The following is a 230686-nucleotide window of genomic DNA, read 5'->3' as shown; positions in this document are numbered from 1 at the left end:
ATATGGCTGCCGCTTTGTTGATGGAACCGCGCATTGCCGACCGATTGACCGTGATCTGGATCGGAGGCGGCGCATACCCGGCAGGCGAGCCGGAATACAACCTTTGGAACGATATCCACGCGGCAAATGTCGTATTTAAATCCCAAGTCCCCGTGTGGCAAGTTCCCAAGAACGTGTATCAACGCGTCATGGTCTCGATGGCGGAGCTGGAGTACAGGGTAAGGCCGCATGGAGAGCTTGGGAAGTATCTCTTCGAACAGCTGGTGGCGTTCGGACATACGGAAGCTGCCCTCCGGACGGCGATCCGAACCGGCGAATGCTGGTGCTTGGGCGATTCCCCTGCCGTCGGCCTGTTGCTTTGCGACCATGAATACTTGTATGACTGGCTGCCGGCGCCGGCATTCTCGCCGGACATGAGATATATTCACGAACGGAATAACAGGCCGATTCGCGTCTACAAAGATGTGAACAGCCGGTTTACGCTGGAGGACTTTTTCATCAAGCTGGCTATGTTTACCGAGAACTCACTATAACCGGAAGGAGCGGCGATGAAGATGAACGGTTTTGCGGTTACGAACCTTCGGGTGAACTATAGAAAAAAACCATTGGGTATAGACGATACGCGACCCCGGCTCAGCTGGGAGCTGACGTCGGAAAGAAGAGGCTTTTTCCAATCCGCCTATCAAATCGAGGCGGCTTACGAAGTCGACTTTTCGTCGGCACGGGTATGGGACTCCGGAAAAATCGAATCGGACCGCAATGTGCATGTCGAATACGCGGGTCCCGGCCTGAAATCCCGCACCCGGTATTATTTCAGAGTTCGCGTATGGGACGAGCAGGGTACGGTATCGGCATGGAGCGAACCTTCGTACTGGGAGACTGCCCTTCTAACTTCCGCGGAGTGGCGGGCCGGTTGGATTACGGCACCCTCGGCGTCTGAAGACGCGGCTCAAGATGCCTGTGATTATTTGCGCTCGGACTTTACGGTACCTGGTCCGATCGTGTCCGCACGGGTTTACGCCACTTCGCTAGGGTTGTACCGGCTGTTCGTGAACGGTGCGCCTGCCGATGACACGCTGTTTAACCCTGGATTTACAAGCTACACGAAACGTCTTCAATATCAAACCTACGACGTAACCGCGTTGATCTCTCAAGGAGCCAACACGATCGGCTGCATGCTGGGGAACGGATGGTACAAGGGATACTTGGCGTGGGAGGGGAAGAAAGAACATTTTGGAGCGAAACGCGCCGCCTTGATCCAACTGCATGTGACGATGTCCGACGGGTCGGAGCGGATCTTCGTCTCGGATGGAAGCTGGCGCGCGTCGACGGGACCGCTGCTTTTCTCGGAGCTGTATCACGGCGAGACCTACGATGCCCGACTTGCGATCGACGGCTGGTGTTCGCCTGGTTTCGACGATCGCAATTGGCCGAATGCGGTCATTCATCACGATCCAGGCTCAACGCTCGTTGCTCAAGAGAATGAGCCTTCTAAAGTGACCGAGGTGCTGAAGCCTTTGGCAGTGATTACGACACCGCAAGGGGACACGGTACTCGACTTCGGTCAAAACATGGTCGGGTGGGTCCGGTTCGCAGTAAATGCCGAAGCCGGTACGGTCATCACGCTTCAGCATGCCGAGGTGCTGGACCGCGACGGGAACTTTTACACTGGCAACCTTCGCTCAGCGAAGCAGACGGTCACCTATATTTGCCGGGGCGGCGAAGAGGAAACGTACGAACCTTATTTCTCTTTCCAGGGCTTCCGGTATGTCAAAGTGACCGGCGTTCCGAAGGAACAACTGATGGAACGGTTCGTGGGCTGCGTCATTCATACGGATCTGGAGCCGACCGGAAGCTTCTCTTGTTCGGATGAGCTCGTCAACAAGCTACAGAACAATATCGTTTGGGGACAGAGGGGGAATTTCCTCGATATCCCGACGGACTGTCCGCAGCGAGACGAGCGATTAGGATGGACGGGAGACGCGCAAGTGTTCATCCGTACCGCGGCCTTCAACATGAACGTTGTCCCGTTTTTTGAAAAGTGGCTCAAGGATCTGGCTGCGGATCAAGAACAAGACGGCAGGGTGCCGCATGTCATTCCCGATATTCCCGCCGCAGGCCACGGCTCTTCTGCTTGGGGAGATGCAGCTGTCATCTGCCCTTGGACGCTGTATGAATGCTATGGCGATACCCGAGTGCTGGAAACCCAATACCCGAGCATGAAGGCCTGGGTGGAGTATATCCGGGCACAGGGGGACAACGAGTATTTGTGGAATACCGGCTTTCATTTCGGCGACTGGCTCGGTCTGGACGCCAAGGAAAACAGCTACGCAGGCGCCACGCCGAAGGATTTGATCGCCACCGCCTTTTACGCCTATTCGACTGAACTGCTGGCGAAGGCCGCCGCCGTTATCGGCCGAACAGGGGACGCAGAACAATACCGCCTCTTGCACGAGAGAATCGTATTGGCTTTTCGAACAGAGTTCGTGACGCCGAGCGGCCGGGTCGCTTCCCCGACGCAAACCGCGTATGTCCTCGCCTTGATGTTCGATCTGCTAGAGGAGAAGGATCGGCCACGCACGGCAAACATGCTTGCGGAGCACATCGAAGAAAATGGAACGCATCTAACGACCGGGTTCGTAGGCACGCCTTATTTGAATCTGGTACTGTCCCGGTTCGGTTATACGGATCTCGCTTATCGTCTTCTGCTCCAGCAAGAATACCCGTCATGGCTGTTCTCCGTCGTACAGGGCGCTACGACGATCTGGGAGCATTGGGATGGGATCAAGCAGGATGGCACATTCTGGAGCGACGATATGAACTCCTATAACCATTATGCCTATGGCGCCATCGGGGATTGGCTGTATCGGATCGTGAGCGGGATCGAACTGATGGAGCCGGGCTATAAGAAAATCCGGATTCAGCCGGAGTTCGGCAAACATTTGACTTGGGCTGATGCATCCTACAAATCGATATATGGAAATATCGCGGTATCTTGGAGGCGGGAACAGGGCGATACATTCGAGCTGAACGTGACGATTCCTCCGAATACGACGGCCGAAGTTGTCATTCCTGTACGAGACAGGAGCCGGATTGCGGAGAGCGGGAAGCAACTCGACCAAATATCCGGTTTGATTCGCCTTGAACCTTCAGAAAAGGGCCAGTCTCTAGTAATCGGCTCCGGGAATTATCGGTTTACGTTGCAGAGCTAGCTCTTACGTAGCCTCGATCAGCATGGATCGGGGCGACGAACCTTATCCGATCAAAGTCCACCTTTCTAATGATAATCCGCTTTTGATAGGCCAGCGACCCGACTATAATAGAAAGGTATGGGCACCTCTTTCAAGGACCTTTAACCGTATGAAGTAAACCGGACGCCTGTTCGAAAGAAGGGGCTTTTTTTCTATTCGTCTACCAGGGGAGCTGAGCGGGATGAAAATATTAGTCGTGGACGACGAGCCGAGACATCGCAGAGGAATGGAAGCTTTGATCCGCAACCTGCGGCCGGAAGATGAGGTTCTCGTCGCCAAAGACGGGGCAAGCGCCCTGGAGCTCGTCTGGTCCGAATCGCCGGATGCCGTGCTAAGCGATATCAGGATGCCGAATCTGGACGGTTTGTCCTTTCTGAAGATCCTGCAGGACGAAAGCCTTCGGACCAAGGTGGTCATGATCTCGGCGTACAATCTGTTTGAATACGCGCAGACCGCGATTCGTCACGGGGCCTACGATTATATTCTGAAGCCGGTGGAGGCCGAGAAGGTTGAGCACGTGCTTCGCCGCATCGAGGAGGAGCTTGCAGCGGAGTCCAGGCAGCATTCGGAGACGGAAGCGTTAAAGCAGCGGCTGAGCCTCGCGTCCTCCGCTTACCGCAACCATCTCCTGCTGTCTTGGTTAAATGGAAGCTTAACGGACGTGGAACGTACGGAAATCGAGTCGTCCGCGTGGATACGGGGAGGCGGAATCGTAGCGGTCACGGAATTCCGGATCGATGCGGACAGCGGGGCGCCATTCGATTCCGCGGCTTGGCTGCGACGCCTGGAGCGGGCGTGGGGGGAATTCGGCGAAGCGAATACGATCTTGATCGAAGCGCTTCAGGAGGGCGTCTGCCAAGCCGTGACCCTCGTCCGAACCCCGCGGCTTACCCCGGAGAGGAAGACTGAAATTCGCCTGATGGCAGCCGCACTGGGAGCGGAGTGGGCCGGGCGCGGACGTCTCGCCCATGGAATCGGCCCGGAATGCCCGTCTTTCTGGACGGAAGCGCCGGAGGCTTACCGGGCAGCCCAAACGGTCGGCCGTTATCATTTCCATCCTTGTTGGAACGGCATCCTATTCCACGATGAACTCCTTCCCGCCGACGATCCTCTTGTTCTGGACGGAGAAAAGCTGTTCGCCGCTTTGCAAGGGAAGGATGCGGAGGAGGCCGTCGAGATGTGCCGGTCGGCGTTCGATCGGCTTGCCGCCGGCGGTTATGCGGACCCGAAGCGGATCAAGGAATCCGCCGCGCTAACCCTGATCAAGGTCAAGAGCAGAATTCGCGATTATGTCGACCGACAAGTTGGAAGCGTTATCACATCGGCGGCTTTGAACGAGGTTCCGGCCTGCCGCACCTTTACGGAGCTCATGACGGTTCTGGAGGTTCGGCTGCAGGACGTACACCATGCGATCAAGCAGTCCCAGTCCGATAAAAGCGAGAAGGTCGTCGACGAGTGCCTGAGATGGATTCAAGAGAACGCCAAGGAAGAGCTGACGCTGGAGAGGGTGGCCGAGCAGTTTTACTTTAACCCGTCGTACTTCAGCACGCTGATCAAGAGCCGGACGGGAAGAACGTTCTCCGATCACGTGACGGAGGCCCGCATGCGGCGGGCCAAGGAATTGATCGCGCGAAACGGGATGAGAATTTACGAGATCGCCGCCGAATGCGGCTATCAGGATACCAAGTATTTCTGCCGAGTCTTCAAGAAATGGAACGGCATGTCGCCGGAAGCTTATAAGCACGCGGCTTATGCACGTAAGGGAAGAGAAGGATGAAGCGAACATTCCGCTCTCGGCTGTTGGCCAGCTACATATTCCTGATCGCGGTCCCGCTTATCGTGCTGGGGACGCTTTTTTATCGCACCGGCCTGCAAGTCGTGACCGAACAAGCGCAGAAGAACGTTTACGAGATCGTGAAGAAAAATAACGAGATCATGGACAACAAGCTGCGGATTATCGACCAGAACAGCACGGCCTTGTTCGTAGACAAGGATTTGTTCGGGGTGTTCGATCGCTTGAATCCGGACAACAAAGCGGACCTGCTCTCCGCCGATCGCCAGGTGTCCGACGCTTTAAGAAGATATTTCTCGCAGATCGACGACGTGTATGCCTACCAGCTGTGGACGTCTTATTTTACGTTCGGCCAGCCGCTGCCTCAAGGCGACCCGACGCGTTCGGCGATTTACCGCGCGGCGGAGAAGGCCGGGGGCAAGATGGTGTGGTATCCCACCTACGACTTCACGGAGATGTTCGATCAATCGTATCTGGAGAAGGGGGCGATCGATTTCCGCTATTTATTCACCGCGACGCGACTGCTCGATTTCTCCTACTTAAACAATACGACCCTGGAGAAGCTGAATCCGGGCATCGAGCGCCCCGTGCTCACGATCAGCTTCAAAGCGGACACGCTGACCTCTCTGTACGAGAAAAGCATTCCCGAAGGTTCGCGTTACTTGGTGCTGGCTCCCGATAATCGCATCGTGGACGGCAGCGAGAAAGGCAAAGTCGCGCAAATCTATTCGGACGATTGGGTGGATCAGGTTCAACGGACGGGCAGCGGCACGCGAAGAATCAAGATCGACGGCGTCCATACGATCGTCTGCTTCGACCGTTCGCAAGTGACCGGATGGATGTCGATCGTCATGACGCCCGAATCAGCCCTCGCCGGCAATCTCGTTCCGCTCATCCGCGGCTCTACCACGCTTTTGGCCGTCATGCTGGGAATCGTCGCGCTTATATTCGCTTATTTTATCTCGGGAAAAATTACGAACCCGATCAAGAAGCTGCTCGGCGCGATGAGGTCGGTGGGCGAGGGGGACTTCCAGACCCAGGTGGTCGTCAGCGCCAACGACGAATTCGGGATCCTGCTCCAGCGATTCAATCGGATGAACGACCGGATTCGGCTGCTGGTCTCGGAAAATTACGAGATCAAATTAAAGGAGCAGGAAGCGGAGATCCAGGCGCTGAACATGCAGATGAATCCGCACTTTTTATACAATACGTTAAACGTAATGAACTGGACGGCCATCGAGAACGGTCAGAAGGAATTAAGCAAAATGCTCGTCTGCTTATCCAACATGCTCCACTATACGTCGCGGAAGGACTGGGGCGCCGTTCATTTATCCGAAGAAATGGAATGGATGAAAAACTACTTCTATATCATGTCCGTCCGCTTCGAAGAGAAATTTACGGTCAGCTACGAGATCGATTCGAGGCTCTACGACTACAAGCTGCCGAGGCTTCTTTTCCAGCCGTTCGTCGAAAATGCCATCCTGCACGGGTTCGACCAGACGGAAGCGGGAGGTCTGATTCGCATACGCGGCTGGATCGAGGAAGGGACCCGGTTTTTTGAAGTCGAGGACAACGGGAAGGGTATGAGCGCCGACATGGTTCACGCGATTTTATACCGGGAATCTTCGTCGATAGGCATTAAGAACACGATCGCCCGCATCCGGATGACCTACGGCGAAGCGTACGGCGTCGTCATCTCCTCCGCGATAGGCGACGGAACGAAGGTTACGATCGCGCTTCCGGCGTAAACAGCCAATAGAAGTCCACCATTCCAAATTGGCTCGGGTTATGTAAGCGCTATACACCGTTTTATAATGTGAACATCATAGACTGCAGCTATGAATCCAATGGGGTTGTCATCGAAAGGGGAACGGTAGATGTCACGGCAAAGAAAATCCGTCTCGATTCTGATCGCGCTGCTTATCGCACTGGTTGGGATTCTGTCCGCGTGTACGAAGTCCGACTCCGGCTCCGGAAACTCCGGAAGCTCCGGAAGCGGCAATTCCGCTTCTCCCGCCCATACGGCAAGTTCGGCTTCGGCCGGCGAAGAACAATCGAACGAACCCGTTACGCTTCGCATGACGGTATGGGGAGCGCCCGAGGAAGTGGCAGCCTACAAGGTCGCCATCGACAAATTCGAGAAAAAATATCCGAATATCACGGTTAAACTGCAGCACATCCCCACCGACTACGACACCAAACTCACGACCATGGTAGCGGGCAATGACGAGCCGGATATCGCGCAGATGGAATCCGCCAGCATCGCCTACCCGCTGGCCGAGCAAGGCAAGTTCTACAATCTGGAGGATTTCCTCTCGTCCGATCCGGATTTCAACGAAGAAGAACTGGTCCCGAATATTACGTATTCGCTCGAACCGGGCAATGTCATCGGCTTGGGCCCGGGACCGGAGACGTTCGGCCTTTTCTATAACGAAGATATTTTCAAAGACGCAGGCTTAACGCCTCCGCCGGCCAAAGCATCGGAAGCATGGACATGGGACGAATTCGTCGACGTCGCCAAGAAGCTGACGATCGACGCCAAGGGAAGGAATGCCGCCGACCCCGCCTTCGATCCCAAAAATATTAAGCAGTATGGCGTTAACATCGGAACGTGGTGGGGCAATTACAGCAACCTCATCTACTCCAACGGCGGGGACTTCGTCTCCGAAGACGGGAAGACCTTCGCGCTGAATCAGCCGGCCGCGGTAGAGGCCATTCAGAAATTGGCGGACTTGATCAATGTCTATCATGTCGCGCCGTCCCCGGTTCAAGCGAAGAACATTCCGGCCACCAATATCGCGCTTCAGACGAAAAAAGTGGCCATGGCCATCGACGGACAATGGTCGACGGCAGGATTGGCGCAATCGAAGTTCCACTTCAACGTAGGCGTGCTTCCGACGTTGAAGCAGCCGATGACGACCGTCGTCTCCGGGATGTTCTCCATGTTCAAATCGACCAAACATCCCAAAGAAGCCTGGGAGCTCATGAAGGCGCTGCTCGATCCGGACGCGGCGATCGACCTGATCACGGCCGGAACCTGGATGCCTGCTTATCGGAGCTGGTATACGGACCCGGCGCTGCTCGCCAAATGGACGGAAAACCTCGATTCCCGGCCTTCGGGCTATAAAGACGCGGTCGTGGACGTTCTCTTGAACAGCAGCCACCAAACGCCGACGGGTTACGTGAAGAACTTCAACAAGATTATGGATATCGTGAATCCCGCGCTGGATAAAGTATGGCTCGGCCAACAGACCGCTCAGCAGGCGCTGGATTCCATCGAAGCCAAGGCGCAAGCCCAAGTTCAGGGCCGCCGCGACGTGAAGGAATAAGGGTTGAAGCAAAGTATGGAGAACGGAGGTAGGCATGAGAAAAGGACTGTTCTACGGGCTGCTGTTCACATCGCCGGCCATCCTGGGGTTCCTCATCTTCACGTTAGGTCCCATGATCGCCAGCTTGGCGCTCAGCCTGACGGATTATAACGTCTTCAAGGCGCACGCCTCGTTCGTCGGATTCGATAATTATGCCCGGCTGTTCTCGGGCGAAGACGACCTCTTCTACAAGTCGCTGGGCATTACGTTCTACTTTGTCCTTCTGCGGGTTCCTGCCGTCATTATCATTTCCTTCGTCGTCGCCCTGCTTCTAAATATGAATGTCAAAGGAAGAGCCGTATTCCGTACGATCATCTACCTGCCCAGCATCGTGCCGGCGGTCGCCTCGGCGATGATCTGGATGTGGCTGCTCAATCCCGATCTGGGCCTGATCAATTCCGCGCTCCGATGGCTGCATCTGCCGACCAGCAATTGGCTGTATTCGGAGAACAGCGTCATCCCGTCCGTCGTGCTTACCACGCTCTGGGGGATAGGCGGCACGGTTATTATATTTCTCGCGGGGCTGTCGGGCATTCCCAAGCAGTACTACGAGGCGATCGAGGTGGACGGGGGCGGTTGGTACAGCAAGCTGCGCCATATTACGCTGCCGATGGTCACGCCGACCATCTTCTTCAACACTATTATGGCGATCATCGGCTCCTTCCAGGTGTTCAACGAGGCTTACATCTTGACGCAGGGCGGACCGAATAACCGGAGCTTGTTTTACGTGTTCTACCTCTGGAGAACGGCTTTCCGGGATACCGAGATGGGGTATGCGTCCGCGCTGGCTTGGGTGTTGTTCCTCATTATCCTGTTTTTTACCTTTATCGTGTTCAGGACCTCGAAGTCCTGGGTGTATTACGAAGGGGGGGAGCGTGCGTGAGGCAATCGAAGCTTGCGCTGACATGGGGTTATATCGCCCTTTTCGCGATCTCCGCCCTGTTTATCATCCCGTTCGTATGGCTGGTGCGAAGCTCGCTCATGGATTTGTCCCAAATCTTCACCATGCCGCCGCAGTGGATTCCTAAGCCCTTCCACTGGGACAATTTCCATCGGGCGCTGACGGTTTTGCCGTTCGGCACGTTCTTCGCCAATACGTTCATCATCGTGGTCGGCGTGCTTGTCGGCACGGTCGCGACGAGCAGCATCGCGGCGTTCGGATTTTCGCGGATCCGGTGGAAAGGAAGGGACGCCGTATTCGGCATCCTGATGTCCAGCATGATGCTGCCGGCGGCCGTCACCCTGATTCCCAGCTTCCTCGGATGGAAGACGATCGGCTTCTACGACACGTATTACCCGCTCGTCGTGCCGTCTTTTTTCGGCGGCGGCATCTTCAATATCTTCCTGCTTCGTCAATTTTATCTCACCATCCCGAAGGATTTCGACGAGGCGGCTTTCGTGGACGGAGCTACGTATTTTCAAATCTATGCCAGGATTATCATGCCGCTTAGCCGTTCCGTGCTGATCGTGGTCTCCTTGTTCAGTTTCCTCGGCACGTGGAACGACTTCATGGGACCGCTCATTTATTTAAAAAGCGACCGGCTCTTTACGCTGGCGCTTGGCCTGCAGATGTTTCAAGGCACCTATAACGCGCAATGGGATCTGCTCATGGCGGCTTCGGCGGCCGTCGTGCTGCCCTGCGTCGTCGTATTCCTGGTGGGACAGCGCTATTTCCTCGAAGGGATTACGCTGACTGGTTTGAAAGGATGAAGCCCCGTTGATGAATTGGCAGAGCATTCCCTTTACGAAGGTAAAAATCGACGATGCATTCTGGCGTCCGCGTCTCGACACCCTGAGCCGAGTCACGATCAAAGCCTGTCTCGACCAATGCGAGAAAACCGGGCGCATCGCCAACTTCGCCAAGGCCGCCGGCCTGACGGAGGGCGAATTCGAAGGCATCTACTTTAACGACTCCGATGTGTACAAGGTGCTGGAGGGCGCAGCCTATCTGCTGATGTCGGATCGGGATCCGGCGTTGGAGGCGGAAGTCGACCGAATCATCGAGCTCATCGCCGGCGCTCAGGAGCCGGACGGCTATTTGTGCACCTACTTTACGTTGGTCGCGCCCGAGCGCAAGTGGACGGATATGGAAAAACACGAAATGTACAACGGCGGTCATCTGATCGAGGCGGCGGTCGCTTACTTCGAAGCGACGGGCAAGCGCAAGCTGCTCGATGTCGCCTGCCGGTTGGCCGACCATTACGATCGCCTATTCGGCCCCGGCAAGCGCCATTGGGTGGAAGGGCATGAGGAGATCGAGCTGGCGCTCGTCAAGCTGTACCGCGCCACCCAAGAGGCGCGTTATTGGAAGCTCGCCCTATGGCTGCTGGAGGAACGCGGCCGCGGCCATGGCCAAGGCGAGATCTGGGACAAAGAAGAATGGGGACCGGCGTACTGCCAGGACGACGTTCCGGTTCGGGACATCGAGAAGGTGACCGGGCACGCCGTACGCGCCATGTATCTCTATTCGGCAATGGCGGACGTCGTGCTGGCTTCCGGCGATTCCGCCTACGTCGATGCCCTGCATCGCGTATGGGCGCATACGGTGGATCGCAATATGTACGTGACGGGAGGAATCGGGCCTTCGCGGCATAATGAAGGCTTTACCCGCGATTACGATCTTCCGAACGAGACGGCCTATTGCGAGACTTGCGCCGCGATCGCCATGGCATTCTGGAACCATCGGATGAACCTGCTGTTCGGCGATGCCAAGTATGCCGACGTGGTGGAGCGGGAAATGTACAACGGCGCTTTAGCGGGGATATCGCTGTCCGGCGACAAGTTTTTCTACGTCAATCCGCTGGCGTCGGATGGCGGCCATCATCGCGTCGAATGGTTCGGCACGTCCTGCTGCCCGACCAATCTGGTGCGGTATTTGCCTTCCATCGGCCAGTACGCGTACGCGAGGACGGAGGACGGGCTCGCCGTCAATCAGTACATGAATGGCGAAGCGGAATTCGAGGTCGCAGGCGGGCTTGCCGTGAAGCTGAAGCAAACGACGAAGTACCCGTGGGACGGCAGGATCGAGCTTGAAGTGAATCCCGAACGGACGGGCACATTCGTCATACGATTGCGCGTACCGGGCTGGTGCAGTGGCTATAGGCTGAAGATAGGCGGCAGAAGCCTCTCGGGTACCGAAGCGCTGTCGGACCGGGGATACCTTGTGCTGGACCGCGAATGGTCGCCGGGGGATTCCGTCGCGCTTGAACTGGATATGCCTGTGGCGATCGTGCGCGCCAGGGCGGAGGTCGAAGCCGATCGTGGCCGAATCGCCGTTCAGCGCGGCCCCGTCGTTTATTGCGCGGAGCAAGTCGACAATCCGGATTTGACCTACGACGCCTTCGCCCTCTCCGCCAATGAACCGTTTCATGCAAGTTATCGTTCCGATCTGCTAGGCGGCGTAACCGTTCTGACCGTCAATGAAGAGACGGGGAGACCGTGCATGCTAATTCCTTACTACGCCTGGGATAATCGGGAGGGCGGATTTATGCAGGTGTGGATTCGCGAAGCGAGAAATCAGCGTCTCTATTTCCATTAGCCGGATGAGTCGTACCTGAGAGAGCAGCGCGGCGCAGTATGAGTCAATAAGCAGCATAGGGCTACTAAGGTCGTAACTCAGCCTCGATCAGCATTGATCGAGGCGTTTTTGCATCTAAAACCTGGGTTGGTCGAAACAAAAATAGGCAATGAATAATTATGCATAGGCTCACCTTTCAAAATGGACCAAATATTCGGATTGATTAGCCATGAACCTTCGATTCAAAATCGCAACGTCGTCTCATGCCCGTCCGCGCGGATCGCGTACGTCCCGCTGTACCGCGCTGCTTGGCAATACGGATTGTCGAACCGCGGATAATTGTCGATCGGAATTGCGTTGCCGTTCACTTCCAGTGGGCCTTCCCAACCGAAAGCGATTTCTCCGTAGGCCGGATCCTGCCACGTCACGGCGGGCCGGGCATCCACCATCAACCGACTCCGCTGTAGCCGTTCCATGAACTTCTCAAAGGGGCCGTCCTCCGCCAGGCGCCCCACCCGGCACAGCCATACATTATCCAACGCGTCGCACCGCGCCTCTTCTTCGGGCAAACGTTCCGTCCAATAATAACCGCGTTGGGAGTATAGCGCTACATAACCGTCCCCTTTTCGGCCGAACAGCCAACCGCCGAGCTCCAGCACTTCATCGAACCGGCGCTTGGGGAAGAAGGCATGCGTGTACGGCAACCGCACATCGGAAGGCAGCCGATAGATGGAGATGACCGTCGATCCATATTGGATCGAACGCGGCATCACGTCGTTGCCCGTCCACAAGTCGGGCCGGCCGGTCCGAACGCTTTCCGTTCCAGGATGATTCGTGAACGCGACCACGCCTCCGTCCAGCGAAGCTTGCCATATGTGCTGCTGGAACCCGTTTTCTCCTTTTCGAAAATCTTGCGCGCAGCTAAGCATATAATCGCTTGTGCGGCGGGTGATTTTGTTGACGCGGCTTAAGTACGTGCTGCCCCGGCAAGGCTTCGGCTCGATGCCCGCCGCCGCGCACTTTGCGAAATAGGCGGCCTCCTGCTCCAGCTGGTGATTGACGTGAATGCCGTATTTTAGCGCCATGTCGATGTTGGTCCGGATTAAATCCTTGTGCGTATAGCCCATGTTCTGCCAGTAGAAGGCCGTATCCTCCTCGGTCGCCACGCCTTTTCCCAGCTTCGGGCCATCCTCGACATCGAAGCTTTGCTGTTCTCGGCTTTCCATCGTGGCGGCGTCCAAAGCAACGGCAATGACGGCAGCAGGCGCCTCGTAATCACTGGTGGAGAGCGCGGTGGCGCTTAAGTGAAGAAGATGGCCGGCATGCTCGCCCGTGCCCCACAACAAATATTGCAGCGGCTGCGTCGATTGGTTGGCGGGCTCCAGGATCAATTCCGAATACGTCCGACCCTGCGTGCAGCTATAAGCGCCCTTGTAGGAGTTGACCGCCATCCCGAACGACATCAGGTCCAGCAATTGACGGGCCGAATGGCGCAAGCCGGTATCTTTGGCCAAATCGTACACATTCAGAACGGACAAATAGTTTTCCGACATGTAGCAATGTGAATCCCATTCACTGAATCCAACCAACGCCTTCACCCGAATCCAATCGGCAATAAAGGCGGCCGCCGGCTGTAACAATTCATGTCCGTACCGATCATGCGCCGCAAACCAAACGTCCGGGTAGAGCTGAGCTGCGAGCAGCTGACATGTTCGGTACAGCATGACGTGGTTTTCCGTTACGAAAACTTGCGATCCGGAAAACTCGCTCCGCTTGGCGTCGTACCAATATTCGAATCCGGTAACGGTGGACCGAATACGCTGGAGCAGCGCCTCGCTGAGCAACGGGCTGTCGCCGTATAAAACCAGCATCCGCAAGATCACATTCATGGTAAAATCGCTGCAATCTTCGCGCCGATCGATCGTCTCCAGCATACGGACGAACGCCTCTTCGTCCACAGGGAGTCCAAAGACGAGCCGACTAATGGCGGAAGTCGCCACCTTGTAGCGGTCATCGGCATGATCGTCCTTGGCGGAAGCGGCCAGATAAGCTTGCTTGCGCAGCGTGGCGTCGGTGGACATGGCTTTAACTCCTTTCCTGCATCAATTCGGCAAGCAGCATAAGGGTTAGCCCTTGACCGTAAAGGGGCGCATAGCAGACAGCTCATGGTTGTTTCGCACCCATTCCAGCAAGTAAGCATGCGCTTTCTCTTCGCGACTGGCGTCGTAATAGCCCGACATGGCGATCAGACCGACGCCAGGGTTCCAGTCCCAATGATGAATATCCATGCCCCAATCGCCGGCATGGCAATTTGCTGCATTGCGGATGACTTTGTCGGCTTGTTCGCTTTGATCGGCGATCATAAACGTAAATACGCGGTTAGCCAACATCGATAGTGTAGAATCAGATAACGTCATAGCAGCGCGCCCTCCGGATCGTCGGTAATATCGCTTCCATTGTATCGGAGCAAGCGCGCTTACGGTCATCCGCCGTTGCGGCGTTCATCGTCCAGGATTGCTGTGTCGTCTACCGCCGCCGGAATTGCTCCGGCGTAAAGCCGGTCAGCTCCTTAAAGCTGCGGATGAAATGCGACGACGTCTGGAAGCCGACCTGATCGCTGATCAGGTGAATCGGGTACGCCGTGTGCAGCAGCAGCGACTTGGCTTCATTGACGCGTATTTGCTTCATGTACGCTTGCACCGTCGTGCCCATCTCCCGTTTGAAGAAGTGGCACAAATAATATTTGCTGACGTGCAGCGCCTCCGCCATGAGATCAAGGGAAAGCGGTTCCCGGTATCGCTCGTGGAGCAGCTGCAGGATTTGACCGACCAGCTTATCGCGTGCAGTCTGCGGCGCGGCGGCCTGCCGCGGCCCGGGAGACTTGCGAAGCTGCCGGGAAATCAGCAGGATCAGCTCCTGCAAATAAAGCTGCAGCGCGGCTTTTCGCTGCCACTCGTCGGCCCCGTACTCGCGGCCGATCCGGCCGAACAACCCCGCGAGCCGCTCCTGCTCGCCCGGCAAGTCCAGCAAATGATTCGGATATGCCAGCCGCTCGAGCGGTTCCAGCAAGGCGTGCGCGCCTTCCGGAACGATACTGGGCAGAAAGTGAATCAGATGACGCTCGTACGGCGGCTCCAGCACATGAAACTTATGCATCGTCAAGGCGTTGAAAACAAGAATATGGCCGGGTTCGACGCGATACAGATGGTTCTTCAGAACGACTTCCAGTACGCCGCTCGTCACCCATACGATCTCGTACCCCAGATGCGAGTCGAATGCTTTCGGATAATCCTGATTCGTCTTCCTCTCGTAAACGAACTGGTGCTCTAGCAGTACATCGTAGAATGTCATACCTGTACACCTTCTCCCAAACATTGGGTTGTTTTTTGAAAAAAGTTTCTATACAGTTATTCGTGTCAACGAGGGAAGAGGGCAAGCATGGAGCGGGGGCTGGCATCAAGGCGCATGATGAAGAACCGCGGCATGGTGAAAACATCGTCTCTATTATCGTACTTGCGGATCGCGCTTGCAATCGCGAAAGGGTGGGGAAAAGAGATGCCATTCATAGAAAAAGTAAAATCGCGCAGACCCCGTAAGAGACATAAGTAATGTGGTGAGATGTTGTGAATTTCGGAAAATAATAGAATCTATATAACAACCGATTCTCCTTATATCGTTCCGGCGTATTGGTTTGATTTTTATCGCAGGATGAGAGCGGAAGGCAAGGACCCGTACTTGCCGGTCATCACGGCCGAGAAGGACACGTTCGACATCGACAGGGTTATGGTTGTCGCCCAAGGCCACGGCAGGCTGGAGCTGGAAGAGCAGGATACGGACGTATTTAACCAGCTCGTCCGCCACCTGCAGCGCTTCGTGATACGCGGGGACAGGGACGGGCGGCATGCCTACTACACCGGCGTGCCGACGACGATTGCGGCCAGCTGGCTCCTGCTGCTGAGTCCGTTCTGGCGGGTGACTTTCCGGGACGCGAAGCAGCGTCAGCCGCGGTTTTTGCCATGAGCGCTCTCCTTATGTTGTCTGCCGTGCCATTCCGCAAGAACGGCATTATGAACGAAGGCGCTGTACGAGCAACTGCCCGCTGTCGTCGTATTGAACTGGTTATAGATGGGTAATCGATAAAATGCTTGCCATGCGTTTCATGGGAAGCGTTTTTTTACGAATTTTTATAGGTTAAAGGGGTTATATCGACGAGGGCGGCGTTTTGCCGGATAACACTCGTTCTCCTTAATGATAGGTAAATATTAATTACACAATTCTTTTCGATCTTAAATAAATATCGCATTGAACCTATATTCTTAACCCCGTATAATATGGAGATGGGAATTAATTCTACAAAGGCGCTAACACGCACCTTCAAAATAAGCACTTGAGCCGTCTATCGCCCCAAGGATGAAGGAGAGCGGCATTCGTACAAATGGAATATCCAATACATAGCAGGGGAGGGGAACAGGTGGAAAGGGATTCTTTCGCGAACATTCTGGTCGTCGGCGGCCAATCGGAGCATTCGCATGCGATCGAAGCCGCTCTCGACGGGGAAACGTACCGTTTCGTCCGCGCACGCTCCTGGACCGAGGCGTTGCGATGTTTGCTGCGCGAGGAGATCGCCGTCGTCCTGATTGACGTTCAAATGTCCGGGATGAATGGCGGCGAGGCGGCCGACAATATGAAGTCCAATAGCAGCCTTGAACATATTCCGGTCGTCTTCATCTCCGGACCCGCGGATGCCGGCGGTTTTGCGACAGGCTGCTCCTTGGGCGCCATCGATTTTTTCATGAAGCCGATCATTCCGAATGAGCTCAAAGCCAAGATTCAGGGCTTGGTAAGTCTGCACGATGCCCGAAAAAAAAGGAGTGCGATGGAGCTTGAGCGCATGAACCGGCAGATCGCGCGTGCCGGCGAGCAGCCTGCGAAGCCAGAATCGCAGGCGCGCGTCGTGACGGATACCTCGATCGATGCCATGCTGGTGCTTGATGCGTCGGGCGTCATTCTCGAAGCGAATCCCGCTTCCGCGCGCATGTTCGGGTACGACAAAGGGGAACTGAACGGCCTGAACGTATCGCTGCTCCTCCCCTCCGCCGTTGGCGCCGACGAACCTTTGGCTCCTCCGTTAGGCAAGCTGCTGGGGGTAGAGACGCGTCGCAAGAACGGCACATCCTTTCCGGCTGAGATACAATGGGGCAGCGACGCCGACGAATCCGGCCTTCTAGCTTGCACCGTGCGGGATATAACGAGCCGCAAACAAGCGGAGCGGTCGTTGATCGAGGCGAAGGAAGCGGCCGAGCGTACTTCCCAGGCGAGAATGGAATTTTTAACGTATATGAGCCACGAGGTTCGCACGCCGCTGAACGGCGTCATCGGCGTGCTCGATCTGCTGCGGGAATCCGGTCTGACGTCCGAACAATCCGAGCTGGCCGAGGTCATGGTTAATAGCGGGAATACGCTTATGCAAATCGTCAACGACGTCCTGGATTTGTCCCGCATCGAAGCCGGCCGAATGGAGCTGGAACATGAGCTCTTTTTGCTGGGGGACTGTCTGGCTCAAGTCGGGGAGCTGTTCACGGCCCAAATACGAGAAAAACGGCTCGCATATACGGTTGCCCTCGAGCCTGACGTTCCCAAACTTCTTCGAGGGGACCGGAATCGTCTGCAGCAAGTTCTCATCAATTTGATCGGCAATGCTGTGAAATTCACGGAGAAGGGCGGTATCGGCATCCGGGTGGGCCTGCTCGAAGAGACCAACGACCGGATCGCGCTAGAGTTCGTCGTGAAGGATACCGGCATCGGCATTCCTGCAGGAGAGATCGATCGGCTGTTTTTGCCGTTCTCGCAAGCGAACGTCTCAACCCCCCGCAAGTACGGCGGCAGCGGATTAGGGCTGTCGATCTGCAAAACGTTGTGCGAGCTCATGGAAGGAAGCATCCGCGTAGAACCGTCCGGCGAACCCGGCACGGTTTTCGTTTTTTCGGTGCGCTTCGGCAAGCACGATTCGAAGGTCTCGTAGAGACCGCCGCCGCGGAGAGAGTCGTTGTGCCGCGTCGGAATGACACTCTCACATTTGCTCCTGATTGATAGAACGGCCGCCAAGCCTCCGTCGGGCTGACGCTTGCAGATAGAACGCGATGCCCGGACCGAGCGTACGCTCCGGGACAAGGATACGGGGCGGACGTTTCGTTTAGCTTCGACAGGTGAACTAATCGGTTTGCAGACGACGACCGCAAAAAGGTTGAATAGCGGCTTCGCGATAAGAAAAAATGCACGCGGGAATAAGTAAACCATTTCTTCAAAGATAAGCGAGCGATACGTATTAGACAACGGCGGGCTCCGATTGAATCGTTAATGACGAGATCGATCGGCGCGTGGCGCCGGTCGCCGGACCTCGGTTTCATCCAGCAGGGGAAAGGTTAATTCTAGAAATAAATACACCAGATTGACCTCGTTCGACCGCTCGCCATTCATAAAGAGAGGTGGGATTCACGTGGAAGTCCAATGTCTGAAAGTAAAAATCAAGCCGGGAATGACCCAAGAATTTATAGATTTCGTCAAAGATATGCAGGTAAACAAAATGGATTTCGTCTACGAGACGATGAGAAGCGAAAATATTGTGGTCGAGTCGATTTTCCTGGAGAAGGGCGAAGAAGCGGATCATATCATTTTCTATACGAGGAGCAATCCTGCCGACGAAGCGATAGAGGAAGCGACGGACCGCGGCAGCGCGATCCCCGTCGATACGGAATCGATCGAGATGCTTCAGAAAACGTGGGATAGCGTCCAGTCGCTCGAAGTTCTGTTCGATGCGGGCCGGCTTACCTGATAGACCGCCGATTCAAAAAGAGGCTGTCCCGCAGTCGCGAAGCCGACCGGGGGCAACCTCTCGGTATCAGAGCAGTGCGCCGGGGAATGGCCGGTTCAAGGTCTGCCTACGGGATGATAGTACATAAGTTCATACAAATCTTCCTCCGCGATCGGCTCCGTCCGTTCTTCCGGACCGAGCATAAGCGCGATTCGTCCCGTCGGATGCAACTGCAGCGTGTTCTCGATGAACCGCAGATGCGAGTCGCTGTCCGTTTGGGGCTTGTGCACGAGAAAAATCGTGGGGATGCGAATCGTGCGATGAGGGCGGCTTTTCTTCTTGTCGCCGAGCGCCTGCGCTGGTCTGGACTCCGAAAATACGAGTCCTAAATCTTGTAACAGCCTTGACGTTCCTCTAGGCGTATAGGTTTGGTTGAACTCGCGCTCGATCAAAGTCGATACGAGCTTGAGCGTCCATCTGGACTGCTCGGCAAGCGCGAGTTCGCTGGGCCGCTTGGACGTGATCAGCTGAATCAAGCGGGTCTCCTGCACAGCCGTGAGTTTGCGAGGCGCCCCGGGCGAGCTTCCGATAGCCAGTCCCTCCAGGCCGGATTGTTCGTACGAGCGGATATACGTATAAATCGTCTTTTCGCTAAGATGGGAAACGCCTTGAATATCTTTGACCGAATATCCGCTTTTGTACATAAAAACGGCCTGATACCGTTGAAACATTCGTTTGTCCTGCGTATCCTTCATCGCCTGAAGAAGAAGCACGTCTTCTTCGTTGCGCTTCACGGCCAACACCTCCTCTCTCCTGCAAGGGAAAATAAGCATAGGATAATTACCCCGTACGGTTCGGGATTAACCCGTCTTCTCCGTTTCCTGTGAGCATCACTTTCTTTATTTTATCACAAAAAAGTCGTCAATTGACTAAAGCATGGAATCCGGGCGGACAAAAGAGGTTCCCGTTTTTCATCTGCCTCGCGGATTTGACAACAATTGAAACGAAACTGATAGATGGGATCGATACACGACCGGCTTGAGGGTTCCAATGACGAGGATCCTAATGACCTCGCCGAGCTCGCGAATGTCCGCTTCGTTGCCAAAATGTATATGCCTATATAAGGGGAGGCTTCCGTAATTTATCCGTTCACATCGGATTAATCTTGGTGTTTGCGTTCGGTATTGCGCTTGTGCGGTCTCAAGCGGTCTCTATCGGCGAGTTTGTCGCATTCGCCCTCTATTACACGACAGTGACATTTCAAATGACCCAGGTCGTCTCGAATGTAACGGAGCAGCGCATGCTGATGAATCAAGCGGGACGAATCTACGCGTTTATGAAAAAGCGTCCCGCCGTCCTGGAGGCGGAGGAGCCTCAAATGCGATCGCCCCGCGGATTCTTACAGGATCATGTCATCTCTCTTAAGAGGCCGAAAAATGTTTGCCATGCGTTTCAATGGCGGGCATTTTTGTTTTTAACTATAAAACCATCTAAAAATGTCGGAATAAAAGGCTATTCAAATGCCGCAACCCGTGCTATAGTAATTTTGTAATTTTAATTACATGTAAGCGACGAGGAGAACCATGCCGAAGAAAAAAAGCACTGCCGTGCTTTCCATCCGACTGGACGATGAGGTGCTCAAGGCCGTTGATTTGCTCGTCGAGTCCGGGCTCGAGTCCAATCGCTCGAGGGCGGTCGCCCATTTCGTGAATGTCGGCGTGCGGGCTTCCCACGATCTGCTGGTACGGGCAAGGGAGCAGGCAGATAACCTTCAGCGGCTGAAGAACGAGATGTTCGAGGCGGTGAAGCACCGCGACATCGACAAGGTCGCCGAGCTGATCCACCGGGACGCGAGCCTGGTGAACGCCAGCAACCCGCAAGGGGAGACGCCCGTACTGATGGCGGCGCTGCTTCGGGCGAACGACATCAAGGAGCTGCTGCTGCGGAACGGGGCGGGCAGGCTGAACGTGTTCGAGGCCGCCGCGGTCGGTTACAACGCCAGGGTGGAGGAACTGCTGGACCAATCTCCGGAGCTGCTGAACGCCTACAGCCATGACGGGTTCCCGCTCCTATCGCTGGCCGTGCACTTCGGCAATACCGAGACGGTGGAGCTGCTGCTGAACCGGGGCGTCGACATTCATGCGCGAAGCCGAGACGGCAGCTTGAACAACAAAGCGATCCACGCGACCGTTTTCGGCGACTATGGGCATCTCGTAGACTTGCTGATGGCGCACGGAGCCGACATCCATGCCCTATGCGAGGGCGAGCTTCGAAAAGGCTTCAACGTGCTGCACGTGGCGGCTTATTTCGACAAAGCGGGCCTGATCGAGAAGTTTCTCGGATACGGAGCCGACAAGACGGCGAAGAACGCAAACGGAGAGACGCCCTACGAATTGGCCGTATCTCTCGGACACGCGGCTTCCGCGGCGTTGCTCCTGAACTAGCGGGCTGACGACAACCGCATCTATTTTATTACTATTACATACGACAACTCGACCGGACAGACGGAGAGTCGCTGAATTCGCGAAGCGACCTACGTTTGTCCTTTTTGTCGTAACGGAAGCGAGGAAGAGTTTGATGCAATACCGGAGGTTGGGAAGAACGGGACTTAAAGTGTCCGAAGTAAGCCTTGGAACGATGGCGTTCGGACGATGGATCGACGAGCAGGCGTCCGGCGAGGTGCTGGATACGGCGCTGGAGGCGGGGATCAACCTGATCGACACCGCGGACGTATACGGCAGCGGCATGGATACCGGCGACCGCTCGCGGTTCGGCGAGTCCGAGGAGATTCTCGGACGGCTCCTGCAAGGGCGCCGCAACGACATTTTGCTGGCGACGAAGTTCAGCGCTCATGTGGGATCGGGCGTCAACGACGGAGGACAAAGCCGCTACCACGTCTACCGGGCGTTGGAGAACAGTCTCCGCCGGCTGCGGACGGATCACGTCGATCTGTACCAGATTCACGCGTTCGATCCACAGACGCCCATCGAGGAGACGCTGCGGGCGCTGGACGATCTGGTGAAGCAGGGCAAAATCCGCTACCTCGGCTGTTCCAACTATGCGGCTTGGCAGCTGGCGAAGGCGCACGGGGTAAGCGCGCTCCACGGCCTTCATCGATTCGAGAGCGTTCAGCCGGAGTACAGCCTCATCACGAGAGGCATCGAGCGGGAGCTCGCGCCGTTCGTCCAGTCTGAGCAGGTCGGCGTCATTAGCTACAGCCCGCTCGGCAGGGGAATCCTCAGCGGCAAGTATCGCCAGGGAGAAGCGCCTCCGTCGGAATCAAGGCTGGCTCATGGTGAAAAGCGGTTGGCGCTGCTGCTGGACGCGAATCCGGCATACGCGCTCGTCGACGGGATTCGCCCGCTGGCCGAGGCGAGAGGCTGGACGCTGGCGCAGTACGCGCTTTCCTGGGTACTCAGCCATTCCTTCGTGACCTCCGCGATTCTCGGTGCCTCCAAGCCGCAGCAGATCCGCGATTCGCTCGCCCACGCGAGCGAGAGATTGTCGGCCGAGGAGATCAAGGAAATTGACGACCTCTCCCGCCGCATCGGTCTTTTTACGTTATAAACCCTTGTTATCGCATTGGTAAACTATAAAATGGGAGGAAAACCATCATGACGATATCCCATCAAGGCAAGCCGTCCAAGCGCCAACTCCATCTCGGGTTGTTCCTGTTCTCGACAGGCTATCACCCGGCCGGCTGGCGGCTGCCGGAAGCGGCAACCGACGGCGCGTTCGATCCGAAGTTTCTGCATCGCGTAGCTCAGAGATTGGAGGAGGCGAAGTTCGACTTCTTCTTCCTCGGCGATGCGCTTGCGACGAGCGCGGACATGCAGCACACGTTTCCGTCGCAGATGGTGCGTCTTGAGCCGTTCACGATGATCGCGAACATCGCGGCGGTCACCGAGAAGATCGGGTTGATCGTAACGGCGAACACGACGTACTCCGAGCCTTACACGGTCGCGCGCCAGACGGCTTCGCTCGATTACTTGAGCGGCGGCCGTCTCGCCTGGAACGTCGTGACCGGCATGGACGTGCGGGCGGCTCAGAACTACAGCCGGGAGAAGCACTGGGACAACTCCCAGCGCTACGACTACGCGGACGAGTTCGTGAAGATCGTGCAGGAGTTGTGGGATTCTTGGGAAAACGAAGCGTTCGTCAGGAACAAGGAGACCGGACAGTTCGTCGACGGCAGTAAGGTGCACCGGATCGATCATGTCGGCGAGCATTTCTCCGTCGCGGGCCCGCTGAACGTGGCGAGGCCGCCGCAAGGTCAGATTCCGCTGCTGAACGCGGGCACGTCCGAGCGCAGCCGGGATCTGGGCGCGAAGCAGTCGAGCGCCGTATTCACCGGGCAGATTCTGCTCGAGCTCGCGAAGGCGTTCTACGCCGAGATCAAGACGAAGGCCGTGCAGTACGGCAGAAGCCCCGATGAAGTGTTCATTCTGCCGGGCCTCGTGCCGCTCGTCGGCCGCACGTCCGAGGAAGCGCGCGCGAAGTACCGGGAGCTGAATTCGCTGCTCATGACCAACTACGACGTGGCGCCGTTGTCCGCGAGGATCGGGATCGACCTTGCCGCGTATCCGTTGGACGGTCCGCTTCCGGATCTGTCGCTCTCGTCGCTTCCGGGAGACGAGGCGAGGTGGCTCGTCGCGCTGGCGCAGAAGGCGGAAGGCCGCGAAGATATCACCGTCCGCGAGCTGTTCCACTACTTCGCAGCCACGTCGCGCGGCCATCTGCTCATCGTCGGCAATCCGGAGGAGATCGCGGATCAGATGGCGGAGTGGTTCGAAGGGGGCGCGGCCGACGGCTTCAATATCTGCCCTCCGTACATGCCGGGCGGGCTCGACCTGTTCGTCGACCTGGTCGTTCCGGTGCTCCAGCGCCGCGGCCTGTTTAGGACAGAGTACGAGGCGGATACGTTTCGCGGGCACTTCGGCCTGTCCGTTCCCGAGAATCGGTTCGCCAAGAAGGCAGCCCTGCAAGGGGCGGGCGAGTAAGGAAGGGAGCAGAGCCACATGGGCTATGACGGCAAAAAGCGCTACCGGTGGCGCATTCTCATCGGGCAAGTCGCGCTGTTGCTCGCTTGCCTGGGCATGATCGAATACCTCGTACGAGCGGAGATCGTCGGCAGCTTGTATCTGTCGAAACCGACCCAGGTCGCGGAGGAGATTTACAAGCTGTTCGCGGACGGCGAGATTTTCCACGACTTGCTCGTGACGCTTAAGGAATTCGCGGCGGGGTACCTGCTGAGCGCGTTCGCGGGCATCGCGACCGGGATGTTCCTCGTGCTCGTGCCGCATGCGGAAAATTTCTTCCGGCCGTTCCTCTCGGCGCTCCTGGCGATTCCGAAGGTAACGATCATACCGCTCTTGATGCTCTGGCTCGGTATCGGGCTGTCGCACAAGGTCGCGATCGTGTTCCTGTTTTGCTTTTTTACGATCGCGTTCAATACCATCACCGGCATCAAGCAGACGGCGGAAGCGCATCTCAAGGTGGCACGGGTGTTCGAGGCTTCCAAGCTGCAGACGATCGTCAAGGTCATCCTGCCTTCGGCGGCGCCTACGATCTTCGTCTCGCTGAGAGTATCGGCGGCAACCGGACTCGTCGGCGCGCTGTTCGGAGAGATGGTCGCGTCCAAGGACGGGCTCGGCAACCTGCTGGTGCAAGCGACATCCCTGTACGACACGGCGAAGGCGTTCGGGATCATCACGGTCGTGACGGTCGTATCGGTGCTTATTATCGGCGTTATCGATCTGCTGGAGAAGCGGGTCGTGCTGAAGTGGAAGTCATCTTAATCAGTTACACGGTTTAACACATAAACAGTTACTTTTGAGGAGAGAGAAACCATGTTGAAGAAAAGATGGATGGGAACCGGAATCGTAACGGCGGCGCTTGCCCTCGTGCTCGCCGGCTGCGGCGGCAACAACAATAATTCGGGAGGCGCGGCTTCCTCTACGGCGTCCGAAAGCGTAGCGCCGACGGCTTCCGCTAGAGCATCTGCGTCGGCATCGGCATCGGCTCCCGCATCCGCGGAGCTGCAGAAGATCCGGTACGCCCCGTTTAACGGCGTAAGCGGACTGGCCGTGCGCTTCGGCATCGAGAAGGGCTTCTTCAAGGAAGAGGGGCTGGACGTCGAACTGATCTCCACCCAGAAACCGATCGAAGCGCTGACGAGCAAGGATGTCGACATCGTGGACGTCGCGACAACGAACGTCATCGTGGCCGCGGGCAAGGGAGCGCCGGTCAAGATCGTCTCCTCGATGTTCCGCACGAAGGGGCCGTTTTACCTGGTCGCCAGAACGGGCATCGATAGCGTCGAAGACCTCAAGGGCAAGAAGGTCGGCGCCGCCGTTCTCGGCAGCGGATTAGACGTATACACCCAGACGATCTTGAAGGCGCATGGCCTGACCAAGGACGATGTTACATACCTCGCGGACGGCGTCAACGACGCGGCTTACGCAAGCTTGAAGTCCGGCCAAGTCGACGCGACGATCATTCACGAGCCGTTCGCTTCTCTCGCGGAGCTTGAAGGCACCGGCAAGATTCTCGCCAAGGGCTGGGATTACCTGCCGACGTTCCATACCGGCGTCCTGGCCTCCCGGAACGACTTTATCGAGAATCATCCGGAGCTCGTCGAGAAGCTGCTGCGCGCGTACTTCAAGTCGCAGGACTACGCCAAGAGCAACCTGGACGAGTACAAGAAGTACTTCCTCGAAAACGTGAAGATCGATCCGGCCGCGGTGGACAAAGCGTTCGAACGCGAAAACGTGCTGTGGGAGAACAATCCCGACGTAGACCTGAACGCGCTGAAGGATACGCAGCAGGTTCAAGTCGACCTGGGCTTCCAGGATATAATTTACGACGTCGACAAGATCCTGGATCTGCGGTTCATTCCGAAAAAATAAACGCGACGGGGGCGATCTTATGGCGGGGTTCGAGGTCCGCGGCGTGTCCAAAGTATACGGTGGAGCGACGCCGACGGAGACGCTCTCGAATATCGATCTGACCATCGAAGACGGCGAGTTTCTGAGCATTCTCGGTCCGAGCGGCTGCGGCAAGAGCACCTTGCTCGAGATACTGGCCGGGCTGCAGCTGCCCACGTCGGGCGAGGTGTGGTTCGGCGGAGCGAAGCTGAAGGGACCGGGCATCGAGCGCGGCGTCGTTTTCCAGGATCCTTCGCTGTATCCGTGGAGATCGGTGGCGAAAAACGTCCAGCTGGGACTGGAGATGCGCGGCGTCGCGAAGGGCGAGCGCAGGGAAGACGCGCAGCGGTATCTCGACCTGGTCGGGCTGAAGGGGTTCGAGCACAAGTATCCACATCACCTGTCCGGCGGCATGAAGCAGCGCGCGGGGCTTGCCCGGGCGCTCGCCAACGGCCCGGAGGTGCTGCTCATGGACGAGCCGTTCGGCGCGGTCGACCATCTGACCCGGCTGCAGCTGCAGGACGATCTGCTGAGAATCTGGGAGGCGGAGAAAAAGACCGTCGTGTTCGTCACGCATGACGTGTCCGAGGCGGTATTCCTGGGCGACCGGGTCGTGCTGCTGTCCCCGAGGCCGGGGCGGATCAATCGGATCTTTCAGGTGCCGCAGGCGCGTCCGCGAAGGCGCGACGACGCCGGGCTGCTGAAGATTCAGAACGATATTTACGCGGCGATTCACGAGGTGAAGTCTTCGGAGAGCCTGGAGTTTACAATTTGAAGGTTTGATATTTGGCTAAGCGGCAATCGCGAAAATAAACGGAGGAGCGTGGAAAAAATGTCATTGTCCAATGTGGCGAGCGTGGCGGAAGTAAAGGAAAGGCTGGCGGGCGGCGAGCGAATCGTGCTGCTCGACGTTCGGTTTAACCCGAAGGATCCGGCGTACGGCAAGGACGCTTATGCGAAGGGGCACCTGCCGGGCGCCGTGTTCATCGACTTTAAGGCCGATCTGACCGATCCGGCCCAGGCGCACGGCGGGCGCAGCCCGCTGCCGTCTCCGGAACGGCTCGCTTCGCTGTTCGGGTCTCTCGGCATCGACCGCGAGACCGCCGTCATCGCTTACGAAGACGGCAACGGACCAGCCGCTTCGCGGCTGTGGTGGCTGCTCCGCTACTTGGGCGCGGATCGCGCGCAAGTGCTGGACGGCGGCTACGCGGCCTGGACGGCCGCCGGCGGTGCCGTGTCTGCGGAGCCAGCAGCGGCTGTGGGGCCGCGCGAATTCGTGCCCGCACCTAGAGCCGATTGGCTCGTCGGCGTGGAAGAAGTTCGCGCCGCGTCCGCCGGGAGCGGCGCGGCGCTGGTGGACTCGCGCGACGCGGCGCAGTACGCCGGGCGCGAGGCGCCGTTCGATCCGGTCGCGGGGCATATCCCAGGAGCGGCGAACTACTTTTGGAAGGACACGCTCGAAGAGGGCGGGTCCTGGAAGTCGCCGGAGCGGCTTCGCGACTGGTTCGGCGATCTGCCGCAAGACGGCGAGATCATCGTGTACTGCGGCTCCGGCATCTCGGCGACGCCGAACGTGCTCGCCCTTCGCGAAGCGGGGTACACGAACGTGAAGCTGTATTCGGGCAGCTGGAGCGATTGGATTTCTTACAGCAACAACCCCATCGCCACTGGAGATTCAGAATAACCGAGAGACATATAGCAGTTTATGATATTTCAATACATCGCCATGTGGTCCTCGAGCCATGGCGATGTATTTTAATGCCTTGAAATCAACACGGAGTCAACAAGCGGTTCGTGAAAATACTTACAGAACGGGTCGAATCGAACACACGCTCTAATGCTTCATAATGTGCTGTACATACAGAAAAGGGGCCGGAAATGCCCACATCTAAAGGTGACTACCCAGGCCCTAGTTATAGTTATAGTTATAGTTATAGTTATAGTTGATAAATTTAAAGCAGCAAATCTATTCAACTCTCTGAGTCAACAATTCAGGACTCTGTGCAGTTCGATTCAACATAGAGCCAACAAAATAAGAAATTTCAATATTCGGCTTACATGCCACGGTGATGTATTTTTTATTCCGGGAATCGATACGGAGTCAACAAATGTGTAAAACCCGCTTGACTTGGTGTTTACACCAAGTTGTAACATTGGCCTTACGATACTCGAGGGTGTGATTAATACCCGTCATACCGCTCAAAAAAAGAGAAGGATAGGTGAGGAGAAATGTCCGTACCAAAGAAGAGAATAGCTTTAATTACGGGAGGCAACAGAGGGCTTGGCATTGAAACGGCTCACCAATTGGGGAGTCTGGGGTACACGGTTCTGCTAGGAGCGAGAAACAAGGAAAAAGGGGAACAAGCGGCAGCAAAACTACAAGCCCAAGAAATTGATGCGCATTGTATCGAACTGGATGTAACCGTTCAAGCCACCATTGATACAGCTGTCCAGAAAATCACTACCGAATATGGGAAACTGGATGTTCTGGTGAACAACGCAGGAATTGGCAATCGTCATACTTTCACGGATCTGACAGTCACTACTTTGAAGGAGTCGTTCGATACGAACTTCTTTGGCGCATTCGCTGTCAGCCAAGCCGTGCTTCCACTGCTCGAATTATCAGACGCCCCGCGAATTGTCAATATATCCAGCGCCATCGGATCGATAACGCTGCATAGCGACCCAGCCAGCGGCGTCTACCCTTTGAAGGCATTGGCCTACAGCAGCTCTAAAACTGCGCTAAACCAGCTGACGACCCATCTTGCTTTTACATTGAGACATACTCCTGCCAAAGTAAATTCAGTCTGCCCCGGATTCGTCGCTACCGATTTCAACAACGGTTACGGCGATCTAACGCCGGAACAAGGTTCCCAAATCATTGTTCGTTATGCTACGCTTGCGGAAGATGGCCCCACGGGTGGCTTCTTCAATGAGCAAGGCGCTATTCCCTGGTGACGTTATTTCATTAGGATAGGATGGTCTTAGGATGATCAGCGACGAGACTTTTTCAATTAAGGCAATTGCCATAATGACCGGATTGACTGAGGATGCTCTCCGTTATTACGAGAAGATCGGACTGCTCCCTAGGGCCAAGAGGAGAGAGAACGGTCGACGAATGTACCGAAAGGAAGACACGCAGTTGATGGAGCTCATTATTTGCTTGAAGAAGATGGGCGTTCCGCTTAAAGATATTAAAGAGTTCGCAGCGCTATCCTATGTTGAAGATATCGTGTCCGTTCCCGAAGTGCATGAGAAAGTTCTGGCGTACAGACAGAAAATCCAGGATCAGATTGATTATTTGCAAAAAATAGTGAGCGTACTTGATTACAAAATGACGAACAAGAAAAACCTTCTTAAGGATCAGATTCATTAAAGTGGTACTAGGGTTGGCCGGCAAGGAATATGAGACCAATCCGACAGCTGGAGCGATTGGATCAGTTATGAGGGGAATCCGGCGGCTACGGGAGAGGAATAAGGATCAACAAACAAATTGCAGTATGTAAACTTTAATACAGAATACGGTGAGATCATTGCCGTTGCTCTGTATTTTTTTATGTTCTGGAGTCAACATGAAATCAACAGACGGCTCCTGGGAGTGATTAAATAGCGCTTTGGACTGGACAATCGCCCTACACGGAGAGACAACTATAATAGAAAGAGGCTGGCACCGGTCGGGTCTGATGCCAGCTTACATCTTAAGAATAATAAGGTTACTTCAGCGAAACGAAGCGTTTACTGGGCCCATCTTTTGCGCCACATCCCCATCTCAACTAGGGTTGACTGAAAATCTTGGCCCTTATTCGTCAGCGAATATTCTACCGATACGGGATTTGTTGGATAGACAGTCCGCAGAACGATGTCATTCTGTTCCAGATTCCGAAGAACCTCCGATAAGGCTTTGGAACTCACTGTGTCTAAGTTCCTGCGCAGTTGGTTAAATCGCTGGGGACCTTTAAATAATTGCTGGACCACTAAAAAAGGCCACTTGCCGCCAAAAATCTGCAGAACATCGTCAATTGCCTGGGTACAGTCAACTTCATTGGCGGGTCTCACTAACCTTCCAACCTCCTCTAACAAAAATAAAGTATGTAGGGAAAAGGTAATTTTGTTAATGGAAAGTGCCTCCTTATCTAGAGTAATGAACCTGCGATAATATGGCAATAAGGCGTTAGACCGGCCGGTTCGCCAGATCCCGCAAGGAGGAGAGCAACATGATGAAAGCAATTGTTGTCCATTCGTTTGGAGGCCCTGATGTCATGACTTACGAAGATGCCCCTATGCCAGCACCCGGTAAGGGAGAGGTTCTTATTCGCGTATATGCCGCAGGTGTAAATCCTAGTGATGGCATTACCCGGTCGGGATACGAGACGGTTCCGGCAAAAATACGCCCAAGCATTCGGCCGTCCCTGCCGATGATTCCGGGTTGGGATGTATCGGGGGTTGTCGCGGCAGTTGGAGAGAGCACCCGTATCTTTAAGGTGGGAGATGCCGTGTATGGGCTTGTAAGTTTTCCCCAACAAGGTCCAGCTGGCGCATATGCAGAATATATGGTTGCCCCGGAGGAACATCTGGCTCGAAAACCGGATGCAATCGATTATCTGCATGCAGCCGCATTGCCAATGGCTGTTTTAACAGCCTGGCAGGCACTTGATAAGGCAGATATTCACGCTGGGCATCGGGTACTGGTGAATGGTGCTTCCGGAGGCGTCGGTCACATGGCTATCCAGCTGGCTAAAATCAGAGGGGCTACTGTAATCGGTACGGCTTCGGGAAAAAATGAGTTGTTTGTGAAACAGTTCGAAGTGGATCAATTCATCGATTATACCCAATCCAGATTGACTGATATCGATGCCCCAGTTGATGTGGTGATCGATACGGTTGGCGGCGAGAATGGCGAGCAACTTCTCGATCTTATCAAGCCTGGTGGTAAGCTGGTACCGATCTTTTACAGTCCATACTCTGCTGAGAAAGGCCTTTGGTTGGTATTCGTCGCGGCAGGCGCTGCCGTGTACGTTAAACGAAGCCGGAGAAGCTAAGGAGCTCATCCTATCATTCGTTCATCCGCTTATCGGCGCGCCGAAAGCCCGCGCACCTTGCCGTAGATCCGAATCAAACGCTCGGGGATCGCGTCCAGACGGACTCGAAGCAAATGTACCGCGATGGCGGCGACAGCGGATAGTACGACCGATCCCGCGATATCCGCCGGGTAGTGAACCCCTACGTACACCCGGCTAAAGCCGGTAACAAACGCTAGAACGAGCAGAAACAGCCCGGTTCCGCGCTTAACGAGGAGCACGCTGAACGCGATCGAAAACGCGAGCATCGCGTGATCGCTCGGGAAGGAGTAGTCCGCGGCGTGCGCGACCAGCTGATGAACCTGGTGCGTGACGAACGGCCTTGGATGCCGGACGGCGGGGGAAATGACGAGCGAGCCGATCAGCATGGCGGCACAGGCGGAGAGAACCGCAAAAAAGACCGCCTTTTGATTTTGTTTTTTCTCCGTGAACCATTGGATGCCCAGAATGGCGATCATCGCGAAGACGATGTCCTGCGCGCAAAATTCCATGATATCGTCGATCCAATCGTAGCGATCCGCGAGTTGATTGATGAGTTGAAAGAGCCAGTAGTTCACTTTTATCATCCTTTCCGGACATGCCGCCGCAAAATATTATTTCATTACGGGCAAAGCCTTCGCTTGCTTGCTGAGGCCTAGAGCGGGAAGCCCTTCGGAATAGCCGGCAAACGTATAGTTGTGTTTAAACAGCTCGGATGCTAAATTGTCGGTAGCGAATTTGGTCTTCGGCACGCCGTCTCCTTTGACGCCTTGGCTGCCGCCGGAGAATAGATCCAAATAATTCGGCTGGCTCGGATGACGGGTGGCGAAGTGGTTGACGAGACTCATTCCTTTCTTTCCGTTTCCTTGGCATGCTTGAGCAGCGGTCCGCTATCGGATTTTTATCACTATAGGGGAAGAACATTAAAGAATTATTAAGCCGTTGAATTCATATCGGTCTTCGGCCGCGATGAAAATCGCTTAATCATTCGTTAATAAAAGCGAAATCGCCGCTTTAGATTTATGGCTTATCATCTGATGGAGAACGGAGGGAGGGAACGCATGTCGATCCGTTGGAAGCTGCTTTGGTCCTACGCGGCGATGCTGATTATTCCGCTCCTGTTTCTCGTGCTGATATCGTCGCTGCTGCTTATCGTTTTCCGGGGAGACGCGCAAAGCATCAAGGCCTTTTACGAATCGAAAATCGAGGGCATCGAGGAAAGCGATTTTCACCGCCTGGTCAAGCATACGCTTGCGCAAGACCCGGAGCTGTTGACGGACACCGCCTATTTGCAGGACTTGTCCGACGAACTTGCTTCGCGACAAATTTCTATATTCGTCCGCGCGGAAAACCGGGCCGTTTACGTTTCAAAAGGATTAGAAGACAATCCAGCCTTAACATCGGGCTTGCCGCCATACGAGCATCCTGATTTCCACAAACAGTCGACGGTCAAAATAAACAATAATGACTCGTATCAGATCGTTCAGTACGATTTGAGAACGGCCGACGACAAGCCGGTCAGCTTGTTCCTGCTAACGAAAATCGATCCGCTCGTTCATTTTGCGAAAAGATGGTTCCCGATTCTTTTGGCCGCCGCCATCGCCGCCTTGATCTTGACGAATATCGTCCTGACCTATTACATGTCGACCCGCATCATTCGGCCGCTCCTCGCGCTGCGACAAGCCGCAGGCCGTTTCTCGGAAGGAGAGCTCGAGGTGCCGATCGCGGTCAAAGGCAAAGACGAGATCGGACAGCTCGGGATCACTTTCGAGCAAATGCGGGTGCGGTTGAAGGAGTCGATCCTGCTGCAATTGCAGTACGAGAAAAATCGCAAAGAACTCATCGCGAATATTTCGCATGATCTCAAAACGCCGATTACCGCGATTAAAGGCTACGTGGACGGAATCATGGAAGGCATCGCCGACACCCGGGACAAGCATGATAGATACATGAAAACCATCGCTTCCAAAGCGGACGAGCTGGATAAACTCATCGACGAGCTGTTCCTGTACTCCAAGCTGGACATGCAGAATGTGCCCTTCCGCATGCAGCCGATGTCCGTTCGCGGCTTGCTTGGCGACTGGTCGGACGACCTTCGGTTCGAACTCGAAAAAAACGGCGTGGCGCTCATGACGGAGTTCGACGTACAGGCGTCCGTCCTCGTCCAGGTCGATCCCGATTCCTTTAAGCGCGTTCTCGGCAATGTCATCCAAAACAGCCTGAAGTACATGGACAAAGAAAGCCCGGCGATTCGACTGTCCGCTCACAGGGAAAATAGTCGGGTCGAGATCGCCATCGAAGACAATGGCAGCGGCATTCCTGCAGAGGCGATGCCCCACATTTTCGACCGATTTTATCGTGCCGAATGGTCGCGGAACTCGCGGACGGGAGGCAGCGGATTGGGACTGGCCATCGCCAAGCAGATCATGCTGGCGCATGACGGCGATATACGGGCGGAGAGCGTAGAAGGGGAAGGGACGCGGGTGATCCTGACGATTCCGATCGACGGAGGTGGCACGAATGGCGTTAAATAAGACGATACTTATCGTGGAAGACGAACCGAGCATCGCCGAGCTGCAAAGAGATTATCTGGAGATGAGCGGATACAAGACGGTTCTGGCCGATAACGGCGAAGCAGGGCTGCAGCTGGGGATGACGGGCCAATTCGATCTGATCGTGCTGGACGTCATGCTGCCGAAGCTAAGCGGTTTCGAGGTATGCAAGGCGCTCAGGGAGGCGTCCGATGTCCCGATTCTGATGGTGACCGCGCGAAGGGAAGATATCGACGTCATCCGGGGATTGGGCCTCGGAGCGGACGACTATATCGGCAAGCCCTTCAAGCCGGCCGAGCTGGTGGCGCGCGTCAAGTCGCATCTGGCCCGATATGACAGGCTGACCGGGCGCAATGCGAGGACCGGCGATATGGAGATCGGCGAGCTGCGGATCAATGCGAACACCAGGCAGGCCTTTGTCCGGGAGGAAGAGGTCTCGCTTACCGCCAAGGAGTTCGACCTGCTTTACTTCCTCGCGCAGCATCCGAATCAGGTGTTCAGCAAGGATCATCTGTTCGACCGTCTTTGGGGCATCTATGCCATAGGGGACACCCAGACGGTGACCGTCCACATCCGCAAGCTGCGGGAAAAAATCGAGAAGGACGCCTCGGCGCCCGTGTATATCGAGACGGTGTGGGGAGCGGGGTACAGGTTCCGCCTATGAACGAGCGGCTCCGTCGCGTTAACGTCTGGAACCGATCTTGCGTTACTTGCTGTTAAGCGGAATCTCTTCAATCAGTGCGGCACCCGTGTTCTTGACGGAGCCGACTTCCTTGCTTACCGGGTACCGCTTCATCTGGTCCGCATCGTACGGAACGAGAAGCTTCGCGAGACGATCCGGATCCTCCTCATGCGGATCCAGCCACGCATCCAAGGCGTCCGGCGACAGCATGACCGGCATGCGGTCGTGAATCTCTTTCACGAGCTTGTTCGGTTTCGTCGTAATAATGGTGCAGCTCCGCAAAGGCCCGTCGGGGCCGTCCCATTCGTCCCATAGTCCCGCGAATCCGAACGGATCTCCGTTTTTTAAGACGAAACGATAAGGCTGTTTTCCGTTCTCTGATTTTTGCCACTCGTAAAATCCGTCCGCCGGTATGATCGCTCTCCTGCGTTTCGCGAGCCCTTTATACGCGGGCTTGGTAAATACAGATTCGGCGCGCGCGTTGATCATTTTAAAGCCGATCTTCGTATCCTTGGCCCAAAAAGGGATCAAGCCCCAGTGGAATTCGGCCAGCAGCCGTTCGCCTCCTTCTTCGATAATGGCGGGGACGGCATGGGAAGGAGCCACGTTATAATTCGGCGTCAAATGGACATCGCCGATGCGATCCAGCGCGAACATCGCCATCAGCTCCTCGAGCGTCGTTTGTATTGTGTAGCGTCCGCACATGGCCGGTCATCCTTTCCGAGAAATCCGTTTAGTAGACTATTAAACGGATGGCATGAACGAGAACCAAGCCGATCGGATCGATCGGCTTGCAATTACGAGATTCATTCACTTGTAAGCGGGAATAACGACGCTAACCTTTTAGCCTTGCCGGAATCGCATCCGGAAGGACTTGGGCGTCGTGCCGACCTGCCTGCCGAAGCAGCGGACGAAATACGGAAACGAGCCGAAGCCGGTCTCCTCGGCGATGCGGCCGACGGGTTCGTTCGTATCGATGAGCAGCCGCTTGGCTTGTTCGACGCGATAACGGGTCAAATACTGGAGCGGCGTATAGCCGAAGGCGCGCTTCATGCAGAGGGACACATAGTTGGAATGGAAATGAAGCGTCTCCGACATCGATTTGTAGTTCAGCGCATCCCGGTAATTCTTGCGCAGGAAAGCCGCAGCCTCCTCGGCGATGGTCAAGTAAGAATCGCGCTCGGGCATCGTCGCGTCCGCTTGCAGGCGGAGCAGAAGCTCCTGGAAGACGAGCTGCTGGCGCCATTGCGAGGACGAAACGGTGTCCGCTTGCAAGGACGACAGTTGCCGCAGCCAGTCGTATGCGGCATCCGGCGACGAGAGCTTACCGGACCGCGGCAAATAAAACGCGAAGCGATGGATCTCGTGAAGAACGTCGTCCGGACGAAGCTCGGCAGGAGCCAGCTCTTGGTCCGTCTCGTGCCAGCTGCCGAGCGTCTGGAAGTGAGCCCAGTAGAAATGCGTTTCCTCCCGGCAGGGCGCCGTAGACCGATGCGCGCGGTCCGGCCGGAGAAGGGCGAACGAGCCCGCCGGAATTTCGAGCGATATCGACTCCTCGGCCATGTAGAGACAGCCGCGCGTCACGATCAGCAGATCGAATACGCCGATGCCGGAACGATCGGAATGCCGCCCCCCTGCAGGATACGTGTCTTCTCCGCAGTAGATGAAGTGCGGCAAGGGCGGAGAGATGAATTGGAACATTCGGCACCCTCCAGTAAAGGTCATATTCCCTTCTATTTTGCCTTTTACATAGTATAAAGAAAAAGATGCGGCAAGTCTGTAAGGGTACAAAAGGAGGTTGTGATCGGACCATTTTTGTGTGCGTTAGGCTATCGGCGGGCATGGAAGTCCCGTGCTATATTCGTTGATATTCCGAACACGCGAGGTGCGAGAAGATGACAACAACCGCAACGACTTATACGGCATTCGAAGCGCTGCCGCTCGGCGCGATCAAGCCCCGCGAATGGCTGCGCGATCAATTGCGCATTCAAGCGGACGGATTGACCGGGCATCTTGACGAGCATTGGGCGGACGTCGGCGACGACAACGGCTGGCTTGGCGGCAAAGGAGAGAGCTGGGAACGGGGGCCGTACTACGTCGACGGGCTGCTTCCGCTGGCTTACCTGCTCGAGGACGAACGGTTGATCGCCAAGGCGCAGCGCTGGATCGAATGGTCGCTCGCCAGTCAGCGGGAGGACGGCTCGTTCGGTCCGCAGATGAAGGAAAGGGCTAGCGGCGTTGACAAAAATCATGACTGGTGGCCTTACATGATCATGCTCAAGGTCATGACGCAATACGCGGAGGTGTCCGAAGATACGCGAGTCGTCCCGTTTATGACATCGTTTTTCCGATACGCGCACAAGACGATTGAAAATCAACCCTTGCTGGAGTGGGCGGAGGCCCGCGGCATGGAGATGCTGCTGAGCATCCATTGGCTGCATCGGAAGACGCAGGATGCCTTTCTGCTGGAGCTCGCCGAGATCGTAGCCGGGCAGACGACGGGCTGGACCGAAGTATTCCACGACTTCCCGTTCTGGCGGAAGGTCGAGCAGTGGGATCTGAAGACGCACGTGGTTAACGTCGCGATGGGCATCAAGGCGCCGGGCGCGCGCTACGAACTTACGGGAGACGAGAGGGAAAAAGAGGCTGTGCATCGCGGCATCGACAGCCTGATGACTTACCACGGGCAGGCCCACGGCATGTTCTCGGGCGACGAATGGCTGTCCGGCACGCATCCGAGCCAAGGGGTCGAGCTGTGCGCCGTCGTGGAGTATATGTTCTCCATGGAACAATTGACCCGCGTGTTCGGAGAAGGCCGATTCGGCGACATTTTGGAGAAGGTGGCGTTTAACGCCCTGCCCGCGGCCGTCTCCGGAGACTGGATGTCCCACCAGTACGATCAGCAGGTGAACCAGATGATGTGCAACGTCGCGCCGCGCGCTTGGAGCAACGACGCGGACGCGAACGTGTTCGGTCTGGAGCCGCACTTCGGCTGCTGCACGGCGAACATGCACCAGGGGTGGCCGAAGTTCGTCTCTCATCTATGGATGACGGACCGCGCTGGCGGGCTGGCGGCGGTATCCTATGCGCCTTGCACGGTGCGGGCGGAAGTCGGAGCGGGAGCGCAGCGCGGCGCGATAGCGGAAATCGAAGTTTCCGGCAACTATCCGTTCCGCGAATCGGTCGCGATGTCGCTTAAACTGACCTGTCCGGTAGCGTTCGGGATCTCGCTTCGCATACCCGCTTGGTGCGCGAATCCGACGCTGACGGTGAACGGCGAGCGCATCGAACTCGAGGTCAAGGACGGCTATGCCACGGTGACGCGCCGTTGGGAGAGCGGCGACCGATTGACGCTGAGCCTCCCGATGACGGTCAAGGCCGTACAGCGCAATTTGTATGCGGCAAGCGTCGAAAGGGGTCCGCTCGTCTACGCTTTGCCGGTCCAGGAGAACTGGCAGCTGCTCGCGAAACGGGAGAAGTTCCACGATTGGGAGATCTACCCCGGGTCTCCCTGGAAATACGGCTTGATAGCCGGCGGCGAATTCGCAGTCGAAATGTCTGAAGTCCCCTATCAACCGTTCCTCGCCGGCCAGTCGCCCGTCCGCCTGAAAACGAAAGGTCAGCTGATCCGCGATTGGAGGATGGAGGGCAACAGCGCGGGGACGCCTCCGCTTCACCCGGACGCGGAAGGTCAACCGATCGCGGATCTGGAACTCGTGCCGTACGGCGGCGCCAAACTGAGAATCGGAGAATTTCCCGTGATCGGCCACCCGCTGGAACCAAGGCGCCTTAAATAAGGGAAAACGCAGGATCAAAATCCGAAAATCCTCCATCAAAAGCCGATTATCGTGAATTGGCGCGGGAGACGACCCATCGTAAAGTGAAAAGATAAAGTTCGTCGTATCGCCGTGCCGGCTGCGGAGGCCGCCGGCCACGTGAATGAGGAGGATGGCTTCATTGGCAGACGTTCCAATCCGGTCCGACGTCTATAAAAATCGCGAATCGATCGTTATGGAGACGGATGAGACCCGCGTCGAGCTGATCCCGGGGCTCGGCGGCAAGATCGTCTCTTTGCTGTACAAGCCGACAAGCAAGGAATGGCTCGTACAGTCGGACCTTCTGACGATGGGGCAGCCTGCTTACGGCTCCGCCTTCGGGGATGCGGACATGAGCGGCTGGGACGAATGCTTCCCGACGATCGAGCCCTGCGCAGCCGAGGCCGGAGGGGAGCGAATGCTTCCCGATCACGGCGAAGTATGGGCGCTTGCCTGGGATGCCGTCGTACGAGAAGGCCGAATCGACTGCTCGGTCGACGGCGTGGCGCTGCCTTACAGGCTGAGCAGGAGCCTCTCTTTCACGGCTGCCGATACGCTTCGGATGGATTATCGCGCCGAAAACCTGGGGGAATCGCCGCTGCCCTTCCTCTGGGTGCCGCATCCGCAGTTCGTCGTGTCGGAGCCGACGCGCATTGAGCTGCCGCCGTCGGCGCAGGAGATGCTGTGCGTATTCGGCGGCGCCGCCCGGCAGGAGGGCGAGCGGTATGCTTGGACGGCGGAGGAGGCGGGCGTCGACGCCAGCCCGAAGGGCGACGGACGGAAGTTCTACGCGCCGGGCAAGGTGTCCGAGGGCTGGTGCGGCCTCTCCTGCGAGCGAAGCGGGGATTGGCTGCGGATGGACTTCGACCCGCAGCGGGTTCCTTATATCGGCGTCTGGATCGACGAAGGCATGTTCAATCGCCAAAACGCCGTCGCGCTGGAGCCGTCGATCGGCTACTTCGATTCGCTGGACCGGGCGAGGGCGAACGGTACCGCCCAGACGATACCGCCCGGACAAGCATACGAGTGGACGATGACGGTTCGCCTTGGCTGGGACGCGGCATGACCGTCGCCGCTTAATATTCGGATCGAATCGCAAACGCAAACAGGACGAAGCGGACAAAAAACCGCTTCGTCCTGTTTGCGTTTGCCATTTCGCGCGAATCGGCGCATAAAAATAAAACAGAAGAGAGGACGGGAGGCTTCGCGCGAAATGACGAAGAAACCGATTGGCGTTGTCATCGTGGACGACGAATATCCGATCCGCGAGGAGCTGCGCGCGTTCCCTTGGGAAGCCTGCGACGCGGTGCTGATCGGCGAGGCGGAAAATGGCGAGGAGGCGCTGGCCCTGTGCGAAAAATATTCGCCGGACATCGTCGTGACCGACATTACGATGCCGATTATGGACGGCTTGACGTTCATCCGCGAGCTGCGCAAAAACCATCCTGTCACGCAGATTATTCTGCTGACCTGCCATAGCGATTTCGAGTATGCGAGGAGAGCGATCGCGCTCGGCGCGTCCGATTACATCCTGAAGGTTTCGCTGGACGAAGAGGAGCTGAAGCGGGCGCTGCGAAAAGCCGGGGAGACCCTGCTGCGCGACCGGGGGCATTTTGGCAGGGAGATCATGCTTCGCAGGCTGAAGGCGGCAAGAAGATTGGAGACGCGGCTCAAGGATCATCGCGCCGAAACCGGCCGAGGGCGCGCGCCGGCGCCGGGGGACATTTCCGACGACGATTGGGCGCTTCTGGGCTTCGCTGAGGACCGGCTGCCCTTGCGATTCGTCCTCCTTCGCCTGACGGCTCCGGAGGACGAGCTCCTTATCGCGCAGGATGCCGTTCAGGAGAGTCTGCTCGAGTACGAACGGCGTACGCCGACCTGCAAGGCGTGGTTTCCGCTGAGGGGCGGCGAATACGCCGTTTGGTTTTCGGAAGCCGAGGAGCCGGAGGAGGTTCGGCTGCGCCTGGAACGACTGCTCGGCGCGCTGCTGGCCGAGGCCGAGAGCGGGGAGACGCCGCTGATCGAAGAGCAAGGAATCGCGCTGTCCGCGACGGTGGGGGGCTTGGCCCGAAGCCGGGCGGACGTATGGGCGCTTCTCGAGGCTGCGTCCTGGTGGAGGGAAGCGGGCTTTTACGACGCCGCGCCGTCTCCGAGCATCAAAATCGGCTCGCCTAAGCCGCTCTCCGAGCTGGAGCCCGCGCACCGGCGTCATCTGTCCGGCTTGTTCGGCCAAGCCGGGATGAACGCCGACCGGCTCTTGCGGACGATGCAGGGCGACGTCGCGCCGTGGTGCGCGGAGCGCCGTTTTCGTCCCGCCGCCATCAAGCGTTGGCTCGCCGGTTGGACCTCCGAGTGGCTGTCGCGTTCGCGTCCGGGCCATCCCGATCCGCAAATCGAGCTCAGCGGCGCTTCGGACTGGGGCGAGCTGGAGACGCGTTGGGCCGGCCTGGTGCGCACGGCTCCCGAAGCCGGACCGCGCCGCGAGATCGTCGAAGCGCGGAGCTGGATTCAGGCGCATCTGCAGGAACCGCTGTCGCTGCCGATCGTCGCCCAGCGCATCGGCCTCGGTCCCGAGTATTTCGGCAGGCTGTTCAAGGAAGAGACCGGGGAGTCGGTGCATCAGCTCGTGCTTCGGCTTCGAATGGAGAAGGCGCTGAAGCTGCTGCGCGAGACCGACATGAAGGTTTATGAAGTCGCGGAGGCGGTGGGCATTCCGAATTACCGCTACTTTACGTCCACGTTCCGCAACTGGGCGGGAGCCGCGCCGACCGACGTGAAGCGGCTCGGCTATCAAGCTGAACGAAGCGGAGACGGGAGGGAGAACCGAACATGAAGCTCATCGGACGGCTTGGCCATATGGGGATCGCCACGAAGCAGTTTTTTTATTTGTTTCTGGTCACGCTGCTTCTCTTTCTTCTGCTGGCGTGGAGCAACCTTAGCGAAGCGGAGACGCTGCTCAAGGATCAGGTCACGAAGGATGCGGAGCTGCTCGTGGCGAGGACGAATCAATACATCGACGCGACGCTGGACAACGTCGAGAACATTTTGTTGCTTCTCTCGACGAGACAGGACCTGCTGGAGAGCGGCAGCCAGACAGAGGTGGTTCGTACGCTGCAGAGCTTTGCCGATTACAACAGCTCCGTCGTCAGGACGCTGTACTTCGTGAGGAGCGACGGCACCGTTTTCTCCAATACGCAAGTCAATTACGACATTATCGGCAATCCCCACCTGGAAGAGCTGTACGCCCAGGCGCTGGGCAACTACGGCTCGATCCAGGTGAGCGAGCCGTACATTTCCCCGTTGTCCGGCCGCACGCTCGCTTATATGATGCCTGTCAAAGACCGGAACAACGAGGTCCAAGGGGTCATCATCGCCGAGCTGGGCCTCGATCTCCTCGTATCGCGCATTTCTCCGCTCATCTATCAAGCCTTCACGCTCGTTACCGCGAACGGGAACGTCATCAACCGCATGGAAGCGGGCGAACGGTTGCTCCCCGTCATGCCGGGAACCTATCCGCCGGAGCTGCTCCCCGAATTTACGGCCAAGCTGCCCGGATTGAAAACCGGAGCGGACAGCATGACCGTAAAAGGAGAACGGCTCATCGCCGTGAAATCGGCGAAAAACCGGCTGGGCTGGTCGCTCATCGCGTTTATCCCCGAGGACAGCTTTTATAAGGATTTGCAGCCGCTCTACGGCAATTACCGCAATGCGACCATGCTTTGGATCGTTATTTTGCTGTTCAGCGCCTATATGCTGTCGCGGACGCTGACGCGGCCGATCCGCGGACTTGTGAACAAGATGGATCGGCTGCATGACTTCCAGGTCGTCTCCAAGCTGCCCGAAAATCGCCGCGACGAGATCGGAAGGCTCGCGAGAAGTTTCAACGCAATGCTGGCTCGAATCCAGCATTTGCTTCACGAGACGAAGCGCGCGGAGGAAAAAAAGAAGGAATACGAGCTGAAGATGCTGCGCAGCCAAATCGCGCCGCACTTTTTGTACAATACGCTCGCTTGCATCAGCAGCATGGCCAAGCAGCAGAAGATCGACGACGTCCGGAAGACGATCCGGTCGCTGGTCGGCCTGCTCACCTTCAGCTTCGACAGGCAGGGCGAGTTCGTCGCCCTGGAGGAAGAGCTTGAAGGCCTTAGGATGTACATGCATATCCAGCAAGTCCGCTACGGCGCCAAATACGGCTGCCGGATCGAGATCGGGCCCGAGCTGCTGCAGCTGCGCGTATTGAAGCTGACGCTGCAGCCCCTCGTCGAAAACGCGTTGTTCCACGGTCTCGCGCCGAAGGGCGGAGGGAGCGTCGTCGTGACGGGGACCGTTCATGACGGAAGGCTGCGCCTATACGTCCGCGACGACGGCGTGGGCATGAGCCGAGGCGACATTCGGGATGCCTATCGCAAGCAGGCGGCCGAGCCCTCCCGGCACTCCTTTACCGGCATCGGCTTCGCGAACGTCCACGAACGCATTCGCATCCATTTCGGCGAGCCGTACGGCTTGCGCATCGGCGGACGGAAGGGCGTGGGCACCGTCGTGCGCGTCGAGCTGCCGCTCTCCCAGCCCGTGTAGGGTTGGAAAATCGAACACTTTTACGGAAATTGCGCATAACGGAGGAGGCCGAGTCCGTCATACACTAATTGCAGATAACGCTTACATCCAAGCCGAATCATCTGAAAGGAGGAAAGTATGGCTCTCGCCGCCTTGCGTAAATTTTGGCCCTTTTATGTCATGCTGCTGCCCGGCGTCGTCTTTTATCTCGTTTTCCGGTACTTTCCGATGTACGGCATGGTCATCGCGTTCAAGGATTTTTCGATGATGGACGGCATCCTGCACAGCCCTTGGGCGAATCCCTGGTACAAACATTTCGAAACGTTCTACCAGTCGCCCTATTTCGGGGAGCTGCTGAGGAATACGCTGCTGATCAGCCTATACAAGCTCGTTTGGGGCACCATCCCGCCGATCTTGCTCGCGCTGCTGCTGAACGAATGCCGGATCCGTTGGCTGCGCTCCATCGTGCAGACGCTGACTTATATGCCTCACTTTTTGTCCTGGGTGATCATTTTCGGCATTCTGATCGCGCTGTTCTCTCAAAACGGCGGAATCGTGAACCGCTGGCTCGTCGAGGCCGGCGGCAGCTCCTATCCGTTTCTGACGTCCACCGAAACGTTTCGCAGCGTGCTCGTCGGCTCGGAGGTTTGGCAAAATCTCGGCTGGGGCGCCATCATCTATCTGGCCGCGATCGCGGGCATCGATCCGACGTTATACGAAGCGGCGAGGGTGGACGGCGCCAGCCGGCTTCGGATGATCTGGCACATTACGATCCCCGGCATCCGCAGCGTCATCGTCCTGCTCTTTATTTTAAAGCTCGGGCATCTGCTCGACGCCGGCTTCGACCAGATCTATATTCTGTACAACATTCAGGTTTACCCGGTCGCCGACATATTGGACACCTGGGTGTACCGAACGGGTTTGCAGCAACTGAATTTCAGCCTTGCCTCAGCCGTCGGGCTGTTTAAGTCGCTGATCGGCATGGCGCTCGTCCTGTTTGCCAACAACGTGGCCAAGAGATGGGGGGAAGGGATATGGTAAAAGGCCTGGAAGACCGGCTGTTCAACGTCCTCGTTTATGCCGTTCTCGTCTTTTGCGCCCTCCTGGCCATCTTCCCGATCCTCTACGTCATCTCCGTATCGATCACGCCCTTCGGAGAAGTGCTTCGCAACGGCGGGTTTATTCTCATCCCAAGGGACGTGACGTTTTCGGCTTACAAGACGCTGCTGACGCAATCGAATTTGCCGCAGGCGTTTAAAGTCACCGTGCTGATCACCGTCGTAGGCACCGCGGTCAACCTCATTTTGACTGGACTGATGGCATACCCGCTCAGCCGTAAAAACCTGCCCGGACGCCGAATCTTTCTGCTCATGATCGTCTTCACGCTTATTTTCAGCGGCGGCCTCATTCCGACCTACCTGATCGTCAAGTCCGTCGGGTTGATCGACTCGATCTGGGCGATGATCTTGCCGAATGCCATCTGGAGCTTCAATGTCCTGATCATGAAAAGCTTTTTCGAGGGCTTGCCCGAGGAGCTGTTCGAATCGGCCCGCATCGACGGGGCGAAGGAGTTTCGCATCCTGTTTCAAATCGTAACCCCGCTGTCGGTTCCCGTGATCATGACGATCGGTTTGTTCTATCTCGTCGGCCACTGGAACGAGTTTTTCCAGGCGATCTTCTACGTGACCGACCGGACGCTGTTCCCGCTGCAGGTGATCGTCCGCGAGATTCTCATGCAGAGCCAGCAGACGCTCGAGAATGCCGACAACATCACGCCAACGCAAACCCTGCAGATGGCCTCCGTCATGATCGCCAGCTTGCCGGTGCTCGTCGTCTATCCGTTTATTCAAAAATACTTTACCAAAGGCATGCTGCTCGGCTCGATCAAAGGGTGACCCGGTCGCCGTCCGGCCCTCAGCCGGACGAAGGCGGCCGCTCCAATATAGCGTATGAAAGGGGTTCGTCATGTCCTCGAAATCGATCAAACGGACTGCGCTCTTGTCGTCAATCGCTTTGCTCGGCGCCGTCGTCTCCGGGTGCGGCAACGGAGGCGACAGCGAGGCTTCATCGTCGCCTTCAAACTCGCCTTCAAGCTCGTCGTCCGCATCGAATCCGGCAAGCACGGATGCCGCAACGCCCCAAGCCACCGCCGATTCCGGAAAAAAGATCAAGCTGGAGGTCATCGAGACCGGCAACAATCTGCCCGCTCCGGACCAGGACATCATCAAGAAGGAACTGGACAAAGCGCTGAACGTCGACTTTAACCTGACCGTATACGCCTCCGGCGACGACTACAAAAACCAGCTGAACGTCCGGATGGCATCCGGTAATTTCCCGGATTTGTTCGCGCTCGACCGCCAGCAGCTGATCGAATTTTCCAAGCAGGGCTTGCTTCTGGATTTGACGCCCTATATGGACCGGCTGAAGCAGGCGAGCGAATTTATCGGAGAGGAAAACGTCAAGAAGGGCGCGGTCGACGGGAAAATATACGCGATATCCAAAAGCTCGCAAATTCCGTACAATACGTACTTCATCCGCAAGGATTGGCTTGACAGCCTGAATCTGGAGGTGCCCAAAACCATTGAGGATTTGAAAACCGTCGCGGCCGCCTTTACGAACGACGATCCGGACAAAAACGGAAAGAAGGATACGTTCGGCCTGACGGGAGGCGAGCTGAACGGGGCGTTCGCGCCGGTATTCGGCGCCTTCGGCGTCGGTTCGCCGGGCTCGATCTACGAGAAAGACGGCAAGCTGATGAACGCGCTTTACGACCCGGCCATGAAGGACGCGCTCGCCTTCATCAAGGAGATGATCGACACGGGTTCCGTCGATCCGGAGCTGCTTGCCAATACGGCGCTTCAGCATCAAGAGAAAGCGTTCAAAGGCCAGGCCGGCATCGTCTGGATCGACTGGCCGAACATGACGAAGGAAAACATGATCGAGCAGATCAAGGCGGTCAACCCGAAGGCGGAATGGATTCAAATGGAGCCGCCGGCAGGACCGGCCGGGAAATTCGACGGATCCTGGGAAATCGGCAATACGCCGGGGCGGTACGCGATTCCGAAGGCGCTCGAGAAGGACCCCGAGAAGCTGCAGCGCGTATTCGACCTGCTGAATTACGTGTCCGATCCGAAAGGCGGATCGCTGCTCGTGCAGTTCGGCGTCGAAGGAACGCACTTTACGAAGGACGGCGACAAAATCGTCATGACGGATAAGGCGGGCGAGGTCGGCTATTCGTGGCTGTACCAGTTCACCGGCCGTCCCGAAATGTCGTATTTGCAAACGAAATTCGTGCCGCAAGCCGAATTTATCAAGTTCGCCAACGATCAGCCGCGCATTCAAACGCTGAACGGCTTCGTCGATCTGCCGGAAGGCTACGTCGCGTCCGACGCGGACCGGTATATCAAGGAAGAGCTGGCGAAGTTCGCGTACGGGCAGCGGGACTTGGGCGAATACGACAAATTCCTGAAAACGCTCGAAACGACGATGAAGTATAAGCTATTCATGGACGCGGCTCAGGCGCAGCTCACCGCGCTCGGCTATGGAAATAAATGAATAAGGGCGGAGGTGCAAGCGAAGTGAGCCATGAGATCGACCGCAAGCAGCTGGATATACCGGCGTTGAAAAAGCAGTTCGAGGAGCAAGGCTATCTGCTGCTGCCCGGCGTATTAATCGAGGAGCGGGTGCGGCGGCTGAACGAGGCGGTCGACGCCGTGTTGGCGGAGGAAGAGGAGAGTCTATCCTACAATATTTATAACAGCGTGGAACGCCACCCGGAATTTCTGTCGCTGATCGACGAGCCGACGATCCTCCCGCTGGTCGTGAACCTGCTCGGCTACAACATCCAACTTCATATCTCGCATCTTACGGTGAGAAAGCCGAATCCCGAGCTGAAGCAAACGGCGACGAACAGCTTTATCGATTGGCACCAGGACGGCCCGCATCCGCAGTTCCCTAAGACGAACGGACTGACCGCTACGTATTATATTAAGGCTTGCTATGTGTTGAGCGATATGTCGGAGCCGAACCGCGGCAATACGAAGCTGATTCCGGGAAGTCACAGAAAGCCGTTTAATCCGAACCAAAAAGACGTCAATATCGCGCTTGAGGACGAGGTGCAGCTGTGCGGCAAGCCCGGAGACGTGTTTCTGTTCGCGCAAAACGTCTGGCACGCCGGCGCGCCGAATACGTCTTCGTTTACCCGCCGCCAGCTGTTCATGGGCTACAGCCCGATCTGGATGCGGCCGATCGATTACCATCAAGCTTCCGATAAGCTGCTTGAAGGCGCGGACCCGGTCCGACGGCAGCTGCTCGGCAGCATCAGCGACGACAAGTTCAAGTATTATGTCCCGCAAGAATCCATGGTGCCGCTCAAGGCGTTTTACCAGGCCTGACTCGCACGCAGTTTAATCCGCGGAAAGCACTGCAGACGAATCCCGTCTACGGTGCTTTCTTTTTTATCGCTTAGGCAAGTGACTATGAGGAGGCGAACGCATCATGGAAACCCGGCATCCGTTTCGTTTTTGGCCGCTCCTCCTGGCTTTCGTATTGGCAGCCGCATTTCTGGTTCCGACCGCCCGCATTCATGGCGAACAGCCTGGCGCCGTGCTCCGGACCGGCAATTATTATTTCAGCCTCGCGCCGAACGCGGGGAGCTCCCCGGATTACAACGCAACGGGGATCATCCCCGCATCGACAGGCAAGCTGCTCGATGGGTCGACGACGACCTATGCCGGATGGATGGGCAACGGAAGCCTGCCCGGAACGGTGCAGGTCGTATTCGATCTGCTGAAGGATTATCCGCTGGACCGGATTAACGTCGTCATGAATTCTTTGAACGCTTACTGGGGATTTAAGGAAATCACCGTGAAATACCGATCGGAGGCGAATGCCGACTATTATTATTTGGCGGGGAAGCATGTCAGGACCGGAAGCGCGCTCAATTACGCCGTCAACTTTCCGCTTCACGACGCCGTCGCCCGGTTTATCGTCATCGACATGAAGCGCGCTCATGCCTATCAGCACATTCCGTTAAGCGAGGTGCAGATCTACCGCGGCGTCGGAGAGGAAGGCGCCAATCCCGGACCGGCGTTGACCGCCGCGGAGCTGCAGGCGGAAATGAAAAAGGACGGCATGATGGCGGACCGCTACGGGCAGTGGATTTACGAGGATTGGCCGGGCAAGGTGACGACGGACGCCCAGCTGCAGCAGGAATATGCGGCGGAAGCCGCCGCGCTCGATGACGTCGAGCTGGATAAGGACGTCTACGATCCGTACGGCGGGATCAAAGCGATGGAGAGGCAGACCGCGAGCGGCTACTTCAGGCTTCAGCAGATCGGCGGCATTTGGTGGTTTATTACGCCGGACGGGTACCCTTTTATTTTGAAGGGCGTCGATACGACCAGCATCTGGGAATGGGGATACGGGACGCCGCTAAAGAAGGCGGACGGGACGCCGCGAAGGGTTTTCGAGGAGCTCCCCGACCCTGTGACCTATGCGGACGCCTACTCCAATGACGCCAACGGCGAGCGGGTCAGCTTCGTGACGGCGAATATTATGAAAAAGTACGGCAGCGATTATGAAGCGAAGTGGGAGGACATCACGAAAAAGAGGCTGATCGATTGGGGATTCAACGCGTTCAGCAAATGGTCGAAGCCGAATACGGTTACGTTTCCTTATATCATGGTGCTGCAGGACCCGCCGAATCTAACCAGAATCGATTGGACGTACGACGTGTTCGATCCGCAGGCCGAATCGATCATCGAGACTTCGCTTCAGCCTCAGCTTCAGGCGGCGGCGAGCGATCCGTGGCTCATCGGCTATACGTACGACAATGAAGCCGGATGGAGCTCCGACATCGTCGCGAAGGTACTGGCCCTCGGCGCGGATTCGCCCGCGAAGGGAAGGTTCGTCGATCTGTTCGCCCAAAGGCATGGTCAGAATCTCGCGGAGGCCAATCAGATTTTGGGAACGAATGCGTCCTCTTTCGAAGCTTTGAAAGCGGTTCCGATCACGCTGTCCAAGGTGCCGGCCGCTGATGTGTCGGCTTATATCCAGCTTGCGTCCAGAACGTTCTATTCGACGGTCAAAACGATTATCGACCGGTACGATACGAACCATTTATTTCTGGGTTCGTCGATCGTGCCGACCTGGCGCACCAGCCTCGATTGGGATGCCGCATCGATGGAATACGTTGACGCGTTCTCGGTCGACAACTATACGAAAGATCCGAATTGGATGGCGCGCTACCAGGAATTCGGCAAACCGCTGCTTAACTTGGAGTATACGTTCAGCGCGGCCCAGCACGGTCTGTCTGCGGTAAATGCGGCAACGAGCGTCCCGACGGTCGCGGACCGGGGGCTCAGCTACAAAGCCTTTACGGAAAGTCAGCTGCGCAACCCGCTCTTCGTCGGCTCCGGGTGGTTCTCCTACTACGATCAAGCCGTAACCGGACGGAAGGACGGCGAGAATTTCAACATCGGACTGCTCAATCAGCAGGATCAGCCGTATGCCGATATGATCGCCATCATGAAAACGACCAATGCCGGCCTGGAGGCCGTTCACGGGGACGCCTCGAACCCGACGCTGCCCGAGGAGCCGTTGGACATTATCGTCGACAATCGAGACTCGGGATTTGCCGCCGGCGCGGGCTGGGTGACCAGCGCCTACTCGGCATCCCGCTTTGGCGAAGACTACGTCCACAGCAACAAACTGGCCAACAAGCAGGCGACGTGGACGCCGTACGTCACGATTCCGGGCGAGTACAACGTCTATATGCTGTGGAATGCAAGCGCTGACCGCGCCGGCTCCGCCCGATTGGAGATCGGATACGACGGCGGGATCGATACGACGAAAACCGTGAATCAGAAGACGAACGGCAATCAATGGGTGTTGATCGGCACCTATCCGTTCGAGACCGGGACGGATCAGTATGTAAAGATAACGTCGACTTCCACTACCGAGTATACGATTGCCGACGCCGTAAAATTCTCGTTAGCTTCCGAGGATCCGTTCGGCGCGACGCATAACCCCGTCTCTTCGAGCGGCTCCGAAGATCCCGAAGTCGGGCTGGACGAAACGGACGGCAGCGCCGTTCCGAGCGGCAGCTACCTGCTTAACGGCCGATCGAACGAAGGCGTGAAGCTGCAGGTTACGCTGAATGGCGCGATGCAGACGACGCCTTACAGCACGCGCTACGTGAACGTATTTCAAGTTCCGCTGAATCTGACGGAAGGATCTAACGCGATAGAGGTCGTTGCGACCAGCCGAAGCGGAAGAACGTCGACGCTCTCGCTGAGCCTGATCGCATCCGATTAAAGCTTTATCCGCACATCCGCGACGAACAGCCGGTCAGGGGCAAGCGCTGGCCGGCTCTTGCGCGGATAATCGGCCAATGCCGACAATTTGACCATAATCCACATCCTTAGCAAATGCCACACCGGCGGAAGCCTTGATTCCATTGGGTTCAGGGCTGTTCGCAACGGTCGGCGCGCGAAAAATCGAATAAAATAGAAAACGCTTCCTTTACGGGCCTGCCGCTCTTTCCTATACTCTGGGCTGCAGCAGGGTCGCGAACTCTGCATGCCTGAGGGGAGAGATGCATTTATGCGATGCAGGTTGGCAGTCGCGCTGGCGGTCGTCGTTTTGTGGTCGGGGCTGGCGGGCATCGGCGGCGGAAAAGGATACGCGGAAGAGAGCAGGCTGTCCCAAAAAACGTATGGCAGTCCCGAGGAGTTGCTGCCTCCGCTGAATTACACCGTCTCGATCTTTAACGGCACGGTAGGCGAGGAAGAAGGACGCCCCGTGCTATACACGACCTCCAAAGGCAAGCCCGGCCATCTTAACGTCATCGACCTCGACGACTACAAGCTGCTGAGAAGCATTCCGATCGCGCCGTCGGAAAGCTCCTGGGCGCATACCGTCGCGCCGGACGGTACGGTCTATATCGCCGCGGACGGCAGCGGATCGCGGCTGTGGAGTTACTCGCCGGTCACGCATATTCCGCAGGTCGTCGCGACGTTCAGCGGAGAGTCTTGGCCGATGAGCATCACGACGGACGACCAGGGTCGGGTCTATGTCGGCACGTATCCGGGCGGGAAGGTGTACCGATACGACCCGGAGACCCAGGAGACCAAGGATTACGGTCGCGTCATCGGCAACATCCCGCAAGAATACGTCAGGTCCATCGCTTACCAGGGCGGTAACGTGTACGCGGGCACGGCTCACCGTCAGATCGTCAAGGTAAACCTGGCGACGGGGGAAAAGACCGATATCGCGGCAGCGCTGTCCGTGCCGGCGGGCAAGGACACGGTCTACGACCTCGATACGATCGACGATCGCTACCTGTTCGCCCGATATACGGACGGGACCGGCGTGCCTGGCCCGGGGTATGTGTACGATACCGAGACGCAGTCGTGGCTGGACGTCGTGCTGGACAACGTCACCGGGCTTCACGAGACGGATTCGCTGGACGGCAAAATCTACTTTATGTCCGACAAGCAGCTGAAGACGTTCGATCTGGCGACGCATGAAGTGGAACTGACCGGGATGACCTACGGAAGCGGCCTCCGCGGCGCCGATTGGGTCGAGTTTCCGAACCATCCGGAGCTGCCGGGCAAAAATCTCGTGACCGTGAGATTCGACGGCGGCGTCGCCATCATGAACATCGAGACCAAGCAGGTGCATCTGTATCCGTCGGTCATTCCCGGCACGCCCGGCGTGGTGGATCGGATTCAGTCCGCGCCCGACGGCAAGCTGTTCGTAAGCGGCGTGCAGACGAGCCGCGGCGCGGCGATCGATCCGTCGGATCTGTCCGTCACGTCCTATGCGATGGGACAAGCGGACAGCATCTACCCGCTAGGGGACAAGATGTACTTCGGCGTCTACCCGGAGGGCGCGCTCTACGCATTCGATCGGAACGCCGCGCCGGGAGAGAACAATCCGAAGCGGGTGTTCGAGCTGGGCGATGACCAGGAGCGTCTCGTTAATATGACGGCCGCGGAAGGCAAGCTGTACATCGCGACGATCCCGACGTACGGCACGCTGGGCGGCTCGTTGACCGTCTATGATCCGGCGACCGGCACCGGCACGGTGCATCGGAACGTCGTGCAAAATCAGAGCGTGCTCAGCCTCGCCTATCATAACGGCAAGCTATTCGGCTCGACGACGATCCGCGGCGGTCTGGGCTCCGTGCCGACCGAAACGGAGGCCAAAATTTTCGTGTGGGACGTCGCGGGCGACAAGAAAATAACGGAATTCCCGCTGCGCGTATCCGGTCTCGACCATCCGATCTTCATCGGCGACCTGTCAGAAGGCCCGGACGGCCTCATTTGGGGCGCCTCGAACGAGTATATTTTCGCGCTCGATCCGGACACCTACGAGATCGTCAAAAGCAAAAAAATATATCCGAAGTTAAGCTATTCGGAGTGGGCGCACTTCCAGCTCCGCTGGTCGGCGGACGGACTGCTGTACGTCCTGTTCAATAACAAGCTGACGGTCGTCGATCCAAAGACGCTGGATTACCGTACGATCGCCGACGCCTCCCGGTTCGAGCTGGGCGGCGACGGCGATCTATATATGACGGATGCGGCGACCAATACGATTTTGTATCGCATTCAGGTAGACGGCGAGATCAAGGCGCCGCCGGCGGGCGTCCCGCTCACGGTCGCGAACGCGGGCTTCGAAGAGGCAGGAACCGCCGGAGCGGTCCCGGGATGGAGCCCGATGTTCGCGGTCGGCAGCGGCTATAGCTATGCCGTCGGCGGGGATCGCGCTTTTTCAGGCGCGAAGAGCCTGAATATCAAGGACACGCTGCGGACGGCCTCGGTCGCGCTGCAGAGCGACAAGATTCCGGTCGAACCGGGAAAAGTTTATTCGGCCGGCATGAAAATTTACATCCAATCCGGACAGCCGAGCTTCATGTTCCGCTTCTATAACGCAAGCGACGCCGAGATCGGCACGCTGCAGGTTCATCTCGACGAGAGCCGGCTTCAGCAGTGGCAAGATGTCGTCTTATCGGGCGCCGCGCCTGCCGGCGCTGTCTACGCAAGGCTGATCGCCGTGACGACGCGCTACAATATCGCCGATGCCTACTACGACGATTTTTATGTATCGAAGGCGGATACCGACGCGCCGGTATCGACGGCGAGGGTGTCGCCGGATCCGAATGCACAGGGGTGGATTAACGAGGATGCGGACGTAACCGTCCGGGCGACGGATATAGCCGGGAGCGGCGTCGCGTCCGTCACCTATGCCGTCTACGGAGCGATGAACGGGGAGCCGGTCACGACGGCCGGCGATACGACGACATTTCGCGTAACGGCCGAAGGGAAGACGACGATTACCTACTTCGCGGAGGATCGCGCCTATAACAAAGAATCGCCGCGCACGCTAGACATCCATATCGACAAGACCGCGCCGACAATAACGATGACCGGCGCCGCAAAATTCAGGATCGACCAGCGCGCGACGATCGGCTGCGCGGCTGCCGATTCGCTCTCCGGCATCGCGTCGGACAATTGCGGACAACCGCTCGTAGACTTGCCCGCCTACGAGCTTGCGCCTGGCGCGAACGCCGTGACGGCGAAAGCGTCCGACGTTGCAGGCAACGAGGCATCGGCGGAATTCGGCTACGAGGCGTATGCGGATTATGACAGCCTGTGCGCAATCTCCGACGCGTTCCTGGGCACGAACCAGGGTGTGGCGCTGGCGCTATGCGCCCAGCTCAAGCTGGCGGAACAGGCCGAGGAAAGAGGCGATGAAGCCGCTAAAAGCGGGATTTTGAACGCCTATAATCAATCGGTCGCCGCGCTCGCCGGCAAGAAGCTGACGGCCGAGCAAGCCGGCATATTGCGGAAGTGGGCGAATCAGCTATAAGTTTGGATGAAAAGGCAGCCGGCCGAATAACCGGCTGCTTTTTTGTGCATACGCTTAGCCTTATCCGCGGCGATTCGCCGGCAGTCAGTGCCAGATCTAACGTTGGAAGGCACGAGGCCTTTTGCAATGTTTGAACGATATCCCCTTGCGTCAGGACAGAGACGTTTGAACGATGTCCCCTTGCATCAGGACAGAGACGTTTGAACGATATCCCCTTGCATCAGGACAGAGACGGTTGAACGATATCCCCTTGCATCAGGATAGAGACGGTTGAACGATATCCCCTTGCATCAGGATAGAGACGGTTCTGCTTCATGCCTCAGGGAGCCACGACGGTCAAAGATCTCTTGGCCAGGTGCAAGTTGAATTTCGCGTAAAAACAGTTACAGCGAATATTTGGCATCCTGGACAGTACCGCCGTTTTAACATTGCCTCCGGTTCCGTTTGCTTCGCACCGATCGATTTCGCTTCCGCACGCTATCGTATCCCGCTCAGCAAGGAGCGAGTGCTGAGAAGCCAACTGCCTTATTCGATGCAAGGCATCTAAATGGCTCGCCGCCCCTGTTGTTGCGCCGGGCGCATATAACCCCACTTTAACGGACGAATGCCCGATCTTGGGCCTACCAGACCCCGGTAAGTAATTCTGCTTGTCGTCCCGCAGCATCCGATAAGCTCGGCCAACAACGCGCCGCGGCACGTCAAACGAAAACAGAATTCATTCAGATACGCTTGCAAATGCTTAGGGCCGATCCCGCCGAACGTCCAGGACAGCCATTTCACTGCTTCCCGCCAGGCAAAATGGAGAGGCGACCGTCCACGGTGACCGCGCTCGAGCTTCTTCGCATGTCCTGCGGCAAGCCCGCCGGCGACATGTCTTTGCACAAAACGCTCCGCAGCTTCCTCGCCGTCCGCCAAGCCTCTCCTCGTCGTATCGTTCCCTTCGGGACCGTCGACGGCTTTCATTTTGAGATGGACGAACTGGTCCGACTCATCGAGGGCGGCGCCTACCACGACCGGCTGGGGCTTCAAAGTCTGTTGGGCGTTGGGGCTGCCGAGTTGACGATGGTATTCATAGCCGTAAAATTCGCCGAGCAGCTGCACGGCTCCTTCGAGCGGACGGTCGCGATCCCACTGGCCGATGGCATGGCGAAGCTTTTGATTGATCAGCCAAGCGGTCTTGTATGTCACCTGGATCAGCTCGGCAAGCAGCTTGGCGCTGATGCCGAGCTGCATGAGGTATATCGCATGAAACCACTTCGTCAGCGGCGTGCGCGAGCCGGCAAGCACCGTACCGGCCATGAGGGAGGTCTGATGGCGACAGGAGCGGCATTCGAAAAGCCGCCGACCGCGAGAAGAAACTTCATAGTGATATGGATGCGCGCAACGGGGACAGCGGAAGCCATGCGGCCACTTGGCGGCGAAAAGAGCGCCCTCGCAATCGTCTTCGCTATAGACCGGCAGAGAATCCCGAATTGATATGCGGCTGGGCATAAAGTTACCTCCAATAAGAACGTTTGTTCTTATTATAACAAAAAATGGATGGTTGTAAAGAGAGATTGAAGCTGGGGAGAGGGCGTCAATTAATTCTCATCGATAGAGGGGCGGCGCCGACAGTGTACACGGTATTAAAGCTTGGGAAAACAAATGTGCTCGGTGAAACTTATCATCCGCAAGGCAGGATCCTTACCGAAGGGGATATCGTTAAAACGGCAGGAAGATCGTCGTTCATTGCCGGATGAAGAACGCATGACTCGGAATAGGCGGGTTAGGACTGCTCGGATTCGGACGCTGATCGGTCGTGCGAGGCTCGGCAAATACATGAATCGCAAAAAAAGAGCGGATCGATTCCGCTCTTTTTGCCGTTTTCGCCTCATGAACGTTTAGCCGCCGTCCGGCCGCTCCTGCTTTCTGAATGCGCTTGGATTCGTACCGGCCCATTTGCGGAATTGATTCATGAAGTGATTGTAGTTGTGGAAGCCGACGTCGTAGGCGACCTCCGAGGCGCTGCGGTCCGTATGCTCCAGGAGCAGCGCGGCCTGCCGGATCCGCATCCGGTTGAGCGCGTCGATGACGGACAAACCCGTTTGCGCTTTGAACAAATGCGACAAACGGGAGGGCGACAGACCGATCGCCTTCGACAGCGTCTCGATTTGAACGGGGCTTCGCATATGCTCCGACAAAAAATGCATGGCATCCACGACCCGCGGATCGAGCTTGCGGCTCTGCCCCTTAGCCAGCAGCATTAAAATTTCGCGCAGCGAGTTCAAGCACAGGTCGTGCCAAAACTCGCTTCTTTCTCGCGAATCGGAGAGAACCCTTCGGAAAGCCTCGTATATTCTCGTTTGCACGGAACCGGGCTCCAACGCTAACACGGATAAAGGCTCGGCCGGCAGCAGCTTGTCCCCGATCGACCGGGCGGCAAAATGCGCCCATACGAAGTTCCAGGCATCGCCTTTTGTCGTGCCGTACGTATGAGGAGTGCCGGGACCCAGCAGGACGATATCCCCGCGCGCGCATATTTTCTTTTCGCCGGGAACCGCGAAGTAGCCGCTGCCGTCGAGCGTGTAGGCAATCAGCCAATCCTCCATCCCCTGAGGCCGGCTTGTTGTATAACTGTCGTCCACCTGAAAATGCCCGGCGAGGATGTTGCCCGAGGAAAATCCGCTATATTGAGATGGCTCGTCGTATTTTTCCACAGAATCTCTCTCCTTGCCGCAGTCTTTTATAACAGCATAACGCCTATCGAAGCCCATATCCAGCGGACAGCAGAATCGTGTGAGCGAAAAGCAGGATTGCTACTCCCCGTCTGCGCGCTAAAAAAATATACTGGACCTGCAAGACCGGAAGGCCGCCATAACGATTTCGAGGAGGAGAAGGCATGGCATATGCGCTTAAACGCTTGACCGAGGAGCAAAAAAATAAGTTCGAAAACGAGGGCTTTCTGATCGTAAAAGGGCTATTCGACCCGCAGCAGCTGCAGGAAATCAAGGATACTTTCGAAGCAATCGGGCGCACGGGCGTCCCCGGATATTACGAACCGGACATGACCGCGGGCGCCGACGAACCGCTGAAGCGGTACCCGCGGGTAATGCATCCGCACCGGTTCAACGACACGGCGAAGCGGTATATGCTGCACCGGCCGGTATTAGCCGTATTGGAGGATTTATACGGGGAGCCGCCGCTTGCCGCGCAAAGCATGTTTTACTACAAGCCTCCCGGGGCCAAAGGCCAGGCGCTGCATCAGGATAATTTTTATTTGAAGGTGGAGCCTGGCAATTGCATCGCCGCATGGACCGCGGTCGACGAGGCGAACGAGGAGAACGGCGGCATGCTGGTCGTGCCGAAGACGCAGGATTACGAGATCGTATGTCCCGAGCACGCCGACGCGAAGGAGTCGTTCACGACCCACTTCGTGAAGCCCCCGAAGGATCAAAAGGCGGTGCCCGTCGTCATGGAGCCGGGGGACGTGCTGTTTTTCAACGGGAACCTGATCCACGGATCGTATCGCAACAAGACGAAGGACCGGTTCCGCCGGGCGTTCATCTGCCACTATGCCAACGCTTCCGCTACGCGCATCGGTCAATATTACAGGCCATTGTATCATGCGGACGGAACGGAGGTTGAACTGGCGCTGAACGCCGACGGGGGGCCGTGCGGCGTCGAATTCGAGACGCTCTATCCGCATTGAGAACGTCGGCGGTCTTCATCATCGCGAGCGTGGCTAAAAGGTTACTTTCGCAGGGTTAAATAAGGCTGAAAAGGATGTTATAATGCCATAACATACCAATTCATTGCTTTTACCCCGAGGAGACGAAGATGAGCAAAGGAAACGACTTTTGGAAAAATGCCGCTTATTATCGCAATTTGCTCGCATTGAAGCAAACGGAGCATGGCGTTCTGCCCGTGCGATTTACCGAGCGTCAGCTCGCTCATTTCGGCGACAACGAAGCCTATCGTCTTCGTTCCCATTGTCCGGCCGGCGTCAGTCTCGCTTTGCGGACGGATGCCGAATGGCTGGAGCTGGACGTGATGGTGGAGGGCTCGGTCCGCGATTATGTCCAAGCCATATGCGCGGTTAACGATCGGTGGACGAGTCTGCAGACGATCGAGCCGCTCGGCGCATTGCCCCGTATGGCGACGTTCCGCTTCCTGTTTCCGCCGCCCGGCGCGGCGGGCGAATCGAACAAGGTCGAAGTTTACTTGTCTCAGTTCGCCCGGTTGTCGGTCGCCGATGTCCGCCTGTCGCCCGGCGCATCTGTCGCGCCGGCGGCAGAGAGGACTTCACGCAAGCTGCTAAGCCTTGGAGATTCGATCACGCAAGGCTTCGACAGCCGCAATCCCGCAGGCGCCTATCCTGTCAGGCTGGCAAGGCTGCTTGAGGCGGAGCTGCTCAACCATGGCGTCGGCCAGCACGACTTCGATCCGGCGAGCTTCGATCCCGCGCTGCCGTATGAACCGGATCTGATCACGGTCGCATACGGCTTCAACGATTGGGCGAAAAACAAATCGGCGGAAGAGATCGCCGCCAATGCCGGATCCTTGTTAACCAAGATCGCGACACGCTATGACGGCGTTCCGATCCTCGTCATTACGCCGATCTGGGCGCAGCATCAAGACGAGCGAAAAGCCGCGGGGACGCTTTCCGACGTTCGGCGGACGATTGAAGAATCGAGCGCGAACGTCGGCGCAGGCATAGTCCGCGTTGTCGACGGCGTCGGGCTCGTACCCGGATTGCCTTATCTGTTCGCGGACGGCGTGCACCCGACCGAAGAGGGCTTCGGCCATTACGCCGTCGAACTGCATCGACACGCGAAGCGCTTCTTCGCTTAGCATCGCCGTCACAGCGTAAAAGGAAAAGACCCGCGGCCGACGATGCCGCGGGTCTTCCTTTTGCGCGATCGTATGAATGCCATATTCGGCGCGGCTGATCCCTACGGCCGAATGCCAGGCATCGCGGCAGGAGCGGAGCCGCGGCATCGTTTCTTGACCCGTACAATATTTCATAGCGCTTACATGAGGATATTCATAGGGTGCTTTCCTCCTCGTCATTATACTGAAAATGCGTCTAACCGAATGGGGAGGAAGGTGGGTATGATGAAGAGGAGATCCGTTTTATCATTACTGATGGCATTGATGCTGGTCGTTGCGCTCGTCCCGTCATATGCAAGCGCGGATCCGGTTCCGGGTCCGGTTAGCATCGTGCTGGGAGAGACGAATGCGGAGAACGGGATAACGGCTTGGAGCGGAGACGGCCCGGGAGGAGTCGTTAAAGAGACGGTTCAGGGCAAATCCGGTTCGAGAACCGACCCGGCCGGCGGAGAGAAATATATTTACCTGAATGTGCAGGATGCCTTTATCAATGGCGGAACGAACGCGGTCACGGTCACGTTCGAGTATTACGATAGCGCCGACATCGCGAACAACACCTTCGGATTCTCTTACGATTCCGTATCGAACGCGTGGGATTACAACGTTCCCAAGACGTACTTGACCGGCAGCAACACTTGGAAAACGGTCACTTACTCCTTGAAGGACGCGAACCTCGCGAACCGGGAAAACGGGGCCGACATCCGAATCGACACTTCTGTCCCGATCCTGTTCGGAAGCGTCACCGTGGGGAAGAGCGCGGCAGCTTCCGTAGCGACGGGGGTTCAAGCGGTCCCGGCAAGCGTCAGCCTGCCGATCGGCACGACCAGAACGATCGCCGCAGCCGTGACGGACCAGAACGGGTACCTGATGAACAAGCTAACCGTCAGCTACGCCAGCAGCAATACGTCGGTCGCCACGGTAGACGGCACGGGCAAGATCACGGCCTTGCAAGCGGGAAGCGCCGTGGTCACGGCAAAGAACGGCACCTTAACGACTAGCGTTCCCGTCACCGTGACGCCGTTTACCGGTCCGGCAAGCGTAATCCTGGGCGCTGCCGCTCAGGAAAACGGGTTGACGCCATTTGCCGGGGATACGAACGCCAAGACCGTCCAGACATATAACGGCATCACCGGCTGGCAGACGAATCCGGCTGCCGGCGCGCACTATATCTATTTTAAAGTATCGGACAACTATATTTATGGCGGCAAAAATACGGTCAAGGTGACGGTAGATTACTATGACAGCGCCGTGACCGGCGAGAAGGGCTTCAAGCTGGCCTACGATTCCACGCTGACTCAGTACGCCTATACGGATCTCACCTTGCTGACCGGCAGCAACGCTTGGAAGCAGGCGACATACATCGTCGAGGATGCGCAATTCAGCAACCGTCTGAATAATGGCGCCGACTTCCGGATCGAGACGAGCGTCCCGATCTGCTTCTCCAAGGTGACGGTGGAATTGATCCCTACCGTGTCCATGCGGGGAGCGCAAGTGAAGACGGGCAGCGTCTTTAAGGAGACGGAAGCGTCGACCGTCAACTTGGTATTCGACAATCAATTCGATGCCGGCCGAACGCTGGACGTGACATACAGCCTTCTTGACGATGCCAACGCCGTCGTGGATGACGGCGCGTTCCAGGTCAGTCTCAATCCGGCGCAGAAGGGCTTCGTCAAGCCGCTGAATTTCGGCATTTTAGATAAAGGGACGTACACCGTATCTATAGACGCGGTCAATGCGGACGGCACGATTAAGCTCCACGAAAACATACACATCGGCACGATCGCCGATCTGACGGGCAAGCCCGTTCATTCTTTCCTGGGATTGAACACGCACTTCAGCAAAGCATACGGGGGATCGGACGTCCGGCTGCCGCTTGCCGTGCAGACGGGCGCCGTATCGATTCGCGACGGCTATGTCGCGGGCAATCCGACGACCTACATCGATAACGCGACGGCGAACGGGTTAAGCACGTTCATCGTCACGAACACGGATCCCGTTGCCATCCAGCAGACCGTGACGAGCCTGCAGGGCAAAGTGAACGCCTTTGAGATCGGCAATGAGCTGAGCACGCAATTGACGCCAGCGCAATATTTGTCCATTTTGCAGAATGCCTATACGACGATCAAGGGCTTGAATCCCAACATGAAGGTCGTCGGCGGCGTTACGCTGAACTACGACGAGCCCTGGTTGAAGCAGCTGGTCGACCTTGGCGCCACGCAATACTTGGACGCGATGTCCTTCCATGTGTATCCTTCGCACAATCCCGAGCAAGGGGAGGTTATCGCCGAATTCCAGGATTTGGATGCTTATATCAAAGCTTATCAAACGAGCCACGGACTCTCGAAGGACATCGAATTGTGGCTAACCGAGATCGGCTGGCCGACGATGGATCAGAAGTGGGGCGGGTTCTCGGAGATTGACTCGGCTTCGTATGCGGCGCAATTGTACGTGACCAACCTGGCGAACGATACGCTGATCGACAAAATTTATTGGTACGATTTCCTGAACGACTGTACCGACGGCACTTTCTACGAATGCAGCCAAGGCTTGCTCTACGTCGACAATTCGCCGAAGCCATCGTTCGTCGGATTGAATGCCGCGTCGGATCTGCTGGGCGGCGCCTCCTTCGTTCAAGCCTACAGCCTGGCGGACGGCGACGTTAGAGCGTATAAGTTCCACCGGACGTCCGACAACAAGGATATCGTCGCGCTCTGGTCCAATGCCGACAAGCAGATCGGCTTGCATACGGGAAGCGCCCAGGTTGTGCTGGCGGATCTGTTCGGCAATGCCCGTTCCTTCGATACGATCGGCGGGACGACGACGTTTACGATTTCCGAAGCCCCCGTCTACCTCATCGGGAACTTCGCCTCGGCGCCCGTTCTGGATACGCCGACGTTCTCGGCGAATGCTTCGGTCATAACGGCGGCGCCCGGGGAAGAGGTTCAGATCGCGGTCACCCGGGCAGGCGGGGCCGAAGCGCTCTCCGGCACGTACGAGTCCGTACTGCCTCTCGGCTGGCAGCTGGTCTCGGGCGGCGCCTTCGGCTCGGGATCGGCGGCGGACGTCTTGACCGTCAGAGCCCCGGAGACCGCATCCGACGGCGTCGCGAGGATCTATCCGACCGGTTCGGCAGGTCAGCGGTACGGCAGCCTGACGATTGAAGTCCTCATGAAGGAGGCGGTCGTCGTGCATGCCTCTCCCGTCGTGAACGCAGCGGGCAACGGCTGGAATCTGGCGGTCACAATCGACAACCAGAACTCGCTCGCGACGATGAGCGGAGGCACCGTCACGGTGCTGGAGCCTTCGGATATGGCCGGCACGTTCGCCTTCGGACCGATCGCGCCGAATTCCGCTGCGACCGTCGCGATTCCGGCGCCGTCCCTGAGCAAGGACGATCCGCTCCCCGTCAAGGTACGGGTAGATCGGGACGACGGATTCTCGCAGCTCATCGAGCGGAATATCAGCGCCTTGACGGCGGTGAAGGCGAACCAACCGATTGCGATCGACGGCGTCCTGGGCGGCGCGGAGTGGAGCAACGCTGAATCTTTCTCGCTCGACCAGGCGTCGCAGGTCCGGCTCATGACGGATTGGGGCGGAACCGCGGATCTAAGCGCCGCCGCTTATACGAAGTGGGACGCGGAGCATCTGTACCTGGCCGTTCGGGTGACGGATAATATCCACCTTAACAACAACCCGCCGGGCGATTCCTGGAAAGGCGATTCCATTCAGTTCGCGATCGATCCGGGCCGGTCGATCGACCCGGGCAAGCTGGGCTGGAGCGAAAACAGCATCGCCTTGAATTCGGAGACGAATGCGGTCATGAAAAGAGGCGGCATCGGCGGCAACAACCTGCAGAATTCCGCGGTCGCGGTCCATCGCGAAGGTACCCAGACCGTCTACGAAATGGCGATCGATTGGGCGGATATACTGCCGGCCGGCATGACGCCGTCCGCGGCCAACGCGATCGGATTCTCTTTCCTGGTCAACGATAATGACGGAACCGGCAGACGCGGTTGGATGGAATACATGAGCGGGATCGGCCTTAGCAAAAATCCGGAGCTATTCGGGGATTTGATCTTGACGGACCGGACGCATATCGGTGAGGATATCTCGGAGCCGACGTCGATCGCGGTCGACCCGGCAGCCGTCTCCTTGCCTGTCGGGGACGCGGCTTCCGTAACGGCTGCGGTTTATGACCAGAATAACGCAGTCATGCACGGCGTTCAGATCGCCTGGTCGAGCAGCGATCCGGCGGTAGCCGCCGTCGATGCGACAGGGACGATCACGGCTCTATCCGCGGGCACGTCAATCGTGCAAGCCGCTTATGGAGGCTTGACCGCGAGCGTGGCGGTGACGGTTCAAGCCGTCAACCTGATCTCCGACACGTTCGGCGGCAGCGACGGGAGCGCGATCGCCGGACGATCGCCGAACGCGGCCAACCTTCCCGGAGGAACGTGGTCGCTGCTCAACTTCCCTTCGAACGGCAATTTCTCCGCCTTCGTGAAGACCGGGCTCGGCGCTCCCGCGCCGCAAGCGCAGTTGAACGCGGCCGGGAACGCCAAGGGCGCGATCGCCATTCCGCTCGGCAGCGCAGGCACCTACGTCAAGCCGGCGCGCCTGCGCATCGAAGCGGATCTCTCGTTCCCGGTTAAAGCCTACGAGCACGTGGGACTCGGATTCTACGCCACGCTTCCTTCCCAGAGCGCCGGAGATACCGTGGAGACTTCTTTTACGGGCCTCAGCATCGACAACCGGACGGGAGCGATCGCGCTGAAGGTGAACGGCCAGTCCGTCGGATCCGCGATCCCGTATACCGGCACTTGGGACCCGGAGAGCGGCTTCCTCCATCTCGCCTACACGGTGAACACCGCAAGCGGCGCGATCTCCGACATCAGTGTCACGGGCAGTACGAGCGATTACAGCTTCACGACGGCCGGATTCACGGATAGCGCGACGGCTTACGCGGCTGCCGTGATCGGGTCCACTTTCCAGCGGGATCACCGGGTTTATCTGGATAACTTCAAGGTCAGCGGGGTCTAAAATAAAGCGGACAGCGGCGGTGCAGGGGGGAGATCCCTGCGCCGCCGTTTGGCGTTCCCGTTAAAATATTCATAGCGAGGAAGTGTAGATATTCCATTCTCGCTTTTTTCTCGACGCTATACAATTACGCTGAATCTAGATCGGGGAGGACTCCTCTTGCAGGAATCAAAAGAAAGATAACGAAAAGTAGAGAAAAATGTCTGCTGGGGGCGATGGCGATACTCGCATTGATCCAATCGATGATGAAGCGGATGACGAACGTATTCGCCTACGTCTCGCGCTCCCTTTACCGCAAGATGCTGCTCGCATCTTTCGCCACCATTACCATTACGGTAACGACGCTCGGCCTGTATTCATACGCCCATACTTCCTCCGACATCAAGCAGCGCGAGATCCAGAACATGGAGATGTTCAGCTCGCAGTCGGCCGCCAATCTGGAGACGCAGATGGCGAACATCAGGAGCACGGCATGGAATTACTTCTCGGATCCGAGATTCCAAAGCTTCGTGCAGACGTTAGGCTCCGATCCGGCAGCGTACGGCGAGTTTTCCGGCAGCTTCAGCCAATTCGTGACGGACCATGCCGCGGTTGAATTTATCGTGGTCACGCAGCTCGGCGGCAATCGTTTGATCAAAGGCAACCTCAACAATACCGACGTGCCCGACTTCGAGGATTTGAAGGAAGTGGCGATCGCAAACGACGGCAGAGGCGTCTGGGTGCCGTCGATCGCATTCGACAGCCGCACGGGGCAGGAAGCGAGCACGCTCACGTTCGTGCAGGCGGTAAAGAAGATCAGCGCGCTCTCCAAATTTCCCATCATCGGCGTCCTGATGATCCAGCTGTCCTATGAGCATCTGAATCAATGGCTCGCGGCGCTCGGAGAGACGGAAGGCGTGGATTTTCTATTGGCGGATTCCAAGACGGAGACGATCCGCATATCCGCCGACCTCTCGCTGCTGGGCAAGCCGCTTGAACGCCATAGAGGCTCGGACATGCTCTACGTCTCCCAGCCCTTGGCGAATACGTCATGGGTTCTGGTCGGCATCGTCGACGTGCGCACCCTGCTCAAGAAGGTGAACGGTTTGGCGCGGGATACGATTTTTATCGGGCTGGCCTGCTTAATGGGCGCCATGCTGCTCGCAAGCGTTTTGTCTTCGCGGATCCTCACTCCGCTCAAGGAGCTCAAAAAGGGCATTCTGGCCGTCGAGAAGGGCGATTACGATATAACGCTTCCTATTCGGTCCAAAGATGAGACCGGTTACATCATCCACAGGTTTAACCATATGGCCGAGGAGATCAAGGCGCTGATTCTGAAAGTATACGAGACCGATCTGGTCCGCAAAGAGGCGGAAATCAAGTCGCTTCAATCCCAGATCAATCCTCATTTCCTATACAACACTTTAGGCATTATCGATAGTCTCGCGACGCTGCACGAGGACGACCGCATCAGCCTGATCAGCCGCTCGCTGGCGAAGATGTTCCGCTACAACATCGGCGCGGACCGGATGTCCACGATGCAGATGGAGCTGCGGCAGATCGAACTGTATCTGTATATCCAGCAGCAGCGCTACGGGAACCGGTTTAAATACGCCATCGAAGTGGAGGAAGCGTTGTACGGCATCCCGATCCCGAAGCTGCTGTTCCAGCCTCTGGTCGAGAACTGCTTCGTGCACGCCTTCGACGGCATGTCCGCCCAGAGCGAGCTGCGCATCCGGGGCTGGAGCCGGTCCGATCGGCAGATTTACGTCTCGATATGGAACAACGGTCCGCCGATCGAGGCGGCGCGGTTGGCGGAGCTGAATGCGCTGCTGGGCAAAGATATCCAACAGCGCCGCGACTCGAATCCTCCCTCGTCCATCGGTCTCATGAACGTGCAGCACCGCATCAAGCTGCTGTACGGCCACGATTACGGGCTTACGATAACCAGCGAGCGGGAGCAAGGAACGGAAGTCGTGATCGTGCTAAGGAAGCTCGGAGAGGAGGAGCGGCCGGATGAAGGTACTCCTTATTGAAGACGAGCCTCTGCTGCGGCAAGGTCTCGTTCGGATCGTCGAACGGATGGGGCTGCCGATCGAGGAGATCGGCGAAGCCGCGGACGGACGCGAAGGCTTGCGCCGTCTGGCGGAGCTCCGGCCGGACATCGTCGTCACGGATATTCGGATGCCGGAGATGAACGGTCTCGATTTTATCCGGGAGGCCAAGAAGCTGGACGAGAAGCTGGAATTTATCCTGGTCAGCGGGTATGAGGAATTCGAATTCGCCAAGCGAGGCATTCAATACGGCGTCGCCGACTACCTGCTGAAGCCGGTCGATCCCGACGAGCTTCGCGGCTGCCTGATGCGCATCATGGCGAAGATCGAACAGGACCGCCGGCATTCGTCTCTGGGCGAAGAGCTTCGGCAGCTTCAGCAAAAAAGCGAGGAGACCTCGCGCGAACGGCTGTTGACCAAGCTGATTCAGCAGGGGGGCGAGAGCGTCGCCGTCGAGCAGGACGAGAAGCTGGCTGCCATGAGCGTCTCCTGCCGCGAATTCGCTGTGGTCCTGATCGAAGTCGCGCTGCCCGGGTTGCCCTATCGCTCCTTCCTTCAAGGAGACGAAGCGCTGCTTCGATTCGCGATCTCGAACGTCATCTCGCAGATGCTCGAATCCGCGGAGCGCGAGGGGACGCTGTTCCGTCATTCGATTTACGACAAAGAGCTCGTCTATGTGCTCGGAGACGGCAATTCCATCGAACCCGCCGCCATGAAGCGGGAGCTTGAAGAAGCGCTGACGGGCATTAACCGCTATCTGAAGCTCGAGGCGACCATCGGCTTCGGCATGCCGGTGCGCAGCGTCCGCCAGATCCATCAATCCTATCAGCAGGCGAAGCAAGCGCTGCGCGATCGCATCCTTCATGGACGCAATCAAGTTTACGCCATGACTCCGGCGCCGGGAGGCAAAGGGAACGAGCGCTCGGTTCTTGCGGAAGAGGACGAGAGATTCGTGTTCCGCCTGTTGAACGACGGCGGCGCGGAGGCGCTGACCAAGTGGCTCGGTCGTCGCGTCGAGGCGCTCGTTCAATACGAATCATCCAGCTTTAATCAACTGGAGAGCTTCTGCATCGACCTTCATCTTCTCTTCCGCAAGTATCTGCTCCTACAGACGAGCATTCCGGAATGGATCATCGGCGAGGTCGACGATATGCTGAACTGGCTCCACGCGGCGGAGGACTGGACGGAGATCGCGGCCAAGCTCACGGACATGGCGAGCAATATGATCGAGCACTTGCACAGGATGCGGCATTCGTCGAATCCCGATCTGATGGACGAGATCAAGCTTTATATAGACGCTAACCTGCACGAGCCGATCAGCCTGCAGACGATCGCGGATCGCTTCTATATTCACCCGAACTACTTTTCCAGACGGTTTAAAGAGCGGTTCAAGGGCAGCTTCGTCAGCTATATGACCGACGAACGCATTCGCAAGGCCGAACAACTCTTGAAGAAGACGGAACTGCAGATTCAAGAGATCGCCGTCATGGTCGGCTTCCCCGACGCGGCATACTTCAGCAGCGTATTCCGGAAGTCGACGGGGACGACGCCGGTTCAGTATCGCTCGAAAGCCGAGCGGTGAGATTTTCATAGAAGTGTGGTTAATTATTTCTATTCAGTAAAATGTTGTAACCTCTTATGATGAAGATGCAAGCCAAACACAGGCCACGGGAGGTTTATAGAATGAAGTTTTACAGGGGTTCCAAACAAAAAGGGGCTGCGCTGCTAACGATGTCGTTAGCCTTCGGCATGCTGGCGGCATGCGGTTCCGATAACGGGAACGATCCGGCGGCCGCGACGACGGCGCAGCCGAGCGGCAGCGCCCCGGCTGCGACAAATTCGGCGGCGCCATCGGAAGAGGCGGCGATCGTCGAGATCAAGGTCTGGGATAAACCGGCGCCGGATGCCTCGAATAAAGCGGTCACCGAAGAGCTGCAGGCCAAATTCGACGAAGCGCATCCGAACATCAAAGTCATTCACGAGGACGAGACGCAGACGTCCGAGAAATTTTTGGCGGCGGTTGCGGGCGGCGAGCAGCCGGAGGTGTTCCGGCCTTCCTTCCCGAAGATGCAAGAATACGTTCAAGCGGGGATCGTAGCGGACATTACGGATTTGGTCAACGCCTCTCCGGACAAGGACCGGTTTATCGACGGCGCCTTTAATATGGCCACCCGGGACGGCAAAATCTACGGCGTGCCCTTTTCGATGTATTCGACGGGCGTTTATTACAACAAGAAGCTGTTCGCGAACGCCGGCATCACGAACCTGCCGACCACTTGGGACGAATTCGCGGCGACGGCCAAGACCGTGCAGGAAAAAAATCCGGGTACGGTGGGCTTCGATATTCTCGGGATGGACTGGGGCGACTGGCACTTCGAATATTACGTCTGGCAGGCAGGCGGAGATTTGACGGAGCTGCAGCCGGACGGAACCGTCAAGCTTGCCTTCACTTCGGAAGCGACCGTCGAAGCCCTGCAGTATTACAAGGATCTGAAGTGGAAGCATCAAGTCGTCCAGAGCAACGTTCTCCAGTCTTACGAAGAGAATAACAAAGATTTCTACAGCGGCAAATCGGCGATGATCCTCGGCGCTTCCGACGCCTACAACACCTTCGTCAGCCAAGGGATGGATCCCGCCGAGATCGGCTTCATGCCTTACCCGGTCGGTCCCGCGGGCGTAGGCCCGTCCCAGGTGGGCGGCAGCTTCTGGGCCATCAGCCCGTCGGCGTCGCCGGAGAAGCGGCAAGCGGCTTTCGAATATATCATGTTCATGTCGTCCAAAGAAACGATCGAGACCCGACTGCAGTTCAATAAAGACAACGGACTCGGCGTCAATCCGTTCACCGTCGTCAAGGACGTGGACCCGACGAATTATATCGAAGGAATGCCGGCCGATTTCTTAAGCGCCATCCGCAAGGCGGCCGAGACGCAGCAGCTGGAATACTACTTGAAGTCGAGTCTGAGTCCTTATGTCGTAAAGCCGATCCAGAAGATTCTGCTCGATAAGAACGCGGATCCGCTGACGGAATTGAAGGCGGCCGAGCAACTGGCGCAGAAGGAAGTTATCGACAAGTACAATAAGGATATCCTGAGCAAATCCAGCAAATAAGGACGGATTGTTAAAATGTCGGGGTTTCCATCATGGAGATCCCGGCATTTATTCTTTTGCAGGCGGTGAATAGATGAAGCTCGAATCCAGAATCCGTATTCGGTGGACGCCGGTCTTGTTTCTGCTGCCGTCCGTTATCGTCTTCGTCGTGTTTAAATATTATCTGATCTTCTCGGCCGTTTATATCAGTCTATTTAACTACGATATCGTGAATCCGCCAGGCAGGTTCGCAGGGTTGGAAAACTACTTCGTCTTTTTGAAGACTTCGACGTTCTGGCTCGCGTTAAAGAACACCTTTATCATCTTCCTGTTGTCCGTCGCGCTGACGTTCTGGGTGCCGATCGTGCAGGCGCTCTTCCTGAGCGAAATCCGCAGGGCGAACGCGGTGTACCGGGTGCTGTATCAAATTCCGAGCATCCTGCCGGTCGTGGCCGGCGCGCTGCTGTGGAAGTGGATGTACAACCCCGACAGCGGGCTGTTCAATTACTTGCTCGGCAAGATCGGACTCGGCCCCTACGGCTGGCTCAACGACATCGCCATGACCAAGTTCGCGATCGTCTTGCCGGGATTTTTCGCCAGCGGCGGCATCGGCGTGCTGCTCTACTACGCCGCGATCAAGTCGATCCCTTCGGAATTGTTCGAATCAGCCAAGATCGACGGCTGCGGTCCGTGGCGCCGCATTCTGTTCCTCGTGCTGCCTAACATCCGGTTCGTCATCCTGATTCAATTCATCTCGTTCATGTCCGGGGCGCTGCTCGCCTTCGACAATATTTTCATCCTGACGAAAGGCGGTCCCGCGGACGCTTCGTTGGTCGTGTCCTTGCTCATCCAGCGCTCCGCCTTCGAACAGTCCAATTTCGGCATGTCGGCGGCCCTCTCGTTTTTCATGTTTCTAGTCATCGCCGCGCTGACGGTCATCCAATTCAAGCTGCAGAGGGAGGAGGACTGAACGGCATGAAGCCTAACCGCATCGCAGAGAAAGGCGAGAAGGGACTTAAAATAACCGCCTACGCCGTGACGATCTTCTTCCTCGTGTGCGGTACGCTGCCGCTCGTGTGGCTGTTCCTCACTTCCATCATGGACAACGAATCGATTCAATCCCCTACGCCCAAGTTTATACCGGACGTGCCTCACACCCTTACCGTCACGATCGATTATACGGGCGTTGACAGCGAGGAGGCGGACTTCTACAAGAAAGACGCGATGGAGGCGACCTGGTTCCCGTGGGCGGCATTGATCCGCAGCAACCTCGGCGAGATTACCGTCAAGGGGACGAAAGACGGCAAGCAGCTGTTCCGGGCGAAGACCACGTCGGCGCAATTTTATGTAGGCCAGATGTCCGTCGTGCCTACCCGGATCGTCAACGACCAGGTCATGAAGCTGAAGCTTCCGATCATCGCGGACAGGAAGCTGAGCGATTTCGCATGGTACGGGACGGCATCCAAGCCGGCCAAGGCCGTTGCAAGCTCCTCAAGCCATGAGGTGGCGAAGCGCTATCTCGACTTTTTCGCGGACCATGACGTGCTAGCGGGGAAAATAACGGGCATCGAGCATTCCCGCAACGCGATGAGGCTGTTCGACAGCTTCGCAAGCTTGCAGCGGATGGCGTCGGGAAATTCGGGAGAGCTTGGGTTCTACCGCTACTTTATCAACAGCGGCATCGTCACGTTCACCGTCATCCTCTGGCAGCTGATCTTCGCAGGTCTAGGCAGCTATGCCTTGTCCCAGCTCATTCGGAGCAACCGTCTGAAGTTTTCGCTGCTGATGTTCTTCCTGGCGACCATCATGATTCCCGGGGTATCGACCCTGATTCCGCAATATATCCTGATCAAAAACTTGCACTTAAGCGACACCCTATGGGCCATCATCCTGCCGCATTTTGCCTGGGGCTTCGTGATTTTCCTGTTCAAGGGCTTCTTCGATCAGCTGCCCAAGGAACTGCTGCAGGCGGCGCGGATCGACGGCGCGACGGAATTCAGAACGTTCTTGCGAATCGTCATCCCGATGTCGATCCCGGTTTTCACGATCGTGGGGGTCATGACCTTCCTGCCCGTCTGGAATGAGTTCATGTGGCCTTATATCGTCACGAAGTCGCCGGAAAACTGGACGTTCCCGGTCGCGATGAACGACATGCAGCAGACGACCAACCGGAACACCATCGTGCGGCCCAACTGGATCAGCGCAAGCGGCGTTCTCTCGCTGATTCCGCTGCTGCTCTTGTTCATATCCACGCAGCGTTTCGTAGAAAAAGGAATTAATTTTACGGGAATTAAAGGCTAATCGCCGATAAAGGAGCAGAGGTCAAATGAACAGCTTTGACGTTGTCATCTACGGAGCGACGCCGGGCGGCATCGGCGCGGCGCTCGGCGCGGCAAGACAGGGCCGCAAGACCTTGCTCCTGGAGCCGACGGATCATCTGGGCGGCATGCTGACGAGCGGATTAGGCAGAACCGACATTCTCTCCCGCGAGGCTTGCGGCGCCGTTTTCCGCGAATTCGCCGACCGCGTGCACGCCTATTACCGCGAGCGGTACGGGGATGATTCCGAGCAAGTTAGGGACTGCAATAAAGGGCTGTTCTTCGAGCCGTCGGTCGCGATGCGCATCCTGCTGGAGATGACCGGCAAGGAAAATTCCCTTACGATCCGAATGCGCGCGGAGCTGAAGGAGACTCGCTTAAAAGGCCGGCGATTGACGGGCATTCGCGTACAAACGGTTGCAGGGGAGTGGGAGATCGAGGGCAGCGCGTTCATTGACGGGACTTACGAAGGCGACCTGGCGAAGATGGCGGGCGTTCCGTACCGGCTGGGCCGCGAACCTCGGGACGTATGGAACGAGGAATACGCCGGCAAGCTTTATATGAACTTCGACGAGCCCAAGGAAGTTTATCCCGGCAGCACCGGCGAAGGGGACGAGCGGATACAAGCATATAATTTCCGATTGTGCCTGACCCGGAACCCGGACAATTTCATTGAGATTGCCAGGCCTCCGATCTATGATCGCGAGAGCTATGCCTCGCTCGCAGCCGATGTTGCCGACGGACGCGTCAAGTCTATACGCGACGTGCTCAATATGCTGTCCGTGCCGAACGGGAAGACAGACTGCAACAATCACCATTTTTGCCTGTGCTCGACCGATCTCCCGGAGGAGAATACGGCTTATCCCGACGGCGATCGCGAGACGAGGGAGCGGTTCGTCGAACGTCAGAAGCACTACATTCAAGGACTGCTTTGGTTTGTTCAGCACGATGAGGAACTCCCGGAGGCGTTCCGCAAGGATGCGCTAAGCTATGGCTACGCGGCGGACGAATTTATCGAATACGATTATTTTCCGCCCCAACTTTACGTTCGCGAGGCCAGACGGATATGGGGCGAATATACGTTTACGGAAAACGATGCGAGACTGGCTCCGGGACTGGAACGCGCGCCGATTCAGTTCGACAGCATCGCGATCGGGGATTATCCCATCGATTCTCATGCCGTGAAAAAGCGAGAGCCGCAAGGCCGAAATAAAGCGCTGGAGGGGTTCCTCGGTCTCAATTGGCTGGCGGAGGCATATCAAATTCCGTACGGCGTCATCGTGCCGCAAGCCATCGACGGGTTGCTTGTGCCGGTCGCCGTATCGGCGACGCACATGGGATTCGGGACGATTCGGATGGAGCCGTGCTGGATGCAGCTCGGCTTTGCGGCAGGCATCGCGGCCGACCTTGCGATCGCGCTGGGCGCAGACTTGCGCCACGTACCGATCGATGTCCTGCAGACCGCCTTGCTTGACGGTGAGCAGCGAATTACCTACTTTGAAGACGTTGCCTGGGATCATCCTGCGAGACAAGCGGCGGAATACTTCGGAACAAGGGGGTTCTTCTCATCTTATACTGCCGGATTGGACGATCCGATGCCGCTATCCGAAGCCGCCAAGCTTATCGCGTGGATGCGTACGTTACCCGGATGCCGAGCCTTGCCCGTGCTCCCGGCGACGGACCGCCTGCTTCCGGTCGGCATCGATATGGGGCCAAGGCTGCCCATGAACGAAACGAGCCCAGGGGATTATTGGCGCGAGCATCGCGTACTGACGGGGACGATGGCGGCCCGGTGGATCGGAGTCGCATCGGGCGCGCTCGGCATCTCCGACTCTGCCGGTGAATGGGTTGATCGTGGAATTTCTAAGGAATCCCGCATCACGAGAGGCGCGTTTATGCGCTGCTTATATAAGCTCATCCGCGAGGTGCAAGCCGGGCATAAGTGAGCGTGCCCGCGCTTACGGCTCGACTGAAGCCCATTAAAGAAGACATCCTCTCTTTAAGCGGGGCGGATGTCTTCTTTAGATCGGATCTGCGACGCGGTTCGAAATCGGCGAAGGTCCCGGCTCACAGATCCTTCCGACTGAATGCCCGGCACCCCAGCAGGAGCAGAACCGCCGCATAAGCGACCGTATAGAGGAGGAAGGCATTCGAGGGAACGGTCGGGATGGAGAAGGGACCCAAATAGGTGCTCGTCAGTCCGGCCCAGTCCGACCCGCCCAAGAGCTCGTATAGACTTCTCCGGTAGACCGAGTCCGTCGGTACGATCAGCCCGGTCAGCAGCGTGAATTTTTCCATGCCGAGCAGTGTTCCCCCTTCGCTCGATATCCCTTCGATGAGACCGCTGAAGAGCGCGAGCCCGTAGAGCAGCGCGGAGCAAATGCCGTTGCCCAGCATCGGCAAATAGACGGAGCCCAGCATGGACAGCGCGAGGAGCAAGAGCGGCATCCAGATAAACAAGGCGAATCCCCGCAGCAGGTCGCCCGCGAACAGGTGGAGGCCGGTGACGCCGTGGACGATCCACACCATGGCGACGAACAGAACCGCGCTGTAGGCGGCGATCCAGACGGCATGTCCCAGCCACTTGGCCAGGTAGAGCTTCCAGCGGGGGAGCGGGCGGGCGGCGACGGCGAGCAGCAGGCCGTTCTCTTGCTCTCCGGTGACGGTCCCCATCGAAGAGAAAAGCACGAAAAAGGACGCCAAAAATTGCGCGAAAAAAAGCCCGAGGATCATGAAAATCATACTGTCCATCAGCTGCTTGGCGGCATGGTTCGGCTCCTGCTCGTTCAAGCCGGCCACTTCCCTGAGCCCGAAGCCGAACAGAATCAGAAAGAGCGCCGTGAGAACAAGCGTGACCAGGAACACCCGCTTGCGCGTCAACTCTTTGAAGGTGGCCGAAATGTACATCGTCATTGCGCGTCGCCTCCTTGACGGGAAGCTGCCATCCGGATGAACCAATCCTCGAGGCTGTTGGGCTCGGGACCGGATTCGTACAGCGTCAGTCCGATTTGGATGAACAGCGCGCAAAGATAGCCTGCCTGCTCCCGGTCGGCTACGCGCGCGGACAAGACGGCGTTGCCGTTCGTATCGGCTTCGACGAGCCGCAGCGGGGAGACCGAGGGTCCCCCTAACGATTCTCCAAGCGCCGCCAGCGAGTCGGGCAGCCAACCGCCAACTTGGAATCTCCAGTCGACGCCGCCGTCGCCGGCACCGCCGAGAAGCTCGCGCAGCGGACCCGAAGCCAGCAGCTCGCCGCCGTAGAGGAAGGCCGCTTGGTCGCATAGCGCCTCTACGTCCTCCAGCAGATGCGTGTTGAGAAATACCGTCACGCCCTTGGCCCGAAGCCGCTTCAGCAGAATCCGGATCTCGTGCCGGCCGACCGGATCGAGGGCCGAAGCGGGTTCGTCCAGGATCACCAGCTCGGGATCGAGGAGCAGCGCCGCCGCAAGTCCCAGTCGTTGCTGCATGCCCTTGGAGAATCCGCCGACCCGCCGGTGCGCGGCATCCGCCAAGCCGACCAGCTCCAGCGTATCCCGGACCCGGCCGCGGAAGGCGGTCGAGCGCGTATCCCGCGGTCGCAGCCCGCCCAGCTGGCCATGGAAGCGGAGTACCTCCGTCGGCGTGAGCCACTCCTGAAAGCGAAACAGCTCGGGCAAATACCCGAGCTTGCGCCGCGCCTCCGGCCGGCCGAGCGGCTGCCCCAGCATGACGGCCCGCCCCGAATCGGGGCGGTGAAGGCCGGCGAGCATTTTAACGAAGGTGCTCTTGCCGGCGCCGTTCGGTCCCAGCAGGCCGAAGATGCAGCCCTCCGGCACCTGCAAGGTAACGCCGCGGCATCCGCCGCGGCCTTCGTACGTTTTGGTCAGGTCCGCCGTATCGATCATCATCATGGCCGGACAAGCGCCTCGGCAGCGCGCCGGAAGTCGGTCGGCGCCTTGAAATCGTCCGTTTCGGCGCTCAGCAAGCTCATGCGATCTCCGTCGAGCCACAGCAGAAAACGCCTGGCGTCGCCTTCGGTCATGACCGCCTCGTTTCCGTTCAGCCGCAAGCTCTCGGTCGCGCCTTCGCGCACCGGAACCGGCAGCGTACTTTGCCAGTCGCCGATGGCGGCCAGCTTGGTGCGCAGGCTATCGGGCAGCACCGGCAGACCCAAGATCGCCTCCCGGACGACGGCTGCGTCGATGCCGCCTTCGACCGTCAGTTCAGGCTTGCCGAACTGAAGCAGCCGAGCCTGCTTGCCTGCCAAAGCGCCCTCCATGGAGACGCCGTCCGGAATGCGGAGGGTGATCGCTTTGCCGTCAGCGGCTGCCGGCAGGGTGGTGTCGCTGCCCAATCGGGTCAGCAGGCGATTGACGGCTTTGACGTTCAGCCGGAACGTCAGCACGGTGGCCGGCTGATAGGAAGGCGCGGCCGGGCTGTCCAGCCGGATCAGCGGTCCGCCCATCCGGGTTTCCGCTTCTTCCCAGGCCACGGTGCGCGACTCGCCGCCGCCCGATTGGGTCAACGTGCCGTACTGGGCCAGGTCGAAGCTTTGATCCCCGTCGGGCGAGCCGCGTTCGAGCAGGCTCGAGATAGAAGCCATGTCGTTCTCCGAAATCCCGACGCCAACCATATGCTGGATGCGGAAGGTGTCCAGCATCGCGGCCATCGTCCGGTCTCCGAGCGGGGTTGCGAAGAGGCCGACGGCCACCGCAGCCGCCGCGACGCCGGCGGACAGCCTCCGCAGCCTGCGCTTCGCCGGCTTTTCGGTCCGCCAGCCGCCTCTTGCGCTATTTAATGTGTTCCCGCCGGCCGTTTGGCCAGCCGCGGCTTCCAGCGTCGTTTGCGCCGCGCCGATTGCGTTCGTCCGCTTCATATCGATCGCCCCGTCCTTTTGATGATGTGCATCTTCAGCCTGCCGCCAGAACGCCGGAACCGGTTCTTCCGCCGTCGCCCGCGCGAACCGCGTCCAAGCCCGCTCGGGATCAAAGTCCGGTCTCTCGCCGTTCCGTTTGTCCTCGTGATTCATCGCTGGAATCCTCCTCCTGACCGTATTTCTTCTTCAATCGTTCTTCCGCCCGGGCCAGCAGCGTGCCGACGATCTTCGGATTAACCCCGAGCCGCTGGGCGATCTCCTCATAGCTGTATCCTTCTTCCCGCAGCAGCAGGGCGGTCCGGTCCCGGTCCGAGAGCTTGAGCAGCACCCGGCGGACGACATCGATCTCCCATTCCCGGATGACCTCCGACTCTCCCGAAGGGGCGGCGCCTTCCGACCACGCCGCCACGCGAGCGGTCTCTTTTTCCAACAACGCCCTGCCCGACGCGCGCTGTCTCAAATAATCGTAGCCTAACCGGGTCAGCACCCGGTGCAGCCAGGCGCCGCAGGCTTCCAATCGTTCGGGCGGCTGACGGTAGAGTCTGAGGAACGCTTCCTGGGCGAGATCCTCCGCTACCGCGCGATCGCCGGTCAAAGCGTACAGCTTCCGCGCCACGCCGGGGTAGTGCTCCCGGAACAAGCGCTGGAATAGCTCGGGTACTTGCGCGCCTTCTTCCATGCCGCAGCCGTGCCCCCTTTCGATAGATAAGACGGATGCCGGTTCGTTTTTGTAGCAGGGCATCCAATCGATTTTCCGACCCGCTATTTTCCGGAGGACTTTCTCAAGAAGTCGCTAGGACGGGTTCTGCGCCGCGGACGAATAATCGAATAAGCGCTCCGCCGAGAGCGCTCGGGCACGCGAGGGGGATGGATGCGCAAGCTGAAAAGGAGCGGTTGTCTTCGCGGGGGTCCGCTACATCCCGCCCTTAACGGATTTCGTTATTTTTTCTGGTTTTCAGTTCGGACCGCTCGAGCTTGATGTCGACGTCGACCTGCAGTTCTGCTTCCGCGAACAGCTCGTTCCAGCTTTTCGAGATTCGTTCGAATTCGCTGTGTCTATGCCGGTACATCCATTCACCGAAGCCGAAAATATCCGCATCGAAATCAGTCTGAACTTTTTTGACGGTGGCGTCGATCCGCTCTTTGACGTAGCCCTCGGCCAGCCGTTCGAGCTCTTGGTAGCCGGATGCTCGGTCAAGCGGCATGGTGGCGTCCAGGCTTACGATGAATCCGACGCCCTGTACGTTTAACGTTATTTTAGGCCTTCCGCTATGCATCCGGACCGACTTCGAAGCATGGAGGCGGACGAGCCGGACCGCCGCGAACGCTTTGTCTTCCCGCAGCGGAACGGAGATCGTCGTCTGCTCCAAATCGTCGGTGACGAGGAGTACGATATTCGTATCGGAGGCCGGGAGGAAGCCGACCAGCTTATCTCCTCTAAAGACGGCCGTATCCATGACGCGGATCGACGATTTCGGTTCCAGCGTCTTTACGCTGTCCATGTTTTTGCCGACGGGACCTTCGGCCGAAACCGCCGCGAGCAACAATTCTCGCCCGGGGGTTTGGGTCGCGATCGTATAATCGTTCATCCGGCTTTTAGGCGCGCCTCCCCACACCCGGTTGAGATTGAAGATTTGCGATTGAATGGCGAGCCCGGCGTTCATGCCGCCCGGATAGGGAACGCGAAGTATATCAGATGCCCGGTCATTTTTGGAAATGACGAGATTGACGTCTTCCCGAATATAGCGGGAGCGCACGAAAAAGTCCATTAAGTCGTTTAATCCCTTGCGCGCCAGCCGCTCGTCGACCACGATCGCCTGCATGTGAGATCCGATCAGCAGCCGGTCGAACTGCTCGTTCATCCGGTTGACGGCTTCGGAGAGCGTATCCGCTTCGGCCGTGTACAGCTGCGCGGGCGCATCGCCCCTGCCGTTTTCCGCGCTCATGGTCTCCGCCGCGTTCAATACCTCGACCGTTACCCGAAAGGCGTGATTCTGTCCGTTCTCCAAGGCGACCCCGGTAATCAAGGAAGAGCGGCTCACCTCGACCATGTCCCAGCATCCGCCAAGGATTAGCAGGATGCCGGCCGCGACCAAGAAGCGGGCGATTCTGCGTGGCGTCTTCACGAGGATCGCCTCCCCACGAGCCGGGACAGCGGAGACAGATAGGGAATGCCGAAGCTCTCCATCCGCGTCAGCTGGATGACCAGGAAGGCGAATCCGACGATCACGCCGTACAGACCGAACAGGGAACCTAGTATGATCAACGCATACCGGAACAAGCGGATATTCGCGCCGAAGGAGTAGACGGGCGAGACGAATCCGGCGATGGCCGTGAGGGCGACGACGATCACGGTGATGTTGGAGACGATGCCCGCTTGGACCGCGGCTTCGCCCAATACGAGCGCGCCGGCGATGGAGATGGATTGCCCGACGAGCCGCGGCATTCGGGTGCCCGCTTCCCGCAGCAGCTCGAACGTAATTTCCATCAGGAACATCTCGATGACGGCAGGGAACGGTATGCCGGTGCGCTGGGCGGCGATGCTGGTCAGCAGCAATGTCGGTATCAGTTCTTGGTGATAGCAGGTTACCGCGACGTAAAGGGCCGAGAGGCTTAATGAGAGCAGGAACGCCAAATAACGCAGCGTGCGGATGAACGATCCTACCATGAACCACTGGTATTCATCCTCCGGGGATTCGAAGAAATCGGCGAACAGCGCGGGGACGATCAGCACGAACGGGCTGCCGTTCACGATTAACGCGACGCGTTTGTCCATCAGACAAGCGCAAATGGAGTCCGGCCGCTCGCTGTTGTATACGGTAGGGAACAGCTGTCCTCCGCGGGAACGGAACAGCTGCTCCAAGCTGCCCGAGTCGAACAGGCTGTCGATGCTGCTGCTCTGAAGGAATCCGCGAATGTCGCGTAATATCCGTTCGTCCGCATCGCCTTCTAAAAAGGTCAAGTAGACGTGCGTTTTCGTTTGCGAGCCGACGACGAACTTCTCGAAACGGAGGCGTTCGTTCAAGATCCGCCTGCGTATAAGGCTCATGTTCGTATCGGCGGATTCCGTGAACGCTTCTTTGGGACCTTTGATGACGTTCTGCGTCGTCGGCTCGCTGATGGAGCGCTTTTCCAGCTCCTTGACGTCGATCATCAGCATGAGCGGTTCGCCGTCCAGGAGCAGGCCTGCGTAGCCTTGCGTGAGCATGCCGGGCAATGGCTGCGGGTCGTCGAGCAGGCGGGTGGCCAGCCCTCCGTACAACCGCTCGCGAACGGCGTCCAGTCCGCGGTCTTCCGGAAAATTCCCCTGACGGTATGCTTGAAGCAGCGGCATCGTGACGTTTTCGGTCAGGAAGGTCGTGTTCGTCATCGTCGACAAATAGCAAAGAAGACCTTGCCGGGAGCCGACTCGGATCGGGACCAAGGTCAAATCCGCCGATTGTCCGAAATGTTGCTTCAAATGCTGCGCGACGGCCTCTTTGCGGAAACGGTTCGTTCTCATGCATTCGCTCCTTTCGGCTTCCGTATCCGCAAGAGCAGAAGCGTTGCCAGCGGAACCGCGAATTGGAGGGGAAGGTGCAGCCAATACATGGCGTAAATCAGGCCTTCGGATACGTGCTCGGCATAATTGCGGGATACCAGCAGCGACAGCGACCCGATCAGCAGGGCGAGGGGATAGCCAAAGCGGCTCACGTCGGCCTTGAACAGAAATGCGGCGCCGCGGGCGCCGGCGTACAGCAGCACGGCGGCTTTGAGCAGCACGCCGAATATGAAAATGAACGCGACCAAGGCATCCATCCGCGTAATAAAATTCGCGACGTTAATCAGCCTGGCCGCATCGAGAAGGGCAAACACGGAGTACTGTTTATTTTCGATGCCCAGCGTACAGATCTGCAGCACGTCGGAAAACGTTAAAACGGCGGCGGAGCTGAGCAGCGCGTAGGTGCCCGCTTTGCCGATCGCCCCGGGTCCGCCCAGCCGCGAATGAAAAACGAGAAACACGACCAGCTCGCCGTAGGGAAACCAGAGCGAGCTTCGAAAGACGGAGCCCGCGACCTTCCCGAAGCCTTCGGACAAAAACGGAAGAAGCCGCTCCGAATCGACCGAGCCGCTTAATATCAGCAGAAAGGTCAGCGTCGTGAAAAACATCATGACCATGAGGGCGATCAGAACGGATAGCCGCCCAAGGGCAGCGATGCCGCCGACGGCGGCATAGGCGACGATAGGGACGAAGAGGACGATGACCAGCTCGCCGGGCGTCGTCCGAAGCAGCGCCGTCATGACGAGCTCGAGCATGTCGCGCAGATTGCGCGAGGCGATATACAGGAAGTAAACCGTGTAGGCGAGGATCAGCAGCCGGCCGGCCGCCTTGCCCCAGGCGCCGACGAGCATGTCGAACAGATTCCCGCCGCCGCCGAGCCGAATCAACAGCATGTAGAGGCCGGCAAGCAGAAAGGAGGGGACGATCGTCAGCAGGTCCACGAGCCATGTGTCGGGGACCAGTCTCGGCGTTCCGAATATGATGGAGGTGCCTAGCAGGAAGACGAGCGTGAGCGCGTAGAGCTGAATCGGGCTTAGTTTCGTCTCCAATGTTGTTCCTTCCTTCGTCCTCCCGGCTTTTTGGCCAGGATTCGCTTAATGGCGGGAAGCCGTTCGAGATCGTTCCATGCGGCAACGAGAAAGGCGAGCGCGAGCAGGATCCAGTATTTCCCGGCGAAATAGGGTACTTGGCTGTACAGCTGCCGGATCGACAGGAGAAAGGGATGACGGTATACCAACATATCGAAAAACGCCAAGAGCGCTAAGCTTAGCATCGCGATTATTCCTACGCCGATCGTTACCAACGGATTTCGCCCCTTTTTTAGCAGGTTGCGCCGCAGGCAGAAAAATTATGCAAAAACGGGGCCGCTTGGACCGGCGGTCGGTCTCGCGCATGCAAATGCTGGACAGAATCCGAACTTCTGCTATAATGAGGAGCGTTATCAATCAACGCCGACGAGTACGTCGACAATCGAACAAACCCCGGGGGAGCTGGGATAGGCCGGCTGAGAGTGCATCCCGTCAATCGACGATGCAGACCCTTTAACCTGATCTGGTTAGTACCAGCGTAGGGAGGCGGGAAGCGCGAATCGGATTCGCGCGTTTTGTCCATGTTTATTTTGGGCGCCCTCCGTATACGGGGGGCGTTTTTTGAATGTCTGCGTGCCGAAGCGGCATGGAGAGGGAGTAGAGACAGATGGGTATGGTCCAAAAAAGCTGGCGAGGCAAGGGCGCGGCGGCGATCGCGGCGCTGCTGATCCTGGCGGGCTGCGGAGGGAACGGGAACAACGAGGGAGGCAGCGGTTCGGCCGCGCCATCGCCGGGAGCGAGCGCGCCAGCGTCGGCATCGCAATCGGGCGGGCAGGCCGCCGACCTGGGCAAGGTGAAGGTCGTGCTCGACTGGACGCCGAACACGAACCATACGGGACTGTACGTCGCGGCCGAACAGGGCTACTGGAAAAAGCGCGGACTCGACGTCGAGATCGTGCTGCCGCCGGAGAGCGGCGCGGACCAGATGGTCGCGACGGGCGCGGCGGACTTCGGCGTAGGCGCGCAGGAGGGTCTCACCCTGGCGAGAGAGAACGACATGCCGATCGTCTCGCTGGCCGCCATCATCCAGCACAATACATCGGGCTTCGCGTCCCCCGCGGACAAAAACATCAAGGAGCCCAAAGACTTCGAAGGCCATAGCTACGGCGGATGGGGCTCGCCGGCCGAGCAGGCCGTCATCGGCTCAATGATGCAGAAGCAGGGCGCCGACGTGAACAAGGTCAAGTTCGTCAACGCGGGCACCGCCGACTTTTTCACCGCCGTGCAGAAGGATATCGACTTCGAATGGATCTTCTACGCCTGGACCGGCATCGAGGCCGAGCAGCGCGGCACGAAGCTCAACATGGTCTATCTGTCGGACTTCGACAAGCGCCTCGATTACTATACGCCGGTGCTGACGACGAGCGAAAAGATGATCAAGGACAAGCCGGACGCCGTCCGCGCATTCGTCGAAGGGGCGTCTGAAGGCTATCAGTACGCGATCGATCATCCATCGGAAGCCGCGGACATCTTGATCAAGGCCAATCCCGACCTGAACGCAGGTCTAGTCAAGGCGAGCCAAGCCTGGCTGAGCCCGAAATACAAAGACGATGCGCCCCGTTGGGGCGAACAGAAGCGCGAAGTGTGGTCCGGTTACGCAGAGTTCCTCAAGGAGCACGAGCTGCTGACGAAGGACCTGGACTACGACGCGATGTTCACGAACGAATTTTTGCCGCAACCTTAATGAATACAATCTAAAAACAGAACCTAACCGAGGAGGACGACGGACATGTCGCAAGCGCTGCTCAGCATTCAGATTTTGCCGAAGGCCGCCAAGCCGGAGGACGACACGCATCTGTACGTAGACCGGGCGATCGAAATCATCAAGGCATCCGGCGTTGCATATCGGGTCGGGCCGCTCGAGACGACGATGGAGGGCGATCTCGACCAACTGCTCGATATCGTGAAGGAAATGAACCAGGCCATGTTCGAAAAGGGAAGCCCGTCCGTCCTGTCGCAAATCAAGCTGCTCGTTCACGGAACGGACAGCGCCTCGATGGCGCATCTGCTGCGTAAATATCCCGATGGACAGTAATATCAGCCGATGGCTGCTGCCGGTCGGCACGTTGATCGCCGCGCTGGCGCTCTGGCAGCTGAGCGTAGCCATATGGCACATCAAGCCCTTCTCGCTGCCGTCGCCGATCGCCATCGGCGAGCGGATGTGGGAGCAGCGGGACCGGCTGCTCGCGCAGAGCGGCTCGACGCTTCGGCTCGCCTTGAAAGGCATCGGACTCGGCATCGCGCTCGGCGTGCTGTCGGCGATCTTGTTCCACCTGATTCCCGTCGTCCGCGCGGCGCTGTCGCCGATCATCATTATCACGCAGAACATTCCGCTAATCGCGCTGGGCCCGCTGCTCATCATCTGGTTCGGCTTCGGCCTGACGCCGAAGCTCGTGCTGCTGGCGCTTGTCTGCTACTTTCCGATCGCTTGGTCGATGCTAGCCGGCCTCGGGCAGGCCGACGCGAATCTTCGCGAGTATCTCGCGATGATCGGCGCGAGCCGCCTTACGGTGCTGCGGCGCTTGGAGCTGCCGGCTTCGCTGCCGTACTTTTTCTCCGGTCTGAAAATTACGGCCACGTACAGCATCACTGCGGCCATCGTCGCCGAGTGGCTCGGCGCGAGCGAGGGCATCGGGTATTACCTGGTGCTTAAGTCCAAAGGCTACGACACGACGAGCGTGTTCGCCGCGATCGTATGCATCGTGGGCATGGCGTTGGCGTTCTACGGCATCGCGGCGCTGCTCGAGCGCCTCGTCGTCCGCTGGCGGCCGGCGGGCCGGGAGGAGGGAGCGCGATGAGCGGGCAAGCGAAGCTCGAACTGATCGATATTCATCATCGCTATTCGCGCGGCAAAAAAGCCCATCCCGTGCTCGGCGGCATCTCGCTGACGGTCGCGGACGGCGAGTTCGTCACGCTGCTCGGGCCGTCCGGCAGCGGCAAGTCGACGCTTTTCCGCCTGATCGGCGGCGTCGAGCGTCCGGATGCCGGGCGCATCCTGATCGACGGCGCGGACACGACCGGACAACGCGGTCATATCAGCTATATGCCGCAGCAGGCTTCGCTTTTTCCTTGGATGTCGGTCGGCGCCAATATCGCCTCCGCGCTGACGACGGCCGGGATCGAGCGGCGGCAGGCGTCGTCTATGGCGGCGCAGTGGCTGGACCGCATCGGCCTCGGCGACGTGGCGGGCGAATATCCGCGGGTGCTGTCCGGCGGGATGCAGCAGCGCGTGTCTTTTCTGCGGGCGCTGCTCATGCCTCGCGGCGTCATGTGCCTCGACGAGCCGTTCGCCGCGCTCGACGCGCTTACCAGAGCGGACATGCAGGCGTGGCTGCTGCGGCTGTGGGAAGAGGAGCGGCGCTCGGTGCTGTTCGTCACGCACAGCATCGAGGAGGCGCTGACGCTGTCGGACCGCATCTACGTGCTGTCCAAGGCGCCGGCGAGCGTGCTGCGGGAGATTCGGATTCCGTTCGAGCGGCCGAGGCGGGCGGATGTCTGGAAGGAGCCGGCGTTCGTGGCGCTTAAGGAAGAAGTGCTGGCGCTGCTCGAGCGGGGAGGTGCCGGCCATGGCGTATGACGCGCATCTGCACGCCGACCAATACCCGCCGGAGCGCCGGGAGGCGCTGCTCGCGGAGGCGTTCGCGGCGGGCGTGCGAGGCATCGTCGCCGTCTCGATGAACCTCGAATCCTGCGCGGAGACGCGTCGCCTTTCGGCTTTGTGGCCGGGACGAGCGATGCCCGCCTATGGCCATCACCCCGAGCAGCCGCCGCTCGGCCCTAGCGAGCTCGCGCGGCTGTGCGACTGGATTCGCCGGCTCGCGGAGAGCGGCGAAGCGTTCGCGATCGGCGAGGTCGGACTGCCCTACTACACGCGGACCGAGGCCGAGGCGCGCGGCGAAGCGTTCGACGAAGCGCCGTACTTGGCGCAGCTCGACGTCTTCGCGGGCCTCGCCGCCGAGCTGGACCGGCCGATCGCGCTCCACGCGGTTTACGAGGACGCGGACAAGGCGCTCGACGTGCTGGATCGCCGCGGCGTGCGCCGGGCGCACTTTCACTGGTACAAGGGAGCGCCTGAGACGACGACTCGCATCGCGGCGCGCGGATACTTCATCTCGCTAACGCCGGACGTTCTGTACGAGCCGGACATCAGGGAACTGGCCGTTTCATTTCCGCTCGGACAGCTGATGGCGGAGACGGACGGCCCCTGGCCGTTCGAAGGCCCGTTCGCGGGAATGGAGACGACGCCGGCCATGACGCTTGCGGTCGCGCGCGAGATCGCGGCGCTGCGCGGGCTTAAGCTTGAGGCGGCCGAGCGGGAGCTGGACCGCAATACGGCGGCTTTTTACGGTTTTGAATTGACGCGCGATACCTGACAAAACAAGCCTTGCATCCCTTCTAGCGAAGGGTCGCAAGGCTTGTTTGTTCAATTCCGGCTCCTGTCTGCGTCGCGGCTGCTCTGATCGATTCATCCGCTCAGCCGTGATAGCTGCCGGACGGCGCGTTCAGCACCCATTCGAGCAGCAGCAGTTGGTCCTCCAGCCGCTCGGCCTGCGCCTGGAGCTCGGGGCGTGCTTCCTCGCCCGCTTCCGCGTACAGCGCTTCGAGCGCTTGCTTGCGCGAGGCGAGCTCATGATACTTCCGCTTGACTTGGTCTGCGGTTCTCAAATTCGACATCCTCTCTGTGACAGGCGGCGCATGCGATTGCGGATGCCGTTTTAGGCGGCACGCTTGGGAGCGGCGCGCAGCACGTAAATGTAATAGCCTGCGTAGTAGGCGATCAGAATGAAGAAGATGGCGGCCGTCCAGGGATCGCGACCGTATTGCTGCAGCGAATCCGCGCCTCCTGCGCCATTCGCGGCCGTCTGCGCGCTCTGCATCGCGAACAGGAAACGGTAGGCGATTCTGCCGATGAAGAGCGCGATGACGAGCGATTCGATGATGACATGCGTCCGATAGTAGAGCCCGTCGCTGCGCCGTTCCACGATGCTGTGCCGGATGGCGAACCAGGCGAGCAGACCGCCTAGGGCGAGCCCCGCGGCGTCGGCCGCGAATACGATGGGATGGACGAACCCGGCTGCGATCAGAATGACGCCGATGAGGGAGAAAATGCCGATTCGAATCTGAAGTCTCCTCGGCCGCAGCAGCTGAAAGCCGACCGTCCGCCGGATGCGGCGGTACATAATAAACGCGACCAAGAGGATAGGGACCGCGTATTGCGCGACTTGGTTCATGAAGAATCGTCCTTTCGGGATCGTTTGATTCGCTTAGTTTATCATACGGCCCCGGGGATTCGTCTATCCAACCGCAGACTGAAATGGCGTTTTTTTCTTCCTCCTCGGCCGCCTCTCGCGGAATAGAGAGGCTGAACGACAAAAAACCGCCGGAGGACGGCGGCTTCGGTCTGCCTGGAAGGGGCGTGATGACGAATCAGCGACGTGAACGCGGCGTGGATTGCGGATCTTGCTTGAGCGTTTCCGACACCTCGGTCACCAAGAACGCCAGGTAATTCCTAAGCGAGAGACGTTGCTGCTTCATGCGTCATCACACCTCCTTCCGTCACGGTATTGTTATATTTTTCTTACACATCCGGCGAATGGTTGAAACGCAAGCGGACACGAAACGACGCAAATTGGACCGGACGGCGTCTTTTTGCAGCGGCGGGCGACAAAAAAGCCGGCCCCTCGGAAGGAGCCGGCCGTACGCGCAAAGCGCGTCAGGTCGAAAACCGGATCGTCAAATAAATGACCACGACGAACAAAAATACCGCCAGGCAATAGCCCAGCACGAGCCCAACCGCTTTCGGACCGTTCATTGTCGACTCACCGCCCAGTGCTTAATGCTGCTATTATACAGGACGGAACCGGAGGAAATGAAATGACGCGTTTGTGAACGATCGGCGCGATTAAAGCGCGCATCGCCCTTGCGGACGGCGATAGGATCGGCGATCAGCCGACTTTGGCGCCATGCGATAGAGAAAACAGCACCGCTTGCTCGTGGTCCATCCGAAGTCCGGTGACCGCAAACTGCTTGAAGTCGACGCCGTCCATTTTGGCGCCTCTCGCGTCTGCTCCCTGAAGGTCCGCTTTGGCGAGGGAGGCCATCGACAGGTCGCAGTCTCTCAGATCCGCCTTGGTCAGCTGCGCGCCGGACAAATCGGCTTCGTAAAATTTAATGCCGCGCAAATCCTGCTTGGCCAGCTTGGCTTGTCTCAGATTCGTATAAGACCAGTCGCCCTGAAGGATGGAGATGCCGTCCAAAGTAGCGCCGGAGAACGTCGAGCCCATCATTTTGCAGCGATCGAACTTAGAGACGAACAGATCCGCGCCGTCGAAGTTGCAATTTTCGAACGCAGATTCCGTATGCACGGAGCCGTTCAGCGCGGCGCCGCGAAAATCGCAGCCGACGAAGCGGCATTTGACGGACGCGATCTCCTCCAGGGAGCCGTGCGCGAATGAGCACCGGACAAACGTGCAGCCGGTCAGCTCGCCGTATCGCAGATCCTGGCTGCCGAAGCTGACGCCTTCATAATTTTGTTGATTGTGTTGGAACAAGCGGATGACTCCTTTCGGTGACCGTTAACCTTTTTTACTATAGCATAAGGCTGTCAAGGGCCGTTCGCTCCGGCAAAAAAAGTCAAGCGTTATATTTTTAGCCGAGTGCAAAAAAAAAGACCTCCCGGCGGAGGTCTTTGGCCTTGCGTATCATGGATTGGGGAGAACGTGCGAGTGAGCGATCGGTTCCGGGGATGCGTTAGCCGAGGTTTTCCGTGTCGCTCGAATCTACCGGGTTGTCGAACAGCGGACCGCTCGTAATCCACAGCTGCTGCAGCTGGTCGTCCGTGATAGTGCCCTTCAGGAACTTGTCGTAGTCCGACGTTTTGATCTCGATCGTATTTTCCTCGTCGTCGTCGGTGTAGACGACCCGCATGTAGACGGCGCCGACCGGCACGAGCTTTTTGAAGATCTGGTCGACGTCCGTCCAATCGTCGTCGAAGCCGTAAAGGGCCGGATAATAGACGACCGCCGTCACGTCGCCCTCGATGTCCGTAAGCGAAATCCCGTCGCCGCCGAGCGAAATGACGTCTTCCGTCAGCTTCACCAGATTGGCGCCGGCAGGCTTCAGGTCGACCGTCTGCTTTTTAGCGTCGTAGGTGTAGGTGACGCCGGCGCTCTTCAGCGCGGACAACGGCAGCATCGTCGAGCCTTGGAAGTTGATGGCGGGCGTACCCTGCGTCGCGATCGCCTGGCCGCCCAGCGTCAATCTGACTTTGGCGTACCCTTTGTACGTTCCCCACAAGCTTGCGGCGCTGACGACGCCGCCTACGGCCAGCAGGCCGATCAAGGTAAGCAGGATAATCTTCTTTTTCATGGGCTCAACACTCCGTCGCTATTGGTATCTGTATCCAGTAAGTACCTTTTAATGATACCACAGCGGAGCGATTCGAATCTGTGACCTGCGTTACAAATTCTAGAGTGCGAGCGCATAAAAAAACGACCCCCGTCTCGCGACGAGGGCCTCATGGGAGAGGAGAAACCGGACGAAGAACTTATGGGGAAACGTAAGCCTTCTCCGCGGTTATCCCCGGCATCTCTCGACGCCGGTAGTAGCAGTATCGCCGTCAGGCGGAAAAATATACGCGCCGAAACCAAAAATTTGCGCCCGGGGAGCGAGCGTTCGGAGCGGGCTTCCCGCCGGCGGTTCGATATGGTAACATAAGCCTCATCTAAGCCGCGGCGGACCCGCGGCTGTCTTGCTGTAAAATTCAGGCATTCCATGTGCGCGGGGGTCGAACATCACAGATGAGAGTCATATCCGGAGAGGCCAGAGGGAGGCCGCTCAAGGCGGTGCCGGGCCAGACGACCCGTCCGACGACGGACAAGGTCAAAGAAGCCCTCTTCAGCATGATCGGGCCGTACTTTGACGGGGAGCGCGTGCTCGACCTGTTTGCCGGCACAGGCGGGCTCGGGATCGAGGCGCTCAGCCGGGGCGCTGGACGAGCCGTCTTCGTCGACGCGAACATGCGCAGCATTGAGGTCGTTCGCGCCAACCTGGCCGCGACGCGTCTCGCGGATAAGGCCGAGATCTACCGGCAGGACGCCGTCAAGGCGATCAGACTGCTGGAGCAGCGCGGCGGCGGGCCGTTCGACCTGGTATTCCTCGATCCGCCCTATGCCATGAAAACTTGCGACGAGCTTCTGCTGGAGCTGACTGCGCGCGGACTCGCGGGCGAGGACACGGTGGCGGTCATCGAGCATGAATCGGGCTTCGCGTACGGGGAGCGCATCGGGATCTTCGAGCGGCGAAGGCTGGCCCTGTACGGCGAGACTGCGATTTCCATCTATAAATACGGAGGCGAAGCCTAGATGAATGCCAAAGCGAATCGGCCGGAAAGCGAGCATCGCATCGCGGTGTACCCGGGCAGCTTCGACCCGGTCACGTTCGGGCATCTGGACATTATCCGGCGCGCGGCGAAGCAATACGACAGACTGATCGTCGCGGTGCTGAACAATACGAGCAAAAGCCCGCTATTCTCCGTCGAAGAGCGGTCGAGCCTGCTGCTCGAGGTGACGAAGGATCTGCCGAACGTGGAAATCGGCAGCTTCAGGGATCTGCTCGTGCGGTACATGCGGTCTCAGCAAGCCCAGGTGATCGTGCGCGGCATCCGCTCCGTCACGGACTTCGAATACGAGCTGCAGATGGCTTCGACGAACCGTCAGCTCGACGAGGGCATCGAGACGATTTTCATGATGACGAACCCCAAGTATTCGTACCTCAGCTCGAGCATCGTCAAAGAGATCGCCAAGTTCGACGGCGCGGTGCAGGATCTCGTGCCGCCGGCGGTCGAGGCGGCGCTGCGAGGCAAGTTCGACAAGCGGGACTGACCGGCAACCAAGGATATGCAAGCAAAAGGCTCCGATCGGCGAGATTTCGCCCTAGGAGCCTTTTGCATGCCCGGCGTCGACCGGCATTACTTCGGTCGCTTGTCGCCGCCCCGGCGGCGAGGCGAGATGAGCGCGGCAAGCAGGGCGAGCAGGACAAAGATGACCAGGCAAGCGATGGCGGCGAGCGTCGTGCCGGGCAGCAGCGCCCAGCCCGAAGGGAGCGGACCGGCTGCGGGCTCGGAAGCCGAGATCGGACCGGCGAGGCCGTGCCACACGGGTGCGAGCGGCGCGAACCAGCCACGCTCGGCGGCGATGGCGAGCGGATAGGTCGCGACCAAGGCGAGCGCGGCGTGAAGCAGGCGGCCGGCGATGAAGCGAGGCCAAGGGAAACGGGTGCCGCTCCAGGCGGCCCTGGCCTGGAGCAGGCCGCTAACGCCGCTCCATGCGAGCGCCGCCGCGATGAGGGCCGCGGCTTTGGCCGGCGCGGATTCGAACAGCGCAGAACGTCCGGAAGCATAGGCGCCGAGGTGCATCTCGTAAAGGCTGGGGACGGTCAGCCAAGCGTCGGTGCCAGGCAGCGCGGTCTGAACGATCCGCAGCAGCACGGCGCTCATCATCATGAGCCCCCCGATCGCGAACAGCGTGGCGACGGCGCTCGTCACGGCGTCGGCCGTCTGCTTGCCGAAGGGACGCGCATCGGCGAGGCGCGCCTCCTGCATCGCACGGAAGGCGCGGCGAAGGGGGGAGCCGGATGGCTGATCGGGTACGTCGCCGTCGCAGGGCGGTTCTCCAGAGGGCTCGGCCGACTTAGGCTCGCTTCCGGACAATCGCGGCCAAAGCATGCCCGTCGCGATGCCCGATATCCATAGCCCCGCGGCGATCGCCCAGCCGTAGGCCGGAGCTTGAAGGAAGCCGCTGCCTACCACGACGATGACGAGGAAAGGGTTGGGCATATGCGAGAGAAGAAGCAGCGACTCGGCTTCGCGGCCGCGAACGAGCCCGCGTTCCCGCAGGCGCGCCGTCTCTCTGGCGCCGGCGGGCATGCCTGCCGTCCAGCCGAAAGCCGCGACCCAGCCCGCCGCCGGCGGCAGCTTGAACAACCTGCGGAAGATCGGGCTGCCCAGCGCCGCGATGCCGTGGAGCAGGCCCGAGGCGGCGAGCAGCTCGGCGAGCATGAGCGGCGGGAGGAGGCCGGGGAAGACGGTTTTCCACCAGATTTCAAGCCCGCCCAGCGAAGCGCGGAACGCCTCTTCCGGCGATCTCACGATGCCTACGACGAGCGCCAACGCGCATCCGCCTAGAAAAACGGAGATGATAAACGATTTTTTGCGCGACGCGGATCCCGGCATTGACGCCGCCTCCTCACGCCCATTCGGGTCTAACGGCTGGATGGTGGTCCGAAGCGCCCGCGGGAGCGCAAGACAGGGCCATGGCCGCTCAATGGGACATGGTACAATGTACGCATGCCCGTCCGGCGATAGACCAGCCTTGTCCGTCAAGGCGATCGCCGGGAGCAGTAGAGCTGAAATCAGTGCATAAGTGCAGCTAATCTTTTCGAGGCGAAGAACTGATATGAAAATAGCTGCAAAAGCGCAGCTATTTGACCTTCGTATTGATGATTTCTTGCGGAGCGGCAGATATAGATGCGAAAATGCAGCTATTTGTCAGGACGATTTTTAACGTTGAAATAACTGCTCTTTAGCAGCTACAGTAGCCGCATCGGCCGCGTAACCAGCCGCCGCCGCTACACCCGCACCGGCGGCTCCGTATAATCCCGCCAGGCGTCCGCGGGCCGCGAGGCGGCGAGCGCCGCGGCATAGACCGCGGTCGCCCGCGCGTCCATCGCCAGATACGGCCAGTCGCCGTCAGCCGCGGTATGGACGACCGGCACGGCCGCCGTCTTTTTCATCCGCTTGAGCAGCGCCTGTCCCCGCGCCGTGAAGCCGAGCACGCGGACGTACTGGACGCCTTCCGTTAGCCGATCGGCATTCAGGTCTTCCTTCCGGTGGCCGAGCAAGATACGCGCGAGCGTCCGCTGCAGCTTCGTGCGCGTGTACCGCTTCGTCTTAAGCGCGTCGAGCAGCTCGTCCACCCGCCACGACCGCAGCTCCCGCAGCGCGCCCTTGATGCGGTGCTCGAGCCCTTCGGTCACCTCGGCATACGATGCCAGCTCCGAGGCGGGCAGCGAGCCGAGCAGGTGGAATAGCGGCCTGGCAAAAGCGTCCCACGCCACCGGCGCCCTACCGGAGGATGCGTCTCTGCGCAGCACCGCCAGCGTCGAGCCCGGAACGTAAGGCGCCAGCCCGTCCAGCGCGCCTCCCGCCTCGCCGATGAGCTTGCGCAGCGCCGTCGCGCTGGCGATGGCCGTGTCGGTGATCGAGCTTTGATTATAACCGGACTTTTCACGCCGGATGGACAGCGCCCGCATCGGGCTGCCCAGCTTGCGCAGCGCGAGCATATAATGGAGCCCAAGCGTATGGTTCGGCTGCGCCAGGCCGAACGCGGCGTCCGATTCGCCCGCGGCTTCCAGCAGCTCGCGGGCGGCCGCGGCATATGCGCTCGGGTAAGGCAAGCCCTCCTTCAGCAGCGCGCCGAGACGAACCCGCATCGACTCGGGCTCGGCCGACAGCCGATCCGCGATACGGGATAGCGCATCAGCGTCTCCGCTCTCGCTGCCGAAGCAGATCGCGTCGCAGACGCCGGTCGCGGCCAGCGCGGCGACAGCGCCGTAGGCGAACCACTGGGCCGGCTGGGCGCTGTAGGCGACGGGCAGCTCGAGCACGAGATCGCAGCCCGCGCGCAGCGCCATTTCCGCGCGGGACCACTTGTCCGCGATGGCCGGCTCGCCGCGCTGCAGGAAGTGTCCGCTCATGACGGCGATCACGGATTCGGCTTCCGTTATTTTGCGCGATTGTTGTATATGATAGAGATGACCGTTGTGCAGCGGATTGTATTCGACGACGAGGCCGACGGTGGACATGGCGAACGCTCCTTTGAAGCGCGGATTAAGGATATGATAACATGAAAGAAGGCGCGAATTCCCAATCGGGCCGCTCAGGCCTACCGCCACGTTAAATGTTGACAAAAGCGAGTTCTCGCGTCTATAATTATTTTTGTTTGTTTGGAGTGATAATATGTTGCTCAATGTACAGGAACTGAGGGCAGCCAAGGCTAAGGTTTCGCTGCACGAGACGATTGACGTCGCCGATCTGCTGTCGCAGGTGCCCGGCGTGCGTCCGGCCGGTCCGCTCGAAGCGGACGTCACGGCCGAGCCTTCCGGCGAGTTCGTCGAGGTAGCCGGCCAGCTGGACTGCAATCTCGAATGGACATGCGTTCGCTGCTTGACCAAGTTCGAAGAGCCGCTTCACATTCCTTACAGCGAGAGCTTTAAGCAGGTCTCGCAGGAAGTGGCGGATCTCGGAGAGCAGGACGACGAGGACTTCGTACCGTTCCACGGCGATCGGCTGGAGCTTCGGCCTTATTTGACGGACGAACTGCTGCTGAATTTGCCGCTGTCGCCGACCTGCAGCGAAGGCTGCAAGGGACTCGACCCGGAGACCGGCGAAGACCTGAACGGCAAGCCCGAGCGGCCGCGGCCGATCAAGATCGATCCGAGGCTGGAGGCGCTCAAAGGCTGGTTCGATTCCGAACGTTCATAACGACATCGAAATAGGAATGCCGATAGAGGCCGCTTTCGCTTTCGACTCTGGTAAGGAGGTGGGAACATGGCAGTACCTTTTGGCAAAACATCCAAAGCCCGCAAAAACAAGCGCCGGACGCACTTCAAATTGGTCGTTCCGGGTTTGGTTAAGTGCGAACAATGCGGAGAATTGAAAATCTCGCACCGCGTGTGCAAGGTTTGCGGCACGTACAAATCCCGCGAAATCATCAAGCAATAATGAAATAACGCGTCCCGGCGTGACTAGCGTCAAGGCGCGTTTTTCTTTATATCGGATTGGCACCAGGTATCAGTATGAACATATAAGGCGGTGTCGCCCATGGAACGCATGCCCAAAAAGCAACGCCATCAGCAGCTCGCCCGCCTCATCGAAGACAATCCGTTCCTGACCGACCGGGAATTGACCCGCCTGCTCAAGGTCAGCATCCAGACGATCCGGCTCGACCGGCTGGAGTTGGCGATTCCCGAGCTGCGCGAACGGCTCAAGCTGATGGCGGAGCGCTCCTACGATCCGGTCCGATCGCTGCCGCTGCACGAAGTGATCGGGGACATCCTCGATCTCCAGCTCGACAAGAGCGGCATCTCCATGTTCGAGATCCGGGACGAGCACGTCTTCTCCCGAAGCGGCATCGCGCGGGGGCATCATGTGTTCGCGCAGGCCAACTCGCTCGCGGTCGCCGTCATCAACGACGAGATCGCGCTGACCGCTTCTGCGGATATCCGGTTCATTCGTCCTGCCAGGCTTGGGGAAAAGTGCATCGCAAAGGCGTATGTGAGATCCAGCGGCGTTCAGAAAGGCAAGGCGAAGGTGGAGGTATTCACCTACGTCGGCGACGAAATGGTGTTTCAAGGCAACTTTGTGATTTATCGCTCCGCAGGCTCTGCGGACGAGGAAGGAGCGGGTGAGGCATGAAAATCGCCATAGACGCGATGGGCGGCGACCAGGCACCCCGCTCGACGGTAGAAGGCGCCCTGGCAGCGGCCGCGCAGTGGCCGAAGGCGGAGCTGCTGCTCGTAGGGCGGCCCGAAGCGCTGGATCCGCTGCTCGGCGCCGGCAAGCCTTCGAACGTGACGGTCGTGCCCGCGGCCGACGTCATCGAGCCGGACGACGAACCCGTTCGCGCGGTGCGCCGCAAGCCGGAAGCTTCGATGAACGTGGCCGTCCGCATGGTTAAGGAGGGCGCCGCCGACGCGATGATCTCCGCGGGCAATACCGGTGCCTTGATGACGGCGGGCTTGCTTGTGTTGGGCAGGCTCAAAGGCATCGACCGGCCGGGCCTGACCTCGCTTTTCCCGACGACGGACGGCAAAGGCGTCCTGACGCTCGATCTCGGCGCCAATATGGACGCCAAGCCCGAGCATTTGCTGCAGTACGCGTTGATGGGCAGCATGTACAGGCAGAAGGTGCACGGACTCGCCAAGCCCAAGGTAGGCCTGTTGAATGTCGGCACCGAGGCGGCCAAAGGCAACGAGCTGAGCAAAGCCGCGTTCGAGCTGCTCGAGACGGCGCCGATTCACTTTATCGGCAACGTCGAAGCGCGCGACGTGCTTAGCCGCAGCTGCGACGTGCTCGTCTGCGATGGGTTTTCGGGCAACATCCTGCTTAAGGCGATCGAGGGCGCGGCGGAGACGGTGTTCGGCCTGTTGAAGCAAGAGATGACGAGCAGCCTGCGCTCCAAGCTGGCGGCGGCCGTGCTTCGCCCGAACTTCAGGCGCGTCGGCAAGATGATGGATTACAAGGTGTACAACGGCGCGCCGCTGCTCGGCGTAAACGGGCTGGTCGTCAAGAGCCACGGCTCCTCGGACGCCACGGCGACGATGCATGCGATCCGCCATACGGTAGCCGCGATCGACAACGGACTCATCCCTGCATTGGCCGAAGAATTCGGCGGAAAGTGAGAGAGAAGACGATGAATGGAATTCCCGTGGGCGTCCTCGGCATCGGCAAGTACGCGCCGGAGCGCCGCCTGACGAACCAAGAGCTCGAGCAAGTGGTGGAGACGAACGACGAATGGATCGTGAGCCGCACCGGCATCCGCGAGCGTCGCATCGCCGCCGAGCACGAGGCGACGAGCGATCTGGCGTACGAAGCGGCCGTCAAGGCGCTGGCGTCGGCGAACATCACGGCGGATCAGCTCGATCTGATCATCGTCGCGACGATTACGCCGGACATGTTTTTCCCGTCGACCGCCTGCATCCTGCAGGATCGTCTCGGCGCGAAGAAGGCGGCCGCGTTCGATCTATCCGCCGCTTGCTCCGGCTTCATCTACGGTCTCGCCAACGCATCCGGCTTCATCGCGCTCGGCATGTATAAGTACGCGCTCGTCATCGGCGCGGACACGCTGTCCCGGATTACCGATTATACGGACCGCAATACCTGCGTGCTGTTCGGCGACGGCGCCGGCGCCGTCGTCATCGGCGAAGTGCCAGAAGGACGCGGCTTCAAGTCGTTCGAACTCGGGGCCGACGGCTCCGGAGGCCCGCACCTGCGCATCCAGGGCGGCGGCTCCCGCCAGCCTTCGTCCGAAGAGACGGTGGGCGGCAAGCGTCACTTCATCGAGATGAACGGCCGCGAGGTGTTCAAGTTCGCGGCGCGCATTATGGGCAACGCGGCCGAGGAAGCGCTCCGCAAGGCGGGCGTGGACAAGTCCGAGATCGATCTGCTCGTGCCGCACCAGGCGAACATCCGCATCATCCAGGCTTCGCTCGAGCGGCTCGAGCTGCCGCCGGAGAAGTGCGTGATCAACATCGATCGGTACGGCAACATGTCGGCAGCTTCGATCCCGCTGGCGCTGGCCGAGGCGGTGGAAGAGGGCCGCGTAAGCGAAGGGGACACGATCGCGATGGTCGGCTTCGGGGGCGGCCTCACATGGGGCGCTTCGGTACTGGTCTGGTAAAGGATAGAGGAGGCTGACTTCGTTCATGGGCAAAATCGCATTCGTATTTCCCGGACAAGGGGCGCAGGCGGTCGGAATGGGCAAGGACGCCGCCGAGGCGTTCGAAGCGTCGCGGCACGTGTACGAGGCTGCCGACCGGGCGCTCGGATTTTCCGTATCGGCGCTTTGCTTCGAAGGGCCGGAGGATTCTCTTCGCCAGACGGCGAACACGCAGCCCGCATTGCTCGCGACAAGCGTGGCGCTGCTCGAAGCGTTCAAAGCGCGCGGCGTGAAGCCGGACTATGTCGCCGGCCACAGCCTCGGCGAATACAGCGCGCTCGTTGCGGCGAACGTCCTCGACTTCGCTGACGCGATCCGTCTCGTCCGCGCGCGGGGCACGTTCATGGAAGAAGCCGTGCCTAGCGGCCAAGGCGCGATGGCGGCGACGCTCGGCGCCGAGCGCGAGGCGCTCGAAGCGCTGTGCCGGGACATCTCGGCCTCCGGCGCGCAGGTCGAACTCGCCAACGTCAACTGCCCGGGGCAGATCGTCGTTTCCGGCACGGCGGCGGGCGTCGCCGCGGTCGTCGAGCGCGGCAAGGAAGCGGGCGCCAAGCGGGTCATCCCGCTGGAAGTCAGCGGGCCGTTCCACTCGTCCCTTATGCGGCCCGCGGCCGATCGGCTCTCGGCCAAGCTTGACGAAGTCGCTTTCCGCGACGCCGAAGTGCCGGTGATCGCCAACGTGACGGCAACCGCGGTCAGCGAGGGCGCGCGCCTGCGCGAGCTGCTCGTGGAGCAGGTGGTGTCCCCCGTGCTATGGGAAGACAGCATTCGCTATTTGATCGGCGAGGGCGTCGATACGTTCGTCGAGATCGGTTCGGGCGCCGTGCTGGCGGGTCTGATCAAGAAGATCGACAAGTCGGTGCGGATCGTATCCGTTAACAGCGCCGCCGGCGTAAACGAAGCGGAATTCGGTTGAAATAGGAGCGCCACCCGACGCCGCCTCTGACGCCACCTGATGAGGCTTCGGATTTGGTGATTATGCCTAACGCGAGAGGGGTAATAATATGGCGGAGTTTGATCTTAGCGGCAAGGCCGCGCTCGTGACCGGCGCATCGCGCGGAATCGGCAGGGCCATCGCGCTCGCGCTCGCCGAGGCGGGCTGCGACGTCGCCGTGAACTATGCGGGCGGCGAATCCGCCGCGCGGGAGACGGCGAACGCGATCGAGGCGCTCGGCCGCAAGGCGATTCTGGTTCAGGCGAACGTCGGCAAGGCCGCGGAGTTCGACGCGATGGTGCAGACCGCGATCGAGGCGTTCGGCAAGCTCGACATTCTCGTGAACAACGCCGGCATTACGCGGGACAATCTGATCATGCGAATGAAGGAAGAAGAATTCGACGCCGTGATCGAGACGAACCTCAAGGGCGTGTTCAACGGCATCAAGGCGGTCACCCGTCCCATGATGAAGCAGCGTTACGGACGCATCATCAACATTTCCTCGGTCGTCGGCGTGCTCGGCAATGCGGGACAAGCGAATTACGTGGCGGCCAAAGCCGGCGTCATCGGACTGACGAAGTCCGCGGCGAGGGAACTGGCGTCGCGCGGCATTACCGTCAACGCGGTCGCGCCGGGCTTCATCGAGACGGACATGACGGACAAGCTGCCGGCCGATCTTCGCGAAGCCATGCTGAAGGACATTCCGCTCGGCCGGATGGGCAGGCCGGAGGAGATTGCTTCAAGCGTGCTTTACCTGGCGTCGGACAGCGCGTCTTACATGACCGGGCAGACGATCCATGTCGACGGAGGCATGTATATGTAAAACGCTGCCGTACCCCGGCGGACTTGAGTCCGCGGGCGTGCGGCGCAACGGATGAAGAGGCTTTCGCGGAACCGTTTACGCGCTGGCTTTTTGTCCATCTATCTCGTATAATACCAAAAGGGAGGTGAACCGGATGTCCGATGTATATGATCGCGTTAAACGCATCGTGGTCGAACGCCTGGGCGTAGAAGAGGCCGAAGTCACCAACGAAGCGAACTTTAAGGATGACTTGGGCGCCGACTCTCTTGATGTCGTCGAACTGGTAATGGAACTCGAAGACGAATTCGACTTGGAGATCTCCGATGAGGATGCAGAGAAGATCACTACGGTGGGAGAAGTCGTAAATTACATACAATCTCATGCCTAACTGATCTGACAAGGTCCCGCTTCGAAGAGCGGGACTTCTCCACATTATGCATCGATTTTTTGGGTCTGCGGCCCGGCGGCCATCCTTGAACGGACGGTCCCGGGCCGTCGCTACCTGCGCAGGACCGTATACGCGCCTAGCTGCGGCGGACGCCGTATTTATTAGAACGATTCTTCCCGTCACGGACGAATCGCTGCAATAAATGACGGGATCCGTCCTCGCGCGAACGCCGGCCTTAAGTTCGTCAGTCTTGCTTACCATCGTTCCGGGGATTCGGACGCTACCAGCATCCGGATCGCCCGGATTTCTACGCGAAACGGGCTCGTCCGTCAAGGGCGGCGCCGAACGTTTACGCATCGGCTGAAGAGGTGAACATGGTTTGGCACATCGTGTAGTTGTAACCGGCATGGGAGTCGTTACCTCCCTGAGTACGGATTTGAATACGTTTTGGGACAGCCTGCTCGCCGGCAAGTCGGGCGTGAGCCTGATCGAGGCGTTCGATACGGCCGACTATCCGACGAAGATCGCGGCCGAAGTGAAGAACTGGGAGCCTGAAGCGCACGGGATCGACAAAAAAGAAGCGCGCCGGATGGATCGCTTCGTGCAGTTCGGCTTGGCGGCATCGCTCAGCGCCGTGAAGGACGCCGGACTCGAGATCGGCGTCAACGCCGAAGCCGACCGCGTCGGCGTGAGCGTCGGCTCCGGCATCGGCGGCCTCGGCACCTGGGAGGATCAGCATACGATCCTCATGGAAAAGGGGCCGCGCCGCGTCAGCCCTTTCTTTATCCCGATGATGATCGCGAATATGGCGAGCGGCCAGATCTCCATCGTTACGGGCGCCAAAGGCCCCAATACGACGGCGGTCACCGCTTGCGCGACCGGTACGCATTCGATCGGCGACTCGTACAAGCTGATCCAGCGCGGCGACGCCGACGTCATGATCTGCGGCGGCGCCGAGGCGACGATTCGCCCGATCGCGGTCGCCGGATTTTCCAACATGCGCGCGATGAGCACGCGCAACGAAGAGCCTGAAAAGGCGAGCCGCCCGTTCGATACGGACCGCGACGGATTCGTCATGGGCGAGGGCGCGGGCGTGCTTATCCTGGAATCGCTTGAACACGCGACGGCGCGCGGCGCGCGCATCTATGCCGAGGTGATCGGCTACGGCATGAGCGGCGACGCGCACCACATGACCGAGCCGGATCCGGACGGCGCCGCGCGCTGCATGGCCAGAGCGATCAAGGACGCGGGCATCGCGCCCGAGGAGATCGGCTATATCAACGCGCACGGCACTTCGACGCCTGTCGGCGACAAGTCCGAGACCGAGGCGATCAAGCGCACGTTCGGCGAGCATGCCAAGAAGCTCGCCGTCAGTTCGACCAAGTCGATGACCGGGCATATGCTCGGCGCCGCCGGCGGCGTCGAGGCCGTCATCGTCGGCCTGGCGCTTCAGAACGGCGTGCTCCCGCCGACGATCAATCTCGACAACCAGGATCCCGAATGCGACCTGGATTACGTCCCGAACGAGCCGCGCCAAGCGGACGTGAAGGTGGCGCTGTCGAATTCGTTCGGCTTCGGCGGTCACAACGCCACGGTTATTTTGCGCAAATACGAGGCTTGACAGTATGTGATCGGCCATAACGCAGGCGGCGTGCCGCCTGCGTTTTTTCTAAAATAAGACGTTCGTGACCGCTTAACGGCGGGGGGAACGAAACGTCTAACTTGCGGAGGATCACGAAGGAGGATGCCGTACATGAGCGAAGTCATGAACCGGCTGCAGGAGAGAGCGGGCGTCCGTTTCCGCAACGTCTCGCTGCTAAGGCAAGCTTTTACCCATACGTCGTACGTGAACGAGCAGCGGGGCTCCCGCGTGGAGCACAACGAGCGCCTTGAATTTCTGGGAGACGCCGTCCTTCAGCTGACCGTGTCCGAGGCGCTGTACCGGATGTATCCTGACCGTCCCGAGGGCGAACTCACGCGTCTAAGGGCAGCGATCGTATGCGAGCCGTCGCTTGTCCGTTTTGCCGAGGCGCTCGAATTCGGGCAGGTCGTGCTGCTCGGCAAAGGGGAGGAGCAGACGGGCGGCCGGAGCCGTCCGTCGCTGCTGGCGGATGCCTTCGAGGCGTTCGTCGGCGCACTGTATTTGGATCAGGGGTTGGCGGAGGTGAACCGCTTCCTCGGCGAGCATCTATTCGCTCACTTGCCCAAGGAAGGCCAAGCGCCGATCAAGGATCACAAGACCGAGCTGCAGGAGCGCGTGCAGCATCTGGGTCTCGGCACGCTCGATTACCGGATTCTCGAGGAACGGGGACCGGCGCACGACCGGGAATTCGTCGTCGAGGTCCGAATCGGCGAGCGAAGGCTCGGCCAGGGGGCCGGGCGCTCCAAAAAGGAAGCGGAGCAGCAGTCGGCCGCGCAGGCGCTTCGCCAATTGCGGGCGGACGCGGATACGGGCGGCGGACAGGCAGCAGGCAGCGAGAGACAAAAGGTGAGGGATCCCCATGTATCTGAAAGGCATTGAGCTTGCCGGCTTCAAATCGTTCGCGGATCGTACGCAGCTCGAGTTCGGCCGCGGCATCACCGCGGTCGTCGGCCCGAACGGCAGCGGCAAGAGCAACATCTCCGACGGCATCCGCTGGGTGCTCGGGGAGCAGAGCGCAAAGAGCCTGCGCGGCGGCAATATGCAGGACGTCATTTTCGCCGGCAGCGATGCCCGCAAGGCGGTCAACTTCGGCGAGGTATCGCTGACGCTCGACAACAGCGACAAGGCGCTGCCCCTCGATTTCGCGGAGGTGACCGTCACGCGCCGCGTGCACCGGAGCGGGGACAGCGAATATTTGATCAACAAGCAGCCGTGCCGCCTGAAGGACATCACGGAGCTGTTCATGGATACCGGCATCGGCAAAGAAGCCTATTCGATCATCGGACAAGGGCGCATCGAGGAGATTTTGAGTACGCGCTCCGAGGATCGTCGCGGCATTTTCGAGGAAGCGTCGGGCATCGTCAAGTACAAATCTCGCAAAAAGGAAGCGCAGCGCAAGCTTGAAGACACCGAAGGCAACCTGCTGCGGATCAACGACCTCGTCGTCGAGCTCGAGAGCCAGGTCGAGCCGCTTCGCAAGCAAGCGGCGAAGGCCGAGTCGTTCAAGCTGCTGAAGGAAGAGCTTAAAAACAATGAGATCGCGCTGTACGTGCATCAGATCGATACGGTGCACAAGACTTGGGCGGAGACGAACGGCAAGCTCGAGAAGCTCCGCAAGGAACAGCTCGAGCTCTCGACGGTCGTGTCGGCGCACGACGCCCAGCTCGAAGAAGAGCGTCAGGCGCTGCAGCGGCTCGAGGAAGCGCTCGAGCGCTTGCAGGACGAGCTGCTGCGGACGACCGAGGAGACCGAGAAAAGCGAAGGCTACGGCGAGCTGCTGACCGAGCGCATGGCGAATCTGGCGCGCGGCCGCGCGCAGCTTGACGAGAGTCTGGCCCTGGTGACCGAGCGGCTGACCGCGGCGAAGGCCGAGGGCGAGAAAATCGAAAGGCGCCGCTCGGAAGTCGAAGGCGAGCTCGAGGCGCTTCAGACGAAGCTGCTCGAGGAAGAAGTGAAGCTCGCGATCGCGGACGGCAGCGAGGACGCCGAAGAGCGGCTGAAGACGGATCTGTTCGAGACGATGAACGCGATGGCTCAAGCGCGCAACGATATCCGCTACTGCGAGCAGCAGCGGGAAGAGCTCGCGCGCAAGTCAGCCCGTACGGCCGGCGAGCGGGCCAAGCTCGAAGAGCAGCGCGAAGCGCTCAAGCTACGCGGTGCGGAGCTTGAGCTCCGGGTTGCGGCCTGCGCGCAGGCGGTCGCCCAGACGCGCGACCGCTATATCGCCGAAGGCACCCGCGTGGCGGATCTGCAGCGGCGGCTCGAGGAGACGCAGGGCGAGGGACGCCGCTGGGATCAGAAGCGCGAAGCGCTCGTGTCGCGGCGCGATACGATCGCGGAGCTCGCGAACGATTACGACGGCTTCCAGCACGGCGTCCGGGAAGTGCTGAAGGCCGCGAAGCGCGGGCACTTGCACGGCGTTCACGGCGCGGTCGCCGAGCTCGTGACCGTGCCTGCTCACCTTGAAGTGGCCGTGGAGACGGCGCTCGGCGCGGCACTGCAAAATATCGTCATGGAAAACGAAGCGACCTCGCGAGCCGCGATCGGATACTTGAAGCAGCGGCAGTCGGGACGCGCGACGTTCCTGCCGCTCGACGTCATCAAGGCGCGGAACGTCGGAGACGGAGACCGCAGAAGCGTGGCCGAGTTGGAAGGCTTTGTCGGCGTGGCGTCCGAGCTCGTAAGCTTCGAGCACAAGTACGCGGCTATCGTCGGCAGCATGCTCGGCAACGTGATGATCGCGGAGAAGCTCGAACATGCGAACCGGATCGCTTCGCGGCTTCAGTACCGCTACCGGGTCGTGACGCTCGACGGCGACGTCGTCAATGCGGGCGGCTCGATGACGGGCGGCAGCATGGCGCGCAAATCGTCCAACCTGCTCGGCCGCCAGCGCCAGCTTGAAGAGCTGGCCAAGGAAATCAAAGCCGCGGAGCAGGCGCGAATCAAGCTGCGCGCCGAGTTCGACGACCTGAAGAAGGAACTCTCGCTGGCGCAGCAAAATATCGAGCAGCTCCGCGAATCCGGCGAGCGCGCCCGGATGGAAGAGCAGCAGGCGTCGGCCCAGCGGCAGCGGCATGCCGAGGAGCGGGAGCAGCTCGATGCGCAGCTGTCCGCGATCGGCGGGGACGAAGGCGGACTTAGTCGCGAGAAGGCGGAGCTGGCGTCCGCCCGCGCCGAAGCCGAAACGCGCCTCGTGAAGCATACCGCCGATGAAGAGCGCCTGTCGCGCGCGATTCGCGAGGCGGAGGAGCTCAAGCGGCGGAGCGCGAGCGCGAAGGAAGAGCTGCAAGCGCAGCTGACCGAGATGAAGGTGTCGATCGCGCGCATGGAGCAGGAGCGGGCCTCGATCGCCGAGCAGTCCGGCCGCCACCGCAGCGAAGAGATGCGGCTGTCCGCCGAGTCGCGCCAACTGAAGGAGACGCTCGCGCAAAATGCGTCGGACACCGAGCGCACGGCTGCCGAACAGAACCAGCAGCGCGAGCGGCTGAATGAACTTCGGCTCGCCAAAAAGGAATTCACCGAAGGGATCGAATTCCGGCGGGCGGACCGCTCCCAGCGGCAGCGCGAGCTCGAGCGCAAGGAAAACGAGACGCGCGAGCAGCGCAGCCAGCTGCGCCAGGTCGAGGATCAGCTTCGCCAGGCGGAGATTTCCTCGAACCGGATGGACGTCGAGCTCGACAATCTCCTCCGCAAGCTCAGCGAGGAATACGAGATCGGCTACGAGTGGGCGAAGGAGAAATATGCCGTCCCCGAAGACGTTCCCGCCGCCCAAAACGACGTACGCGAGCTGAAGCGCAAGATTACGATGCTCGGCGAGGTCAACTTGGGCGCCATCGAAGAGTTCAAGCGCGTGAGCGAGCGCTATGAATTCCTGGACGCGCAGAAGAACGATCTCATGGAGGCCAAAAGCAAGCTGCATGCGATCATCCACGAGATGGACGAGGAGATGTCGCGACGGTTCCGCACGACGTTCGACCAGATTCGCGGCCACTTCGTCGGCGTCTTTTCCAAGCTGTTCGGCGGCGGCCGCGCGGACCTTATTTTAAGCGAGCCGGAGCGGCCGCTCGACACGGGCATCGAGATCGTCGCCCAGCCCCCGGGCAAAAAGCTGCAAAACCTGCAGCTGCTGTCCGGCGGCGAGCGGGCTTTGACGGCGATCGCGCTGTTGTTCGCGATACTGAACGTAAAGCCGGTGCCGTTCTGCGTGCTCGACGAAGTCGAGGCTGCGCTGGACGAGGCGAATGTCGCGCGCTACGCGCGATATATGCGCGATTTTTCCGAGCTGACGCAGTTCATCGTCGTCACGCACCGCAAAGGCACGATGGAGGAAGCGGACATGCTGTACGGCGTGACGATGGAGGAAGGCGGCGTGTCCAAGCTCGTGTCCGTCAAACTCGAAGAAAGCGAAGAATTTACTGCGGAAGCGACGGCCTGACGATCTGACGAAAGGCATGGCTTCGTGCGATGATTCATATCGAAGGACGGGACGGACGCCGAACGGTATGATCGGCGGGCTGACCGGCAGGAGGAACGAAGGATGAGTTTTTTTAAACGACTGAAGGAAAGTATCGCCTCGAAGACGGAGGCGGTAACGAACAAGTTCAAGGATGGCCTCGCGAAAACGCGCGACGCCTTCGTCGGACAGGTGACCGACCTTTTCACAAGGCGCAAAAAAATCGACGAGGCGTTTTTCGAGGAGCTCGAGGAGATCCTGATCGGCGCCGACGTTGGCGTCAACACGGTCATGGAGTTGATCGAGGACCTGCGCGACGAGGTGAAAAAACGCCGTATCGAGCAGCCGTCGGAGCTTCAGCCTATTTTATCCGAAAAGCTGGTCGGTTTATTGACGGATAGCGGCGAATCGGCCCAGCTTAAGATGAATCCGAACGGCATCACCGTCATTTTGTTCGTCGGCGTCAACGGCGTCGGAAAAACGACGACGATCGGCAAGCTTGCCCACCGGTTCAAGCAGGAGGGCAAGACAGTGCTGCTGGCCGCGGGCGATACGTTCCGCGCCGGCGCGATCGAGCAGCTGCAAGTCTGGGGCGAGCGCGTCGGCGTCGAGGTGATCAGCCAGCAAGCCGGCTCCGACCCTGCGGCGGTCATGTACGATGCCGTTCAGGCTGCCAAGCAGCGCGGCGTCGACGTCCTGCTCTGCGATACGGCCGGACGCCTGCAGAACAAAGCGAACCTGATGGAGGAGCTGTCCAAAATCTATCGCGTCATCCAGCGCGAGATCCCGAGCGCGCCGCACGAGACGCTGCTCGTACTGGACGCGGCAACGGGACAGAACGCGCTCCAGCAAGCGAAGCTGTTCGGCGAGAAAAGCGGCGTCTCCGGCCTCGTGCTGACCAAGCTCGACGGCACGGCCAAGGGCGGCATCGTCATCGCCATCCGGCGCGAGATGTCGCTGCCGGTCAAGTTCGTCGGACTCGGCGAAAAGATGGACGATCTGCAGCAGTTCGACGCCGAGCAATTCGTCCATGCGCTATTCGCGGGGCTGGCGGAGGAACAGCCGACTGGCGAAGAGCAATAAAGCGTCACAGCGGAATACCGTGATCATCCGGCCGCAGCAGCCGCCCTCAGGGCAGCTTGCTGCGGATTTTCTTTGTTTTTGGGCAAAAATAAGGTTTGACCGGTTAAGCCAGCTGTACTAATATACTTCGTATGCGAATTATTTGTTGAACAATTATTTGCAAGGAAAAGGTTCTAGGGACTAATCCTAATTATTTCGGAAAAGGGGGAGGGAGATGCGAGATCAATCGTTGATTTCGGAATTGTTCACGTCCTTTAGGGAAGTCAACCAGTCGTTTTACCATTCGATGCAGCGTGCAGGCCATCATCTGGGCGTCACGCCGATCCAACTGCTCGTATTAAAGACGCTGAGGGAAAGGCCGCAGATGAGCCTGTCGGAGTTGGCCGAATGCCTGTTCGTCGGTCCAAGCACGGCAAGCGGTATCGTAGAGCGGATGGTCAAGGCGAAGCTCGTCACGAGAGAGCGTCCGGAAAACGATCGTCGTTCCATCTCGCTGAGATTGACGCCTGAAGGCGAGGGATTGTGGGTAAAGATCGACGAGCGGCGTAAAATGATGCTGGCGCCGCTTAATGAGCTCGGCGAGGAAGATCTGAACGACCTGCTGCGCATACATGGGCGCATCGTGCAAATATTACACAAAGCGAGAGAGGAAAATAAAGATGAGTAATGCCATAACATCCACCCTGAGAAAAGGTCCGATCGTCGCGTCGCTCCTCATCGGCGCCTTCGTCGCGCTGCTGAGCCAGACGCTGCTGAACGTCGCGCTGCCGAAAATGATGGCCGACCTCAATATCGGGTCCAATACGATTCAATGGCTCGTAACGGGCTACATGCTCGTTAACGGCGTCGTCATTCCGGTTACCGCTTATTTGATTTCAAAGTTCACGACCCGACAATTGTATATGGTCGCCATGGGACTGTTCTCGGTCGGTACCGTCGTGGCCGCGGTCGCGCCGGACTTCGGCACGCTGTTGACCGGCCGTTTGATCCAGGCCGTCGGCGCGGGCATCATGATGCCGCTCATGTCCGTCGTGTTCCTGACGATCTTCCCGATCGAACAGCGCGGCAAGGCGATGGGCATGATGGGTCTGGCCATGATTTTCGCGCCGGCCGTCGGTCCGACGCTTTCCGGCTGGGTCGTCGAGCACTATTCCTGGCGAGTCCTGTTCTATATCGTACTCCCACTGGCCATTTTTTCGTTAATCTACGGCGCCTTATCGATGAAAAACGTCACGCCAATCTCCAAGCCGAAATTGGATGTGCTTGGCGTCGTGCTCTCCACGCTCGGCTTCGGCGGCATCCTGTACGGCTTCAGCGACGCCGGCAACGACGGCTGGGACAGCACGAGAGTCGTCGTCAGCTTGATCGTCGGCGCAGTCGCGCTCGTGCTGTTCGTCTGGCGAGAGCTGACCGCGAAGAAACCGCTGCTCGAATTCCGCGTGTTCAAGTTCGACATGTACTCGCTGACGACGGTCATCAACGTCATTATTACGATGGCCATGTTCTCCGCGATGGTGCTTATGCCGATCTATCTGCAGAACATTCGCGGCTTCACGCCGCTCGAATCCGGCCTCCTGCTTTTGCCGGGCGCCATTCTGATGGGCATCATGTCTCCGATCACGGGCATGATCTTCGACAAGATCGGCGCGCGCTGGCTGGCCGTCATCGGTCTCATTATCACGGCTTTTACGACGTGGGAGCTGAGCCGGATCGCACTGGACTCCACTTATATGCATATTATTCTGATCTACTCCGCGCGGATGTTCGGCATGTCGCTGCTCATGATGCCGATCCAGACGGCGGGCATGAATCAACTGCCCCAGACGCTCAACTCGCACGGATCGGCCATGTCGCAGACGCTGCGTAACGTCGCCGGCGCGCTCGGTACCGCGTTGCTCGTTACGATCATGACGAACAGGGCGGCCGACGAAGGCGAGGCGCTCAAGAACGCCGCCGGAATCGATCCAAGCGACAAGACGAATCCGCAATTGATCGATATCGGCAAGGAAGCCACGCTGTACGGCATCCAGCATGCGTTCGTCGTCGCCACTTGGATCACGATCGCCGCACTGGTGCTGGCATTCTTCATTCGGAAAGTGAAGCCGCACCACGAGGTGCTCAAGTCCGAGGGCAACGCCAAGGCCGAAGCGGCCAACTCATAAACTCAATCGTCGCGCTGATTGCCGGCGGCCAACGTCTCGCGTGAGGGATTCTATCCCGCCCGCGAGGCGTTTTTTATTTACGCTTGTTTTTAGCATTAAGCCTTATAGATACATTCGATGGAAAGCAAGAATATGCCGAAAATGGCTTGATGCGGCGTTGATAACATACGAATGCGCGGCGAATAATCGCTTGATACAGTTGTAGCTAGCCGAGCCGATAGAATCGCCTGTTTACGGGCGGACGCTGTACGGAACGGTACTCGAAGGAGGGATTCATTAATGAAAAGAAGTTCGCTGCTCTTGGCAAGCGCCATGCTGGGCGCAGGTACGCTGTTATCCGGGTGGTCCGGCGGACAGGCGGCTCATGCCGCGGGCGTCGCGACGCCGAACTACGAGGTGAAATGGTATCTGGATCCGGCCGTCGTGCTGGGCTCGGACCACAAGCTGAAGAGCGCGATACTGAACGCTTTCGACATGCCGTCCTCGGTCGAAAAAATGAACATCGAGTACTTGGACGGCGACGATCTGGCCTTGAACGCCGAGGGCTGGGACGTTCGGATCCGGAAAAAGGAGTCGGATAGCGACGAGGCGTTCGAGGTGACGTATAAAATGCGTTATCCGATCGCCGGAGGCAACGTTCAGGCGGCGTTAAATGCGGCTGCGGCGGACGGCTTCGACGCGGACGAGGACGACTTTGAAGCGCAGATCGATTGGGGCTACTCGTCGCAGACGCTCAGCTTCAGCAACAAGAAGGATGCGGAGCTTGACGGCTATGATGGCATGGAACTGCCCGGCAAGGGAGATTCGAGAGAGCTGGCGGTGGATCTCATTCCGGGCAAACTGGATAATTGGCAGTCCGGGGACTGGGCCGAGGACATTCTCCACGACGCCCATATTTACGGTCCTGTCGGCGCCAAGCGATCGATCGGCGAATGGGGCGGCGAGGAGCTGTACATCGAGGTTTGGGAAATCAAGAAGGCGTCGGGAACCGGCTACGATTATCTCGTCGAAGCTTCCTTCAAGGAAGACGATTACGCGACAGCGTCCGCAAGGAGAGATTCGCTCAAGAACAAGCTGATCTCGGAAGGCTGGTTTTTGCCGCAAGACGGTCTCAAGACGACGAAGATATTGGAGCGCTATTAAAATAAGCCGGTCGCCGTTGGCGTCCATGACCGCAAGGGTCATGGACGTTTTTTTATGCAAACGTCGAAAATAATGTCCCTGTCCTATAGTCATTATGCGGGCCTGAACGAAAAGACAGCACAATAGGCGATTCACAACCGGGCGGATAGCCATTATACTAACGTAAGAATGATAATCAATATCAATTGTATAGGGGTCCTCGAACATGAACAGATTCATCCGGTTTGCGCAATTCGTTTCGTTTGTCGTTCTTATCTCCGTACTTGCCGCATGCGGCAACTCGAACGCCGAAAGTACCGCATCTGAGACCGCATCCGCAACGGCTGCGTCCGGCGCATCGGCATCGTCGGCATCGTCCGCAACCGCAGAAGCCAATGATGCAGGGGATTACCGCGTGCTCACCGACGCCGCCGGCCATGAAGTGAAGGTGCCGGCGCATCCTCGGCGCATCATCGCTCCATTTTTGGAGGATCCGCTCAGCGCCCTCGGCATCAAGCCGGTCGCGCAGTGGAGCGCAGGCGGCGTCCCCCAGCAATATTTGCAGGACAAGCTCGCAGGCGTTCCCGCGCTTAAAATGGACGGCGGTTTGAAGCCTGAAGAGGCGCTCTCTTACAACCCCGACCTGATCATCTTCCTGTCGCCCGTATACGTGCCGGAAGGCAGCTACGAGCAGTTCGCGCAAATAGCGCCAACGTTCGTGCTGTCGGACAACGACGCGGACTGGCGGGGCAATCTGGAGAAGCTAGGCAAGCTTATGAACGACGAAGATGCCGCCTCTGCTGCATTGAAACAATACGACGACAAGCTGGCGGACGCGAAGGCGCGGCTCGGCGACCTGCCGAAGGACAAGACCGCCGTCCTCCTCCAAGGCGTCGACGAGAAGGGCTTTAAGCTGTTCGGACCGAACTTCTACGGTGGCGTCACGCTTTATCAGGCGCTTGGCTTCAAGCAGCCGGCCGTGGTGACCGGCAATTACGAGACGTATTCGATCGAAAAGCTGGCCGAGCTTGCTGACGTCGATTATATTTTCGTCATCTCCGGCCCCGGACGCGCCGCGCCGCCTTCAGACAATCCGCTCTGGAAGTCGCTGAAGGCAGTCAAGGCCGGACAAGTATTCGAGGCGGATTCGGGTTATTGGTTTAATCAGAATTCGATCGCGAGCGGCTTGATAATGGATGACGTGCTGAAGAGTGTCCATGCGTAACGAGGTAACCGACCTGCAGCCCAAGGCTGCAGGTCTGCTGTGTTATCGGCTGCTCGACGTCGTCGCGATCCGCGAAGAGCCGCAAAGCGAGCCGACGGAGAGGCGATTCTTCGAGACGAAGTCGCCCGCGCTGCTGTTGTCCAACGCCCACGGCGGACGGCTGGTCATCGATGGCCGGTCCCATGTGCTGCGCCCCGGGTCGCTCTTCGTTTGTAAGCCGGGATGCTTGATCGAGCTGACGAACTATTCCGGACTATCGACCGAGCTGCTGCTGCTCGAATTTTATGCTTTCTTTCCCCCTGACTCGGATGCGGCGCATCAAGACGACGCCTCGGCTCCGATGAAGCTGCCGTTTCCGCCGTTCGCGCAGCTGCCCTCCGCCTCGGATGCCGGCCGGCTCTTCGGCACGATAAGCGCCGGGTGGAAAACGGGATTGGCGTCGGATCGAATCCGCTGCGAAGCCGCGCTACTGGAGCTGCTGAGTTTGGCGCTGAGCTGCCGGGAGCAGCAAGCCGAGAGGGCGTTGGAGGCAGCCCGAATGGAGCTCGAGCTTCGGTATACGGGCGATATCACGATCGATGCGCTGGCCGGAGTCGCGGGGCTCAGCCGCTTCCACTTCATGCGGCTGTTCAAGGAACGATACGGCAAAGGCGTCGTTGAATACCGGACGGAGCTTCGGCTGCGAGACGCGAAGCGGCTGCTGAACGAGCGCGACGGTCCATCGCTCGGCGAGATCGCCGAGCGGATCGGCTATACGAGCGAGAGCTACTTCAGCAGCTTGTTCAAAAAACAGACGGGCATCGCGCCGGCCGTCTACCAGCGCAATCAGAAGCGGCGAATCGCCGCCTACAGCTGGGTAAACGTCGGCCAGCTGCTGGCGCTCAGGACGATCCCTTATGCCGCGCCGACGGATCAATATTGGACGGATTATTACCGGTACCGGTACGACTTCGAAGTGAGGGCGCCGCTAAGCCATCAATACGAATTCAATCGGAACGTGCTGCTGCAGTCGCAGCCGGACAAAATCGTCGGGGTCGGATCGTTTATTCCGCAGATCGAGCAAGATAAACTGAAGGAAATCGCGCCGACCCTTTTTCTGGATTGGGAAGAGGATTGGCGCAGCCATCTTCGGCGCGTGGCGGCGTTTTTGGATCGCGACGGGGAAGCGGAGCAGTGGCTCGCGCGATACGATCGCGCCGTCGCCGCGGCACGCGACCGCTTAACGAAAATCGTCGGCAGGGATACCTTGCTCGTCCTCGCGGTCGGCGGACGCGGCGTGGAAGTATGCGGACGACGGGCGGCAACGTTGTTGTACGACGATCTGGGCTTCGCCGAGCCCGGGGGGATTCGGATGCAGGAGATCGCATGGTCAAAAGCGATCGATCCCCAAATGCTCTCGCAACTCCATGCGAGCCGCATTCTCGTCCACCGAAGCCGGGATCCCGGCTCGGCACAAGCGTGGGAGCGCCTGTCCCGGTCCGAGGCATGGCTCGGACTGCCGGCTGTCATGTCGGGCAAGGTCCATTGGACCTCGGACAGCGATCACTTCGAGGCGCCCTTGAACGAATATGCCGCCGAGCCGCTCGGCAGACTGCTTGGCGCGGTGCCTCGCTGGTTCGGCGGCGGCCAGTAAGCGGCAAATTTGCGTCTAAGATTTTCGTAAACGACAGGCCGATCTAGTCCAAGGCTCGCGCACGAATCGGGCGCATATAACGAAAGACCGCTTCGCGCAAACGCGCAAAGCGGTCTTTTTCACATGCAATCGTTCAGGCTGCGTGCCTTCGCATCCAAATCTTGCGCGGTTTCGCCGATGCCCGCGAATTCCTGCAGCGCCTGCTCGATCAGGCGCGAGCCGTCGCGCACCGCTGCGTCAAGCCGCTCGGCTCCGCAAGTACGCCGCCAGCCGCCGGAGCTCCATCGCAAGCCTCGCAATCTCGCTTTCCTGCCGCGCGGTAATGTCCGTCCCGACTTTCAGCACCGCTTCCACGACGTCGTCTCGAACGACCTTCAAGATGCGTGTGAGAAAATATCACCTCGATTCTGGCGCCAATCATGCAGATCAACTAAAAACGAGCGATCGCGTTATAAAATATGACAAACGTTCGTTTTTTCGATTGTCCGGTCAACGAATTCGCCGCTAGAATGAATCCAACGAGGCGGAGAGGACAGGTGACGGACCTTGCGAACGCTCCTTATCAAAAACGCGAGAAATATCATAACGATGGACAAGGACCGCAATGTCTACCCGGGCGGGAGCCTTTACGCGGTCGACCAGCAGATCGTGGCGATCGGAAACGACATTCCTTACCAGGCGGCGGATACGGTCATCGACGCGACGGGGAAAATCGTTTACCCGGGCCTCATCAATACGCATCATCACCTTTATCAGAACCTCACGCGGAACATCCCGTTCGTTCAAAAGACCGAGCTGTTCGACTGGTTGATCACGTTATACGACATCTGGCGCTGCCTGCGTCCCGAGGATATTTATCTCAGCGCCAAAGTCGGGCTGGGCGAGCTGCTCAAAAGCGGCTGCACGACGGCTGCGGATCATTTTTATTGCTTTCCGAACGGCGTCTCCGGCGAGCTGATCGACGAAGAGATCCGGGCGGCCGGCGAGCTCGGCATCCGGTTTTTCCCGACGCGCGGTTCGATGTCGCTCGGGCGCTCCGAAGGCGGCTTGCCGCCGGACGAGGTGTGCCAGACCGAGGAGACGATTCTACGCGATTCGCGCCGACTCATCGAGACGTATCACGATCCGAGCCGCTTCGCGATGGTGCGCGTAGGCGTAGCGCCTTGCTCGCCTTTTTCGATCACCGCGGACCTGCTCCGCGAATCGGCGAGTCTCGCCCGCAGCTACGGCGTGCGGATGCATACGCATCTGGCCGAGACGAAGGACGAGGATGCGTATTGCCGGGAAAGGCTGGGCATGCGGCCGCTCGAATTCATGGAAGCGAACGGCTGGGTCGGTCCGGACGTCTGGTACGCGCACGGCATTTATTTCGACGACGGAGAGATCGGACGGCTCGCCCATCACGGCTGCGGCGTCGCGCACTGTCCTTGCAGCAATATGAAAATGGGCTCCGGCGTCATGCCGATCGTCAAGATGCTGCAGGCCGGCGTAAAGGTCGGTCTGGGCGTGGACGGCTCGGCGTCCAACGACGGCTCGAACATGCTGGGCGAAGTGCGCGCCGCGCATTTGCTGCACAACCTGATGCACGGCACGACGGACATCGGCGCCGAAGATTGCCTGCGGGTCGCGACGATGGGTTCGGCGAAGGTGCTCGGTTGGGCCGACGACATCGGATCGCTAGAGATCGGCAAGGCGGCCGATTTGTTCATGATCGATTCGCGGCAGCTCGCCTTCGCCGGCGCGCTCCACAATGACGCGACGCTGCCGGTATTGGCGGGCTTGTCGCAGACCGTCGATACGACGATCGTCGGCGGCAAAGTCGTCGTCGCGGAAGGACGTCTCGTCGGCGTGGATGAAGAGAAGCTGGCGAGGATGGCCCAGGCGGCATCGAATCGGCTGCTAAACGAAGCGTCGCTCAGGACAAAAATCGACTACGGCCGGATGCGCGCGAATCGGAGCTATCCGAACTTCTGAAGGCGGTCGCCAGGGAAGGGGACTTATCGGATGTGCACAATCGGGGCGATCGTGTGCAGAGGCCCGGACGGAAATGCGGCGGTGCTGGGATTCAAAAATTCGGATTCGCCACCGGTAGGTTACTGGCACGGCATCGCGGGCGCCGAAGGCGGCTATGCCTCGTTGGCCTACGGCATCCAGCCGCAGAAGGGCGTCAACGCGGGCATGAACGAGCGTGGCGTCATGCTCATCAGCAGCTACTTCGGCTGCGAGATTCCGGCGCCGGACGGCCGCCCCGCGGAGAGCTTCTGGCTGAACGACCTGCGCGGGAGCGCGCAAGCGGAAGCGTTGGCGCGCTGCGGCACCGCGGAGGAGGCGCTTGCGCTTATGCTGGAGCGGTACCGCGAGACGGCCGAGCCGACGGTCGGCGGCAGTCATGTCATCGCGGACCGCGGCGGCAAGCTGCTCGTGTTCGAGCATGAAGGCATGGAGACGGCCTGGCATGACGACTCGGCGCAAGGGTGGGCCGCGCGGAGCAATCAGGCGCTGGGGCTTAAGTCGGCCGAACAGGCCTCGCTCCCAGAAGCGATCCGTTCCGACCGCGAGCTTCGGCTCGCAAAGGCGCAGGAGACGCTCGCCTCGCTCGTGCGTTCCGGCTGCGGACGGGAGGATGCAGTGAAGGCGCTGGCGTCCTTGCTCGCGAGCAAGCGAGTGAGCGAAGACGGAACGGGCGCGTCGTCATCCGGGGATATTTGCGCGGACGGCGTCATGCACGGACGCTCCAATGCGGCGCTGCCGCACGTGACGTTAAGCGGCCTCATCTGGGACGCTTCGGCGCTTGTCATGCATTATACGGCAGGTCGTCCGGGAAGGGCGCCTTGGCAAAAGATCATTTTGGGGACAAGGGGGACGGAGCCATGCTGGATTTGACGGGCAAAAGGGTACTGATCGCCGGCGGCGCGAGCGGCATCGGCGCGGCAACCGCGGCGGCTTTCAGGGAAGCGGGCGCGGAGACGGCCGTCTTCGATATCGCGTTCAAAGAAGAGCGTCTGGCTGACGGCGTTCTGGAGCTGCCGGTCGACCTGTCCGATTCGGATGCCGTAACGGACGCGTTCGAGCGTCTATGGCGACACTGGGACGGCCTCGACGTCTTGGTCAATAACGCGGGGATCGAGCTGGTAGCCGGCCTGGAAGAGACGACCGAAGCGGCCTGGGACCGGCTGATGGGCGTCAATCTGAAAAGCGTGTTCCTATGCTGCAAAGCGGCGTTGCCGAAGCTTAAGATTTCGCGGGGCTGCATCGTCAACACCGCTTCCCAGCTCGCCTTCGTCGGCGCCGGGAGCTTCACGGCGTATACCGCTTCAAAGGCGGCGGTCGTCAACTTCACGCGCAGCCTGGCCTTGGAGACGGCGGCGGACGGCGTGCGGGTCAACTGCATCTGCCCGGGCGCGGTCGATACGCCGCTGCTGCGCAGGCAATTCGAAGGCAAGCGCGGACCGCAGGGCACGATCGACGACCTGATCGGGATGCATCCGCTCGGCAGGCTCGGGCGTCCGGAGGAGATCGCGAGCTGCATCCTTTTCCTCGGCAGCCCGCTCGCGTCGTTCGTAACGGGAAGCGCGATGCTGGCGGACGGCGGATATACGATTCATTAACGACACGATGGGAGATGGATGCGTTGAACGACATCTTGCTGATTACGAACGCCACGATCCTGACGGTGAACCCGGTAGACGAAGTGATTCACGACGGCGCGCTGCTGATCGAGAAGGGGCGAATCGCGGATATCGGGCCGTCGGATGCGCTGGAGGCTAAATACGCCGGCGTCGAACAATTGGATGCGACAGGTCACGTCCTGCTGCCGGGCCTCGTCAATTTGCACCTTCACTCGGGCTTGATCCGGGGGACGGCGGAGGATCTGCCGGTGTTCGAATGGCTGACCAAATACGTCGATCCGAAGCATCGCGCGTTGACCGAGGATATCGCGTTCGCCGCGGCGCGGCTCAGCTATACTGAGGCGCTCCTTTCCGGCACGACCTGCGTGATGGACATGTACCGGTATATGCACAAATGCGCGGATGCGGCCGAGTCGCTGGGCTTGCGCGCCACGCTCGCGCCCTATGTCGTCGATAAGCCGGGCATGGACTACTTCGAGTCGCTCGACAAAAACGTGCAGCTCGTGCTGGATCGCAACAAGACGGCGAACGGCAGGATCCAGGTGTGGTTCGCGCTCGAGCACTTGACCTACTGCACCGAGGACGCATACCGCAAAGCCGCCGCCTATGCCGAAAAGTACGATACCGGCATCCACACCCACGGCGAGGAATCGATCGAGATGGCGAGGCGGCTGCATGCGCAGACGGGGCGTTGGCCCGTCGAGCTGTTCTACGACCGCGGCATCCTTGGGCCCCGGACCGTGCTCGCGCACTGCGTTTGGCTGCAGGATTCGGAGCGGGAGCTGCTCGCGCGCACCGGGACGGCGGTAGCGCACTGTCCGGTCAGCAATCTGAAGCTCGCCTCCGGCATCGCGCCGATCAAGGAGCTGCTCGATCTCGGCATTACGGTCGGCATCGGGACCGACGGCGTAAAGGAGAACAACAATCTCGACATGCTTGAGGAGCTGAAGTTCGTGCCGCTGCTTCAGAAGGCTCGGCTGCTCGACGCGACGGTCATCAAAGCCGAGACCGCGCTGCGGATGGCGACGATCGACGGCGCCCGGGCCCTTGGGCTGGACGGCGAGATCGGCTCGCTCGAGATCGGCAAGAAGGCGGACCTGATCGCCGTCGATTTCCGCAAGCATCACCTGACGCCGATCATTCGGGGGAAATACGACAACGCGGTCAGCAATTTGGTGTACTCGGCTTCGGGCGCGGACGTGAATCATGTGTTCGTCGACGGCAAGCCGCTCGTGCTCGGCCGCAACCTTCAGACGGCGGATGCCGAAGAGATCCGCCTGTCCGCGCAATCCGCGGCGGAGCGTCTGTTCGAGCTGCGCGAGCCGTTCGTTCCCGCATAAGGATCGCCGATCAACGCTATTCCACGTTCCGTTAATCGAGGAGGAAGCGAATATGGCTTACAAAGTTACGAACGACGTCCTTGAAGTGCTGTCCCAGCTCGGCCCCTCGCTGCTGGAGACCAAGGAAGCCCGGTCCATGCCCGCCGAATGCTATACGAGCGATTCCTTCTTCGCGTTCGAAAAGGAAGCGGTATTCGGACGGAGCTGGCTATGCGTGGGCCGTCAGGAGCAAGTGCCCAATCCGGGCGATTACTATACGCTGCAACTAAACGACGACCCGATCATCGTGACGCGCGCCAAGGATATGAGCATCCATGTCATCTCCGCAGTCTGCCAGCATCGCGGGCACCTCGTCGCGGAAGGCGCCGGCAACTGCAAAAACTTCCGCTGTCCCCTGCACTGGTGGACCTACGGCATGGACGGCGAGCTGATCTCCGCGCCGGAGATGATTCGCATCGAACCGTTCGACATCCTCCGCCACGACCATAGCCTGCCGCCGCTCAAAGTCGAGATTTGGAACGGCTTTATTTTCGCCCACTACGACCAGGATGCGCCGCCGCTCGCGCCTACGCTCGCCAAGCTCGACGAAGAGATGGAAAACTATCGCCTGAACGAGCTGACGGCGATGCCGTTCGTCGACATCGAAGGCGATTGGAATTGGAAGATCATGATCGAATCTTCGATCGAGCCCTACCACACCAATTACCTCCACAAAGGTCCGCACGACTTCGCGCCAAGCCAGCTCGCGGGCTTCGTCGATTACGAGGAAGGCGACGGCCAGATCATGCATCCGACGGGCTTCACGCATATGGACGCAGGGTTCTCTCCGGACATGACCGCGAACTTCCCGCCGATCGAAGGTCTCACCGCGGAGCAGCGCCAGCGCATGACGATCGCGACGGTGCCGCCGATGCTGACGCTCGGCCTGATGCCCGACCAAGTGTTCTGGAACGTCATTTTGCCGAACGGTCCGGGGAAAATTCTGTTCCGGTCCGGTCTGCTGTATCCGCCGGAAACGGTCGCGCTGCCCGACTTCGCAGAGCGCTACGAGCAGGCGAACGAGAGCATCCAGGAGATCAACGCCCAGGATCTGGCGGCCAACGCCTCGCTGCAGAAGGGGCTCTACTCGAAGCTGTCGAGGCGAGGCCGGTACGCGGCGCTTGAGCGCACGCTGCCGCAGCTGAACAAGTGGCTCGCGAAGCGGTATCTCGATTACTTGGAAACGCAAGGGCTGTCCGTCGTACAGGAACGAATCTAAAGGAGAGCCGCCTATGACGCTGCCGATATTGACTGCCGGAACGGACGACGCTCATTCAATCGTGCTCAGCGGGCCGGGCGACGTCCGGCTGCGCCTGCTGCAGCGCGGCAATCCGCAGGGGCGGCCTGTTCTGTTCCTGCACGGTATAACCGAGAATGCATCCGCCTTCGAGCCGTTCATGCGGCAATTGCCGGGCCATCTTTGTCCGATGGCACTCGATCTGCGAGGCAGGGGCCGATCGTTCAAGCCTGATTCGGGCTATCGGATGGCAGATTACATGGAGGATCTGTTGATCGTCTGCAACAGCTTGAGCGGCTTCGCGGAGCGACCCGTGCTCGTCGGGCATTCGATGGGCGCACGGATCGCGGCGGCGTTCGCGGCGACGTACCCGGCGATGGCGGGCGGTGTCGTGCTCGTCGATCCGCCGCTCTCGGGGCCGGGTCGTTCGCCGTTTCCGCTGCCGCTAGCGCGTTTTCTCGAACCGAAAAGAGCGATCGACGAAGGTCGGTACGACGATTTCAAGGCTTACTATACGGCGCCCGGCTTCGATTACGAACGCAAGGCGCTGGAGTTGCAGTCATGCGCGGAGGCGGCGATCGAGCAGTCTTATGCGGCGATGAACGCGGAACCGTTCCATGCTTATTACCGCATGCTGCGGCTGCCCGCCTTGCTGCTGTCCGCGGGTCTCGCGCCGTTCATATCCGAGGAGGCGGAGGAAGAGCTGCGGGCGATGAACCCCGACATCCGCACGGAGCGGCTCGCGTATGTCGGCCACGAAGTGCACAAGCTGGCGCCCGGGCGCTTGCTCGCGTCGCTCATGGCCTTTTTGGCTTCATTGTCCTGACGGCCGAGAAGGACGGATGCGCTCGCTTTGGCGCCGAGATCCGCATCCGTCCGAGCGACGATAAGAAGAATTCAAAACGAGGAGGCGGACCAGCGTGCCGCATCAAATTCAAGAAATATGGCCGGCGGGCATGCCTCGCCCGACCATCCCGTACAGTCCGGCCGTCCGGGCCGGAGACTGGCTGTTCGTATCCGGGCAATCGGCCTCCGATCTGGTGACGGGGCTCGCGCCGGAGGCGGTCGTGCCGGAAGCGTTCCCGTACTATCAAAACGCGATGGCCAAACAGGCGGCCGTGCTGTACGGCCGCGTCGGCGCGATCGTGGAAGCGGCGGGCGCCAAGCCCGAACAGGTCGTGCGGGTTAATCAATGGTACGTCGCCGGCATGGCGTCGCCTCACTACCGGACGCTCGACCTGACGGTTAACAACAAACGTTACGTGCAGGAGAAAAATCGGTATTTCACCAAGCTGAGCCCGCCTAGCACCGGCATCGGCGTTCGCGGCACGCTCGTGGCCGGCGCCAAGGTCGAAGCTGACTTTACGGCGAGGCTGGACGGGGACCTGCCTGAAAAGGTGTCCGCGCCGGGCTTGCCCAAGCCTGCGGCAGGATTTGCGGAGGGCGTTCGGATGGGGAACTGGGTGTTTCTGTCCGGCGACCTGGCTTCGGACTGGAAAGGCAACTGGGGCTCGGAGGCGTACGACGGCGGCGGGCTTGTCGGCTTGGCGCCCGAAGCGCGCACGAGCGGACTGTTCTGGGGCGACGAGCCTTGCGCGCGGCAGACGGACTATATTCTCGACCGGCTGAGCCGCGTGGCGGAGGAAGCGGGCACGAGCCTGGCGCTCGCTGTCAAAGCATACGTCTATCTGGCCGATCCGGGCGATTATTCGGCATTCGAGGACGCGTGGGCCAAGTGGTTCCCGGATCCGTCCAAGGCGCCGGCGCGCATTCTGGTGCCGAACGTCGAGATCGGCGCGAAGGGCTGCCGCGTCGAGATCGGACTCGATCTGCTCATGCCGGACGCCGCGCATCTGAAGCGGCCCGTCGTCGGCGGCTGGGCGCCGAAGAGCAAGGAGCCGGCGGCGGTGCGCGCGGACGATCTCATATTTTTCAGCGGCCTGATGGCGACCGATCCTGGCGTCGGGCTCGCGGCCGAGGCGTCGCCGCCTCCGGGGCTGCCGCACTTCGGCATCCCCGGCAAGCTGCAGATGCGTTACATTCTGCTGAAGGCAAGACGGATCGCGGACGCGGCAGGGGTCGATCTGAAGCAGGTCGTGAAAGCAACGCTGTATTTTACGGACCTGAGCCTTTACGCGGGCGCGATGGAAGCTTGGGCGGAGGCGTTCGCGGACGGTCACAAGCCGGCCATGACGGCGGTCGAGATCAACCGGGAGCTGTGGGTGCCCGGCTGCGGCATTATGGCGGATCTGACGCTTTACGATCCGCTGGAAGCATGAGGCCCGGCGGGATTGCTTCCGCTGTCGCCCTGGCCCCCCGCGGCAAGCGGATCGGCATGCTGACGCCTTCCTCCAATACGGTGCTGGAGCCGGTCACGTCTGCTATCCTCTCGGGCGTGACGGGCGTGACCGTCCATTATTCCCGGCTTCGGGTCACGCAGATCGCGCTAAGCGAAGACGCGGGCACGCAGTTCGCCGCAGCGCCGATGCTCGCGGCCGCAACGATGCTCGCCGACGCGCTCGTCGACGTCATCGTGTGGAACGGCACGGCCGGCAGCTGGCTCGGGCTCGACTACGACCGCGAGCTGTGCGCGATGATCGCCGCGGAGACGGGCGTGCCGGCGACGACGTCCGCGCTGGCGTTGGCAGACGCCTACGAGGCGCTCGGCGTCCGCCGAATCGGAATCGTCACGCCGTACACGGCGGACGTCAACGAAGCGATCGCAGCGAATTACGCGCGCGCAGGATTGACCTGCCAGGTCAAGCTCGGCTGCGGCCTTCGGATCAACGAGCAATTCGCCTGCGTCTCGCCGGAGGCGGTCGAGGAGATGATCCGCAGCGCGGCGGCCTCGCCGGAGACGGACGCGGTCGCCGTCGTCTGTACGAATATGGACGGCGCGCGATTGGCAGGGAAGCTCGAACGGACGTATGGCAAGCCGATCCTCGATTCGGTGGCGACGACCGCATGGCGGGCACTGGCGCTGACGGGCATTCCGCAGCCGAAGCTGGCCGAGCAGTGGGGGCGGGTGTTCGGGATTCCATGCGGAAAAGGCGAAAGGGGGGCATAGCCATGGACCGAGAGCCATGCGGGATGATCGCCGGCGCGTACGATCCGTTCCGCAGAGAGAAGATCGACATTTACGTTCGGGACGGTTTGATTGAACGGATCGTGCCGGCCGCAAAGCGGACGGATTCGGATGCGGGAGCGGATGAAGCGGATTCGGATGATGCGGATTCAATTGATGCGGGATCGAATGAAACGGCCGCGGGGAATTCCCGCGTGCTTGACGCCAACGGTTATGTCGTGACGCCCGGTCTCGTGGAGACGCATATTCACCTGGACAAAGCGTTTCTATCGGAGCGGCTCGAACGGCCAGCGGCGAACCTCGGCGAAGCAATCGCGATGACGGCCGCGCTCAAGCCCGGCTATACGGCGGAGGACGTGACCGCGCGTTCGCGCCGCGCGCTGGATCGGTCGTTCGCGTTCGGCGTGTCGCTACTGCGCGCGCAGGTCGAGATCGATCCGGTGCTCGGCCTGCTCAGTCTCGCGTCGGCGCTCGCTTTAAAGGCCGAATTCGCAGGCCGCATGACGCTCCAGCTCGTCGCCTTTCCCCAGGAGGGCATCTTCAATCAACCGGGCACGGCGCGCTTGCTGCGGGAAGCAATACGGCTCGGCGCCGATGCGGTGGGCGGCATTCCCTACAACGACCGGGACTCCGGCGAGCATCTGGACTTCGTCTTTAGGCTCGCCGCCGATGCCGGACTGCCCGTCGACCTGCACCTGGATTTTTCCGACGATCCGACGCAGCTGGCCATCGAGGACGTGATCGCGCGTACGCGGGAATACGGACTCGAAGGACGCGTCTGCGTCGGTCATCTGACCTCGCTTGGATCCGTTCCGCCGGACCGGGCGCGCCGCATCGGGGAACGCATGGCCGAGGCCGGCATTCACGTCTTCGCGCTCCCCGCGACGGACTTGTACCTGAACGGACGCGGCGATACGCATGCCGTCCGTCGCGGCATCGCGCCGGTCGGACTGCTCCTCGATGCCGGCGTCAACGTCTGCTTCGGGACGAACAATCTGCGCAACGCCTTCACGCCGTTCGGCACGGGCGACCCGCTCGACGTCGCGCTGCTGCTCGCGCAGACGTCCTACATGGGGACCGAGACGGACGCGGACCGGCTGCTCGGGATGTGCACGGATCGGGCGGCGGCAGCGCTCGGGGTCGATGACCGGCGCATCCGGCCGGGGGCGCCCGCCGACTTTGCGTTGATCCGCGCGGAGAGCGTGCAGGACTTGATCTACGACCGGCCGAGGGACCGGATGGCGATACGCGGCGGCCGTCTCGTCTGAACGGGGAGGGATATGTCGTACGGCGCCCGCTCGTCAAGGCGATGAGCGAGGCATCCGACCAGGGATGCAATGAACGATGTCGCGGCCCGGCTGCGGCATTTTTTTATTTTCTTTGGGAGCATGCCTGCCCCGATGCCCGAGGCGGCGCGAAGCGTATGGCAAAATCGCCGCAGAAGCAAATTGCCTCTTGGCAAGCGCCGGTTCGAACGGCTATCTTTATAACATTCCGATTTTCGCCGATGAAGGACGGACAAGCGACGTTTGCCTAGTCGTATCGGCGCAATAAATGTAAGCGGTTGCTGAAGGTGGTATAAAAAGGCGGCTGTCCGATATCGGCATGGAGAAAGGGGGCAAGATGTTGCAGCAGCAGCGCTCGGCGGCTCATCAGGGCCGTATGTCCATCCATCAACGAATCACGCTTTATTTTGCGGCGGCGCTCTCGCTGATCATCATCGCGTTGGCCGTCAGCAACTACCGCATTTCGTCCGCCATTTTCATCGACAAGGCGGTGGACAGCACCAGGCAGAGCCTGGATCTCGTATCGGGGCGGCTCGACCTCGTGTTCGACAACGCCCAAAACGACGCCCGCATCGCCATCCAGAACCAGACGATCCAGCAGACGCTGATCGCCGCTTCGCAGGACGGCGATTCGTATTCCGACTACCAACGCTACATCGCGGTACAAAACGTGCTCGGCAGCATCGCGGACGGGCAAACGTACGTGAGCGCGATCGTGCTGTACGACAATCGTCACCGGATTTACGACTCGGGAGGCCTAGACGGCATCCGGGACATCAGCCGCCCCTATTTCGAACGGTTCGCCGAATCGGCTTACGGGATCGCCTGGCAGGGCACGGAGAGCAGCAATTATTACAGGGACAACCGCCAGGTCAAAGTCGTGTCGCTGTTCCAGCGTTTTAACTCGCAAATGTCGGGCGCTCAGCTCGGCGTACTCCAGCTGTCGGTGGAGGAGCGGTACCTCAGCCAACAGTACGCGAGCGTGAAGCTCGGGGATACGGGCCGGGTATTCATCGTGGATGCGGCGGGCAATGTCGTCTCGAGCGCCGACCCGAACGATCTGAACGTCTCCGCGCGGGACGAGCCCTATTATCCGCTGCTCGCCGGCGAGCGGGAGGGGCGAACATTCGTGCAGAACGGCGAACGGTATCTGGTCGTGTCCCGCCCTTATCCCCGGATGGGCTGGAGCATCGCGGGCATCGTCCCGATCGGCGAGATCACGAAGGACAAGAGCGCGCTCACGACCCGGTTCACCTTGCTCGGCTTCCTGTTCGTGCTGCTGGCGATGCTCGCCACGCCGCTGCTGTCGCGGTCTGCGATGCGCCCGCTCAAGGTGATCAAGCAGACGGTCAAGCGCGTGCAGCGGGGCGATCTCGACGTATCGCTCGATCTTTATTCCCGCGACGAGATCGGAGAGCTGGCCGTCGAATTCAACCGGATGGTCAGCCGAACCAAATCGCTGATGGAGCGCTCCGTCGAGGAAGAGAAGCGGCGCAAGGAGTTTGAGCTCGCGGCCATCCAGGCGCAGATCAATCCGCATTTTTTATACAATACGCTGGAAAGCATTTGCGGCTTGGCGGAACTCGGCCGCAACGCGGATATCATCGATCTGGTCGGACAGCTAGCGGGATTTTACCGCGGCGTGCTCAGCAAGGGGAACCCGATCATCACGCTCGGCGAAGAGCTGGCGCTGACACAGCGGTACCTGGATATTTTAAAGGTGCGTTATGCGGACAAGCTGGATTACGCCATCGACGTCGATTCGGCCATGCTGGAATGCAGGACGCTGAAGCTGCTGCTGCAGCCGCTCGTCGAAAATTCGATTTACCACGGCTTGAAAAACAAGCGCGGCAAAGGCATGATCCGCATCCTCGGGAAAATCCGGGATGGAAAAATGATGATAGAAGTGCGCGACGACGGTACCGGCATGACGCCGGAGAAGGCAAAGGCGCTGCTATTAAGGACCGGCGATGAACAGTCCGCCAGCTTCGGCGTGAAAAGCGCGCACGAGCGCATCAAACTATACTTCGGACCGGAGTTCGGGCTCGAGCTCGAGAGCGAGCCGGGAACGGGCACCGCCGTTACCATTACGCTGCCGCTGCAGCGTCCGGGAGGGAACGAACCATGAGGCAGGTACTGCTCGTAGACGACGAATACTTGGTGCGGGAGCGGCTCAAGCGAGGCGTGGACTGGGCGGCCGCCGGGTTCGAGGTCGCCGCCGAGGCGGAGAACGGCGAGGATGCGCTTGCGCTGCTGGCATCGGCCCGGTTCGACCTGGCGATCGTCGATATCAACATGCCGCTGCTCGACGGCTTGGCGTTCGCGCAGCTCGCTTCGGTCCGGTATCCAACGCTTAAGATCGTCATCCTGACCGGGTACGGCACGTTCGAGTACGCCAAGGCGGCCTTGCGGGCAGGCGCGCGCGATTATTTGCTGAAGCCGATCGACAAGCGAGAGTTCGAAGACTTGCTTGGGCGAATGGCCGGGGAACTTCTGGAGGCCGATGCCGATCGGGAGAGCAGGGAGCGGGAGCGCCGGCAGGCCGATGAGAGCCGTAGCCTTAGGCGGGAAAAATGGATCATGAGGCGTTTGCAGGGGTTGGAGCCGCATGAGCGCGAACAGGCGTCGCTGTATATGCCTGCGCTGGACGATGGGAATTACGCGGTCGTCGTCGTAGCTTTAGACAATGATGGCGACGAGGAACCGGCGGGTACGGCGGGAGCGGGGATGCCGGAACCGGCCGGCAGGGAAGGGGCCGACGCCTGGCGCGAGGCGCTGCTCGGCGCCGGTCTGTCCCGCATGCCCGGAGTCGAATGGGCATGCGGCCCGGACGGGCGCACGGTCTATATCGTGGCCAACGTGCCGAACGACGGGGGGCATGCGCTGACGGAAGCGTTGAACGATGGCTTGGCCGCTTGCCTGGCGCATACCGGCAAAGCAGCGTCCGCCGGCATCAGCCGAATCCGCGCGGACTGGCGCGAGCTGGCCGAGGCCGCCGCCGAGGCCGCCGCGGCGCTGGATTGCAGAAGCCTCGCCGGCGGAGGCCGGTCATTCGCGTGGCCCGACGTCGCTTCGCGCAGCGGCAGCGCCAACCTGCCGTCCGTCCGGGAGAGTCTCCTCGTGCAGCTAAGGCTCGGCAGCGGCGATGCGGCGAGAGCTGCCATCGACGGCTGGCTCGCATCATGCGCGGCGCCCGACGCGCCGATCGCCAGGCTGCATCTGCTCGTCGTCGAGATCGCGGCGGCGCTTCGCATCCATGCCTCCGACTGCGGCCTCGCTGCCGGCGAGCTGCTCCCCGAATCGCTGCTCCCGCAGACGCTCGTGCGGGAGCTGGCGACGCCCGCGCGCATCCGGCGCTGGCTCCTCGATCGGACGTCGCTCGTGCTGGAAGCCGCCGCCGCGTCGCGCAAGACGTCTCCCGCGCTGCTGGTCGAAGAGGCCGCCGCCTACATCGACAGCGCCTACGCCGACCCCGAGCTGGACTTGGGCAGGATCGCGGCCCGCATCTCCGTTCACCCCAGTTACTTGAGCCGTCTGTTCAAGCCCGCCACCGGGTATTCGGTCGTCGAATATTTGACGATGCGCCGTTTGCGGCGGGCGGAGCAGCTGCTCGCGGACGGCGTCCGCAATCTGGCGTACGTCTCGGAGGCGGTCGGCTTCGCCGATCCGCAATATTTCAGCAAGTGCTTCAAAAAAGAGTATGGCATCCCGCCCTCGCAATACGGCGGCGTCCGGCGTCCGTAAGCCGGAGGCTCTTCAAGTAAAAATAACGCCGGTGCGGTAAAAATGCGCCATTCTCCGCAGGGCCGCCGCTCTTTATAATGGCCCTATCGGCGGCGAAGCGGCCGTCCGACAGACGAGCTAACTTGGAGGCGTGGTCGAACGTGAAAAACAAAAAAAGATGGCTCGGCATGACCGCATCCGCGGTGCTCCTGACCGGCGCGATGAGCGCTTGCGGGGATGGCGGCGACAACGGAGGGAACGCGTCGCCTGCGGGCGGCGCGTCCGCCGGGGCGAGCGCGACCGCGACCGCCAAAGGCGAAAAGGTATCCTTGACGATTCTGACGCGCGACTCTGGCTCGAGCCCGAAGGCAGTGGCGTTCGCGGAGCTCCTTAAGCGGTTCCAGCAGGAAAATCCCGACATCGCGATCAAAGACGAGTCGATGAACGACGAGAACGCCTTCAACCAAAAGCTCAAGACGAGCATGGCGACCGGCCAGATTCCCGATCTGTGGACGAACTACGGCGGCGAAGCGTTCAAGGAATACGCCAAAAACAGCGCGCTCGATCTGCAGCCTTACTTGGACGAGGACGCGACATGGTCCAGCGGTTTCCTGCCGCTGCTCGATACGTGGCAGTACAAGGATTTTGCCGGCACTTACGGCGTTCCGTCGGAATTTTACAGCATCGCGATTTATTACAATAAAGCGCTGTTCCAACAGATCGGCATGGCGCCTCCGGCCACGATCGACGATCTCGCCGCCGTCTCGGCCAAGTTCAAGGCGATCGGCATCGCGCCGATGGCGATCGCGGACAAAGAAAACTTCCGAGGCGGACATCTGCTCACCAATCTGTCGCTCAAAAAATTCGGCCAAGCCAAGACCGACGCGCTCGTCTCCGGCGAAGCCAAGTGGAACGACGCGGACATGGTGTCCCTCCTCCAGTTGATGAAGGATTGGCAGGCCGCCGGGATGCTCGGCGACAACATCGTGACGACGGACAACAACAGCATCACCTCTAATTTCATCAACGGCAAGAGCGCGATGCTGTACGAAGGCTCGTGGGGCATTAGCCAGCTGGCGGCTTCCCCGATCGCCGACCAGATCGGCGTCATTCCGTTCCCGAGCTTCGCCGACGCGCCGGACAATGCGGGCGTCTGGTTCGGCGGGGCGGGCGGCTACTCGCTCTCCAAGGAGCTTAAGGGCGCGAAGCTGGATGCCGCGGTCAAGCTGATCAAGTACCTGACTTCCGCGGATGCGTTCCAATATTACTTGGAGCAAACCAAAGGCGGCGTCTATCCGGTGAAGATGACGGTGGACGAGAGCAAGGTCGACCCGGTCACCCAAGCCTATATGCAGGCGCTGGACGCCTCCACGGGCTTCAAGCTCGAACTGTACGCCTACGATCCGATCGCCCAGCTGCAGGACAAGGTCCGCAACGAAATTCAAGGCTTATTCGCGGGCAATACGCCGCAGAAGGCGGCGGACGCCATCCAGAGCTTCGTCGACGCCAACCGCAAATAAACCGATTCGAACGGCGAGCGGCCGTCCAGTCTGTCAAGCATTCTGTGGCTGAGGGGCGGCCTCGCCAGCGGATCGGCGGCGAAGCACCAGATTGGAGGCGATATCCGTGTTCGGACGCAAGGTCTACGTCACCCTCACCTTGTTTTTGCTGCCCGTCTTTGCGCTTTACACGTTGGCGTTCATCGTGCCCGTGGCGCAAACGGCCTATCAATCGCTGTTCAGCTGGAACGGCATCCGAAGCGTCCCGATGACTTTCGTCGGGCTCGACAATTACGCGCAGATGTTCCAAAGCGAAGAATTTTACCGCTCGCTCCGCAACGTCGGCGCGTTCATTGCCGCGTCCTTTATTATCATTCTTCCCGTCGCCTTTGCGCTCGCGCTCATCGTGACGAGCCGGATGAAGGGCAAGCGATTTTTTAAAGTGGCATACTTTATCCCGTCCATCCTGCCCCTGACGTCCGTCGGCCTGATGTGGCAATTTTTCCTGAAGGGCGACGGCGGTCTCGTCAATACGCTGCTCGGTCTGGTCGGACTGGGCGGCTGGCGCCACGAATGGCTCGGCGAGCCGTCCATCGCCATCTACGTGATCGTCGCGGTCAACGCCTGGATCTACTTCGGACTCAACATGATCATCTTCGCCAGCGGCATCGTAGCCATTCCCGACGACCTCTACGAAGCGGGCGCGCTGGAAGGCGCGGTGGGATGGCGGCGGGTGTTTTTCATCACGATGCCGCTCATGAAGGAGACGTTCAAAGTATTCTCGGTGCTGGCCGTCACCCAGTCGCTGCGCGTTTTCGGGCAAATCTACGTCATGACGGGCGGCGGGCCGAACGGCGCCACGGACGTCCCGACGACGCTGCTGTACAATCAATCGTTTAAGTACAACAACTTCGGCCTGGGCAATAGCATCGGCACTTTTATTATCGTCGCGGGCTTCCTGTCCACCCTGCTGCTGAACCGTCTGATGGACGGGAAGGCTGGACGCGAATGAGCGCTTCGGGAGGCGAACCATGACGACTTCAAAACGGATTTTCGCGCCGGTCTCGTACGCGTTTGCGGTATTGTGCTCGGCCATGTTCCTATATCCGCTTCTGTTTACTTTCCAGGCTTCGCTCAAGGACAATACGGAGATTTACAATGACAAACCGTTCGCGCTGCCACTCCATTGGATCTGGTCCAACTATACGGACGCGATGAGAGACGGAGGCATCGGCCGCGCCGTGCTCAATTCGGCGTTGTACGCGGCCAGCGGCACGGCGCTTGCCCTGCTGCTCGGCGTCATGGCGGCTTTCGCGCTGTCGCGCTTTCGCTTTCGCCTGCAGAGCGCCTTATACTTGTATTTTACGACAGGGCTCATGATACCGGTGTTTTCGTTAATGATCCCGATCTCGCGCATGATCGCCACGGTCGACGGGTTCAACAAGCACTGGTCGCTGATTCTGCTGTACGGCGTGTTCGAGCTCCCGTTCACCATTTTCTTGATCACCGGATACATGAAAGGCATCAGCAGGGAGCTGGACGAGTCGGCGGCCGTCGACGGTTGCCCGCCCGCCGTGCTGCTGTACCGGATTCTGCTGCCGCTCGCGATGCCCGCGGTGTCGACGGCAGGCATCCTCGCGTTTTTCGATATTTACAACGATCTGATCTGGAACGTCCTGCTCGTCTCCAAAGACAGCATGTTCAATATCTCGGTGTCGCTCATGTCGTTCATCGGCGAACACGGCACGGCCCGCATGGGACCGATGTTCGCGGGGATCATGATCACCATTCTGCCGACGATCGCCGTCTACCTGATGTTCCAGGAACGGGTGGAGTCCGGCCTCAGCGCTGGGGCGGTCAAGGAATGAACGGGGATCGGCACGTTGAAATGGAGGGATGGACATGACGGAAGCTCGACTGGTGGAGGAGTATCGGGGAGGGTGGCTTGAAAACGTTCATGCGGGGCATATATGCGTCGTCGACGGGCGCGGAGCGATCCTTCGTTCGGCCGGCGATCCTTCGTTCTCGGCGTTCATGCGATCTTCCGCGAAGCCGCTGCAGGCGCTGCCCTTTTTCATGCATCGGGTCTTCGAACGGTTTCCGTTCTCGGAGGCGGAGCTCGCGATGCTAGCGGCTTCGCACAGGGCCGAGCCGAGGCATGCGGCTGCGCTCGAATCGATGCTGGCCAAGATTGGATTGACCGAAGAGATGCTCGTCTGCCATCCGACCTATCCGCTCGGCGCGGCCGCATGCCGGGACGTCGTCGCGGCGGGCGGGGGCAAGCGGCGGATTTACCACAATTGCTCGGGTAAGCATATCGGCGTGCTCGCGCTTTGCCTCGCAAGGGGCTATCCGACGGAGGGATATTGGCGGCACGAGCATCCCGCGCAGGCCGAGATCCGGCGGGCGATCGCGGGCATGGCCGGCTTGACCGAGGCGGAGATCGTCGCGGGCACGGACGGCTGCGGGCTGCCGGTATACGCCTTGCCGCTGGATCGCATCGCTTATGCGTTTTTGCGGCTGGCGAATCCCGACCTGATCGAGGATGCGGCGCTGCGCGCGGCGGCCGCCACGATCGGGGGCATCATGAACCGTCACCCGGACATGCTGTCCGGCGAAGGATTGATCTGTCCCGCGTTGAACCGGGACGAGAACGTCGTCGCCAAAGGCGGCGCCAAGGGCGTTTATGCTTTCGGGCTGCGCAAGGAAAGACTCGGCGTCGCGCTCAAGGTGCTCGACGGCTCGGAGGAAGAATGGCCGTTGATCGTCGCGACGATCCTGGCGCAGCTCGGCTATGAAGGCACGGAGACGATCGGGCGGTTGCGCGAATTGGCGGCTACGGATATCGTGAACGATAACGGGCTGGTCGTCGGGGAAAACCGGGCGGTGTTCCGGCTGTAACGGATGGGCATCGGAAAGCGCCACGAGGAGGATGGACATTGAAGAGGACGTTGGAAGTGATCGCGACGACGGCGGAAGATGCGATAGCCGCCGCCGAAGGCGGCGCGGACCGCATCGAGGTCGTCGCCGATCTTGGCGCAGGCGGATTGACGCCGCCTCTCGGACTGGTCGAGGAAATTATGGAAGCGGTCAAGATCGACATCCAGGTGATGATCCGGCCGCATGACCGTTCGTTTGTCTATTCGGAGCTCGAGCTGGCGTATATGGCGGGTCAGATCGCGGCCGTCCGCAGCCTTGGGCGCCCCGGCATCGTCGTGGGCTGCCTCACGGCGGAAGGCGCAGTCGACGAACGCGGCCTCGCGTATTTATTGTCCTATGCAGGCGGGTTGGACGTGACCTTCCACCGCGCGCTTGACGAGACCGCTGATCTGGCGGCCGCTTACGAGGCGATATCGCGCTTCGCGGGCGTGCGGCGCGTGCTCACGTCGGGCGGCGCTTCCGCCGCGCCGTCCGGCGCGGACGCGATCGCGGCGCTTGTGCGCAGAAGCGAAGCCGTGCGGTCGGGCCGGATGGCGCCAGGCATCGGGGCGGGGAGCGGCGATTTACGGCGCCCCGGTCCTGCCGTCATGGCCGGAAGCGGTCTTCGGGCGGAGCTGCTGCCTGCTTTTTTAAAGGCGACCGGCGCGCGCGAGCTCCACTTCGGCACCGGCGTGCGCGGCGCGGCCGCCGTCGACCGGGCCAAAGTGGCGGAGGTTCGCCGGTTGTTGGACCAAGTAAAATCGTGATTTTGATTGACTTGCCTACGCGCTTTTGACCTTCAGGGTCAGGGCGCGTTTTTTATTTTTTATCGTATGTTCGCAATGAAAACGAATACCTTACATAAAAATAGAAAAGGTCGGTCGGCATGGATAATTATTATGGTAATATCAGTTAATTATCGATAAAAAATCAGATTTAATGTTATTAAACATAACATTGGTTATTGTAAAAGCACAAAACAGAAACTAATATGTAATATATATTAACGTTTTTTGTTCGTGAGAGCCGTTTCCTACGTTGAAAGGGGCGAAGAAAATGCATCTGACGGTAGAGCAAGCGCTTGCGGTCTATCCGCTCTCGGAAGGCAAGCTGATCGCCGGAGGAGCCGGCCGGTCCCGCGTCGTGAAGTCGGTGAACGTCATGGACGCCCCGGATATCGCGGATTGGATCAAAGAAGGCGAGATGTTGTTCACGACGGCGTATTTGATCAAGGACGACCCCGAGGAAGCGACGGCTTTTTTGCACAAGCTCCACCAGCGCGGCGCTTCGGGACTCGGCATCAAGCTCGGCCGCTTCTGGACGTCCGTTCCGGAAGCGCTCGTCAGCAAGGCCGACGAATTGGGTTTCCCGCTCATCGAGCTGCCGTACGCGTTCACTTTTTCCGATCAAATGAACGGATTGTTCAACGCCGAGATGCGCAAGAGCACCGGCGTCTTGCAGGATGTGCTCGATAAGCAGGTGCGGCTCATGAGGTTTGCGCTCCGGTCGGATCATGTCCGGGAGCTGTTCGAGACCGTGTCCGAGGTGATCGGCGATCCGATCGCCGTGATCGGATCCCGGGGGCAGATCGTGTACAACGGTTCGGAGAACGCGGACGCGGATTTGCTGGCCGGATGGCCATGGGGCCCGAACGGCAGATGGATCAAGACCGAAGGCTGGCAAGCGTTCGGCGTGCCGCTCATGAAGTCATCGCGGTGCACGGGGCACGTCCTGTTCTTCACGCCTCGCATTTATTTGTCGGCGATCGAAGAAAGTCTCTACAGCCAGGCGGCCGAGATGCTTTCCTTCCACTTGAATTTCAATTACGAGGATTATCTCGAACTGTCGGTCCAACGGGATTTCGGTCAGATGGTCAAACGGCATCTTCGCAACGGCATGTCCCATGAATCGCTGGAATCCTATGCCTCGAAGTGGGAGTTGACCCTTTTTGAAGGCGCATATCGATGCGTACTGACCGTTTGTTCGTCTCCGGATCCAATAGAGCGGGCCGGGCGGTTGGATGCTTTGAAAAACGAATTGTTGAGCCATGCGCTCATCCAGGCGCTGTCCGGCACGCATGTCGTGATGGAGGAGGGGGTGCTTTCTCTCTTTCCGGAGCGGGATGCGGGCGGGGAAGAAGAGCGGCTGTCCGAGGCGTTATCGAGCTTCCTGTCGGGGTTGAAGGGGGCGCATAGGGAAAACGCGCGGTCCGCGGTCAGCAGCCGTAAAAAAAAGGCGGCACAGCTTGCGGAAGCGTACCGGGAATGCGGGGAAGCGCACAGGCTGTCCGAACAGTGGGGGCTTGGCGGCGAGGTCGTGCGGTACGAATCGCTGGATTTCGCCTACATTTTCGAACAAGTGTCCCGCCAACGAATGACGACGTACTGCGATCGCCTGCTGGCCGGTCTCGAGGGCAAGGACCCGGATTATGTCCAGGAGATGATGCGGACGCTCGAGACTTACTTGGACAACGACGGCCAGCTCAACGAGACGGCCAAAAAGCTGTTCATCCATCGAAATACCGCGACCTACCGGATCGAAAAGCTGGGCGAGCTGCTGGATGTCGACTTCAAGCGGATCAACGACTTGCTGAAGCTGAAGCTGGTGTTCCAGTTCCGCAAAATGCTCGGCGGCGAGACGGCAAAAACGACCGCTAAAGCACGGTAAACGGAAGTTAAAGCGGCATTTCTTCTATTATATATGCACGTCCGATTTTATGTGGCTGAACCGGGGAGAGCGGATGCGATGGATACGGAAACGAGCTCGAAAATATGGATACGCGACGCTCTCGTTTTGACCATGAACGCGGACAATGAAGTGATCGCAGGAGACGTGCTCGTCGAGGGCGGTAGGATCGTTCGGATCGGAGCCGACATCGATGCGCCGGACGCGGAGGTGATCGACGCCGGCGGGAAGGTGCTGCTGCCCGGTTTCGTACAGACGCATATCCACCTATGCCAAACGCTGTTCCGCGGACGGGCCGACGATTTGGCGCTGATCGATTGGCTGCGCAAGCGCATCTGGCCGCTCGAGGCCGCGCATAGCGAAGATTCGGTTTATTACTCCGCGCTGCTCGGGATCGGCGAGCTGATCCGAAGCGGGACGACGACGATTCTCGATATGGAGACGGTTCATCATGCGGACGCGGCTTTTCGGGCGATCGAGGAGAGCGGGATTCGCGCTTTTTCCGGCAAGGTCATGATGGATCACGGCACGGAGGTGCCGCTCGCCCTTCAGGAGACGACGGAGCGATCGCTTCAGGAGAGCGTAGACCTGCTGGAAAAGTGGCATGGCGCGGCGAACGGACGAATCCAATATGCGTTCTGTCCCCGCTTCGTCGTCTCGTGTACGGAGGAGCTGCTGATCGGCGTGCGGGATTTATCCGCGAAGTACGGCGTGCGCGTGCACACCCACGCGTCGGAAAATCAGGACGAGATCGCGTTGGTCGAAGCCGAGCGCGGCATGCGAAACGTCGTTTATTTGGACCATATCGGCCTTGCGCGCCCGAATTTGATCCTCGCGCACAGCATCTGGCTCGACGAAGCGGAAAAGGCGATCATTCAAAAGCGCGGCGTGAAGGTGACGCATTGTCCGGGTTCCAATCTGAAGCTCGCTTCGGGCATCGCCGAGGTGCCCTCGCTGCTCGAGATGGGCATACCGGTCGGACTCGGCGCGGACGGCGCGCCTTGCAACAACAACCTCGACATGTTTCAGGAAATGCGCCTTGCGGCGTTTATTCAAAAGGTGCGGCACGGACCGACGGTCATGGACGCGAGGAAGGTGCTGCGGATGGCGACGATGGGCGGCGCCGAGGTGCTTGGGCTCGAAGGCGAGATCGGCAGCGTCGAAATCGGCAAAAAAGCGGACCTGCAGCTGCTTGATTTGGAGGATTTTCATGTTTATCCGTCCTACGACGCCGACATCTTTTCCCGGGTCGTATACGCAGCCACCCGCGGCGACGTCGACACGGTGTTGATCGACGGCAAGGTCGTCATGTCGGGCAAAAGCGTGTTGACGGTCGACCGCCGCCGCGTGCTGACGGAGTCGGACCGATCGCTCAAGGCGCTGCTGGCGCGGATCGGCATCTGAACTAAAAAGGGGGCGGCGGCCTTGGAAGCCTGCGAAATCGTGGAACATTGGATGACGGATGCCGCTCCCGCGTTGCTCGCCACGGTCATCGGCGTCGAGGGCCATGCTTACCGCAAACCGGGCGCGATGATGCTGCTGTACGCGGACGGAAGAAAATGCGGGACGATCAGTCCCGGCTGTCTAGAGAGCGACTTGCTCGAGCGGACGTCCGGATTGCTGGCATCGGGTCGCAGCGAAATGGTTCGGTACAACATGAAATCCGAGGAGGATGCGGTATGGGGCGAAGCCGTCGGCTGTGGCGGCATCGTCGACGTACTGCTGGAGCCGCTGGACGGCGCCGCGGCCGACGCGTTTCGCGAGCTGGGCGTCCTGCTGCGAGCCGGGGAGGGCGCTTCGCTTCTTCGCTATCGGCAAGGAGACGGGATTGTTTACGAGGTCCGTAACTTGCAGGCGGCGAGTGTCGCGACGCTGCCGCGAGCCGTTCGTTCGGCGAGGCTGCTGTTCGCGCAGTCTATCGCGCCGCGGCCGCGGCTCTTGCTGTTCGGCGCCGGCTACGATGCGGAGCCCGTCGCGCGAATCGCAAGCGCGCTCGGGTTCAGGGTGACCGTGGCGGACTGGCGGCCCGGATTGCTCTCGCGCGAGCGCTTTCCGGGCGTGGAGCTCTTATGCGGTTCTCCGGCCGAGATCGCGGTCTCGCTGGGGACGGGGCCTGCCGATTATGCGCTGGTGATGGGCCACCAGCTGCAAAGGGACAGGGCGCTGATCGAGGCGCTGCTGTCCATAAAGCCTGCGTACGTCGGCGTGATCGGTTCGTCGCGGCGAATCGCGCATCTGTTCGACGGCCTGCCGATGCCGCCATTCGTCCATGCGCCGGTCGGGCTTCCGATCGGCGCGGAAGGGCCGGAAGAGATCGCGATCAGCGTCGCCGCGGAATTGGTCGCGATCCGGAGGAAGGGCAAAGGCGGTGGTGCGGATGAACGCGTTGAACATCGCGGCTATCTACCTGGCGGCCGGGCAGAGCGTCCGGATGGGCAGGCCGAAGCCGTCCCTGGCGTTTGCGGATGGTGAACGCCTCGGCGAAAAGGGGTGGCGGGCGCTGCGGGCGAGCGGCGCCGTATCGCATGCCTTCGCCGTCGTAAGTCCGGAAGATCCGCTTATATGGCTGCGCGACGCTTCCGAAGCGGCGGTCGTGCGCAGTCCCGAGTCGAGGCTCGGCATGTCTTATTCGATCCGTGCCGGGCTTCGGGCCGCGCGAGCGCATTCGCCGGACGCGGTGCTTATCGCGTTGGCCGATCAGCCGTTTTTAACGCCTTTGTTATTCAAACGCCTTGCCTGCGCGTTCTCGGATTCGCTTTCGCTTGACTTTGCTGCCTGCGATTATGGCAGCTTTTCTGCCCCGCCCGCGATCTTTTCTCCTCGCTTGTACGATGCTTTAGAAGCGCTGGAAGGCGATGCCGGGGCGAGGAAGCTTTTAAATGACCGCGCCTACAACGGAATCCGTATTCCTATCGAAGACGAACGGATCGCCATGGATGTCGATACGCCGGAAGATTGGCAAACGGTGAAGCGAATGTCGTCTGAAACGTTCGGATATAAGATTTGAATGGCATGATATTCCCCGGCATCTGAATGGATCATTCGGAAGTGCGCCATGCACAATTCGAACAACGGCGAATTAGACGATTCTCCAATGAGATGTTATCTATGTTGACGTTGAAATGACGCGATTCTATATTGGGATTACGTCATTGGTGCACGCCAAATCGACCAACAAACAGAGAGTCGGGGAGGAACGGTATGAAAAAGATTAAAAGCACGTGGAGCGCAAGTCTGGTATTCGTCGTCATGATGGTGCTCGTGCTGTCGGGCTGCGGCAATTCGAACAACGGCGAGAGCGCCGGTTCATCGGCATCGTCCTCGGAATCGCCAAGCGCATCGACCTCCGCTAGCGCGGCGCCAAGCCCGTCGGCATCGGCTTCGCCATCGGCGGCAGCGTCCGGCGATGGCATCGCGAATCCCCGCGTCGCGTTCGTCTATATCGGCCCTCCGGGAGACGGCGGCTGGACGTTCCAGCACGATCAAGGCGTCAAGTACATGGAGAAAGAGCTTGGAATCAAGGCCGACACGGTCGAAAACGTGCCGGAGAGCGCCGACGCGGAGCGGATCATCACCGAGCTCGCGCAAAACCACGATATCATTTTCACGACCAGCTTCGGTTATATGGACTACACGCTGAACGTCGCCAAGAAGTTCCCGAACGTCAAGTTCGAGCATGCGGGCGGCTATAAGACGAACGACAACATGGCCACCTACTTCGGCAAAAATTGGGAGGCCAGCTATCTGAGCGGCATCGCGGCAGGCAAGATGACGAAGAAAAACCATCTCGGCTACGTCGCGGCGTTCCCGATTCCGGAGCTTATTTATAACATCAACGCCTTCACGCTGGGCGCGCAATCCGTCAACAAGGACGTCAAGGTCGACGTCGTCTGGACGAACACCTGGTTCGATCCGACGACCGAGCGCAATGCGGCCATGAGTCTGCTCGACAAGGGCGCCGACGTGCTGATGGCCTACCAAGACTCGCCGGCTTCGCTCCAAGCGGCCGCGGAGAAGGGCGCGATGGCGGGCGGCAACGACTCCGACATGACGCGTTACGCGCCGAAGGCTTACCTGACGAACCCGATCTGGAACTGGGGCCCTTACTACGTGAAGAAGGTCAAGGCGCTGATGGATGGCACCTGGACCAACGATCAATACTTGGGCTCCTTCACGGACGGCATGGTCGACATCGCGCCGATCGGCGAGAGCGTTCCGGACGACGTGAAGAAGCTGGTCGAAGATCAGAAGGCGAAGTTCCTCGCCGGCGATGACAACATCTATAGCGGCCCGATCCTCGATCAGAGCGGCGCGGAGAAAATCCCGAGCGGCAAATCGCTGACGGATGCCGAGATCCTCGAGATGAACTGGTTCGTCCAAGGCGTCGAAGGCACGATCCCGCAGTAAAGTCCGCATGCAGGTTTTCAACAAATCCTTTGCGCCAAGGGAGTTATAGATTTAAGGCGGCGAAGGCGGACGTACCGGGAAAGCAATCGGCAGACGGGAGGGGGCGGCCCCTCCCCCGTACGAAGGAGGACAAAAACGATGCACGCTATCGAGATGCGCCGGATCGTCAAGCAGTTCGGGGATGTCGTCGCCAACGATCACGTGGACTTTACGGCAGGGGCGGGAGAGATCCATGCGCTGCTCGGGGAAAACGGGGCGGGCAAGAGCACGATGATGTGCATGCTGTCCGGCGTCTATCGCCCCACGAGCGGAGAGATCCTGCTTCGCGGCGAGCAGGTCCGCATCCGCTCGCCCAAGGACGCCGCCAAGCTCGGCGTCGGCATGGTGTACCAGAACTTCAGGCTCGTCGCCACGCTGACGGCCGCGGAGAATATCGTGCTCGGCGAGCGCTCGTCCTTCTGGCGCGGCCCGAACTGGATGAAAAACAAGCAGCGGGAGATTAAGGGGCTGGCCGAGAAATTCGGCCTGGCCTTCCCGGTCGACCGCCCGATCTGGCAGCTGTCGGTGGGCGAGCAGCAGCGCGTGGAGATCGTCAAGACGCTGTACCGCGGCGCGCAGTTCATCATCCTCGACGAACCGACCTCCGTGCTGACGCCCGGCGAGGCGGATCAGTTGTTCGAGACGCTGCGAACGATGAGGGCGGAGGGCAAGACCGTCATCGTGACGACGCACAAGTTGAAGGAAGTCATGGCCGTCGCCGACCGCATCTCGGTCATGCGCAAAGGGAAGATGATCCACACGATCGACAAAAAGGATACGAACGAGAGAGAGCTGGCCAGACTGATGGTCGGCAAAGAGGTCGTCGCGCAGCGAGATCTGCCTGCTCGAACGCCGGGAAGGACGCTGCTCGAAGTCAATCGGCTGGAAGTCGCGGCCGAGCACGGACGCAAAGCGCTGGACGGCTTGTCCCTCAGCATTCGCGCCGGAGAGATCGTAGGCATCGCAGGCGTCGCGGGCAACGGCCAGAAGGAGCTCGCCGAAGTGCTGACCGGCCTCATCCCGTGGCGCCGCGGGCAGATCGAGTTCGACGGCAAGCCGCTCCGCAATGCGTCCGTGCGCGGCGCGATCGAAGCGGGCATCTCGCACGTGCCGGAAAACCGCATGAAAAGCGGGCTGGCCGGCAGCCTCGGACTCGTCGACAATTTGCTGTTCAAGTCTTACCGGTCCGCCGACCGCGCCAGGCTCGGCTTTCTGCGCATCGGCCGCAACAAAGCCTGGGGCCAGCGGCTGGTCGAGGAGTTCGACGTGCGGACGCCCGGCATCGACACGCCGGTGCAGCAGCTCTCGGGCGGCAATCAGCAGAAGCTGTTATTCGCGCGCGAGATCCATCACGATCCGAAGCTGATGGTCGCGGTGCATCCGACGCAAGGGCTCGACGTCGGCGCGACCGAGGGCGTGCACCGGCTGCTCGCCAAGCTGCGCGCCGAGGACAAGAGCGTGCTGCTCATCTCGGAGGATCTCGACGAGGTGATGCAGCTCTCCGATCGCATCCTCGTCATTTTCGGCGGGCGCATCGTCGCCGAGCTGGGCCGCGGAGAAGCGGACAGGGAGATCATCGGCATGTACATGGCCGGACTGCACGGAGCGGAGGAGGAAGCGATATGAGCAAGATCCAAGCCGCATCCGCGCTGCCGCTCGAGCCGGCCGAAGCGCCGCGCCGCCGCCGCTTTTCGTACCGTATCGAGATCGATCCGTCGGGTACCCGCAATCCTTGGTGGATCACGCCGCTCTCCATCCTGCTCGCGCTCGTGCTATGCGGCATTTTCATCGCCGCCAACGGCATGAATCCGATGACCGTTTACGCGAAAATGATCAAAGGCGCCTTCGGCTCCTCGTTCGGCATCACCGAGACGCTCGTCAAGGCGATCCCGCTCCTCTTGTGCGGCATCGGCGTGGCGATCGCCTACCGCATTTCCGTCTGGAACATCGGCGCAGAAGGCCAGTTCCTCGTCGGCGCCGTGGCGGCCACGGCCGTCACGATTTGGTTCCCCGCCCTTCCGATATACGGCACGATCCCGCTCATGGTCGTCTTCGCGATCGCGGCCGGCGGCATATGGGGATTGCTTACGGCGATTCCCCGCACCTATTTCCAGGTCAACGAGCTCGTCACCTCGCTCATGCTGAACTACGTCGCGATCCTGCTGCTCGACTACTTCGTGTTCGGGCCCTGGAAGGATCCGAAAGGTTTCAATTTCCCCGGCACTCCGATGTTTAACGATGCGCAGACGCTTCCGGCGCTGGGCGATACGCGGCTTCACTTCGGCCTCGTGTTCGCGATCGTCGCCGTCGTCCTGTACGGACTGCTCGTCAAATACACGAAGTGGGGCTACGAGCTGCGGCTCATCGGCGCCAATCCCGAAGCGGCCAAAAACGCCGGCATTCCGATCAAACGCCACATTTTGCTCGTCATGCTCATCAGCGGAGGCCTCGCGGGTCTCGCCGGCATGGCGGAGGTGTCCGGCGTATCGCACCGGCTCATGTACGGCATTTCGCCGGGTTATGGCTATACGGCGATCATCGTCGCTTGGCTCGCCAAGCTGAATCCGATCGGCCTCGTCGTCTCCGCCGTCCTGTTCGGCGGCCTGATCGTCGGCGGCTACAGCGTGCAGACGATCGGCTTGCCGTCGTCCATCTCCAACATGATTCAAGGCGCGATATTGTTTTTCCTGATCGCAGGCGGCATGTTCGGCAAGTTCCGGCTGCGGCGCAACGCTTAGTAGAGGAGAGATCGACATGGACACCTTCACGCAGATCGTCATCGCCGCGATCTCTTCCGGCACGCCGCTGCTGTTCGCCGCGCTCGGCGGCATCCTGATCGAACGCTCCGGCATCATTCAGCTCGGCGCGGAAGGGATCATGCTGCTTGGCGCCGTCATTTCCTGCATGACGTTCATCCATACGGGCAGCCTGCCTCTCGCGCTGCTCGCGGTCGCCGGCATCAGCATCGCGCTCGGACTGGTCCATGCCTTCATGACGGTGACGCTCCGGGCGAACCAGACGGTGAGCGGCCTCGCGATGACGCTGTTCGGCACGGGACTCAGCGCCTATCTGGGCAAGTCGGTCGCGGGCACCCCGATACCGGGCTCGGTGCCGAAGCTCGACCTGGACTTCTTGGACGGCGTGCCTTTTTTAAGCGACGTATTCGGTCACTTGAACGTGCTCACTTGGTTCAGCTTCGCGCTTGTCGTCGTCCTGCATTTGTTTATTCACCGCACCTCCTGGGGACTGCATCTGCGCGCCATCGGCGACAATCCGGCGACTGCCGACGTCATGGGCATCCGCGTGCAGACGTTCCGTTACGGCTACGTCATCGCCGGCACGATCCTAATCGGCCTGGCCGGCGCCGACATGCTGCTCGCCTATTCGCCGACTTGGACCGAAGGGATGACCGCCGGCCGCGGATGGATCGCCGTCGCGCTCATCATTTTCGCCAGGTGGAATCCGGTTCGCGCGCTGCTATGCGCTTACTTTTTCGGCGCGATGGACACGATCGGCTTCAAGATCCAGCTGATCGGCAGCGAGATTCCGTCTTACTTTCTGAAGATGATTCCTTACGTCGTCACGATCCTCGTGCTCATGTATCTCGGCTGGCGCAGCCGCAACAAGCTGTCAGGCACGCCGCAGTCGCTTGGACTGCCTTATATCCGGGAACAGCGATTCTAGTCGCGAAAAAGGGGGAGAACGCCATGGCTCATTCGCACGAAGCGCTTCTGCGGTCTCCCTACGTCTGGCATCCGATTTGCGCGCGCGAAGCTTGGCATCTGAAACAAGAGATTGACGCAGGAGCGGTATTCGTCGCCGGCGGCACGCTGCTGCGCACGCAGTGGGAAGCCGGACTCGTCACTTTCCCCGCGCATCTCATCGATCTGTCCGGCATAGCGGATATGACCGGCATCGGACGCTCGGACGAGGATGGCCGCGGCTGGCGAATCGGCGCATTGGCGACGCTCGCGGAGTGCCGCAGCCATCCCGGCCTCGCCGCGGACTTCCCGCTAGTGAAGGAAGCCGCGCGCGTCATCGCGGCGCCGGCGGTGCGCAACTTGGCGACGATCGGCGGCAACGTCCTTTCCCGTACGGGAGATATGGCGACCGCGCTGCTCGCGCTGGATGCGGAGCTGCTGTGGCTGAACGATGCCGGCACGCATTCCGAGCCGCTGTCGGCTTGGCTGGACCGGGAGCGCGAAGGCATAAGCGGCGCGCCGGGGTTGCTGCTCGCGATTCTGCCTTCCGCTTTTTTGGGCGTATCCATGATTTCGAAGACAAGGCGCTTTTGCGCTTTTCATAAAGCCGGCCGCCGGGAAGCGTTTATCCCGCCGGTCGTGAACGTGGCGCTGAACGTCGCGTTCGACGAAGGCGGCGCGGTCGCGGACATTCGCATCGCGGCCGGCGGCGGTACGATGATTCCGGCGCGCCTGGCGGCCGCCGAAGCGCTGACGCTGGGCCGGGTGCCAGACGCGGCGCTGCTCGCGGCGCTGCATGCGGCGGTCAACGAAGAATACGCGCCCAAGCCGGATCCGTTCGTCGGGGAAGCCTACCGTCGGATGACGGCGGCCAATCTCGTCGCGGCCGCGTTATGGAAGGCGGGCTCCGATGCCCGAGCGTCCGGAGAGGAGGGGGAGCCGTGCTGCTGAACCGAGATACGAGCGGCCGCCGTTGGCGCATCCGTCCCGACGGCCCCGGCAAAGTGACGGGCGAGCTGGAATACCTGACGGACTTGTCGCTGCCGAACATGCTGATCGGCCGGGTGCTCCGCAGTCCGCATCCCCACGCGTACATCCGCAGCGTGGACGTGTCGAAGGCGCTGGCGCTGCCCGGCGTGCACGCGGCGCTCACCGCGAAGGACGTCCCGGGGCTCAACCGCTTCGGCATCGCCCGCCCCGACTATCCGGTTTTCTGCGAGGATCGCGTCCGCTTCATCGGCGACGCCGTCGCGGCCGTCGCCGCGGAGTCCGACGAGCTCGCGGAGCTCGCGCTGGCGGCGATCGAGGTCGATTACGAGCCGCTGCCGGTCGTGGACGATCCCGAGCGAGCGATTCTGGGCGATTCGCCCTTGTTGTACGAAGAAGGCAACGTGTTCCATCGCAACGGGTACAAGTTCGGCGATATCGAGGCCGGCTTTGCCGCAGCCGCGCATATCGTCGAGGAGACTTATTCCACGCCCCGGCAGATGCACACGTATATGGAAACCGAAGGCGGCCTGTTCGTGCCTGGCGAGGACGGCAGGCTCACGGCATACTCCCCGACGCAGCACGGCTTCATGGACCGAATGCAGCTGTCCCGCATCCTGGCGAAGCCCGAGGAGGACATCCGCGTCGTGTCGAGTCCGATCGGCGGCTCGTTCGGCGGCAAGGACGAGCTGAACGTGCAGCCGTACGGCGCCCTCCTGGCGCTGGCGACCGGCCGTCCCGTGAAGCTTCACAACTCGAGGTGGGAGTCGGTTCGCGCCGGCCTCAAGCGCCATCCGATGAAGATTACGATGAAGACGGGCGTTGACGCCTACGGTCGGCTCGTCGCGCACCGGGCTTACGTCATTGCCGACAAAGGGCCTTATTCGACGCTCGGCGCGGAGGTGTTGAACTTCGCGACGGAGCATGTCGTCGGTCCGTACCGCTTCAAGGCTGTCGACGTGGACACCGTATCGGCCTTCACGAACAACGGGATGTCGGGCGAGTTCAGAGGCTTCGGCGGCAACCAGGCGATCTTCGCGCTGGAGGGACAGCTCGACCGGCTGGCCGCGCTGCTCGGAATGGACCCTTGGGAGCTTCGGCGCCGCAATCTGCGGCGAGCGGAGGATCCCGGCCCGCTCGGGCAGCCGATCTCGGTGACGGGCGGCGCCGGCCAGGTATGGGCGTCGCTCGAGGGAAGCGCGCTTTGGCGAAGAAGAAGCGAGCCGCCTGCGTCGGCGCCGTCCGCGCCTTGGTTAAAACGAGGCATCGGCGCCGCCTACGTTATGCACGCCGCGGGACTCGGCGTCGGCATCCCCGATCCTGCTGGCGGACGGCTGCAGCTGCGGGGCGACGGCAAAATCGAGGCCTTTTTCGGCTACGAGGAGTTCGGCCAGGGACTGATCGCTTCGCTCATGCAGATGCTGATCGAGATGTTCGGCTTCGCCGAGCGCGACATCGTCATCACGATCGGGGACACGGACGTCGTCCCCGACAGCGGCTCCACGACCGCCTCGCGGGCGACGAGCATGATGTGGCAATCGCTGCGCCGGCTCCGCGGCCCGTTCGCCGGCAAGCTGCTCGAGGCGGCTTCCCGCGCGCTCGCGCTGCCCGCGGAAACGCTGGCGATCGGCGAAGACGGCATCCGCGGCGCTAAGGACGGCCGGCTGCTCTTAAGCTACGCCGCGCTCGCCGGGGCCGCCGGGCAGCCCATCGCGGCGCAGACGCACTTCAGTTATCCGACGTCGCCAGTCGACCGGGTCGGCGCGCATTATATGTATTCGTACTCCGCCGTGGCTGTCGAGGTTGAAGTTAACACCCTGACCGGGCGCGTCCATGTCGTCGACCAATATCATGCCGTCGCCGCCGGTCCTGTCGTTAATCCGCAGGGCTACCTCGGCCAGATCGAGGGGGGAAGCAGCATGGCGCTCGGCTTCGCGCTGACGGAGGACGCAGTTATGAGCGGCGGGCATTATTTGACTAAAAACCTGGACACCTATCTCGTGCCGACGATCGTCGAGCAAAACGGAGCCGTGACGGTGGACGCGATCGAGGAGCTCCCCGAAGGCGACGAGCACGGGCCGCGCGGGCTTGGCGAGCTGGGCTCCGTGGGATTGGCGCCGGCTATAGCGGAGGCGGTCTATCAGGCGACCGGCAAACGCGCGAGCAAGCTGCCGATCGATCCCGCCCTGCTGCAGGAACCGATCCGCTTCAATTAAGGAGGCGAGCGAAATGATCGAGAGAGCGCCGATATCGGCGGATCCTTCCGCCAAGCTTAACATCAACGTTAACGGCAGGGAGGCTGTGCTGGACGTCCCGCCGTCGAAGCGGCTGCTGCACGTGCTGCGCGAAGATCTCGGCCTCACCGGCACGAAGCGATCCTGCGAGATGGGGCGCTGCGGCGCCTGCATGGTGCTCGTGGACGGCAAAGCGGTCAATTCGTGCCTGGCGATGGCCTATCAATGCGAGGGCAAATCGGTCACGACGATCGAGGGCTTGTCCGAAGGCGGCTTGACGCCGGTCCAGCAGTGCTTCCTCGAGGAAGGCGGCTACCAGTGCGGCTATTGTACGCCGGGCATGGTCGTGTCGGTCACCGCGATGCTGGCGAACGATCCTTCGCCGAGCGACGCGGATATCGAGGAGGCGCTATCGGGCAATCTGTGCAGGTGCACCGGTTACGGGGGCATTTGGCGGGCGGTCAAAAAAGCGATCGAGCTGAAAAAGGAGCAAACGGGATGAACGGTAACGAGAAGGAGCTTCATTTGTTTTACATCCGCAAATGCGTGGAAGTGTCGCGCAAGGCGCGGGCCGCGGGCAATACGCCGTTCGGCTGCGTGTTGGTCGGTCCCGACGGCGACGTCCTCATGGAGCAGGGCAACGTCGAGATTACCGGTCGCGTCTGCACCGGCCATGCGGAGACATCGCTCATGCAGCGCGCCTCGCTCGAATATCCGAAGGATTTTTTGTGGCGCAGCACGCTGTATTCAACGGCCGAGCCGTGCGCGATGTGCACGGGCGCGATCTATTGGGGCAACGTCGGACGCGTCGTGTACGGCATCTCCGAGCATCGGCTGGCCGAGCTGACCGGCGACGACGAGCAGAATCTGACGCTCGACATGCCCTGCCGGGACATTCTGGCCAGAGGCCGCAAGCCGATCGAGGTCGTCGGGCCTTTTCCCGAGATCGAGCTAGAGGTCGTGGCGGTCCACGAGGGGTATTGGAAATGAGCGGCGCAAGGGACGGAAAAATGTCGTTGTCGGTCATAAACGAGCTTGACCGGGAGCAGTTCGCAGCGGCGCTTGGCAGCGTGTTCGAGCATTCGCCCTGGGTAGCGGAGTCTGCTTGGTCGGGGCGTCCGTATGCGTCGGTCGGCGCGCTGCACGAAGCGATGATGGACGTCGTCCGCGGTTCGCCGAAGGATCGGCTGATCGCGTTTTTAAGAGCGCATCCGGACCTCGGGACGCGGCTCGCCGTCACGCCTTATTCGGCGTCGGAGCAGGCCGGCGCGGGGCTCGACCGCTTGACGGCGGAGGAGTACGAGATCTTTACGAACCTGAACAAGACGTACGTGGAGCGATTCGGATTTCCGTTTATTCTCGCCGTAAAGGGCAAAGGCAAGGAAGAGATTCTGGAAGCGATGCGGACGCGCGCGAACCATGACGCGGAGCGGGAGCTGTCGGAAGCGCTCGCGCAAATCTCGCGTATCACGGGCTTTAGGCTCGCGGATCTGCTGGCGGACGAATAGAGGGGAGGCGGCTCGGATGAGCGGCAAACTGACGACCCATGTGCTCGATACATCGATCGGGCGCCCTGCGGCAGGCATGCGCGTTCAGTTGTTCGGCATAGGCGAAGGCTTGACGGCGCGGACGCTGCTCGGGGAAGCTTTCACGAACGAGGAAGGCAGGCTTGACGCTCCGCTGCTGGAAGGCGATCGGTTAGCGGAAGGGACCTACGAGCTGCTGTTCGGCGTCGGCGATTATTTTCGGGGGAATGCGCATGCGTTTTTTTTAAGCCAGGTGCCGATTCGATTCGAGGTATCGGAGCCGTCGAGCCATTATCACGTGCCGCTGCTGGTCTCGCCGGGCGGTTACAGCACGTACCGGGGCAGTTGAATGGCGGTTCGACGGAAGGAGAGATAGGAGATGGGAGATGGCTACGACCTGATCGTCAAGGGCGGCTTCGTCGCGCTGCCGGATGAAGCGGCATACCTCGACATCGGCGTAAGGGGCGGGAAAATCGCCGCGATCGGCGCGGACCTTCGCGCAGGCCCGGACGCCAAGCTCGTCGATGCGCGGGGAAAATGGGTGCTGCCGGGCATGGTGGACGCCCACGTGCATCTCAACGAGCCGGGCATGGGGCACTGGGAGGGCTTCGCGTCGGGTTCCGCGGCGCTGGCGGCGGGCGGCTGCACGACGTTCATCGACATGCCGCTGAACGGTCTGCCCCCGACCGTGAACGCGGAGGCGCTGGGGATGAAGGCCGACCTCGCGGCGGGCGTGTCGAGCGTCGACTACGCGTTCTGGGGCGGGCTCGTGCCGGGCAACGCGAACGATCTGAAGCCGCTTCACGAGGCCGGCGTCGCCGGCTTCAAGGCGTTTTTGTCCGATCCGGGCGGAGAGACGGAGGACCGATTCAGGGAAGTCGACGACGTGACGCTGCTGGAGGGCATGCGGACGATCGCTTCGTTCGGCGGTCTGCTCGGCCTTCACGCGGAGAGCGACGCGATCACCTCGCGTCTCGCGGCGAAGGCAGCCGCCGAAGGCCGTACGGACGCGGCGGACTTCATCGCCTCCCGGCCCATCGTGGCGGAGCTCGAGGCCGTGAGCCGCGCGCTGCTGTTCGCGCGGGAGACGGGCTGCCGCCTGCACTTCGTGCACATGAGCAGCCCGGAGGCGGTGGAGCTGATCGCCCGGGCGAAGCGCGAGGGGCTCGACGTCACGGCCGAGACATGCCCGCATTATCTCGCGCTGAGCGACCGGGACATGGCGCGGATCGGCCCCGCCGCCAAATGCGCGCCGCCGATGCGCGACGATGCGCGGCGCGAGCGGCTATGGCAGCAGGTCGCCGCTGGCTTGATCGACGTGATCGCCTCGGACCACTCCCCTTCGCCGGAGGCTTGGAAGTCGATGGAGGGCCGCACGTTCATGAGCGCCTGGGGCGGCATCGCCGGCGCGCAGAGCAGCCTGGAGCTGATGCTGGACGAAGGCGTCGTGAAGCGCGGGCTTCCGCTGCCGGTCATCGCCAAGCTGCTCGCAGACGGTCCCGCGCGGCGTTTCGGGCTCGACGGCCGAAAAGGACGGATCGCGGTCGGCCTGGACGCCGATCTGGCGATCGTCGATCCGGCGGCCGCCTATACGCTCGAGCGCGAGGATTTGTACCAAAGACATCGTCACAGTCCTTATATCGGAAGAAGGTTCTCTTGCAGGGTCGTGAACACGTTCGTGCGCGGACTGCTGGTTTATTCGCTGAACGAGGGCATCGTTGCAGCGGGCTGCGGCGAACAACTGAGCCCGCCGAGGAAAGGGTGAAATCAGATGAGCCTGTCCGAAATTCCGATCGATGACTTAAAAAACGAGATCATGGCGCTGCTGGACGAGATGGCCGCCCATTCCGACGATCCGGAGGATCCGGGCGTCACGAGGCTGCTGTACGGCGTCTCCTGGCTCAGCGCGCAGGCGGCGCTGGCCGTCCGCATGGAGGAAGCGGGATTAGCGGTCCGATACGACAACGTGGGCAATTTATACGGACGCCTCCCGGGGAAACGGGGCGGCGAAGCGGCAGTGCTGACCGGTTCGCATATCGATTCGGTCCGGCACGGAGGCAAGTTCGACGGCGCTTACGGCATCGCCGCCGGCATCGCGGCGCTCGGCTTTTTGCGCCGGACGTACGGCAAGCCCTTGCGGCCGCTCGAGGTCGTCTCCTTTTGCGAGGAAGAGGGGAGCCGGTTTCCGATCGCTTATTGGGGCTCCGGCAATGCGACCGGCATTTACGATTGGCGGCATGCCGGCGGTTACAAAGACGAGGACGGCGTTTCCCTAGAGGAGGCGATGGGAGCCTCCGGCTTCGGTCGCGCGGACGGCCCGGACTGCCGGCTCCCGCCGCTCGCGGCTTTCGTGGAGCTGCACATCGAACAAGGGCTCGTGCTCGAGCATCGCAACCGGCGTATCGGCATCGTCGAGACGATCGTCGGACAGCGCAGGTATTCGCTCTCGATCGAGGGCGCGGCCAACCATGCCGGCACGACGCCGATGACGCTGCGCCAGGACGCGCTCGCCGGCGCGGCGGAGATCGCGCTTAAGCTCGAGTCGCTCGCCTCGTCGTGGGGAGAGCCGCTCGTAGCCACGGTCGGCAAGCTCGAAGCGCGCCCCAATACGCCGAACGTCATCCCCGGTTTCGTCGAGATGACGCTCGATATCCGCCATTCGGACGAATGGAGCCTCTCGGCCTTTTCCGATCTCGTGCTCAGCGAGATTCAGCGGATCGCGGACCGGCGCCGGCTTAGGCTTGCCGTGACGCCTTGGCTGGCGACCAAGCCCGTGCCGATGAGCAAGCGGCTGACCGCCCGCGTCGAGGCGGCTTGCGCCGGGCTGTCGCTGTCGTATCATCGCATGGTCAGCGGCGCCGGTCACGACGCGCAGCTGCTGGCGCCGCTTTGTCCGACAACGATGATATTCGTGCCGAGCCGCGCTGGAATGAGCCATTCGCCCGACGAATACACGTCGCCCGAGCAGCTTGCCGAAGGAGCGGCCGTGCTAGTCTCCGTTTTGTATGATCTGGCCTACAAGGAGTAGATTTTCATGAGAGCTTACGCTGAATTGTCACCCTCGCCCCGCTCGATCATGACGCCGGGCCCGGTCGAGGTCGATCCACGCGTGCTGCGCGCGCTGTCTTATCCGATCCTCGGCCAGTTCGACCCCGAATTCACCGCGCTCATGAACGACACGATGGAGATGCTGCGGCTCGTCTTCCGGACCGACAACCGTTGGGCGTACCCGGTCGACGGCACGTCGCGCTCCGGCATCGAGGCGGTATTGACGAGCTTGATCGAGCCCGGCGACAAGGTGCTGGTGCCGATCTACGGGCGGTTCGGCCATCTGCTGCACGAGATCGCGGAGCGATGCGGCGCCGAGGTCGTGACGCTGGAGCAGGCATGGGGCCGCGCGTTCGAGCCGGCGGTTATCGCGGACGCGATCCGGCGGGAGCGGCCGCAGCTCGTCGCCGTCGTGCACGGCGAGACGTCGACGGGGCGCGTGCAGCCGCTGGACGGCATCGGCGCGGCGTGCCGCGAGACGGACGCGCTGCTCGTCGTCGACGCGGTCGCGACGCTCGGCGGCATGCCCGTCGAGACGGACGCCTGGCTGCTCGACGCCGTCGTCGGCGGGACGCAGAAGTGCCTGTCCGTGCCGTCGGGCATGGCGCCGATCACCTACAACGCGCGCGCCGAAGCGAAGATTCTCGCGCGCAAGCGCGTGGAGCGGGGACTGCGCGCCCCCGGCATGGCGAACCTTGAACCGGCGGAAGGGCGCCGGTTTATCCAGAGCAACTATCTGGATCTGGGCCAGCTGCAAGATTACTGGAGCGCCGCGCGGCTGAATCATCATACGGAGATGACCTGCATGCTTTACGGGCTGCGCGAAGGGCTGCGCATCGTGCTGCAGGAAGGGCTCGAGGCGCGCTGGGCCCGGCATCGTCATCACGAGGCCGCGCTCGTCGCGGGGTTGGAAGCGATGGGGCTTCGTCTTTACGGCGACTCGTCTCGCAAAATGGCGGTCGTTACGTGCGTGGAAATTCCCGAAGGCATCGACGGCGAGTCCGTGCGCGCGATGCTGCTGTCGATGTTCGGCATCGAGATCGCGAGCTCCTTCGGCCCGCTCAAGGGACGGATCTGGCGCATCGGCACGATGGGCTACAGCTGCCGCAGGGACAACGTGCTGCGGCTGCTGGGCGCGTTCGAGGCCGCGCTGGCGCGGCACGGAGCGAAGATCAAGGCAGGCGCGGCCGTTCAGGCTGCGCTGGACGTTTACGAGGCGGGCGAAGTAATAGAATAATTCCGCAATTCAGTCCCTTTCTTCTTGCCGAGAAGGGACTTTTTGCTGCTTAAGAGAGTAGTCGCATAGGTGTCCGCGCAGATCGATAAAGCGATAATTGGCGAGGATTCGCCGGTGTGAGTGTGTACGTACTTAGATCAACGGTTTTCGAATCGTCGTTTGCCGAAGGCGGCGCGGGTTTGAAGTACGTCAACCGTCTGCTATAATAATCAACGTAACCGTAAACGCGCGTTCACACCGATGTGACTTTTACGCACAATGAGATAGGGGAGGTTCAATGCCCGATGAAAACGGTCAAAGCATTCGGTCCGCAAGATCTGCGCGTCGTCGAACGCGCAGATCCCGAGCCCGGACCCGATGAAGTGCTGGTCGAGACCAGAGCCTGCGGCATCTGCGGATCGGATAAATGGTTCTGGCATGTCGAAACGCCGAGCGATTACGTGGCCGGGCACGAGGCCGCCGGCGTGATCGTCAGGACCGGCGCCGGCGTGACCGGCTTCAAGCCGGGCGACCGGGTTGCCGTCAACAACGTGAAGGGCTGCGGCGAATGCGACCAATGCCGCGCGGGACGGTTCGTGAGATGCGGCGGCGCGCCGCTCGTTCATATGGGCTTCGGCTTCGCCGAACGGATGGCGGTGCCTGCGTGCAACTGCCTGCCGCTCGATCCCGCAATTAGCTTCGAGCAGGGCGCCCTGCTGTTCGATAACTGGGGTACGCCGTATTCGGCGCTGAAGCGAACGCATCTCGGCGCAGGCGACAGCGTGCTCGTGACGGGCTGCGGACCGATCGGCCTCGCGACCGTGGCGCTGTGCAAGGCGAAGGGCGCCATCGCGGCGGCCGTCGATCCGATCGCCGCGCGCAGAGAGGCCGCGCTGCGTCTCGGCGCATCGATCGCCGTTTCTCCGGACGAGGCCGCAGCCGGGCGGCTGCGCGCGTTTTCCGGCGATTCCGGCTTCGGATACGGCGTCGACTGCTCGGGCAAGGCGGCTTCCTACGATCTCATCTTCGAGCACATCGCGATCGGCGGCACGATCGTCACGATCGGGGAAGGCGCGAAGTTCGCGTTCGACTCTAGCCGTCTCATCCACAAGCATCTCACGCTCGTCGGATCGCTGTATTCTACGATGGAGGACGGCGCCGAGCTGCAGCGGATGGCGGTCGCGGGCGAGCTGGACCCGCTCGCGTTCGTGACGCACCGCTTCCGTCTCGCGGACCTGCCGTCCGAATTCGGCAAGGTGATGGGCGGCGACGACACGCTGCTTAAGGCAGTCGTATTGAACGAAGCGCCATTCGAAAACGAACCGGGGAGGATGTAAAGCATGCGATTGGGGAGCCAGCTTTTCGGAGATACGAGCACACCTGAATCGTGGGTGAACGAGGTGCTTAAGGGCGGATACCGTTCCGCCGTCTGTCCCGATTTGACCGATACGTCAGAAGAAGTCGTTCGCGCATACGTGCGAGCCGCGGAAGCGAACGATATTACGATCTCCGAGGTGGGCGCGTGGAGCAATCCGATCAGCGCCGACGAGGCGGTACGGCAGGAGGCGCTGGCTCATTGCAAACGGCGGCTGGCGCTCGCGGATACGGTCGGCGCGCGCTGCTGCGTCAATATCGCCGGATCCCGCGGCGAACAATGGGACGGGCCGCATCCGGACAACTTTTCGGACGATACCTTCGCGCTTATCGTAGACACCGTACGCGAGATTATCGACGCGGTGCGGCCGAAGCGCACGTTTTTCGCGCTGGAGACGATGCCGTGGATTTTTCCGGATTCCGCCGATACGTACCTCGCGCTCTTGAAAGCGATCGGCCGTCAGGCGTTCGCCGTCCATTTCGATCCGGTCAACATGATCTCGAGCCCGAGAATCTACTATAACAATGGCGACCTGATCCGCGACTTTTTCGCCAAGCTCGGCCCGTATATCCGCAATTGCCATGCCAAGGACATCAAGCTGGCCGGCAAGCTGACGGTGCATCTGGACGAGGTCGTGCCCGGCCGCGGCGCGTTGGATTATCGGACCTTTCTAAGCGAGCTAAACAAGCTGGACCCGGATACGTCGCTCATCGTCGAGCATCTGCATACGCCCGAAGAAGGCGAGGAAGCGGCGCGTTATATCCGATCCGTGGCCCGGGATCTGGATATATCTTTATAAAAAAAATGGGCGAAACCGCTCAAGGGGTGTAACTTTTGGACGCGAAGGCGCGTCAGTGACCATGCAAAGGCTTGATCACTACACATCGCGCGTTCAGAAGGGAGCATCTTTATGAAAAAACAAAAATGGATCATTCTCGCGACCGCGGCCGGGCTTCTCGCCGCGACGGGCGCCAGCGCGGCGGGTCTCGTCGAGAAAGTGACCGGCCAGCTCCGCGGCGATATTTCAGTCACGGTGAACGGCGAACAGACGCAGCTTCATCCGGTGTATATCGACGGAAAGGCTTATATACCGGTGCGGGATGCGGCGGACGCGCTCGGCTACGGCGTCTCTTGGAATCACAAGCAGCTGGATCTGACGAGCAAGGACGCGCCGACGGAAACGGCCGACTACGTGATGACTTCGGGCGTTGTGGCAAGCGCGACCGCGACAGCGGACGGCGGCGTCAGGCTCGAAGTGCTCGGCACCGGGCTTAATCCCTGGATCATCTTGACGGCAGACGCCAAGACGAAGATCGCGGATGCGGACGGCAAGGCGATCGCGGTCGGCGATTTGAAAGCCGGCATGCACATCGTCGCCGAATACGGTCCGGTCATCGCCATGAGCTATCCCGGCCAATCCCATGCAGCTTCCGTCACCGTAACGGCCGAACGGCTCGTCAAGGAATCGGCCGTCTATTCCATTGAAAAGGCGGACGGAGGCTGGAAGATCCAATTCTCCGAATTGAAGGACGGCGTCGATACGCCCGTGCTCGCGCTTCAGTCCGGCAAGGAAACGCGCCTCGTCGACAAGGAAGGCCGGCCTGCCGATTGGACGCAGATCAAGCCCGGCACGCCGGTGCGGGCTTATTACGGCCCGACGGCCGCCGAAGGCGCGGCCGCGCCGATCGATACGCTCGTCATTTTGGAGGAACAGCCGACCGCCGAGCAGATCGCGGCTTACCGCGAGATCGCCTGGAAGCTCGTGCCGAAGGAGCAGATGCCGCACTTGCTGACCAAAAAGAATGAAGCCCAGGTGGCCGTCATCGATCCGGACAGCGCCGGACTGATGCCTGCTGGCGACGCCGAGAAGAAGCGCGTCGAAGAGATCAAGGCGGCCGGCGGCAAGCTGATCGCCGTTTATTACAGCACGGATCAGGACGCGTTGATCGGACCGCTCACGATCGTATTCGATCCGGAGACGGAGAAGCTGCTCGGCTTTTTCATGAGACGATAATCGTCTGGACCTTCGGAACCCATGACTCCTTATTTGGAGCGTGGGTTCTTTTTCATGTGTTAAGGTATTTGCCTTGACAACGTCCGGGCGAAAGCTTATGATAGTTTTCGGACGCGGCGTGTCAAGTCGTTTCCCTTGACAGCATAGGAGTGATCGTGATGCAAGGAGAGCGCGCACTCGCGAAGACGACCCGGATGAACATGCTGTTCGATTTTTACGGGGCGCTGCTGACCGACAAGCAGCAGACGTTTCTGAAGTTCTATTACCACGACGATTTCTCGCTCGGCGAGATCGCTTCGGACTTCGAGATCAGCCGGCAGGCGGTCTACGAGCATCTGAAGCGGGCGGAGCAGGCGCTTGAGGGCTACGAGGACAAGCTCGGTCTCATGGCGCGGCACGTTCGGCTGCATGGCTGGCTGGACGCGCTCGACCGCCAGATCGGCGGGCTCCCGGAGCCGCACCGCGAGGCGCTGGCCCGGACGGCCGCAGGTCTTCGCGGATCGGAAGACGGCGAGTTTTGAACGCGAACCCGACTAATGATATGATTGAACGAATAGATGCGAGATTTTTGAAGAAGGGAGGGACCGGCTTATGGCATTCGAAGGTTTGACGACAAGGCTTCAGAACGTGTTCGGCAAGCTGCGGGGCAAGGGCAAGCTGTCCGAGGACGACGTCAACGAGGCGATGCGCGAGGTTCGTCTGGCGCTGCTCGAGGCCGACGTCAACTTCAAGGTCGTCAAGGACTTCATCGCCAAGGTGAAGGAGAAGGCCGTCGGACTGGAAGTGACCAAGAGCTTCACGCCCGGCATGGTCGTGGTCGACATCGTCCACAAGGAACTCATCGAGCTGATGGGCGGCACCCAGTCCAAGCTGGCGAAGTCGAACCGGCCGCCGACGGTCGTCCTGATGGCCGGCCTGCAGGGGGCGGGCAAGACGACGCTCGTCGGCAAGCTAGCCAAGCTGCTGCAGTCGCAGAACCACAAGCCGCTGCTCGTCGCGGGCGACATCTACCGTCCCGCCGCGATCAAGCAGCTCGAGGTGCTCGGCGGACAGATCGACGTGCCGGTGTTCTCCCTGGGCGATCAGGTCAGTCCGGTCGAGATCGCCCGCCAGGGCGTGGCGCGCGCCAAGGAAGAGGGCCGCGACTACGTGCTCATCGATACCGCGGGCCGGCTGCAGATCGACGAAGCGCTCATGGAAGAGATTAAGCAGATCCATGCGGCGGTCAATCCGGACGAAGTGCTGCTGGTCGTCGACGCCATGACGGGCCAAGAGGCCGTCAACGTGGCCAAGAGCTTCCACGAGCAGCTCGCGCTGACCGGCGTCGTGCTGACCAAGCTCGACGGCGACACCCGCGGCGGCGCCGCGCTGTCGGTCAAGGCGGTCACGGGCTGCCCGATCAAGTTCGCCTCCACGGGCGAGAAGATCGACCAGCTCGAGGCGTTCCACCCCGACCGGATGGCGTCGCGTATCCTCGGTATGGGCGACATGCTGTCGCTCATCGAGAAGGCGCAGACGAACATCGACGAGGAGAAGGCGAAGGAGCTCGAGCGCAAGATGCGCACGGCCGAGTTCACCTTCGACGACTTCCTCGAGCAGATGGAGCAGGTCCGCAAGATGGGGCCGCTCGACCAGCTGCTCGACATGATGCCTGGCATGAACAAGCTGAAGGCCAATCCGAACTTCAAGATCGACGAAAAGCAGATCTCGCGCACCGAGGCGATCGCCAAGTCGATGACGAAGGCGGAGAAGCAGAAGCCCGACATGATCAACTACAGCAGGCGCAAGCGGATCGCGGCCGGCAGCGGCACGACCGTCGCCGACGTGAACCGGCTGCTCAAGCAGTTCGAGGACATGAAGAAGATGATGAAGCAATTCTCCGGCATGATGGGACCGAAGGGACCCAAGGGCGGGATGAAGGGCCTCAAGAATCTGCTCGGCGGCAAAGGCGGCAAGGGCATGAAGTTTCCTTTCTAATTCGCAAGGATCGAGATCTCGTTAAGGAGGTGAAAGTTTAAAATGGCAACTCGCATTCGTCTTAAGCGTATGGGCGCTCACAAAGCCCCTTTCTACCGCGTGGTCGTAGCTGATTCCCGCTCCCCGCGCGACGGCCGCTTCATCGAGGAGATCGGCATCTACAACCCGGTCGCTCAACCGGCCGAAGTGAAGATCGACGAGGAGAAGGCACTGAAGTGGCTGCAATCCGGCGCGCAAGCGTCCGACACGGTCCGCAATCTCCTGAGCAAGGCTGGCGTTCTGAAGAAGTTCCACGAATCCAAGCTCTCGAAGTAAGACGTCGGATTTCCCGGAGGCTGACGGCCATGGAACAACTCATACGGGTTATTGCACAGGCATTGGTGGATCATCCGGAAGACGTACGAATTCAGGTCAAGGAAGACGCGCGAGGCCTGGTGTACGAGCTTACCGTTCATCCCGGCGATGTCGGCAAGGTCATCGGCAAGCAGGGGCGGATCGCGAAGGCGCTGCGCACGGTCGTCTCGTCCGCCGCGGTCAAGACCCACAAACGCGTCATCGTGGACATCGTATCCGAATAGCAGGCAGCTGAAGTCCGGGCGCGCGAACAGCGTACCGGGCTTTTTCGTCCTTTTGAGCTGAATGATGGCGTATGTGCAGGCAGCGCATCGGGATATTCTATCGTAAAAGGGGGCGTTCCCTTGTCAGAGCAACAACTGCTGAACGTCGGCAAAATCGTCAATACGCACGGCGTGCGGGGCGAGATCAAGGTGTGGCCGCAGACGGACTTTCCCGACGTCAGGTTCCGCGCGGGCAGCAAGCTGCTCCTCGTGAACCCGGAAGCCGGCGGGCAGCCTGCGGAGGTCGAGGTCGTGAGCGCCCGCGAGCAAAAAAACATGTTCGTGGTGCGGCTCAAGGGCTGGGACGACATCAACCAGGTCGAGAAGTACAAGGGCTGGGAGCTGAAAGTCGAAGCCGCAGACCGCGTGGAGCTGGAGGAAGACGAATACTATCTGAGCGATATTATCGGCTGCGCCGTCTTCACGGAGGAAGGCGAGGAGCTGGGGTTCGTCAAGGAGATTCTGTCCCCCGGCGCGAACGATGTCTGGGTCGTCAAGCGTCCGAAGGGCGGGGATCTGCTGCTGCCGTTTATCGATGAGGTCGTCAAAGAAGTCGACGTCGCCGCCCGCAAGGTCAAAGTTCATCTAATGGAAGGATTGCTCTGACGATGCGCGTAGACGTATTGACGCTTTTCCCGGAGATGTTCGAAGGCGTGTTCGGCAGCAGCATCTTGGGCAAAGCGCGCGATCGCGGGCTCGTCTCTCTGAATACGGTGAACTTTCGCGACTACGCCAACAACAAGCATAATACCGTCGACGACACGCCTTACGGGGGCGGGGGCGGCATGGTGCTGAAGCCGGATCCGATTTTCGCGGCCGTCGAGGCCGTGACTGGACGGACGGTTTGGACGGACGGGAGCGAAGGCGAGGCCGGCGTGCTTGCTGCGGAGGCCGAGGGCTCGCGTTCGCCGCGCGTCATTCTCATGTGCCCGCAGGGGGAAACCTTCACGCAAGCGAAGGCGCAGGAGCTGTCCCGCGAGGCGCATCTCATTTTTATATGCGGGCATTATGAGGGCTACGACGAGCGAATTCGCAGTCATCTGGTGACGGACGAGCTGTCGATCGGGGACTACGTGCTCACGGGCGGAGAATTGCCCGCCATGACCGTCGTGGACGCCGTCGTCAGGCTGCTGCCCGGCGTGTTGGGCAACGAGAGCTCCGCCGTCACCGACTCGTTCAGCGACGGCCTGCTCGAATACCCCCATTATACGCGTCCCGTTAATTTCCGCGGTCTCCAGGTGCCGGACGTGCTGCTGTCGGGCCATCATGCGGAGATCGACAAATGGCGCAGGCAGCAGTCGCTGCTGCGGACGCATGCTCGCCGGCCGGAACTGCTTGACCTTGCGGAGCTGACCGACAAGGAGAAAAAATGGCTCGAGAGCGCTGTTAACGCGCGGGACGAGAGCGACGCTCGCTGAAGGCTTTCGTTGCTCTGCGATGCGGAGCCTGCCGTCTGCTGGCATAATTCGGACTTGAAAGCGGCGGGCGTTTGTGGTAGAATTTCAAATGTTGTGTATGTCGAAGCCTATGTTCGGCCTCGTGCCGCAAGGTTAGGCATGATTAATCGGGCGGTCCTCTGCGCGCTAAGATCCGGATACGAACATTCGGGGAGCGGCACGAACGTCTATGGCGGAAGGAGGGGACACCCCCATGAGTCTGATTCAAACGATCACCCAAGAGCAACTGCGCAAGGACATTCCGGCATTCCGTCCTGGCGACACGCTGAAGGTTCACGTTAAAGTCGTCGAGGGTTCCCGCGAGCGGGTACAACTTTTCGAAGGCGTCGTGATCAAGCGTCGCGGCGGCGGGATCAGCGAGACCTTTACGGTTCGCAAGATTTCCTACGGCGTCGGCGTCGAGCGTACTTTCCCGGTTCACTCGCCCCGCATCGAGAAGATCGAAGTGGCGCGCCGCGGTAAGGTTCGCCGTGCGAAGCTTTACTACCTGCGCAACCTGCGCGGCAAGGCAGCTCGCATCAAGGAAATTCGATAATGAAAAAGCAAGGGGGCTTGGCACTCGTTCAAGCCCTCTTTTGCGTTCTTCGCGCAAGCGAATACATACCCCGCGGGTATACTTAGCTGAGGCAGAAAAGAGGCGAGCTTATGGATCAATCTGACAAACGGAATGAATGGGAGCAATCGGAGACCGAGCTCGGCGATTCGTCCGTACCCGGCTCGCCTTCCGGGCAGTCCGTTCCGGAAGCTTCCCCAGGGGAGCCCGGCGCGAACGGGGCGCCTCCGCCCGCGCCCGGCGCCGGTAAGTCCAAAGCCGGCAAAGAAGCCGTCGAATGGGTCAAGGCGCTGGCGATCGCCGGCGTGCTCGTCGTTTTGATTCGATGGCTGCTGTTCAATCCGTTCATCGTCGACGGCGAGTCGATGCAGCCGAACTTCTGGAACGGCGAACGCATCATCGTGAACAAGGCCTTGTACGACATTCGCAAGCCGAGGGCCGGCGAAGTCATCGTCTTTCACGTGCCGGACGAGCACAGGGACTATATCAAGCGGGTCATCGCCGTCGGCGGCGATACCGTCAAGGTTCAAGGCGACGACGTGTACGTCAACGGCACGAAGATCAAGGAACCGTATTTGCAGGCTACGTACGAAGAGATGCATGCGTCCGGTCAGCTGTACAACGATGAAAAATGGAGCAGCGACTTCCCGAACGAGACGTTCCCGGACGGCAAGGTGCCGGACGGCATGCTGTACGTCATGGGCGACAACCGTCCGAACAGCAAAGACAGCCGCATGATCGGCTACGTGCCGATCGATCGCGTCGTCGGTCGGGCCGAGCTCGTGTTCTGGCCGCTCGACAAGCTCAAATATATCGGCAAAGGGTATTGAGCCGGACTTGACGCGATGCGTCTTGGATGACGGCGACGGCTGCCGGATAGACAAACGGGCGCTGCCTGAGACGCATACTTAAGGAGGCCGTTTCATTTGACCATCCAATGGTTCCCCGGTCATATGACCCGGGCCAAAAGGCAAATCGAAGAAAAGCTTAAACTGATCGACGTCGTATTCGAACTGCTGGACGCGCGCATCCCCGAAGCGAGCCGCAATCCGATGATCGACGAGATCGTGGGCGGCAAGCCGAGGCTCATTCTGCTGAACAAGGCGGACCTGGCCGACCCGGTCGCGAACGCGGCATGGCTTGCTCACTACCAGGCGCTCGGCCATAGCGCGCTCCTAATTGACTCAAGCACCGGCACGGGCGTCAAGGAAATCGCGGTTCGCGTCCAGGCGCTGCTTAAGGAAAAGACGGATCGGCAGATCGCCAAAGGCCTTAAGCCCAGGCCTGCCCGCGCTTTGATCGTCGGCATTCCGAACGTAGGGAAGTCAACGTTGATCAACAAGCTGGCAGGACGAAGCGCGGCGATGACCGGCGACAAGCCCGGCGTCACGAAGGGCCAGCAGTGGATTCGAACGGGCGGCGGACTGGAGCTGTTGGACACGCCGGGTATCTTGTGGCCGAAGTTCGAGGACGCCGACGTCGGCTTCAGGTTGGCCGCTACGGGCGCGATCAAAGAAGAAGTGATTCACGTGGACGAGGTCGGCTGCACGCTGATCCGTTATTTGACTGACGAATACCGGGACACGCTAGTCGAACGTTACGGCTTGGCTACCCTCCCGGCAGAGCTCCCGGATACGGCGTCGGCAGCGGAAGTGCTGGCGGATATCGGCCGGCGCAGGGGATGCCTCGGCAGCGGGGGGCACGTGGATTACGACAAGGCCGCCGGCGTCCTCTTGCGGGACTTGCGGTCAGGCAAGCTGGGTCGGATTTCGCTAGAATTGCCTGTAATTAATTGAAGGCTCGTCGACTTCGGTCGGCGGGTCTTTTTTTATAGAAGCGATTGAATGGCGAAAAACAGTTGCCGGATCGACGCAGTTGACGGACAATAGAAGACAGAACAAATACGAACGCAGGCATCGAAGGCGGAGATGGAATTGAAAACCGAGATACCGATTGAAATCGACAGATTAGCATATGAGCGAACGTTATGGACCGAAGGCGCCACGGCCATCGCCGGCGTGGACGAGGTCGGCAGAGGCTGCTTGTTCGGCGACGTGGTCGCCGCGGCCGTCATTATGCCGCCGGGCCTCATGCTCGAGGGGATCGACGATTCCAAGCGGCTGAGCGAGAAAAAGCGGGACGAGCTGTACGACATCATTCTCGCGAACGCGGTCGCCTGGTCGGTCGGACGCGTCGACGCAGAGACGATCGACAAGATCAATATCCGGCAGGCTTCGCGCCTGGCGATGAAGCTCGCGGTCGAGGGGCTCGCGGCGAAGTCGGATCACCTTTTGATCGACGCTGAGACCGTGGATTTGCCTCTCCCGCAAACGAAAATCATCAAGGGAGACATGCTAAGCCAATCGATCGGCGCTGCTTCGATCGTCGCCAAGGTGACGCGGGATCGGCTTTGCGAACAAATATGGGATTTGAATTACGCCGGATACGGCATCAAGGACCACAAGGGATACGCGACCAAGGTTCATCGCGAAGCGCTGCTCGCGCTCGGGCCGACGCCGCTGCATCGCAGGTCGTTTTTGACGAAATACGATGCGGAACAGCAAACGCTCTTTTAACGGATTGACGAGCCGCAACCGATAAACGAATACATAACCTTCAGTCCGCCCGAGGGCAGACTCGAGGAAGGAGCTGCGCCAAATTGGACATGAACATCGGTTCTTTGATGCGGGCGTTCATGAAGGAAAGCCAGCCGACCGACGTCAAAGCGCTGGAACTGCGGATCGGACAGATCGTGCGAGGCGTGCTGATCGAGATGCTGGACGGGCAGGACGCGCTCATGAACATCAACGGCGTGCCTGTCAGAGCCAAGCTCGAGGCGGATTTGTCCGTCGGCCAGAGCACGCTGCTGCAGGTGCGTCCGGACTCGTCCTCGGGGTTGATCTCCTTGCGGCCGCTGGCGGATGCCGCGCAGGCGGATGCGGCCGACGAGACGCTGATCCGCGAAGGCGTCAAAGCCTTCGGACTGCCCGAGCAGCCGTGGAGCCGCGAGCTGCTCCGCGGGCTCGCGCGCGACGGATATCCCGTCACGCGCGATACGGCCGACTGGTTCGCGCAGGCGTCAACGGCCAAGCCGCCTGGTGCCGATGCGCAGGAGTGGATGAATGCGGCTGGGGTCGCCTTCAGGCGAGGACTCCAGCCGACCGAGACGACGATCGGCTCGCTTAAGCAGGCGCTGTACGGACCGCCGTTGCATGAACAGCTGTCGACGCTGGCGGAGCTTGCGGGGCAGGCGGCTGCCGACCCGTCGGTCAAGCTTGAAACGTCCGAAGCCGCTCGGCGAATCTTGTCGCTGCTGAGAGAGGTGTCCGCGCTGGTCGACGGGCAGGCAGCGACCGACGAGGGCTTGGCTTCTCGCGCCGGCGAGAAAGCGGGAGGCGGCAATCGCGCGGCGGTTCAGGAGCCGGCACTTAGCATCGAGCGGCAGCCTAACGGCCGCGGCGGGCTCGCAGAGCCCGCAAGGGCGGGACAGCAAGCCGAAGCTCGCCAAGAGGCCGTAGGCCGCTGGAGCGTCATGCCACAGCCCGCCTCGACGGCGGCAGATCCCGAGGGCGCGGCGCAAGGAGCGGTGTCGCCGGGCCGGCGGACGCCGGATACGGCTGCGTCAGGATTGCGAGGCGCGGGGACCTCGCCGGATGAGGCCGACGATGTTGTCGGATCCGGGAAAGGTCGAACCGATGCGGGAGCTTCGTCGGCTCCCCTGCGTACGGATGGCAGCGGCGCTACGGGCGAAAAGTCCGCCGTTACGAGCGCGGACAAGGAGCCGTCTTGGATCGGCAAGCTGCTGAACGCGCTTGGCGCGAACCATGAGCATGCGGCGCTCAAAAGCGGAGCTTGGAGCGAGCTGCAGGCCGGCCTGTCGAGCGGGTCGGACCAAACGTCGAACGAAGCGGCGCGGCAGGCCGATTCGTTAAAGAGCGTGCTGCTCGGACTGACCGCAAGCGACGATGTTCCGCAGGCGCTGCGCGAAGCGGCGCAAAATCTCGTCCAGCAAATTACGGGACAGCAGCTCCTTCTCTCGGCGGAGCGGCAGAATACGGCGATGATGAGTCATATGACCTTGTTCGTTCCGATGAAGGGGCAGGACGGAGAAACGACGGCCAAAGTCCATATTGAAGCGCGGCGAGGGCGGCGCGGCGAGTTGGATCCGGACAATTGCAGGCTTCTGTTCGATCTCGATATGCGGCATATGGGACGTACCGTCGTCGACGTGCAGGTCGTCGATCGATCGGTCTCGCTACGATTGTTGAACGACGACCCCGAAGTAGCGGAGTTGATCGAGGATGCGAAGGCTGAAGCTGCCGATGGACTTAGATCGGCGGGATACCGGCTCATGTCGTTGACTGCAGCCCCCTATCCGGAGCGGCCGGCAGCCGAGGCGAGCGCGCCCGAAGCAGGCCAAGCGCCCGGGGGCGCATATGCCGCCAAGCTTTACAAAGGCATCGATTATCGGGCTTAACCGGCCCGCACACGGATATAGCAAGGTGGGAAACGTATGGAGCAGCCGAAGGGAAACGGACGGAAGGCGGGAGGGGCCGATCGTCCTGACGGAACCAGGGATGCAGTCGAAGGCGAACGCTACGTTCCCCGCAAGGCAGTCGCGCTGAAGTACAATCCGGAGCTTCGGTCCGCGCCGGTGGTCGTCGCCAAAGGCAAAGGCGCCGTCGCCGAAGAGATATTGAAGCGCGCCGCGGAGAACGGCGTCCCCGTCCAAGAGGATGCTTCGCTCGTCGAAGTGCTGTCGAAGCTGGACTTGGAGCAGGAAATCCCGCAGGAGCTGTACCAGCTGGTCGCAGAAGTGCTGAGCTTCGTCTACCGGTCCGATAAGCGGGCGTCACTGAGGAACGGAGGGCAACCGAATTGACGCGTAATCCGAGGTCGAGCATTCGGAGGCCGGACCTACGTAAAATGTGCGGGGACAGCGCCGAAGCGGAAGCCGCCGTCTTTTTGGAACGTCTCGGGTACCGCATACGCGAACGGAACTGGCGCTGCCGCACTGGGGAGCTGGACATCGTCGCGACGGACGGCGACGTTACCGTCATCGTAGAAGTCCGATCGCGAAAGGAAAACGGCCGGTTCGGAACGGCCGTCGAAGCCGTCACGCCCCGCAAGTGCATGCAGGTGCGCGCGACGGCTCAGGTCTATTTGCGGTTCGCGGGGCTGGAAGGGACGCGGACAAGGTTCGACGTCGTGGCGGTGACGAACGACGAAGCGGGGAGAGTCAAGGAAGTGCGTCATTTGATCGGGGCATTTTGACCGCTGCAGCTTGATCGGCAAGGATGGATATAGGCCGGGAATCTACCGCGGGCTACTCCGTTGGCGATGGTTGACAAACGGCCGTTACGTCATTAAACTTAACGATAACGAAATAAAATGGATACGGAACGAAGGGAAGCACCTTGCTCCGGCGACGAAGTTACGTTGCGGAGGGAAGGTGTATTTTTTATGTACTGCAAATTGTTAAGCGCTATCGTGCTCGGCGTTGAAGGCAAGCTTATTGAGGTCGAGGTGGACATCGCGGCAGGTTTGCCCCAGGTTAACGTGGTCGGATTGCCCGATCCTGCCGTTCGCGAATCGATCGACCGCGCAAGGGCAGCCATTCAAAATGCCGGCATGAAGTTTCCGCTTGATCGCATCACGGTCAATCTGGCGCCTGCGGACATGCGCAAGCAAGGGAGCGCGTTCGATTTGGCGATCGCCGCGGGCATTCTTTGCGCGAGCGGCCAGATGCCGCAGGATGAGCTGGAGGGCGCCCTGATTATCGGAGAATTGTCGTTGAACGGGGAGGTTAAGGCAGTACCGGGCGTGCTGGCGATGGCCGAGAATGCCCGATCGGCCGGTTTGCGACGCGTGTACGTGCCGCCGGCTAGCGCTCATGAAGCCGGATTGATTGAAGGCATCGAGGTCATATCGGTCGCGTCGCTGGCGGATTGGATTTGCGGTCGAAGCGGGACGGGCGCTTCGGCGCAGCCGATCGAGACGGCGCAAATCGGAGAGCCTGCTTTGGGGGCCTCGCCCGATTTATCGGACGTTTCCGGCCAGCTGCAGGGCAAGCGGGCGCTCCTGATTGCCGCGGCCGGGATGCATAACCTGCTTTTCCTAGGGCCTCCGGGCACGGGAAAGACGATGCTTTGCAGGAGACTTCCATCGCTGCTGCCGCCGCTCGCGGACGAAGAGGCGCTTGAGGTGACTAAGATCTACAGCGTAAGCGGGAAGTTTCCGGGTGCCCGAGCCGGCTTGATTCGGGCGCGTCCATTTCGTGCGCCGCATCACACGGTGTCGACATCGGGCTTGATCGGCGGAGGGCCCGTGCCCAAGCCGGGCGAAGTGACGCTCGCGCATCGCGGAGTTCTCTTTTTGGACGAATTGCCCGAATTCGGGCGAAGCGCGCTCGAGTCGCTCCGACAGCCGCTCGAAGACCGTCATGTGACGATCGGCCGCGCACGCGGCGTGACGCGTTTCCCCGCAAGCTTCATGCTGGCGGCCGCTATGAATCCGTGCGCCTGCGGCTACTGGGGCGGCGACCAGACCGAGCAGCCGTGCACCTGCTCGGCCGGCTCGCTCGCCCGATATCGCGCCAGGATGTCCGGGCCGCTGGCCGACCGGATCGACCTCCAAGTCGAGATTCCGAGACAGCCCGTCAGCTTCGGGAACGGCGGAATGTCGTCCGAAGAGGCGAGGGAAAAGCTGAGCGTCGCTTATGAGCGACAGCAGCACCGCTATGCCGAAGCCGGAATCCGGTGGAACAGCGAGCTGTCTGGACGATTGTTGGCCGTTCACGCAAGGCTAGCGAGCGATGCGGAGGCGCTATTGACCGGCATGTACAGCAGGTTAGGCCTTAGCTACCGCGCTCACGACCGCATCCTGAAGTTGTCCCGAACGATCGCGGATCTCGAAGATTGCGATGCCGTACGGCTCGAACATGTCGCCGAGGCGGTGCAGTACCGTGCGCTGGACAGACAAACGACGGGCTACGAGCCTGGTATAATCCGAGAAACGCAGGTTAAACAGGGCGGCGGCAAGCCGGAATCGTCTTCGCGGGGCGAAAGGAACGCGGCGGATCGAACGGCCGCAGGCAACTAGGGCAGCTGAAATCAACTACGGACATGTCGGCGAGCCGATAGGCACCAATGGGCAGAATCGATGAATATCGCCCCTGTCGATTGGGCCATGTTAAACATCGTGCGGCTCATTTGACGGCCTTTCATTCTCCTTTTTAGATGAAATCGTTGCCAAAGTCATCTAAAAATTTGATGAAAAACAGAGGAACGCCCAGACGAAAAGTGATACAATGGGTAAGGTTTGGTGCTTGTACGAAGTGCCTACAAGGTTGTTATGATGCGTTTTAAACGGGAGGATGCAGGGCCATGAATATTCATGAGTATCAAGGCAAGGAAGTCTTGAGACAGTACGGCGTCGCCGTACCTCGCGGCAAGGTCGCGTTTACGGTCGACGAAGCGGTCAAGGCTGCCGAAGAGCTCGGCACGGCCGTCTCGGTCGTCAAGGCGCAAATCCATGCCGGCGGACGCGGCAAGGCCGGCGGCGTCAAGGTAGCCAAAAACCTGGACGAGGTTCGTCAATATGCCTCCGACATTCTCGGCAAGGTTCTGGTCACGCACCAGACTGGCCCGGAAGGCAAGGAAGTCAAGCGCCTGCTGATCGAAGAAGGCTGCGACATCAAAAAGGAATATTATGTCGGCTTGGTCGTCGACCGCGGCACCGGCCGCGTCGTCCTGATGGCTTCCGAAGAAGGCGGCACCGAGATCGAAGAAGTCGCCGCGCACTCCCCTGAGAAGATCATTAAGGAAATCGTCGATCCGGCGATCGGCCTGCAGACGTTCCAGGCTCGCCGCATCGCTTACGCCATCAACATTCCGAACGAGCTCGTGAACAAAGCGGCGAAGTTCATGCTTTCGCTCTACCAAGCGTTCGTGGACAAGGATTGCTCCATCGCAGAGATCAATCCGCTGGTCGTCACCGGGGGCGGCGACGTTATGGCCCTCGACGCCAAGCTGAATTTCGATTCCAACGCGCTGTTCCGCCACAAGGATATCGTGGAGCTCCGCGACCTGGACGAAGAAGACGAAAAGGAAATCCAAGCTTCCAAATACGATCTGTCCTACATCGCGCTTGACGGCAACATCGGTTGCATGGTCAACGGCGCGGGCCTTGCTATGGCTACGATGGACATTATCAAATATTTCGGCGGCGAGCCGGCCAACTTCCTCGACGTCGGCGGCGGCGCCACGAAAGAAAAAGTAACCGAAGCATTCAAGATCATCCTGTCCGACGCGAACGTGAAGGGCATTTTCGTCAACATCTTCGGCGGCATCATGAAGTGCGACATCATCGCCGAAGGCGTCGTTGCCGCTGCGCGCGAGCTGGGTCTCGACAAGCCGCTCGTCGTTCGCCTCGAAGGCACGAACGTCAAGCTCGGCAAGGAAATTTTGAACAACTCCGGCCTCAATATCGTGGCCGCGGATTCGATGTCGGACGGCGCCCAGAAGATCGTCGCGCTGGTGAAATAATCAGGGAGAACCGGGGAGTGTGAAGTCATGAGCATCTTGATCGATAAAAATACGAAGGTCATTACCCAAGGCATCACGGGGGCAACTGGCGCGTTCCACGCCAAGGGCGCACTCGAATACGGCACGCAAATGGTCGGCGGCGTTACGCCGGGCAAGGGCGGCCAAACGATCGATTTCGATCTGGAGAACGGCACGAAGGTAACGCTGCCGATTTTCAACACGGTTCGGGAAGCCGTCGCCAAGACCGGCGCAACCGCGTCCGTCATTTACGTTGCGCCTCCGTTCGCTGCCGATTCGATCATCGAAGCGGTCGACGCGGAGCTGGACCTTGTCATCTGCATCACCGAAGGCATCCCGGTACTCGACATGGTCAAGGTTAAGCGTTATATGGAGGGCAAGAAGACCCGCCTGATCGGACCGAACTGCCCGGGCGTCATCACGCCGGACGAGATCAAGATCGGCATCATGCCGGGTTACATTCACAAGAAGGGTCATGTCGGCGTCGTATCCCGTTCGGGCACGCTGACGTATGAAGCCGTGCATCAACTAACGACGCGCGGAATCGGCCAATCTTCCGCGGTCGGCATCGGCGGCGACCCTGTCAAAGGCTCCGAGTTCATCGATATTTTGAACCTGTTTAACGAAGACCCGGATACGTACGCGGTCATCATGATCGGCGAGATCGGCGGCACGGCCGAAGAAGAAGCGGCGGAGTGGGTCAAAGCCAACATGACCAAGCCTGTCGTCGGCTTCATCGGCGGCGCTACGGCGCCTGCCGGCAAACGTATGGGCCATGCCGGCGCGATCATCTCCGGCGGTAAAGGCACCGCTGCCGAGAAGATCAAAGTGCTTGAAGAATGCGGCATTCGAGTTGCGCCGACGCCTTCCGACATGGGCGCTACTTTGGTCGCGGTTCTCGAAGAACGCGGCATGCTGGAAAAGTGCAAGAGCTAATTTTTAGACAAAATACGTGATTTTTCGGATGGCAGGCAGCCTTCCGCGCTCTGAACGGAGCGTGGAGGGCTGTTTGTTTTTTGAAAAACAGGAAGGTTGTGCCGAAATTGCTCGAGCAGATGCGCGATACGTTGGCGGCGCTACACGAGACGGAAGGCGTCGGCTGGGAAACGATCAACACGATTATGGCAAAAGACGGTCTAAAGGACGCAGCGCTGCGAAGACCCGCCGAATGGCGGGAATTGGGGCTATCCGTCCGACGCGCGGAGGCGATTGCCGCGAGCTTGGAAAGCCGACGAATGGAACAGCGCCGCGCCAGATGGGAGAAAACAGGACTATCCGTCGTAACGGAAATGGATCCGGACTATCCGGATTTGCTGCGGCATATTTACAGACCGCCTTGGGTGCTCTATTATATTGGACGATTGGAATTGCTTGCTAGACCGCAGGTTGCCGTCGTCGGCACGCGGCAAGCGACGATATACGGCAAGCGGGCGGCCGAGGATTTATCGGCCGCATTCAGTCATGCCGGGCTCGCGGTAACGAGCGGAATGGCCAAAGGCATCGATGCCGCCGCCCATGCCGGCGCGCTTCGCGGCAACGGCGGGACGGTGGCGGTGCTTGGCTCGCCGGCGGATGTGGTTTACCCGCCCGAAAACCGCGTGCTCTACAGGCGAATCGTTGAAGAGGGCTTAATTGTCTCGATGACGCCGCCGGACGTCCCGATTCATCCCGGCATGTTTCCGATGCGCAATCGAATCATCGCGGGGTTGTCGCTCGGGGTAGTCGTAGTAGAGGCGGCGTCGCGCAGCGGGGCATTGCTTACGGCGAACGAAGCGATCAAGGAAAATCGAGACGTATACGCAGTGCCGGGTCCGATCAGCTCGCCGAGAAGCCGCGGCACGCTCGAGCTGCTTCGCGACGGAGCGGCCGCCCAAGTGCTTGAAGCGGAGGATGTGATCAAGCATTACCGTCGCTATCTAGGCGGCGTTCGGATTCCCGAAATGCCTTCGTACGGCGAGCCGGAGCTGACGGAACAGGAAGCGCGAATATTCCGTCTGCTAGCCGACGGGCCCGCTTCCGCGGAGGAGCTATGTCATCGCAGCGGCCTCACGTTTGGACTTTTACACGCGGTTCTGATATCTTTACAAATAAAGCAACGAATACACCAGCAGCCCGGTTCCGTATATATAGCCCTTTGAGCCGTCCCGTCGATTCCGGATTTTCAGCGGACGACGGTCCAGCCAGGGGCCCGTTGACCGTAGGAGAGGAGGTTTTGACGTGGCGGATTCACTCGTCATCGTAGAATCCCCGGCCAAGGCCAAGACGATCGGCAAGTACTTAGGCAGCAAGTATATCGTCAAGGCATCCATGGGGCACATCCGCGATTTACCGAAAAGCCAGATCGGCGTGGAAGTGGAAAACGATTTTCAACCGAAATATATAACGATCAGAGGCAAGGGGAGCGTCCTCAAAGAGCTTAAGGACGCCAGCAAGCGGGTAAAGCGCGTCTATCTCGCGGCCGACCCCGATCGCGAAGGCGAAGCGATCGCATGGCACCTTGCCCATTATTTGGAGTTGAACGAAAAGGACGCTTGCCGCGTCGTATTTAATGAGATTACGAAGCAGGCCGTCAAAGACGCATTCAAGACGCCTCGCCCGATCAACATGGATCTTGTCAACGCGCAGCAAGCCCGGCGCGTACTCGATCGACTGGTCGGCTACAAGATCAGCCCGCTGCTTTGGAAAAAAGTGAAAAAAGGCTTGAGCGCAGGCCGCGTTCAATCGGTTGCGGTCAAGCTGATCATGGACCGGGAAAACGAAATCAAAGTATTCGAGCCCGTCGAATATTGGAGCATCACCGCTCACTTGAAGCAGGGGGCGTCTGCGTTCGAAGCGAAGTTCCATTCGCTGGCCGGCGACAAGAGCGAGCTTCACACCGAAGCGGACGTCAACAAAGTACTTGAAAAAATCGGCGATCGTCCTTTTACCGTCGGCGAGATCAAGGAAAAGGAAAGGCAGCGCAACCCGTCGCCGCCGTTTATTACGAGCTCCTTGCAGCAAGAAGCGGCACGAAAGCTGAACTTCCGCGCTTCCAAAACGATGCAGGTCGCTCAGCAGCTGTATGAAGGCGTCGATATCGGCGCCGAAGGTACGGTCGGTCTTATTACGTACATGCGTACGGACTCGACGCGTATCTCGCCGATCGCGCAAGAGGAAGCCAAGGGCTTCATCGAGGAAAAGTACGGGGCGAGCTTCTACCCGGAAACGCCGCGCGTCTATTTAAAAAAGAATGCCAACGCGCAAGACGCGCATGAGGCGATCAGGCCGACTTCCGTTCTGCGAACGCCCGAAGAGGTGAAGCAGTATCTGTCTCGCGATCAGCTTCGGCTCTACAAGCTCGTATGGGAGCGCTTCGTCGCGAGCCAGATGTCTTCCGCCGTGCTCGACACGATGACGGTCGACCTGGCGAGCGGAGAAGCGACATTCCGAGCGGCCGGCTCGAAGCTTAAATTCGCCGGATTTATGAAGGTATACGTTGAAGGCAGCGATGACGACACGCCCGACGAGGAGCGACTGCTGCCTGCGCTGACGACCGGAGACAAAGTGCTGACGGAGTCTGTCGAGCCGAAGCAGCACTTCACCCAGCCGCCTCCGCGTTATACGGAAGCGCGCCTGGTCCGGTCGCTTGAGGAACTCGGCATCGGCCGTCCGAGCACGTACGCGCCGACCCTCGAGACGATTCAAAAACGTAATTATGTCGCCATCGAGGAGAAGAAGTTTTTCCCGACCGAGCTCGGGGAACTCGTCATTCAGCTCATGGAGGAGTTTTTCCCCGAAATCCTGGATGCCGAATTCACTGCGCATATGGAAGGCGACCTCGACCATGTCGAAGACGGCAAAGAAGATTGGGTCGACGTCATCGGCGAATTTTACAAGTCGTTCGAGAAGCGGCTTGAAGTGGCCGAGGAAGAAATGAAAGAAATTGAAATCAAAGACGAGCCATCTGACGAGATCTGCGAGAAATGCGGCAGCCAGATGGTTTACAAAATGGGCAGATTCGGCAAGTTCCTAGCTTGTTCGGGGTTTCCCGAATGCCGCAATACGAAGCCGATCGTCAAGGCAACGGGCGTCACTTGCCCGAAGTGCAAGAGCGGGCAGGTCGTCGAGCGGCGCAGTAAGAAGGGACGCATGTTCTACGGCTGCGACAAGTATCCGGAATGCGACTTCGTCTCTTGGGACAAACCGGTACCGAAACCTTGTCCCGATTGCGGAGGCATGATGGTGGAAAAACGCGTGCGAGGCCAGACAGAATGGCATTGCACCGCGTGCACGCATCAGGAAGAAGCCGCAGAACTCGAAGAAGCGTTCGACTAAAAAATAGGCGGCTCTCCAGATCGCAAGCGCGACTTGCGATCGAGAGAGCCGAATGCATTTGCAGGGCAGGAGGCAACTGATCGTGAATACATATCCAGCCGTAACGGTGGTAGGGGCAGGACTTGCAGGCAGCGAAGCGGCTTGGCAGATCGCTTCCCAAGGCGTGCCGGTTAAGCTGTACGAGATGAGACCCGTTCGCAAAACGCCGGCCCACCATACGGACCGGTTCGCGGAGCTCGTATGCAGCAATAGCTTAAGAGCCAACGGCCTGACCAATGCGGTCGGGGTACTTAAAGAAGAAATGAGACTGCTGCAGTCGCTTATCCTATCGTCGGCGGATCGCCATGCCGTGCCTGCTGGCGGCGCCCTTGCCGTCGACCGCGAAGGCTTTTCCGGCGAAGTAACGAGCCGCTTGCGCGAGCATCCGCTCGTCACCGTCGTCAACGAAGAGCTATCCTCGATTCCGCAGGACGGGATCGTCGTCATCGCGACCGGTCCGCTGACCTCTCCGGAATTGTCGGCGCAGATCAAGGACTTGTTCGGCGAAGAATATTTTTATTTCTACGACGCGGCGGCGCCGATCGTCGAGAAAGACTCGATCGACATGGACAAAGTCTTCCTCGCATCGCGGTACGACAAAGGCGAAGCGGCGTATTTGAACTGCCCGATGACCGAGGAGCAATTCGACGCATTTTATGAGGCGCTCACGACCGCCGAGACGGCCGAGATCAAAGACTTCGAGAAGGAAATGTACTTCGAAGGCTGCATGCCCATCGAAGTAATGGCGGGCCGCGGCAAGCAGACGGTGCTGTTCGGCCCGATGAAGCCTGTAGGCCTTGTCGATCCGCGGACCGGCAAGCTGCCGCACGCGGTCATACAACTGCGGCAGGATAATGCGGCAGGCACGCTGTTTAATCTGGTCGGCTTCCAGACCCATCTCAAATGGGGCGAACAGAAGCGCGTGTTCTCGTTGATCCCCGGTCTCGAAAATGCGGAATTCGTGCGTTACGGCGTCATGCATCGCAATACGTTCATCAATTCTCCGAAGCTGTTGCGGCCTACCTATCAATATCGGGAAAGAGATTCGCTCTTTTTCGCTGGACAGATGACGGGCGTCGAGGGCTACGTCGAATCGGCGGCCTCCGGTTTGATCGCAGGGTTGAACGCGGGCCGACTCGCACGCGGTCTGGCGCCGGTGACGCTGCCCGAGCACACGACGCTTGGCAGCATGGCCCATTACATTACGACGGCCGATTTTCGCCATTTCCAGCCGATGAACGCGAACTTCGGCTTGTTCCCGCCGCTCGGCAGGAAAGTGAAGAGCAAGAAAGAGAAAAACGAGGCGATCGCGGAACGCGCGCTTGAGGCGGTCCGTGCATTCGCCGAGGAATCGCGGTTGGTGGGCTCTTAGTGCGATAAGCAATCGAAGCAGCGGCAGCGCATGATGAGCTGACCGCTTCTTTGGCGCAATAGATGCCGGTTATTGAAAAGGTCAATGTCGGACAAAGAACCGAAGCATGATTCAATAGCGATAGACCAGGGAGGAATTAGCTTGGAAGCAACTTTTCACGCGACGACGATTTGCGCCGTCCGGCACGACGGGAAGGGCGCGATCGCTGGGGACGGTCAGGTCACGTTCGGCAATAGCATGGTGATGAAGGCTTCGGCCAAAAAGGTGCGCCGTCTGTATCGCGGCCAGGTGCTTGCCGGATTTGCGGGATCGGTCGCGGACGCGATTACGTTGTTCGAAAAGTTCGAAGGCAAGTTGGAAGAGCATCACGGCAACCTGCAGCGGGCCGCCGTCGAGCTCGCCAAAGACTGGCGATCGGATCGCGTTCTGCGCCGGCTCGAGGCGATGCTGCTCGTCGTAGACGCTACAGGCATGCTCCTGCTGTCCGGGAACGGCGAGGTCATCGAGCCCGACGACGGGATCCTCGCGATCGGATCGGGCGGCAGCTTTGCCCTTTCCGCAGCCCGAGCATTGAAGCGCCATGCGCCGCAGCTTACTGCCGCTGAGATAGCAAGAAACTCGCTGCAGATCGCTTCCGAGATCTGCGTATTCACGAACGACAATCTCGTCGTCGAAGAGATTTGAATCGGATAAGTGGAGGGATAGCGATGAACGATCAACTCACCCCGCGCCAGATCGTGGCCGAGCTGGATAAATATATCGTCGGTCAAAAACCCGCCAAGCGTTCGGTAGCCGTGGCGCTGCGCAACCGGTATCGCCGCAGCAGACTCCCCGACGAGATGCGAGACGAGGTCGTGCCTAAAAACATATTGATGATCGGACCGACAGGCGTCGGGAAGACAGAAATCGCCCGCAGGCTTGCGAAACTCGTTCATGCGCCATTTATCAAGCTTGAAGCGACGAAGTTTACCGAAGTCGGCTACGTAGGGCGCGACGTCGAATCGATGATTCGGGATCTCGTCGAAACCTCGATCCGCATGGTGAAGGAAGAACGGACGGAAAAGGTGAAGGATAAAGCCGTCCGCGCGGCCAATGAACGTTTAGCCGCATTGCTCGCGCCTTCTCCGGCCAAGGCGAAGTCGCAGCGCAATCCGCTGGAGATGCTTTTCGGCGGCAATGCGAACGCGCAGGCCGAGGAACCCGAACCGGTCGACCCGGATCTAGTCTCCAAGCGTGCCGAACTTTTAACCAAGCTCGAAGAGGGAAAGCTGGAAAACGAGCTTGTCGAGGTCGAGGTCGAAGACCAGACGCCTTCGATGATGGATTTGTTTTCCGGTCCCGGACAAGAGCAAATGGGCCAAAACATGCAGGAAATGCTGAGCCAGTTCATGCCTAAAAAACGCAAAAAGCGCAAGCTGCCCGTTCGGGACGCCCGCAAGGTGCTCGTTCAGGAAGAAGCGGGCAAATTGATCGACATGGACGAGGTCGTCTCCGAGTCGGTTCGGCGCGCCGAACAATCGGGCATTATTTTCCTGGACGAGATCGACAAGATCGCCAGCAACGGCCGCGGGCAGGGGCCTGACGTGTCGCGTGAGGGAGTGCAGCGCGACATCTTGCCGATCGTCGAAGGCTCGACCGTCGTGACCAAGTACGGTCCAGTCAAGACGGATTATATTTTGTTCATTGCAGCGGGCGCCTTCCATGTCGCGAAGCCGTCGGACCTGATTCCGGAGCTCCAAGGGCGCTTTCCGATCCGCGTCGAGCTCAGCAGCTTGACGGACGAAGACTTCGTACGAATCCTGACGGAGCCGGAGAATGCGTTGACAAAGCAATATGCGGCCCTGCTGCGCACCGAAGGGATCGAGGTAGAATTCACGCGGGAAGCGATCTCGGAGCTGGCGAATATGGCGCAGGACGTGAACCGCAATACCGAAAATATCGGCGCGCGGCGGCTTCATACGCTGCTCGAGAAGCTGCTTGAGGATTTGTCCTTCGAGGCGCCGGAGCTGCAGCTCGAACGACTGGAGATCACGCCGGAGTATGTGCGGGAAAAGCTCGGCACGATAGCGAGCAATCGCGATTTAAGCCAATATATATTGTAAAAGCCGTTGCTTAAGTCAGGCAGGAGGACGCAGTCATGACGCTTTTGGAAAAGACCCGCACGCTGAACGCGCTGCTTCAGAAGGCCGCGGGGAAATCGTTAAGCTTTCTGGAGATGGCCGAAGGCTTGCGGGGGACGCTTACGGGCGGCGTGTTCGTCGTCAGCAGGCGCGGAAAATTATTAGGGGCCGCCTTGCCTTCCCATTTTCAGGAATGGATGCTGAAGCAAGAAGGACAGGAAGATTATCGTTTTCCGAACGAAACGAACGCTCGACTGCTTCGAATCGAGACGACGGCGGTCGACGTTGACATACAATCGCTCTTGGCGCCGGTCGATGCCGCGTTTGCGGGCACGCATGTGACAATTGTGCCAATTATTGGAGGAGGAGACCGTTTAGGGACTATAGTCCTTGCCCGCGAAGGCGGCCATTTCGGCGACGATCACCTCATTCTTGCGGAATACGGTTCGACGATTATCGGCATGGAGATCTTGAGGGAACGGGCGGAAGAAGCCGAGCTGGAATCTCGCAGCAAGACGGTCGTCGCGATCGCGGTTAGTTCGCTTTCCTTCAGCGAATTGGAGGCAGTCGACCAGATTTTTGAGGAATTAGAAGGAAAAGAAGGCCTTCTCGTCGCTTCGAAGGTTGCGGACAGAGCGGGAATAACGAGGTCGGTCATCGTGAATGCGCTTCGGAAGCTGGAGAGCGCCGGGGTCATCGAGACGCGGTCGCTTGGCATGAAGGGGACTTACATTCGAATCATGAATCCGAAATTGCTGCCGGAATTGGCGGCCAGAAAATCCTGATTTTCCCACATTAAATCGATGATTGCCCTAAACTTCCTCGTGAAGATTAGGGCTTTTTTCTTATTGTCTTATTAGGTCCACTCATAGATGATATCTTTAGAAATTTTTAATCTCCTATATATCGACTTTTTTCCACTTCTGGTGAAGACTTTGTCGAAAAAAAAGAGGAATTTGGATTTTTAGGACGAAGTTATTATTAGAGAAGTGATAGTTTTCTAATAAAGGGGGTTGAGACATGGATTTGCTGAGCGGCGTTAGCTACCAGCGGCTCGAGGGCGCATTGCATGCGGCTTCGTTGAGGCAGAGCGTTCTGCAAAACAATGTGGCCAATGTCGATACGCCTAACTTTAAAAGGTCGGACGTTCAATTCGAGCAATTGCTGAGTGCGGCGATGGACAACACCGGGCAATCGACAATAATCGGGAAACGGACGGATCCGAGACATATCGCGATCGGCGCTTCGGGCTCGCTTCCGGACGCGCAAGTGCTGTCGGACAAGACGACGGTTTTTAACAACAGCGGCAACAACGTAGATATCGACAGCGAGATGACCAAGCTTGCCGAAAATCAACTGCGTTATAACTTATATATCCAACAGCTGAACCACGACGTAAAGATGATGCGCACAGGAATGGGTAAATAAGCGTACGCTTTGAATCAAAAGAAGACCCACTCGAGGAGGGGCATTAATGATTCTGGGAAGCTTCGATATCAGCGCTTCCGCCTTGACCGCGCAAAGATTGCGCATGGACGTCATTTCGTCGAACATCGCGAATGCGGAAACGACGCGCGCTTCTTATGTCGACGGCAAATTCGTTCCATACCGCAGGAAAATGGTGGAAGTCGCGCCGGTCGACACGACGTTCCAAAATTTGTTGAACGACAAGATGGACGCGACAGGCGCCCAGGGCGTAAAAGTCACGGCGATCAAGGACGACCAGACGCCGTTCAAGCAAGTATACAATCCTACCCATCCCGACGCCGACGCTAACGGCATGGTCAGCATGCCTAACGTCGACGTGCTGAAGGAAATGGTCGACATGATCTCGGCCACGCGTTCCTACGAAGCCAGCGTCACGGCCCTCAACGCCAGCAAATCGATGTTCTCCAAAACGCTTGAAATCGGCAGAGGCACTTAATTTATGTATTTGTTCGCAGTACCCACGAACCTCATTACCCACGCGAGGATGGATTGAAACATGATTATTAATAATCTTTTGGGCGCTTCCGGCATTACGGCCGCTTCGATGTCCCAGCTTCAAAACGCGCAGGCCGGAACGACGCCTTCCGAAGCGACGGCAAGCTTTGCGGATTTCCTGAAAAAGGCCGTAGATAGCGTATCTGCCCAAGAGCAAAATGCACATCAAGTGACGGATCAATTTATAGTGGGGAACGCGGATGTGAGCGATGTGATGATCGCTTCCACCAAAGCCGAACTCAGTCTCGAAATGACCGCTCAAGTTCGCAATAAAGTGGTCGAGGCCTACCAAGAAGTCATGCGGATGCAGATGTAACTTGGGTTAGACAAGCATCCAAAGTCCGCAGATGAGGTGAAATTGTGAACGAAAGATGGGCCCGCTTGAGAGATAGACTGTTCGGCTTTTGGAATCAATACAGTAAAAAGCAAAAATGGATTTTAGCTTCATCCGCGGCGTTTATACTGATCTTTATCATTTTTATTTCATACTTGCTTACGCGTACGCAGTACGAGCTGGCCTTTCAGGATCTCGACAGCGGCGACGCGTCGGCCATCATGGAATATTTGAACGGCAGCGGCATTCCTTACAAGCTCGGCGACGGCGGCACGAGCATCTCCGTTCCGAGCGCGTCGGCGGACAAAGTTAGGGTCGATGTCGGCTCCCAAGGTCTCGTGCAGAACGGCAGCATCGGTTTCGAGGAGCTGAGCCAATCCTCCTCGACGATCGGCACGACCGATCAGGAATTCAAGGTGAAGTACCGCAACGCGCTGAACGGCGAAGTGCAGCAGCTGCTCCAAGGCATGCAGGGCGTCAAAAAGGCGAAGGTACTGATCAATCTGCCCGAAGAATCCGTCTTCCTCAACGATTCGGACAAGGAGCTCGCCACGGCTTCCGTACAGATTACCTTCAAGCCGGGATACCGCCCGAAGCAAGAAGAGATCGACAGCTATTACAAACTGGTCAAGACATCGGTCCCGAACCTCGAATACGACGGCATTACGATTACAAGCACGACGGGAGATCTCGCACCATCCGCCAAGCTTGGCGGGACGGGGGCGGTCGGGGGCAGCGCCCTCGACGAGCAATTCGCGATACAAAAGCAGTACGAGAGCGGCGTAAAGACGAACATCCAATCGATATTGGCCAAGACGGTCGGCATGGACAACTTCGTCGTCAGCGTCGTGTCGACGCTAAACTTCGATCAGAGATCTACGCAGCTCAATCTGGTCAAGCCGCTCGATAATAACGACAACAAAGGCATCGTCATCAGCGAGCAGACGCAAAGCGAATCGACGACCGGCGGCACGGGTACGGCAGGCGGCGTCGCAGGCACGGGATCGACCGACGTGCCGAACTATCCGTCCGGCGGCACATCCGGAACGGCGAGCTCCGAGAGCACGAGCGGCACGACGAACTACGAACCGAGCCGGGAAACGACGAACATCGCGTACGCGCCTTATCAGGTCAAGGATCTCGCGATCAGCGTAGCCGTCGATTCGACGGTCATGACGCCGGAGAAGCAGACGCAGCTCGAACAAATGCTGCGCAACAACGTGCGGATCCTGCTTGCGGATTCCGGGCAAACGCTGTCGGACGCCGACCTTGCCAATCGCGTTTCAGTCGTGTCGCAGGAATTTTCCAACGAGTCCGCAGGGAGCGGGGGCGTATCCGCTTCGTCGCTTTGGCTGGCGGGTATCGGCGTCGCGGCGCTCGCGGTACTTGGCGGTGCCGGATATCTGGTATACCGCAGACGCAAAAACGCAAGGGAAGCCGAAGCCGCGGCTGCGCAAGAGCTGCTCGACGCGCCGCGCGCGGAGCTGCCGACGATCGACATCGAGAGCGTCACGAACGAGAGCCAGGTCCGCAAGCAGCTCGAAGGGCTCGCGAAGCGCAAACCGGACGAATTCGTCAATCTATTGCGTACATGGCTGGTGGATGAATAGAGGTGGCATACATGGCTAAAGGAACGCAAACGCAGCTCAGCGGCCGTCAAAAAGCGGCGATTCTGCTCATCACGCTCGGACCCGAAGTGTCCGCTCAAGTTTTCAAGCATCTGCGGGAGGAAGAAATCGAGCAGCTTACGCTCGAAATCGCCAACGTCCGCAAAGTCGATCATATCGAAAAGGAATCGATCCTCAGCGAGTTTCATCAAATATGCGTGGCTCAGGAGTACTTGACGCAGGGCGGCATTACGTACGCCAAGGAAATTCTCGAGAAAGCGCTTGGATCGCAAAAGGCGAACGACATTTTGAATCGCCTGACCGCAACGCTGCAAGTAAGGCCTTTCGACTTCGCTCGCAAGGCGGAACCGACGCAAATTTTGAACTTTATCCAGAATGAAAACTCGCAAACGATCGCGCTCGTGCTCTCTTACCTTGCGCCCGAACAATCGTCGGCGGTCTTGTCCTCGCTGCCGACGGAAAAGCAGGCAGACGTCGCCAGGAGAATCGCGCTGATGGACAGCACGTCGCCTGATGTCATCGCGCAGGTAGAGCGAGTGCTCGAGCAGAAGCTTTCCTCGACCGTCACCCAGGATTACACGAATGCAGGCGGCATTGAAGCGATCGTTCAGATCTTGAACGGCGTAGACCGCGGTACGGAGCGTACCATTCTCGATTCGCTCGAGATTCAGGATCCGGAGCTCGCCGAAGAGATCAAAAAGCGTATGTTCGTTTTCGAAGATATCGTCAATCTCGACAATCGTTCGATCCAACGAATCATTCGCGACGTCGAGAGCCCCGATCTGCAGCTGGCGCTTAAGGTCGCAAGCGAGGAAGTGCGGGACGCGATTTTCCGCAACATGTCGAAGCGCATGGCCGAGACGTTCCGCGAAGAAATGGAATATATGGGACCCGTCCGGTTGCGAGACGTCGAAGAAGCGCAGACGCGCATCGTAGCGACGATCCGCAGGCTCGAGGAGTCCGGCGAGATCATCATCGCTCGCGGCGGAGGAGACGATATCATTGTCTAATCTGATCAAATCCTCTCATGTCATTTCAGTCGAACAACTGAAGCGGTTGGAGCAGATTCGATTCGTCTCTCAATCGATGAAGCAAGGAGGCGCCGAAGCGGACGAAGAAGAAGCGGTCGGCGCAGAGACGCTTCAGCTCAAAGACCGGATATTGGCCGATGCCGAGGAGACGGCGAAAAGCATTCTTCAAGACGCATCCGAGCAAGCAATCCGAATCCAGGCCGAAGCCGAAGCGGAAGCGGCGGATTGGTGGGAGGGGCGAAGGGCTGAAGATGCCGAGTTCGTAGAAGATGCTAAGCGCAGAGGCTATGAGGAAGGCTTCGCGAGCGGTGCTGAGCAAGCTGAGCATCAGACGCTGGCCAGGATGGATCAGATGATGCAGGAAGCGCAGCGCGTCGTGTCTCAGGCCTATGAAGCCAAGGCGCGAATCATCGCCGAAGCGGAGCGATTCGTCGTCGAGCTGAGCTGCGAGATCGCCGGGAAAATCGTGCGCGGCGCATTGGGAAGCGCCCCGGAGACGGCCTTGGACTTGATGAAGCAAGCATTGGCACGGCGCAAGGAGCAAGGAACGATCACGCTATGCGTTGCGCCCGATCAGTTCGAATTCGTGGAGGCAGCCAAAGACGAGCTCGCGCTGGCCGTCGATTCGCAAGCGGAGCTGCAGATCGTCCCGGACCCTACGGTTCGAGGCGGCGGCTGCGTGATCCGATCCGCCTACGGCAGCATCGACGCAAGAGTCGATACGCAGTTGGAGACGATCCGCGAAGAACTGTTGCAAATCGCGGCGCATTCCTCCGAAGAAGGGATGAACGCGGATGGCGCTTGATCTCGGGAAATACGCCGAGGCGCTGAAGCATATCGATCCGGTCCGCGTAAACGGAAAAGTGGCGCAGATCATCGGCCTCACCGTCGAGTCCGAAGGACCGGATGCGGCGATCGGCGAGGTCTGCCTCATCTATCCGGTTCGGGGCGGGGCGCCGATCGAGGCGGAGGTCGTCGGATTTCGCGACAACCGCGTGCTGTTGATGCCTTTAGGCGAGCTACAGGCGATCGGACCCGGCTGCGATGTCGTCGCAACCGGCCGGCCGCTGACCGTACAGGTCGGATCCGAGCTGCTCGGACAAGTGCTCGACGGGCTCGGCCGACCGCTCGACGGCGGTAGATTGCCGGCGCGAATGCCCAGGTATTCGACGCAGAGCATACCGAGCAATCCGCTCAAGCGTCCGCGCGTGACCGATCCGCTGGGGACCGGCGTTCGTTGCATCGACGGCTTGCTGACCGTGGGGCAAGGACAACGGATGGGCATTTTTGCCGGTTCGGGCGTCGGCAAAAGCACGCTGCTTGGCATGATCGCGCGCAACACGTCGGCGGACGTCAACGTCATCGCCCTGATCGGGGAGCGCGGACGGGAGGTGCTCGAGTTCATCGAACGCGATCTCGGCCCCGAAGGTCTTGCCAGATCCGTCGTCATCGTGGCGACATCCGACCAGCCCGCATTGATTCGGATCAAAGGCGCGTTAATCGCGACGTCGATCGCAGAGTACTTCAGAGACCGCGGCATGAACGTCATGATGATGATGGATTCGGTCACGCGGTACGCGATGGCGCTCCGCGAGGTCGGACTCGCCATCGGGGAGCCGCCGGCTACGCGAGGCTACACGCCGTCCGTTTTCGCGGCGCTGCCGAAGCTGCTTGAACGGGCAGGGACGGGCCCTGCCGGATCCATTACCGCTTTTTATACCGTGCTGGTAGACGGCGACGACATGAACGAGCCGATCGCGGACGCCGTTCGCGGCATCTTGGACGGCCACATCGTCTTAAGCAGGCATTTGGCCCACAAAGGGCACTTCCCGGCCATCGACGTGCTGGCCAGCATCAGCCGCGTCATGAAGGATATCGTCGCCTCCGAACAGCAGGATGCCGCGGAGCAATTGAAGCGATTGTTATCCGTCTATCGCGATTCGGAGGATCTGATCAATATCGGCGCTTACCAGCGGGGGACGAACCCCCAGATCGATAAAGCCATTCAATTTATCGACGCCATCAACGATTACTGCAGGCAGCGAACAACGGAAAAGCTGACGCTGCAGCAGGCGCAGGAACGGTTGGTCATTGACTTCTACAAGAGATGAGGCTGAATATTCTTGCGGTTCCGATACCCGTTGCAAAAGATCGTAGATCTTAAGGGAAGCGAGAAGTCGATGGCGGAATGGGAATACGCCGCGTCGCTCGGACGCCTACGTAGCGAAGAAGAGCAGCTCGACCAGCTCCGACAGGAGCGCGGCGCTTACGAACAAGAGTTGTCCGAGCGTTCGTCGCGACCGACTGCGCTAGCCGAGCTTCACCTGCTGCAGGATTACATCACTTTTTTGGACGACAGGATCAGGCAACAAAGACAAGGCGTGCGCGCGGCCGAAGAGCATGTCCAGCAGCGTCAGGTATTCCTCACCGACAAGATGGTGGACGAGAAGGTATGGCAAAACGCACGCTCCAAATCGCTGCAAAAGTACCGGCAGGAAGCGCTCATCCGCGAGCAGAACGAATTGGACGAGATTGCGCTGCGGAGAGCATCGGCCAGAAGGTAACTTAGTCAGCTTGGTGAATGGAGGGGAAGGCCGTGGCGGATGCCAGCGCGGAAAAAAGCGGCTATTCCGGATTTGAACGTTTTCTCTTTTTTATAACGCCTATCGTATTCACGGCGATATTACTGTTCGTTCTTCTCATTATTTTCAATCCGGCTTTGCGAGAGAAGGCGCAGACGATCGGCAATCAAATACCGGTCATCGATTCGCTCGTTCCGGACGCGAAAAGCACCGTGGATCCCGCAAAGCAGTCAGAGGTCGAGTCGGTAAGCGAGGCGCGTACGAAGCTGGCCGAGCTTCAAGCGCTTCTGTCGCAGCGCGACGCTGCGCTCAAGGCGGCGGACGCCAAAAGCGTCACGCAGCAGAAGACGATCGCGGATCTCCAGGAAAAGATCGCCGCGCTCGACAAACAGGCGAGCGACCATCAGATCAACCAGGATGCCTATCAAGCCAAGATTCGATCGCTGGCCGATATGTACGGCAAGATGACGCCAGGCAAGGCGGCTCCGATTATGGAGAGTTTGACCGCAGAGGAAGCGGCGCTCGTCATGGGCTCGATGAACGATGCCTCCAGAGGCCGCATTCTCGAAAAGATGACGCCGGCTGTAGCAGCGGATATCACGATGCGGCTTAAGGACGCCGATGGCGTGACCAACCAGCAGATCGCGGCGCTGCAGGCGAGAGTCAAACAACTGGAAAGCCAGACGAAGACGGCGTCGAGCTCGCTCGACAGCGCAGCGCTCGCAAGCACCTTTTCTTCGATGGACGCGGCAAGCGCGGCTGATCTCCTGCTGAAGATGGCGAGCACGGAGCAGACGAAGACGCTTAGAATCTTGAGCGCGATGGATAACACCGCCCGATCCGGCGTACTCGCGGCTATGTCGCAAAAAGATGCGGAAAAGGCTGCGTCGCTCGTAAGCAAGCTTGTACCCGCGAACCCTTAAATGAGGCTCGACGGATGATTCTAATCGAAGGGAGGTGAAAAAAATGAATGTTCAATCGACGAACGCAACGGCAAGCACGAACGCGAGCGGTACGGGCTCGTCCAAAAATTCAGCCGCTGCCGGCATTTTCCAGGGCGTGTTGGTTCAAAAGATCGACGCGGGCGGCACGACCGCCGGTGCAGGGACGGCCAATTCCAATCCATTGGCCGGATTACTCGGCATGCTAACCGCCGTATTAGGCGCAGCGCCCGAAGATTCGAACGGCGAAGCCTCGTCGGATGGCGAAAGCGAGCTCGCTCAGTTGTTGAACGGGTTGGAGGACAAGCTCGGTCAGGTCGAGCAGGACACCCAGCCTTCGGATGCGCTGCTGGAGAAAATGGCGGAGCTGCTTGCCAGCCTCCAAGCGCTGCTTCAACAAAATGCAGGTCAAGCCGCTTTTGCCGGGAACGCGGGAACCGCCGCTTTACAGAGCGGAGCCGCAACGAACGCGCCGGTCGCCGAACAAACGCAGGCTTCGGTCATCGTGCCGGCGCTGCGGGACGCTATCCAAACTCTTCGTTCGATGATGCAGAACGGTCAATTGTCGACGGCCGAGGCAGCCGAAGCCGGAGCGGGGATACAACAATTCCTGCAAACGGAGCAGCCTGGTCCTTCGCCTGTCAAAACGGATCGCAAACCCGCAGGAACGAATCAGGGGCATTCTGCCGTTCAGTCCGCCGAACCTGATGCGGAGAGTGTCGATGCTGCCGCTTCCCAGGTTGAGGTCAAGCGATCCTATCCGGTATTCAAAGAGCCGGTCGTTTATTGGAACCTGCATGCTTCGTCCGCGCAGGGCGAAAGCGCCACTTCCGAACAAGCGACGATCGCGGACGCGACCGCCGGCACGGAAGAGCAACCGGCGAATCTGAACTGGCAACCGATCGCTTCGGACGCCGGCGTGAAACCGGATTTCGCCGCTAGCGTCAAGCAGCAGGCGCCTGTGACGGTGCCGGGAAATCAATTCGCGGAGCAGATGGACAAGTTTCTCGTGAAACAGTTTAAGCTGACGAGCGGCAACGGTATTTCCGAAGCGAACCTTAATCTGCATCCGGAGCATCTGGGCGAAGTGCAGATCCGCCTTACGATTCAAAACGGCGTCTTGAACGCGCAATTCGTTACGCACAATGAAGCTGCGAAGGAATTGCTCGAAAATCAAATGGCGCAGCTTCGGGGAACGCTCCAGAACCAAGGCATCCAGGTAGACCGGGTCGAGGTCGTTCAACAGCAGCAGCCGGCAGCGGACAGCCCCTCCTTCATGAACCAGGAGCAGCGGAGGCAGCAATCGCAGGGCGGCGAATCTAAACGGTCGACGGACGGCGTAGAAACCTTGGAGGAATTCGAAGAGGAGCTCGAGCGATCCGCCACCTTAAGAGAAGCGGGCTTCGGCGGTTCCCTCAACGTCACGGCATAAGCGAACCAAGGAGGTGACCGAAAAAAATGGCAACGATCTCGAAAACGGTTTGGTCGAACTATTCGACCTTGAACAAGACGGAACCTACGGGAGCGAGCTCGGAGCTCGGCAAGGATCAATTCATGAAGATTCTGCTAACGCAGCTTCAAAACCAAGATCCGATGGAGCCGATGCAAGACAAAGACTTTGTCGCTCAAATGGCGACTTTCTCCTCCCTAGAACAGACGATGAACATGGCGACCGAGTTGCATAGCTTGAGCCAATCCGCGGCGCTTGCCTCCAGTCTGATCGGCAAGCAGGTCGAATGGCTTGGCGCGACGAATAACGGTTCGACGGTAACGAAGACAGGCGTCGTCGATTCGATCAAGATGAAAAACGGAGACCAGTTCGCCGTTATCGGAAAAGACGAAGTGGCGATCTCGGACTTGACGTCCGTGACCATCGCCGCGCAGGAGGGCGAGGCGGAGACCGGTGAATGATCCGATGTCCGGTCTGAGCGTCGGACTCGCAGGCAGGCCTGTCATTCCATTGACGTCGGCGACGCGTCAAGGGTTGCGCCATACGGAAGAAACGAAGTCGCCGGACGGCAATGCTTTTAAAACGATGCTTGCCGCGGAATCGCTGAAATTCAGCCATCATGCCGAACAGCGTCTTTCTCAACGAGGCATCAAGCTCAGTCCCGAACAGCTTAGCGCGATCGCTTCGGCCGTGGATCAAGCTTCGGCGAAAGGCGCCAAAGACTCGCTCGTGCTTTACCGGAACGTGGCAATGATCGTCAACGTACCGAGCCGCACCGTCGTAACGGCCATGGACGACAAGTCGATGCAGCAGCACGTATTCACCAACATCGATAGCGCCGTCTTCGTAAAATAGCCAAGCAGAAAAAGGCCGGACCTCACGAGGAGGCCTGAACCGTGGAATGAATGAAGCGGTTCGTCTGCGAAGGAAACTTAAATGGAGAGTGAATTTTAATGTTGCGTTCCATGTATTCGGGCGTATCCGGCATGCGGGGATTCCAAACCAAACTCGACGTTATCGGCAACAATATCGCGAATGTCAATACGGTCGGTTTCAAGGCGGGCCGCGTCATGTTCAAGGACATTTTGAGCCAGTCGATGTCCGGCGTCACGTCGCCAGTCGAGGGGACTTCGGGCGGCGTTAACGCCAAACAGATCGGTCTTGGCGTTTCGGTCGCCTCGATCGACAACGTCCATACGGCGGGAAGCGCGATGACCACGAACGTGCCGACCGACCTGCGGATCGACGGCGACGGATTTTTCGCTGTCAAGCCGAGCGGCGATTCCGACGCGACGTATCTGACTCGTGCGGGCAACTTTACGCTCGACGCGAACCGTCAGTTGGTCAATGGCGACGGGATGTTCGTCGTATCCGCCGACGGAGACGCGCCGATCACGCTGGATGAAGGCGTAACCTCGTTCTCTATCTCTCAGAACGGCAGCATCGTCTCGATCGACCAGGACGGCAATCAGGTGGATACCGGCATTCAAATCGGCGTCGCCAAAGTCGTCAACCCAAGCGGCCTGGAAAAGATCGGCGGCAATTTGTACCGCGTAACGCCGAACGCGAATCCGGAAGGCGAGCTGAACCTCGGTACCGCGCAAGACGCGGAACGCGGCACGGGCACGATCGTTGCCGGCCAGCTGGAAATGTCGAACGTCGACCTGACGAGCGAATTCACCGAGATGATCGTCGCGCAGCGCGGATTCCAGGCGAACTCGCGCATCATCACCACTTCCGACTCGATCCTCGAAGAAGTCGTGAACCTGAAGCGTTAATCGTTAATATCCGCATCATGATGATCGTACGAAAGTCCAGAATCACCGCGGGAGGGGGAATCCCTCCCCAATTACGGAGGGATTCCCATGATCGCCGTCACGCGGCTTAACGGTACGCAATTTTTTATCAATGCCCTGCTGATCGAATCGGTAGAGCAGACGCCGGATACGCTCGTCACGCTGACGACCGGCAAAAAATACATCGTCGTCGAAAATAGTTCGGATGTGATCCGCTCCATTCGCCATTATCTGCGAAGCATTGGCATCATGGCTGCGCTCACGAGTCCGTCCGATACGCAAACGGAGGGAGCTTCTTCATGAAAAAAATGTTGCCTTGGCTTGTATCTCTGCTTCTGGCGATCACGCTGATCGTGATCGCCGGGCTCTATTCCTGGTCCACCTTCTTCGGCAAGAAAGACGCCGTAGACACGGAAACGGCAGTACAGGAGAGCGTGAAGCACGTAGAGGCCGAAGCGCTCTCCGCGGAAGAACGGAGCAAGGTCACATCCGATTTGAACGATATAAAAACGAACCTGTCCGATACGAACTACATCGTCATCTTCGGCTTCACCTTCCAACTGGACAACGCAAAAGCGAAAGCCGAATTCGACGAGATCAAAGACAGCGTCATCAAGCCTATCATCAATCGCGCGCTCTGGAACACGACGCCGGACGAGATGCAGGGCACGAAGGGCAAGGACGAGCTGGTGGCCGAGCTGCTGAACGAGATCAACCCGGTGCTCACCAATGGCAAGGTCGTCAAGATCGGCATTACGAATTTCTTAATGCAAGAGCTGTAAGTCGCGCCGGATACGGGAAAGGGGTGAACAAAATTGGTTGACGTTCTGTCTCAAAACGAGATCGACGCCTTGCTGGCCGCGCTGTCCTCCGGCGAGATGGACGCCGAGGAGCTTCGCAAGGAGGATACCCAGAAGAAGGTCAGGGCTTACGACTTTAAACGGGCGACGCGATTCTCCAAAGACCACATCCGAAGCTTGACGCGTATCCATGAGAACTTCGCGCGCTTTCTGACGACATATTTTTCTGCTCAACTGCGGACGTTCGTTCAGATCAATGTCGTGCAGGTCGAGCAGCTGCCGTACGATGAATTCATCCGTTCCATCCCGAAGATGACGATTCTGAACATTTTCGAAGCGGAACCGCTCGAGGGTCGAATGGTGTTGGAGGTACACCCCAACGTTGCCTTCGCCATGCTCGACAGGCTGCTGGGCGGCGCGGGGACCGCACCGTCCAAGATCGGCAGTTTGACCGAGATCGAGAATATCATCATGGAGAAAATTTTCAGCCGCGCGCTAGAGACGCTGCAGGAAGCGTGGCGAACCGTCATCGATATCGAGCCAAGGCTAGAGGCGCTGGAAACGAACCCGCAGTTCATGCAGATCGTCTCGCCGAACGAGACCATCGCCTTGATCTCGCTCAGCACGAAGATCGGAGATACGACCGGCATGATCAATCTGTGCATCCCGCACGTCGTCATCGAGCCGATCATGTCCAAGCTGTCCGTGCATCACTGGTTCGTATCCCAAAAGAAATCGCGTGCGCCTGAAGAATTCAGGCAGTTGGAGCAGCGGGTCACGAAAGCGAAGCTGCCGATCGCGGCGGAACTCGGATCCTCTCAAATCTCGATCCACGAATTTTTAAATCTCGGCGTCGGCGACGTCATTACGCTCGGCAAGAGCGTCGACAGCGGCCTGGATATTAAAGTCGGGGACAAGCTGAAGTATATCGGCAGCCCCGGCACGGTTCGGGACAAGATTGCGGTCCAGATCCTCGAGATCATCGACGAAGGAGTGGAAGAAGCCCATGACGAGTAAGGATTACTTGTCCCAGGAGGAGATTGACGCCCTGCTGAGGCAATCTGCCGGCGACCCGGAACCGGCGCCCGCCGCGCAGGCTGAGATGCACATCGACGACTATCTCACGCCGCTGGAACAAGACGCGCTCGGGGAGATCGGCAATATTACGTTCGGCAGCGCAGCTACCGCGCTATCGACGCTGCTGAGCAGAAAGGTCGACATCACGACGCCGAAGGTGTCAATGATATCCCGCGATAAATTCATCAGTGAGTTTCCGAGGCCGCATGTCGCCGTTCACGTGGATTATGTAGACGGCTTCGAAGGCATCAATTCGCTGGTGATCAAGACGCATGACGCGCAAGTGATCGCAGACTTGATGCTCGGCGGCGAAGGCAACGTGCAGACGGAAGAGTTGAACGAGATCCATATCAGCGCCGTTCAAGAAGCGATGAATCAAATGATGGGTTCGTCGGCGACGTCGATGTCGACGATCTTCAATCGCTTCGTGAACATCTCTCCGCCGGCGGTCGACGTGATGGACGTTCAAAAAAACACCGGCATCGAAAAGATACCGCCTGACGAAGTGTTCGTTAAAATTTCGTTCCGCCTGAAAATCGGAGAGCTGATCGATTCGACGATCATGCAGCTGTTGACGGTGGCATTCGCCAAGGAACTCGTTCATTCGCTCATCGGCGGCATGGACGAAACGCCGGCCCCGGCTCCTGCGCAAGCGCCGGTCCAGCAGCCTAGCGCTCCGGCTGCGCAAGCGCCTCAGTATGCGCCTCCGCCGCAAGCTGCACCGCCGCAACCGCAGGCTCAAACTGCGTACGACTATCCGCCGCCCGGCGCTTATCCGCCTCCTGGATACCCGCCTCAGCAGCCGATGTACGCCCAGCCGCAGTACGCTCAACCGCAGTACGCACAGCCGCAATACGCCATGCCGCCGCAACAGCCGCAAACCCTTGGCGGACCGGCTGGCCGCAACGTCAACGTACAGCCTGTTCAGTTTGCCGGGTTCCCTGCAGGGGGCGGAGCGCACGCGGACGAGACCAATTTAAATCTTTTGCTTGACATACCGCTGCGAGTCACAGTAGAGTTGGGCCGGACGCACAAACAAATCAAGGATATTCTGGAACTGTCCCAAGGCTCGATCATCGAGTTGGACAAGCTGGCCGGCGAGCCGGTGGATATTCTGGTCAACAACAAGCTGATCGCCAAAGGCGAAGTCGTCGTCATCGACGAGAACTTCGGCGTTCGCGTGACAGACATCGTCAGTCAGTGGGATCGCGTTCAAAAAATCCAATAATCAGCATCCTGGGAGGAAATCGTTATGGCAAATCGTATTTTGGTCGTGGACGACGCAGCATTCATGCGCATGATGATTCGAGACATCTTGACGAAAAACGGTTATGAGGTCGTAGGCGAGGCGCAAGACGGCTCGCAGGCGATCGAAAAATTCAAGGAATTGTCCCCGGATCTCATCACGATGGACATTACGATGCCCGAAATGGACGGTATCGCAGCGCTGAAGGAAATCCGCAAGATGGATTCCAACGCTAAAGTCATCATGTGCTCCGCGATGGGCCAGCAAGCGATGGTCATCGATGCGATCCAAGCCGGCGCCAAAGACTTTATCGTGAAGCCGTTCCAAGCGGACCGCGTTATCGAAGCGATCAAAAAAACGCTGGGTTGATCGGCGACCGAACGGCATGACATCATCTTGGGATATGTTGTGGGTGCTGCTCGTGCTGCTGCTCATGATCGGCGGCATCGTGGCGCTGCTTCGATTCGTAGGCCGGCGCAACCGCGGGTGGTGGGTCAACCGATCGATGCGCTCGCTCGGCGGATTAACGCTCGGCGCGAACAAGTCGATGCAGATCGTAGAGTGGAACAGTCGCATCTACGTGCTCGGCGTAGGGGAAAATGTACAGCTGCTGGAGTCCATCACCGACCCCGAAGTCGTGGCGGCGCTTATCGCCCAATATGATCATGCCGATGCGTCCGCCAAGTCTACGGTTCCTCCTTGGCTCAAGCAATGGCTGAACCGCAAGGGCGACAACTCCGGTTCCTCTGGCGTCGCCGAACGCGGTACGGATTCGAGCAGCTTTGAACAAACGTTGGAAAAACGACTGCGTCAGCTGTCCGAACGCAAGCAGCAGGTAGATCGCCTGCTGTCGGACAGCCGGCCAGCGGATCGGACGGAAGAACCATGAAACGCAAATTAATGTTCAGTTTCCTTTTGAGCGCCGGCACGCTTTTCGCTGCAGCGTCGTCCGTTTACGCCGAGCCGATCATTAGCATTACGGCCGGCGACGGCACTCAGCCTGTAGGCGCTTCGTCGTTGTCGCTGCTGTTGATGCTGACCGTACTAAGTCTGGCTCCTTCGATTCTTGTGCTGATGACGAGCTTCACGCGTATCGTCATCGTGCTCGGATTCGTCCGCACGTCGCTCGGGACGCAGACGACGCCGCCCAATCAAGTGCTGATCGGCCTTGCCTTGTTTTTAACGTTTTTTATTATGGCTCCGACCATCTCGCAGGTGAACGAACAAGCGGTTCAGCCCTATCTTAAGGGCGAGATCACGCAGACGGTCGCCTTGGAGAAAGCTTCGGTGCCGATGAAAGCCTTTATGTACAAGCATACGCGGGAGAAAGACCTGCTGTTATTCTTGAACTATACGCAAACGCCAAAGCCGGCATCTTATCAGGATATCCCGATCACGGTGCTCGTACCCGCCTATGCGATCAGCGAACTCAAGACCGCGTTTCAAATGGGATTCATGATCTTTATTCCCTTTCTCGTAATCGATATGGTCGTCGCCAGTACGTTGATGGCCATGGGGATGATGATGCTGCCCCCCGTCATGATCTCGCTTCCGTTCAAGATTCTGTTGTTCGTGCTCGTGGACGGTTGGTATCTGATCGTCAAATCGCTCCTGACGAGTTTTCAAACTTGACGGAGCAAGAGGGGGAGATCGCTAGTGAGTGCGGAATTCGTAATCGGATTGGCCGGACAAGCGCTGTTCACCGTCCTCAAAGTGAGCGCGCCTATGCTGGTCATCGGTCTCGTCGTGGGCCTGCTCGTCAGCATATTCCAGGCGACGACGCAGATCCAAGAGCAGACGCTCGCTTTTATACCTAAGATCGTAGCCGTGTTTTTGGCCATTCTGGTGTTCGGTCCTTGGATTCTGAATACGATGGTCGACTTTACCGGCCACTTGCTGGGCAATCTGGCGAATTACATCGGCTGATATGACGATCCAAGATATAATGCAGGTCGTGCCAGCCTATATGCTCGTCCTTTGTCGAATTTCATCGTTTGTGCTCGTAGCGCCGATTTTTTCGTCTCGCTCGCTCCCGCGAACGTTTAAAGCCGGCATTAGCGTTTATATCGCTCTACTCGTGTTTTTGACGGTGGGCTTCGATTCTCCGGTACCGACCGACGCCGCTTATATCGGGGCGGTTCTCAAGGAAATATTGGCCGGGCTGGTGATTGGTTACACGGCAACCCTTTTTTTTACTTTGATTCAAACCGCCGGTACGCTAATCGATACTCAGATCGGACTAGGTATTGCGAATATTCTCGACCCGATCTCGGGCATTTCGGCGCCACTATTCGGCAATCTGAAGTTCATGCTGATGATGCTCGTGTTCTTGTCTATGAACGGCCATCATTACTTGTTGGGCGCGATCATGAACAGCTACAAATGGTTACCTTTAGACAATCGCTTTTTTCAAACGATATATGAAGGTAGATTGACGGATTTCCTCGTCCATACGTTTGCCGATACGTTTATGCTTGCGCTGCAAATATCGGCGCCGCTCGTCGTTGCCATGTTCGTCACCGACATTGGTTTGGGCCTATTAGCGCGCACTGCTCCCCAGTATAATGTTTTTGTTATCGGCGTACCGATCAAATTATTGATAGGGTTGACACTTATTATTTTGTTAATGCCAGGGTTTAGCACGCTGTTCCAAATCGTATTCGATCGCATGTTCAATGCCTTGGAAAAGATGTTCGTCATTATGAAAACGACTTAAACAGGGCGCGTACGTCCGCTATCGCTGCGAAGGGGAGAATATTCGTGCCAGCCAATCGCTTGCGGATGAACCTTCAATTGTTCGCCGGAGAAAAGACCGAAAAGGGCACGGCGAAAAAACATTCGGATGCTAGGCAAAAAGGCCAAGTCGCCAAAAGCGCCGAAATCGCCAGCTCGTTTATTCTGGTGGCGACAGTAAGCGTTCTGATGGCGATAGGCCCGTTTTTTCGAGAGCGTGTTTTGGCCCTGTTCGGCGATATATTTAGAAGACAAATGACGATGGAAGTCACGGATGCGAACGTCATGGGGCTGTTCGCGAACTATGTACTTCAATTGCTTCTTATTCTGGCTCCGATTCTGATCGTAACGATCATTGTCGCACTAGGCGCGAACTACGTTCAAGTCGGCTGGTTATTTACCACTCAGCCTCTGCAACCCAAATTCAGCAAGCTTAATCCGCTGAGCGGTTTAAAGAATCTGTTCGGTATGAGATCAATTGTCGAGTTTCTTAAAAGCTCTCTTAAACTGATCGCCGTCGGTATTATCGTTTACTTAACCATTTGGGCAGAGCACGATAAGATTATGTCGCTTGCATACGTGCCGGTTGAAGATATTTTCTCCTATGTTGCAAGCCTGACCGTCAGGCTTGGCTTATTGGTAGGCGTGACGCTGTTCATTCTCGCGATCGCAGATTATTTTTATCAGAAATACGAATATGAAAAAAGTCTTCGGATGAGTAAGCAGGATATCAAGGACGAGCATAAGAACTCGGAGGGCGACCCCCTCATCAAAGGCAAAATCAAAGAAAAGCAGCGCCGTCTGGCGTTGATGCGGATGATGCAGGAAGTACCGAAAGCCGATGTCATCATCACGAACCCGACTCACTTCGCGGTCGCGCTCCAATACGATGCATCCAAAATGGACGCGCCTAGAGTGATCGCAAAAGGCCAGGATTATCTGGCTCTTCGGATTCGTCAGATCGCTAAAGAAAATGGAGTCTTGACAATGGAAAACAAGCCGCTCGCACGCGCGCTATACCAGCGAACCGATATCGGGGACGCAGTCCCTGCGGATTTGTTCCAAGCGGTTGCCGAGGTGCTGGCTTACGTATACAGGCTCAAAGGGCGCCGCCATGTTTAATCGGGGCCGAATAATTGGTAGAGATAATCATGCGGGAGGGAAGACCTTTGAAATTTCGGGACGTTAGCATTTTGGTCGGCATCATCGGCATCGTCCTTATGATGGTCGTCCCTATCCCGACGCATCTGCTGGATTTGCTGCTGATCGTCAACATTTCGGCGGCGCTCATGATCATTCTGATCGCGATGAATACGACGGATGCCCTGCACTTTTCCATCTTTCCGACGTTGCTGTTGATCACGACCTTGTTCAGGCTTGCGCTCAACGTATCGACTACGCGTCTTATTTTGTCGGAGCACGATGCGGGCAAGGTCGTCGCTACGTTCGGCAGCTTCGTCGCAGGCGGACAGCTTGCTATCGGATTTATCGTCTTCCTTATTCTCGTCGTCGTGCAGTTCATCGTCATCACCAAAGGCTCCGAACGTGTAGCCGAAGTCGCAGCCCGCTTTACCTTGGACGCGATGCCCGGCAAGCAAATGAGCATCGACGCCGATCTCAACGCCGGCATGATCAATGAGGTACAGGCGAGAGAACGGCGGGAGAAGATCGAGAAGGAAGCGGACTTTTATGGCGCCATGGACGGCGCGAGCAAGTTCGTTAAGGGCGACGCAATCGCCAGTATCATTATCGTAACGATCAACCTCATCGGCGGATTTATCATCGGTATGGCCGTTCATGGCATGAATATCACTGAAGCGCTAAGCACTTATTCGATCCTCAGTATCGGCGACGGTCTGGTCAGTCAGATTCCGGCGCTTCTCATTAGTACCGCAACCGGCATCATCGTTACTCGCGCCGCTTCCGAAGGCAATATGGCGGAGGATCTGACGAAGCAGCTGTTCCGTTATCCGAAGCTGCTCTATATCGTGGCAGGCACGATCATTCTGCTCGGGATCGCGACGCCGATCGGCCCGCTGGCCACGCTTCCGTACGCGGTCCTCCTCGTGATCGCCGGCTATCGCATGCAACTTAATGTAGCGAAACGCCAAAAAGCGGAGGAGCAGCTCGTCGAAGAAAAGGAGATCGAGGAAGTCCGCAGTCCGGAGAGCGTCATTAGCCTGCTGCAGGTCGATCCGATCGAATTCGAATTCGGCTACGGTCTCATCCCGCTGGCGGATACGTCGCAGGGCGGGGATCTGCTCGACCGGATTATCCTTATCCGGCGTCAGTGCGCGTTAGAGCTTGGTCTGATCGTTCCGGTCATTAGAATCCGGGACAACATCCAACTGAAGCCGAACGAATACGTCATCAAGATGAAAGGCAACACAGTTGCGCGAGGCGAACTGCTGCTGCATCACTATCTGGCCATGAGCCCCGGCTTCGAAGACGAATCGATCACGGGAATCGCGACCAAGGAGCCTGCGTTCGGACTGCCTGCGCTCTGGATCGACGAAGCGACGAAGGAGCGGGCGGAGCTGTCCGGCTATACCGTCGTCGATCCGCCGTCGGTCGTTGCCACGCACTTGACCGAAGTGATCAAGCGATATGCGCACGAGCTGCTCGGACGCCAAGAGACGAAGTCCCTCGTCGAGAGCGTGCGCGAGAGTTATGCGACGCTCGTGGAAGAGCTGGTGCCGAACATTCTCACGGTCGGAGACATCCAGAAAGTGCTAGCCAAGCTGCTCAAGGAGAAAATCTCGATCCGGGATCTCGTTACGATCTTCGAGACGCTGGCCGATTACGGCAAGTACACGAAGGATCCGGACGTGCTGACCGAGTATGTCAGACAAGCGCTGTCCAGGCAGATCACGCAGCAATACGCCAATCCAAGCGAACCGCTGCGCGTCATTACGATCAGCCCGGGCGTCGAAAAAAGGATCGCCGAATCCGTTCAGCAGTCCGAGCAGGGCAGCTACCTCGCGATGGAGCCTTCCTCGACGCAGGCGATTTACAACCGGTTAAGCGAGCAGATCAACAAAACGCTTCAAGCCGGCCAACAACCGATCATCCTGACTTCGCCGAACATTCGGATGTATATGCGCCAACTGATCGAACGCAGTCTGCAGGACATTCCCGTGCTCTCCTACAGCGAGCTTGAACCCAATATTGAAGTACAAAGCGTCGGGGTGGTGAATGCATGAAGGTCAAACGATACTTAGTGGATGATTTGCCGCAGGCCGTCCAACAAATCAGAAGCGAGCTCGGATCCGATGCCGTCATCCTGAACACCAAAGAAATCCGCACAGGCGGGTTTCTTGGCATGTTCCGCAAAAAGCGGATGGAAGTGATCGCGGCGGTCGACGAGTCCGCCAAACCGTCAGCGCGTCCTTCGGCGAAGCCGATATTGCGCCAACAGCCGGAAGCCGTCAAAAAACAGCTGAGCGCTGCATCCTTACCCGAGCTGTCTTCGGATCCGGATCCGGCGCGTGGCGTCTCGGAACCCGCAGCCCAGCCGCTTCCCGCCAGCGCCATTCGGCAACGGTACGGCGGCGGAGCATCCGGCGGTCCCGCTGCCGCTTCTGAAGCGCAGCCCGTTTCCGGCGGGCAGGGCAGTTTCGTCCGCGAAGCCGGCGAAGATAACGACCGGTTTAGCCTGTCAAACGAGCCGAAGGGAGCGCGGTCCCCCGCGCAAGCGAGCTTTGACGAAGCGATGAGCCGTGCTCTCGCGTCTGCGCGCGCCCATACTGCGACGGATCGTAGCGTCGCCGACCTCCTTCAGGCTGCCAAAGACGAATCGCTTGCGTCGGTGGAATCGACGCTTTCCAAAGCGCAAGCATCGCCTGCGCCTCCCACGCAATCGGTCGCGCCGGACGAAACGGCAGAGCTGCTGGCCGAGCTGAGGGCCATGAAGGATCTCCTTCGTCAGCAATCCGGCCGCGAATCGGCCCCGCAGCGCATGCCCGAGCCCGTGCTTCGCCTCAGCCGCCTGCTCGCGCAGCAGGGCGTGGAGCCGATATACGTCGAAGAATTCGCCGCCGCCGTTTCCGCAAAGCTGAAGTCACGCATGGAAACGGCTGAAGGAAATGCGGCCGAATCCGAGCTCGAACGGCTGGCTTACGACGAAGCGCGCGAGCTGCTCCAAGCATGGCTTGCGCCTGCGCGGGATGCCGGCATCGCGACGGATACGCGTATCGTGCATTTCGTCGGTCCCACCGGTGTGGGCAAGACGACGACGATCGCCAAGCTGGGAGCCGAGCAAGCGTTGTCCCGCAGGCGTTCCGTCGGGTTCATCACGGCCGATACCTACAGAATCGCCGCGGTCGATCAACTGCGGACGTACGCGGACATTCTGAACGTGCCGCTAGAGGTCGTCTTTTCCCCTTCGGAGCTCGCCAGAGCCTACAAAAAACTTGAGGACCGCGATTTGCTGCTGATGGACACGGCGGGCAGGAATTACCGCAACGAACTTTACGTTTCCGAAGTGAACAGTTTGCTGGCGCCGGGGCAAGAAGCGGAGAAAATCCTTGTCCTCAGCCTGACCCATAAATATCAGGACATGCGGCAGGTGTCCGTCCAATTCGTCAAGTACGGCGTCAATCGCTTGCTGCTTACGAAAATGGACGAGACCGATTCATACGGCGCGATCCTGAATCTGGTACGCGAGTTCGGATTCAGCATTCCATACGTTACATTCGGACAGACGGTTCCGGACGATATTCGGGCGTTCGACCCGGCATGGCTGGCGGACAAGCTGTTGGAAGGAGCGCCGGCCCATGCGTGACCAAGCGGAGGCGCTGCGGCACATGGTTCTGTCGCGGGACTCGGACGATGCCAAGCAAACGCGGATATTGACGGTCACAAGCGGCAAAGGGGGCGTCGGAAAGTCCAACTTCAGCTTGAACTTCGCTTTAGCGCTGCAGAAAAGAGGCCATAGCGTGCTGTTGTTCGACGCCGATATCGGCATGGGAAACATCGACGTGCTGCTGGGCACGCCTGCGGCTTACAATCTCTTTCATTTGTTGAAGCGGGACAAGTCGATCTGGGAAATCATCCAGGAGGGCCCCGGCGGATTGCGGTTCATCGCGGGCGGTTCCGGCTTCAAAGATTTGATCCGGCTGAGCGATGAAGAGCTCGAGTATTTCGCCTCGGAGATCGCCAAGCTTTACGGCGAAGTCGATTATGTCCTATTCGACACGGGCGCCGGATTGTCCAAGGAAACGCTTCGTTTCATTGAGGCGGCGGACGAGACGATCGTCGTGACGACGCCGGAGCCGACATCCATCACCGATGCGTACGCGCTCATGAAGATGGTGAAAACGATGGGGCAAGAGGCCGAATTTCGGCTGGTGGTCAATCGGGTCGGCGACAACCGGGAGGGACTTCAGACCTCCGATAATATTCGGCAGGTTGCCAGAACCTACTTGTCGCTCGAAATTCCATTGCTTGGATTCGTTCCGGACGACGCGCATGTGTCGAAAGCCGTCAAAAAACAGACGGCATTGTCATATTTATACCCCGATTGTCCTGCGTCCAAAGGAATTGACGGCATCGCCGCCGAATATTTAAACGAAAGCCGAAAAACTTCCGTACAGACGAATATCAAAGGCTTCCTCCAGCGCGTTCGCAAGCTGTGGAGCTGACCGATCGAACGACAAGAGCGAAAGGGGAGGAGAAGGCATGAAAGCATTTACGGTGCTGGTCGTTGACGATTCCCCTTTCATGAGGAAATTGGTCGGAGACTTGGTCGCCGGCGACGCCGCGTTCGAAGTCGTAGGGACGGCTGCCGATGGGGCGGACGCCGTTCGTCAAGTTCGCGAACTGCGGCCCGATATCGCGGTCATGGATCTGGAAATGCCTGAGATCAACGGGCTCGAGGCGCTGAAGCGCATTATGGCCGAATGTCCGACGCCGGTCATCATGATGTCGGCGGTGACGGACAGAGGGACGCGGGATACGATCCGCGCGCTTCAATATGGCGCGTTCGACTTCGTTCGCAAGCCGGACGGCGCGTTGAAGCTCGATGTTTCGCACATGGGCGAGACGTTGATCGAAAAGCTGCATATTGCCAGAGAACTGCTGGCTTCCGGCGAGTTGAGGCTAAGACGGATGACGGCGGAAGGCGCCGAAGCGATGGTTATTCAAGCCGACGCCGAGCCCTCGCCGGACCGAACGGATATGGAACCGAAAGCGCCGCCTGGAGAGGTAGCTGAAACATCGGCTCCTCTTTATATCGAAAATCAAGAGCCTGAACATTCTGCGTCTCGGGCCCTAGATCGCGAGACGCACGAGTCCGCGGCAGAACAGGCCGGCTTGGGTCCGAATCGGCGTCTCTCGAACGGAGCCGCGGCCCAAGAAGAAACGGCTGCATCCATCGATCGTCCTGCTGCTTCTGGCAAGTCTCTGTCAGAGATTCCCTCAGCACGGCGAACGACGCCGAAGCCGCTAACTCCGGCTAAAGACAAATACGATCGGAAAAGCCGGTTGCCTGAAATGGCGGGATTAGCCGGAAAATCGGCTGCGGAACCGAGCGCGCCAGTCGCGAATTCGTCCAAATCGCCGAAGCCGATCCCGCCCGATCCGGCGCTCAAAAGGCCGCAGCCCGACAAGCCACCGAAGGCGCCTCTGCCGTCGGCGCCTCGCCAGACGGAATCCTTCACCGATATCGTCGCGATTGGAACGTCGACTGGCGGGCCTCGGGCCTTGCACGAAGTGTTGTCGGCGATTCCGGCCTCGTTTCCGGCGCCGATCCTGATCGTACAGCACATGCCGCCCAAGTTCACGCATTCGCTTGCGCAGCGGCTCGATTCTTGCTCGGCGATCGAGGTGCGCGAGGCGGCGGACGGCGACCGGGTGCTGCCGGGACAAGCTTACCTGGCGCCGGGAGGCAAGCATCTAAAGCTGATCAAGGAGGCCGGCGGCGGGTACAAGATCGGACTTACCGAAGAGGACCCGGTCAGCGGCCACCGACCTTCGGTCGATGTCATGTTCGGTTCGCTCGTCGGACGACGGGAGCTGAGACGCCACGCGGTACTTATGACGGGCATGGGCAGCGACGGGGCCAAGGCCATGAAGGCGCTGCGAGAAGACGGGGCGGCGACGCTGATCGCCGAAGCGGAGGAAACCTGCGTCGTGTACGGCATGCCGCGATCGGCGATGGAATGCGGCGCGGCGCAGACGGCTCTTCCGCTGCATCGCATCGCCCCCGAGCTGGTCAAATCGGTCGAAAAGCCAAAAGCGAAGCAGCTTTAATGCAGATGTGCCATTCAGGAGGTGACGCCCAGTGGAAATGAATCAGTACTTGTCCATTTTTATCGACGAAGCGAACGAGCATCTGCAGTCGCTTAACGAAAACATGCTGCGTCTCGAGCAGCAGCCCGAGGATATCAGCATCGTTCAGATCATTTTCCGATCTGCCCATACGCTTAAGGGCATGTCGGCTTCGATGGGCTTCGAGGATCTGGCCTCGCTGACGCACGAGATGGAGAACGTTCTCGACTTGGTGCGCAACGACAAGCTAAAAATGAACGGCCACATTTTCGATACGCTTTTCAAATGTCTCGATTCGCTTGAAGGCATGGTCCAGGACGTCGTTGGCGGCGGCACGGGCAGCGCGGACGTCAAGGAGCTCGTGTCGCAGCTCAAGCAGATCGTCAAGGGCGAGCCGGCCGCGCCGGCATCCGCCGGACAAGCTGCGATCGCTAGCGGTTCGTCGGAGCTCGCGATGGTGGCTACGCATCTGTTGCTCGACCAGTACCAGCTGTCGGTGCTCAGGCAGTCGATCGAAAACGGGAGCCCCGCCTTTCATATCGAAGTAACGATTCGCGAGGATTGCCTGCTCAAGGGCGTCCGGGCTTATATGGTATTCGATGCGCTCGAGCGCAACGGAGAGCTCGTCAAGTCTCATCCTTCGGTGCAGGACATCGAGCAGGAACAGTTCGGCCATCAGTTTTCCGTCTATTACATTTCCCGCATTCCGCAACAAGAACTGCAAGACACGCTCGACAAAATCTCCGAGCTCGAATCGGTAAGCGTCGTTCCGCTCGATCTCGAGAGCTTAAGCGAGCTTGACGAGTCGCGCAGCGCGGAGCAGCAAATGCAAGAGGCCGCTCAGCAAGCGGCCGCGACGGCGACGGCGACTTCCCCTGCGGCGGCAGCCGCCGACAAGCCGGCTTCTTCCGAAGCGCCTGCTAGGGCGCCTGCAGCCGCGCCCGTAGCGAACAAGACGATCCGGGTCGATATCGAACGGCTCGACTCGCTCATGAATCTGTTCAGCGAACTGCTGATCGACCGCGTCAGGCTGGAACAGCTTGCGAGCGAAGTTCGCCGCAACGACTTGACCGAGACGGTCGAGCATATGGCGCGCGTGAGCAGCGACCTGCAAAACATCGTCCTGAAGCTGCGAATGGTGCCGGTGGACAGCGTGTTCAACCGGTTCCCGCGGATGGTGCGGGACCTGGCCAAGTCGCTCGGCAAGAAGCTGGATCTGGTCATCACCGGCGCCGAGACGGAGCTGGACCGGACGGTCATCGACGAGATCGGGGATCCGCTCGTGCACTTGATCCGCAACTCGGTCGACCATGGCGTCGAGACGATCGAAGGCCGCCGCGAGGCGGGCAAGCCGGAGACGGGCGTCGTCAACCTGAGAGCTTTCCACAGCGGCAACCACGTCTTCATCGAGATCGAGGACGACGGGCGCGGCATTAATCAGCCCAAAGTACTCGACATCGCCGTCAAGAAGGGCATCGTCTCCCCGGACGAAGCCAAAAAGCTGAGCGACGACGAGATCAACATGCTGCTCTTCGCCCCAGGCTTCAGCACGGCGGACAAGATCTCGGACATATCCGGACGCGGCGTCGGCCTCGATGTCGTCCGGTCGAAGATCGAATCGCTCGGCGGCGTCGTTTCGGTCACCTCGAAGGCCGGGCAAGGCTCCAAGTGGTCGATACAGCTGCCGCTCACGCTGTCGATCATCACGGCCATGCTGGTCAAGCTCGGTTCGGAAAAGTTCGCCATCCCGCTGTCCTCCATCGTCGAGACGGGCATCGTTCAGCGGAGCGCGATTCGCGATTTGCACGGCGCCAAAGTCATCGAGTACCGCAAGTCGATCATTCCGGTGCTGTCGCTCGCAGCCGTGCTGGATTCGCCGGATTATTCGGAGGAAAACGAGCAGGAGACGGAGATGCTCGTCATTCGCAAGGGCGAGAAGCTCGCGGCCGTGCTGGTGGATGAGCTGATCGGACAAAGCGAGATCGTGCTGAAAACGCTCGGCAAATATCTGACGAATCTGGACGTCATCTCCGGCGCGACGATCTTGGGAGACGGGCAAGTCGCGCTGATCGTAGATCCGAACGCGCTTATCAAATAATCGTTCCTATCCGAGGAGGATGCTGTCATGGCAGAAGATTTCAAGGTTATCGTTTTTACGCTCGCACACGAGGAATACGGCATCGAGGTTGACAAGGTGCGGACGATCGAACGAATGACGCCGGTGACGCGCGTGCCGAAGACGCCGGTTTTCGTGAAGGGCGTCATCAACCTGCGCGGCGTCGTCGTACCGGTCATCGACCTGCGCAGTCGATTCGGACTTCCCGAATCCGAACCGACGGAAAACTCGCGGATCATCATCGTCGCGGCGAACGAGCTAGAAGTCGGCTTTATCGTCGATTCGGCGAACGACGTCATCGACTTGAACACGGACATGGTCGAGAACCCGCCCGAAGTCGTCGGCGGCATCAAAGCCAAATATTTGAGCGGCGTGGCCAAATTCGGCGAAAACCGTCTGCTCATCCTGCTGAATCTGTCCGAGGTCCTCAACCGGTCGGAGATCATCCAGCTCGAACAGTTCGGAGCTTGACGGCATGGAACTGTTCAGCCATAACGCAGAATTCAAAATGGACGTCCTGCGCGAGGTCGGCAACATCGGGGCGGGACATGCGGCGACCGCGCTCTCCCGCCTGCTCGACAAGCCGATCGACATGGCCGTCCCAAAAGTAAGCTTTATTCCCTTCGAGGACATCGCCGATCGCGTCGGCGGCGCCGAGGAGGTCGTGGTCGCCATCTTCCTGCGCGTGGAAGGCGAGGCGCCGGGCAACATGTTCTTCCTGATGAGCCAGAACCAGGCGCGCGCGCTGCTTCAAGGCCTGCTCTCGTTCGAGCTCTCGGAAGGACCTCAATATTCGGAGATGGAGCTGTCTGCGCTGAGCGAGATCGGCAATATCCTTGCCGGATCGTATCTGTCGTCTCTCGCCGATCTGACCGGCTTGCCTTTGTCGCCGACCGTGCCTGCGATCGCAGTCGATATGGCCGGCGCGATCCTGAGCTACGGACTGGTTCAATTCGGCACGATGGGCGACGAGGCGCTGCTCATCGATACGACATTTTTGGAGGACGATCGTCGGGCGGAGGGGCACTTTTTCTTTATTCCCGATCCCGAGTCGTTCGAGCGCTTGTTCCGCGCGCTAGGAGTGCCTATCTAATGAAAGAAGTCATCATCGTAAAAATCGGAATGGCGGACTTGAACGTCGCCTTGGGCGGAGACTCGCTCAAGACGACCGGGCTCGGCTCCTGCGTCGGGCTGACGCTTCACGACGCGAATCTCGGCATCGCCGGCATGGCGCACATTATGCTTCCTAGCTCGGATATCGCGCGGGAAGGACAGCTCAACATCGCGAAGTACGCGGATACCGCCGTTCCCGAGCTGCTGTCCAGGCTGAAGGCCGGCGGCGCCAATGTGAGGCGGCTCGTCGCGAAGCTGGCGGGAGGCGCGCAAATGTTCGCGTTCGCGAGCGGCAGCGACAGCATGCGCATCGGTCCCCGCAACGTGGAGTCCACGAAGCTGGCGCTAGCCGCTTACGATATTCCCGTCATCGCCGAGGATACGGGAGGCAATTTCGGCAGGACGATCGAATTTAGCAGCGCGAGCGGGATGTTGACGATCCGCAGCGTGCAGAACGGGGTAAAGGAGATTTGAAATGAGCGTGCCATGGCGATGGAATTTAGGGTTCGCGGTATTCGGGGCCGTTTTAGTTTTCTTGATCTCCTCGTCAAGCAATCCGCCGCTCACTTCGCTTGTGCGAGGCCTGTACGCCTTCCTTGCGTTCGGCTTGCTCGGCTTATTCGCCCGCATCGTCCTGCAGCAGCTGCTGCAGCCCGCCAAAACGCTTGGCGGAGACAAAGAGCGAGCGGAAGAGGAGCGAGGGATCGTCCTGGATATGACGACGCCGGCCGAAGACGACGAATCTCTTTCCCGCCTTATGCGGGAACAATGGACGGGCAACGAAGAGTCGCAATCCGCCGGCTTCGAGCCGCTCAAGCCTCCAAGGCTCGTCTCGATCGACGAACCGAATCCGGAACAAGTCGCACAGGCGATCCGGCGCCTGAACGACGATTAAGGAAGGTGATGCAGCGATGGCAGAACCCAAGAGTTCCAAGCTGTCCCATTACGACCTGTGGTGCCGCTGGAAGGAAGAAGGCGACACCGAAGCTAAAAAAGGCTTGATCGAAAAGTACATTCCGCTCGTCGATTACGTATCCAGCCGCATGGCTGCAGGATTGCCCAAAAACGTCTCCAAAGACGATCTGGTCAGCAACGGTTCGATGGGCCTGATCGACGCCATCGAAAAATTCGATCATCTGCGGGGGCTGCAGTTCGAAACGTACGCTTCCTGGCGTATTCGCGGATCGATCATCGACGGGCTGCGCCAGGGAGATTGGGTGCCGCGGTCCGTTCGGGACAAAGCGAAAAAAATGGAAGATGCATACGCCGTCCTGGAGCAGCGGAACCTTCGCTCCGCCACCGACGAAGAGATATGCAACTACTTGAATATAACGGACAAAGAATTTCAGCAAATGCTCCAGGAGGTCGCCGTCGCGACGGTCGGATCGCTCGAGGAGCCCATCCGCGAGGAGGATGCCGAGACGCGAATGTCGCTGCTCGTGGACGACAAGGCGCAAAGTCCGGAGTCGAAGGTGCACGAGACCTATTTGCGAGACTCGCTGGCGGCCGGCATCGACAAGCTCACGCCTAAGGAGCGAACGGTCGTCTCACTTTTTTATTACGAGGATCTGTCTTTGAGCGAGATCGCCGAGGTGATGTCGCTGTCGCCTTCCCGCATCTCGCAGCTTCATTCCAAGGCGATATTGCGTCTGCGCGGCGCGCTCGGCAAGCATAAGGACCAGTTGCTTCAGAAATAGAACCGGAAAGGGGGATTTATAATGCGAGGGGAAGAGGCGTTTGCGATCGACCAAGTCTTTCAGGTCAAAATATCGGAAGACCGCATGGAGGCCCGTCTGTTGATCAAGCCGATCGAAGAAACGAAAGAAGCGAACGTACGGCAACTCGAGGCGCTCCTTGCGTCCGCCGGCGTTCGTTACGGCGTTCAGCAGGAACTGCTGGCTCAGATCGCCGAAAATCCGCAAGCGTTTTTTTACACCGACAACGTCGTTGCGATCGGTCTGCAACCGACCCCGGGCGTCAACGGCTACGTCAAAGTATTGTTCGAGGACCAGGGCCAGACGAAGAGGCCGGCGGAGCGGGAAGACGGCAGCGTCGATTACAGGGAGATGAAGCAGCTCGCCAACGTCAAAACGGGCCAGCTGATCGCAACGCGGGTGCCTCCGCTCCCCGGCACGGCGGGCACGGCGGTGACGGGCGACCCCGTCGCCCCCAAAGAAGGCAAAGAGGCGAGCTTCAAAGTCGGCAAAAACGTCGTCGTCAATCCGGACAAAACGGCCATGTACGCCGCGATGGACGGACTCGTCACGTGGACGGACAAAGAGAAGCTGAACGTTTTTCCCGTTTACGAGATCAACGGCGACGTCGATTACCATACGGGCAACATCGATTTCGTGGGCACCGTCGTCATTCGCGGCAACGTGCTGACCGGCTTCCGCATTCGAGCGTCCGGGGATATTCGGGTCACCGGCGGCGTGGAGGGAGCGGATCTGGAGTCGGACGGCTCGATCGAGATTTCCGGCGGCATCATCGGCTCGGGCAAAGGCCATGTCAAAGCAGGCGTCGACGTGAAGTGTTCGTTCGTGCAAGAGAGCAACGTGACTGCGGGTCAGGACGTGCTCGTGTCGCAGAGCATCATGCATTCGAACATCCGGGCGGTTCGAAGCATCCGCTGCGAAGGAGCCAAGGGTTTGATCGTCGGCGGCTTGCTGCAGGCGGGAGACTTGGTCGTCGCCCGCACGATCGGCAATTCGATGTCCACGGTCACCTCCATCGAGGTCGGGCTTAAGCCGGAGCTGCGGCAGGAGCTTGCCGATCTCCGCCAGCAAGTTCGGCAATTGTCCGAAAGTCTGGACAAGACGGAAAAGGCGCTCGTATTGCTTGACCAGCTGGCAGCGGCAGGGCAGTTGTCCGCCGACCGGTTGACCATGCGAATCAAGCTGAATTCGACGCGCAGGCAGGTGACCGAAGAGCTAAAGACCGCCAAAGCGAACATCCTCGAGATCGAACGCACGCTCGAAGATTCGGAGCAAGCTAAGGTCAATGTTTTACATACCGTTTACGGAGGCACGAAAATCGTCATCGGGCGTTACACGCGTTTCGTCAAAGACAGCGCCAAACGAGTAACCTTCCGATACGACGAAGGCGAGATCGCAATGGCAACGCTTTTATAACGCGACAGGAGGCGAACGGCCATGAGCTATAAGCCGATCGACGTGCAGACCTCGATTCCTCGCTCGATCGAATTGACGCCTTTGCAGGCTTCTCAGCAGCTTCGCCAGGCTATCGACCAGGCCGCGCTAGGCGCGCAAGCCCAGAAGCTGGCCGAGCGGGACGCCAAGCGGAACGCCAAGTCGGAAGGCACCGGACATAAATCGATCTCGGACGAGGACGATCCGAAGGAAAGCCGTCAAAAGAGACCTTTCGCGAAAAAGAAGCGGGCAGGCGAGCACGAGCAGACGGAGACGCACGCGGCCGAACATCCGTATAAAGGACATCATATCGACCTGTCGCTATAGCATCGGGAAAGTGAGAGTGCATTGAAATGGATCCGTGGGTTACGCTCGTAATCGCCGGGGCCGCCATCGCGGGTTACGGCTGGCTGAAGCCCGAGCCGAAGGAGCAGGCAGCCGCAATCGTTAATGAAGAAGCCTACGATAGGCTGCTCGAGGATCTAGAGACGGAAAACCGCGAGCTCGTGGACGCGGTGGCCGCCTTCAAGCGGGAGCAGGACGATACGGTGAGCCGTCTCGGCCGGCGCATTCGCGATCTGGAGCGTCAGATGGAGGAAGCCGCCGCATACAGGAAGGCGGAAACGGTTGGCCGCGAACCGTTCGTAACGGAGAAAATGCGCGCGGAGTCGCCGGCGCAGCCTGCCGGATTCGACCAGCAATCGGCCACGACGGGCATCCTGCCGGAAGCCGATTCGCCGGCGGGCGGATCGGCGAACGCCGACGGACGACAAGCGCCGGCCGAGGCCGGCCTAACGCGCGAAGCGGGTCGGCCTTCGCGCGGCTCCGAGATTGGCCCGAATCGTCTTCAGCCGGGCGGAACGGCCGACGACGACGCGGCTGATATCGGCGGAACGCCCGAGCGCCCGGCGGCGATTAGCGAACGCTACGCAGAACTGCTGGAGCTGTACGAGCGGGGGCGCTCGGTCGAACAGGTGGCCAAGGCGATGAATATGAACAAAGGCGAAGTGCAGCTTATATTGCAGCTTGCCAAGCGGGAGGTGAACCGGCCATGAATAAGCGCCGCGCGCTGCTGGTCGGCTTCGGCGTCGGCCTGATGGCCGGCGCCGCCCTTCTGCAGCTCATGACCTTCGGCCAAGACATAAGCGCGGGCACGGCATTGCCGCCCGAGCCGCTTACCTTAGCGCAGCTGCAGGAGCAAGCCGGAGGGAAAGGCTACGCCATGTACAAGCTGAGCGAGCCGATGTACACGCAGGCCCAGCTTGACGAGGCTGCCGCTAAGGCCAAGGCGGACGCACTGTCTGCCGGGGGAGAAAAGTCCGGGCAAGCAGCCTCCGGAACGGAGACGCCCGCAAGCACGCCTGCGCCTAGCGCTTCAGCTACGCCAACGCCTACGCAGGCGGCGGATTCCGGCCCTGAAGCGAGGCTAGGTCTTTACGTCGCGGCCGGCGATTCGCTCGACAAGGTCGCGACAGGCCTGAAGGCGCTCGGCGTCATTCAGGACAAGGCGGCCTTCGTCAAGGCGGCCAAGCCTTACAGCGGCAAAATGCGGGTCGGCCTCAGCGTATTCGAAGGTCAAATTACGTACGACGAGATTATCGCGGAGCTGCTTCGCGACAAAAATAAGTAAAACGGCCACATTCGTCTATAAGGCGCGGGGCCGATCGGGTGGCCGGCTTGTGTTGCAAGCCGGCCACCCATATGTTATATTGTTAAACGGTGTGAAAAAACGCACGCCGTTCAATTCCGTCAGCGGTGCTTCGCAGAAGCGAAGTTCTGACGGGAAGCGCGAACCGGCGGAGGAGATTCACGATCCAAAACCATACGGAGGTGCAAGTTAAAATGGCAGTTATTTCGATGAAGCAGCTTCTCGAAGCTGGCGTACACTTCGGTCACCAAACGCGTCGCTGGAACCCGAAGATGGACAAGTACATCTTTACCGAACGGAACGGCATCTACATCATCGACCTGCAAAAGACGGTCAAGAAAGTCGACGAAGCGTACAACTTCGTTCGCCAGCTCGGCGAGCAAGGCGGCACGATGCTGTTCGTCGGCACGAAGAAGCAAGCGCAGGATTCCGTAAAGGAAGAAGCGGAGCGCAGCGGACAGTTCTACATCAATCAACGTTGGCTCGGCGGCACGCTGACCAACTTCTCCACGATTCAAAAGCGCACGGATCGTCTGCACCAGCTGGACAAGTGGGAGCAGGACGGCACGTTCGAAGTGTTGCCTAAGAAGGAAGTTATCATCCTTCGCAAGGAAAAAGAGCGTCTCGAGAAGTTCCTCGGCGGCATCAAGCACATGCGCAGACTGCCTGACGCGCTGTTCATCATCGATCCGCGCAAGGAGCGCATCGCCGTCGCCGAAGCCCGCAAGCTGGGTATCCCGATCGTCGGCATCGTCGACACGAACTGCGATCCGGACGAGATCGACTACGTCATTCCGGGCAACGACGACGCGATCCGCGCCGTTAAGCTGCTGACGAGCAAGATGGCCGACGCCATCGTCGAATCCCGCCAAGGCGAAGAAACGACCGCCTAAGCCAGCCGGTTCTTACAGCATTGCGAGGTCAAGGGTGGTCAGAAGAGAACCTTCTCACCGCCCTTTTTTTGAAAACATAAACCAATCGAAAGCCGTCCGCGCACGAAGCGTCCGGCGGCCACATACCAGGAGGGAATCCCATGGCAGTTAACGCAGCAGACGTAAAAGCGCTCCGCGAAAGAACGGGAGCGGGCATGTTGGATTGCAAAAAAGCGCTTGAGGAAGCCGGCGGCGACATCACGAAGGCAGCCGATCTGCTCCGCGAGAAAGGTCTTGCCGCTGCAGCGAAGAAGGGCGACCGTATCGCTACCGAAGGCCGCGTAGAATCTTACATCCACGGCGCAGGCCGCATCGGCGTACTCGTCGAAGTCAACTGCGAGACCGACTTCGTCGCCATGACGGATCAATTCAAAGAACTGGTTCGCGACATCGCGATGCATATCGCAGCAGCCAACCCGCTGGTCGTTCGCCGCGAAGAAGTTCAACAAGCCGACCTTGACAAGGAAGCCGAGATTCTTCGCAACCAGGCGTTGAACGAAGGCAAGCCCGAGAAAATCGTCGAAAAGATCGTCGAAGGCCGTTTGAACAAGTATTACGAAGAAAACGTGCTGCTCGAGCAATCGTTCGTCAAAGACCCGGACAAGACGATCCAAACGCTGCTTAACGAGAAGATCTCCACGATCGGAGAGCAAATCTCCATCCGCCGCTTCGTTCGCTTCGAACTGGGCGAAGGCCTCGAAAAGAAGCAAGATAACTTCGTCGAAGAAGTTATGGCGCAAGTCAAAGTTTAATCGGAATGCCAGGGGGACACGCGGTGTTCCCTTTTTTAAAGAGCGCTTAAAGATCAGGTTCACAGGGAAGCGTGCTTCCCGCACAGAAATCGACCATGGTGGAGGTACTAACGTTGAATCGACCCGTCTACAAACGCGTGGTGTTGAAGGTAAGCGGAGAGTCGTTGTCAGGAGCGACCGGTTACGGGATCGACGCAACGACGATCGTCTCGATCGCCGAACAAATCAAGGAAGTCGTAGCGCTTGGCGTAGAAGTCGCCATCGTATGCGGAGGCGGCAACATCTGGCGCGGCATATCGGGCAGCCAGAAGGGCATTGATCGCGCGACGGCCGACTACATGGGGATGCTGGCGACGGTGATGAATTCGCTTGCCTTGCAGGACGCGCTGGAACAGATCGATGTGCCGACTCGCGTACAATCCTCCATTGCCATGCAGCAAATCGCGGAGCCTTACATTCGCCGCCGGGCGATTCGCCACCTTGAAAAGGGACGCGTCGTCATTTTCGCATCGGGAACGGGCAACCCGTTCTTCTCGACCGATACGACGGCCGCGCTGAGGGCCGCCGAGATCGAAGCCGAAGTCATCCTGATGGCGAAGAACAAGGTCGACGGCGTATACAGCGCCGATCCGTTCAAGGACCCGACGGCGGAGAAGTACGAGCAGTTGACGTACCTCGATGTACTTAACAAGAATCTGGGCGTCATGGATTCGACGGCATCCTCGCTGTGCATGGACAACAACATCCCGCTTCTCGTCTTCGCGATTACCGAGCCGGGCAACATCAAGCGCGCGGTACTGGGCGAGAAAATCGGAACAATCGTCAAGGGGAGCGTGAACTAAGTGCCTCAAACGATCAAGAAAAACGCAGAAGAACGGATGGAAAAAGCGCTGGCCGCACTGCGCCGCGACTTGTCTACCCTGCGTGCGGGACGCGCATCCGCCGCGATGCTCGACCGCGTCCAAGCCGAATATTACGGCGCGCTCACGCCGGTCAACCAACTCGGCACGATCAACACGCCGGATTCCCGCACGCTGATCATTCAGCCCTGGGACAAATCGGCTTTGGCCGCGATCGAAAAAGCGATCCTCAAGTCGGACGTAGGGCTCACCCCGGCGAACGACGGCACGATCATTCGGCTTAACATCCCGCCGTTGACGGAAGAACGCCGCGCCGATCTGGTCAAGTCGACCAAAAAGTTCGGCGAAGAAGCGAAGGTCGCCATCCGCAACATTCGCCGCGACGCCAACGACGACATCAAGAAAAAAGAAAAAGGCGAGATTTCGGAAGACGAATCCCGCCGCCATCAGGACGATATTCAAAAGTCGACGGATCGCTTCGTCGCAGAGGTGGACAAGATCTTGTCCGCCAAAGAAAAAGAAATCATGGAAGTTTAAGTTTTCGACCGGCCCCTCCGAAAGGTGGGGTTCGTTTGAATTTTCGGGGATTCCCGCAGTGAACATCAGTATTGCTCCAGCGCAAGCCCCACTCGGTGGGGCTATTTAATGGTCGCTAAATCCAGGGGGAACAGCCATGAGCAATCGATTCTTAGGCGGTCTGTTCGGCAAACGGGAGGACGGCGGGCAAGGGCGAGCGGGAAGCTCGCAGTCCAAGACGTCCGAGGATTTGCTGAAGGAAGGCCGAATTCCCCGGCACGTGGCCATCATCATGGACGGCAACGGACGCTGGGCCAAAGCCCGCGGACTGCCGCGGGTGGCGGGACACCATAGCGGCATGAAGGCCGTCAAGCGAATTACCCAAGCCGCGGATCGTCTCGGCGTGGAGTTTTTGACGATGTACGCGTTTTCGACGGAAAACTGGAAGCGGCCCAAAGCCGAAGTCGATTTTCTGATGAAGCTGCCGCAAGAGTTTCTGTCGATCGAGCTCGAAGACTTGATCCGCAACAACGTGCAGGTGAAAATGATGGGCGTACGGGCTCTGCTGCCCGACTTTACGCTTGACGCGATCGAAGAAGCTGTCCGCCGGACGGCGAACAACACGGGACTCGTCCTGAACTTCGCGCTGAACTACGGAAGCCGGATGGAAATCGTGGAGGCGGCCAGAACGATCGCGAAGCGTGCGGCGTCGGGCGAGTTGTCGCCCGACGATATCGACGAGCAAACGTTCCAGCAGTCGCTCCTGAGCGGAGACCTTCCGGACCCGGATCTGCTCATCCGCACCAGCGGCGAGCTGCGACTCAGCAATTTTATGCTGTGGCAGCTCGCTTACAGCGAGTTTTGGTTTACGGACGTCTATTGGCCGGAATTTTCCGAAGCGCATTTCCACGATGCGATTCGCGAGTACCAGAGGCGCGCGCGCCGCTACGGAGGGATCTAAGGCGATGGGGCAACGGATCGTTACGGGCGTCGTCGCCGGCGCCGCGTTTTTAGCGTTGTTAGGATTGGGCGGCTGGTATTATTCGCTCATGCTCGCGGCGCTCGCGCTTATCGGATACCATGAATTCGTCAAGCTCAATCACTTGCCGTTTAGCCGAATGGACGTGCTCTGCGGCTTTGCGGCGACGCTCGTGCTTGCCTTACCGCGACTGCCGTTCGGCTGGACGACGCCGAGCGCGGAGGCGGTTTCGTGGGTGCTGATGTTCGTGCTGTTGTCGGCGACCGTTTTCAGCAAAAACAAGATTACGCTCGATCAATCGGCGCTGCTGTTCGTCGGCGCTTTTTATATCGGACTTGGCTTCCGCTACATGGCGCTGACCCGCGAGATGCCGCACGGCATGTTCTGGCCGCTGCTCGTCTTTTTTTGCATCTGGGCTTCGGACGCCGGCGCTTACTTTGTCGGCAAGGCGATCGGCAGGACGAAGCTGTGGCCGTCGATCAGCCCGAACAAGACGGTCGAGGGCGCGCTCGGAGGCCTCGTCATCGCGCTGCTCGTATCGCTCGTATTCGCCGTCATTTGGCCGGACTGGATCGGTTTCGGAACGGCGCTCGCCGTGGCGCTCGCCGCCGCCGTCGCCGGTCAGCTCGGCGATTTGATCCAATCCGCGTACAAGCGGCTGCGAGGCGTCAAGGACTCGGGCAACCTGCTACCCGGACACGGCGGCGTACTCGACCGTACGGACAGCTGGCTGATTGTGTTTCCCCTCGTCCATTTGCTCGGGTTGATCTAATTCATGCATCTTAGCCATACATAACGGAGGGAACGGCTTGAAAAAGAAGGTGGCGGTGCTCGGTAGCACCGGCTCGATAGGAACCCAGACGCTGGACGTCGTCTCGCGGGACCCGGACGCCTATGAAGTCGTTAGCCTGGCGGCCGGTACGCGTCACGAGCAATTGCTCGAACAAGCCCATCGCTTCAAGCCCAAACTCGTCTCGATCGGATCGAAGACGCTCGCCGACCAGATCAGGGCGGACCTGCCGGCAGGCACGAAGCTCGTCTGGGGCGAAGAAGGCTTGATCGAAGCCGCGGCCGCGGCCGGCGCCGACTATGTCGTATGCGCGCTGATGGGAAGTCTCGGCTTGAAATCTACGCTCGCCGCGATCGATGCCGGCGCTACGATCGGGTTGGCGAACAAAGAGACGTTGGTAACGGCCGGACATATCGTAACGCGCCGCGCCGCGGACCGCGGCGTGCCGCTGCTGCCGATCGACAGCGAGCATTCCGCGATCTTCCAATGCCTGAACGGGGAGGATCGCGGCGCCATACAGCGGCTTGTCATCACGGCTTCCGGCGGGAGCTTCCGCGACCGCGGCCGAAGCGAACTGATCGACGTGACGGTCGAGGACGCGCTGCGGCATCCTAACTGGACGATGGGCGCCAAGATTACGATCGACTCGGCGACGATGGCGAACAAAGGTCTCGAGGTCATCGAGGCGCACTGGCTGTTCGATCTCCCATACGACCGGATCGACGTCGTGCTTCATCCGGAGAGCATCGTGCACTCGATGGTCGAATTCGTCGACACGAGCGTCATGGCGCAGCTCGGCAATCCGGACATGCGCGTGCCGATCCAATACGCGCTTACCTACCCGGAGCGCCGCCCGTCGCCCGCATCCCCGCTCGACCTGCTGCGAGCGGGCACGCTGCGCTTCAAGGAGATGGATTTCGAGCGGTATCCTTGCCTCAGGATGGCGTACGAAGCGGGGAGAGCCGGCGGAACCGCGCCGACCGTGTTCAACGCGGCGAACGAAGTCGCCGTGGCGCGTTTTCTGAATCGCGAGATTCCGTTCCTGGCCATCGAAGAGATCGTCGAATCGGCGCTCGCTGCGCACGCGACGACCGCCGAGCCCGATCTCGAGGAGATCGCCTTCGCGGACGGCCGGGCGCGCGAGGCGGCAGCCCGGTGGAGCAAATAGCAACCGACCTTTTGCAAGACCCGTATTCTCTTGTATCGCCTCGGCGAATAATGTTAATCTAAGGACAGCCGTTAGGGCGGACGGAGGGTAACTTGCATGGAGATGGTACAGGTTGTTTTTCTAACGGTTCTCGTCTTTTTCGTGCTCGTCTCGATACACGAGTTCGGACACTTTTATTTTGCCAAGCGGGCCGGGGTGCTCGTTCGGGAGTTTGCCATCGGGTTCGGCCCGAAGCTGTTCTCGATCAAGCGCGGAGAGAGCCGGTTCACGCTGCGGCTGCTGCCGATCGGCGGCTTCGTGCGGATGGCGGGAGAAGATCCCGAAGTCGTCGAGGTGCAGGCAGGGCATACCGTAGGCGTTCGAATCAAGGACGACAAGGTGACCCGCATTTATTTGGATCGGCTTGACGAGCGCACCCAGATTTTGCGGGGCGAAGTCACGGCGCTGGATCTCGAACGTCATCTATATTTGACGCTGGACGTGGACGGCGACGTGCAGCGGTATGACGTGCACCCGCAGGCACTCATCGTCGCGAAAGGCAGAGATACGCAGATCGCGCCGCTGGACCGCCAGTTCGGCAGCGCTTCGGCAGGCAAGAAGGCGATGACCATTTTCGCCGGTCCGCTCATGAACTTTATTTTGGCTTTCGTGCTGTTCGCCGTCTTTTTTCAATCGTACGGCGTAGCGGTCGAGCCGAATACGAAAATTTTCATTAATGACGTAACTTCGGACGGCGCGGCGAAAGCTGCCGGACTGGAGAAGGGCGACTTGGTCGTCTCCGTCAACGGCGTCGCTGTCGAAGGAGACAGCCAGAAGCTGTCGCAGGCAATCACGGGCAGCGCCGGCAAGCCGATGAACTGGATCGTGAACCGAGACGGGCAAGAGCTGAAAATAACGGTAACGCCGAATGCGGACACGGGCAAGGTCGGCATCGTCATGGCGCCGGAGATGCGTCATCCCGGCTTCGGAGAGACTTTCTCGCTGGCGGGCCACGCGATGGTGGACAGCACGAAGAAAATTTTCGACGGCTTCCGCAAAATTATTTTCGGCGAGGTCAAGCTCGAGGAGCTCAACGGACCGGTCGGCACGGCGCAGGTGACCGTGGAGATCGCCAAGCAGGGCGTGACGCAGCTGACCTGGTGGGGCGCGATTCTTAGCCTTTATCTCGGGATCTTCAACCTCTTGCCGATCCCGGCGCTCGACGGCAGTCGCCTGCTGTTCATCGGCATCGAGGCGATCCGCGGCCGTCCGGTCGATCCGAACCGCGAGAGCCTCGTGCACTTTATCGGGTTCGCGGCATTGATGCTGCTGATGGTCGTCGTCACGTACAACGATATTCTTAGGTTGGTCAAAGGCTAAATTCCAGGTTGTCAGGGGTAGGGGAGCTTATGTCGAAGGATAAAGGGTTCGTAACGGAAATAACGCCGCAGGCCGAGGATTTCAGCCGCTGGTATATCGACGTCATCAAAAAGGCCGAGCTCATGGACTATTCGCCGGTGCGCGGCTGTATCGTATTCCGGCCAGAAGGCTACGAGCTGTGGGAAAATATTCAGCGCGATCTGGACCGTCGCTTCAAGGAGACCGGCCACCGCAACGCGTATTTCCCGCTGCTGATCCCCGAGAGCTTTTTCCAGAAGGAAAAAGAGCATGTCGAGGGCTTTAATCCGGAGCTGCCGATGGTGACGGAGGCAGGCGGCGAGATATTGGAGGAGCGATTGGCCGTACGGCCGACGTCGGAGACGATGTTCGGGCATATGTACGCCAAGTGGATCAACTCGTACCGCGATTTGCCGCTGCTCATCAACCAATGGGCGAACGTTTTCCGCTGGGAAAAGCGGACGATGCCGTTCCTGCGTACGAGCGAGTTTCTGTGGCAGGAAGGGCATACGGCGCACGAGGACGAAGCCGACGCCCGCCGCGAGACGATGCAGATGCTCGACGTGTACACGGACTTCGTGGAGAGCGTGCTGGCGATTCCGGTCATCAAGGGCCAGAAGACGCCTTCGGAGCGCTTCGCGGGCGCCGTCGACACGTACTCGATCGAGGCGATGATGAAGGACGGACGCGCCGTGCAAGCCGGCACTTCGCACTATCTCGGCACCAAGTTCGCCGTCGCGTTCGATATCAAGTATTTGAGCCGTGAAAACACGCAGGAATATTGCCACACGACCTCCTGGGGCGTGAGCACGCGATTGATCGGCGCGCTGATCATGGTGCACGGCGACGATCGCGGCCTCGTGCTGCCGCCGAAGGTAGCGCCGACGCAGGTGATCATGATTCCGATCGGCCCGCCCAAGACGCGCGAGACGGTCATCGCGAAGACGGACGAGCTGTTCGCCGAGCTTAAGAGCGCCGGCATTCGCGTTCGCGTCGACGATCGCTCCGACGTGTCGCCGGGCTGGAAGTTCAACGAATACGAGATGCGCGGCATTCCGATTCGACTCGAGCTCGGTCCGCGCGACCTGGAAAACGGCGTCTGCGTGCTCGTGTCCCGCGTGACCGGCGAGAAGAAGCAGGTGCCGCTCGACAACCTGGCGGCATCCGTAGCCGAATTGCTCGAAGAGGTGCATACGCAGATGTACGAGCGCGCGCTTGAATTCCGCGAGTCGCATCTGTTCGACGTCGAGACGCTCGACCAGCTCAAGGCCGCTTTCGAAGAGAAGCGCGGCTTCGCCTATGCCGGGTGGTGCGGCGACGACGCTTGCGAGAGCAAGGTGAAGGAAGAGACCGGCGCGACGAGCCGCAACATTCCCTTCGAGCCGCAGACGACCAAGAGCGTATGTCTATGCTGCGGCAAACCGGCTGCGCATACGGTCGTGTTCGCAAGAGCGTACTAAAACAAAACGCGTTTAACAAAAGGCTCCCGACAGCGCTGGCTTCGGGGGTCTTTTTCACAGGAGGAAGTACCATGCACATCAAAATCGGGATCGTAGGGACGGAGGCCGTCGTTTCTCGCGTATTAAGAGTCATGAATGCGTTCCCATCGTTCGAGCCTGTCGTTCGTCTCGTCGAGCAAGAGCAGGAAGCTCCCGATACAGCTGCCTTGCTTGAGGACGAGGTGGAGGCGCTGCTGTTGTCCGGACCCGCGCCTCAGCGTCTGCTCAAGGAGAAAAAGCCGGTTGCCGTGCCGGTCCATCATGTTCCGTTGACGGGGGCGGGCTTGTACAAAGCGTTGTTCGAAGCGCAGCGGGCAGGGCGCCTCGGGCCGGAGGCGGTTTTATCCGTCGATTCGCTGACCAAGACGATGGTGATGCGGACGCTTCGGGATCTGGCGCTTGAAGGACTGAAGGTCGCCGTCTATGAAGGTCCGTCCTATGCTTCGCCGGACAAGCTCGTCGCGCATCATCGCAAAGTCGCCGGATCTCAGGACTGCGTGTACGCCTTCACCGGCGTGGAGCGGGTCGCGGAAGAGCTCTCTCGGGTGAAGATTCCTCACGCGCTGCTGTTGCCGTCCGACGAGGATATCATCGTGACGCTCGAACGCGCGCTGCTGTCGACCGAATCCCGCAAAGGCAAGGAATCGCAGATCGTCGTCGGCATGGTGACGGTAGACGAATTCGGCAAGCTCGTGCAGCGAAGCGCGAGCGAGCACGAGATCCAAAAGCTCAAGCTGGACATTCACCGAATGGTGCTCGACTACGTCGAATCGCTGGACGGTTACTTGACGCCCGTCGGCGGCGACGAATATTTGTTTTTTACGACCCGGGGCATCTTCGAGCGCGAAACGGGCGGCTATAAAACGATCCCGCTCGCCAAAGACGCCAATCTGTCCTACGGAATATCGCTCAGCATCGGCATCGGCTTCGGCGCGACGGCCAGCGAGGCCGGTTCGAACGCGCGGAGCGCGCTTCGCAAATCGGTCGCCGCGGGGGGCAACGCCTGCTTTATCGTACGGGAAGATCGAACGCTCATCGGCCCGCTGGAAATGGCGGATCCGGTAGCGTCGATTATGGCGCCGCTCGATCCGGAGCTTCTGCGGCGAGCGGAGGAGGCGGGGATGACGGGGGCCTATTTGAGCAAGCTGCTCGCCTATATGTCCCGACACGGCAAGTACGACTACCAGGTTCATGAGCTCGCATCGATGCTCAACATTACGGTGCGCAGCGCGCATCGGCTGCTGCTTCAGTGGGCGGATGCGGGACTGGTCGGCATCGCCGGCATGGAAAAAATGCCTAAGGGCAGACCGCGCCAAGTGTATCGTTTCTCCTTTTTGGCGGACCACCATTTATGAACCTGCCTTGATTTTCTTAGAGAGGCATATCCATTGTGGATGAATTTAAAGACGATAAACGGACCTGTCTTTATATAGCGATCGCACGTATGATGGGATCAGGTACAAGTCGAGAGGAGACTGATCTCATGCATACGATAGAACAACTGGAAGCAAAGCTGGCCGAACCGTCGGAAGCGTTAATCAAGCAGCTGTCGTCGATCGACGGGGACATCGTCGTGCTTGGCGTAGGCGGGAAAATGGGGCCGAGCTTGGCCCGGCTGGCGGCCAATGCCGTGCGCGCCGGGGGACTTGGCAAGCGCGTCATCGGCGTATCGCGCTTCAGCAGCAGCGAGACGCGACAGGAGCTTGAAGCTGCAGGCGTTGAGACGATCTCGTGCGAGCTGCTCGACGACGAAGCGCTGAAGGCGCTGCCGAACGCCTCGAACGTCATCTATATGGCGGGCAACAAGTTCGGTACGACGGGCCGCGAGCATTTCACGTGGGCGATGAACACGTACTTGCCGGGGCGCGTTGCCGAAAAGTATAAGGATTCGCGTATCGTCGTTTTTTCCTCGGGCAACATTTATCCGTTCATGCCGGTCGGCGGCGGCGGCGCGGACGAATCCATCGCGCCTGAACCGCTCGGCGAATATGCGCAGTCGACGCTGGGCAGAGAACGGATCTTCGAGTACCACTCGCACAAATACGGCACGCCGATGACGATGTTCAGGCTGAACTACGCGATCGACATGCGGTACGGCGTACTGCTGGAGCTGGCGCGGGCGATCAACGAAGGGCGCCCGATCGATCTGACGACCGGCTATGCGAACGTCATCTGGCAAGGCGACGCCAACGCGATGGCGCTGCGCAGCCTGGCGATCGCTTCGAGCCCCCCGGCTATCCTGAACGTGACGGGACCGGAGACGATGTCCGTGAGATGGGCGGCTGGCCAAATGTCCAAGCGGCTTGGCAAGGAAGCGACGTTCGAGGGCAAGGAATCCGAGACCGCGCTTCTGAATAACGCCTCGAAGTCACATCAGCTGTTCGGCTATCCGAGCGTCTCGCTGTTGCAAATGATCGATTGGACGGCAGAGTGGGTGCTGCAAGGCGGCGCGACATGGAACAAACCGACCCACTTCCAAGAACGAAAGGGGAAATTCTGATGGCGACCGTATATTTGTCGGACGCGCTGAACGCGGCGCTGCAGGACGGCTTGGTTATCCCGGCGCACCCGCTCGCGCTGGACGCGGACCGCAAGCTCGACGAGCGGCGGCAGCGCGCGCTCACGCGCTACTACGTCGCTTCGGGAGCCGGCGGCGTGGCCGTCGGGGTCCATTCCACTCAGTTCGAGATTCGCGATTCGGAGCACGATCTGTACGAGACCGTGCTGCGCATGGCCGCTGAAGAAGTCGACAAGGCTGCGCCTTCCCGCCCGTTCATCAAGGTCGCAGGCGTATGCGGGCCTGTCGAGCAAGCGCTAAGCGAGACGGCGATTGCGCTTAAGCTCGGCTACGATGCCGCGCTGCTCAGCATGGGCGGGCTCGGACAGCTGACCGAGGAAGCGCTGCTCGATCGGACGAGGCAAGTCGCCGCGCTCATGCCGGTCATCGGCTTCTACCTGCAGCCTTCGGTCGGCGGCAGAATTTTCACCTACGAATTCTGGCGCGCGTTCGCCGACATCCCGAACGTCGTCGCGATCAAGATGGCGCCGTTCAACCGGTACCAGACGCTTGACGTGGCCCGCGCCGTCTGCCATTCTGTTCGCAAGGACGAGATCGCGCTCTACACCGGCAACGACGACAATATCGTCGCGGACCTGTTCACGACGTACCGCTTTACGATTGACGGCCAAACGGTAGAAAAGCAGGTAGTCGGCGGTCTGCTGGGCCACTGGGCGGTATGGACGCAGAAGGCGGTCGCGCTTCTCGAAGAGATCAAGACGGCAAGAAGGGAGCCGGCGATCGCGAAGGAATGGCTTGTCCGCAACATCCAAGTGACCGATTCCAACGCGGCATTTTTCGATCCTTCGCACCAGTTCGCAGGCTGCATCCCGGGCATCCACGAGGTGCTGCGCCGCCAAGGTTTGCTTCAGGGAACCTGGTGCCTGAATCCGCATGAGGAGCTGTCGCCGGGTCAAGCCGAGGAGATCGACCGCGTTTACGCGCAGTATCCGGACCTGAACGACGATGCGTTCGTCGCGGCCCATCTTGAAGAATGGCTGCAGGAACGTTAATCTGCACATCGATACAGCGAAGGGAGAGGGGCGGACATGCGATTTAAAGACGTGTTTTCGATTATGGGTCCCAGCATGATCGGCCCCTCCAGCTCGCATACGGCCGGCGCCGCGAGACTTGGACTTGCGGCGCGCCAGGCGCTCGGGGGGCAGCCGGACGAAGCGGACATCATCTTTTCGGGCTCGTTCGCGGAAACGTATATGGGTCACGGGACGGATCTTGCCGTGACCGCCGGCCTGCTCGGCTGCGCGCCGGACGACGACCGGATCCGGGATTCGATCGCGCTCGCCGAAGCGGCCGGCATGAAGCTGCGGTTCGGCACGGAGCTTCGGCCCGGCGGCCATCCCAATACGGTTCGGTTCATCCTGCGAAAGGGAGAACAAGAAACGACGATGATCGGATGCTCGATCGGCGGGGGCAATGTCGAGATCGTTAACGTGGATGGCTTCGACGTCAAGTTCGGGGCGGACTGTCCGACGCTGCTCGTCAACCATCGGGACATGGCTGGAACCGTTGCCGCGATGGCTTTGATCGTCGGGCGGGTCGACCTGAACATCCGCGCGATGGAGGTGGACCGGCAGAGCAGGAGCGGTCGCGCGCTCACCGTCATGGAGATGGATCAGTCGGTACCGCTAGAGGTGAGACGCGAGCTCCAAGCGCTGCCGCAAGTCGAGCGCGTTCGCCTCGTCGATCTGAACCAAGAGGAGGGGCAAGAATGAGATTCGCCACGCTTGCGGAGCTGTCGGCGCAATGCCGGGCAGCGAATATGACGATCGGCCGCTATATGATCGAGGAACAAGTCCGGGAATCGGATCAAACGGAGGAAACGGTCGTCGGCCAGATGTCCAGCTACTATCAGATCATGAAGGAAGCGGTCCGCAAAGGCACGACGGAGGAGACGAAGTCGCGAAGCGGGCTTACGGGCGGAGACGCGAAGCGGGTCATGGAATACCGGGCCCTCGGCGGAACGGCGCTCGGCGACGAAGCTAGCGCGGCGCTGGCCTATGCGCTAGGCGTATCCGAGGTCAACGCCTCGATGGGTCGCATCATCGCCACGCCGACCGCAGGCTCATGCGGGATCATTCCGGGCGTATTCGTGAGCACGCAGGAGCGGTTCGGCTGGACCGACGACCGGATGGTCGAAGCCCTGTTCGCGGCCGGCGCGATCGGCTACGTGATCGCGAACCAGTCGTTCATTTCCGGCGCGGAGGGCGGCTGCCAGGCAGAGGTCGGCTCGGCGGTCGGCATGGCCGCCGGCGCGCTGACGGAGCTGCGCGGCGGCACGCCGGAGCAGGCCGTCCATGCGGTCGGACTCGCCCTCAAAAATTCGCTCGGCCTGATCTGCGATCCGGTGGGCGGTCTCGTCGAGATCCCCTGCATCGTACGCAACGGCTTCGGCGCGGTGACCGCGCTCGCGGCGGCCGACATGGCGCTTGCCGGCGTGCGCAGCGTCATTCCTTCGGACGAGGTCATCGGCGTCATGAAGGATATTGGAGCCGCCATGCCCGAAGCGCACCGGGAGACGGCGAAGGGCGGCCTTGCCCAGACGCCTACGGGAAAAGCGATTTTGAGCGACCTGCGCAAGAAAGGCGGCCGCTCATGAGCGGGAACGTCGCATGGAAAGAGAAAGCGGCGCTGTTGTCCGACGATCTGACGTCCTTTCGCCGGCAGCTGCACCGATTTCCCGAGCTCAGCTTCGAGGAGCGCGAGACGGCGCGTCTCGTCGCGCAACGGCTAAGCGCGCTCGGACTGGCGTGCCGCACGGAATTCGGCGGACACGGGGTCGTAGCCGATATCGTCGGGGATGCCGCGGGTCCTGTCGTCGCGCTCCGTGCCGACATGGACGCGCTCCCGATCGCCGAGGAGACCGGACTGCCGTTCGCCTCCGAGCGTCCCGGCGCGATGCATGCCTGCGGGCATGACGCGCATACGGCGATGCTGCTCGGAGCGGCCGAGCTGTTGGTCCAGGCGCGGTCGACGCTTAAGGGTACGGTCAGGCTCATTTTCCAGTCGGCGGAAGAGATCAACGAAGGCGCCAAGGCGATGATTCGCGAAGGGGTGCTGGAGGGCGTCGAAGAGATTTACGGTCTGCACAACCTGCCTACGCTGTCCGCCGGCTTGGCGTCCGTGCGGCCTGGCCCGCTGATGGGCTCGGTCGACCGCATCGAGATCCTGGTCGAGGGCAAGGGCGCGCACGGCGCCATCCCCGATCAGGGCATCGATCCGATCGTCTGCGCCAGCGCGATCGTCATGTCGCTGCAGAGCTTGGTCTCTCGCGAGACGTCGCCGTTCGATCCGGTCGTCGTGACGATCGGCAGCATCCATGCGGGAGACGCGAACAACGTGATTCCGTCGGCCTGCCGCATGACGGGCACCGTCCGGGCCTTCGATCCCGAAGTTAGGGAGCGCTTGCCCGAAGGCATCGAGCGGATCGTGACGCGGATCGCGGACGGCTATCGCTGCCGCGCGAGCCTGACGTATATCCGCCAGACGCAGGTGCTGGTGAACCATTCCGAAGCGGCGCGGAAGGTCGGGGAGGCGATCGACGCGGTAGCGGGGCCCGGCACAAGGCTCGTAGCCGCCCCGACGCTCGCGGGCGAAGATTTCTCCGAGTATTTGAAACATGTTCCCGGCTGCTTCTTCTGGCTCGGCTCGGGTCCGGCCGAGGGCGCCGAGCGCGCGTTCGGCCTGCACCATCCCCGTTTCGAGCTGAACGAGGCTTGCCTGCCGCTCGGAGCGGCGCTGCTCGCGGGCATCGCGTCGCGAAGACTCGAAGAAGGCCCGCTGGCGTTCGGCATTCCTGCAGAAGAAGGTGGGCGTCCGTGAAGTTCCGCACCATCGGACTGATCGGCACCGACTCCTCCCACGCGAGTACGTTCGCCGGGCTGCTAAACGATCCGAAAGACCCGATGCATGTGCCCGGTTACCGCGTCGCGATGGCTTGGCCGGGCGGGTCGCCGGATTTTCCGCTCAGCGCGTCGCGCGTCGGGACGATCATGGGAAGGCTCGAGACCGAACACGGCATTCGCCGTGCGGACACGCCGGAAGAGGTTGCCGGATCCTGCGATGCGCTCATGCTGCTGTCGATCGACGGCCGGGTGCGCACGGAGCTGTTCGCACGCGTCGCGCCGTACGGCAAGCCTGTCTTTATCGACAAGCCGCTGGCCATATCCGGACGCGATGCCGCCGAGATCGAGGTCCTTTCGCGGGAATTCGGAACACCGATATTCAGCGTTTCGGCCCTTCGGTATGCCGTGCAAGGCGCCATGGGGCAGGCTTCGTTGGGAGAGGCGCCGATACTTGAAGCGACCGCTGGCGGTCCGCTTCAGATCGAACCGACGCAATCGATCTACTATTGGTACGGCATTCATCTCGCCGAGATGCTGTTCGCGATCCTCGGACAGGACTGCCTCTCCGTACGAACCGAGCGCTGCGACGAATTCGACCGCATCGTGGGCGAGTGGACGGACGGCCGGACAGGCACGGCCATCTGCAAGCGCCCGGAGGCAGGTTACGTCTACGAAGCTGAAGTCCGGATCGGGGACGAAACTATGGCGCTTGCGCTCGATCCGGAATTCAAAGTTCATTATGCTCGGTTGATCGCGGACGCGGTCTCCTTTTTCGATACGGGCATCCCGCCGGTCCCTGCCGAAGAGACGCAGGCGATCATTCGCTTCCTGGACGCCGCGGAGAGTAGCCTTAACGCTCGGGGCGCGCCGGTGTCGCTTGATGCGTACGCGAGCCGTTCCTGATCGTCCCCGGATTGTCGTTCTTTGACTATTGCTGCCGCAAAGTCTATCAGGTAGAATAATAGAACAAGTACGAGAACAGAAAGCTTCCCGACTTTAACCTGCCGCAGGATCGCCTTGCGGGAGCGCGGTCGGGGGCTTTTGTTGTTGAAAGGGATGAAGACTCCGATTATGTTGCCGAAGCCCGATCAGAGGAAAAGATTCGAACTGCTGCTGGCGCAAGCGGAGATTCCGGGAGATTGGATCGACGCCCATTTCCGAGACGGTTACATAGAGAGAGTCGAAGTGAGCAAGGCAAGCCGCAGTTGGAGGTTCCACTTCGTCATGGAGTCGCTGCTGCCGCCGCCCGTCTATGCCGGATTTCACAGCCGCGTGCGAGACAAGCTCGGCCATCTTGCGCAGATCGAGATGTGCCTGCGCCATGGAGAGACGATCGCCACGAGCGAGCTGCTGCTGCATTATTGGCCGCTCTTCGTCGAGTGGATGCAGAGCGAGTTCGCTTCGGTGAACGGATGGCTGGGCAAGGCCAAGCCCGAGGCGGAAGGCGAGCTTTTGACCTTGTTCATGCTGAACGAAGCGAGCCTGGAGATGGCGCGCAAAAAGACCGTCGATACGTATGCAGCCAAGTTTTTCGAGGAGCGCTTCGGGCGCGGCTGCCGGATCAAGCTTGCCGTAGGCGAGAAGCAGCAGGAAGCCGTGGAGGCGTTCATGCAGCGGCAGCTCGAGGAAGAGCGGCTGCACGTCCGCAAGCTGATGGAGAGCATGCCCGACGAGGCGCCGCCGGAGGACGCGGGCGGAGAAGCGCCGCAGACGCTGCAGCATGGCTACGAGATTAAGGACGACGCGGTGCCGATTCAGAACATTCAGGAGGAAGAAAAGAAAGCGACCGTGCAGGGCACGGTGTTCGGCCTGGAGGTCAAGGAGCTTCGCAACGGCAATACGCTCTACCAATTCCATGTGACCGACTATACCGATTCGCTCACCGTCAAGATGTTCGGCAAAACGAAGGAAGACGTCAAAATGCTGAACCTCCTTGCGAACGGCAAATGGGTGAAGCTGCGCGGGCGCGTCGAATACGACCGGTTCCTCAACCCGCCGGAACTCGTCATGATGCCGAGCGACCTCAAGGAGATCAACGGACCGAAGCCGCGCAGGGACGAGTCGAGCGACAAGCGCGTCGAGTTTCACTTGCATACGTCCATGAGCACGATGGACGCGATCGCGCCGGTCGACGCCTATATCAAGACGGCCGCAAAGTGGGGACACAAGGCGATCGCCGTCACCGACCACGCCAACGTGCAGTGCTTCCCCGAAGCCGCGAAGGCTGCGAAGAAGAACGGCATCAAGATGATCTACGGCGTTGAAGCCAACGTCGTGAACGACGCGGTCGATATCGTGCTGAACGCCCGCGACACCGTGCTCGCGGAAGAGACGTTCGTCGTATTCGACATCGAGACGACCGGCCTGTCGGTCACGGCGAACAAGATCATCGAGCTTGCGGGCGTCAAAGTGAAGGAAGGCAGGGAGATCGGCCGCTTCTCTACGTTCATCGATCCGCACGAGCCGATTCCGTACAATATCCAGCAGCTCACGAGCATTACGGACGAGATGGTCGCCGGCGCGCCGGAGCTCGAGCCGAAGCTGACCGAGTTTCTCGAATTCGTCGGCGACGCCGTACTGGTCGCGCACAATGCCCGATTCGATATCGGCTTCATTCAGCACAACTGCAAGCAGCTCGGGCTGCCGCAGCCGAGCAATCCCGTGCTCGATACGCTGGAGTTGGCGCGCTATCTGCATCCGACGATGAAAAACCACCGTTTAAATACGCTGTCGAATCTATATAAAGTCAGCCTTGAGAACCATCACCGCGCCATCGACGACACGATCGCCCTGGCCGGCGTGCTCGAGGGGCTGCTCAAGGACGCGCAGACCCGAGGCGTCACCCGGATGGCGCGGCTCAACGAAGTGAACGAGAACAGCTGGAAAACGACGCGTCCGTTCCACTGCTGTATTTATATGCTGAACGCGACCGGCAAAAAGAACTTGTACAAGCTCATCTCGCTGTCGCATACCGACTATTTCCACCGCGTCGCCTGCATTCCCCGCAGCAAGCTCATCGAGCACCGGGAAGGGCTGCTCGTCGTCTCGGGCTGCGAAAAGGGCGAATTTTACGAAGCGGTGCTGAACAAGTCGGAGGAAGAGGCTGCCGAGGTCGCTGAATTCTACGACATTCTCGAGATCCAGCCGATCGATTTTTACATGCACTTGCTGGACAAAGGGCTTGTCGGCAGCAGGGCGGAGCTCGAACAGTCGCTGCGCAAGATCGTCGCCATCGGCGAACGGCTCGGCAAGCCGGTAATCGCGACCGGCAACGCGCATTATCTGGAGCCGAGGGACAAGCTGTACCGCGACATCACGATTCATGGCATCACGGGCTTTAGCCCGCTCAAGGACCAGCGCAAGCCGGACGCGCACTTCCGGACGACGCCGGAGATGCTGGACGCCTTCGCATTTCTCGGCAAGGATAAAGCCTTCGAGGTCGTCGTGACCAACACGAACGAGCTGGCGGACCGCTTCGAGGATATTAAGCTTTTCCCCGACGAGCTGTTCACGCCGAACATCGAGGGCGCCGACGAAGAGATTCGCAATACGTGCTACGCGACCGCGCGCAGCCTGTACGGCGAGGAGCTGCCGCAGGTGGTCATCGACCGGCTGGAAAAGGAACTCGTGCCGATCATCAAGTACGGCTTCTCGGCGAACTACCTGATTTCCGAGCGGCTCGTCAAAAAGTCCAACCGCGACGGCTATCTCGTCGGTTCGCGGGGATCGGTCGGCTCGAGCGTCGTCGCGACGTTCCTCGGCATTTCCGAGGTCAATCCGCTGCCCGCGCATTACCTTTGCCGCAATGCCGAATGCAAGCACCAGGAATGGTTCCTCGACGGCAGCGTGCCAAGCGGATTCGACTTGCCGGACAAGGCCTGCCCGGACTGCGGAACGATGATGCGCGGCGAAGGCCAGGACATTCCGTTCGAGACGTTCCTCGGCTTCAAAGGGGACAAGGTGCCCGATATCGACCTTAACTTTTCGGGAGAATACCAGCCGCACGCGCACAACTTCACCAAGGAGATGTTCGGGGAGAAGGGCGTGTTCCGCGCGGGCACGATCGGCACGGTCGCGGAGAAGACCGGCTTCGGCTTCGCGAAGAAGTATCAAGAGGAACACGGCAAAAGCTGGCGCGGCGCCGAGCTGAACCGTCTTGCGCAGGGCGTGACCGGCGTGAAGCGGAGCACGGGCCAGCATCCCGGGGGCATCGTCGTCGTTCCGGATTATATGGAAGTCGAAGACATCACGCCGGTCCAGTATCCGGCCGACGATACGAGCGCGGAGTGGAAGACGACCCATTTCGATTATCACGCCTTCGACGCCAACCTGCTCAAGCTCGATATTCTGGGGCACGACGATCCGACGATGATGCGGATGCTCCAGGATTTGACCGGCGTCGATCCGACGACGATCCCGATGAACGATCCGAAGGTCATGAGCCTGTTCAACTCGGTCGAGGCGCTCGGCATCCAGCCGAGCCAGATCAAGTCCCAGGTCGCCACCTTCGGCGTGCCGGAGATGGGTACCCGGTTCGTTCGCCAGATGCTCGAGGAGACGAAGCCGTCGTCGTTCGCCGACTTGCTGCAAATCTCGGGCTTGTCGCACGGCACCGGCGTATGGCTGGGCAACGCCCAGGAGCTCATCAAGAACAACACCTGCACGATCAAGACCGTAATCGGCTGCCGCGACGACATCATGCTGTTCCTCATCTACAAGGCGGGCATGGACGCGTCGCTCGCCTTCAAGATCACCGAGAGCGTGCGGAAGGGCAAAGGACTTACGCCCGAATGGATCGAAGAGATGAAGCGCTGCGGCGTGCCGCAGTGGTATATCGACTCCTGCCTGCGGATCGAGTACATGTTCCCGAAAGCCCACGCCGCCGCTTACGTCATCTCGGCCGTGCGGACCGCCTACTTCAAGCTGTATTATCCGATTCAATATTATGCGACGTACTTTTCGGTTCGGGCGGCCGATTTCGACGTCGAGTTGTTCTGCCAGGGATACGACGCGATCCTGAAGGGAATGACGGAGATCGAGGCCAAGGGCTTTCAGGCGCTGCCGAAGGAAAAGAACATGATTCCGATCCTCGAGATGGGGCTGGAGATGACCGCGAGAGGCTTCAAGGTCAAGCCGCTGGACCTGTACCGGTCCGACGCCACCCGCTTCATCGTGGACGGGGACGCGCTCATCCCGCCGTTCTCGGCGGTCGCCGGCATCGGCGAAAACGCGGCGCGCAACATTGCCGCATCGCGCGGCGACGGGGACTTCCTTTCGATCGAGGACTTCCAGCAGCGCTCCAAGGCGACGAAGACGATCATCGAGCTGCTGACGACGATGGGCTGCTTCCGCGGCTTGCCTGAATCCAATCAGCTGGCGTTGTTCTAAGGCTTGCGCTTCCGGCGGCGAAGAAAGCGGCCGTCCTCGGCGGCCCGGCTTCCTGAATATTGCATTGCAAGGGGCCTGGCGGTTATGGTATATTATTTCTGGTAATCATGTGGATATCACTGTCTGCAGAAGAGTGGGGAAACCCACTCTTTACGTTTTGCATAGGCACTTTTGCATGTGCGATTCCGCAGATATCCATTTGAAGCAATCGGGAGGTCTGGTCATTTGAGCGTTTCAAAGATCAAATCCGCGGTCGAGCAGCTGGTCGCCCCCTTCGTGGAGGAGAACGGCTTCGAACTGGTGGATGTAGAATACGTCAAGGAAGGCAGCAATTACTTTCTGCGCGTATTCGTGGACAAGGCGGGCGGCATCGATATCGACGACTGCGGCCGGGTGTCCGAATATTTAAGCGGGAAGCTCGACGAAGCCGACCCGATCCCCGAAGCTTACTTCCTCGAGGTGAGCTCCCCGGGCGCCGAACGTCCCCTGAAGAAAGCGGAGGACGTCGCTTCTGCTGTCGGCAAACATGTATTCGTTACGACCTATGAGCCGGTGGACGGCGCCAAGGAATTCGAAGGCAGCCTGGACGGGTTCGACGGCAGCGTTCTGACCGTGACCGTCGGACGCAAGCGCCATGAGATTCCTTACGATAAAGTGGCTTCCGCGAGGCTGGCCATCGTCTTTTAATATGCGAAAGGAGGAGAGTAGCAGCCATGAGCATGGAGTTTATTGAAGCCTTAGGCGAGATCGAGCGCGACAAAGGCATCGCCAAGGATGTCCTCATCGAGGCCATCGAAGCGGCACTTATCTCCAGCTATAAACGTAATTTCAATACGGCGCAAAACGTTCGCGTCGATATTAACCGCAATACCGGCCTGATCAAAGTGTATGCGCGCAAGACCGTCGTCGACGAGGTGCTCGACCCGCGCCTCGAGATCGCGATCGACGCGGCCCGCTCCATTAATCCGCACTATCAGATCGAGGATATCGCCGAGATCGAGGTGACGCCGCGGGATTTCGGACGGATCGCGGCGCAGACGGCCAAGCAGGTCGTGACCCAGCGCATCCGCGAGGCGGAACGCGGACTGATCTATCACGCGTACGTGGACAAAGAGCAGGACATCGTGACCGGCATCATCCAGCGGATCGACATGCGCAACCTGTACGTCGACCTGGGCAAGGTCGAGGCGGCGCTGCCGCTCACCGAGCTCATGCCGACCGACAAGTTCAAGCAGGGCGAACGGGTGAAGTCTTATATTACGAAGGTCGAGAATACGAGCAAAGGGCCGCAGATTATCCTCTCGCGGACGCATCCCGGACTGCTCAAGCGCCTGTTCGAGCTCGAGGTGCCCGAGATTTTCGACGGCACGGTCGAGATCCGTTCGGTCGCGCGCGAAGCGGGCTTTCGCTCCAAGATCGCGGTCCATTCGCGCGCGGACGAGGTCGATCCGATCGGCTCCTGCGTCGGACAGAAGGGCGTGCGGGTACAGACGATCGTGAACGAGCTTAAGGGCGAGAAGATCGACATCGTCCGCTGGTCCGATTCCGTCGAGGAATACGTCGCCAACGCGCTCAGCCCTTCCAAAGTGCTCGAGGTCATCGTGTTCGAAGCCGAAAAGATGGCGCGCGTGATCGTGCCGGACTACCAGCTGTCGCTCGCGATCGGCATCAAGGGACAGAACGCGCGGCTTGCGGCGAAGCTGACCGGGTGGAAGATCGACATCAAGAGCGAGACGCAGGCGGAGCAGGAATACGGACGCCCGCGGACCGAAGGCGACGCGATGCACCAGGACAGCGTGACGATCGATTAATTTTCAAGCGGCAATCATATAGACGGTCCGCATGGGAGGCGAGGAACCTTGAGACCGAGGAAGATACCGCAGCGCAAATGCATCGCGAGCCAAGAAATGATGCCTAAAAAAGAGCTCATTCGCATCGTCCGGTCGCCGACGGGGGAGATCTCTCTCGATCTGACGGGTAAAAAGCCCGGAAGGGGCGCCTATCTGTGCGGCAAGCTGTCCTACTTCAAGCTGGCCAAGAAGACGAAGGCGCTGGAGCGTGCGCTGAAGGCGCCCGTGCCGCCCGAGGTTTACGACAGGCTGGAGGAAGAGTTTTTGAAGCTGGAAGGCGAATTCATTGCCGCGAAGGAGTTGGATGACGGCGATGACGACGAACGATAAGACGCTGTCGCGCCTGGGGCTCGCCATGCGGGCGGGCAAGCTCGTCTCCGGGGACGAGACGGTGCTAAAGAGCATCCGCGCGGGGGAAGCGAAGCTGGTGGTCATTGCCCGGGACGCTTCCGACAATACGCGCAAGAAAGTGGCGGACAAATGCGCAAGCTATGGCGTAGAGCTGTTGACGGGCTACTCCCGGTACGACCTGGGAGGCGCCGTCGGCAAGCCCGAGCGCGTGCTGTTCGCCGTCACGGACCAAGGTTTCGCGAATCTCGTTCGCGAGAGCTTCGTTCAACATTCGGAGGTGGAGAATATTGAGTAATAAACAATCGGATAACAAAGATAAGCTGCGGGTGTACGAATACGCCAAGCAGCTGAATATGAGCAGCAAAGAAGTGCAGAAAATTCTCGAGCGGGTAGGCAAGCCGGTCAACAACCATATGAGCGTCATGGAAGACGGCATGGTCGCGTCCGTTGAGAAGTTTTTCCGCGATGTCAAGGCGAATGCCGCGGCCAAGATGGCGCAGAACAAGCCTGCGGGCAATCGCCCGGCAGCAGAGCAAGGCGGACAGAACCGTCAAGGCGGCGGCCAGCAGCCGGCGCGCCGCTCGGAAGAGACGGCATCTGTGGCGTCTCGTCCCGCGCAGCCTGCGCCGACGGCACCATCGCCATCGCCTGCTCCCGCTCCTGCGGCGCAGCAAGCATCGGAGCCGGCCCCGCAAGCGGCTGCGCCTTCGCAGCCTAGCGCGCCTAGCGGCACCGCTTCTTCGGCGCCTGCCTCGGATCGTCCGCAGAGCGGCGGTCAAGGAAGCGGCCAGGGCGGTGGCTATCAAGGCAATCGTCAAGGCGGCGGCCAGGGCGGCGGCTACCAAGGCAACCGTCCGTCGGGCGGCCAAGGCGGCGGCTATCAAGGTAACCGTCCTGCGGGCGGCCAAGGCGGCGGCGGCTATCAAGGCAACCGTCC

The 230686-nt window shown here is 59.5% G+C and carries 209 protein-coding genes, 1 pseudogene and 1 riboswitch (1 of these 211 cut by a window edge); of the genes and pseudogenes, 183 read left to right on the top strand and 27 right to left on the bottom strand.

From position 1 onward, the window contains the following. From BM235_RS27890 to BM235_RS27855, 8 genes are all read left to right on the top strand, one after another. Positions 1-533: the 3' portion of a nucleoside hydrolase gene (locus BM235_RS27890; RefSeq protein ID WP_255374636.1), read on the top strand. Its footprint begins 400 nt before the window's first position; the window shows 533 of its 933 coding nt (coding positions 401-933); its start codon lies beyond the left edge, outside the window; its stop codon occupies positions 531-533. Between the two features lie 21 nt (positions 534-554). Continuing rightward, positions 555-3212 (top strand): family 78 glycoside hydrolase catalytic domain, encoded by a 2658-nt coding sequence (locus BM235_RS27885; RefSeq protein ID WP_090117568.1) that lies wholly within the window; start codon positions 555-557, stop codon positions 3210-3212. Between the two features lie 220 nt (positions 3213-3432). After that, positions 3433-5028: a response regulator transcription factor gene (locus BM235_RS27880; protein WP_090117532.1), complete on the top strand. Its 1596-nt coding sequence runs from the start codon at positions 3433-3435 to the stop codon at positions 5026-5028. After that, complete coding sequence (locus BM235_RS27875; RefSeq protein ID WP_090117531.1) at positions 5025-6791, top strand: cache domain-containing sensor histidine kinase; 1767 nt, start codon at positions 5025-5027, stop codon at positions 6789-6791. The genes BM235_RS27880 and BM235_RS27875 overlap by 4 nt, the downstream gene beginning before the upstream one ends. 129 nt (positions 6792-6920) lie before the next feature. Next, on the top strand, positions 6921-8372 hold the full coding sequence (locus tag BM235_RS27870) for an ABC transporter substrate-binding protein (RefSeq protein ID WP_090117530.1): 1452 nt from the start codon (positions 6921-6923) through the stop codon (positions 8370-8372). A gap of 34 nt (positions 8373-8406) precedes the next feature. Then, complete coding sequence (locus BM235_RS27865; protein ID WP_090117529.1) at positions 8407-9294, top strand: carbohydrate ABC transporter permease; 888 nt, start codon at positions 8407-8409, stop codon at positions 9292-9294. After that, entirely contained in the window at positions 9291-10121 is an 831-nt protein-coding gene (locus BM235_RS27860; RefSeq protein WP_090117528.1) for a carbohydrate ABC transporter permease, read from the top strand. The genes BM235_RS27865 and BM235_RS27860 overlap by 4 nt, the downstream gene beginning before the upstream one ends. A 10-nt stretch (positions 10122-10131) precedes the next feature. Continuing rightward, positions 10132-11949: a glycoside hydrolase family 127 protein gene (locus BM235_RS27855; protein ID WP_090117527.1), complete on the top strand. Its 1818-nt coding sequence runs from the start codon at positions 10132-10134 to the stop codon at positions 11947-11949. A 221-nt stretch (positions 11950-12170) separates the two neighbouring features. Here the strand turns inward: BM235_RS27855 and BM235_RS27850 are convergent, their stop codons facing one another. From BM235_RS27850 to BM235_RS27840, 3 genes are all read right to left on the bottom strand, one after another. Next, positions 12171-14009 carry a DNA ligase-like domain-containing protein gene (locus BM235_RS27850; protein WP_090117526.1) on the bottom strand — a complete coding sequence of 613 codons (1839 nt, stop codon included), beginning with the start codon at positions 14007-14009 and terminating at the stop codon, positions 12171-12173. 45 nt (positions 14010-14054) lie between these two features. Continuing rightward, positions 14055-14345, bottom strand: coding sequence for a hypothetical protein (locus tag BM235_RS27845; protein ID WP_090117525.1), 291 nt, complete (start codon positions 14343-14345; stop codon positions 14055-14057). Between the two features lie 109 nt (positions 14346-14454). Next, positions 14455-15279: a helix-turn-helix transcriptional regulator gene (locus tag BM235_RS27840; protein WP_158543802.1), complete on the bottom strand. Its 825-nt coding sequence runs from the start codon at positions 15277-15279 to the stop codon at positions 14455-14457. A gap of 357 nt (positions 15280-15636) precedes the next feature. On the opposite strand from BM235_RS27840, the gene BM235_RS27835 reads away from it, so the two are divergent. From BM235_RS27835 to BM235_RS27825, 3 genes are all read left to right on the top strand, one after another. Next, on the top strand, positions 15637-15948 hold the full coding sequence (locus tag BM235_RS27835; protein WP_143106741.1) for a hypothetical protein: 312 nt from the start codon (positions 15637-15639) through the stop codon (positions 15946-15948). Positions 15949-16399: 451 nt separating this feature from the next. Further along, entirely contained in the window at positions 16400-17950 is a 1551-nt protein-coding gene (locus tag BM235_RS27830) for a hybrid sensor histidine kinase/response regulator (protein ID WP_158543803.1), read from the top strand. Positions 17951-18424: 474 nt separating this feature from the next. Continuing rightward, positions 18425-18760 carry a DUF6176 family protein gene (locus tag BM235_RS27825; protein WP_090117521.1) on the top strand — a complete coding sequence of 112 codons (336 nt, stop codon included), beginning with the start codon at positions 18425-18427 and terminating at the stop codon, positions 18758-18760. A 95-nt stretch (positions 18761-18855) separates the two neighbouring features. On the opposite strand, the gene BM235_RS27820 is transcribed toward BM235_RS27825, so the two are convergent. After that, positions 18856-19533 carry a helix-turn-helix domain-containing protein gene (locus BM235_RS27820; RefSeq protein ID WP_158543804.1) on the bottom strand — a complete coding sequence of 226 codons (678 nt, stop codon included), beginning with the start codon at positions 19531-19533 and terminating at the stop codon, positions 18856-18858. A 789-nt stretch (positions 19534-20322) separates the two neighbouring features. Between BM235_RS27820 and BM235_RS27810 the strand changes: the two genes are divergently transcribed. The 9 genes from BM235_RS27810 to BM235_RS27770 all read left to right on the top strand — a co-directional run bounded on the left by BM235_RS27810 (position 20323) and on the right by BM235_RS27770 (position 29041). Continuing rightward, on the top strand, positions 20323-21183 hold the full coding sequence (locus BM235_RS27810; RefSeq protein WP_090117518.1) for an ankyrin repeat domain-containing protein: 861 nt from the start codon (positions 20323-20325) through the stop codon (positions 21181-21183). A gap of 133 nt (positions 21184-21316) precedes the next feature. Then, a complete protein-coding gene (locus BM235_RS27805; protein ID WP_090117517.1) occupies positions 21317-22306 on the top strand; it encodes an aldo/keto reductase in 990 nt (329 codons plus the stop codon). Positions 22307-22353: 47 nt separating this feature from the next. Further along, positions 22354-23739 carry an LLM class flavin-dependent oxidoreductase gene (locus BM235_RS27800; RefSeq protein ID WP_090117516.1) on the top strand — a complete coding sequence of 462 codons (1386 nt, stop codon included), beginning with the start codon at positions 22354-22356 and terminating at the stop codon, positions 23737-23739. A gap of 18 nt (positions 23740-23757) precedes the next feature. Then, on the top strand, positions 23758-24537 hold the full coding sequence (locus BM235_RS27795) for an ABC transporter permease (protein ID WP_090117515.1): 780 nt from the start codon (positions 23758-23760) through the stop codon (positions 24535-24537). A gap of 51 nt (positions 24538-24588) precedes the next feature. Further along, the gene (locus tag BM235_RS27790; RefSeq protein WP_255374635.1) at positions 24589-25647 is read left to right on the top strand and encodes an ABC transporter substrate-binding protein; all 1059 of its coding nucleotides are present in this window, start codon (positions 24589-24591) and stop codon (positions 25645-25647) included. Positions 25648-25666: 19 nt separating this feature from the next. Next, a complete protein-coding gene (locus tag BM235_RS27785) occupies positions 25667-26440 on the top strand; it encodes an ABC transporter ATP-binding protein (RefSeq protein WP_090117514.1) in 774 nt (257 codons plus the stop codon). Between the two features lie 57 nt (positions 26441-26497). Next, a complete protein-coding gene (locus BM235_RS27780; protein ID WP_090117513.1) occupies positions 26498-27349 on the top strand; it encodes a sulfurtransferase in 852 nt (283 codons plus the stop codon). 545 nt (positions 27350-27894) lie between these two features. Further along, positions 27895-28623: an SDR family oxidoreductase gene (locus tag BM235_RS27775; RefSeq protein WP_090117512.1), complete on the top strand. Its 729-nt coding sequence runs from the start codon at positions 27895-27897 to the stop codon at positions 28621-28623. Positions 28624-28654: 31 nt separating this feature from the next. After that, complete coding sequence (locus BM235_RS27770; RefSeq protein WP_090117511.1) at positions 28655-29041, top strand: MerR family transcriptional regulator; 387 nt, start codon at positions 28655-28657, stop codon at positions 29039-29041. Between the two features lie 359 nt (positions 29042-29400). Here BM235_RS27770 and BM235_RS27765 read toward each other — a convergent pair whose 3' ends face one another. Further along, a complete protein-coding gene (locus BM235_RS27765; RefSeq protein WP_090117510.1) occupies positions 29401-29721 on the bottom strand; it encodes a winged helix-turn-helix transcriptional regulator in 321 nt (106 codons plus the stop codon). Positions 29722-29879: 158 nt separating this feature from the next. Between BM235_RS27765 and BM235_RS27760 the strand changes: the two genes are divergently transcribed. Further along, positions 29880-30704, top strand: a complete 825-nt coding sequence (locus BM235_RS27760) for an NADP-dependent oxidoreductase (RefSeq protein WP_090117509.1) — start codon at positions 29880-29882, stop codon at positions 30702-30704. Positions 30705-30733: 29 nt separating this feature from the next. Here the strand turns inward: BM235_RS27760 and BM235_RS27755 are convergent, their stop codons facing one another. Both BM235_RS27755 and BM235_RS27750 read right to left on the bottom strand, forming a co-directional pair. Beyond that, the gene (locus BM235_RS27755; RefSeq protein WP_158543805.1) at positions 30734-31300 is read right to left on the bottom strand and encodes an undecaprenyl-diphosphatase; all 567 of its coding nucleotides are present in this window, start codon (positions 31298-31300) and stop codon (positions 30734-30736) included. A gap of 36 nt (positions 31301-31336) precedes the next feature. Continuing rightward, complete coding sequence (locus tag BM235_RS27750; protein ID WP_090117507.1) at positions 31337-31570, bottom strand: alkaline phosphatase family protein; 234 nt, start codon at positions 31568-31570, stop codon at positions 31337-31339. A 213-nt stretch (positions 31571-31783) separates the two neighbouring features. On the opposite strand from BM235_RS27750, the gene BM235_RS27745 reads away from it, so the two are divergent. Together BM235_RS27745 and BM235_RS27740 are read left to right on the top strand one after the other, a co-directional pair. Continuing rightward, a complete protein-coding gene (locus BM235_RS27745) occupies positions 31784-33256 on the top strand; it encodes a sensor histidine kinase (protein ID WP_090117506.1) in 1473 nt (490 codons plus the stop codon). Further along, positions 33243-33938 (top strand): response regulator transcription factor, encoded by a 696-nt coding sequence (locus BM235_RS27740; RefSeq protein WP_090117505.1) that lies wholly within the window; start codon positions 33243-33245, stop codon positions 33936-33938. The genes BM235_RS27745 and BM235_RS27740 overlap by 14 nt, the downstream gene beginning before the upstream one ends. 42 nt (positions 33939-33980) lie before the next feature. Here the strand turns inward: BM235_RS27740 and BM235_RS27735 are convergent, their stop codons facing one another. Beyond that, positions 33981-34661 (bottom strand): SOS response-associated peptidase, encoded by a 681-nt coding sequence (locus BM235_RS27735; RefSeq protein WP_090117504.1) that lies wholly within the window; start codon positions 34659-34661, stop codon positions 33981-33983. Positions 34662-34799: 138 nt separating this feature from the next. Next, entirely contained in the window at positions 34800-35657 is an 858-nt protein-coding gene (locus BM235_RS27730) for a helix-turn-helix domain-containing protein (RefSeq protein ID WP_090117503.1), read from the bottom strand. Positions 35658-35851: 194 nt separating this feature from the next. Between BM235_RS27730 and BM235_RS27725 the strand changes: the two genes are divergently transcribed. The 10 genes from BM235_RS27725 to BM235_RS27680 all read left to right on the top strand — a co-directional run bounded on the left by BM235_RS27725 (position 35852) and on the right by BM235_RS27680 (position 53200). After that, positions 35852-37753: a beta-L-arabinofuranosidase domain-containing protein gene (locus tag BM235_RS27725; protein ID WP_090117502.1), complete on the top strand. Its 1902-nt coding sequence runs from the start codon at positions 35852-35854 to the stop codon at positions 37751-37753. Positions 37754-37913: 160 nt separating this feature from the next. After that, positions 37914-38837, top strand: coding sequence for an aldose epimerase family protein (locus tag BM235_RS27720; RefSeq protein WP_090117501.1), 924 nt, complete (start codon positions 37914-37916; stop codon positions 38835-38837). A 147-nt stretch (positions 38838-38984) separates the two neighbouring features. Next, positions 38985-40604, top strand: a complete 1620-nt coding sequence (locus BM235_RS27715) for a response regulator (protein ID WP_090117500.1) — start codon at positions 38985-38987, stop codon at positions 40602-40604. Next, positions 40601-42346 (top strand): cache domain-containing sensor histidine kinase, encoded by a 1746-nt coding sequence (locus BM235_RS27710; protein WP_090117499.1) that lies wholly within the window; start codon positions 40601-40603, stop codon positions 42344-42346. Before BM235_RS27715 ends, BM235_RS27710 begins: the two co-directional genes overlap by 4 nt. 117 nt (positions 42347-42463) lie before the next feature. Further along, positions 42464-43366: an ABC transporter permease gene (locus tag BM235_RS27705; RefSeq protein WP_090117498.1), complete on the top strand. Its 903-nt coding sequence runs from the start codon at positions 42464-42466 to the stop codon at positions 43364-43366. Then, positions 43360-44220, top strand: coding sequence for a carbohydrate ABC transporter permease (locus BM235_RS27700; RefSeq protein ID WP_090117497.1), 861 nt, complete (start codon positions 43360-43362; stop codon positions 44218-44220). The genes BM235_RS27705 and BM235_RS27700 overlap by 7 nt, the downstream gene beginning before the upstream one ends. Before the next feature lie 70 nt (positions 44221-44290). Beyond that, a complete protein-coding gene (locus tag BM235_RS27695) occupies positions 44291-45880 on the top strand; it encodes an extracellular solute-binding protein (RefSeq protein ID WP_090117496.1) in 1590 nt (529 codons plus the stop codon). A gap of 23 nt (positions 45881-45903) precedes the next feature. After that, the gene (locus BM235_RS27690) at positions 45904-46719 is read left to right on the top strand and encodes a phytanoyl-CoA dioxygenase family protein (RefSeq protein WP_369803566.1); all 816 of its coding nucleotides are present in this window, start codon (positions 45904-45906) and stop codon (positions 46717-46719) included. Positions 46720-46822: 103 nt separating this feature from the next. Further along, a complete protein-coding gene (locus tag BM235_RS27685) occupies positions 46823-49642 on the top strand; it encodes a golvesin C-terminal-like domain-containing protein (RefSeq protein WP_090117495.1) in 2820 nt (939 codons plus the stop codon). A gap of 288 nt (positions 49643-49930) precedes the next feature. Further along, positions 49931-53200: a PQQ-binding-like beta-propeller repeat protein gene (locus BM235_RS27680; RefSeq protein WP_090117494.1), complete on the top strand. Its 3270-nt coding sequence runs from the start codon at positions 49931-49933 to the stop codon at positions 53198-53200. A 543-nt stretch (positions 53201-53743) separates the two neighbouring features. Here BM235_RS27680 and BM235_RS27675 read toward each other — a convergent pair. The 3 genes and pseudogenes from BM235_RS27675 to BM235_RS27670 all read right to left on the bottom strand — a co-directional run bounded on the left by BM235_RS27675 (position 53744) and on the right by BM235_RS27670 (position 55896). Continuing rightward, complete coding sequence (locus BM235_RS27675; protein WP_255374634.1) at positions 53744-54499, bottom strand: hypothetical protein; 756 nt, start codon at positions 54497-54499, stop codon at positions 53744-53746. 21 nt (positions 54500-54520) lie between these two features. Beyond that, positions 54521-54691, bottom strand: a pseudogene (locus BM235_RS33020) (transposase); the annotation flags it as partial. Positions 54692-55080: 389 nt separating this feature from the next. After that, entirely contained in the window at positions 55081-55896 is an 816-nt protein-coding gene (locus BM235_RS27670; RefSeq protein ID WP_255374633.1) for a helix-turn-helix domain-containing protein, read from the bottom strand. A gap of 182 nt (positions 55897-56078) precedes the next feature. Here BM235_RS27670 and BM235_RS27665 point away from each other — a divergent pair, with 182 nt between their 5' ends. From BM235_RS27665 to BM235_RS27625, 9 genes are all read left to right on the top strand, one after another. Continuing rightward, positions 56079-56888, top strand: a complete 810-nt coding sequence (locus BM235_RS27665; protein WP_090117491.1) for a phytanoyl-CoA dioxygenase family protein — start codon at positions 56079-56081, stop codon at positions 56886-56888. 128 nt (positions 56889-57016) lie between these two features. After that, positions 57017-58030, top strand: a complete 1014-nt coding sequence (locus BM235_RS27660; protein ID WP_090117490.1) for an SGNH/GDSL hydrolase family protein — start codon at positions 57017-57019, stop codon at positions 58028-58030. A 261-nt stretch (positions 58031-58291) separates the two neighbouring features. Then, complete coding sequence (locus BM235_RS27655) at positions 58292-63109, top strand: sugar-binding protein (protein ID WP_158543806.1); 4818 nt, start codon at positions 58292-58294, stop codon at positions 63107-63109. 212 nt (positions 63110-63321) lie between these two features. Next, positions 63322-65121 carry a sensor histidine kinase gene (locus BM235_RS27650; protein ID WP_090117488.1) on the top strand — a complete coding sequence of 600 codons (1800 nt, stop codon included), beginning with the start codon at positions 63322-63324 and terminating at the stop codon, positions 65119-65121. Next, positions 65102-66721: a response regulator gene (locus BM235_RS27645; protein WP_090117487.1), complete on the top strand. Its 1620-nt coding sequence runs from the start codon at positions 65102-65104 to the stop codon at positions 66719-66721. The genes BM235_RS27650 and BM235_RS27645 overlap by 20 nt, the downstream gene beginning before the upstream one ends. Positions 66722-66822: 101 nt before the next feature. Further along, positions 66823-68247 carry an extracellular solute-binding protein gene (locus BM235_RS27640; RefSeq protein WP_158543807.1) on the top strand — a complete coding sequence of 475 codons (1425 nt, stop codon included), beginning with the start codon at positions 66823-66825 and terminating at the stop codon, positions 68245-68247. A 73-nt stretch (positions 68248-68320) separates the two neighbouring features. Further along, positions 68321-69196, top strand: coding sequence for a carbohydrate ABC transporter permease (locus BM235_RS27635; protein ID WP_090117485.1), 876 nt, complete (start codon positions 68321-68323; stop codon positions 69194-69196). Between the two features lie 5 nt (positions 69197-69201). Next, the gene (locus BM235_RS27630; protein WP_090117484.1) at positions 69202-70527 is read left to right on the top strand and encodes a carbohydrate ABC transporter permease; all 1326 of its coding nucleotides are present in this window, start codon (positions 69202-69204) and stop codon (positions 70525-70527) included. A 25-nt stretch (positions 70528-70552) separates the two neighbouring features. Further along, entirely contained in the window at positions 70553-72490 is a 1938-nt protein-coding gene (locus BM235_RS27625) for an FAD-dependent oxidoreductase (RefSeq protein WP_090117483.1), read from the top strand. A gap of 121 nt (positions 72491-72611) precedes the next feature. On the opposite strand, the gene BM235_RS27620 is transcribed toward BM235_RS27625, so the two are convergent. The 8 genes from BM235_RS27620 to BM235_RS27585 form a co-directional block, all read right to left on the bottom strand. Then, a complete protein-coding gene (locus tag BM235_RS27620; protein WP_090117482.1) occupies positions 72612-73457 on the bottom strand; it encodes an ABC transporter permease subunit in 846 nt (281 codons plus the stop codon). Then, on the bottom strand, positions 73454-74434 hold the full coding sequence (locus BM235_RS27615; protein ID WP_090117481.1) for an ABC transporter ATP-binding protein: 981 nt from the start codon (positions 74432-74434) through the stop codon (positions 73454-73456). The genes BM235_RS27620 and BM235_RS27615 overlap by 4 nt, the downstream gene beginning before the upstream one ends. After that, on the bottom strand, positions 74431-75552 hold the full coding sequence (locus tag BM235_RS27610) for a hypothetical protein (RefSeq protein ID WP_090117480.1): 1122 nt from the start codon (positions 75550-75552) through the stop codon (positions 74431-74433). The genes BM235_RS27615 and BM235_RS27610 overlap by 4 nt, the downstream gene beginning before the upstream one ends. Next, a complete protein-coding gene (locus tag BM235_RS27605) occupies positions 75509-76078 on the bottom strand; it encodes a sigma-70 family RNA polymerase sigma factor (protein ID WP_090117479.1) in 570 nt (189 codons plus the stop codon). The genes BM235_RS27610 and BM235_RS27605 overlap by 44 nt, the downstream gene beginning before the upstream one ends. A 247-nt stretch (positions 76079-76325) precedes the next feature. Further along, complete coding sequence (locus BM235_RS27600; RefSeq protein ID WP_158543808.1) at positions 76326-77525, bottom strand: Ger(x)C family spore germination protein; 1200 nt, start codon at positions 77523-77525, stop codon at positions 76326-76328. Further along, positions 77522-78901, bottom strand: a complete 1380-nt coding sequence (locus BM235_RS27595; RefSeq protein WP_090117478.1) for a spore germination protein — start codon at positions 78899-78901, stop codon at positions 77522-77524. Before BM235_RS27595 ends, BM235_RS27600 begins: the two co-directional genes overlap by 4 nt. Further along, a complete protein-coding gene (locus tag BM235_RS27590) occupies positions 78898-79989 on the bottom strand; it encodes a GerAB/ArcD/ProY family transporter (RefSeq protein WP_090117477.1) in 1092 nt (363 codons plus the stop codon). The genes BM235_RS27595 and BM235_RS27590 overlap by 4 nt, the downstream gene beginning before the upstream one ends. Next, positions 79974-80213 carry a hypothetical protein gene (locus BM235_RS27585; RefSeq protein ID WP_143106738.1) on the bottom strand — a complete coding sequence of 80 codons (240 nt, stop codon included), beginning with the start codon at positions 80211-80213 and terminating at the stop codon, positions 79974-79976. Before BM235_RS27585 ends, BM235_RS27590 begins: the two co-directional genes overlap by 16 nt. A 200-nt stretch (positions 80214-80413) precedes the next feature. Beyond that, positions 80414-80530: riboswitch (TPP riboswitch) on the top strand. Positions 80531-80635: 105 nt separating this feature from the next. Here BM235_RS27585 and BM235_RS27580 point away from each other — a divergent pair. Genes BM235_RS27580 through BM235_RS27560 form a run of 5 tightly spaced genes read left to right on the top strand, consistent with a single transcriptional unit; the run spans position 80636 to position 84401 of the window. Beyond that, positions 80636-81712, top strand: a complete 1077-nt coding sequence (locus BM235_RS27580) for an ABC transporter substrate-binding protein (protein ID WP_090117475.1) — start codon at positions 80636-80638, stop codon at positions 81710-81712. Between the two features lie 45 nt (positions 81713-81757). Next, positions 81758-82063: a thiamine-binding protein gene (locus BM235_RS27575; RefSeq protein ID WP_090117474.1), complete on the top strand. Its 306-nt coding sequence runs from the start codon at positions 81758-81760 to the stop codon at positions 82061-82063. Next, on the top strand, positions 82053-82826 hold the full coding sequence (locus BM235_RS27570; RefSeq protein ID WP_090117473.1) for an ABC transporter permease: 774 nt from the start codon (positions 82053-82055) through the stop codon (positions 82824-82826). Before BM235_RS27575 ends, BM235_RS27570 begins: the two co-directional genes overlap by 11 nt. Beyond that, positions 82823-83605 carry an ABC transporter ATP-binding protein gene (locus tag BM235_RS27565; RefSeq protein WP_090117472.1) on the top strand — a complete coding sequence of 261 codons (783 nt, stop codon included), beginning with the start codon at positions 82823-82825 and terminating at the stop codon, positions 83603-83605. Before BM235_RS27570 ends, BM235_RS27565 begins: the two co-directional genes overlap by 4 nt. After that, on the top strand, positions 83595-84401 hold the full coding sequence (locus tag BM235_RS27560; RefSeq protein ID WP_090117471.1) for a TatD family hydrolase: 807 nt from the start codon (positions 83595-83597) through the stop codon (positions 84399-84401). Before BM235_RS27565 ends, BM235_RS27560 begins: the two co-directional genes overlap by 11 nt. Positions 84402-84501: 100 nt before the next feature. On the opposite strand, the gene BM235_RS27555 is transcribed toward BM235_RS27560, so the two are convergent. The 4 genes from BM235_RS27555 to BM235_RS27540 all read right to left on the bottom strand — a co-directional run bounded on the left by BM235_RS27555 (position 84502) and on the right by BM235_RS27540 (position 87396). Beyond that, a complete protein-coding gene (locus BM235_RS27555; protein ID WP_090117470.1) occupies positions 84502-84693 on the bottom strand; it encodes a hypothetical protein in 192 nt (63 codons plus the stop codon). 50 nt (positions 84694-84743) lie between these two features. Then, positions 84744-85259 carry a CcdC protein domain-containing protein gene (locus BM235_RS27550; RefSeq protein ID WP_090117469.1) on the bottom strand — a complete coding sequence of 172 codons (516 nt, stop codon included), beginning with the start codon at positions 85257-85259 and terminating at the stop codon, positions 84744-84746. Positions 85260-85973: 714 nt separating this feature from the next. Then, entirely contained in the window at positions 85974-86579 is a 606-nt protein-coding gene (locus BM235_RS27545; protein ID WP_090117468.1) for a pentapeptide repeat-containing protein, read from the bottom strand. A gap of 199 nt (positions 86580-86778) precedes the next feature. After that, positions 86779-87396 (bottom strand): hypothetical protein, encoded by a 618-nt coding sequence (locus tag BM235_RS27540; RefSeq protein WP_090117467.1) that lies wholly within the window; start codon positions 87394-87396, stop codon positions 86779-86781. Between the two features lie 431 nt (positions 87397-87827). On the opposite strand from BM235_RS27540, the gene rsmD reads away from it, so the two are divergent. After that, the gene (rsmD, locus tag BM235_RS27530) at positions 87828-88391 is read left to right on the top strand and encodes a 16S rRNA (guanine(966)-N(2))-methyltransferase RsmD (RefSeq protein WP_090117465.1); all 564 of its coding nucleotides are present in this window, start codon (positions 87828-87830) and stop codon (positions 88389-88391) included. Further along, complete coding sequence (gene coaD, locus BM235_RS27525) at positions 88392-88910, top strand: pantetheine-phosphate adenylyltransferase (RefSeq protein ID WP_090117464.1); 519 nt, start codon at positions 88392-88394, stop codon at positions 88908-88910. Between the two features lie 86 nt (positions 88911-88996). On the opposite strand, the gene BM235_RS27520 is transcribed toward coaD, so the two are convergent. Further along, positions 88997-90259: a hypothetical protein gene (locus BM235_RS27520; protein WP_090117463.1), complete on the bottom strand. Its 1263-nt coding sequence runs from the start codon at positions 90257-90259 to the stop codon at positions 88997-88999. Between the two features lie 395 nt (positions 90260-90654). After that, positions 90655-91890, bottom strand: a complete 1236-nt coding sequence (locus BM235_RS27515) for a nucleotidyltransferase (protein WP_090117462.1) — start codon at positions 91888-91890, stop codon at positions 90655-90657. A gap of 154 nt (positions 91891-92044) precedes the next feature. On the opposite strand from BM235_RS27515, the gene BM235_RS27510 reads away from it, so the two are divergent. From BM235_RS27510 to BM235_RS27430, 17 genes are all read left to right on the top strand, one after another. Continuing rightward, positions 92045-92569 carry a YceD family protein gene (locus tag BM235_RS27510; protein ID WP_090117461.1) on the top strand — a complete coding sequence of 175 codons (525 nt, stop codon included), beginning with the start codon at positions 92045-92047 and terminating at the stop codon, positions 92567-92569. Between the two features lie 66 nt (positions 92570-92635). Then, positions 92636-92809, top strand: coding sequence for a 50S ribosomal protein L32 (rpmF, locus tag BM235_RS27505; RefSeq protein WP_090117460.1), 174 nt, complete (start codon positions 92636-92638; stop codon positions 92807-92809). A gap of 99 nt (positions 92810-92908) precedes the next feature. After that, on the top strand, positions 92909-93502 hold the full coding sequence (gene fapR, locus BM235_RS27500; protein ID WP_369803564.1) for a transcription factor FapR: 594 nt from the start codon (positions 92909-92911) through the stop codon (positions 93500-93502). Next, positions 93499-94488, top strand: coding sequence for a phosphate acyltransferase PlsX (gene plsX, locus BM235_RS27495; protein ID WP_090117459.1), 990 nt, complete (start codon positions 93499-93501; stop codon positions 94486-94488). The genes fapR and plsX overlap by 4 nt, the downstream gene beginning before the upstream one ends. Before the next feature lie 11 nt (positions 94489-94499). Further along, entirely contained in the window at positions 94500-95486 is a 987-nt protein-coding gene (locus BM235_RS27490) for a beta-ketoacyl-ACP synthase III (protein ID WP_090117458.1), read from the top strand. A 25-nt stretch (positions 95487-95511) separates the two neighbouring features. Beyond that, complete coding sequence (fabD, locus tag BM235_RS27485; protein WP_090117457.1) at positions 95512-96441, top strand: ACP S-malonyltransferase; 930 nt, start codon at positions 95512-95514, stop codon at positions 96439-96441. Positions 96442-96529: 88 nt separating this feature from the next. Then, the gene (gene fabG / locus BM235_RS27480; protein WP_090117456.1) at positions 96530-97282 is read left to right on the top strand and encodes a 3-oxoacyl-[acyl-carrier-protein] reductase; all 753 of its coding nucleotides are present in this window, start codon (positions 96530-96532) and stop codon (positions 97280-97282) included. Between the two features lie 133 nt (positions 97283-97415). After that, a complete protein-coding gene (gene acpP / locus BM235_RS27475) occupies positions 97416-97649 on the top strand; it encodes an acyl carrier protein (protein WP_090117455.1) in 234 nt (77 codons plus the stop codon). Positions 97650-98028: 379 nt separating this feature from the next. Beyond that, positions 98029-99270 (top strand): beta-ketoacyl-ACP synthase II, encoded by a 1242-nt coding sequence (gene fabF / locus BM235_RS27470; protein WP_090117454.1) that lies wholly within the window; start codon positions 98029-98031, stop codon positions 99268-99270. Between the two features lie 132 nt (positions 99271-99402). Continuing rightward, the gene (gene rnc / locus BM235_RS27465) at positions 99403-100170 is read left to right on the top strand and encodes a ribonuclease III (RefSeq protein ID WP_090117453.1); all 768 of its coding nucleotides are present in this window, start codon (positions 99403-99405) and stop codon (positions 100168-100170) included. Next, positions 100151-103726: a chromosome segregation protein SMC gene (smc, locus tag BM235_RS27460; RefSeq protein ID WP_090117452.1), complete on the top strand. Its 3576-nt coding sequence runs from the start codon at positions 100151-100153 to the stop codon at positions 103724-103726. Before rnc ends, smc begins: the two co-directional genes overlap by 20 nt. Before the next feature lie 102 nt (positions 103727-103828). Next, the gene (gene ftsY, locus BM235_RS27455; protein WP_090117451.1) at positions 103829-104827 is read left to right on the top strand and encodes a signal recognition particle-docking protein FtsY; all 999 of its coding nucleotides are present in this window, start codon (positions 103829-103831) and stop codon (positions 104825-104827) included. Between the two features lie 214 nt (positions 104828-105041). Beyond that, the gene (locus BM235_RS27450) at positions 105042-105494 is read left to right on the top strand and encodes a MarR family winged helix-turn-helix transcriptional regulator (protein WP_090117450.1); all 453 of its coding nucleotides are present in this window, start codon (positions 105042-105044) and stop codon (positions 105492-105494) included. Continuing rightward, positions 105487-106989: a DHA2 family efflux MFS transporter permease subunit gene (locus BM235_RS27445; protein WP_090117449.1), complete on the top strand. Its 1503-nt coding sequence runs from the start codon at positions 105487-105489 to the stop codon at positions 106987-106989. Before BM235_RS27450 ends, BM235_RS27445 begins: the two co-directional genes overlap by 8 nt. 279 nt (positions 106990-107268) lie before the next feature. Next, positions 107269-108132, top strand: a complete 864-nt coding sequence (locus BM235_RS27440; protein WP_090117448.1) for a hypothetical protein — start codon at positions 107269-107271, stop codon at positions 108130-108132. A gap of 205 nt (positions 108133-108337) precedes the next feature. Then, positions 108338-109336: an ABC transporter substrate-binding protein gene (locus BM235_RS27435; protein WP_090117447.1), complete on the top strand. Its 999-nt coding sequence runs from the start codon at positions 108338-108340 to the stop codon at positions 109334-109336. After that, the gene (locus BM235_RS27430; RefSeq protein WP_090117446.1) at positions 109329-110969 is read left to right on the top strand and encodes a helix-turn-helix domain-containing protein; all 1641 of its coding nucleotides are present in this window, start codon (positions 109329-109331) and stop codon (positions 110967-110969) included. The genes BM235_RS27435 and BM235_RS27430 overlap by 8 nt, the downstream gene beginning before the upstream one ends. A gap of 119 nt (positions 110970-111088) precedes the next feature. Here BM235_RS27430 and BM235_RS32240 read toward each other — a convergent pair whose 3' ends face one another. After that, on the bottom strand, positions 111089-111259 hold the full coding sequence (locus tag BM235_RS32240; protein WP_158543809.1) for a hypothetical protein: 171 nt from the start codon (positions 111257-111259) through the stop codon (positions 111089-111091). Between the two features lie 256 nt (positions 111260-111515). Here BM235_RS32240 and BM235_RS27425 point away from each other — a divergent pair, with 256 nt between their 5' ends. From BM235_RS27425 to BM235_RS31770, 117 genes are all read left to right on the top strand, one after another. Beyond that, positions 111516-112943: an 8-oxoguanine deaminase gene (locus BM235_RS27425; RefSeq protein WP_090117445.1), complete on the top strand. Its 1428-nt coding sequence runs from the start codon at positions 111516-111518 to the stop codon at positions 112941-112943. A gap of 30 nt (positions 112944-112973) precedes the next feature. Further along, positions 112974-113852, top strand: coding sequence for a C45 family peptidase (locus BM235_RS27420; RefSeq protein ID WP_090117444.1), 879 nt, complete (start codon positions 112974-112976; stop codon positions 113850-113852). Beyond that, positions 113840-114577, top strand: coding sequence for an SDR family NAD(P)-dependent oxidoreductase (locus BM235_RS27415; protein WP_090117443.1), 738 nt, complete (start codon positions 113840-113842; stop codon positions 114575-114577). Before BM235_RS27420 ends, BM235_RS27415 begins: the two co-directional genes overlap by 13 nt. A gap of 23 nt (positions 114578-114600) precedes the next feature. Then, complete coding sequence (locus tag BM235_RS27410) at positions 114601-115938, top strand: amidohydrolase family protein (protein WP_199408940.1); 1338 nt, start codon at positions 114601-114603, stop codon at positions 115936-115938. A 52-nt stretch (positions 115939-115990) separates the two neighbouring features. Next, a complete protein-coding gene (locus tag BM235_RS27405) occupies positions 115991-117196 on the top strand; it encodes an aromatic ring-hydroxylating oxygenase subunit alpha (protein WP_158543810.1) in 1206 nt (401 codons plus the stop codon). Between the two features lie 13 nt (positions 117197-117209). Further along, positions 117210-118040, top strand: a complete 831-nt coding sequence (locus BM235_RS27400) for an alpha/beta fold hydrolase (RefSeq protein WP_090117440.1) — start codon at positions 117210-117212, stop codon at positions 118038-118040. A gap of 94 nt (positions 118041-118134) precedes the next feature. Next, positions 118135-119493, top strand: a complete 1359-nt coding sequence (locus BM235_RS27395; RefSeq protein WP_090117439.1) for a RidA family protein — start codon at positions 118135-118137, stop codon at positions 119491-119493. Then, positions 119490-120281, top strand: coding sequence for a maleate cis-trans isomerase family protein (locus BM235_RS27390; protein ID WP_090117438.1), 792 nt, complete (start codon positions 119490-119492; stop codon positions 120279-120281). The genes BM235_RS27395 and BM235_RS27390 overlap by 4 nt, the downstream gene beginning before the upstream one ends. A gap of 2 nt (positions 120282-120283) precedes the next feature. Continuing rightward, positions 120284-121567 (top strand): amidohydrolase family protein, encoded by a 1284-nt coding sequence (locus BM235_RS27385; protein ID WP_158543811.1) that lies wholly within the window; start codon positions 120284-120286, stop codon positions 121565-121567. Positions 121568-121922: 355 nt separating this feature from the next. Then, positions 121923-123713 carry a sensor histidine kinase gene (locus BM235_RS27380; RefSeq protein WP_255374631.1) on the top strand — a complete coding sequence of 597 codons (1791 nt, stop codon included), beginning with the start codon at positions 121923-121925 and terminating at the stop codon, positions 123711-123713. Then, positions 123710-125329 carry a response regulator gene (locus BM235_RS27375; protein ID WP_090117436.1) on the top strand — a complete coding sequence of 540 codons (1620 nt, stop codon included), beginning with the start codon at positions 123710-123712 and terminating at the stop codon, positions 125327-125329. The genes BM235_RS27380 and BM235_RS27375 overlap by 4 nt, the downstream gene beginning before the upstream one ends. A gap of 140 nt (positions 125330-125469) precedes the next feature. Beyond that, positions 125470-126828 carry an extracellular solute-binding protein gene (locus BM235_RS27370; RefSeq protein ID WP_255374630.1) on the top strand — a complete coding sequence of 453 codons (1359 nt, stop codon included), beginning with the start codon at positions 125470-125472 and terminating at the stop codon, positions 126826-126828. A gap of 106 nt (positions 126829-126934) precedes the next feature. Next, the gene (locus BM235_RS27365) at positions 126935-127819 is read left to right on the top strand and encodes a carbohydrate ABC transporter permease (protein ID WP_090117435.1); all 885 of its coding nucleotides are present in this window, start codon (positions 126935-126937) and stop codon (positions 127817-127819) included. Between the two features lie 19 nt (positions 127820-127838). Next, a complete protein-coding gene (locus BM235_RS27360) occupies positions 127839-128675 on the top strand; it encodes a carbohydrate ABC transporter permease (RefSeq protein ID WP_090117434.1) in 837 nt (278 codons plus the stop codon). A gap of 34 nt (positions 128676-128709) precedes the next feature. Next, a complete protein-coding gene (locus BM235_RS27355) occupies positions 128710-129708 on the top strand; it encodes an asparaginase (protein WP_369803562.1) in 999 nt (332 codons plus the stop codon). Positions 129709-129746: 38 nt separating this feature from the next. Further along, positions 129747-130493, top strand: coding sequence for a copper homeostasis protein CutC (locus BM235_RS27350; protein WP_090117432.1), 747 nt, complete (start codon positions 129747-129749; stop codon positions 130491-130493). A gap of 289 nt (positions 130494-130782) precedes the next feature. Continuing rightward, positions 130783-132393, top strand: a complete 1611-nt coding sequence (locus BM235_RS27345; RefSeq protein WP_090117431.1) for a PucR family transcriptional regulator — start codon at positions 130783-130785, stop codon at positions 132391-132393. Between the two features lie 78 nt (positions 132394-132471). After that, positions 132472-133815, top strand: coding sequence for a 5'-deoxyadenosine deaminase (locus tag BM235_RS27340; protein ID WP_090117430.1), 1344 nt, complete (start codon positions 132472-132474; stop codon positions 133813-133815). A 21-nt stretch (positions 133816-133836) separates the two neighbouring features. Then, on the top strand, positions 133837-134883 hold the full coding sequence (locus BM235_RS27335; protein WP_255374629.1) for an XdhC family protein: 1047 nt from the start codon (positions 133837-133839) through the stop codon (positions 134881-134883). After that, positions 134789-135418 carry a nucleotidyltransferase family protein gene (locus BM235_RS27330; protein ID WP_158543812.1) on the top strand — a complete coding sequence of 210 codons (630 nt, stop codon included), beginning with the start codon at positions 134789-134791 and terminating at the stop codon, positions 135416-135418. The genes BM235_RS27335 and BM235_RS27330 overlap by 95 nt, the downstream gene beginning before the upstream one ends. Before the next feature lie 194 nt (positions 135419-135612). Continuing rightward, entirely contained in the window at positions 135613-136818 is a 1206-nt protein-coding gene (locus BM235_RS27325; protein ID WP_255374628.1) for a BMP family ABC transporter substrate-binding protein, read from the top strand. 138 nt (positions 136819-136956) lie between these two features. Beyond that, a complete protein-coding gene (locus BM235_RS27320; RefSeq protein WP_090117428.1) occupies positions 136957-138483 on the top strand; it encodes an ABC transporter ATP-binding protein in 1527 nt (508 codons plus the stop codon). Then, positions 138480-139595 carry an ABC transporter permease gene (locus BM235_RS27315; protein WP_090117427.1) on the top strand — a complete coding sequence of 372 codons (1116 nt, stop codon included), beginning with the start codon at positions 138480-138482 and terminating at the stop codon, positions 139593-139595. Before BM235_RS27320 ends, BM235_RS27315 begins: the two co-directional genes overlap by 4 nt. A 16-nt stretch (positions 139596-139611) precedes the next feature. Next, complete coding sequence (locus BM235_RS27310; RefSeq protein ID WP_090117426.1) at positions 139612-140541, top strand: ABC transporter permease; 930 nt, start codon at positions 139612-139614, stop codon at positions 140539-140541. A 23-nt stretch (positions 140542-140564) separates the two neighbouring features. Beyond that, entirely contained in the window at positions 140565-141509 is a 945-nt protein-coding gene (locus BM235_RS27305; RefSeq protein ID WP_090117425.1) for an FAD binding domain-containing protein, read from the top strand. Further along, positions 141500-143761, top strand: coding sequence for a xanthine dehydrogenase subunit D (pucD, locus tag BM235_RS27300; RefSeq protein WP_090117424.1), 2262 nt, complete (start codon positions 141500-141502; stop codon positions 143759-143761). Before BM235_RS27305 ends, pucD begins: the two co-directional genes overlap by 10 nt. Before the next feature lie 13 nt (positions 143762-143774). Next, positions 143775-144281 carry a (2Fe-2S)-binding protein gene (locus tag BM235_RS27295; protein WP_090117423.1) on the top strand — a complete coding sequence of 169 codons (507 nt, stop codon included), beginning with the start codon at positions 143775-143777 and terminating at the stop codon, positions 144279-144281. Continuing rightward, positions 144278-144769, top strand: coding sequence for a nucleoside deaminase (locus BM235_RS27290; RefSeq protein WP_090117422.1), 492 nt, complete (start codon positions 144278-144280; stop codon positions 144767-144769). The genes BM235_RS27295 and BM235_RS27290 overlap by 4 nt, the downstream gene beginning before the upstream one ends. Then, positions 144766-145287 (top strand): 2-oxo-4-hydroxy-4-carboxy-5-ureidoimidazoline decarboxylase, encoded by a 522-nt coding sequence (uraD, locus tag BM235_RS27285; protein WP_199408941.1) that lies wholly within the window; start codon positions 144766-144768, stop codon positions 145285-145287. The genes BM235_RS27290 and uraD overlap by 4 nt, the downstream gene beginning before the upstream one ends. 16 nt (positions 145288-145303) lie before the next feature. Beyond that, positions 145304-145654 carry a hydroxyisourate hydrolase gene (uraH, locus tag BM235_RS27280; RefSeq protein WP_090117421.1) on the top strand — a complete coding sequence of 117 codons (351 nt, stop codon included), beginning with the start codon at positions 145304-145306 and terminating at the stop codon, positions 145652-145654. 30 nt (positions 145655-145684) lie between these two features. After that, a complete protein-coding gene (gene allB, locus BM235_RS27275; protein ID WP_090117420.1) occupies positions 145685-147070 on the top strand; it encodes an allantoinase AllB in 1386 nt (461 codons plus the stop codon). Between the two features lie 6 nt (positions 147071-147076). Beyond that, positions 147077-148333, top strand: a complete 1257-nt coding sequence (locus BM235_RS27270) for a Zn-dependent hydrolase (protein WP_090117419.1) — start codon at positions 147077-147079, stop codon at positions 148331-148333. A gap of 6 nt (positions 148334-148339) precedes the next feature. Then, positions 148340-149590, top strand: a complete 1251-nt coding sequence (locus BM235_RS27265) for a pyridoxal-phosphate-dependent aminotransferase family protein (protein ID WP_090117418.1) — start codon at positions 148340-148342, stop codon at positions 149588-149590. Positions 149591-149874: 284 nt separating this feature from the next. Next, positions 149875-150906, top strand: coding sequence for a zinc-dependent alcohol dehydrogenase (locus BM235_RS27260; protein ID WP_090117417.1), 1032 nt, complete (start codon positions 149875-149877; stop codon positions 150904-150906). A 3-nt stretch (positions 150907-150909) separates the two neighbouring features. Beyond that, on the top strand, positions 150910-151743 hold the full coding sequence (locus BM235_RS27255; protein WP_090117416.1) for a sugar phosphate isomerase/epimerase family protein: 834 nt from the start codon (positions 150910-150912) through the stop codon (positions 151741-151743). Between the two features lie 111 nt (positions 151744-151854). Then, positions 151855-152958 (top strand): stalk domain-containing protein, encoded by a 1104-nt coding sequence (locus BM235_RS27250; protein WP_090117415.1) that lies wholly within the window; start codon positions 151855-151857, stop codon positions 152956-152958. A gap of 158 nt (positions 152959-153116) precedes the next feature. After that, positions 153117-153479, top strand: coding sequence for a YlxM family DNA-binding protein (gene ylxM, locus BM235_RS27245; RefSeq protein ID WP_090117414.1), 363 nt, complete (start codon positions 153117-153119; stop codon positions 153477-153479). Between the two features lie 70 nt (positions 153480-153549). Beyond that, positions 153550-154935 (top strand): signal recognition particle protein, encoded by a 1386-nt coding sequence (gene ffh / locus BM235_RS27240; RefSeq protein WP_090117413.1) that lies wholly within the window; start codon positions 153550-153552, stop codon positions 154933-154935. A 42-nt stretch (positions 154936-154977) separates the two neighbouring features. Next, a complete protein-coding gene (gene rpsP / locus BM235_RS27235; RefSeq protein WP_090117412.1) occupies positions 154978-155250 on the top strand; it encodes a 30S ribosomal protein S16 in 273 nt (90 codons plus the stop codon). Between the two features lie 29 nt (positions 155251-155279). Continuing rightward, positions 155280-155513, top strand: coding sequence for a KH domain-containing protein (locus tag BM235_RS27230; protein ID WP_090117411.1), 234 nt, complete (start codon positions 155280-155282; stop codon positions 155511-155513). Between the two features lie 120 nt (positions 155514-155633). Continuing rightward, positions 155634-156158 carry a ribosome maturation factor RimM gene (gene rimM, locus BM235_RS27225; RefSeq protein WP_090117410.1) on the top strand — a complete coding sequence of 175 codons (525 nt, stop codon included), beginning with the start codon at positions 155634-155636 and terminating at the stop codon, positions 156156-156158. A 2-nt stretch (positions 156159-156160) separates the two neighbouring features. Next, a complete protein-coding gene (trmD, locus tag BM235_RS27220; RefSeq protein ID WP_090117409.1) occupies positions 156161-156970 on the top strand; it encodes a tRNA (guanosine(37)-N1)-methyltransferase TrmD in 810 nt (269 codons plus the stop codon). Between the two features lie 232 nt (positions 156971-157202). After that, entirely contained in the window at positions 157203-157544 is a 342-nt protein-coding gene (rplS, locus tag BM235_RS27215; protein ID WP_090117408.1) for a 50S ribosomal protein L19, read from the top strand. 110 nt (positions 157545-157654) lie between these two features. Then, positions 157655-158392 (top strand): signal peptidase I, encoded by a 738-nt coding sequence (gene lepB, locus BM235_RS27210; RefSeq protein ID WP_090117407.1) that lies wholly within the window; start codon positions 157655-157657, stop codon positions 158390-158392. A 96-nt stretch (positions 158393-158488) separates the two neighbouring features. Next, positions 158489-159358 carry a ribosome biogenesis GTPase YlqF gene (gene ylqF / locus BM235_RS27205; RefSeq protein WP_090117406.1) on the top strand — a complete coding sequence of 290 codons (870 nt, stop codon included), beginning with the start codon at positions 158489-158491 and terminating at the stop codon, positions 159356-159358. A gap of 132 nt (positions 159359-159490) precedes the next feature. Continuing rightward, the gene (locus BM235_RS27200) at positions 159491-160138 is read left to right on the top strand and encodes a ribonuclease HII (RefSeq protein WP_090117405.1); all 648 of its coding nucleotides are present in this window, start codon (positions 159491-159493) and stop codon (positions 160136-160138) included. Positions 160139-160221: 83 nt separating this feature from the next. Further along, positions 160222-162039 carry a hypothetical protein gene (locus tag BM235_RS27195; protein WP_090117404.1) on the top strand — a complete coding sequence of 606 codons (1818 nt, stop codon included), beginning with the start codon at positions 160222-160224 and terminating at the stop codon, positions 162037-162039. 36 nt (positions 162040-162075) lie between these two features. Then, complete coding sequence (locus BM235_RS27190) at positions 162076-162444, top strand: EscU/YscU/HrcU family type III secretion system export apparatus switch protein (RefSeq protein ID WP_090117403.1); 369 nt, start codon at positions 162076-162078, stop codon at positions 162442-162444. 44 nt (positions 162445-162488) lie between these two features. Then, positions 162489-162836, top strand: coding sequence for a YraN family protein (locus tag BM235_RS27185; protein ID WP_090117402.1), 348 nt, complete (start codon positions 162489-162491; stop codon positions 162834-162836). A gap of 189 nt (positions 162837-163025) precedes the next feature. Continuing rightward, positions 163026-164663, top strand: a complete 1638-nt coding sequence (locus BM235_RS27180) for a YifB family Mg chelatase-like AAA ATPase (protein WP_090117401.1) — start codon at positions 163026-163028, stop codon at positions 164661-164663. Positions 164664-164947: 284 nt separating this feature from the next. Continuing rightward, a complete protein-coding gene (gene sucC / locus BM235_RS27175; protein WP_090117400.1) occupies positions 164948-166108 on the top strand; it encodes an ADP-forming succinate--CoA ligase subunit beta in 1161 nt (386 codons plus the stop codon). Between the two features lie 27 nt (positions 166109-166135). Beyond that, positions 166136-167062, top strand: a complete 927-nt coding sequence (sucD, locus tag BM235_RS27170) for a succinate--CoA ligase subunit alpha (RefSeq protein ID WP_090117399.1) — start codon at positions 166136-166138, stop codon at positions 167060-167062. Between the two features lie 80 nt (positions 167063-167142). Beyond that, positions 167143-168264, top strand: a complete 1122-nt coding sequence (dprA, locus tag BM235_RS27165; protein ID WP_255374627.1) for a DNA-processing protein DprA — start codon at positions 167143-167145, stop codon at positions 168262-168264. Positions 168265-168343: 79 nt separating this feature from the next. Beyond that, entirely contained in the window at positions 168344-170440 is a 2097-nt protein-coding gene (topA, locus tag BM235_RS27160; RefSeq protein WP_090117398.1) for a type I DNA topoisomerase, read from the top strand. A gap of 82 nt (positions 170441-170522) precedes the next feature. Further along, complete coding sequence (trmFO, locus tag BM235_RS27155) at positions 170523-171851, top strand: FADH(2)-oxidizing methylenetetrahydrofolate--tRNA-(uracil(54)-C(5))-methyltransferase TrmFO (RefSeq protein WP_255374626.1); 1329 nt, start codon at positions 170523-170525, stop codon at positions 171849-171851. Positions 171852-171992: 141 nt separating this feature from the next. Next, positions 171993-172535, top strand: a complete 543-nt coding sequence (gene hslV, locus BM235_RS27150; RefSeq protein WP_090117396.1) for an ATP-dependent protease subunit HslV — start codon at positions 171993-171995, stop codon at positions 172533-172535. Positions 172536-172558: 23 nt separating this feature from the next. Continuing rightward, a complete protein-coding gene (hslU, locus tag BM235_RS27145) occupies positions 172559-173953 on the top strand; it encodes an ATP-dependent protease ATPase subunit HslU (RefSeq protein WP_090117395.1) in 1395 nt (464 codons plus the stop codon). A gap of 35 nt (positions 173954-173988) precedes the next feature. Further along, a complete protein-coding gene (codY, locus tag BM235_RS27140; RefSeq protein ID WP_090117394.1) occupies positions 173989-174756 on the top strand; it encodes a GTP-sensing pleiotropic transcriptional regulator CodY in 768 nt (255 codons plus the stop codon). A gap of 235 nt (positions 174757-174991) precedes the next feature. Beyond that, entirely contained in the window at positions 174992-175399 is a 408-nt protein-coding gene (flgB, locus tag BM235_RS27135) for a flagellar basal body rod protein FlgB (protein WP_090117393.1), read from the top strand. 46 nt (positions 175400-175445) lie between these two features. Continuing rightward, positions 175446-175895, top strand: coding sequence for a flagellar basal body rod protein FlgC (gene flgC / locus BM235_RS27130; RefSeq protein ID WP_090117392.1), 450 nt, complete (start codon positions 175446-175448; stop codon positions 175893-175895). Positions 175896-175955: 60 nt separating this feature from the next. Next, positions 175956-176270, top strand: a complete 315-nt coding sequence (gene fliE, locus BM235_RS27125; protein WP_090117391.1) for a flagellar hook-basal body complex protein FliE — start codon at positions 175956-175958, stop codon at positions 176268-176270. Positions 176271-176314: 44 nt separating this feature from the next. After that, on the top strand, positions 176315-177898 hold the full coding sequence (gene fliF, locus BM235_RS27120) for a flagellar basal-body MS-ring/collar protein FliF (protein WP_090117390.1): 1584 nt from the start codon (positions 176315-176317) through the stop codon (positions 177896-177898). A gap of 11 nt (positions 177899-177909) precedes the next feature. Further along, positions 177910-178926 carry a flagellar motor switch protein FliG gene (fliG, locus tag BM235_RS27115; protein WP_090117389.1) on the top strand — a complete coding sequence of 339 codons (1017 nt, stop codon included), beginning with the start codon at positions 177910-177912 and terminating at the stop codon, positions 178924-178926. Then, positions 178919-179752: a FliH/SctL family protein gene (locus BM235_RS27110; RefSeq protein ID WP_090117388.1), complete on the top strand. Its 834-nt coding sequence runs from the start codon at positions 178919-178921 to the stop codon at positions 179750-179752. The genes fliG and BM235_RS27110 overlap by 8 nt, the downstream gene beginning before the upstream one ends. Beyond that, the gene (fliI, locus tag BM235_RS27105; protein ID WP_090117387.1) at positions 179742-181058 is read left to right on the top strand and encodes a flagellar protein export ATPase FliI; all 1317 of its coding nucleotides are present in this window, start codon (positions 179742-179744) and stop codon (positions 181056-181058) included. The genes BM235_RS27110 and fliI overlap by 11 nt, the downstream gene beginning before the upstream one ends. 12 nt (positions 181059-181070) lie before the next feature. Next, the gene (gene fliJ, locus BM235_RS27100; protein ID WP_110468899.1) at positions 181071-181511 is read left to right on the top strand and encodes a flagellar export protein FliJ; all 441 of its coding nucleotides are present in this window, start codon (positions 181071-181073) and stop codon (positions 181509-181511) included. Between the two features lie 32 nt (positions 181512-181543). Beyond that, on the top strand, positions 181544-182452 hold the full coding sequence (locus BM235_RS27095) for a MotE family protein (RefSeq protein ID WP_143106737.1): 909 nt from the start codon (positions 181544-181546) through the stop codon (positions 182450-182452). Between the two features lie 43 nt (positions 182453-182495). After that, positions 182496-183902, top strand: coding sequence for a flagellar hook-length control protein FliK (locus tag BM235_RS27090; RefSeq protein ID WP_090117385.1), 1407 nt, complete (start codon positions 182496-182498; stop codon positions 183900-183902). Between the two features lie 26 nt (positions 183903-183928). Next, the gene (flgD, locus tag BM235_RS27085; RefSeq protein WP_090117384.1) at positions 183929-184381 is read left to right on the top strand and encodes a flagellar hook assembly protein FlgD; all 453 of its coding nucleotides are present in this window, start codon (positions 183929-183931) and stop codon (positions 184379-184381) included. Further along, positions 184374-184775, top strand: a complete 402-nt coding sequence (locus tag BM235_RS27080; RefSeq protein ID WP_255374625.1) for a TIGR02530 family flagellar biosynthesis protein — start codon at positions 184374-184376, stop codon at positions 184773-184775. Before flgD ends, BM235_RS27080 begins: the two co-directional genes overlap by 8 nt. 98 nt (positions 184776-184873) lie before the next feature. Next, positions 184874-185698 (top strand): flagellar basal body rod protein FlgG, encoded by an 825-nt coding sequence (flgG, locus tag BM235_RS27075; RefSeq protein WP_090117382.1) that lies wholly within the window; start codon positions 184874-184876, stop codon positions 185696-185698. An 87-nt stretch (positions 185699-185785) separates the two neighbouring features. Continuing rightward, positions 185786-186019 carry a flagellar FlbD family protein gene (locus BM235_RS27070; protein ID WP_090117381.1) on the top strand — a complete coding sequence of 78 codons (234 nt, stop codon included), beginning with the start codon at positions 185786-185788 and terminating at the stop codon, positions 186017-186019. Beyond that, complete coding sequence (locus BM235_RS27065) at positions 186016-186498, top strand: flagellar basal body-associated FliL family protein (RefSeq protein WP_090117380.1); 483 nt, start codon at positions 186016-186018, stop codon at positions 186496-186498. The genes BM235_RS27070 and BM235_RS27065 overlap by 4 nt, the downstream gene beginning before the upstream one ends. Positions 186499-186531: 33 nt before the next feature. Next, positions 186532-187533: a flagellar motor switch protein FliM gene (gene fliM, locus BM235_RS27060; RefSeq protein WP_090117379.1), complete on the top strand. Its 1002-nt coding sequence runs from the start codon at positions 186532-186534 to the stop codon at positions 187531-187533. Further along, positions 187523-188821, top strand: coding sequence for a flagellar motor switch phosphatase FliY (gene fliY, locus BM235_RS27055; protein WP_090117378.1), 1299 nt, complete (start codon positions 187523-187525; stop codon positions 188819-188821). Before fliM ends, fliY begins: the two co-directional genes overlap by 11 nt. 24 nt (positions 188822-188845) lie before the next feature. Next, positions 188846-189208, top strand: coding sequence for a response regulator (locus BM235_RS27050; RefSeq protein WP_090117377.1), 363 nt, complete (start codon positions 188846-188848; stop codon positions 189206-189208). Positions 189209-189224: 16 nt separating this feature from the next. After that, positions 189225-189728: a flagellar biosynthetic protein FliO gene (locus tag BM235_RS27045; RefSeq protein WP_090117376.1), complete on the top strand. Its 504-nt coding sequence runs from the start codon at positions 189225-189227 to the stop codon at positions 189726-189728. Positions 189729-189739: 11 nt separating this feature from the next. Continuing rightward, entirely contained in the window at positions 189740-190471 is a 732-nt protein-coding gene (gene fliP, locus BM235_RS27040) for a flagellar type III secretion system pore protein FliP (protein ID WP_369803567.1), read from the top strand. Between the two features lie 24 nt (positions 190472-190495). Beyond that, positions 190496-190765, top strand: a complete 270-nt coding sequence (gene fliQ, locus BM235_RS27035) for a flagellar biosynthesis protein FliQ (RefSeq protein ID WP_090117374.1) — start codon at positions 190496-190498, stop codon at positions 190763-190765. A gap of 1 nt (position 190766) precedes the next feature. Further along, positions 190767-191555, top strand: a complete 789-nt coding sequence (gene fliR, locus BM235_RS27030) for a flagellar biosynthetic protein FliR (RefSeq protein ID WP_090117373.1) — start codon at positions 190767-190769, stop codon at positions 191553-191555. A gap of 65 nt (positions 191556-191620) precedes the next feature. After that, entirely contained in the window at positions 191621-192694 is a 1074-nt protein-coding gene (gene flhB / locus BM235_RS27025) for a flagellar biosynthesis protein FlhB (protein ID WP_090117372.1), read from the top strand. 47 nt (positions 192695-192741) lie between these two features. Then, on the top strand, positions 192742-194775 hold the full coding sequence (gene flhA / locus BM235_RS27020) for a flagellar biosynthesis protein FlhA (RefSeq protein WP_090117371.1): 2034 nt from the start codon (positions 192742-192744) through the stop codon (positions 194773-194775). Further along, a complete protein-coding gene (gene flhF / locus BM235_RS27015; RefSeq protein WP_143106736.1) occupies positions 194772-196355 on the top strand; it encodes a flagellar biosynthesis protein FlhF in 1584 nt (527 codons plus the stop codon). The genes flhA and flhF overlap by 4 nt, the downstream gene beginning before the upstream one ends. Further along, positions 196348-197214 carry a MinD/ParA family protein gene (locus tag BM235_RS27010; RefSeq protein ID WP_090117369.1) on the top strand — a complete coding sequence of 289 codons (867 nt, stop codon included), beginning with the start codon at positions 196348-196350 and terminating at the stop codon, positions 197212-197214. Before flhF ends, BM235_RS27010 begins: the two co-directional genes overlap by 8 nt. 37 nt (positions 197215-197251) lie before the next feature. Then, a complete protein-coding gene (locus BM235_RS27005) occupies positions 197252-198823 on the top strand; it encodes a protein-glutamate methylesterase/protein-glutamine glutaminase (RefSeq protein ID WP_110468902.1) in 1572 nt (523 codons plus the stop codon). 31 nt (positions 198824-198854) lie between these two features. Further along, a complete protein-coding gene (locus BM235_RS27000) occupies positions 198855-200939 on the top strand; it encodes a chemotaxis protein CheA (RefSeq protein ID WP_090117368.1) in 2085 nt (694 codons plus the stop codon). A gap of 27 nt (positions 200940-200966) precedes the next feature. Then, a complete protein-coding gene (locus BM235_RS26995) occupies positions 200967-201428 on the top strand; it encodes a chemotaxis protein CheW (protein ID WP_090117367.1) in 462 nt (153 codons plus the stop codon). A gap of 4 nt (positions 201429-201432) precedes the next feature. Next, complete coding sequence (locus BM235_RS26990; protein WP_090117366.1) at positions 201433-202050, top strand: chemotaxis protein CheC; 618 nt, start codon at positions 201433-201435, stop codon at positions 202048-202050. After that, positions 202050-202544 carry a chemotaxis protein CheD gene (locus BM235_RS26985; RefSeq protein ID WP_090117365.1) on the top strand — a complete coding sequence of 165 codons (495 nt, stop codon included), beginning with the start codon at positions 202050-202052 and terminating at the stop codon, positions 202542-202544. Before BM235_RS26990 ends, BM235_RS26985 begins: the two co-directional genes overlap by 1 nt. Position 202545: 1 nt before the next feature. Then, entirely contained in the window at positions 202546-202965 is a 420-nt protein-coding gene (locus tag BM235_RS26980) for a hypothetical protein (RefSeq protein WP_090117364.1), read from the top strand. A 16-nt stretch (positions 202966-202981) separates the two neighbouring features. After that, positions 202982-203767, top strand: coding sequence for a FliA/WhiG family RNA polymerase sigma factor (locus tag BM235_RS26975; RefSeq protein ID WP_090117363.1), 786 nt, complete (start codon positions 202982-202984; stop codon positions 203765-203767). Positions 203768-203788: 21 nt separating this feature from the next. Beyond that, the gene (locus BM235_RS26970; protein WP_090117362.1) at positions 203789-205201 is read left to right on the top strand and encodes a FapA family protein; all 1413 of its coding nucleotides are present in this window, start codon (positions 203789-203791) and stop codon (positions 205199-205201) included. A 21-nt stretch (positions 205202-205222) separates the two neighbouring features. Then, entirely contained in the window at positions 205223-205546 is a 324-nt protein-coding gene (locus BM235_RS26965; RefSeq protein WP_090117361.1) for a hypothetical protein, read from the top strand. A gap of 26 nt (positions 205547-205572) precedes the next feature. Then, positions 205573-206274: a hypothetical protein gene (locus BM235_RS26960; protein ID WP_090117360.1), complete on the top strand. Its 702-nt coding sequence runs from the start codon at positions 205573-205575 to the stop codon at positions 206272-206274. Then, positions 206271-206849 (top strand): hypothetical protein, encoded by a 579-nt coding sequence (locus BM235_RS26955; RefSeq protein ID WP_090117359.1) that lies wholly within the window; start codon positions 206271-206273, stop codon positions 206847-206849. The genes BM235_RS26960 and BM235_RS26955 overlap by 4 nt, the downstream gene beginning before the upstream one ends. A gap of 212 nt (positions 206850-207061) precedes the next feature. Next, a complete protein-coding gene (gene rpsB / locus BM235_RS26950; protein ID WP_090117358.1) occupies positions 207062-207760 on the top strand; it encodes a 30S ribosomal protein S2 in 699 nt (232 codons plus the stop codon). 140 nt (positions 207761-207900) lie between these two features. Then, positions 207901-208551 carry a translation elongation factor Ts gene (tsf, locus tag BM235_RS26945; protein WP_090117357.1) on the top strand — a complete coding sequence of 217 codons (651 nt, stop codon included), beginning with the start codon at positions 207901-207903 and terminating at the stop codon, positions 208549-208551. A 113-nt stretch (positions 208552-208664) separates the two neighbouring features. Then, the gene (pyrH, locus tag BM235_RS26940; RefSeq protein ID WP_090117356.1) at positions 208665-209393 is read left to right on the top strand and encodes a UMP kinase; all 729 of its coding nucleotides are present in this window, start codon (positions 208665-208667) and stop codon (positions 209391-209393) included. After that, entirely contained in the window at positions 209394-209948 is a 555-nt protein-coding gene (gene frr / locus BM235_RS26935) for a ribosome recycling factor (RefSeq protein WP_090117355.1), read from the top strand. Between the two features lie 136 nt (positions 209949-210084). Beyond that, on the top strand, positions 210085-210888 hold the full coding sequence (locus BM235_RS26930; RefSeq protein WP_090117354.1) for an isoprenyl transferase: 804 nt from the start codon (positions 210085-210087) through the stop codon (positions 210886-210888). Positions 210889-210892: 4 nt separating this feature from the next. Beyond that, a complete protein-coding gene (locus tag BM235_RS26925) occupies positions 210893-211678 on the top strand; it encodes a phosphatidate cytidylyltransferase (RefSeq protein WP_090117353.1) in 786 nt (261 codons plus the stop codon). A 37-nt stretch (positions 211679-211715) separates the two neighbouring features. Further along, entirely contained in the window at positions 211716-212864 is a 1149-nt protein-coding gene (locus BM235_RS26920) for a 1-deoxy-D-xylulose-5-phosphate reductoisomerase (RefSeq protein ID WP_090117352.1), read from the top strand. Between the two features lie 96 nt (positions 212865-212960). Then, on the top strand, positions 212961-214223 hold the full coding sequence (rseP, locus tag BM235_RS26915) for an RIP metalloprotease RseP (RefSeq protein WP_090117351.1): 1263 nt from the start codon (positions 212961-212963) through the stop codon (positions 214221-214223). Between the two features lie 29 nt (positions 214224-214252). Further along, positions 214253-215701 (top strand): proline--tRNA ligase, encoded by a 1449-nt coding sequence (gene proS / locus BM235_RS26910; RefSeq protein WP_090117350.1) that lies wholly within the window; start codon positions 214253-214255, stop codon positions 215699-215701. Positions 215702-215772: 71 nt separating this feature from the next. Next, entirely contained in the window at positions 215773-217095 is a 1323-nt protein-coding gene (locus BM235_RS26905) for a hypothetical protein (protein WP_090117349.1), read from the top strand. Positions 217096-217223: 128 nt separating this feature from the next. Then, entirely contained in the window at positions 217224-218240 is a 1017-nt protein-coding gene (locus tag BM235_RS26900; RefSeq protein WP_090117348.1) for an NAD-dependent epimerase/dehydratase family protein, read from the top strand. Continuing rightward, positions 218240-219310 carry a dihydrodipicolinate synthase family protein gene (locus BM235_RS26895; protein WP_090117347.1) on the top strand — a complete coding sequence of 357 codons (1071 nt, stop codon included), beginning with the start codon at positions 218240-218242 and terminating at the stop codon, positions 219308-219310. The genes BM235_RS26900 and BM235_RS26895 overlap by 1 nt, the downstream gene beginning before the upstream one ends. 36 nt (positions 219311-219346) lie before the next feature. Then, positions 219347-220030 carry an L-serine ammonia-lyase, iron-sulfur-dependent subunit beta gene (gene sdaAB, locus BM235_RS26890; RefSeq protein ID WP_090117346.1) on the top strand — a complete coding sequence of 228 codons (684 nt, stop codon included), beginning with the start codon at positions 219347-219349 and terminating at the stop codon, positions 220028-220030. Beyond that, positions 220027-220914: an L-serine ammonia-lyase, iron-sulfur-dependent, subunit alpha gene (gene sdaAA, locus BM235_RS26885; protein WP_090117345.1), complete on the top strand. Its 888-nt coding sequence runs from the start codon at positions 220027-220029 to the stop codon at positions 220912-220914. Before sdaAB ends, sdaAA begins: the two co-directional genes overlap by 4 nt. After that, complete coding sequence (locus BM235_RS26880) at positions 220911-222137, top strand: M20 metallopeptidase family protein (RefSeq protein WP_090117344.1); 1227 nt, start codon at positions 220911-220913, stop codon at positions 222135-222137. The genes sdaAA and BM235_RS26880 overlap by 4 nt, the downstream gene beginning before the upstream one ends. Then, positions 222134-223063, top strand: coding sequence for a Gfo/Idh/MocA family oxidoreductase (locus tag BM235_RS26875; protein ID WP_090117343.1), 930 nt, complete (start codon positions 222134-222136; stop codon positions 223061-223063). Before BM235_RS26880 ends, BM235_RS26875 begins: the two co-directional genes overlap by 4 nt. A 168-nt stretch (positions 223064-223231) precedes the next feature. Further along, positions 223232-227548, top strand: coding sequence for a PolC-type DNA polymerase III (locus BM235_RS26870; protein WP_090117342.1), 4317 nt, complete (start codon positions 223232-223234; stop codon positions 227546-227548). Between the two features lie 225 nt (positions 227549-227773). Continuing rightward, entirely contained in the window at positions 227774-228235 is a 462-nt protein-coding gene (rimP, locus tag BM235_RS26865; protein WP_090117341.1) for a ribosome maturation factor RimP, read from the top strand. A gap of 26 nt (positions 228236-228261) precedes the next feature. After that, positions 228262-229359 (top strand): transcription termination factor NusA, encoded by a 1098-nt coding sequence (gene nusA, locus BM235_RS26860; RefSeq protein WP_090117340.1) that lies wholly within the window; start codon positions 228262-228264, stop codon positions 229357-229359. Positions 229360-229407: 48 nt separating this feature from the next. Beyond that, on the top strand, positions 229408-229728 hold the full coding sequence (gene rnpM / locus BM235_RS26855) for an RNase P modulator RnpM (RefSeq protein WP_090117339.1): 321 nt from the start codon (positions 229408-229410) through the stop codon (positions 229726-229728). Next, positions 229712-230044: a L7Ae/L30e/S12e/Gadd45 family ribosomal protein gene (locus tag BM235_RS26850; RefSeq protein ID WP_090117555.1), complete on the top strand. Its 333-nt coding sequence runs from the start codon at positions 229712-229714 to the stop codon at positions 230042-230044. Before rnpM ends, BM235_RS26850 begins: the two co-directional genes overlap by 17 nt. Next, positions 230037-230686, top strand: a 650-nt coding sequence (locus tag BM235_RS31770) for a translation initiation factor IF-2 N-terminal domain-containing protein (RefSeq protein WP_255374624.1), incomplete at its 3' end; no start/stop codon positions are given. The genes BM235_RS26850 and BM235_RS31770, both read left to right, overlap by 8 nt.

This window comes from Cohnella sp. OV330, assembly GCF_900112065.1.
In the GTDB taxonomy this organism is placed as follows: domain Bacteria; phylum Bacillota; class Bacilli; order Paenibacillales; family Paenibacillaceae; genus Cohnella.
This window is presented reverse-complemented; position numbering and strand designations above follow the sequence as displayed.

What these genes read in the sequence shown, in the direction of transcription:
- BM235_RS26905 (WP_090117349.1), top strand. Translation starts at nt 215,773, where the DNA reads ATGCACATCAAAATCGGGATCGTAGGGACGGAGGCCGTCGTTTCTCGC.
- flgB (WP_090117393.1), top strand. Translation starts at nt 174,992, where the DNA reads ATGGATTTGCTGAGCGGCGTTAGCTACCAGCGGCTCGAGGGCGCATTG.
- BM235_RS27880 (WP_090117532.1), top strand. Translation starts at nt 3,433, where the DNA reads ATGAAAATATTAGTCGTGGACGACGAGCCGAGACATCGCAGAGGAATG.
- BM235_RS27760 (WP_090117509.1), top strand. Translation starts at nt 29,880, where the DNA reads ATGATGAAAGCAATTGTTGTCCATTCGTTTGGAGGCCCTGATGTCATG.
- flgD (WP_090117384.1), top strand. Translation starts at nt 183,929, where the DNA reads ATGGCAACGATCTCGAAAACGGTTTGGTCGAACTATTCGACCTTGAAC.
- BM235_RS27640 (WP_158543807.1), top strand. Translation starts at nt 66,823, where the DNA reads ATGAAGTTTTACAGGGGTTCCAAACAAAAAGGGGCTGCGCTGCTAACG.
- BM235_RS27610 (WP_090117480.1), bottom strand. Translation starts at nt 75,552, where the DNA reads ATGAATCACGAGGACAAACGGAACGGCGAGAGACCGGACTTTGATCCC.
- BM235_RS27315 (WP_090117427.1), top strand. Translation starts at nt 138,480, where the DNA reads ATGAGCAAGATCCAAGCCGCATCCGCGCTGCCGCTCGAGCCGGCCGAA.
- ylxM (WP_090117414.1), top strand. Translation starts at nt 153,117, where the DNA reads ATGCAAGGAGAGCGCGCACTCGCGAAGACGACCCGGATGAACATGCTG.
- BM235_RS26975 (WP_090117363.1), top strand. Translation starts at nt 202,982, where the DNA reads ATGGCAGAACCCAAGAGTTCCAAGCTGTCCCATTACGACCTGTGGTGC.
- uraD (WP_199408941.1), top strand. Translation starts at nt 144,766, where the DNA reads ATGAGCGGCGCAAGGGACGGAAAAATGTCGTTGTCGGTCATAAACGAG.
- fabD (WP_090117457.1), top strand. Translation starts at nt 95,512, where the DNA reads ATGGGCAAAATCGCATTCGTATTTCCCGGACAAGGGGCGCAGGCGGTC.
- BM235_RS27810 (WP_090117518.1), top strand. Translation starts at nt 20,323, where the DNA reads ATGCCGAAGAAAAAAAGCACTGCCGTGCTTTCCATCCGACTGGACGAT.
- coaD (WP_090117464.1), top strand. Translation starts at nt 88,392, where the DNA reads ATGAATGCCAAAGCGAATCGGCCGGAAAGCGAGCATCGCATCGCGGTG.
- BM235_RS27270 (WP_090117419.1), top strand. Translation starts at nt 147,077, where the DNA reads ATGAGCCTGTCCGAAATTCCGATCGATGACTTAAAAAACGAGATCATG.
- sucC (WP_090117400.1), top strand. Translation starts at nt 164,948, where the DNA reads ATGAATATTCATGAGTATCAAGGCAAGGAAGTCTTGAGACAGTACGGC.
- BM235_RS27685 (WP_090117495.1), top strand. Translation starts at nt 46,823, where the DNA reads ATGGAAACCCGGCATCCGTTTCGTTTTTGGCCGCTCCTCCTGGCTTTC.
- BM235_RS27345 (WP_090117431.1), top strand. Translation starts at nt 130,783, where the DNA reads ATGCATCTGACGGTAGAGCAAGCGCTTGCGGTCTATCCGCTCTCGGAA.
- BM235_RS26895 (WP_090117347.1), top strand. Translation starts at nt 218,240, where the DNA reads ATGGCGACCGTATATTTGTCGGACGCGCTGAACGCGGCGCTGCAGGAC.
- flgG (WP_090117382.1), top strand. Translation starts at nt 184,874, where the DNA reads ATGTTGCGTTCCATGTATTCGGGCGTATCCGGCATGCGGGGATTCCAA.
- allB (WP_090117420.1), top strand. Translation starts at nt 145,685, where the DNA reads ATGGGAGATGGCTACGACCTGATCGTCAAGGGCGGCTTCGTCGCGCTG.
- BM235_RS26995 (WP_090117367.1), top strand. Translation starts at nt 200,967, where the DNA reads ATGGCAGAAGATTTCAAGGTTATCGTTTTTACGCTCGCACACGAGGAA.
- BM235_RS27360 (WP_090117434.1), top strand. Translation starts at nt 127,839, where the DNA reads ATGACGACTTCAAAACGGATTTTCGCGCCGGTCTCGTACGCGTTTGCG.
- rsmD (WP_090117465.1), top strand. Translation starts at nt 87,828, where the DNA reads ATGAGAGTCATATCCGGAGAGGCCAGAGGGAGGCCGCTCAAGGCGGTG.
- BM235_RS27355 (WP_369803562.1), top strand. Translation starts at nt 128,710, where the DNA reads ATGACGGAAGCTCGACTGGTGGAGGAGTATCGGGGAGGGTGGCTTGAA.
- BM235_RS27790 (WP_255374635.1), top strand. Translation starts at nt 24,589, where the DNA reads ATGTTGAAGAAAAGATGGATGGGAACCGGAATCGTAACGGCGGCGCTT.
- BM235_RS27580 (WP_090117475.1), top strand. Translation starts at nt 80,636, where the DNA reads ATGGGTATGGTCCAAAAAAGCTGGCGAGGCAAGGGCGCGGCGGCGATC.
- BM235_RS27560 (WP_090117471.1), top strand. Translation starts at nt 83,595, where the DNA reads ATGGCGTATGACGCGCATCTGCACGCCGACCAATACCCGCCGGAGCGC.
- BM235_RS26980 (WP_090117364.1), top strand. Translation starts at nt 202,546, where the DNA reads ATGAGCGTGCCATGGCGATGGAATTTAGGGTTCGCGGTATTCGGGGCC.
- BM235_RS27745 (WP_090117506.1), top strand. Translation starts at nt 31,784, where the DNA reads ATGTCGATCCGTTGGAAGCTGCTTTGGTCCTACGCGGCGATGCTGATT.
- BM235_RS27420 (WP_090117444.1), top strand. Translation starts at nt 112,974, where the DNA reads ATGTGCACAATCGGGGCGATCGTGTGCAGAGGCCCGGACGGAAATGCG.
- fliR (WP_090117373.1), top strand. Translation starts at nt 190,767, where the DNA reads ATGACGATCCAAGATATAATGCAGGTCGTGCCAGCCTATATGCTCGTC.
- BM235_RS27735 (WP_090117504.1), bottom strand. Translation starts at nt 34,661, where the DNA reads ATGTGCGGACGCTACACAATACAAACGACGCTCGAGGAGCTGATGGCG.
- BM235_RS26900 (WP_090117348.1), top strand. Translation starts at nt 217,224, where the DNA reads ATGCATACGATAGAACAACTGGAAGCAAAGCTGGCCGAACCGTCGGAA.
- BM235_RS27320 (WP_090117428.1), top strand. Translation starts at nt 136,957, where the DNA reads ATGCACGCTATCGAGATGCGCCGGATCGTCAAGCAGTTCGGGGATGTC.
- plsX (WP_090117459.1), top strand. Translation starts at nt 93,499, where the DNA reads ATGAAAATCGCCATAGACGCGATGGGCGGCGACCAGGCACCCCGCTCG.
- BM235_RS27780 (WP_090117513.1), top strand. Translation starts at nt 26,498, where the DNA reads ATGTCATTGTCCAATGTGGCGAGCGTGGCGGAAGTAAAGGAAAGGCTG.
- BM235_RS27665 (WP_090117491.1), top strand. Translation starts at nt 56,079, where the DNA reads ATGGCATATGCGCTTAAACGCTTGACCGAGGAGCAAAAAAATAAGTTC.
- BM235_RS27595 (WP_090117478.1), bottom strand. Translation starts at nt 78,901, where the DNA reads ATGAGAACGAACCGTTTCCGCAAAGAGGCCGTCGCGCAGCATTTGAAG.
- flhB (WP_090117372.1), top strand. Translation starts at nt 191,621, where the DNA reads ATGAACCTTCAATTGTTCGCCGGAGAAAAGACCGAAAAGGGCACGGCG.
- BM235_RS26925 (WP_090117353.1), top strand. Translation starts at nt 210,893, where the DNA reads ATGGGGCAACGGATCGTTACGGGCGTCGTCGCCGGCGCCGCGTTTTTA.
- BM235_RS27400 (WP_090117440.1), top strand. Translation starts at nt 117,210, where the DNA reads ATGACGCTGCCGATATTGACTGCCGGAACGGACGACGCTCATTCAATC.
- BM235_RS27635 (WP_090117485.1), top strand. Translation starts at nt 68,321, where the DNA reads ATGAAGCTCGAATCCAGAATCCGTATTCGGTGGACGCCGGTCTTGTTT.
- sucD (WP_090117399.1), top strand. Translation starts at nt 166,136, where the DNA reads ATGAGCATCTTGATCGATAAAAATACGAAGGTCATTACCCAAGGCATC.
- acpP (WP_090117455.1), top strand. Translation starts at nt 97,416, where the DNA reads ATGTCCGATGTATATGATCGCGTTAAACGCATCGTGGTCGAACGCCTG.
- rpsP (WP_090117412.1), top strand. Translation starts at nt 154,978, where the DNA reads ATGGCAACTCGCATTCGTCTTAAGCGTATGGGCGCTCACAAAGCCCCT.
- fapR (WP_369803564.1), top strand. Translation starts at nt 92,909, where the DNA reads ATGGAACGCATGCCCAAAAAGCAACGCCATCAGCAGCTCGCCCGCCTC.
- BM235_RS27570 (WP_090117473.1), top strand. Translation starts at nt 82,053, where the DNA reads ATGGACAGTAATATCAGCCGATGGCTGCTGCCGGTCGGCACGTTGATC.
- trmD (WP_090117409.1), top strand. Translation starts at nt 156,161, where the DNA reads ATGCGCGTAGACGTATTGACGCTTTTCCCGGAGATGTTCGAAGGCGTG.
- BM235_RS27730 (WP_090117503.1), bottom strand. Translation starts at nt 35,657, where the DNA reads ATGTTCCAATTCATCTCTCCGCCCTTGCCGCACTTCATCTACTGCGGA.
- BM235_RS27835 (WP_143106741.1), top strand. Translation starts at nt 15,637, where the DNA reads ATGAGAGCGGAAGGCAAGGACCCGTACTTGCCGGTCATCACGGCCGAG.
- BM235_RS27255 (WP_090117416.1), top strand. Translation starts at nt 150,910, where the DNA reads ATGCGATTGGGGAGCCAGCTTTTCGGAGATACGAGCACACCTGAATCG.
- proS (WP_090117350.1), top strand. Translation starts at nt 214,253, where the DNA reads ATGTCGAAGGATAAAGGGTTCGTAACGGAAATAACGCCGCAGGCCGAG.
- BM235_RS27340 (WP_090117430.1), top strand. Translation starts at nt 132,472, where the DNA reads ATGGATACGGAAACGAGCTCGAAAATATGGATACGCGACGCTCTCGTT.
- BM235_RS27750 (WP_090117507.1), bottom strand. Translation starts at nt 31,570, where the DNA reads ATGAGTCTCGTCAACCACTTCGCCACCCGTCATCCGAGCCAGCCGAAT.
- rplS (WP_090117408.1), top strand. Translation starts at nt 157,203, where the DNA reads ATGAGTCTGATTCAAACGATCACCCAAGAGCAACTGCGCAAGGACATT.
- BM235_RS27510 (WP_090117461.1), top strand. Translation starts at nt 92,045, where the DNA reads ATGTTGCTCAATGTACAGGAACTGAGGGCAGCCAAGGCTAAGGTTTCG.
- BM235_RS27325 (WP_255374628.1), top strand. Translation starts at nt 135,613, where the DNA reads ATGAAAAAGATTAAAAGCACGTGGAGCGCAAGTCTGGTATTCGTCGTC.
- fliI (WP_090117387.1), top strand. Translation starts at nt 179,742, where the DNA reads ATGGCGCTTGATCTCGGGAAATACGCCGAGGCGCTGAAGCATATCGAT.
- BM235_RS27200 (WP_090117405.1), top strand. Translation starts at nt 159,491, where the DNA reads ATGGAATTGAAAACCGAGATACCGATTGAAATCGACAGATTAGCATAT.
- BM235_RS27615 (WP_090117481.1), bottom strand. Translation starts at nt 74,434, where the DNA reads ATGATGATGATCGATACGGCGGACCTGACCAAAACGTACGAAGGCCGC.
- BM235_RS27865 (WP_090117529.1), top strand. Translation starts at nt 8,407, where the DNA reads ATGAGAAAAGGACTGTTCTACGGGCTGCTGTTCACATCGCCGGCCATC.
- BM235_RS27565 (WP_090117472.1), top strand. Translation starts at nt 82,823, where the DNA reads ATGAGCGGGCAAGCGAAGCTCGAACTGATCGATATTCATCATCGCTAT.
- BM235_RS26970 (WP_090117362.1), top strand. Translation starts at nt 203,789, where the DNA reads ATGCGAGGGGAAGAGGCGTTTGCGATCGACCAAGTCTTTCAGGTCAAA.
- fliP (WP_369803567.1), top strand. Translation starts at nt 189,740, where the DNA reads ATGTTCAGTTTCCTTTTGAGCGCCGGCACGCTTTTCGCTGCAGCGTCG.
- hslU (WP_090117395.1), top strand. Translation starts at nt 172,559, where the DNA reads ATGAACGATCAACTCACCCCGCGCCAGATCGTGGCCGAGCTGGATAAA.
- sdaAB (WP_090117346.1), top strand. Translation starts at nt 219,347, where the DNA reads ATGCGATTTAAAGACGTGTTTTCGATTATGGGTCCCAGCATGATCGGC.
- BM235_RS27660 (WP_090117490.1), top strand. Translation starts at nt 57,017, where the DNA reads ATGAGCAAAGGAAACGACTTTTGGAAAAATGCCGCTTATTATCGCAAT.
- BM235_RS27805 (WP_090117517.1), top strand. Translation starts at nt 21,317, where the DNA reads ATGCAATACCGGAGGTTGGGAAGAACGGGACTTAAAGTGTCCGAAGTA.
- sdaAA (WP_090117345.1), top strand. Translation starts at nt 220,027, where the DNA reads ATGAGATTCGCCACGCTTGCGGAGCTGTCGGCGCAATGCCGGGCAGCG.
- BM235_RS27850 (WP_090117526.1), bottom strand. Translation starts at nt 14,009, where the DNA reads ATGTCCACCGACGCCACGCTGCGCAAGCAAGCTTATCTGGCCGCTTCC.
- BM235_RS27290 (WP_090117422.1), top strand. Translation starts at nt 144,278, where the DNA reads ATGAACGGTAACGAGAAGGAGCTTCATTTGTTTTACATCCGCAAATGC.
- BM235_RS27375 (WP_090117436.1), top strand. Translation starts at nt 123,710, where the DNA reads ATGAGGCAGGTACTGCTCGTAGACGACGAATACTTGGTGCGGGAGCGG.
- BM235_RS27740 (WP_090117505.1), top strand. Translation starts at nt 33,243, where the DNA reads ATGGCGTTAAATAAGACGATACTTATCGTGGAAGACGAACCGAGCATC.
- BM235_RS27385 (WP_158543811.1), top strand. Translation starts at nt 120,284, where the DNA reads ATGGACCGAGAGCCATGCGGGATGATCGCCGGCGCGTACGATCCGTTC.
- BM235_RS27885 (WP_090117568.1), top strand. Translation starts at nt 555, where the DNA reads ATGAACGGTTTTGCGGTTACGAACCTTCGGGTGAACTATAGAAAAAAA.
- BM235_RS27620 (WP_090117482.1), bottom strand. Translation starts at nt 73,457, where the DNA reads ATGACGATGTACATTTCGGCCACCTTCAAAGAGTTGACGCGCAAGCGG.
- ffh (WP_090117413.1), top strand. Translation starts at nt 153,550, where the DNA reads ATGGCATTCGAAGGTTTGACGACAAGGCTTCAGAACGTGTTCGGCAAG.
- flhF (WP_143106736.1), top strand. Translation starts at nt 194,772, where the DNA reads ATGAAGGTCAAACGATACTTAGTGGATGATTTGCCGCAGGCCGTCCAA.
- BM235_RS27005 (WP_110468902.1), top strand. Translation starts at nt 197,252, where the DNA reads ATGAAAGCATTTACGGTGCTGGTCGTTGACGATTCCCCTTTCATGAGG.
- BM235_RS27435 (WP_090117447.1), top strand. Translation starts at nt 108,338, where the DNA reads ATGAACAGATTCATCCGGTTTGCGCAATTCGTTTCGTTTGTCGTTCTT.
- BM235_RS27180 (WP_090117401.1), top strand. Translation starts at nt 163,026, where the DNA reads ATGTACTGCAAATTGTTAAGCGCTATCGTGCTCGGCGTTGAAGGCAAG.
- BM235_RS27605 (WP_090117479.1), bottom strand. Translation starts at nt 76,078, where the DNA reads ATGGAAGAAGGCGCGCAAGTACCCGAGCTATTCCAGCGCTTGTTCCGG.
- smc (WP_090117452.1), top strand. Translation starts at nt 100,151, where the DNA reads ATGTATCTGAAAGGCATTGAGCTTGCCGGCTTCAAATCGTTCGCGGAT.
- BM235_RS27390 (WP_090117438.1), top strand. Translation starts at nt 119,490, where the DNA reads ATGAGGCCCGGCGGGATTGCTTCCGCTGTCGCCCTGGCCCCCCGCGGC.
- BM235_RS27795 (WP_090117515.1), top strand. Translation starts at nt 23,758, where the DNA reads ATGGGCTATGACGGCAAAAAGCGCTACCGGTGGCGCATTCTCATCGGG.
- BM235_RS27845 (WP_090117525.1), bottom strand. Translation starts at nt 14,345, where the DNA reads ATGACGTTATCTGATTCTACACTATCGATGTTGGCTAACCGCGTATTT.
- rseP (WP_090117351.1), top strand. Translation starts at nt 212,961, where the DNA reads ATGGAGATGGTACAGGTTGTTTTTCTAACGGTTCTCGTCTTTTTCGTG.
- BM235_RS27450 (WP_090117450.1), top strand. Translation starts at nt 105,042, where the DNA reads ATGCGAGATCAATCGTTGATTTCGGAATTGTTCACGTCCTTTAGGGAA.
- BM235_RS27065 (WP_090117380.1), top strand. Translation starts at nt 186,016, where the DNA reads ATGAAAAAAATGTTGCCTTGGCTTGTATCTCTGCTTCTGGCGATCACG.
- rpsB (WP_090117358.1), top strand. Translation starts at nt 207,062, where the DNA reads ATGGCAGTTATTTCGATGAAGCAGCTTCTCGAAGCTGGCGTACACTTC.
- BM235_RS27695 (WP_090117496.1), top strand. Translation starts at nt 44,291, where the DNA reads ATGTCCTCGAAATCGATCAAACGGACTGCGCTCTTGTCGTCAATCGCT.
- fliY (WP_090117378.1), top strand. Translation starts at nt 187,523, where the DNA reads ATGACGAGTAAGGATTACTTGTCCCAGGAGGAGATTGACGCCCTGCTG.
- uraH (WP_090117421.1), top strand. Translation starts at nt 145,304, where the DNA reads ATGAGCGGCAAACTGACGACCCATGTGCTCGATACATCGATCGGGCGC.
- BM235_RS27265 (WP_090117418.1), top strand. Translation starts at nt 148,340, where the DNA reads ATGAGAGCTTACGCTGAATTGTCACCCTCGCCCCGCTCGATCATGACG.
- BM235_RS27705 (WP_090117498.1), top strand. Translation starts at nt 42,464, where the DNA reads ATGGCTCTCGCCGCCTTGCGTAAATTTTGGCCCTTTTATGTCATGCTG.
- fliG (WP_090117389.1), top strand. Translation starts at nt 177,910, where the DNA reads ATGGCTAAAGGAACGCAAACGCAGCTCAGCGGCCGTCAAAAAGCGGCG.
- BM235_RS26985 (WP_090117365.1), top strand. Translation starts at nt 202,050, where the DNA reads ATGAAAGAAGTCATCATCGTAAAAATCGGAATGGCGGACTTGAACGTC.
- BM235_RS27445 (WP_090117449.1), top strand. Translation starts at nt 105,487, where the DNA reads ATGAGTAATGCCATAACATCCACCCTGAGAAAAGGTCCGATCGTCGCG.
- BM235_RS27725 (WP_090117502.1), top strand. Translation starts at nt 35,852, where the DNA reads ATGACAACAACCGCAACGACTTATACGGCATTCGAAGCGCTGCCGCTC.
- BM235_RS27010 (WP_090117369.1), top strand. Translation starts at nt 196,348, where the DNA reads ATGCGTGACCAAGCGGAGGCGCTGCGGCACATGGTTCTGTCGCGGGAC.
- BM235_RS27680 (WP_090117494.1), top strand. Translation starts at nt 49,931, where the DNA reads ATGCGATGCAGGTTGGCAGTCGCGCTGGCGGTCGTCGTTTTGTGGTCG.
- BM235_RS26960 (WP_090117360.1), top strand. Translation starts at nt 205,573, where the DNA reads ATGGATCCGTGGGTTACGCTCGTAATCGCCGGGGCCGCCATCGCGGGT.
- BM235_RS27575 (WP_090117474.1), top strand. Translation starts at nt 81,758, where the DNA reads ATGTCGCAAGCGCTGCTCAGCATTCAGATTTTGCCGAAGGCCGCCAAG.
- BM235_RS26880 (WP_090117344.1), top strand. Translation starts at nt 220,911, where the DNA reads ATGAGCGGGAACGTCGCATGGAAAGAGAAAGCGGCGCTGTTGTCCGAC.
- BM235_RS27650 (WP_090117488.1), top strand. Translation starts at nt 63,322, where the DNA reads ATGGCGATACTCGCATTGATCCAATCGATGATGAAGCGGATGACGAAC.
- BM235_RS27675 (WP_255374634.1), bottom strand. Translation starts at nt 54,499, where the DNA reads ATGGCCGGTACGGTGCTTGCCGGCTCGCGCACGCCGCTGACGAAGTGG.
- rpmF (WP_090117460.1), top strand. Translation starts at nt 92,636, where the DNA reads ATGGCAGTACCTTTTGGCAAAACATCCAAAGCCCGCAAAAACAAGCGC.
- BM235_RS27415 (WP_090117443.1), top strand. Translation starts at nt 113,840, where the DNA reads ATGCTGGATTTGACGGGCAAAAGGGTACTGATCGCCGGCGGCGCGAGC.
- BM235_RS27405 (WP_158543810.1), top strand. Translation starts at nt 115,991, where the DNA reads ATGGCTTACAAAGTTACGAACGACGTCCTTGAAGTGCTGTCCCAGCTC.
- BM235_RS27295 (WP_090117423.1), top strand. Translation starts at nt 143,775, where the DNA reads ATGATCGAGAGAGCGCCGATATCGGCGGATCCTTCCGCCAAGCTTAAC.
- BM235_RS27550 (WP_090117469.1), bottom strand. Translation starts at nt 85,259, where the DNA reads ATGAACCAAGTCGCGCAATACGCGGTCCCTATCCTCTTGGTCGCGTTT.
- BM235_RS27310 (WP_090117426.1), top strand. Translation starts at nt 139,612, where the DNA reads ATGGACACCTTCACGCAGATCGTCATCGCCGCGATCTCTTCCGGCACG.
- BM235_RS26965 (WP_090117361.1), top strand. Translation starts at nt 205,223, where the DNA reads ATGAGCTATAAGCCGATCGACGTGCAGACCTCGATTCCTCGCTCGATC.
- BM235_RS27540 (WP_090117467.1), bottom strand. Translation starts at nt 87,396, where the DNA reads ATGAAAAAGAAGATTATCCTGCTTACCTTGATCGGCCTGCTGGCCGTA.
- BM235_RS27090 (WP_090117385.1), top strand. Translation starts at nt 182,496, where the DNA reads ATGAATGTTCAATCGACGAACGCAACGGCAAGCACGAACGCGAGCGGT.
- tsf (WP_090117357.1), top strand. Translation starts at nt 207,901, where the DNA reads ATGGCAGTTAACGCAGCAGACGTAAAAGCGCTCCGCGAAAGAACGGGA.
- BM235_RS27520 (WP_090117463.1), bottom strand. Translation starts at nt 90,259, where the DNA reads ATGCCGGGATCCGCGTCGCGCAAAAAATCGTTTATCATCTCCGTTTTT.
- BM235_RS26870 (WP_090117342.1), top strand. Translation starts at nt 223,232, where the DNA reads ATGTTGCCGAAGCCCGATCAGAGGAAAAGATTCGAACTGCTGCTGGCG.
- BM235_RS27330 (WP_158543812.1), top strand. Translation starts at nt 134,789, where the DNA reads ATGAACGCGTTGAACATCGCGGCTATCTACCTGGCGGCCGGGCAGAGC.
- BM235_RS27715 (WP_090117500.1), top strand. Translation starts at nt 38,985, where the DNA reads ATGACGAAGAAACCGATTGGCGTTGTCATCGTGGACGACGAATATCCG.
- BM235_RS27380 (WP_255374631.1), top strand. Translation starts at nt 121,923, where the DNA reads ATGTTGCAGCAGCAGCGCTCGGCGGCTCATCAGGGCCGTATGTCCATC.
- BM235_RS27070 (WP_090117381.1), top strand. Translation starts at nt 185,786, where the DNA reads ATGATCGCCGTCACGCGGCTTAACGGTACGCAATTTTTTATCAATGCC.
- BM235_RS26955 (WP_090117359.1), top strand. Translation starts at nt 206,271, where the DNA reads ATGAATAAGCGCCGCGCGCTGCTGGTCGGCTTCGGCGTCGGCCTGATG.
- BM235_RS27515 (WP_090117462.1), bottom strand. Translation starts at nt 91,890, where the DNA reads ATGTCCACCGTCGGCCTCGTCGTCGAATACAATCCGCTGCACAACGGT.
- BM235_RS27190 (WP_090117403.1), top strand. Translation starts at nt 162,076, where the DNA reads ATGGAGCAGCCGAAGGGAAACGGACGGAAGGCGGGAGGGGCCGATCGT.
- BM235_RS27490 (WP_090117458.1), top strand. Translation starts at nt 94,500, where the DNA reads ATGAATGGAATTCCCGTGGGCGTCCTCGGCATCGGCAAGTACGCGCCG.
- BM235_RS27045 (WP_090117376.1), top strand. Translation starts at nt 189,225, where the DNA reads ATGACATCATCTTGGGATATGTTGTGGGTGCTGCTCGTGCTGCTGCTC.
- flgC (WP_090117392.1), top strand. Translation starts at nt 175,446, where the DNA reads ATGATTCTGGGAAGCTTCGATATCAGCGCTTCCGCCTTGACCGCGCAA.
- BM235_RS27870 (WP_090117530.1), top strand. Translation starts at nt 6,921, where the DNA reads ATGTCACGGCAAAGAAAATCCGTCTCGATTCTGATCGCGCTGCTTATC.
- codY (WP_090117394.1), top strand. Translation starts at nt 173,989, where the DNA reads ATGACGCTTTTGGAAAAGACCCGCACGCTGAACGCGCTGCTTCAGAAG.
- BM235_RS27625 (WP_090117483.1), top strand. Translation starts at nt 70,553, where the DNA reads ATGAACAGCTTTGACGTTGTCATCTACGGAGCGACGCCGGGCGGCATC.
- BM235_RS27185 (WP_090117402.1), top strand. Translation starts at nt 162,489, where the DNA reads ATGTGCGGGGACAGCGCCGAAGCGGAAGCCGCCGTCTTTTTGGAACGT.
- BM235_RS27770 (WP_090117511.1), top strand. Translation starts at nt 28,655, where the DNA reads ATGATCAGCGACGAGACTTTTTCAATTAAGGCAATTGCCATAATGACC.
- nusA (WP_090117340.1), top strand. Translation starts at nt 228,262, where the DNA reads ATGAGCATGGAGTTTATTGAAGCCTTAGGCGAGATCGAGCGCGACAAA.
- BM235_RS26930 (WP_090117354.1), top strand. Translation starts at nt 210,085, where the DNA reads ATGAGCAATCGATTCTTAGGCGGTCTGTTCGGCAAACGGGAGGACGGC.
- BM235_RS27775 (WP_090117512.1), top strand. Translation starts at nt 27,895, where the DNA reads ATGTCCGTACCAAAGAAGAGAATAGCTTTAATTACGGGAGGCAACAGA.
- BM235_RS27800 (WP_090117516.1), top strand. Translation starts at nt 22,354, where the DNA reads ATGACGATATCCCATCAAGGCAAGCCGTCCAAGCGCCAACTCCATCTC.
- BM235_RS26990 (WP_090117366.1), top strand. Translation starts at nt 201,433, where the DNA reads ATGGAACTGTTCAGCCATAACGCAGAATTCAAAATGGACGTCCTGCGC.
- BM235_RS27630 (WP_090117484.1), top strand. Translation starts at nt 69,202, where the DNA reads ATGAAGCCTAACCGCATCGCAGAGAAAGGCGAGAAGGGACTTAAAATA.
- BM235_RS27655 (WP_158543806.1), top strand. Translation starts at nt 58,292, where the DNA reads ATGATGAAGAGGAGATCCGTTTTATCATTACTGATGGCATTGATGCTG.
- BM235_RS27230 (WP_090117411.1), top strand. Translation starts at nt 155,280, where the DNA reads ATGGAACAACTCATACGGGTTATTGCACAGGCATTGGTGGATCATCCG.
- BM235_RS27260 (WP_090117417.1), top strand. Translation starts at nt 149,875, where the DNA reads ATGAAAACGGTCAAAGCATTCGGTCCGCAAGATCTGCGCGTCGTCGAA.
- BM235_RS27250 (WP_090117415.1), top strand. Translation starts at nt 151,855, where the DNA reads ATGAAAAAACAAAAATGGATCATTCTCGCGACCGCGGCCGGGCTTCTC.
- lepB (WP_090117407.1), top strand. Translation starts at nt 157,655, where the DNA reads ATGGATCAATCTGACAAACGGAATGAATGGGAGCAATCGGAGACCGAG.
- rnc (WP_090117453.1), top strand. Translation starts at nt 99,403, where the DNA reads ATGAGCGAAGTCATGAACCGGCTGCAGGAGAGAGCGGGCGTCCGTTTC.
- BM235_RS27430 (WP_090117446.1), top strand. Translation starts at nt 109,329, where the DNA reads ATGCGTAACGAGGTAACCGACCTGCAGCCCAAGGCTGCAGGTCTGCTG.
- BM235_RS27855 (WP_090117527.1), top strand. Translation starts at nt 10,132, where the DNA reads ATGAATTGGCAGAGCATTCCCTTTACGAAGGTAAAAATCGACGATGCA.
- BM235_RS27785 (WP_090117514.1), top strand. Translation starts at nt 25,667, where the DNA reads ATGGCGGGGTTCGAGGTCCGCGGCGTGTCCAAAGTATACGGTGGAGCG.
- BM235_RS27585 (WP_143106738.1), bottom strand. Translation starts at nt 80,213, where the DNA reads ATGCTAAGCTTAGCGCTCTTGGCGTTTTTCGATATGTTGGTATACCGT.
- BM235_RS27305 (WP_090117425.1), top strand. Translation starts at nt 140,565, where the DNA reads ATGGCTCATTCGCACGAAGCGCTTCTGCGGTCTCCCTACGTCTGGCAT.
- BM235_RS27440 (WP_090117448.1), top strand. Translation starts at nt 107,269, where the DNA reads ATGAAAAGAAGTTCGCTGCTCTTGGCAAGCGCCATGCTGGGCGCAGGT.
- BM235_RS26850 (WP_090117555.1), top strand. Translation starts at nt 229,712, where the DNA reads ATGACGACGAACGATAAGACGCTGTCGCGCCTGGGGCTCGCCATGCGG.
- BM235_RS27700 (WP_090117497.1), top strand. Translation starts at nt 43,360, where the DNA reads ATGGTAAAAGGCCTGGAAGACCGGCTGTTCAACGTCCTCGTTTATGCC.
- BM235_RS27710 (WP_090117499.1), top strand. Translation starts at nt 40,601, where the DNA reads ATGAAGCTCATCGGACGGCTTGGCCATATGGGGATCGCCACGAAGCAG.
- fabG (WP_090117456.1), top strand. Translation starts at nt 96,530, where the DNA reads ATGGCGGAGTTTGATCTTAGCGGCAAGGCCGCGCTCGTGACCGGCGCA.
- fliE (WP_090117391.1), top strand. Translation starts at nt 175,956, where the DNA reads ATGATTATTAATAATCTTTTGGGCGCTTCCGGCATTACGGCCGCTTCG.
- BM235_RS27645 (WP_090117487.1), top strand. Translation starts at nt 65,102, where the DNA reads ATGAAGGTACTCCTTATTGAAGACGAGCCTCTGCTGCGGCAAGGTCTC.
- BM235_RS27875 (WP_090117531.1), top strand. Translation starts at nt 5,025, where the DNA reads ATGAAGCGAACATTCCGCTCTCGGCTGTTGGCCAGCTACATATTCCTG.
- BM235_RS27050 (WP_090117377.1), top strand. Translation starts at nt 188,846, where the DNA reads ATGGCAAATCGTATTTTGGTCGTGGACGACGCAGCATTCATGCGCATG.
- ftsY (WP_090117451.1), top strand. Translation starts at nt 103,829, where the DNA reads ATGAGTTTTTTTAAACGACTGAAGGAAAGTATCGCCTCGAAGACGGAG.
- BM235_RS27840 (WP_158543802.1), bottom strand. Translation starts at nt 15,279, where the DNA reads ATGACATTCTACGATGTACTGCTAGAGCACCAGTTCGTTTACGAGAGG.